The organism is Stutzerimonas stutzeri RCH2 (genome assembly GCF_000327065.1).
Taxonomy (GTDB): domain Bacteria; phylum Pseudomonadota; class Gammaproteobacteria; order Pseudomonadales; family Pseudomonadaceae; genus Stutzerimonas; species Stutzerimonas stutzeri_AE.
Window position 1 is genome coordinate 1,075,621 of the sequence record NC_019936.1, and the last position, 227,831, is coordinate 1,303,451.

Sequence of the window (227,831 nt, forward strand, 5' to 3'; positions counted from 1 at the left end):
CGGAGTGACCGGACAGCGTTGCACTGTCCGGTCAGGTGGCGCAATCAGCCGCGATGGCGGCCACGGAAGAAGTCGATCAGACCTTGCGTGGACGCATCCTCGGCCGGCGCGGCATCGAAGCGGGTCATCTGGTTGTAGACGGCCTTGCCCAGATCCTTGCCGAGTTCCACGCCCCATTGATCGAAGGAGTTGATTCCCCAGATCACGCCCTGGACGAAAACCTTGTGCTCGTACAGCGCGATCAGTGCGCCAAGGCGGCCGGGGCTGATGGTTTCCATCACCACGGTGTTGCTCGGGCGGTTGCCGGGAATCACCTTGTGCGGGGCGAGTCGCTGCACCTCGGCTTCGTCGAGGCCCTTGGCGCGCAGCTCGGCTTCGGCTTCTTCGCGTGTCTTGCCGCGCATCAAGGCCTGGCTCTGCGACAGGCAGTTGGCGTAGAGCCACTCGTGGTGATCGGCGACCGGATTGTGGCTGACCACGGGCACGATGAAGTCGGCCGGGATCAGCGGGGTGCCCTGGTGCAGCAGCTGGTGGTAGGCGTGTTGGCCGTTACAGCCGACACCGCCCCAGATCACTGGGCCGGTAGTGCAGGACACGGGCGTGCCGTCCTGGCGCACGCTCTTGCCGTTCGACTCCATGTCCATCTGCTGCAGGTGTTTGACGAAGTTGCGCAGGTAGTGGTCGTAGGGCAGGAAGGCGTAGCTCTGCGCGCCCCAGAAGTTGTGGTACCAGATGCCCAGCATCGCCAGCAGCACCGGCATGTTGCTTTCGAACGGCTCGCTGAGGAAATGCTGGTCCATACTGTAGGCGCCGGACAGCAGGTCCTTGAAGTTGGACATGCCGATGGCCAGGGCAATCGGCAGGCCGATCGCCGACCACAGCGAATAACGGCCACCAACCCAGTCCCACATCGGAAAGATGTTCTTCTCCCGAATGCCGAATTCCACCGCCGCCTGCTTGTTGCTGGTCACGGCGATGAAATGGCGGTAGAGCTTTTCTTCGGTACCGCCCTTGCCCAGGTACCAGGTGCGCGCGGCCTGGGCGTTCTTCAGCGTCTCGAGGGTGCCGAAGGTCTTGCTGGAGATGATGAACAGCGTGGTTTCGACATTCAGCTTGGCGGTCACTTCGCGGAATTCGCTGCCATCGATGTTCGCCAGGTAATGCGTGCGCACGCCGTGCTGGGTGAATGGCAGTAGCGCTTCGGAGACCAGTTGCGGGCCGAGGAACGAGCCGCCGATGCCGATGTTCACCACGTCGGTGATGGTCTTGTCGCTGAAGCCGCGCCACAGGTTGTTGTGAATGCGGGTAACGATATCGGTCATCTGCGCCAGGGCGGTGTGCACGTCGCGCATGATGTTCTTGCCGTCGACCATCACCGATTCACCCATCGGGCGGCGCAGGGCGGTGTGCAGCACGGGGCGGTTTTCCGAGGCGTTGATCCGCTCGCCTTCGAACATCGCGTGGGCGGCCTGCTCGACGCCGGCCTCGCGGGCCAGATTCACCAGCAGGGTACGGGTCTCGGGGGTGATCAGGTTCTTCGAGTAGTCGAGAAACAGACCGCTGCAGGAAACCGACAGGTCATCGAAGCGCGTCGGGTCGGCCTTGAACGCTTCGCGCATGCTGAAGTTCTGCATGTCCAGGCGGTGTTCTTCCAGGGCCTTCCAGGACGGCAGGCCGGTGACATCGAGCGGATGCTGGTAGTAGCTCATGGTGATGCGGCTTCCTTTGCTTTGACAGGCCGCTGAATCCTTGCGGGGGTGCATCGGGCGCGCTGGCCGCGACAGGATTCAGTGATATGTATGACCGTGCGGGCGCGCCGGCACTCGTCCTGAATGCTGCGGATGCTGGCCGAACCCGGCTTTGGCCGAGCCGGTAAAGGCACATCCTATGCCATCAGAGTCAGCTCTGACAGGGAAAACCCCTGCTGCGTTCCGGGCTATTTCTTCTATTCTGCCCGCGCAGACGCAATGCCCCAAGCATCCTGGCCGTCGCGGTGTCCGCACAACGAAAAAGCCCGAAGTGCGGACACTTCGGGCTTTCGTTCAGCGATGCCGGGTGGCTGAGGTCAGGCGACCTGCACCGGGATGGCGTTGCTGGTGTGGCTCAGTTCGCCGTCGGCACCCATGTAGAGCACGTGAGGCTTGAAGTTGGCCAGCTCGGCCTCGCTGTAGTGCGCGTAAGCGCAGATGATCACACGATGGCCAACGCCCGCCTTGTGGGCGGCGGCACCGTTGACCGAGATGATTTTCGAGCCTTCCTCGCCGCGGATGGCGTAGGTGGTGAAGCGCTCGCCGTTGTCGACGTTATAGATCTGGATCTGTTCGTATTCACGGATACCGGCCAGGTCCAGCCACTCGCCGTCGATGGCGCAGGAGCCTTCGTAATCGAGCACCGAGTGAGTCACCTGGGCGCGGTGCAGTTTGGCCTTGAGCATGATGGCGTGCATGGCAGGGTCCTCCGGGTGCGCAAGCGGCGCAGAGTTTGCCTTAAGCCTCGAACGTGATCAAGGCTGTGGGCAATTGACTGGAATCAGGCCGATGTGCGGATGTCGACGAGCAAATTATCGAGCAGTCGTGTCTTGCCGAGATAGGCGGCGACAAGGATGACTACTTCGCTGGAAGCGTCGCTCACCGGCTGCAGATCGATGGCGTTGCGGATCTCCAGGTAGTCCGGGCGCAGGCCGGCGGATTGTAGCGCGCTCAACCCCACGGCGATCAGTGCCGGATAATCGCGGCGGCCACCACGGATCGCCGTTTCGAGCTCTTTCAGCGTGCGGTACAGCACGGGTGCGGTGGCACGCTCGTCCGCAGTCAGGTATCCGTTTCGCGATGACAATGCCAGGCCGTCATCGGCCCGAACGATCGGCTCGGAAAGGATCTGCACCGGCATGTTCAGGTCGCGAACCATGGTGCGGATCACCGCCAGCTGCTGGAAATCCTTCTGCCCGAACACGGCGAGATCCGGCAGGACCATGTTGAACAATTTGGTGACTACTGTGGAGACGCCATCGAAGTGCCCGGGACGACTGCCGCCACACAAACCTTCCGATACACCGGGAACGCGCACGATAGTCTGCTGGGCCTGCCCGTGCGGGTACATTTCGTCCACGCTCGGCGCGAAGAGCAGGTGGCAGCCTGCTTCGAAGAGCTTGTCCTGATCCGCCGCGAGGGTGCGCGGATAGCTGTCCAGGTCCTCGTTGGGGCCGAACTGCAACGGATTGACGAAGATGCTGGCGACCACGAAGTCGGCACGCTGACCAGCCTTTTTCACCAGAGCGATGTGGCCAGCATGCAGGTTGCCCATGGTCGGCACGAAGCCGATGCGCTTGCCCTCGCTGCGCGCGCGGGCGACCGCGGCGCGCAGGTCGGCAATGGTCTTGACGATGTTCATGCGGAGAAACCGTGCTCGGCTGCGGGAAATTCGGTGGCCTTGACGGCTTTTACATAGCCGGCGATGGCGGAAGGGATGTCACCGTGCTCGCGCATGAAGTTCTTGACGAACTTCGGTACGCGACCACTGAGCGAAAGCCCGAGCATGTCGTGCAACACCAGCACCTGGCCGTCGGTGTCGCTGCCGGCGCCGATACCGATCACCGGAATCTGCACCGCCCGGGTGATGCGTGCAGCCAGTTCGCTGGGTACGCATTCGAGCAGCAGCATGGCCGCACCGGCTGCTTCCAGCGCTTTGGCGTCTTCCAGCATCTGCTGTGCCTGGGCTTCTTCGCGGCCTTGCACCTTGTAGCCGCCGAAGAGGTTGACCGCCTGGGGCGTCAGACCCATGTGCGCACAGACCGGAATGCCGCGCTCGGCCAGCAGGCGGATCGAATCGGCCAGCCACGCGGTGCCTTCAAGCTTGATCATGTGCGCGCCGGCTTGCATCAGCGCCGCGGAGTTGTTCAGGGTCTGCTCGGTAGTGGCGTTCGCCATGAATGGCAGGTCGGCGACGATCATCGCGCCACGGTTGCCGCGCTTGACGCTGGCGGTGTGGTAGGCCATGTCGGCGACGGTGACCGGCAGGGTGCTGTCGTGACCTTGCAGGACCATGCCGAGTGAATCGCCGATCAGGAGCATCTCGACGCCCGCGTCGCAGGCGGTCTTGGCGAAGGTGGCGTCATAGCAGGTGAGCATGACGATCTTCTCGCCCTTCTGCTTGAGCCCTTGCAGCGTGGTCAGGGTTACGTCTGGCATGAATGCCGTCCTCTTCGAGCCTCGGAGGTCAGGATTGCCGGGTGGCGCACCGCTGGGCAGCGGTCGTCAGTGGCAGAGGGCGCTTATAGTCCCGGCGGCGGCAGAGTAAGTCAATCGCGAGTGTTACCCGCACGTTACGTTCGTTACCGCGGCGGTGACACTGTCGCTGGATAGCCGCTCGAGGCCGCTGAACGGGCAGGCCGTGAGTAGATCGGCGAGCCGTCGACCGTCGGCGAAGACCAGTTCCAGCGGAGCGATCTCGGCCAATGGGTAGAGCACGAATGCACGGGCCTGCATGTGATAGTGCGGAACCGTGAGGCGTGGCTCGTCGATCAGCCTGTCGCCAAACAGCAGGATATCCAGATCGAGGGTGCGTGGGCCCCAGCGCTCGGCCTTGCGCTCACGGCCCTGGGCCAGCTCGATACGCTGCAGGGCGTCGAGCAGCTTCAATGGTGCAAGGTCGGTATCCAGCGCAGCGACGGCATTGACATAGCGTGGTTGGTCGGCTGGGCCGAGCGGGTCGCTGGCATAAAGCGACGAGACTGCTGCCAGACTGCTCTCTGAAAGCTCGGCCAGCGCTTGCAGGGCGCCGCGCAGTTGCTGCTGCGGCTCGGCCAGGTTGCTGCCCAGGCCGATATAGACGCGTTCCATCTTACTCGGCCGGGGCGGCGGTATTGTCGCCCGGAGCCCGGCGGCGACGCCCGCCACGGCGGCGCTTCTTCGCTGCGCCGGCATCGTCTTTATTGCTGAGCCCGCGAATCATGTTGCGCCGCTCGCTTTCGCTGGCCTCCTGATAATCGGTCCACCAGTCTCCGAGCCCGCCGGTCTGCTCGCCGGCACTCTCGCGCAGCAGGAGGAAGTCGTAACCGGCACGGAAACGTGGATTTTCCAGCAGCTGGTCGGCACGCCGGCCCTGGCGCCGCGGCAGACGCTCCTGCATGTCCCAGATCTCGCGCATGGGCATGGTGAAGCGTTTGGGGATTGCGGTGCGCTGGCACTGTTCCCAGATGATGTCGTGCGCGGCCTCCTGCATCGCCGGGATCGGCGGCATGCCGCGGTTCTGCAGTTCCAGCACGCGGGCCGGCAGGGCAGGCCAGAGCAGGGCGGCGAAAAGGAACGCAGGCGTTACCGGCTTGCCCTGCTGGATCCGCAGATCGGTATTGGCCAGAGCGTTGCGGATCAGCGTGCCGGCATACTCCGGGTCGCGCTCCAGTGCTGCCGCGCTCGCCGGGAACAGCGGGGCGAAAAGGTCGTATTCGAGCAGCAGCTCGAAGGTGCGCTCGGCCTTGCCGCCGAGGAACAGCTTGAGGACTTCGTCGAACAGGCGGGCCGAGGGAATGCCGTCGAGCAGGTCGGCCAGTTCGACGATGGGCTCGGCGCTGTGCCGTTCGATCTCGAAGTCGAGTTTGGCGGCGAAGCGCACGGCACGCAGCATGCGCACCGGGTCTTCCTGATAGCGCTGCTCGGGGTCGCCGATCAGGCGGATCAGGCGATTGCGGATGTCGTGCACGCCACGGGTGTGATCGAGGATGCGCTCCGTGGTCGGATCGTAGTACAGCGCGTTGATGGTGAAGTCGCGGCGCTGGGCATCATCCTCGAGGGTGCCGTAGATGTTGTCGCGCAGGATGCGTCCGCTCTCATTGCGCGAGGCCAGATGGCTGGCGTCGTCGTCATCCTCTTCTGGATGATTGGCGCGGAAAGTGGCGACCTCGATGATCTCGCGGCCGAAATGCACGTGCACCAGCTTGAACCGTCGGCCGATCACCCGCGCGTTGCGGAACTCCGCGCGCACCTGCTCGGGCGTCGCGCTGGTGGCGACGTCGTAATCCTTGGGGTTCAGCTGCAGCAGCAGATCGCGCACGCAACCGCCCACCACATAAGCCTCGTAACCTGCCTGCTGCAGGCGCTCGACCACGCTCACCGCGTAACGGCTGATCTCGTTGCGGTGCAGGGAGTGCTGCCTGCTGGACAGAATTTCAGGTGTGCGGCGGGGATGCGGGATACGGCGCAGAGGAAGACGAAAAGACTGGAACAGCTTTTTCAGCATGGGGGGCAACTGTGTGGCGGAATGACGGGCCGGTGTCGCGAATGACCGCGAAACCTGCGCGGATTCTAGCACCGAGAGTGCTGGATGTTGAACGATGCGCGGGGAGGTGTCAAAAAGCATCTTGCGCAGCGTGACGGGGTATTGCTTGGTACGGCAGACAGGCCGGATGCAGGGGCGCCTGGTGCGCTGCAAGTGCAACGGGTTCACGGGTGGGTCGACAAAGCCCGGATAGCACAAAGGGGAGCCGAAGCTCCCCTTTGAATACTGTCGCGTGCTTTATTGTTATTAGTGGTTCAGGCGTTGCTGTTCTTGTTGTTCGCCTGTTCTCTTGGGCCGTAGCCTTCGAGAGCGCTCCTATAGTAGGAGCTAATAGCAAACGGATTTCTTTGGTCGCTGACTTTGCCTTGATCTTCGATCCAACCAGTGCGGGCCCTGCTTGCTGCAGTTTTTATTGTTCTCGGCCTGGTCGTGGGGCGAACCCCGTGGCAAGTCCTCTCCAAAAGAATCAGTTAGCTGCGCCTCCGCCTTCTTGTCGTTATTTTGCTGGAGCCGTTACGTCTTGTTCTTGTTATGGGAGCTGCTTGTTATTGTTGTTGTGCCACTTAGAAAGCATTTGCTGTGCCAGTTTATGAAAGTCATTATTTTTCAATGAGTTGAGTATTTTCCTCAGTCGCGCGGGCAAGAAAAAACCGGGAGAACGTTACCGTTGCTCCCGGTTTTTGTTACGAATCATGCTGACGCGGTAACAAACTACCCGGCCGCGCTACTCGACTTGCGCCGCGGAATGCCCAGGCGCTGGCGGCGTTCCCACAGACATTTACGGCTGATGCCCAGCTTGCGAGCCAGCTCGGTCTCGGTCATGTGGTCCTGATGCTCGAGCACGAAGTGCTGGAAATAGTCCTCCAGCGACAGATCCTCGGTCGGCTCATTGCTGTTGGCGATACCGCGGATGCTGCCGAGAGGCTCGTCGAAATCGTCGTCCAGCTCATCGAGCTCGATATCGATGCCCAGCAGCTCGGCATCGATCTCCGGGCTCTCACTGAGGATGGCAGCGCGTTCGATGGCGTTTTCCAGTTCTCGCACGTTACCTGGCCAAGAGTAATGACGGATGGCCTGTTCTGCGTCGCGGGAAAAATGCAGGTCGTCGCTGCCCATGCGCTCACCCTGGCGGGCGAGGAATGCCTTGGCGATCTCCAGCACGTCACTGCCGCGTTCGCGCAGCGGGGGTAGCTTGAGTGCGATGACGTGCAGTCGGTAGTAGAGGTCTTCACGGAACTGCCCGGTCTTGGCCAGGGTTTTCAGGTCGCGGTGAGTCGCGGCGATAAGGCGCACATCGACCTTCTGCGATTGCACCGAGCCAACCCGGCGGATCTCGCCTTCCTGCAGAACCCGGAGCAGGCGTGCCTGTGCCTCCAGGGGCAGCTCGCCGATTTCGTCGAGAAACAGCGTGCCGCCATCGGCTGCTTCGACCAGGCCGGCGCGCCCTGCGCTGGCACCGGTGAACGCGCCTTTTTCATGGCCGAACAATTCGGATTCGATCAGCGTTTCCGGGATGGCGGCGCAGTTCACCGAGATCATCGGCGCCTTGGCGCGGCGCGAGAGGTTGTGCAGCGCACGGGCGACCAGCTCCTTGCCGGTGCCCGATTCGCCCTGGATCAGCACGTTGGAATCGGTCGGAGCGACCTTGCGGATCTTGCCGAACAGGTCCTGCATGGGCGCGCAGTGGCCGATGATGCCGATGTCATCCCGACCCGATCCAGCTGCGGTGGCACTTGCACTGCGCGCGGGCTGCGCCTGTACGGCTGCACTTTGCTGATGGTCGCTGAGAATGCGTGCGACGGTCTGCAGCATCTCGTCGTGATCGAAAGGTTTGGCGATGTAGTCGACCGCGCCCATTTTCATCGAGTCCACTGCCGAGCGCAGGCTGGCATAGCTGGTCATGATCAGCACCGGCGTGCCTTCGGCGAGCTTGATCAGCTCCGTGCCGGGTGCGCCGGGCAGTCTCAGGTCGCTGACGATGAGGTCGAAGCCCGGGATGCTGTAGCGCTCCTGTGCCTCCTGCACCGAGCCGGCTTCGCTGACCTCGTACTGGTTGCGTTCGAGAAGGCGTCGCAGGGCGGAGCGGATGATGGTTTCGTCTTCGACGATCAGAATGTGTGACATCAGTACTCTCTCGACGGTCTGGAGGCAGCGCCGGCACGGGGCCGGTACGGCAGTCGCCTCTTCAACTTACGGCATGGGACGCTTCGACATGCCGCGGCAGGGTGATGCGAAAACGGGTGCCGCGCTGTGTTTCCGGGTCGGCCGGGCTGTCGATATCGATCTGGCCATAATGCTCTTCAATGATCGAATAGACCAGCGCAAGGCCCAGGCCAGTGCCTTCGCCCGGATCCTTGGTGGTGAAGAACGGCTCGAACAGGCGGTCCTGAATGTCCTTGGGAATCCCGCTGCCTTCGTCTTCGACCACCAGGTACACGGTCTGCTCGGCAACTTCGCTGCTGATACGGATCACGCCACCTTGCGGCGATGCGTCGCGGGCATTGGAGAGCAGGTTGATCAGCACTTGGGCGAGGCGTTGCGGGTCGCCCTCGGCGACATGATCGGGGTGGCACAGGTTGATGAACTGCACCTCGGTGCGGTTGCGGTTGAGCGAGAGCAGGCCGATGGCGTCCTGGGTGACCTGAGCGAGGCTCACCGGATACAGCTGGTGCTGGCGCTCGCCGGCATGGGCGAAGCTCATCAGTGACTGCACGATGCGCGACACGCGTTTGGTCTGCTCGATGATTTGCGCACTGATCTCGACGATCTCGCCATCGTCTTCCCGCTCGTCCCGCAGGTTCTGCGCCAGACAGGCGATGCCGGTGATCGGGTTGCCGATTTCATGCGCCACGCCGGCTGCCAGGCGACCGATGCTGGCTAGGCGCTCGGAGTGCACCAGGCGGTCTTCCAGCTGCTGGGTTTCGGTCAGGTCCTCGACCAGCAGCACCAGACCGCTGTTGCCGGGCGCCAGCGGCTCGGCGATGGCTGCCTTGTGCAGGTTGAGGCAGCGGCGATGGCCGTTATGGGCCAGGCGCTGCTTGTGCAGGTGTTCGTCGGCTTGCTCGATGAAGTCGCTGAGCAGGCTACGCCAGGGTTCGGCGATGGTCGACAGGCGCGAGCCCACGACCTGCAGTGCCGGAATCTCGGTGAGTTCCTCGAGTGCGCGGTTCCACATGAGGATTTCCTGATCCTTGGCCAGCGAGCAGACGCCCATCGGCAGCTCCTGCAAGGTCTGCCGGTGATAGCGGCGCAGCGCGTCGAGCTCGGCGGCCAGGCCGGTCAGGCGTGAGTGGTATTCCTCGAGACGGCTCTCGATGAAGTGGATGTCCTCGGTGATGTAGCCCTCGGCGCCGTTCTTGTACGGCAGGAAGTTCTCGACGATGTCCTGAGCCACGCTTGGGCCCATCAGGCCCGACAGGTTGGCTTCGATGCGGTCACGCAGACGGCGCAGCGCATAGGGGCGGTGCTCGTCGAACGGCAGCTGCAGATCGCGCAACGCCTGTTCCACTTCGCGTTGGGCGGTCTTGGCCCCCAGCGGTTTGGCCAGCTGGGTGGCGAATTCCTGCGGCGAGGCCGCCATCAGCTCGCGCCGTTGTGGGCGTCGCACGTTCTCCACGGCGCAGGCCTCGGCAGCGCTTTGCTCCTCCGGACTGGTCTCGCTGAAGATGGAAAACAGCGAGAACGCCAGTACGTTGACCGCCAGCGAGGCGATCGCTGCCAGGTGCCAACTGGTGTCATCCAGCACATAGACGACGTTGAACAGCGGTATATAAAAGCCATCCAGGTTGCCCACCAGCGGCAACAGCATGGTCACCACCCAAACACCGATGCCTCCCAACAGGCCGGCAATGTAGCCGCGGCGATTGGCGGTCGGCCAGTAGAGCACCGACAGCACGCCGGGGAGGAACTGCAGGGTGGCGACGAACGCGACGATGCCGAGGTTGGACAGGTCCTGCTCTGCGCCCAGCAGCAGGTAGAAGCCGTAGCCGGCCATGATGATGGCGAAGATCAGGCTGCGCCGCGTCCACTTCAGCCAGCGGTAGATGTTGCCTTCGCTGGAGGGTTGGTAGAGCGGCAGCACCAGATGGTTGAGCGCCATGCCCGACAGCGCCAGGGTGCTGACGATGATCAGCCCGCTGGATGCCGAGAGGCCACCAACGAAGGCCAGCAGCGCGAGGGTCTCGCTCTGCGCGGCGAGACCCAGGCCGAGGGTGAAGTACTCCGGGTTGGTGCTCACGCCCAATTTCAGACCGGCCCAGAGAATCAGCGGTACGGCCAGGCTCATCAGCAGCAGATACAGGGGCAGTCCCCAGCTGGCGCTGACCAGGCCGCGCGGGTTGAGGTTCTCGGTAAAGGTCATGTGGTACATGTGCGGCATCACGATCGCCGAGGCGAAGAACACCAGCAGCAGTGTGCGCCAGGGGCCTTCCTGCAGCGGCGTATGCAGGGCCTGCAGCGCCGACTGGTTCTGCAGCAGCCAGATCTCCAGCTGGTGTGGTCCGCCGAAGACGACGTACAGCGCGTAGAGGCCGATGGCACCGAAGGTCACCAGCTTGACGATCGATTCGAAGGCGATGGCGAACACCAGGCCTTCGTGCTTCTCCCGCGTGGCGATGTGGCGGGCACCGAAGAGGATGGTGAACAGCATGATCATCAGGCAGTAGCCCAGCGCCACGCGCTCCTGCAGGGGTTCCAGCGTGAGAATGCCGATGGCGTCGGCCACCGCCTGGATCTGCAGGGCCAGCAGCGGCAGCATGCCGATCAGCATGACGATGGTGGTCAGGGCGCCGCTCCAGGTGCTGCGGAAGCGGAAGGCGACCAGATCGGCCAGCGATGACAGCTGATAGGTGCGGGTGATGCGCAGGATCGGATAGAGCAGCACCGGCGCCAGCAGGAATGCGCCACAAACGCCCAGATAGGTGGCGAGAAAGCCGTAGCCGTACTGATAGGCCAGGCCCACGGTGCCGTAAAACGCCCAGGCGCTGGCATAGACGCCCAGCGAGAGGGTGTAGGTCAGCGGGTGGCGGATGATCCAGCGCGGAATCAGGCCGCGTTCGCTGACCCAGGCGACGCCAAACAGCATGAACAGGTAGGCGGCGCTGATCAGGATCAGGTGGCTCAGGCTAAAGCTCGTCTGCATCACGCTGGCTCTGGAGAATGAAGGTCACCACGATCAGGATCAGCCACAGCACGTAGGGCCGATACCAGGCACCGTTGGGGTCGATCCACCAGTCCATGATGGCGGGGGAGAACAGATAGATCCCCACTACCAGGAGCAGCACCAGTCGGTAGATATACATGCCGGGTCTCGTGTCGGAAGTCAGGCGATGGTAGAGCAGCGGCACGTTGCAAGCCACCAGCGGAGGGCAAAACCGACTTTGTGCTCGCGCCTTGTTGCTGCCGGCTACTCAGCGCAGCTGTGCTTCTGCCAATGTCCGGGTGCGCGGGATGCGATCGGCATTCCAGTGCCTTACCGCCCAGGTGAGGATTTCGCCCGGGAGGGCGTCACTCAACTCATCTGCAGGCTGCTGGCCGAGCGCGCGCAGTGCGCGTAGCAGCAGCGGGCTGGCCTCATGGGGTTGCAGTGGTGGTGAGCGGTAGCTCTTGCCGAGCTTGTGGCCGTCTGGCTGGATGATCAGCGGCAGATGCAGATAGCGCAGTTGCGGCAGACCAAGCAGTTCCTGCAAGTAGAGCTGGCGCGGCGTCGAGTCGAGCAGGTCGGCGCCGCGCACGACGTCGGTCACACCCTGCCAGGCGTCGTCCAGCACCACGGCCAGCTGATAGGCGATCAGGCCGTCGCGACGGCGGATGACGAAGTCGCCGACCTCGCGGCCCAGATGCTGGCGGAACTCGCCCTGCACACGATCGACGAAGCCGTATTCTCGGTCAGGCACGCGCAGGCGGATGGCGGCATCGTCGAGGCCGTTCCCGGCCGTGCGGCAAAAGCCGGGATAGGGGCCGGGGTAGGCTTCGAGCTGCTTGCGCGAGCAAGTACAGGCATAAGCCAGCCGTTGCTCCAGCAAGCGGTCAATCGCATCCCGATAGGCATCATGACGCTCACTCTGGCGCAGCATTTCGCCGTCCCACTCGAAGCCGTAGCTGATGAGCGTTCCGATGATGGCTTTCTGCGCGCCGGGCATTTCCCGCGGTGGATCGATGTCTTCCATGCGCAGCAGCCAACGACCGCCGACCGCGCGGGCGTCGAGATAGGAAGCAAGGGCGGCGACCAGTGAGCCGAAATGCAGATAGCCGCTGGGCGTCGGGGCAAAACGGCCGACGTAGCGCTCGGTGTGGGCAGATGTGGCAGAAGGCATGGCGGAGCCGGCGCGATCAGGGATGGCGGGGCGGATGAGGCGCAGCAGAGACGGAAATGAAGCGGGGCGCCGAAGCGCCCCGTTCGGGATCAGGAACCGATCTGCTTTTCCTTGATCTCCGCCAGCGTCTTGCAGTCGATGCAGAGCGTGGCGGTAGGGCGGGCTTCCAGTCGGCGGATGCCGATCTCGACGCCGCAGGAATCGCACCAGCCGTATTCGTTGTCTTCGATCAGCTGCAGCGTTTCGTCGATCTTCTTGATCAGCTTGCGCTCGCGGTCGCGGGCGCGCAGTTCCAGGCTGAACTCTTCTTCCTGGCTGGCGCGGTCGGCCGGATCAGGGAAATTGGCAGCCTCGTCCTGCATGTGGTGCACGGTGCGATCGACCTCTTCCATCAGCTCCTGTTTCCACTTGTTCAGGATGCCAGTGAAGTGGGCGCGCATCTTGTCGCTCATGTATTCCTCGCCCTTGCTTTCCTTATAGGGCTCGAAGGCGCGAATCAGTTGCTTGCTCGACGGTGTTTCTTTGGTAATGGGCATGGATGAACGCCTCTCGCTATGTCCATTGCGCAGGATGATTTGTCCCTTGCCGGCCCGTGCCGGCCCTGCGGCTGCAAGCGGGCGAACTTACCAGATCGGATCGGGGTGCGCTACTCCCGAATCCAACAGTAACTGCAGCAGTATCGGGACCTTGGGTAGAATTCACGTTTCGTTCTCAACAGGAAGGTCAGATGACCTCGTCATACAGTGCGCGCAGCCGCGCAATCGAACCTTTCCACGTCATGGCGCTTTTGGAGCGGGCGAACCAGCTGCAAGTTCAAGGCCACGACGTCATTCATCTGGAAATCGGCGAGCCGGATTTCACTACCGCCGCGCCCATCGTCGCTGCAGGGCAAGCGGCGCTGGCCGCCGGGCACACGCGCTATACCCCGGCGCGCGGCCTGCCTCAGCTGCGCGAAGCAATTGCGGCTTTCTACGCGCAGCGCTATGGATTATCTATCGACCCCGGACGCATCCTGATTACGCCCGGTGGCTCCGGCGCACTGCTGCTGGCGGCCAGCCTGTTGGTGGATCCCGGCAAGCACTGGTTGCTCGCCGACCCCGGCTATCCCTGCAATCGGCATTTTCTGCGGCTGGTGGAAGGCGCCGCGCAACTGGTGCCAGTCGGCCCCGACGTTCGATACCAGCTGACCCCCGAGCTGGTCGAGCGCTACTGGGATCGCGACAGCGTCGGTGCGCTGGTGGCATCGCCGGCCAATCCGACGGGCACGCTGCTGGAGCGTGACGAGCTGGCCAGATTGTCCGCTGCGCTGAAAGAGCGCGGCGGTCATCTGGTGGTCGACGAGATCTATCACGGGCTGACCTACGGCGTGGACGCGGCGAGCGTGCTCGAGGTAGACGATGACGCGTTCGTGTTGAACAGCTTCTCCAAGTATTTCGGCATGACCGGCTGGCGTCTGGGATGGCTGGTGGCGCCGCCGACTGCGGTGCCGGAGCTGGAGAAGCTCGCGCAGAACCTCTACATCAGCGCGCCGAGCATGGCTCAGCACGCGGCGCTGGCCTGCTTCGAGCCTGCGACACTGGAGATTCTCGAAGCGCGCCGCGCCGAGTTCGCTCGCCGGCGTGATTTCCTTTTGCCGGCCTTGCGCGAGCTCGGCTTCGGTATTGCGGTCGAGCCGCAGGGCGCGTTCTATCTGTATGCCGACATCAGCGCGTTCGGCGGCGATGCCTACGCGTTCTGCCAGCACATGCTGGAAACCGAGTTCGTTGCGATCACCCCCGGACTGGACTTCGGCCGCTTTCAGGCCGGGCATCACGTGCGCTTTGCCTATACCCAGGATCTGCCGCGCCTGCAGCAGGCGGTCGAGCGCATTGCCCGTGGCCTGCGCAGCTGGCAAGCCTGATGCGTTTCGCGCAACCCCTGGAGCAGGGGCGCCTGGTCAAGCGCTACAAGCGTTTTCTCGCCGACATCGTCACGGACGAGGGCGAAGCGCTGTGCATCCACTGCCCGAACACCGGCTCGATGCTCAATTGCATGGAGGAGGGCGCGCGGGTGTGGTTCCAGCGCAGCAGCGATCCACGGCGTAAATTGCCGGGCACCTGGGAGCTGGTCGAGACGCCGCAGGGGCGGTTGGCGTGCGTGAATACGGCGCGCGCCAATCCGCTGATCGAGGAGGCGCTGCTGAATGGGCAGATCACCGAGCTGGCAGGCTTCACGATGCTCAAGCGCGAGGTGGCTTATGGTGTGGAGAACAGTCGGGTGGATTTTCGTCTCGATTACGCTGGCATTGCCGCCTTCGTCGAGGTCAAGAGCGTCACGCTTGGCTTCGCCGACACGGCGGTGGCGGCATTTCCGGATGCGGTGACCCTGCGCGGCGCCAAGCACTTGCGTGAACTGGCGGCGTTGGCGCGTGCGGGAGTGCGCGCGGTGCAGCTTTACTGCGTCAATCTCAGCGGTGTCGAGGCGGTTCGGCCGGCACAGGAGATCGATCCGGTATATGCGGCCGCCCTGCGCGACGCAGTCGCGGCTGGGGTGGAAGTGCTCGCTTACGGCGTCGATTTGTCACCCACCGAACTGCGCATCAGTGGCCGATTGCCAGTGTTGCTGTGAGCTGCCATGAACGATGACGCGATAAATTTTTTGTGCACAGCCGGGGAACAAAGTGCCTTTCGTCTGGCCTCAACGAGGCTGGAAACCACAACCATCACGTACGGGTAGGCTCTGCTCCGCCGTTTGTTACGGCGTAATGACGCGATCCTGCCGGTTTCGATGGTTTCTTCGGGCGGCCTCGCGACCTGTGCGCGTGGCGTCGTGGACAGACTTGATTTCGGACGTTCGCCTTGCTGCGGGCGTCATCGATGAGGCGACAAAGAATGCGAATCCTCGTTTGCGGTGCTGGTGGCCAGGTTGGTCGAGAGCTGGTTGAGCGAGCGGCAAGTTTTGGCTTGGAAGTGCTGGCGCCTGCTCGGGCGCAGCTGGACATTGCCAAGCCGGAACAGGTTGCAGCGGCAATGCAGCAACGCCCCGGGCTGATCATCAATGCGGCGGCTTACACCCATGTGGACAACGCTGAATCCCATGGCGAACAGGCCTATTCGGTCAACCGGGATGGTGCGCGTAATCTCGCCGAGGCCGCGGAACGTGCCGGTATTCCGCTGTTTCATATTTCTACCGACTACGTGTTCTCTGGAGAGGCCGACCATCCGTATCTCGAGAGCGATGAAACCGGGCCGACCGGGATCTACGGCGCGAGCAAGCTGGCCGGTGAAGAGGCGATCCGCGCCTGCCTGCCCGCCCATCTGATCCTGCGTACCAGTTGGGTGTATGGCGTGCATGGGCACAATTTCGTCAAGACCATGCTGCGGCTCGCTCGGCAGCGCGACGCGCTCGGCGTGGTGAGCGACCAGATTGGCTGCCCGACCGAGGCAGGGACCATCGCTTCGGTCCTGTTGGAATTGGCTCGGCGCCATGCCACCGGCACCAAGCTCGCTTGGGGGGTGTACCACTACAGCGGCGCACCGGCCTGTTCATGGTACGACTTCGCCGTCGAGATCTTTCGCCAAGGCGAAGCCGCCGGCCTGATTGTACGGCAGCCGAGCGTATCGCCGATCGCAACCGCGCAATATCCAACGCCTGCTCGCCGTCCGGCCTGGTCGGTGCTCGATTGCAGCCGGTTCGAGTCGACGTTTGGCCTTGCGCCCCACTCCTGGCAGGATGATCTGGGCGACGTCATTGCCAGCCTGCGTCAGCAGGAGCAACGTTCCGCCGTTCGCGAAAGAACCTTTCGCGCCTGATGCGACGCCCACGGTGGCCGCCTGGCCATCGTGCGATTTCTCCGGTCACAGGTGTATTCTTGCACCCCCCGCGCCTGGGCGCGGCCTGACGTTCGGCTCTAGGGAGAGGCGCAGCATGGTGGTGGTGTTGGCAATCCTGCCGATCTTCGGTCTGATTTCGCTCGGTTATCTGTTCGGCTGGCGCCAATGGTTGGGCAACGAGGGTGCCGCCGGCTTGGCGAGCGTCACCTTCAAACTGTTCATGCCGGCGGTGTTGTTCAGCGGAATCGCTCGTGCCGAGCTGAGCGACGGCATGTCGCCGATGCTTCTGCTGGCCTACTTCGTGCCGGTTCTGCTGGTATTCCTGCTGGTCAACGCGATTGCCCATCAACGGGCCGGGCGGGCAACGCCGTTGGGCCTGACCGCCGCCTATTCAAATAATGTGCTGGTCGGTATCCCGCTGGTGACGACGTTGCTTGGCGCAGAAAGTCTGGTCTACGTCTTCGCCATCCTGGTGTTCCACAGCCTGGTGCTGTTCTCGTTGCAGAGCTTCTATGCGGCGCTGGGCGACGGCGACAAGGTAAGCGTGCCGGCCCTGCTGAAAAATCTGGCGAACCCGCTGATCATCGGCCTGCTGCTGGGTGCGTTGCTGAATGTCTCCGGCCTGGAATTGCCCGAGCCGCTGTGGCGCGTTGCCGGATGGCTGGCTCAAGCGGCGCTGCCTTGCGCACTGATGGTGCTGGGTATCAGCCTGTCACGTTACCGGTTGCGACCCAGCGGCTCGGTGCTGCTGCTGACGCTGATCAAACTGGCGCTGTTCCCGGCGCTGGTCTGGTGGTTAAGCGGCCTGCTGCCGGGCCTGAATGCGGACGCACGCAATGTGCTGGTGTTGCTGGCGGCCTGCCCGAGTGGAGTGAATGTGCTGGCCTTCGTCAAACATTCGGAGGACACCCGGGCGGTGAGTTCGACGGTTTTTCTGTCCACGGTGATGGCGGTCATCAGCCTGCCGCTCTGGATGCTGCTGGCGTCCAGCTGATTGCACCTTATTCGTTGGCAGCGGGCCGACTCGCCGTTTGCATGTCGGATTTTGTCGAACGCCCCCGGGCCGGGGGTGTCACAAAAACACAGACTTTGGAAACGGGAGAGAACAGCATGCTGAAATTCATCGGCGGGACCGCGGGCATCATTTTCATTATCGGACTGATCGTGGTGATCGGGATATTCAAGCTGCTGTTCTGATCGAACGGGAGCAAAAAAGGGCTGCCGACGCGTGTCGAGCAGCCCTTTTTTCATGCGTGACGTTCAACGCGCGGTTACTTGCTGCGGCTCTGCTCCTGCGCACCGGCCATGATGTCCTCCAGACGCAAGCCGGTCAGGCCGTGGATGGTTCGCCAAAGGTAATAGAAGATCGCCATCATCATCAGCATGCTGGGAATCGCGATCATTGGGTAGCTGAGCAGCGTCATCCGTCCGAGTTCGGCGTTGAACGCCTCGCTGCCGGCCGGACTGTTGACGATCCACTTGGCCAGTACGTAATTCATGAACGACGAAAAGAAGAAGGTGCCGCTGAGCAGGTAGGTCGCGCGCAGCAGGCGCGTCTCGAAGTGCTCGACCTGGCCGTTGTGCTCGAGCTGTTCGTGAATCTTGTCCACGTTGAGCACCTTCGGGTTGTACAGCAAGGTGCGAATCAGCGGATAACGAGTGCGGGTCGAGGCCAGCACGGCGATGCCGATGATGCCCGGCACGGCGGCTTCCTTGACTGCCAGCCACTGGGTATCTAGCTGCAGCAGACCGATGCCGCCGGTCAGCAACACGCTGATCAGGCCGAGCAGGGCGATCCAGTTGAACTTGCGGTATTTGGCCAGCTCCCATAGCCCCCAGCCCAGCGGGAAAGCCAGGGCGACCAGCAGTGCGCCATCGGCACCGAGGCGTTCTTCGCCACTTAGCTTCATCAGGATCAGCGACGGGAGCAGGATACTGACGGCCAGGTCGATCAGCGGGCGCGGTTTGTGTTCGGCGTGGGTGTGGGTGGTATCGGTCATGACATCGGGTTGGTCTGGAGAGGGCTGCATGATCGCCTGTGTGGCGTCGGTTCGCCAGACCATCTTCGTCGGACTGGGCATTACGCGCGTTTATTCGGCTGTTCGTAAGCCTTTAGCGCCGCTGCATGGCGGCCCGTCGCTCGCGCCATTGGCCGTGTTCGAATGCCAGCACGATCAAAATGGCCAGAGCGAACGGCAACAGCAGATAGAACCCGCGGAAAACAATCAGCGCCGCCAGCACATCTACCGTGGGGAGCTCCGGAAGGGCGGCAAGAAACGTCAGTTCTAGTACGCCAAGCCCGCCGGGAGCGTGCGACAGCAGGGCCAATGAAAACGAAGCGAGAAATACCCCGAGTATCGTCAGATAACCCGGGTTGTTCTCCGCTGGAAGCGCGAAATAGATGATCGCCGCTGCGCAGAGCAGCTCCAGCGGCCCGGCCAGCAGTTGCCGACCGACGATCGGCAGCCGCGGATACTCGATGTGCCACTTGCCGAGGCGCCACGGAGCCAGTTGCCGCCAGGCGCCGAAGACGTACAGCGCAATCAACACAAGCAGCCCGGAGCCGGCGGCGAACGACACCCAGCGGGCGCTGTGGACGATGCGGTCCAGCAGTTGTGGTTTGAGGATCAGCACGACACCTGCGGTCAACAGCACTCCCAGCGCGAACGTCAGGGAACAGAAAACGATGAGAATGCCGATTTCCTGGGGCGTAAGACCTTTACTGCGGTAGGCGCGGTAGCGCACCAGGGCGCCGGAAAAAACCGACGCACCGATGTTGTGGGCCAGGGCATAGGTGGTGAACGAGCAGAGCGCGATGAACCACCAGGATATCCGCTTGCCCAGGTGCGCTACGGCGATGCGGTCGTACCAGGCCAGCGCGACGTAGGCTCCCAGGGTCGACAGTGCAGCCAACAGCCAGCCACCGGCACGATCGCGTGCAAGCTATCGGTGAGCTCGGCCAGCGAGATATTGCGCACTTCGTGGTACAGCAGATAGCCGGACAGCAGCACAGCCGAGATCCCGATCAGGGTCCAGGCGACGTCGCTCCTCTTCATCATTGCGTGGCTCCTTGGGGAGTGTGCAGAACGGCCACGCTCGTCGCCAGCGCGTGCCGGTCGGCCTGATCGCCGCCAGGGCTATAACCGCCACCCTGTGTCGACTCGTCCAGATAATCGGCAGCAACCGGCCGGCTTTGTTCAGTTTTCCGGCTCTCGGGGCATCCTCGCGGCAACGCTCGACACTGTGCTGTCGACTGCAGACCTGGCAAAAAGAGGAGCACGCCGATGACCGATATTCCCCGTGACGAACACCTGGAAAACTCGCTGGCGCTGCTTGGCGAAGGTGATGCTCGACCTGTGGGGCACCAACAGGGATTCGCGCCACTGGAGTGAAGCCGACGCATTTCAGCCTGAACGCTTTATTAATTGGCAGGGCAATGCCTTCAGCTTCGTGACCCAGGGTGGCGGAGATCCTGCCGAGGGGCATCGTTGTCCGGGTGAGCGACTGGCCATCGAACTGCTGAAGGTCGCGTTGCGCATGCTGATCTGCGAGACGGAGTGCGCGGTGCCTGCACAGGATCTGCGCATCGACCTGTCGCGCATGCCGGCGAAGCCGGAGAGTGGTCCGGTGATCAGTGATGTGAGGCCGCTGGCTGATGGCTACCGGTAGCGCGGTCAGTCGACGCTTTCGGCCTGTTTGACCCGGACCCAGTGATCGATCAGCTCACGCAGATGCGAAAGCTCGACCGGCTTGGCCATATGGCCGTCCATGCCAGCCTCGCGCGCACGCTCGCGGTGTTCGCTGAGGATGTGTGCCGTCAGCGCCACCACTGGCGTGCGTGAGCGCCCGTTGCGGGCCTCCCACTCACGCAACTGCTGGGTGGCTTGGAAGCCGTCGAGCACTGGCATCTCGCAGTCCATCAGAACCAGGTCGTATGGCTGAGTCTTGATCGCTTCCAGCGCCTCCTCACCATTGCAGGCCGTATCCGGCTGCAGGTTCAGCTTGTTCAGCATGCCGCGGATGACCTTGGTGGAGATGTTGTTGTCTTCGGCAACCAGGATGCGGAAGTCGCTGGGAACCTCGAGCGGGGCCAGGGGTGGCGACGCTAACGCGGGGCGAAGTTGGCTGCTCTGCAGGCGCTGCGCCAGTTCATCGGCGAGCGTGGTCTTCAGTGTGTAGCCAGCGACCGGCTTGGCCAAAATGCGCTTGATGCCGGCGTTGCGCGCGATGATCTTGCTGGGGGCGCTGCCCATGCCGGTAAGCATGATCAGCAGAATGTCATGGTTGAGGCTGGAGTCTTCCTTGATCTTGCTCGCCAGCTGCATGCCGGTCATGCCGGGCATGTCCTGGTCGAGCAGCACCACATCGAAGTACTCGCGCAGATGCGCCTTGGTCCGCAGCAGGGCCAGTGCCTCCTTGCCTGATGCAACGGCACTGACTTCCAGGCCCCAGGCGCTGCATTGCTGAACCAGAACCTTGCGGCAGGTGTCGTTGTCATCGACGATCAGCAGCCGCGTGCCCTGCAGTGGCCCGTCGAGATCGGCATTGTTCTGCGCCAGCCCTTCGCTGGCCAGCGGCAGACTGATCCATAGCGTGTTGCCCTGGGTAGTTCCTGTCTGGATGCCGAAATCACCGTCCATCAGCTGTACCAGCTGGCGGGCGATGATCAGGCCGAGGCGGCCGCCATGCCGCGTAGACGCGAGAAAATCGTGGCTGTCTACCGCGGCATTGAGCAGCGCATCGCGCTCGTACGGCTCAAGCGGCCGGCCGCTGTCCTGGACGGTGATGCGCAAGCGAGGGTTGTCCTGTGGGCCGTCTACCGCTGCGATCAACAGCACTTCGCCTTCGTCGGTCTGCTTGAAGGCGTTTTCCAGCAAGTTCAGCAAGGTCTGGCGCAGGCGCGTCGGGTCACCGGCTACCACCTGCGGCAGCTGTGGCTGGATAAAGCTGATCAGCTCGACCTTCTGCTGTTCGGCCTTGGCGCGGAAGATGCTCAGACAGTCCTCGATCAGCGCATTGAAATCGAACTGCACATCATCGAGCTCGATCTGCCCGGACTCCAGCTTGGAGATGTCGAGGATCTCGTTGATCAGGTTGAGCAGCTCGTTGCCCGAGCTGTGGATGGTCTGCACGTAATCGCGCTGCTTGGCCGAGAGCGAAGTGCCGAGCAGCAGCTCGCTCATGCCCAGCACGCCATTCATCGGCGTGCGCAGTTCATGACTGATCTTCGACAGGAAATCGGCCTTGGTTTTCAATTCGGCACTGGTGACCGCTTCGGCCGTGTACTGGGTGCGGCTGTCGCTTTGCAGCTGACGTTGCCGTTCGAGAAGCGCGAAGCTGAGCAGCAGGCCGCCGAGTGTGGCGAGGCTGAACAGCCCGCCGGTCAGCCAGCCCGGATCGAGCTGATCGAAACCCAGCAACATCGGCATGAAGAACACCATGCCGCTGTTGAACAGCGTCAGCCCGGCCACGACCAGCCGTGCTGGTTGGTAACCCTGGCGCCAGTGATAGAGCGCGACGAATAGCACGCTGAAGGAGGCGACCAGCCCCATCGAATAGATCAGCCAGCTGTACCAGGGCCATTGGCCGAGCAGAATGCTGCCGGCCAGCGCCAGGATCAGATTGAACTCGAGACCCAGCAGCCAGGTGATCCAGGTGCGACCACGGTGGTGGAAGAAGCCCAGCGTATAGCCGAGCAACGCAGTGCTGGCCAGCAATGCAGCCAGATCAGCAATCAGTGGTTGGCTATAGGTCAGCCCCGGCAGCCAGACTGCGAGCACGCCCAGGTTGGCTACGGCGCAGACCAGCAGCGCGCCGTGCAACAGGCTCAGCCAGATATGGGTGTAACTGAGCGTGTAGGCAAAACGCAGCAGGTTGTAGACCATCAGCAAGGCCAGCGCGCCGAACAGGGCGCCGAACAGGTAGGCCGGCTTGGTCTGGCTGACCAGGCCGCTGTCGTCGATGGTCTTGAACCAGGTCATCACTGGATGGCTGGACTGCAGGCGGATATAGGCTTCCCGCGGCTGGCCGTCATTCGGCAGGCTGAACAGGTAGGCGCGGTTGGGCAGAGGCCTGGCGCTGAGCGGCCGCAATTCGCCGGTGGCGGTGTGCTGCTCCAGTTGCCCATCGCGCAGCAGATAGAAATCCAGGTACTGCACGCGAGGTGCAAACAGCCAGAGCCACTTGGGTTTGGTCAGCGATGGCAGGCTGACCTGAAGCCAGACCGCCCGGTTGCTCGCCGGGGCACTGTAGGAAAGTTTATCGAGCCGCTGGAACAGCGCGCGCTGAGACAGCACCTCATCAAGCGTGAGCCCGCCGGACTGATCGATGAGGATTCGCCAGTTCTGCGGCACCGAGTCAGCTTCGACGAGGACGGTGGAGGGCGACGGCTGAGCAATGGCAGCCTGGGCCGACAGCGGGATCAGGTTGATCAGCAGCAGGCCGAAGATGACAGCGATGGCGATCCGGAGCCGACCCACTAGAGAAGTCCGTTCATGAGTGTGACGGCGGATTATAGCCATGCCGCCTTCGGCCTGTAATGCGTGCGGCGGCGATAAAACCTGGCGCCGCGCGCATTCCTGGCGACTGACCGGGATTAACCCTCGCCAAGCTCCCGGGCGATGGCGCGATAACCGATATCCTTGCGATAGAAGCAGCCATTCCAGCGGATTTTTTCCGCCAGACGGTAGGCCTGCTGCTGCGCTTCTGACACGCTGCGGCCGATGGCGGTCGCACACAGTACGCGGCCGCCGGCAGTGACCACCTGGCCCTGGGCGTTCAGCGCGGTGCCGGCATGGAACACCTTGCCATCCAGCACGGCTGCGTCGTCCAGGCCTTCGATCACGTCGCCCTTGGCGTAGTCGCCCGGGTAGCCGCCAGCTGCCAGTACCACGCCCACCGTCGGGCGCGGATCCCAGGTGGCCTCTACCTTGTTCAGTGCCTTGGCCAGTGCGGCCTCGATCAGCAGGACCAGCGAGGATTCCAGGCGCACCATGATCGGCTGGGTTTCCGGATCGCCGAAGCGGCAGTTGAACTCGATGACTTTCGGCGCGCCGGCCTTGTCGATCATCAGGCCGGCATAGAGGAAGCCGGTGTAGACGTTGCCTTCGGCAGCCATGCCGCGCACGGTCGGGTAGATCACCTCGTCCATCACGCGCTTATGCACTTCGGCGGTAACCACTGGAGCGGGGGAGTAGGCACCCATGCCGCCGGTGTTCGGGCCGCTGTCGCCGTCGCCGACGCGCTTGTGGTCCTGGCTGGTAGCCATCGGCAGCACGTTCTCGCCATCGACCATGACGATGAAACTCGCTTCCTCGCCATCGAGGAACTCCTCGATCACCACGCGGGCGCCGGCGTCGCCAAAGGCATTGCCGGAGAGCATGTCACGGACGGCATCCTCGGCTTCTTCCAGGGTCATGGCGACGATCACGCCCTTGCCCGCCGCCAGGCCGTCGGCCTTGATCACGATCGGCGCACCTTTCTCACGCAGGTAGGTCAGGGCCGGTTCGACTTCGGTGAAGTTCTGGTAGTCGGCGGTCGGGATCGCGTGGCGAGCCAGGAAATCCTTGGTGAACGCCTTGGACCCCTCGAGCTGCGCGGCCGCGGCGGTCGGGCCGAAGATGTCCAGGCCGCGGGAGCGGAACAGATCGACCACGCCCTTCACCAGCGGTGCTTCCGGACCAACGATGGTCAGCTGCACGTTGGCGGCGGCAAAGTCTGCCAGTTGCTCGATGGCCAGCACGTCGATGGCGACATTTTCGCATTTGGCTTCAGTGGCGGTGCCGGCATTGCCCGGCGCGACGAAAACCTTGGCAACGCGTGGGTCCTGCGCAACCTTCCAGGCCAGGGCGTGCTCGCGGCCGCCGCTGCCGATGATCAATACGTTCATTTCTCTCTCCCAATGGAGGCGGGCCGGTAGCCCGCTTGGTGGATAAGCGAAGCGTTATCCACCCTACGAATACCGAGGTCGCGATCGGGCTGGTAGATGCAAGGCGCCCGATTCTTCACCCAGCGGAGTTGCCTTCTGGCAATGAGCATGGGGGAAGAGTCGGGCAACGCCGCAGATGCCTGTCCGAGTGCGGCCGATTTTAGTGGCGGAAGTGGCGCATGCCGGTGAACACCATGGCAATGCCGGCTTCGTCGGCCGCAGCGATCACTTCGTTGTCGCGCATCGAGCCACCCGGCTGGATCACCGCAGTGATACCGGCCTTGGCCGCATTGTCGATGCCATCGCGGAACGGGAAGAACGCGTCCGAGGCCATCACCGCACCCGGAACCGGCAGGCCGGCATGCTCGGCCTTGATCGCGGCGATGCGCGCGGAGTTGACGCGGCTCATCTGGCCGGCACCAACGCCGACGGTCTGGCGGTTCTTGGCGTAGACGATGGCGTTGGACTTGACGAACTTGGCCACTTTCCAGGCGAAGATCAGGTCATGGATCTCCTGCTCGGTCGGCGCGCGCTGGGTGACGATCTTCAGGTCTGCTTCGGTGATCATGCCGATGTCGCGGCTCTGGATCAGCAGGCCGCCGTTGACGCGCTTGTAGTCCCAGCCCGGGCTGCGTTCGGCCGGCCACTCGCCGCATTCGAGCAGGCGCACGTTGGCCTTGCTGGCCACCACGTCACGGGCGGCTTGGGAAACCTTGGGCGCGATGATTACCTCGACGAACTGGCGCTCGACGATGGCCTGGGCGGTTTCGCCGTCCAGCTCGCGGTTGAAGGCGATGATGCCGCCGAACGCCGACTCGCTGTCGGTGGCGTAGGCCAGGTCATAGGCCTTGCGGATGCCGCCTTCGTCTTCCGGTACCACGGCCACGCCGCAGGGATTGGCATGCTTGACGATCACGCAGGCCGGTTTGACGAAGCTCTTCACGCACTCCAGCGCGGCGTCGGTGTCGGCCACGTTGTTGAACGATAGTTCCTTGCCCTGCAGTTGCTTGGCAGTGGCGACGCAGGCTTCGTCCGGCTTCTCGACATAGAAAGCGGCCTGCTGGTGTGGGTTCTCGCCGTAGCGCATGTCCTGCGCCTTGATGAACTGCATGTTGTAGGTGCGCGGGAACAGGCTGCGATTTTCGGTGCTGAGCTGCTCGGTGCTCTGGTCGATGCCGCCGAGGTAATTGGCGATCATGCCGTCGTAACCGGCGGTGTGCTCGAACGCCTTGAGCGCTAGGTCGAAGCGCTGGGCATAGGTCAGCCCGCCGTTCTTCAGGTTGTCGACCACTGCCGCGTAGTCCTCGGCATTGACCACGATGGCGACGTCCTTGTGGTTCTTCGCCGCGCTGCGGACCATGGTCGGGCCGCCGATGTCGATGTTCTCGATGGCGTCCGGCAGGGTGCAGCCGGGCTTGGCCACAGTGGCTGCGAACGGATAGAGGTTGACCGCCACCAGGTCGATCGGCGCGATGCCATGCTCGGCCATCACCGCACCGTCCAGGTCGCGGCGGCCGAGGATGCCGCCGTGGATCTTCGGATGCAGGGTCTTCACCCGTCCGTCCATCATCTCCGGGAAGCCGGTGTAGTCGGCGACTTCGACGGCAGCGATGCCGTTGTCACGCAGCAGCTTGAAGGTGCCGCCAGTGGAGAGAATCTCGACCCCGAGGGCTTCGAGTTCGCGGGCGAAATCGACGACGCCGGTCTTGTCGGACACGCTGATCAGCGCGCGGCGCACGGGAAGGCGGGTGGTTTGGTCGGTCATTGACGTTTCCTAGAGGCTACAGGCTTGAGTCCGCGAAGCAGGCAGGTGCGGACAGCCGCGCCCACCGGCTGTCGCGTCAGAGCAGGTCGTACTGTTTGAGTTTCTTGCGCAGGGTGCCGCGGTTCAGGCCCAGCAGCTCGGAAGCCTTGGTCTGGTTGCCCTTGACGTAGTGCATCACGGTTTCCAGCAACGGCGCTTCCACTTCGGAGAGTACGAGGTTGTAAACGTCCGTGACGTCGGCACCTTCGAGACGGGCGAAATAGTTGTGCAGCGCTTTCTCGACGCTGCCTCGCAGCGTCTGCCCCGCTTCGCTCGGCGTGTTCAGGTGCTGCTTGAGGTTCACGTTGTCACTCACGGATGTTGTTCCACTTACCAATGTTTCATTCAACAGCGTCATGCGGCCACCTCTGTTCCATCCACCGAGCCAGGCCCTGAGCGTTGTTCGGCAAAGAATTGCCGAATGCTGAAGCCCTGTGCATCCCTGTCTTCCAGATGATTGAAACGGGCACGGAAGTCCCGCGCGCCCGGTAGTGTTGCGAGATACCAGCCCACATGCTTACGGGCGATACGGACTCCCATCACCTCGCCATAGAACTCGTGCAGCGCCTGCACGTGCTCCAGCAAGGTGTCTTCGATCTCTTCCAGCGTCGGCGCCGCCAGCAGCTCGCCGGTGCGCAGATAATGCTCCACTTCGCGAAAGATCCACGGGCGACCCTGCGCCGCACGTCCGATCAACAGGCCATCCACACCGGTCGCCCGCAGCACCTGGGCGGCCTTTTGCGGCGAGTCGATATCACCATTGGCAAACACCGGGATCGAAACCGCCTGCTTGATGGCAGCGATGGTGTCGTACTCGGCTTCGCCGGTGTACAGGTCGGCACGGGTGCGGCCATGAACGGCAAGGGCTGCAATGCCGGCCTGCTCGGCAATACGCGCAACGGTCAGGCCGTTCTTGTTCTGCCGATCCCAGCCGGTGCGAATCTTCAATGTCACCGGAACGTCTACCGCGCCTACGACGGCGTCGAGGATCTCCCCAACCAGGCGCTCATCACGCATCAGTGCCGAGCCGGCCGCCTTGTTGCAGACCTTTTTCGCCGGGCAACCCATGTTGATGTCGATGATCTGCGCCCCTAGCTCGACGTTGCGCCGTGCGGCATCTGCCAGCATCTGCGGATCGCCACCGGCAATCTGCACCGAGCGCGGTTCGGGTTCGTCCGCATGCGGCATGCGCAGGCGCGATTTGCGGCTGTTCCACAGGCGCATGTCGCTGGTGAGCATTTCCGAGACCACCAGGGCCGCGCCGAAGCGACGGCATAACTGACGGAACGGCTGATCGGTCACGCCGGCCATGGGCGCGAGGATCAACGGATTGGTCAAGGTGTAGGGGCCGATGCGTACCGCTGACATGAAGATTCCCTGCTTGGGGCCTGCTTGTTAGGTCGATCGGGACTGCAAAAAAGGGTGGGCATAATACCCGCTACGCATGACGGGTTAAAGGCTGTTTTGAACAAATTCTGAACAGCGGTCGCCTTATCGCCGGGAGTTTGGATACGACGGCTTCAGGGCGCGGGCGGGGTCCGGGCGGAGCGGGAAGGGGCGAGCCGCTATTCCGGCGAATGGAAGCTCAGGCTGTAATTTACCGCCTTGGCGCCTGGGTCGAGGATATCCAAGGCAATATGGATGGGCACTTGCGGCGGCATCTGCGAACGTCCCGCGAGCTCGCCGGAAAGGTATTCGCTGGGCTTGAAGCTGCGGCTGGCCAGCAGTTTGCCGTTCAGGTCGGCGAAGCGGATTTCCAGCAGCGGGAACGGTTGCGCGAAGGTGGCACGGTTGTAGAGGATCGCATCCACCACCAGCGCGCCGGTGAAGTCCGGATGGCTGCGTACCACCAGATTGCTGCTCTTGATCTGGTCGATATCGACCAGCGCAGGCAGTTCGCAGCCCAGCGTCGGGCAGATACGCTCGAACCAGGCGCGGTACTGGTGCTGTCGCGACAGCTCTTCGTAGTTGTAGACAACGTACTGTGCACCCAGGGCAAGCACTGCAAGGATATTCAGTGCACCCCAGCCCAGCCAGCGTCCCCAGGGTTTCTTGCGTTCCTGCCAATCCAGCTGCAATGGCTCGTCGTCGAGCTCGAATAGCGGCTCGCCACGCAGGTCCGGCTCACGGCGCGGTGCGGTTGAGCTGGCAGCATCGTTCTCGTTCTCGTTCTCTGAGGCGGTTGAACTGGCAAGCGCAGGCTCAATGCGCTCGCTACGGATCTGCTGCGCCTTGGCCGTCGATAGCGGCACGGAGCTTATCGCCAAAGGGCTTGGTGGCTGTGGCGATTCAGCTGTCACCGGAGTGAAGTGGATCGTCTCCTCGCGCGCACTGTCCGTTGCCGGCCCGACGCCGCGTTCGGCGTTCAGCAGGATCTCGGCCCAGCTTTCATCATGCGCGGAAGCGGTGTCCGCTTTACGGGCAACGGACTCGGATGAGGTTTGGCGGTCAGGTTCCAGGCTGAGCAGGTCACGGGCAAGCTCGCGTTCCTGTTGCTCCAGCTTGGCCAGCTCCTCGTCCAGATCGAGGCTGTCGAGGTCCAGGTCGTCATGGATCCACAGAGTTTCATCGGCTTTTGTGGTTGCGGCTGTGTTGGCGGTGGCGACTCCGGTCGTCTGAGGCCTGGCCGGCGCGGCCTCAGGAGCGCTCAGCGGCTGGGTCGGATTCAGCTCATCGCGCAGCAGGTGGTGGGCTGCGTTGAACACTTCCAGGCAGGCGCCGCAACGCACTGCGCCATGGGCTGCGCGCAATTGGCTGCGGCCGACACGAAAGCGGGTGCTGCAGTTGGGGCACTGGGTGATGAAGCTGGTCATGCGTGTTTCCGCGCGAATGTGCCGGCTAGTCTAGCGTAAGCCAGGCGCAGAACGGCAGTGGGCCGCGGCAGCTGGCATATGGGGGTGCGGGCGGGGTCTCAAGCTGCCTCAGCCGCGGCGGACGCCACTGATACGTACCCAGCCGTCCTTGTCCGCGGTTGGATCGAGCTCGAACGCCTCGTCATAAGCCGCGCGGACGTCTTCCGCTTGCTCGGCCAGGATGCCAGACAGCGCCAGGCGGCCGCCAGGCTTGACCAGTGCAGTGATGCGCGGTGCGAGCGAGACGAGCGGCCCGGCAAGAATGTTGGCGACCACTACATCGGCGGGCTCTTCCGGCAGCTGCTCGGGCAGATACAGGGCGAAACGCTCATCTGCTATGCCATTGCGCATGGCGTTATCGCGCGAGGCGTCCAATGCCTGCACGTCGATGTCGGTGCCGACCGCGTGCTCGGCGCCCAGCAGCAGGCCAGCGATAGCGAGGATTCCCGAGCCACAGCCGAAATCCAGCAGCGACTGGCCATGCAGGGATTGAGCATCCAGCCATTCGAGACACAGTGCCGTGGTGGGATGGGTGCCGGTGCCGAAGGCCAGTCCGGGGTCCAGCAGCAGGTTGACGGCATCGGGCTCGGGTGCCGCGTGCCAGCTGGGAACGATCCACAGGCGGCGACCGAAGCGCATCGGCTGGAAGTTGTCCATCCAGCTGCGTTCCCAGTCCTGGTCCTCGATCACCTCGATCTGATGCTCGGGTAGCTCGCCGCCACACAACAGCTGCAGGTGGGCAAGCAAGGCGTCCGGATCGGTATCGGCTTCGAACAGTGCCAGCAGGTGGGTATGCGACCACAGCGGCGTGGTGTTGAGGTCCGGCTCGAAGATCGGCTGATCTTCGGCGTCCATGAAGGTCACGGAAACCGCGCCCACATCCAGCAGCTGGTCTTCCAGGGCTTCGGCCTGATCGGGGGTGATGGCGAGTCGGATCTGCAGCCAGGACATGGAAGCCTCTCGAATGGGATCGCGGTAAAAGCCGGCAAGCTTACTGGAGGGGGCGTGTCGCGGCCAGCGTGGGCTCGATTCGCGCCTGGCAGAAACGACAGAGGCCGCCCGAAGGCAGCCTCTGTAGTGCAGCGCCGAGCGGGGCTCAGTGCTTGTCCATACCCAGTTTCTTCTCCAGGTAATGGATGTTCACGCCGCCCTTGCAGAAGCCGGGGTCGCGCACCAGATCGCGGTGCAGTGGGGCGTTGGTCTTGATCCCGTCGACGATCAGCTCGTCCAGTGCGTTGCGCATGCGGCCCATGGCCTCGTCGCGGTTTGCGCCGAAGGTGATCAGCTTGCCGATCAGCGAGTCGTAGTGCGGCGGAACCGAGTAGCCGTCGTAGAGGTGCGAATCGACGCGCACGCCGTTGCCGCCTGGCGCGTGGAAGTGCTTCACCTTGCCCGGGCTGGGCATGAAGGTGCGCGGATCCTCGGCGTTGATGCGGCATTCCACGGCATGGCCGCGGATGACAACATCTTCTTGCTTGATCGACAGCTTCTGGCCGCCACCGATCAGCAGCATCTCCTTGACGATGTCGATGCCGGTGACCATCTCGGTAACCGGATGCTCGACCTGGACGCGCGTGTTCATCTCGATGAAGTAGAAGTTGCCGTCTTCATAAAGGAACTCGAACGTGCCTGCGCCGCGGTAGCCGATGTCGATGCACGCCTTGACGCAGCGGGCCTGGACCTTGCGGCGGGCCTCTTCGTCGATCAGCGGGGCTGGGGCTTCCTCGATCACCTTCTGGTGACGGCGCTGCAGCGAGCAGTCGCGGTCGCCCAGGTGAATCGCGTTACCCTGGCCGTCAGCCAGCACCTGGATTTCGACGTGGCGTGGGTTGGTGAGGAATTTCTCGAGGTAGACCATCGGGTTGCCGAAGGCTGCGCCTGCTTCGTTGCGGGTCAGCTTGGCCGAGGCGATCAGGTCCTCTTCCTTGTGCACCACTCGCATGCCGCGACCACCACCGCCACCGGCGGCCTTGATGATCACCGGGTAACCCACTTCACGGGCGATCCGCAGCGCTTCCTTCTCGTCTTCCGGCAGTGGGCCGTCAGAACCCGGAACCGTCGGCACGCCGGCCTGCTTCATCGCATCCTTGGCCGATACCTTGTCGCCCATCAGGCGAATGACGTCGGCGGTTGGGCCGATGAAGGTAAAGCCGGACTTCTCCACCTGTTCGGCGAAGTCGGCGTTCTCGGCGAGGAAGCCGTAGCCGGGATGGATGCCGTCGGCTCCGGTGACTTCGGCAGCGGCGATCAGCGCCGGGATGCTCAGGTAGGACTTGGCAGAGGCGGCCGGGCCGATGCAGACGGACTCGTCGGCCAGCGACACGTGCATCAGGTCACGGTCGGCAGTGGAGTGCACCGCCACGGTCTTGATGCCCAGTTCCTTGCAGGCGCGCAGAACTCGAAGGGCGATCTCGCCGCGGTTGGCGATCAGTACTTTTTCCAACATCGCTGGCTCTCCGCGGTTCAAACGATGGTGAACAGCGGCTGGTCGTATTCGACCGGCTGACCATTCTCCACCAGGATGGATTCGATGGTGCCGCTGATCTCGGCCTCGATGTGGTTCATCATCTTCATGGCTTCGACGATGCAGAGGATGTCGCCCTTCTTCACGCTCTGACCGACTTCGACGAACGCCTTGGATTCCGGCGAGGATGCACGGTAGAAGGTGCCAACCATCGGCGAGCGGACCACGTTGCCGTTCAGCTTGGGTGCGGCAGGAGCAGCGTCAGCAGCCGGGGCAGCAGCTACCGGAGCGGGAGCTGGCGCAGCCGGAGCCTGGGCGTAGATGGGCTGCTGCATCGCAACCTGCTTGCTGTGGCGGCTGATGCGTACCGACTCTTCGCCCTCGTGGATTTCCAGTTCGTCGATACCGGACTCTTCCAGCAGTTCGATCAGCTTTTTGACTTTGCGAATATCCATGAAGCATTGACTCCGAGGTAAGTTCAAAGGGCATTGCTGCTCGCTTCTTCAAGACACGACGCCGTGCGTGCGGGTCCCTCAGGAAGCAGCGAGTTGTTCCAGGGCGGCCTCCAAGGCCAGCCGGTAGCCGCTGGCGCCAAGGCCGCAGATCACACCCACCGCGATATCGGAAAAGTAGGAGTGATGGCGGAAAGGTTCACGCTTGTGCACGTTGGACAGGTGCACTTCGATGAATGGGATGCTCACGGCCAGCAACGCGTCACGTAATGCGACGCTGGTATGCGTGAATGCCGCGGGATTGATCAGGATGAAGTCGACCCCTTCACTGCGAGCGGCGTGGATGCGCTCGATCAGCTCGTACTCGGCGTTGGATTGCAGGTGCAGCAGGTGGTGTCCGCGATCGCGGGCATGCTGCTCGAGGTTCTGGTTGATCTGCGCCAGCGTCACCGCGCCGTAGACGCCTGGTTCGCGGGTGCCGAGCAGATTCAGATTCGGCCCGTGCAGGACCAGAAGCGTGGCCATTGATGTTCCTTGTTTTTCTGGATGCGCTGACCGGCCAATGGCGCGGCTGGATCGCGAAGGGGAAAAACTATGCCCCAAGCGAGGGCTGACTGTCCAGTCATGTCTCGATCGAAGGAAATGCCCGCATTATGTCTGAAGATTGCCGCAATCATTCCATCCGGCAATGAGCGTTCGGCTTGCCGAGAATGAGGCGCGAGCAGCCCCGTCTGCTGGCTAGAGTCCTGCGGCGGCCCGATCCAGCCGCTCGGCGAAGCCGGAAGCGTCTATTTCGCCGACTACGCGCACATCGTCCATCTCGTTACCGCTGCGATCGAAGAACAGGATGGCCGGCGGGCCGAACAGCTTGTAACGGTCCAGCAAGCTGCGCTGGGCTGCGTTGCTTTCGGTGATGTCGAAGCGGATTAGACGATAGTCGGCCAGGCGCGGCGCTACCTGCGGATTGGCGAAGACCTCGCGTTCGATCACCTTGCAGCTGATGCACCAGTCGGCATACCAGTCCAGCATCAGTGGTTGGCCGGCAGCGCGGGCCGCGGCCAGTTGTGCGTCGAGCTCTGCAGGTGTGGAGATCGTGTGCCAGCCTTCGCCGGCCATGCTGCTTGGCGTTGATCCGCCAATGGCATGCGGTAGCGGTCGGAGCGGGTCCGAGCCACCTTGCAATGCGCCGACCCAGGCCGCCAACGCATAGACCAGCAATACCAGGCCGGCGAGTTGGGCGAGCTTTTGCCGTGGTGTCTTGCTGGTGAACTCAAGCGTGCCAAGAAAGACCGCGCTGCCGGCGGCCAGCAGGCCCCACAAGGCTAGCGCCAGCGGGCCAGGCAGTACGCGTTCGAGCATCCAGACGGCGACGGCTAACAGAAGCACACCGAATACGTTGCGCACGCTGATCATCCAGGGGCCGCTCTTGGGCAGCAGGGCACCGCCGCCGGTGGCGAACAGCACCAGTGGCGCGCCCATGCCCAGCCCCAGGGCGAACAACTTCAGGCCTCCGCCCAGTGCGTCACCACTGGCGCTGATGTACAGCAGTGCGCCGGCCAGTGGCGCGGAGACGCAGGGCGATACCAGCAGGCTGGATACCGCGCCGAGCAACGCGGCGCCGGTGAACGAGCCGCCCCGTGCATTGCCGGCGAGGCGGTCGAGGCGGCTGGCGAGCGCCTGCGGCAGGCGCAGCTCGAAGAGTCCGAACATCGCCAGAGCAAATGCTACGAAGAACAGCGCAAACGGGACCAGGACCCAGGGCGATTGCAGGCGCGCTTGCAGATTCAGCTCCGCGCCGAACACGCCCATCAGCGCGCCAAGCAGGGCGAAGCCACCGGCCATGGGCAGTACGTAGGCCAGCGAGAGCAGGAAGCTGCGCATGCCGCCCGGCTGATCACGCAGTACGACGCCGGTGAGAATCGGCAGCATCGGCAGCACGCAGGGCGTGAAGGTCAGTCCCAGTCCGGCGAGAAAGAACAGGGCTATCGACTTCCAGGACAGATCACCCTGGCTGGTCTGACCGCCTGCCGTAGTGGTCGTTGATTCGGCCCCGTCACCAATGCGCAGCGATTCGGTTTCCGGCGGGTAGCAGAGCCCCTTGTCGGCGCAGCCCTGATAGGACACCTGCAGAACGAACGGGCGGTTGTCCGGGTTGGTAACCGGTATTTCGATATCGACGATGCCGTAATAGGCTTCGATCTCGCCGAAATAATCGTCAACCTTGGGCACGCCATCGGGCAGTTTCGCCTCGCCGAGCGTGACGGTCGGTTCGCTGGTCTGGAAGGCAAAGCGGTGCCGGTAGAGGTAGTAACCGTCCGCCGCGACGAAGCGCAGCGTGACTCGCTCGGGGGCTGCTTCGACCAGGCTCAGCCGGAAGGCTTCGCGCACCGGCAGGAAATCGCCACTGTTGTTCAGCGCACCGCCGAGGGTCGCGCTGGGCTTGCTGTCGAACAGGCCGGCGTTGGCGGGAAGCACAAAGAGCAGGAACAGCAGACTCAGCAGGCGAAGCATGGCGATCTCACGGTAAAGCTGTGGCGGCATGATAACCAAGCGCGGGTCTCCGCGCCCGCGTTCAACTGTCGCTCTGCCGATCAGTTTGCAACCAGATGCTCCCTGCTTGTTCGGCGACATCCAGCTGGCGTAGCGCCTGTCCAGCACATGGCCCGGCGACGCACTCGCCGGATTCGATGAGAAACAGGGCGCCGTGAGTCGCGCACTGCAGCAGGCTACCGCTTTCGTCGAGAAACTGGTGGGGCTGCCATTCCAGTGGCACGCCGCGGTGCGGGCAGCGATTCTCGTACAGGTACGGTTGGCCATCCCGCCGAGCCGCGATCACCTTCAGGTCGCCGACAGTGAAGCCGCGACTCTGTCCTTCGAGCAGTTCGGATGTCGCGCATAATCGAATCATCATGTCCTCCACCAGAGGCGGCGATTATCGCCCAGCAAGCTGCCATGCGCAGCCTGATAACGTTCTTCGGGCTGGCGGCGCTCGCAGCGCGCTCTTATCCTTCGCCGCTCATACCGCCTGGCGAAGCACTCCGATGGGTAGTCTGGTTCCCGTGCGCTTTCTGTTTGTCGTGCTCGGTCTGTTGCTGCTGACCGCTATCTGGCTGTCGCTTGCACTGGGGCCGCTGAGCCTGACGCTCGGCGATAGCCTGGCTGCTGCGTTGCGGCTGCTCGGTGCGCCGATCGAGCAAGCCGGGCTGGAGCAGGCGGAGCTGGTCCTTGCAAAGATTCGCCTGCCGCGGACGCTGCTGGGCTGTGCCGCTGGCGCGGTGCTGGCCCTTTGTGGGGTGGCGATGCAGGGCCTGTTTCGCAATCCGCTGGCCGACCCGGGACTGGTCGGGGTGTCCAGCGGCGCAGCCCTGGGTGCCGCGGTTGCGATCGTCGGAGCCACGTTCGTCCCGGCGTTGCCGCTGAGCTGGGAGCCCTACTTGTTGTCGGCGTTCGCTTTCATCGGCGGGCTCGGTGTTACGCTGCTGGTCTATCGCCTGGGGCGGCGCGATGGCCAGACCCATGTGGCCACCATGTTGCTTTCCGGTATCGCGCTCACAGCCCTCGCTGGCGCGGTAGTCGGACTATTCACTTATCTGGCCGACGACCGGACGTTGCGTTCGCTGACCTTCTGGAACCTGGGCAGCCTGAATGGCGCCAGCTACGTAAGGTTGTGGCCGCTGTTGCTGATCACGATCGCCGTGGCGTTCTGGCTGCCGCAGCGGGCAAAGGCGTTGAATGCGCTACTGCTAGGTGAATCCGAGGCGCGCCATCTGGGCTTCAATGTCGAGCGCATCAAGCGCGAGCTGGTCGTCTGCACCGCGCTGGGGGTCGGTGCAGCGGTCGCTGCGGCCGGTCTGATCGGCTTTATCGGATTGGTGGTGCCGCATCTCATGCGCCTGCTAGTCGGGCCCGATCATCGGCTGCTGTTGCCGGCATCAGCGCTTGCTGGCGCCAGCCTGCTGCTGCTTGCCGATGTCGCCGCGCGGCTGGTGATTGCGCCCGCCGAGCTGCCGATCGGCATCGTCACCGCATTGCTCGGTGCGCCGTTCTTCCTTTATCTGCTGCTGCGTGAGCGCGTCTGATGCTGGCGGGTAACGATCTTACGGTACGGCGTGGCTCGATCACTGCCTTGCAAGGCGTGTCGCTGCAGCTGCGCGCAGGGCAGGTGTTTGGTGTGCTCGGGCCGAATGGTGCCGGCAAGAGCACGTTGCTCGCGGCGCTATCCGGCGAACTCAGGCCATCTGCGGGGCACGTCTTGCTGCAGGGCCGCGCGCTCGCTGACTGGCCAGACGTAGAGCGGGCACGCTGTCTGGCGGTGTTGCCTCAGAGCTCGACTCTCAATTTCGCCTTCCGCGTCGCGGACGTGGTCGCCATGGGACGTCTGCCTCATCGCACCGGAGGTCGGGCCGATGCTGCCATTGTCGAGGCGGCACTTGCTGCCGCGGACGCGCAGCATCTGGCCGCACGTAGCTACCTCAAACTCTCGGGCGGTGAACGCCAGCGTGTGCATCTCGCCCGAGTGCTGGCGCAATTGTGGCCGGGCGGGCCGGGGCGTGTATTACTGCTCGACGAGCCCACCTCGATGCTCGACCCGGCGCATCAGCACAGCATTCTCCAGACTGTCAGAGGTTTTGCTGCGCAAGGCGGGGCGGCGTTGGTCATTCTGCATGACCTGAACCTGGCGGCGCGCTACTGTGACCGTCTGCTGCTGCTCAAGAACGGCTGCCCGCAGGCCGAGGGCTCGGTCGATGAGGTGTTGCGTGCCGAGCAGCTGCAAGCGGTGTTCGGCCTCGAAGTGCTGGTGCAGCGCCATCCTGAACGCGGCCATCCGCTGATCATTGCCCGTTGAGGAGGTTCGTCGTGCGCATTGCTCTATTGCTGATACTGGGATTGCTTGCGGGTTGCCAGGCGTTGCCGGCACTGCCTGAATGGCAAAGCCCCGAGGGGCGTGAGCATCCCGATCTTGGCGTGATCGTCGATCTGCAGCGCGATGCCGTGATTACTCCCGCCCAGTTGGTGACGAAACTGCAGGCTTACGATGGCCTGCTGATCGGCGAGCGCCACGACAATCCGGATCATCACGCCCTGCAGCTCTGGCTGCTGCAGGCGCTGGCACAGGCGCGTCCGCAAGGCAGCCTGCTATTGGAGATGCTCGAGCCCGAGCAACAGACACAAGTCGATGCGGTGCGCCGGTATTTGGCGGATGGTCGTGCGGAAGACGATCTGCCACAGGCGCTCGGCTGGCAGAAGGGGTGGGACTGGGAGCTGTACGGGCCGCTGGTCCGTTATGCACTCGACCAACCTTATCCGCTGTTGCATGCCAACCTGGGGCGCGAGGAGATCATGTCGATCTACCGCGCTGCACCGGCACTCTCTGGGCGCGCGTCCGCCACCGATGCGATCCGTGATGCGTTACTGGCGCAGATCGAAGTCTCCCACTGCGGGATGCTGCCCGCGACCCAGCTGCCGGCGATGCTGGCGGTGCAGCAGCAGCGTGATCGGCGCATGGCGGAGCGGATGATCGCTGCACCGAAGCCTGCAATGCTGTTCGCTGGCGCGTTTCATGTGCGGCGTGATCTGGGTGTGCCGCTGCATATCGAGGATCTGTCAGGGGAGCCGGTAGGTGTGCTGATGCTTGCTGAAGTGGGCGAGGCGGTGTCCGCCGCACAGGCCGATTATGTCTGGTATACACCGGCGCAACCGGAGCAGGATCACTGCGCACAGTTGCGCCAGTCGGGCAGGTGAAGCGGCTCGCTTTTATGCAGGCAAAAAAAGACCCGGCAGAGCCGGGTCAAAACCGTGATTAGCCTGATGAGGAGATAACCTGAAGGATCGACTGCCTGAGCCTTCAGCTATCGGCTGACCTCGCGATCAGTTGCGATAATAATAACAATTCTCATTTCTGCGTCAACAGGCTTTCGTAAAAAAATTGTGCGCGCTGCGGTCAGCATCAGACGGCAACGTTGACACGAAGGTGGGTGACTTCCTTGTTCAGCAGGTCGATGCGCCGCGCCATGCTCTCGATGAGGCTGTGCGCGATGCGGGGATTGCTTTGCGTCAGGCCGAGAAACTGCTCCTTCGGAATGACCATGACCGTGCAAGGCTCGCTGGCCACCACCGTTGCGCTACGCCGCTCGCGGGTGAACACCGCCATGGCGCCGAAGATCTCGTCCTTCTGTACGTCGCCGACCTTCTGTCCGTCGACGATCGCGTCGGCATGACCTTCGATGATGATGAATACGTTGTCCGCCTCGTCGCCCTGGCGAATCAGTTCTTCTCCCACGGCAAAATGCTTGAATCCGGTGGATGGCCGGATCTCCGGTTGCTTGAGTCGCGCCAGGGCGTCGCCGAGTAGCGCGGTATGGCCGATCAGATACTGGGTGAACAGCTCCTGGCGATGTGCGTCAGCGTGGATATGCTGAAACGCGGCGTTGCGCGAGTAGGGGATTAGGCTGATCGGCTCGTCAGTGCAATAGCGGCACTCGGGCAGGTCTCCTGCCTGGCGCAAGCCGACCAGATCGCCCTCCTGGAGATAGAACAGTGCCTTGCCGTCGATCTGAGCATGCAGCAGTCCCGTTTCGATGATGAATAGTTGCTGTGCCGGCAGCTCGGCGCAGAGATCGTCGGTGTGCTTGAGTTCAAGATTTGGGCCCGACGGCTGCAAGCCTTCCAGCAGCTGTGAGGGGATTGTTTGCAGACGGTTGATCAGGCGATCGGCGTACGCCGGTTGCTCCCCGAGTAAATACATATCGGTAATCCTTGAACGAACGGGCAGGCGATTGGCAGGGTCACGTCGGCGCACAATAGGGCTTGTGACGTGATCGAGTAAATCTCGCCGAGCAGAGGATGTGAGCCAGCTCTAGTTGTCGCGTTCGTCGGACAGACTTCGGTTGAGTTGTTCCTTCAGCGGCGCGGGCAATTGTTGCCACGGCACGTCGCGCAATGCGCCTTCGATGGCATACAGCAACACCTTGGAGGCACCAAAGCCGCGCGACTTTACCGCGCGATAGGAACTTACCGCGCCGAGCCTTCGCAGATCGGCTGCCGTATGGATGCCCGATGCGTGCAACCACTGCACCGAGGTCTTGCCCAGATTGCGGAGCGAAAGCAGTTCGTCGTGCATGGCGGCATCCTTGCGGTACTAGCGGTTGGGGAAGCCTGTCAGGAAGTGTAGCGGCCAGCGCACGGGTCGCCGCCGATCAGGTGGCCCCCAGGCCGAGGACAGCGCGGCTTCGATCATCGCAACCGGGTCCTGCCCGTGCTGCTTCTGCCATTGTTTGACTGCCGACCAGGTGCGCAGGTAGCCAACCAGGTCGGCGAATTTCCAATGTGCTTCCAGGGAAAACGCTGGGCATTCGATGGGTGCGAAAGGCGCTTGGATATCGCGATAACCGGCATCTACGCTGGCCCGGCCTGCAGGCCAGTAGCCCGCCAGGGTTTCGCCATAGAGCTTCTGGATGAGCGCATCCACCGCGGGCGTCACCTCCAGCAGGCTGTAGCACCACGCGCAGCACAAACCGTGCGGCTTCAGCGCGAGCCGCGCCTGGGCGAAAAAATCCGCTGTGGCGAACCAGTGCAATGCCTGGGCGACCACCAGCAGATCGAGCCGTCCGCTTTGCACGGGCAGGTGTTCGGCGTCGGCGACGAAGCGTTGCACGTCCGGCCAGTCATTCGCTGCGTTCAGCTGTTCGGCACTGGCGTCGCACGCCAGGACACGACGGAAGTAGCGTGTCAGCGGAAAGCTGGCTTGCCCGTTGCCTGCTGCGAGGTCCAGGGCGATGTCGGTCGTCGCGCATTGGTCTGCCAGCCAGGCGAACAGCGCCTCGGGGTAGGTCGGGCGGAAACGCGCGTAGTCATCGGAGCGGCTGGAAAATAGCTGAACGCTTTCGCTGGCCGTCCCGGAGGAACGTATTTCGCTTGTAGGCATATCGGATATCCGCGATTGGATACCGGAGTATAGAAGCACCGCCGCGCTCTGCCGGCGGCGGTGCCTGGCGGTCAGAGCCCGGGCAGATGCTGACGTATGCTCGCGACCAGCTCGTCGAGGCTGCCAGCATCCTGTGTATCCACCCGGCGGCTGTGCAGTCGCTCGCTTTCGCTCAGGGCTTCACGGCTGGCTTGCTGTGCGTGAACCACCTCCATCGTAGCATCGGATGGATCAACACCTTCGGCCTGACGCTGGGCCAGCCATTGGGCGATCACCGCATCGGGTGCCTGGCAGTCGAGGATGAGGAAGGGCACGCCGGTAGTTTCGGCCGCCTGCCAGGCGTCCTGGCGTTGTTGCCGTTTCAGGTACGCCGCGTCGATCACTACCGAGAAACCCGCCTGCAGCGCGGTGGTCGCGAGCTGGTGCAGATGCTGATAGGTCGCATCGCTGGCCTGTTGGCTGTAGATGCCTGTATCGAGCTGGCCTTGCTGTGCTTGAGGCTGCTCTCCGTGCAGTCGCTTGCGTTCAACATCCGAACGCAGGCGGATCGCGCCCAGAGCCTCGACCAGGCGCAGTGCAACGTGGCTTTTGCCCACCGCTGAAACGCCATGGGTGATTGCGAGAAAGCGCGAGGGAATGGCGCTGTAGCTCTCGGCCAGGTTTGCATAGCTGCGGTACTGGCGCACGATCACCTTGCGCTGAACGGCGTCCTGCTCCTGATACAGGCGGAACAGGCTGACCTTGGCGCGCACCAGTGCGCGATAGGCCTTGTACAGATTCAGCAGCGCCAGTGCCGCATAGTCGCCGGTGTGCTCCAGCCAGCCGTTGAGGAAGCGGCGCGCCTGACATTTCAGGTCGCGATCCTCCAGGTCCATGGCGAGAAACGCAGCGTCCGAGGCGATATCGATCAGGCGGAACGGCTCATTGAATTCGATGCAGTCGAACAGGACGACATTGCCATCGATCAGCGTGGCGTTACCCAGGTGGAGGTCGCCGTGACACTCGCGGACAAACCCTTGCTGGCAGCGCTGCTCGAGCAGCGGGCGCAGACGCTGGATGCTGGTTTCCGTCCAGTCCTCGAGTGCGTCCAGCTGGCGCAGGTCCGCCGCCTCGCTGAGCAATGGGCGAATCTGCTCGAAGTTCTGCCGCATCGGCGCAACGATTGCGTCTGCGCTGCTCAGCGTATGACCGGCGGGTACCTGCGGGGTGCTCTGGTGGAAGTGCGCAATCTGCTCGGCCAAGGCGTCGATGTGCGCGTCCGTCAATTCGCCGCGTGCCTGCAATTCGGCCAGCAGCTGAGTTTGCGGAAATTCACGCATCTTCAGGGCATATTCGAAGGGCTCCCCTGTGCCGTCGATCTCGGGCGCATCCGGCGAGCCGCTAATGGGCAGGACTTCCAGATAAAGGTCAGGCGCCATGCGCTGGTTGAGTCGTAGCTCCTCTTCGCAGAAATGCTTGCGCGAGGCGAGATTGGTAAAGTTGAGAAAGCCGAAGTCCACTGGTTTCTTGATTTTGTAAGCGTAGGTGCCGGTGAGGATTACCCAGGAAATATGGGTCTCGATGACCCTGACACCCTCGGTGGGGTGCGGGAACACGGCAGAATTCTGCAGGGCGGCGATCAATGCTTGGCTCACGGTCATTCCTTGTTGAAGTTCTTGAGCGGGGGCGTGCGAGTCCACTGCGAAGCAGTCCACACAGTCGAAAAGTCGCTGGCATTATGGCCGCTGTGCGTTGCGCTGCAAACCGCTGAGAGGCCGTCGGTCCCCTGCTGCAAAGTGCGTATAATGCGCCGCCATGACTAAACCTCGCTCCCCCCGTACACGCTCCAAGCGCCGCTCCGCTGGCGCTCGCCCTTGGTTGGGCTGGGCGGTAAAGCTGTCCATCGTCGGCCTGGTGATCCTGGCCGGTTTCGCTATTTATCTCGATGCCGTGGTGCAAGAGAAATTCTCCGGCAAGCGCTGGACGATCCCAGCCAAGGTCTACGCCCGGCCGCTGGAACTGTTCGTCGGGCAGAAGCTGGACAAGAACGATTTCCTTGCGGAGCTGGATGCGCTGGGCTATCGCCGCGAACGTGCGGTCAGCGGTCCGGGCGGCGCGTCGGTGAGTGGCAACGACATCGAATTGCATACCCGTGGCTTCCAGTTCTACGAAGGTGCCGAGCAGTCGCAACGGCTGCGGGTGCGCTTCTCGGGCGATTTTGTCGCCGGCCTCAGTGCAGGTAATGGCGGCACGCTGCCGGTCGCGCGTCTGGAGCCGGTGCTGATCGGCGGGCTGTACCCGGCGCATAACGAGGATCGGATTCTGATCAAGCTGGATCAGGTGCCGCCCTACCTTGTGGAGACGCTGGTCGCGGTAGAGGACCGGGAGTTCTTCAATCACTTCGGTGTATCGCCTAAATCCATCGCACGTGCCGTGTGGGTCAACCTGACCGCAGGCCAGGTTCGCCAGGGTGGCAGTACCCTGACCCAGCAGCTGGTGAAAAACTTCTATCTGACCAATGAGCGCAGCCTCAATCGCAAGGTCACCGAGGCGATGATGGCAGTGCTGCTGGAGCTGCACTACGACAAGCAGGAGATTCTCGAGGCCTATCTGAACGAGGTTTTCCTTGGTCAGGATGGTCGTCGTGCCGTGCATGGCTTTGGCCTGGCGAGCCAGTACTTCTTTGGTCAGCCGCTGGCGGAACTGAAACTGCCGCAAGTGGCACTTCTGGTTGGCATGGTCAAAGGACCGACCTACTACAATCCGCGCCGCAATCCGGAAAGAGCGCTGGAGCGCCGCAATCTGGTTCTCGACTTGCTGGCCGAGCAACAGGTAGTCAGCGCCGACGATGTGGCCAAGGCCAAGCAGGCGCCGTTGGGTGTGACCCAGCGCGGCAGCATGGCGGACAGCTCCTACCCGGCCTTTCTCGACCTGGTCAAGCGCCAGTTGCGCGAGGACTATCGGGACGAGGACCTCACCGAAGAGGGCCTGCGCGTCTTCACCAGTTTCGATCCGATCCTCCAGCTCAAAGCCGAGCAGGCGATGAGCGAAACGCTCAAACGGCTTGGCAAGAGCACCGAAGGTGTCGAGGGCGCGATGATCGTGACCAATCCCGAGACCGGTGAAATTCAAGCCCTGCTGGGTAGCCGCCAGCCGGGATTCGCCGGATTCAATCGGGCGCTGGACGCCTCGCGGCCGATCGGCTCGCTGATCAAACCGGCGATTTATCTTGCCGCCTTGGAGAAGCCTAGCCAGTACACGCTGACGAGCCTGCTCGAAGATGAACCCTTCTCGGTCAAGGGCGCCGACGGGCAGGTCTGGAAGCCGCAGAACTATGGGCGTCAGGCCTATGGAACGGTCTACCTGTATCAGGCGCTGGCCAATTCCTACAATCTTTCTACCGCGCGACTTGGCCTCGATCTGGGGGTGCCGAACGTGCTGAAGACCCTGGAGCGATTGGGCGCCTCGCCGAAGTGGCCGGCTTACCCGTCGATGCTGCTCGGAGCGGGCGGTTTGCGGCCGATCGAAGTGGCCGACATGTACCAGACCCTGGCCAATGGCGGTTTCAACACGCCGCTGCGCGGCATTCGCAGTGTGCTGACGGCCGATGGCGAGCCGCTTAAGCGTTATCCGTTCCAGATTCAGCAGCGCTTCGATCCGGGTGCGATCTACCTGACCCAGTACGCCATGCAGCGGGCGATGAGCGAGGGCACGGGGCGATCCGCCTACAACCGCCTGCCGCGGTCGCTCAATCTGGCGGGCAAGACGGGGACCACCAATGACTCGCGTGACAGCTGGTTCGCCGGTTTCAGCCAGGATCTGTTGGCGGTGGTATGGCTGGGTCGTGATGACAACGGCAAGACGTCGCTGACCGGCGCGACCGGCGCACTGCAGGTCTGGACCGACTTCATGCGTCGGGCCGATCCGCTGCCTCTGCAGATGCCGGTGCCGGACAACGTAACGTACGCCTGGGTGGATGCACGCAGCGGCCTGGGAACAGACGAACGCTGCCCCGATGCCGTGCAGATGCCCTATATTCGCGGCAGCGAACCGGCTCCTGGGCCTGGCTGCGGCATCCAGGCGCCGGCCGAGTCAGTCATGGATTGGGTGCGTGGCTGGCTGCAGTAATTGCCGGCCTGAATGCATCTCGTGTTTTTCTTGTGGAGAGGTCTGAATTGGTGAACAAGCAGTGGATGGCTGTTGTTACGGCGGTGGTGCTGATCCAGGGCTGCGCCACGGTCGATCGTCGCTCGATCCCTGTGGTGGATTCGGGCGCTCCGGTATCCGAAGAGATGGCTGCTCGCCAGGGCTATCGTGCGCCACCCGCCGCGACGGTTGCGGCACCGCGGCAGCAGCAGGAGGATTCGGGTGTGGTAGTGATGGTGCCGCAAGGCAGCTCCGCACCGCTTGAGACCTTCGCAGCACCCGATGTGCCTTTTACCGGCTCGAGTGGCGCCACCGGTGCAAGCCAGCCCGCCTGGCAGCCGGCTCCGTCGATCTCGGCGCCGGCCACCGCTCCGCAGCCGAGCATGCCCAGCGGCATTCCTCGTGCTGGAAGCGGCCTGGCTGCCGATGAGCAGCTCGATGGCCCGGTGCTCGCGCTGCTTACCACGGCACAGCAACAGCAGGGCGGTGGTGACCTGAACGGCGCGGCCTCCAGCCTCGAACGCGCACAGCGCATTGCGCCACGTGAGCCGCAAGTACTCTATCGTCTCGCTCAGGTTCGATTGGCGCAGGGAGACGCCACTCAGGCCGAACAGCTGTCGCGTCGTGCCCTGAGCTATGCAAGTGGACGCCCAGCCTTGCAAGCGAGCCTCTGGGAGCTGATCGCACAATCGCGGGAGCGTCAGGGTGATAGCGCGGGAGCCGCCCAGGCGCGTGAGCGCGCCAAGGTCAGCCTGTGATGGATCAGCGCCTGCCTGCGGTCGCGCAGCAGCTGCTGTTGATCGAGCGTGAACTGCGGGGGCTGGGGCTTTGGGGGCTCGAGTCTCCGGCTCCGGAGGCGCTGGCCAGTGTCGAGCCGTTCTGCGTGGATACGCTGCGGTTCGAACAGTGGTTGCAGTGGATATTCCTGCCGCGGATGAAAGCCATCGTCGAGGCGGATCTGCCTCTGCCGGCAGCCTCCGGAATCTGTGCGATGGCTGAGGTGGCTTACCGCGAAACGAGAGTGGCGGGGCTACTCGACGCGTTGCGCGACTTCGATGCGCTGATCGAGTCGCCCTAGGCAGCGGCGGGGGCTGGCGCCGCTGGTGGACTTCTGCTCAGTTGCAGTTTTCGGCGATCTTGTCGCGAGTCTCGTTGATTCGCGATTGCCGCTCCTCCTCGGTTAGCCGCCGGGTTTCACCGTTGTCCTCGACGCGCACGCGCGGGTTGTTCTGCAGTTGCGCCAGGTTGGTGCGCATGGTTTCGCAGTAACGCTTGCGTTCGGCCTCCTGCGCGGCGACCTGCTGCTTTACCTTGCGGTCGATGCTGCTCTGGTCAGCTTCAGCCTCGTCCTGCACTGGAGGTTGTGGTGCCGCCGCCGGTTTTGCAGGCGCCGTTACAGTATTGACGGTTTCCACCTGCTGGCCCTGAGGCGGTTGTGCACCGAAATGCGTAACCCCTTGAGCGTCCACCCATTTGTAGACCTGGGCGGCCATGACGTTGCCGCAAAGCGCCAGTAGCAAGCCGCCCGCAAGAAACCTGAATCGCATGCTGTTACCTTCGTTGGAATCGGAGACCGGTGATCACTATACCCAAAAGCCGGCGCGCCGCTTCTGCACCCTGTCACAGCTCAACGTTGCTCAAACACAACGGCGAGCTTGACTTGCTGGTGCCGAATCCGAACAATTCGAAGCTTGCTGTCCTGAGTCGCCTCGCCGCAAGCGATACCGGCTCAGTCTAGACAGACATGAGGTGCTACCCGCGCCGACCTGCATCACCCGCAACGCGTTACCTCGCGCTGGGTGGAGAGCCCGCGACACCAGGGTCTCTTCCAATACTGGCTCAGTCAGTGGCTGACGTAGTCGGCGACCACCGTCGCTCATGCCCTGCTGGCAGTAAACCTATTTCTGGCGGCTCCGACTTGGAATCGCTATCTGGCGTTTCAGAGGTGAACAACGTGGAACTCTTATCCGGCGCTGAAATGGTCGTCCGCTCCCTGCGTGACGAAGGCGTTAAGTACATCTACGGGTACCCGGGCGGTGCCGTTCTGCATATTTACGATGCGCTTTTCAAGGAAAAGGCCATCGAACACATCCTGGTTCGTCACGAGCAAGCCGCCACGCACATGGCCGATGGCTATGCGCGCGCGACCGGCAAGGCTGGCGTCGTACTGGTGACATCCGGACCAGGGGCGACCAACGCCATCACCGGTATCGCCACCGCTTTCATGGACTCGATCCCGATGGTAGTCATCTCCGGTCAGGTGCCCAGCACCATGGTCGGCACCGATGCCTTCCAGGAAACCGACATGATCGGTATCTCCCGACCCATCGTGAAGCACAGCTTCATGATCAAGCATCCTTCGGAAATTCCCGAAGTGATGAAGAAGGCGTTCTATCTCGCCGAATCCGGGCGTCCAGGGCCGGTTGTCATCGACATTCCGAAGGACATGACCAACCCGGCCGAGAAGTTCGAGTACGTCTATCCGAAGAAGGCCAAGCTGCGTTCGTACAGCCCGGCCGTGCGTGGGCATTCGGGCCAGATCCGCAAAGCGGCGGAACTGCTGCTGGGAGCCAAGCGGCCGATCATCTACGCCGGTGGCGGCGTGATCCTGGGCAAGGCCTCGGCGCAACTGACCGAGCTGGCGAAGATGCTCAACCTGCCGGTGACCAACACCCTGATGGGCCTGGGTTGCTATCCGGGCGGTGACCGCCAGTTCGTCGGCATGCTCGGCATGCACGGCAGTTACACCGCCAACCTGGCGATGCATCACTCCGATGTGATCCTGGCGGTCGGTGCCCGCTTCGATGACCGCGTGATCAATGGTGCGAGCAAGTTCTGCCCGAACGCCAAGATCATCCATATCGATATCGACCCGGCGTCCATCTCCAAGACCATCAAAGCTGACATCCCGATCGTCGGTCCTGTCGACAGCGTGCTCACCGAGATGGTCGCCATCGTCAAGGAAATCGGCCAGGCGCCGAATGCCGAGACCGTGGCCAGCTGGTGGAAGCAGATCGACGAGTGGCGCGGCAATGGCCGGCTGTTCCCCTACAACGAGGGCGATGGCTCGATCATCAAGCCGCAGGCAGCTATCGAGGTGCTCTGCGAGGTCACCAAGGGTGAGGCCTATGTCGCGTCCGACGTCGGTCAGCATCAGATGTTTGCCTGCCAGTACTACAAGTTCGACAAGCCCAACCGCTGGCTCAACTCGGGCGGCCTCGGCACCATGGGCTTCGGCCTGCCGGCAGCCATGGGCGTGAAGCTGAACTTCCCGGAAGCCGATGTCGCTGTGGTGACGGGTGAAGGCAGCATCCAGATGAACATTCAGGAGCTTTCCACCTGCCTGCAGTACGACCTGCCGGTGAAGATCATCAATCTCAACAACGGTGCGCTGGGCATGGTCCGCCAGTGGCAGGACATGGTGTACAACAGTCGCTACTCGCACTCCTACATGGAGTCGCTGCCGGACTTCGTCAAGCTGGCCGAGGCCTATGGTCACGTCGGTATGCGCATCACCGACCTCAAGGACCTCAAGCCGATGATGGAAGAGGCGTTCGCCATGAAAGATCGCCTGGTCTTCCTGGATATCGCTGTCGATACCGCCGAGCACGTCTATCCGATGCAGATCAAAGACGGTGCAATGCGCGACATGTGGCTGAGCAAGACGGAGCGGACCTGATCATGAGACACATCATCTCCCTGCTGATGGAAAACGAACCGGGTGCGCTGTCTCGTGTGGTCGGTCTGTTTTCGCAACGCAACTACAACATCGAAAGCCTCACCGTTGCCCCGACCGAAGACCCGACCCTGTCGCGTCTGACGCTGACCACGGTAGGGCATGAGGAGGTGATCGAGCAGATCACCAAAAACCTCAACAAGCTGGTTGAAGTCGTCAAGCTGGTGGACCTGTCGGAGAGCGCTCACATCGAGCGTGAACTGATGCTTATCAAGGTCAAGGCCACTGGCGCCCAGCGTGCCGAGGTCAAGCGCACCACCGATATCTTCCGTGGGCAGATCGTCGACGTGACTACCAGCGTCTATACGATTCAGCTCGCCGGAACCAGTGACAAGCTGGACAGTTTTATTCAGGCCGTGGGCACTGCTTCGATCCTGGAAGTTGTGCGCAGCGGTGTCACCGGGATTTCCCGCGGTGACAAAGTACTGAGTATCTAACGGCTGTAGGGCGTGTCGCCTCTCCAGTCAGTACCGTTTTATCGATGGCCCACGAGGCCGGCAACAGGGGTAATTCATGAAGGTTTCTTACGATAAAGACTGCGACCTCTCCATCATTCAGGGCAAGAAGGTCGCCATCATCGGTTACGGTTCCCAAGGGCACGCGCATGCGTGCAACCTGAAGGATTCCGGCGTTGACGTAACTGTTGGTCTGCGTCCGGGCTCGTCCTCGATCGCCAAGGCAGAGGCCCATGGTCTGAAAGTCAGTGATGTGCCGGCCGCTGTAGCTGCCGCCGATCTGGTGATGATCCTCACGCCTGACGAATTCCAGGGCCGCCTGTACAAGGACGAGATCGAGCCGAACCTGAAGCAGGGCGCGACCCTGGCTTTCGCTCATGGCTTCTCGATCCACTACAACCAGGTTGTACCGCGCGGTGATCTAGACGTCATCATGATCGCCCCCAAGGCTCCGGGTCACACCGTGCGCTCCGAGTTCGTCAAAGGCGGCGGTATCCCCGACCTGATCGCGATCTACCAGGACGCTTCCGGCAATGCCCGTAACGTCGCTCTGTCCTACGCTTGCGGCGTCGGCGGCGGCCGTACCGGCATCATCGAAACCACCTTCAAGGACGAAACCGAAACCGATCTGTTCGGCGAGCAGGCTGTTCTGTGTGGCGGTTGCGTTGAGCTGGTCAAGGCTGGTTTCGAAACCCTGGTCGAAGCTGGTTACGCGCCGGAAATGGCCTACTTCGAGTGCCTGCACGAACTGAAGCTGATCGTCGATCTGATGTTCGAAGGCGGCATCGCCAACATGAACTACTCGATCTCCAACAACGCCGAGTATGGCGAGTATGTGACCGGTCCTGAAGTCATTAACGCCGAGTCCCGCGCCGCCATGCGTAATGCCCTGAAGCGCATTCAGGACGGTGAGTACGCCAAGATGTTCATCACCGAAGGCGCTGCCAACTATCCGTCCATGACTGCCTACCGTCGCAACAACGCGGCGCACGGTATCGAAGTAGTCGGCGAGAAGCTGCGCGCCATGATGCCTTGGATCGCAGCCAACAAGATCGTGGACAAGAGCAAGAACTGATCGTTCTCCTGCTCACGAAAACGCGGCTTCGGCCGCGTTTTTTCGTTCTGCCAGCCTGGCTTCTGGTATAAATCGCGGGTTTGGCCAGGCTGAACCGCAGGTCCATCGACCTGGTCGAAATCTATCCGTACCTGTTGTAGAAGGTGAATGCGCATGAGTGGACAACCCGAAGAGCCGAACAAGCCAGTCGAGCCAGAGAGCATTCTGCCGATCGACGAGCATGTCGAGGAAATCCAGGAACCCGATGGCCGCAAGGTACGCCACCGCGGCATTTACCTGCTGCCGAACCTGTTCACCACTGCCAACCTGTTCGCAGGGTTCTTTTCGATCATCACGGCTATCAACGGCAACTTTTATGTGGCCGCTGCGACGGTCTTCGTTGCCATGGTGCTCGATAGCCTGGACGGGCGCGTGGCTCGCCTGACCAATACGCAAAGCGCCTTCGGTGCCGAGTACGACTCGCTCTCGGATATGGTGGCCTTCGGGTTGGCGCCGGCGGTGTTGGCTTATGAGTGGGCATTGTCCGAGTTGGGCAACGTCGGTCTCACGGTTGCCTTCATCTATGTCGCCTGTGCAGCGCTGCGACTGGCCCGTTTCAATACTCAGATCGGCAAGGTGGACAAGCGTTGGTTCATCGGCCTGGCAAGTCCGGCTGCGGCGGGTGTGGTCGCTGGTTGGGTTTGGGCCGTTTGGGCGCTGGATGAGGTCGGCATTCGTGGCGTCGATCTGCCGCTGGTGCTGGTCATGCTGTTTGCGCTGATGGTTGCTGCTGCGGGTCTGCTCATGGTCAGCAACATCAAATACTACAGCTTCAAGGACCTCGATCTGAAAGGCCGCGTTCCGTTCGTTGCCATTCTGGTAGTCGTGCTCGTGTTTGCCGTCGTGTTCAGTGACCCACCGCGTATTCTCCTGCTGATATTCCTTGCGTATGCGGTTTCCGGCCCTGTGCAATACCTGATGCAGCTGCGTCGGCGCAAACGCGTCGAGGGTTGATTTTGACTCCGGCTGCGCGTATTGCTCCATCGGGATCATACGCGGAGCTTCTCCATGCTCATCAAGTTTCCCGCCTCCGGCGAATGCCGCGAGTCTGACGTAACGCCCGAGGCGGCTTATCTGAGCCGCCGTCAGGTGCTCCGTGGCGCCATGCTCTCCGGCGCTATGGTCGGTCTGCCTTCTCTGGCGAATGCTGCTGCGCGCTATTCTGGCGTCACCGCTGAGCCCGCTTCAGCCTGGTTCACTGGCAAACTTGCGAACGCCCGTTGGCAAGCTGTCGTAGCGGAGGGCGAACCCATCACGCCTTATGCGGATGCCACGTCGTACAACAACTTCTACGAGTTCGGCCCCGACAAGGGCGATCCGGCGCGCCATGCTTCAGCGCTAAAGGTCGAGCCTTGGACCGTGCTGATGGATGGTGAGGTTGAGCGGCCCGGGCGTTACTCACTCGAAGATTTGTGTTCGGAGGCTCAGCTGGAAGAGCGCATTTATCGACTGCGCTGCGTGGAAGCCTGGTCGATGGTCATTCCTTGGCTGGGCTTTCCACTGGCAGACCTTGTGAGAAGAGTCCAGCCGCATTCATCCGCCAAGTTCATTCGTTTCGAAACGGCATACCGGCCCGAGGAAATGCGCGGCACTCGCTCCGGCTTTGCGCTGATCGACTGGCCCTATGTCGAAGGCCTGCGAATGGATGAGGCCATGCACCCGCTGACGTTATTGGCCGTCGGTATGTATGGCCGCACGCTGCCTAACCAGAACGGTGCGCCGTTGCGGCTGGTGGTTCCTTGGAAATATGGGTTCAAGAGCATCAAGTCGATTGTGCGCATCAGTTTCGTACGTGAACAGCCGGCGACGACCTGGCAATCGATGGCGCCGGAGGAGTACGGCTTCTATGCGAACGTGAATCCCAAGGTATCCCATCCTCGCTGGTCACAAGCCCGCGAGCGTCGGCTGCCTGGTAGTCTTTTCAACGCAAATGTTCAAGAGACGCTGCTGTTCAACGGCTATGCCGAGCAGGTCGCAGGCTTATACAGCTCGATGGACCTGGGTAAGGATTACTGATGCGCTACCGCTGGTGGCGGTTGGCCGTCTTCGTGTCAGCTTTGAGTGTGCCGCTGTACTGGCTGTATCTGGCCTGGCAGTTCGCTCTCGGGCCGGATCCTGGGAAAGTGCTGGTTGATAACCTGGGGCAGGGTGCGCTGGTGCTGTTGCTGTTGACTCTTTCGATGACGCCTCTGCAGCGGCTGACAGGTTGGGGTGGCTGGCTGGCGGCCCGCCGTCAGCTTGGACTCTGGTGTTTTACCTATGGGCTCCTACATCTAGCCAGCTATCTCTACTTCCTGCTCGGGGGTGAATTATCGCGCCTAGGCGGGGAGCTACTAGAGCGGCCTTATATACTCGTAGGAGCGTTGGGCTTCTCTGGTTTGGCAGCCCTGGCAATGACATCCTCCAAGTGGAGCATGCGTCGTCTTGGGAAACGCTGGAAAGCGTTGCATCGGCTGATCTACCCCATTGTGATCATCGTGCTACTGCACATGCTGTGGGTTGTTAGGTCGGACTCCGCACGCTGGTTTCTTTATGCCGGTATCGCAGCTGTGTTGCTGCTGCTGCGCGTTCCTGTGATGGCTACCGCTCTTGCTTCGGTACGAGGCAGAATGAAGGCCCGAACAAAACTGAAATAAACGGTTGACGTTAGTTTTCAGGCTCCTATAATGCGCACCACTTCCGGCGCAGTTCTTAAGCAAAACTTCTTGTAAATCAAAAGGTTAGCGAAATAAAAGGGTTGCACGGATGGCGGATTCGAGTAGAATGCGCCGGGCTGGCAGGGTGGCGGTTGAGTCCTGTTGGTGGCTTCGGTCAGGTTGATCGGAGGCGGTTGAAAGAGGTGGTTGACAGCGGTTTTGAACGCTGTATGATTCGCCTCCCGCTGACGAGAGATGAGAGTTGATCGAAAGCGCAAGCGGTTGAGAAGAAACGAAAAATTCTTCAAAAACAGCTTGACAGGTAACAAGGCTGCTGTAGAATGCGCGGCCTCGGTTGAGACGAAAGACTTGATCGAAACGCTCTTTAACAACTGAATCAAGCAATTCGTGTGGGTGCTTGTGAATGTAAGACTGATGGTCAGATAGATTATCAGCATCACAAAGCAACACTCGTTTATTCGAGAGTTACTCTTTACTTGTAAAGAGATTTGCGATTGCTGAGCCAAGTTTAGGGTTTTCTCAAAACCCAAGCAGTATTGAACTGAAGAGTTTGATCATGGCTCAGATTGAACGCTGGCGGCAGGCCTAACACATGCAAGTCGAGCGGATGAAGAGAGCTTGCTCTCTGATTCAGCGGCGGACGGGTGAGTAATGCCTAGGAATCTGCCTGGTAGTGGGGGACAACGTTTCGAAAGGAACGCTAATACCGCATACGTCCTACGGGAGAAAGCAGGGGACCTTCGGGCCTTGCGCTATCAGATGAGCCTAGGTCGGATTAGCTAGTTGGTGAGGTAAAGGCTCACCAAGGCGACGATCCGTAACTGGTCTGAGAGGATGATCAGTCACACTGGAACTGAGACACGGTCCAGACTCCTACGGGAGGCAGCAGTGGGGAATATTGGACAATGGGCGAAAGCCTGATCCAGCCATGCCGCGTGTGTGAAGAAGGTCTTCGGATTGTAAAGCACTTTAAGTTGGGAGGAAGGGCAGTAAGTTAATACCTTGCTGTTTTGACGTTACCGACAGAATAAGCACCGGCTAACTTCGTGCCAGCAGCCGCGGTAATACGAAGGGTGCAAGCGTTAATCGGAATTACTGGGCGTAAAGCGCGCGTAGGTGGTTCGTTAAGTTGGATGTGAAAGCCCCGGGCTCAACCTGGGAACTGCATCCAAAACTGGCGAGCTAGAGTATGGCAGAGGGTGGTGGAATTTCCTGTGTAGCGGTGAAATGCGTAGATATAGGAAGGAACACCAGTGGCGAAGGCGACCACCTGGGCTAATACTGACACTGAGGTGCGAAAGCGTGGGGAGCAAACAGGATTAGATACCCTGGTAGTCCACGCCGTAAACGATGTCGACTAGCCGTTGGGATCCTTGAGATCTTAGTGGCGCAGCTAACGCATTAAGTCGACCGCCTGGGGAGTACGGCCGCAAGGTTAAAACTCAAATGAATTGACGGGGGCCCGCACAAGCGGTGGAGCATGTGGTTTAATTCGAAGCAACGCGAAGAACCTTACCAGGCCTTGACATGCAGAGAACTTTCCAGAGATGGATTGGTGCCTTCGGGAACTCTGACACAGGTGCTGCATGGCTGTCGTCAGCTCGTGTCGTGAGATGTTGGGTTAAGTCCCGTAACGAGCGCAACCCTTGTCCTTAGTTACCAGCACGTTAAGGTGGGCACTCTAAGGAGACTGCCGGTGACAAACCGGAGGAAGGTGGGATGACGTCAAGTCATCATGGCCCTTACGGCCTGGGCTACACACGTGCTACAATGGTCGGTACAAAGGGTTGCCAAGCCGCGAGGTGGAGCTAATCCCATAAAACCGATCGTAGTCCGGATCGCAGTCTGCAACTCGACTGCGTGAAGTCGGAATCGCTAGTAATCGTGAATCAGAATGTCACGGTGAATACGTTCCCGGGCCTTGTACACACCGCCCGTCACACCATGGGAGTGGGTTGCTCCAGAAGTAGCTAGTCTAACCTTCGGGGGGACGGTTACCACGGAGTGATTCATGACTGGGGTGAAGTCGTAACAAGGTAGCCGTAGGGGAACCTGCGGCTGGATCACCTCCTTAATCGAAGACTTCAGCTTCTTCATAAGCTCCCACACGAATTGCTTGATTCACTAGCGAAAAGCGATTGGGTTTCGACCCGAGAGAGACGATTGGGTCTGTAGCTCAGTTGGTTAGAGCGCACCCCTGATAAGGGTGAGGTCGGCAGTTCGAATCTGCCCAGACCCACCAATTGTCATGGGATGTGGCCGATCTGTAGATGGGGGCCATAGCTCAGCTGGGAGAGCGCCTGCTTTGCACGCAGGAGGTCAGGAGTTCGATCCTCCTTGGCTCCACCATTAACTCGATAATCGCTGAAAGCTCAGAAATGAGTGCTGCTTGCGCATCTGATGATGGGTGAGGGTATTGATTTCTGGTCTTTGCGCCAGAACTGTTCTTTAAAAATTTGGGTATGTGATAGAAGTAGATTTGAGTGATCACTTTCACTGGTGGTTATTCAAGTCAAGGTAAAATTTGCGTGTTCTCTATGCAAATTTTCGGCGAATGTCGTCTTCACGTTATAGACAGTAACCAGATTGCTTGGGGTTATATGGTCAAGTGAAGAAGCGCATACGGTGGATGCCTTGGCAGTCAGAGGCGATGAAAGACGTGGTAGCCTGCGAAAAGCTTCGGGGAGTCGGCAAACAGACTTTGATCCGGAGATGTCTGAATGGGGGAACCCAGCCATCATAAGATGGTTATCACACACTGAATACATAGGTGTGTGAGGCGAACCAGGGGAACTGAAACATCTAAGTACCCTGAGGAAAAGAAATCAACCGAGATTCCCTTAGTAGTGGCGAGCGAACGGGGATTAGCCCTTAAGCTTCTTTGATTTTAGCGGAACGCTCTGGAAAGTGCGGCCATAGTGGGTGATAGCCCTGTACGCGAAAGGATCTTAGAAGTGAAATCGAGTAGGACGGAGCACGAGAAACTTTGTCTGAATATGGGGGGACCATCCTCCAAGGCTAAATACTACTGACTGACCGATAGTGAACCAGTACCGTGAGGGAAAGGCGAAAAGAACCCCGGAGAGGGGAGTGAAATAGAACCTGAAACCGTATGCGTACAAGCAGTGGGAGCCTACTTTGTTAGGTGACTGCGTACCTTTTGTATAATGGGTCAGCGACTTATTTTCAGTGGCGAGCTTAACCGAATAGGGGAGGCGTAGCGAAAGCGAGTCTTAATAGGGCGTCTAGTCGCTGGGAATAGACCCGAAACCGGGCGATCTATCCATGGGCAGGTTGAAGGTTAGGTAACACTGACTGGAGGACCGAACCGACTACCGTTGAAAAGTTAGCGGATGACCTGTGGATCGGAGTGAAAGGCTAATCAAGCTCGGAGATAGCTGGTTCTCCTCGAAAGCTATTTAGGTAGCGCCTCGTGTATCACTGCTGGGGGTAGAGCACTGTTTCGGCTAGGGGGTCATCCCGACTTACCAAACCGATGCAAACTCCGAATACCAGCAAGTGTCAGCACGGGAGACACACGGCGGGTGCTAACGTCCGTCGTGAAAAGGGAAACAACCCAGACCGTCAGCTAAGGTCCCAAAATCCTGGTTAAGTGGGAAACGATGTGGGAAGGCTTAGACAGCTAGGAGGTTGGCTTAGAAGCAGCCACCCTTTAAAGAAAGCGTAATAGCTCACTAGTCGAGTCGGCCTGCGCGGAAGATGTAACGGGGCTCAAACCAGGTACCGAAGCTACGGGTTCAACGCAAGTTGAGCGGTAGAGGAGCGTTCTGTAAGCCTGTGAAGGTCAGTTGAGAAGCTGGCTGGAGGTATCAGAAGTGCGAATGCTGACATGAGTAACGACAATGCGAGTGAAAAACTCGCACGCCGAAAGACCAAGGGTTCCTGCGCAACGTTAATCGACGCAGGGTGAGTCGGTCCCTAAGGCGAGGCTGAAGAGCGTAGTCGATGGGAAACGGGTTAATATTCCCGTACTTCTAGTTACTGCGATGGGGGGACGGAGAAGGCTAGGCCAGCAAGGCGTTGGTTGTCCTTGTTTAAGGTGGTAGGCAGAGATCTTAGGTAAATCCGGGATCTTAATGCCGAGAGCTGATGACGAGCTTTCTTTTAGAAAGCGAAGTGGTTGATGCCATGCTTCCAGGAAAAGCCTCTAAGCTTCAGGTAACTAGGAACCGTACCCCAAACCGACACAGGTGGTTGGGTAGAGAATACCAAGGCGCTTGAGAGAACTCGGGTGAAGGAACTAGGCAAAATGGCACCGTAACTTCGGGAGAAGGTGCGCCGGTGAGGGTGAAGTATTTACTACGTAAGCCCATGCCGGTCGAAGATACCAGGCCGCTGCGACTGTTTATTAAAAACACAGCACTCTGCAAACACGAAAGTGGACGTATAGGGTGTGACGCCTGCCCGGTGCCGGAAGGTTAATTGATGGGGTTAGCGCAAGCGAAGCTCTTGATCGAAGCCCCGGTAAACGGCGGCCGTAACTATAACGGTCCTAAGGTAGCGAAATTCCTTGTCGGGTAAGTTCCGACCTGCACGAATGGCGTAACGATGGCGGCGCTGTCTCCACCCGAGACTCAGTGAAATTGAAATCGCTGTGAAGATGCAGTGTATCCGCGGCTAGACGGAAAGACCCCGTGAACCTTTACTATAGCTTTGCACTGGACTTTGAATTTGCTTGTGTAGGATAGGTGGGAGGCTTTGAAGCGTGGACGCCAGTTCGCGTGGAGCCATCCTTGAAATACCACCCTGGCAACTTTGAGGTTCTAACTCTGGTCCGTTATCCGGATCGAGGACAGTGTATGGTGGGTAGTTTGACTGGGGCGGTCTCCTCCTAAAGAGTAACGGAGGAGTACGAAGGTGCGCTCAGACCGGTCGGAAATCGGTCGTAGAGTATAAAGGCAAAAGCGCGCTTGACTGCGAGACAGACACGTCGAGCAGGTACGAAAGTAGGTCTTAGTGATCCGGTGGTTCTGTATGGAAGGGCCATCGCTCAACGGATAAAAGGTACTCCGGGGATAACAGGCTGATACCGCCCAAGAGTTCATATCGACGGCGGTGTTTGGCACCTCGATGTCGGCTCATCACATCCTGGGGCTGAAGCCGGTCCCAAGGGTATGGCTGTTCGCCATTTAAAGTGGTACGCGAGCTGGGTTTAGAACGTCGTGAGACAGTTCGGTCCCTATCTGCCGTGGACGTTTGAGATTTGAGAGGGGCTGCTCCTAGTACGAGAGGACCGGAGTGGACGAACCTCTGGTGTTCCGGTTGTCACGCCAGTGGCATTGCCGGGTAGCTACGTTCGGAAGAGATAACCGCTGAAAGCATCTAAGCGGGAAACTTGCCTCAAGATGAGATCTCACTGGAGCCTTGAGCTCCCTGAAGGGCCGTCGAAGACTACGACGTTGATAGGTTGGGTGTGTAAGCGCTGTGAGGCGTTGAGCTAACCAATACTAATTGCCCGTGAGGCTTGACCATATAACACCCAAACAATTTGGCTGTTAGACGGTAAGTCGACAGTAAAGCCGAAAATCTGCACGAACACGCAATACCTTGATCACATACCCAATTGGCTGCAGCGGCTAAACCCCGAAGCAGCAACTGAATTGCTTGACGACCATAGAGCGTTGGAACCACCTGATCCCATCCCGAACTCAGTAGTGAAACGACGCATCGCCGATGGTAGTGTGGGGTTTCCCCATGTGAGAGTAGGTCATCGTCAAGCTCCTTTCCCAAACCCCCGATCCGCGAAAGCGGGTCGGGGGTTTGCTTTTGGGCTCTGGAAAACCGTAGCAGGCACTTAGGCTTGAGATGTGTTGGGTGCTTGAGATCCGGCTGTCGAACCGCTGGGGTTGGAGGCAGGAATAGACAGTGCCTCAGCAGAAGGGCCTTGTGCGGCCTGTATCCAAGTCCACGCTATTGCTTCAGATAGCACCAGTGATCGTGGCGGACGTTGCCGACAGGGGATGGCTGCTTTGCAAGCCGTGCAGCGATCTCTTTTCTCTGGCGATGATATGAGCCGGGCCACAAGCATGGGACGGCAAACTGCAGGAGTCTCTCGAGATTCAGGCTGCGTTGCAGCTCAGGCAGTCTCGTCGACCCGCTCGACTGACAGCTCACAGCGACATCCATCGCTCGTTTAGAATAAATACTTTGCTCGGATATTTGCCATGCCGGAATCGGCTGCTACGCCAGGGCTTGAGGAGGTTCCGCTCGAGCAGCTGGCCGCTTGTCCTGAATGTGACCTGCTGATGCTCAAACCGACGCTCAATCTCGGCGAGGTCGCCGAGTGCCCGCGTTGCGGTTGTGAGCTGTTTCGCTTGCGCCATCGTATCGTCGGGCCTGGAATGGCCTTGGTGCTTGCCGCGTTGCTGTTGTACTTCCCCGCCAATTTTCTTCCCATCATGCAATTGAATCTGCTTGGCAGGGTCACCCAAGATACCGTCTGGAGCGGTGTGCTGAGCCTCTATAACAGCGGCATGCAAGGCATTGCCGTAGTGGTATTTCTTTGCAGCATGGCGGTGCCGTTGCTGAAGCTGCTGTGTCAGCTCGCAGTGCTGTCGTGCATTGCTTTCGATCGAGCAAAGCCATTAGGCGTGGCGCTCTATCGGACGTATCACCATCTACGTGAATGGGGAATGCTGGAGGTCTATCTGCTCGGTATCTTGGTATCGATCATCAAGCTCAGGGATATGGCCGAGCTTAGCCTTGGTATTGGGCTGGCGTGCTTTGCCGGTCTGCTGGTCGTTCAGGTCTGGCTAGAGTTGGTGATGTCACCGCACCAGGTCTGGGAAGCCTTGTCGGAGCGTCGCGATGCGCGCCGCTGATGCCGGGTTGATGGTTTGCCACGAGTGTCACCAGCTCAATCGAGCCGACGCCGGTCAGCGTCATCAGCGCTGCATCCGCTGTGGCGCCCGCGTGCATATGCGCAGGCCCAATAGCATCGTTCGAACCTGGGCACTTTTGATCACTGCAGCACTGCTCTACCTGCCTGCCAATCTTCTGCCGATCATGACGGTGCGCATGCTCGGCAGCGGCACGCCGGATACGATCATGTCCGGCGTCGTCACCCTGGCCAAGCACGGCATGTTTCCGATTGCCGCTGTCGTGTTCATCGCCAGCATTCTGGTACCGACCTTCAAGCTGGTCGGGATCGCAATGCTGCTGTTTTCGGTGCAGCGCCACCATCCGATGTCGCCGCGCCAGCGGATATTGGTTTTTCGCTTTATCGAGTGGATCGGACGCTGGTCCATGCTCGATATCTTCGTCATCGCGATTCTGGTGGCAATCGTCAATTTCGGCAGCCTTGCCAGCGTTGAAGCCGGCTTCGGCGCAATAGCCTTCGCCAGCGTGGTCATCCTGACCATGCTGGCTGCGATCACGTTCGACCCTCGTCTGATCTGGGATAACACGGAATCCGGGAACAAGCATGACTGACCTGCCACAAGCCAATACCCGTCCTGCCTCAAGCTGGTCGGCCATCTGGATTCTGCCGCTGATCGCTCTGATGATCGGAGCGTGGCTCGCCTGGCAGGCCTATAGCGAGCGAGGCATCCACATCGAGGTGGTCTTCGAGAGTGCCGAGGGTATCGAGATCGGCAAGACGTCGGTGCTCTACAAGGGCATGACGATCGGTGTCGTGCGTGATCTGCGCCTAGGCGACGATGAGCGTCGGCAAGTCGTGGTTGCGGACATCGAGATGAACAAGGACGTCGATGGCTACCTGCGCAGCGGTACGCGCTTCTGGCTGGTCAAGCCCAGCGTCACGCTAGCCGGGATCACAGGCCTGGAGACGCTGGTGTCGGGCAACTATATCGGCATCAGTCCTGCCGATGGCGAGCCGACCAAGCGTTTCGTCGCGCTGGCGGAAGAGCCGCCGATGTCCGACAGCCGTATCGGCCTGCACCTGACGCTCAAGGCCGAGCGGCTTGGCTCGCTGAATCGCGGCAGCCCGGTGTTCTATCGGCAGATCCAGGTTGGCCAGGTGAAGAACTACGTGTTGGCCGAGGACGACAGTACCGTCGAGGTGCAGCTGTATATCCAGCCGGAGTACGCGCATCTGGTGCGCAAACACACGCGATTCTGGAACGCCAGCGGTGTCACCGTGGACGCCGGGCTGACGGGGGTGAAGTTTCGTACTGAGTCGCTGGCCAGCATCGTGGCCGGCGGCATCGCCTTTGCCACGCCAGCGCACCGCAAGGACAGCCCAGCCACCGACCCGAGCATTCCGTTCCGTCTTTACGAGGACTTCGATGCCGCCCAGGCCGGTATCAAGACGCTCGTATCGCTGCAGGATTTCGACGGGCTGCAGGCCGGTCGCACGCCGGTGATCTACAAAGGCATGCAGGTCGGTTTGCTGAAGAAGCTGGATATCGATTCGGACCTCAGCGGCGCGCAGGCCGAACTCTCCATCGACCCGCTGTTCGAGGACTATCTGGTGGAGGACACGCAATTCTGGGTGGTCAAGCCATCGGTATCGGTCGCCGGCATTTCCGGGCTCGAGGCCCTCGTGCGCGGCAATTACATTTCGGTTCGCCCTGGCGAGAAGGGCGCCGAACCCCGGCGCAATTTCGTCGCGCGCGCCAAGGCGCCGCCTCTGGATATCCGTTCGCCCGGTCTTCACCTTGTGCTGACCGCCGACAATCTCGGCTCGCTGGATGTCGGCAGCCCGGTCCTCTACCGGCAGGTACGGGTTGGCTCCGTGCAGAGCTACCAGTTCTCGCGCGACCAGCAGCGGGTCGTGGTTGGCGTGCATATCGAACAGCCCTATGCCGACCTGGTGAACAGCTCGAGCCGGTTCTGGAACGCCAGCGGCATTTCCCTGACCGGCGGACTATCCGGCATAGAGGTGCGCAGCGAATCACTGCAGAGCCTGCTGGCGGGGGGCATCGCCTTCGAGACGCCGGATCCGCACGCCTCGGCCACCAGGAAAGTGCCCCGCTTTGAATTGCACAAGGACAGGGATAGCGCGATACGACGCGGTACCTCGATTGAGATTCGCCTGGACCGCGGCGACGGCCTCGGTGCCGGGACGCCGATCCGCTACAAGGGGCTGGAGGTCGGCGAGGTTGACAGTGTCACGCTGAGCGACGACATCGGACACGTAGTGCTGCAGGCCCGGATTACCGCTGCGGAGTCACGGATTGCTCGTGCGGGCACGCAGTTCTGGGTCGTACGGCCCGAGCTGGGGCTCATGCGCACCGCCAATCTGGATACGCTGATCAGTGGTCCCTATCTTGAGGTTGCTCCCGGCAAACCGGGTGCGGCCGCTCAAGCGCGTTTCGTGGGCCAGGAGCGTGAGCCGCAGAAGGCTGGTGAAGGGCTCGCCCTGGTCCTCAGCGCTGCGCGTCTGGGTTCGATCAAGCCGGGTAATGCGGTGACCTACCGCGAGGTGAAGGTCGGTGAGGTGACTGGCTTTGAGCTCGGTCAGACTGCCGACCGTGTGCTGATCCGTGTACTGATCGAACCACGCTATGCCGCGCTGGTGCACACCGGCAGCCGGTTCTGGGAAACCAGTGGCTTCGGTGTCGACTTCAGCCTGTTCAAAGGTGCCAGCCTGCGTACCGATTCGTTGGAGTCGCTGATCGAGGGCGGCGTTGCCTTTGCCACGCCTGATGGCGAGCGCATGGGGCAGCGAGCCTTGCCAGGGCAGACCTTTGCCTTGTTCAAGGAGCCGCAGGAGGAGTGGTTCGACTGGGCGCCGAAGATCGAGCTGGGGCAAGCTGCCAGTGGCAGGTGACGCGCTGGCTTGGTGATCTAGGTATTGGAGGGCCTAGCCCGTCCTACGGCGAGAGCCGGATGCGCATAAAAAAGGGCCCCTTGGGGCCCTTTGTCGTTCAGGGAGATCAGGCCGGCTCTTCGGCCCTTTGGGCTGAAGCAGTGTGCTCACTGGCGCCCGTTTCGCGGCGGCTGATGTATTTCCAGTCCGCCTCATCGATGTAGATGCCGGCCGGCCCGCTGCCGCCTTCCAGGTCGATGGCGACGTGGGCCGAGACTTGCGGCTTGACCGAAGCGAGGATCGGCACGAAGCCCAGCTGCAGGCTGGTTTCGATCAGCGCCTGCTGGTTGCGCTCGTCGATGTCCGCCGCCTCGTCGAGGTAGTAGGGTAGGCGGATGCGTCCGGCCTGCTCGCGGTCCATCAGGTGCAGCAACAGATACATGTTGGTCAGCGCCTTGATGGTCATGGTGGTGCCGTTGGACGCCGCACCGTCGATGTCGGTGTGGATCACCGGCTGGCCGCCAACCTTCGTGATCTCGAACGCCAGCTCGAACAGGTCCTTCAGGCCCAGCTGGTTGTTGTTCGCTGCCACCAGCCGCGCCAGATACTCCTTGGCTTCCTCGTTCTTCGCGTCCTGTTCGGAAGACTGGGACAGATCGAACACCGAGAGCGTCTCGCCTTCCTCGTATTGCCCGGCGCTGTGGATGATCTGATCGATATGCTTGAGCGCATCCTTGTTCGGCGCCAGCACGATGCGGAAGCTCGCCAGGTTGGAAACCTGACGCTTGTTGATCTCGCGGTTGAACAGCGCCAGCTGGTGTTCCAGGCTTTCGTAGTCGCTACGGATATTGCGCAGCGTTCGAGCGATGTCGGTGACCGCGGCACGGCGGGCCTTGGCCAGGGTCAGCGCCTCGTCCTGGCGATGCGCGTAGGCGTTGACCAAGAGTTGCAGGCGGCGCTCGGGGTCTTCCTCGCTATCGAACTTGGCTACGCCCTTCAGGCGCACCTGGGCATACAGCGCCTCGATCTGGCCGTCGACGCGCTGTAGCGCCTGCCAGCTGTCCTGGTAGTCGTTGAGCAGCGGCAGCAGGTTGTCCAGCGAGTCGTCCACCGGGTCCATGAAGGGCGTGCCGAACGGCAGGTTCGCCGGTAACAGCTGGCGGCGGCGCAGGGCATCCTCGAGCGTGCGTTCCTTGGCTTCCAGATCGGCCAGCTGGCGGCCGACCAGCTGCAGCTTGGCGGACAGGTGCTGGACGCGCTCGGCGAAGGCGTCACTGGTGCGCTTGAGTTCTTCCTGGGCGGCCTCGGCCTGCGCCAGCTGTTCCAGCTTCGCCGGCTCCTCGGCGGCCAGGGTCTGGCTGCGGCGGAAGTCTTCCAGCGCTTTCTGCGCATCCAGCACGGCCTGGTACAGCGCCTCGGCCTGGGCCTTGCTCGCCGCGCGGTCGACGGCCACGGCATGCTGGGTCTTGAGCTGCTTGAGCTCGCGCTCCAGGCGATCCTTCTGGTCGCGCAGGGCGGCACGGTCGGCGAGCGCCTGCAGCGCCGGTGGCTCGATATGCGAAAGGTCGATGGACAGGCCCGGCACCGAGAAGGTGTCGCCCTTGAAGCGATCCAGCACGGCCTCGACCGCCTTGACCCAGTCGTCACCCTCGGCAGTGATGCCTTTTTCGCCGAGCGGCAGGCTGAACAACTGGCCGTTGAATAGGCGCATCAGGCGGTCGACATCGGCCTGGGAGAACTCCTCGCGCAGGCGCGAGTAGCTGTTGTTGTCCGCATGGTCGAGCTGCTGCTTCACCGACTTCAGGCGCTTTTCCAGGTCGCGCAGACGTTCGTCGAGGTCCTCGCTGGAGAACTGGCGGGATTGCGCCAGCGCACCGGCCAGCTCGTCGTGGGCGTCCTTGGCGGCGAGCAGCTGCTGCTCCAGCACATGGGCGTCCTCGACCAGGGCGAAACGGTTCTTCAACACCGCCAGCTCGCCGAGCCAGCGCTGGGCTTCGCTGATCTCGCGTTCCAGGCGCATCAACTCGCCGGTCGAGCCGCGCTGTTCGTTCTGCAGGCCGTCCTGCTCGCGACGGTAGTGCTCGGCCTGGATCACCAACTCTTCCTTACGCGCATCGGCGTAGTCGTGCCACGTGCCGAGCAGGTTGTCGAGCAACGGCGACAGGCGATGCAGCTTGCCGCGCAGCAGCTCGCGCTGGGCGACACCGGAAGCCAGCGCCTCGACCAGCGGGCCGGCGGCCACCAGCGCCTGGTAGTCCTGCTCCATGCGGCGCACATCGCGGAAGGCTTCTTCGGTGGCGGCGATGTAGTCGACGCTGCCCGAGCGCAGGCTGTGCTCGAAGGCATCGAGGAACAGCTGCTTGAGCTTGGCAGCCGTGATCTCCCGCATATGCAGCAGGTTGATGAACAGCGCGCGGAAGGTCTTCAGGCTCTGCTCACTGGTCGAACGCAGCGGGATCAGCGTCATATCCAGCGGAATCGAGGTATGCCCGCCGACCAGCAGCCGGCGTAGTTCGTCCGGCTTGGCCTCGAAGGCCTTGATGCCGGCGCGCTCGAGGTTGGCGAACAGCTCGCGCTGGCGCAGGCAGGTGCCGTTCTGCTGGTAGTGGTCAAGATCCAGCGAGCCCTGGTAGACGAAGAACTGGTGGCCGAAGCCGCCGCCGGGGCCGCGTCCGGCCACGCCGATCACGTGCGGGCCGTGGGGCAGCATGACTTCGACGAGGATGTAGCTGGTGTCCGAGGCGAAGTAGAACTTGCGCGACTGTTCGAGACTGTACTTGCCGAAGCTCATGTCCGACATGCGCGCCAGGATCGGGAACTGCAGCGCGTTGATCGACGCAGACTTGCCCAAGTTGTTGGCGCCGTAGACCGACAGCGGATTCTCCAGCGGAAAGATGCCGAGGCTGTAGCCGGCAGTGTTCAGCAGGGCGAAGCGGCGGATGCCGTAGCGTTCCTGGCTCATGCTTCAAGCTCCTTTTCTTCGGCGATGGCGCGGGCCAGGGCGTCCTCTTCGGACTCTTCCAGCGGCTCGTCGATGAGGATGATGTCGTCCTCGCTCTCGTCTTCGGCGATCAGCTCGGGTGCCGGCAGCGGCAGGTCGCTGCTGTGCAGGCTGGCGGCGAGATCGCGGTCCTGCTGCACCGACAGGCAGACGTCGAGGAAGCGGTGCATCGGCGGCAGGAAGCGGTAGACGCCGTTGCTGTCCTCGGCGAAGCCCAGCTGTGTCAGGCGGCGGATAACCTTTTCTTCCAATTCTTCCTGGGTGGTGACTTCGGCCTGCAGGAACAGGTCACGGTACTTGTCCAGCAACGCCGGCAATTCATCGCGGCCAAGGCTGCCACCGTCGAGCACGGCCAGCGGATCGCGACCCTGGTCGGCCAGGTGCTCGACGAGGATAAAGGTGAACAGCGCCAGGCGCTGGGCGGTCTTGTTCACCTGTGCGCCCATCTGCTCGGGGACGAAGTAGTAGAAACCGCGCGGATCGCAGACCAGCTCGAAGCCGAGCGCCTTGAACAGCGCGCGGTACTGGTCCTGCATGTTCGACAGCTGCGCGTAGGGCTCCGGCTCGCTGCGCGACAGGTGATAGCCCTTGAACAGCTCGCGGAAGATCGGCGCCAGCTGGGTCATTTCCTTGAGGTCGATGTTCATAGATGTGGCTCACATGCAATCGTAGGGTGGAAAACGGCGAAGCCTTTTCCACCGGAAAGTTCGGTGTCAGCGGTGGACAAGCTGCGCGTTGTCCACCCTGCGTAGGGATTAGCCATTCGCATCGGCCACCAGCGCAAAGGAGCTGAGGCTGACGCGGTGCTCGCGGGTCAGGTACTCGCGACGTTCCAGGCGATCGCGCTGGAAGCGGCTGTCGCGGGACAGGCGCGAGAACCAGTAGAGCAGCTCGTCGGTGGCGCCTTCTGGTTCCTGCTCCAGCAGCCAGGCCATCAGGTCCGGCAGCGGCAGTGCCTGCTGGCAGCGTTCGATCATCTCTCTAGCGGTGCGCGGTGCGCGCGGCTGCTCGCCCTTGCGTTTGCCGCTGGCCCGCGGGAACTGCGCCGGCTTCGGCTCGAAGCGGGCCAGGGCATAGACGTAGGCTTCGACCTGGCTGGCGGTGCCGAGAAAGGTGCTCTGCGGACGGGTGAACAGCGGCAGCGAAGCCTGCGGCACGGCATCCAGGCCCTTCTTGCGGATCGCTGACAGCGCCAGCGCGGCGCCGCGGGTCACGGCGTTGTGCCGGCGCGCTTCCTCGCGCAGCGGCAGCAGCAGCTCGCGCGCCTTGCGCAGGGTCAACTGGGCGGTGGTCTGCATCTCGAGGATGCGCGCATGGGTGCGCAGCAGGAGATCGTCATCGACCAGTTGCCCGAGGCGCTGCTGCTCGCCGAGCAGCTTCATCAGCACCTGCTCGACGCGGTGCACGCCCTGCTCGAAGGCACCGTCGGCGGCGACCAGCTGAATCATCGGCTCGACGTACTCGTCCCAGGTCGCCAGCACCTCGGCATAGCGCTGGCGCAGTGGAATCTGGCGGTCGCTGGTCTTGGCCCGGTCGGCCACGGCAACCAGCGCCTGCTCGTCGTTATCGAGCTTCTTCAGCACGTCGCGCACGCGCATGTCGAGCAGGCGCAGCTGGCGCGCCAGATCATTGCCGTCGCGAATCTCGAAGGCATCGAGGATATGCCCGGCCAGGCGCTCCAGGTGGCGCAGGTAGGCTTCGATCTCCAGGCACAGGCCGAGACGGTGCTCGCGGCGCAGGTAGGCGAGGAAGTCGTGGATCTGCGCGTTCAGTTCGAAGCGGTTGGGGCTCTTGGCCACCGGCACCAGGATGTCCAGGCGGATCCACTGATCGAGCAGGGCAGTGATATCGGTGGGCGTGCCTTCGGGCAGTTGCGCGGCCAGCTGATGACGAAGTTCGACCAGGCTCAGGGTGCCGGCGTCGAAACGCTCGCACAGTGGCTCGAGCAACGTCCAGTGTTCGGCGAGGGCACGCAGTACGCGCTTGGGTTCGATCATCGGGGCGCCAGTCCAGCCAGTGAAAAAGCGCGAATTGTACTGCATTGAGCTTCGGGTGAAGGCCCGCCCGGCGACTGGAACACGCACTGCGTGACGACAGGCGGGTAATTCACCCGAACGTCATCGCACCTGGGCTAGGCTGTCTGCCATCGGCGTTAGCCGCCGATAGTGGCATTACCGGATGTCCTGAATGATGACGAAGTGTTGAAAAACTATTCCGATATGCGTTGGTAATCGGCACAATTCGCGGCTTTTGCAAACGGGGAGCTGCCGGCTCCCGCCGGGCGAACTACCTGGGGGCACCCTAGACATGATCAAGACGCCGTATTACCTCATCGATAAACAGAAGCTCCTGGGCAATCTGGAGAAGATCGCCTACGTGCGCGAGCAGTCCGGCGCCAAGGCCCTGCTGGCCCTCAAGTGCTTCGCCACCTGGTCGGTGTTCGACCTGATGCAGCAGTACATGGACGGCACCACCTCGTCCTCGCTGTACGAACTCAAGCTCGGCCGGCAGAAGTTCGCCGGCGAAACCCACGCCTACAGCGTGGCCTGGGCCGACGACGAGATCGAAGAGATGGTCGCCAACTGCGACAAGATCATCTTCAACTCCATCGGTCAGCTGGAGCGCTTCGAGGCTGGCACCGAGGGCACCATCCGCGGCCTGCGGGTCAATCCGCAGGTGAGCAGTTCCGACTATCTGCTGGCCGACCCGGCGCGGCCGTTCAGCCGTCTTGGCGAGCACGATCCGGCGAAGATCGAGGCGGTGATCGGCAAGATCAGCGGCTTCATGTTCCACAACAACTGCGAGAACAGCAGCTTCGAGCTGTTCGACCAGATGCTGACCACCATCGAGGAGCGCTTCGGCCACCTGCTGGAGAAGGTTGAGTGGGTCAGCCTCGGTGGCGGTATCCACTTCACCGGCGAAGGCTATCCGCTGGATGCCTTCTGCGCGCGGCTGAAAGCGTTCTCGGGAAAATTCGGCGTACAGGTCTACCTGGAGCCGGGCGAAGCGGCGATCACCATGAGTGCGTCGCTGGAAGTCACGGTGCTCGACACCCTGTACAACGGCAAGAATCTCGCGGTGGTCGACAGCTCGATCGAGGCGCACATGCTCGACCTGCTGATCTACCGCCTCAACGCCAAGATGGCGCCCAACGACGGCGAGCACAGCTACATGGTGTGCGGCAAATCCTGTCTGGCCGGCGACATCTTCGGCGAGTACCAATTCGATCGTCCGCTGGCCATCGGCGATCGGCTGTCGTTCATCGACGCGGCAGGCTACACCATGGTCAAGAAGAACTGGTTCAACGGCCTGAAAATGCCGTCCATCGTGGTAAAGCAGCTCGACGGCAGCGTCGAGGTGGTTCGTGAGTTCGACTTTAACGATTACCTGTCCAGCCTTTCCTGAGGCCGCAGTACAAGGGGGTGAAACAATTGAAGAAAAACGTTCTTATCATTGGTGCAGGAGGTGTCGCCAAGGTGGTGGCCCATAAGTGCGCGCAGCACAACGACGAACTCGGTCGTATTGCTATCGCGTCGCGCAACATCTCCAAATGCCAGGCCATCATCGACAGCGTGCAAGCCAAGGGCGGGCTCAAGCAGCCCGGCGAAATCAAGGCCTATGCGCTGGACGCCATGGACGTGGAAGCGACCAAGGCACTGATTCGTGAAACCGAATCGCAGATCGTCATCAACGTCGGTTCTGCCTTCCTCAATATGTCCGTGCTGCGCGCCTGCATCGACACCGGCGCCGCGTATCTCGATACCGCGATCCACGAAGAGCCGGGCAAGATCTGCGAAACGCCGCCGTGGTATGGCAACTACGAGTGGAAACACCTGGCCGAGTGCCAGGAAAAGGGCGTCACCGCCATCCTCGGCGTCGGTTTCGACCCGGGCGTGGTCAACGCTTACGCTGCCCTGGCGCAGCAGGAATACTTCGACAAGATCGAGTCGATCGACATCCTCGACGTCAACGCCGGTTCCCACGGCAAGTATTTCGCCACCAATTTCGACCCGGAAATCAATTTCCGCGAATTCACCGGTCAGGTTTACAGCTGGCAGAACAGCCAGTGGACGACCAATCGCATGTTCGAGGTCAAACGCACCGACGACCTGCCGGTCGTGGGCGAACAGAGTCTCTACCTGACCGGCCACGACGAGGTGCACTCGCTCTCCAAGCACCTCGATGTACCGAACATCCGCTTCTGGATGAGCTTCGGCGAGCACTACATCAACGTCTTTACGGTGCTGAACAGCCTTGGCCTGCTCTCCGAGCAGCCGGTGCGCACCGCCGAAGGCCTGGAAGTGGTACCGCTCAAGGTGGTCAAGGCCGTATTGCCCGATCCCGCCTCGCTGGCGCCGGGCTATACCGGCAAGACCTGCATTGGCGATCTGGTCAAGGGCACGAAGGACGGGCAGCCTCGCGAGCTGTTCATCTACAACGTCGCCGACCATGAAGAAGCCTATGCCGAGACCGACAGCCAGGGCATCTCCTACACCGCCGGCGTACCGCCGGTTGCCGCCTCGCTGCTGGTAGCGCGTGGCGAGTGGGATGCGCAGCGCATGGTCAACGTCGAAGAGCTACCGGCCCAGCCGTTCCTCAAGCTGCTCGATGTGATGGGTCTGCCAACCCGCATCAAGGATGAGCGCGGCGATCGGGCCTGGGATCAGGCTTGATCGGCTGCGCGTCGGCCCTGCTGCGTTAAAAACAGGCTCGGAATGCTCATGTACAAAAGTACATTCCGCTTCCTCGCCTGTTTTTGCCTTGCATGGCTCTAGCTCGCTCGATCAACACAAAGCCCGCCTAAAGGCGGGCTTTGTGTTTTCTGGCGTAGGGTGGAAAACCGCGAAGCGTTTTCCACCAGCGTTCCCCTCCGTCGGTGCAAAAGCTTCTGCCGTTTCCCACCCTGCGCGACGACTACCCACGCCAAACGCAGCTTCGCCTTCCCGCTTTGTTCATTTCACGCGACAATCCGCGGACTACAGCGCCCTCCGAGAGGCGCTCGGCAGCCGTGAGGATTTCCTATGAGCAGCAATGATCGCGTCATCATCTTCGACACCACCCTGCGCGACGGCGAGCAGAGCCCCGGCGCGTCAATGACCGCTGAGGAAAAGCTGCGCATCGCCCGGGCGCTGGAGCGGCTGAAGGTGGACGTGATCGAGGCCGGCTTCGCCATCGCCAGCCCCGGCGACTTCGCCGCGGTGAAGCTGGTTGCCGACAACATCAAGGACAGCACCGTGTGCAGCCTGGCGCGCGCCGTCGATGCCGACATCGAGCGTGCCGCCGAAGCGCTGGCCGGCGCCAATTCCGGGCGCATCCACACCTTTATCGCCACCAGCCCGATCCACATGCAGTACAAGCTGCGCATGCAGCCGGATCAGGTGGTCGAGCAGGCGGTGCGCGCCGTGAAGAAGGCCCGCAGCCTGTGCGCCGACGTGGAATTCTCCTGCGAGGATGCCGGTCGTTCGGAAATCGACTTCCTCTGCCGCATCATCAAGGCCGCCATCGACGCCGGCGCCCGCACCATCAACATCCCGGACACCGTCGGCTACGCGATCCCGCATCAGTACGCCGACACCATCCGCCAGCTGCTCGAACGCATTCCCAACGCCGACAAGGCGGTGTTCTCCGTGCATTGCCACAACGACTTGGGCCTGGCCGTGGCCAACTCCCTCGCGGCGGTGGTCGCTGGTGCACGCCAGGTGGAGTGCACCATCAATGGCCTCGGCGAGCGTGCCGGCAACGCCGCGCTGGAAGAAATCGTCATGGCGATCAAGACCCGTCAGGACCTGATCAATGTGCATACCCGCATCGAGACCGAACACATCCTCGCCGCCTCGCGTCTGGTGTCGGGTATCACCGGCTTCCCGGTGCAGCCGAACAAGGCCATCGTCGGCGCCAACGCCTTCGCCCACGAGTCGGGCATCCACCAGGACGGCGTGCTCAAGCACCGCGAAACCTACGAGATCATGTCCGCCCAGTCGGTCGGCTGGAACGCCAACAAGATGGTCATGGGCAAGCACTCTGGCCGCGCCGCATTCCGTTCGCGCCTGGACGAGCTGGGCATCGTGCTCGAAGGCGACGAGCTGAATGCGGCGTTCGCCCGCTTCAAGGAGCTGGCCGACAAGAAGCACGAAATCTTCGACGAAGACCTGCAGGCGCTGGTCTCCGACACCCTGGCTGACGAAGCGCCAGAGCACTTCAAGCTGGCCAGCCTGGAAGTGGCGAGCAAGACCGGCACGATCCCCGAAGCCAAGCTGGTGATCAGCGTCGACGGCGCCGAGCGCAGCGCCCAAGCCCAGGGCTCCGGCCCGGTTGACGCCACTTTCAAAGCCATCGAGGCCGTTGCCGAGTCGGGCGCCACGTTGCAGCTGTATTCGGTCAATGCCATCACTCAGGGCACCGATTCCCAGGGCGAAGTGACCGTGCGGCTGGAGAAGGGCGGGCGCATCGTCAATGGCAACGGCGCCGATACCGATATCGTCGTCGCCTCGGCGAAGGCTTACCTCAACGCGCTCAATCTGATGCAGGTCGGCGCCAAGGCTCACCCACAGGTGGAAGGCGTTTGATCAACGAAGCCCGGCGTCGGGCCTACCTCGACGCCATGCAGGTAGCCAGCTGGCTGCCGCGTACCGAGCTGCCCTTTGCTGCACCGTCGCGGCCGGAGTTGCTGTTGCCGGTCGAGCTCGAGACGGAGCCGGATATTGCTGTCGCTCCGCCAGCCGAGGTGCTGGTGGCCGCGCCGGTGGTGGAGCGGGCACCCGCAGCAGCTGCAGTCGAACCGCCGCAGGCGCCGCGCCCACGTATCGCCATGCCGGAACCCAAGCAGCCGGAACCGGTTGCTGCTGCGGCAGAAGAACAAGCAGCCGAGCCGGCCAAGCCCATCGAGCCGCCGCCACGTTTCTCGCTGCAGCTGATGCGCGCGGGCAACGTGCTGCTGGTGGTTGAACTGCCCACCGGCGAATCCTTCCAGAGCCGCGACCCGGCCTACATCCTGCTCAAGGACCTGCTGCGCGCCGCGCGCCTGCCGGACAAGCCGCAGCAGGTCGGCGATGGCGAGCCGATTCGCTGGCCGCTGCTGAACAAGGGCAGCCTCGACCAGGGGGGCGAGGCCGCGCGCGATTACGTGCAAGGCGTGATGGCCGCCGAGCTGGAAAACATGGGCTGCGATTGCATCTGGCTGATCGGTCGTCCGGCGCTGCGTTTCGCCGGTGAAGTGGATGTCGACGCCTGCTATCGCGAGCTGGCTGTCGAAGGGCTCGGTCGCGCACTGGCGATGCCCGGCCTGGAACAGTTGATGGAGCAGCCGGCCGCCAAGGCCGAGCTGTGGAAAGCCCTGCGCCGCAGCATGCCGCGCTGGCACATAGGTTCATGAGTACGCGTGATGAGTGATGCTGTCAGCTTCCGCCCGATGACCGCGGCGGATATCGAAACCGTGTTGAAGATCGAGTACGCCGCCTTCAGCCATCCCTGGACGCGCGGCATCTTCAACGATGCGCTGAGTGCCTACGAGTGTTGGGTGATGTTCGAAGGGGAGCAGCAGGTCGGTCATGGTGTGATCAACCTGATTCTCGACGAGGCGCACCTGCTCAATATCACCGTCAAGCCGCAGAGCCAGGGCCGCGGTCTCGGCCTGCGCCTGCTCGAGCACCTGATGCAGCGTGCCCGGGAACGTGGCGGGCGCGAGTGCTTCCTTGAGGTACGTGCGAGCAACACCACGGCCTATCGGCTTTACGAACGTTATGGCTTCAACGAAATCGGCCGGCGCCGTGCGTACTACCCGGCGGCAGACGGCCGTGAAGATGCGCTGGTGATGGCCTGTACGTTGCTGGATTGATTGCTGCGGGCTTCGGCTTTTGTGCTGAGTTCGCCGGCGCCACGATCACGGTTGCCGACCTCTGACTGTCGCCAGCCTCGGTAGGGTGGATCACGCTTCACCGATCCACGCGAGTTCGCGTCATGGTGGATGTAAAAAGCGACATCCACCCTACGCCCACTGGACTGATCCTGCGGGCCGAGGCCCCGGCTCTTGGGCGGCGCTCGTCGGCGCCCACGTCTCGCTGTTGCCAGCCACGGTAGGGTGGATCACGCTTCACCGATCCACGCGATTTCGCGTCATGGTGGATGTAAAAAATCGACATCCACCCTACGCCCACTGGACTGATTGCTGCGGGCCGAGGCCCCGGCTCTTGGGCCGGCGCTCGTCGGCGCCCACGTCTCGCTGTTGCCGATCGACTGTCGCCAGCCTGGTAGCGTGGATCGCGCTTCACCGATCCACCATGCTCGCGTCATGGTGGATGTAAAAAGCAAACATCCACCTACGCCTACGCAAGGCAGCCGAGGCCGCCTTATAAGTTCCGCGGCCCTGTCGCTCTGCCTACCGAGTGCGGAATGGCCCCGCTCTATTCCCCCGGCCGCTTGTCCCGGCCCGAATCCAGTGGGGCTTCGCCTTCCAGCTCTTCGTCGGACAGCACGCTGTCATCCTCGCGCAATACCGCCTCGCCGCCGCTGAGGCCAGTGTCTTCGTCGCCTTTGGCTGGGCCATCCCAGGGTTTGCCATCGAGTGGGTCGTAGCGGCCGAGTTCGGCTTCGTCGAGGTCCACGTCGGCGCCGATCTCATGCTCGGACACCACGCTCAGGTCCTGGTCCGCAGGGCCGCCATGGCCGCGTTCGCTCGGCGAGCGCGCGCCATCCTCGGGGATCAGCGTTTCCGGCGCCATGTCGTCCATGGTGGTTTCGCCATCCGGTACTTCGCCGGCCGTCATGCCTGCCTCGGCGGCGCGTTCGGCGGTGAACTCGTCCGCCATCTGCTCACCGGGCACTTCGTCACCGATGCGGCCCTTGCGCTCGTCGCGGCGCTGGTCGAAGTCGAGCTGTTCGATGGAGCCCATGCGGTCTTCGGTGTCGTCGATTTCCGTCGGGGTGTAGGGTTTTTGATCGCTCATGATCGTCTCCTGTCAGGACGTCGGTCTTGCAGGTTGTGACCCGACGGCTCGGGGAAGATTCAGGCTCGCCGGCTGGCTGGATCCAACATTCGGGTCCATCCTTCCCCCGCCATAGATGCATGACCGTATTGGTGAAAAAGGGGGACGAACCACCGCGCGTTATCCGGAGTCCTACTCTGCATGAACGATCAAAACGACCAACCCGCGCCAGAGCCTCGGCGCTACGCCTTCTTCTTCGATGTCGACGGAACGCTGGCTGAGATTCAGCCGCGACCGGAACTCGTCTTCATTCCACCGGCCACGCTCGCGGCCCTGGAACGCCTGCATGCTGGCGGCATTCCTGTCGCAGTGATTTCCGGTCGCCCGCTTGCGCAGCTCGATGCGCTGCTGGCGCCCCTGCAACTTCCCGCTGCCGGTGTGCACGGTGCCGAGCGCCGCGATGCTACGGGAGAGCTGCGCAACCTGGCACTCGACAAGCAGGCGTTGGAGCGCATCCAGCGCGAGTTGCAGCAGGCTTGCAGCGAACATCCCGGGCTGCATCTGGAGAACAAGAGCGTCGCCTTCGCCCTGCATTTCCGTCAGGCGCCGGAACTGGAGGAGATTGCCCGCACCCTGGCCGAAGACTTCGCCCAGCGTTACGCCGAGGTACTGACCCTGCAGCCCGGCAAGTGCGTGTTCGAACTCAAGCCCCGCGGCGCGAGCAAGGGCGAGGTGATCCGCGCCTTCATGCAGGAAGCGCCGTTCGCCGGCCGCACTCCCGTGTTCCTTGGCGACGATCTCACCGACGAAGCCGGCTTTGCCGCCGTCAATGCGCTCGGCGGTCGATCCATCAAGGTCGGCGACGGCGCCAGCGAGGCCCACGAACGGGTGGCGTCGGTGGCTGCCGTCGGCAGCTGGATCGAAGCGCTGCTGAACGAACTCGGTGTGCCGGCCGAGCCCAGAACAAAACCCGACTAGAGCGAGATTTACTGCCATGAGCCGTTTAGTAGTGGTTTCCAACCGCGTGGCGCCAATCAAACCGGGCAAGGTAGCCGCCGGAGGGCTGGCCGTCGGTGTCTACGACGCGCTGCGCCAGGCCGGTGGCATCTGGTTCGGCTGGAGCGGCGAGATCAATGCAACGCCAGCCATCAACACCGAGGAAGTGGGCAACATCACCTACGTCACACTGCCGCTGAACAAGCGTGACTACGATCAGTACTACCGTGGCTTTTCCAACAACACGCTCTGGCCGATTTTTCACTATCGCATCGACCTGGCGCGCTACAGCCGCGAAGAGTACGACGGCTACCGACGGGTCAACGGCATGCTGGCCGAGAAGCTCAAGCCGCTGCTCAAGCCCGACGACATCATCTGGATTCACGACTACCACCTGATCCCGTTCGCCGAAGCCTGCCGCCAGCTGGGCATCCGCAACCGCATCGGCTTCTTCCTGCACATCCCGTTTCCCGCACCGGAGATCCTCACCGCGATTCCGCCGCACAACGAGCTGCTGAAGACCCTTTGCTACTACGACCTGATCGGCTTCCAGACCGATACGGACCGCCTGGCCTTCCAGGACTACATCACCCGCGAAGTGCGTGGTGTGATCGAGCCGGACGGCAGCCTGACCGCCTACGGGCAGAACTTCCGCGCCGGGGTGTACCCGATCGGTGTGGTGCCGGACGAAATCCAGAAACTCGCCGAAGGGTACAAGGGTCGCGCCCATCCCATGCGCCGGGCGAGCGACGCGACGCGCCAGACCATCATCTCGGTCGACCGCCTGGACTACTCCAAGGGCCTGGTGGAACGCTTCCGCGCCTACGAAGAGTTTCTCGACCGCTATCCAAAACACCGCAACAACGTCGAATTCCTGCAGATCGCGCCGACCTCGCGCTCCGACGTGCGCACCTATCAGCACATCCGCGAACAACTCGAAAGCCAGGCCGGGCACCTCAACGGGCGCCTCTCCGATCTCGACTGGACGCCGCTGCATTACCTCAACAAGAGCTATGACCGCCGGGTGCTGATGGGCCTGTTCCGCACCGCCGACGTCGGCTTCGTCACGCCGCTGCGCGACGGCATGAACCTGGTCGCCAAGGAATACGTCGCCGCGCAGGACCCGGAAGACCCCGGCGTGCTGGTGCTCTCGCGCTTCGCCGGTGCCGCACGCGAGCTGACCTCGGCGCTCATCGTCAACCCGTACGATTGCGTCGGCATGGCCGAAGCGCTCGACCGTGCCCTGAGCATGCCGCTGGCCGAGCGCAAGGACCGCTACGAGCACCTGATGCGCGCCATTCGTGCCGCCGATCTGGATGCCTGGCGTGACAACTTCATGCGTGACCTGCGCTCGTTCGTCTCCCAGCCCAGCACCACGGTCATCGAAACGGAAGAACTCGTCGAGCCAGATTGAACGCCCGCGCGAGCCGGCCTTGCTTGTCAAAGGCCGGACCGGCTCGTAAGGTGCGGGGCCGAACCATAGGGACAACGTAGATGAGCGAGCTGGAACCGCTGTTCGAGAACAACGCCCGCTGGGCCGAGGCCATCAAGGAAGAAGACCCCGCCTTCTTCGAAAAACTGTCCAAGCAGCAGGCGCCGGAATACCTGTGGATCGGCTGCTCCGATGCCCGCGTGCCCGCCAACGAGATCGTCGGCCTGCTGCCGGGCGATCTCTTTGTTCATCGCAACGTCGCCAATGTCGTGCTGCACACCGATCTCAACTGCCTGTCGGTGATCCAGTACGCGGTCGACGTGCTCAAGGTCAAACACATCCTCGTTACCGGCCACTATGGCTGCGGTGGTGTGCGCGCCTCCATGCGTGATGACCAGCTGGGCCTGATCGACGGCTGGCTGCGCAGCATCCGCGACCTCTACTACGAGCATCGCGTGCACCTGGCCAAGCTGGCCAGCGAAGAGGAGCAGGTCGACCGCCTCTGCGAGCTGAACGTCATCCAGCAGGTCGCCAACGTCAGCCACACGACCATCGTCCAGAACGCCTGGCACCGCGGCCAGCCGCTGGCCGTGCACGGCTGCATCTACGGCATCAAGGATGGCTTGTGGAAGAACCTCAACGTCACCGTCAGCGGGCTCGATCAGCTGCCGTCGCAATACCGCCTGCGTCCGCCGCGTAACGCCTGATGAACAGCCGCCACGCCCCGGCATTCGCCGGTCTGCTCATCGCCGTGCTCTGCTGGAGCGGCAACGCGCTGGTGGCGCGTGCCTTCTATGACCAGATCCCGCCGCTGAGCCTATCGTTCTGGCGCTGGGTGCTGGCTACCTGCCTGTTGCTGCCCTTCGTGGCGAAAGGCATCTGGACCCATCGAGCGGCCTTGCGTGCCGCCGGCTGGCGCCTGCCGGTGATCGCCGCGCTCGGCATCGCCAGCTACAACTCGCTGCTCTACACCGCTGCGCAAAGCACCGAAGCGATCAACCTGACGCTGGTGAACACCTGCCTGCCACTGGCGACCTTTATCGGCGCGGGCTTCCTGCTCGGTGAATGGCCGCTGCGCCGCGCCTGGTTCGGCATGGCCGTGGCGGCGGCGGGGCTGCTCTACCTGATCAGCCGTGGCAGCTGGCAGACGTTCGCCAGCCTGTCGTTCAAGGCCGGCGACCTCATCATGCTGCTGGCCGTGCTGGTGTGGGCGCTGTACACGCTGCTGCTGCGGCGCTGGTCGAGTTTCCTCACTGTCCCCCCGCTGGTGCTGCTCGGCGTGCTGATGCTGCTTGGGGTGCCGCTGATCCTGCCGTTCTACCTGTACGAACTGAGTCGGGTAGGGGGCTTCGCCGCCACACCGGCCAACCTCGGCGCCATCGGCTACACCGCCGTGTTCGCCTCGCTGATCGCCTACCTCGCCTGGAACCACGGCGTAAAAGTCGTCGGCGCCGCCAAGGCTGCCATGGCCAGCTACCTGATGCCGGTCTTCACCGCGCTGCTCGGCTGGCTATTACTCGGCGAAGCCCTGCAGCCCTTCCACTGGATCGGCGGCGCGCTGATCTTCGCCGGCCTGCTGTTGGCCACACGCCCGTCGTTCCGCTAGGCCGCGAAGCATTCCGACCTAGACGGGCTCACCTACGCGGCCCACCAGCGCGGTCCGAGCTAGGCGCCCCCGCCTACGCGGCCCGACCGTTCGTAACTAACCGTTTGAAAAGGATAAAAAATCTGCGGAGCCAGGGTTGACAGCCCAAACCGACCAGAGAATAATGCGCGCCACTTGGCTACATAGCTCAGTTGGTTAGAGCGCAGCATTCATAATGCTGATGTCCCAGGTTCAAGTCCCGGTGTAGCCACCAGACACAGAAAGGCGGTTAGCGAAAGCTAACCGCCTTTTTTGTTTTGTCCGGTGACTACGCGCTGGCTACGGCTCGCTTTGGCAAGGATGCTATGAAGAATATCGCCGTATGGTTGTTCAGAACTGCAATGGTTTTAGGTGCACTTGGGTGGTCTGCCCTTGGTTTGCTGGGTACGGAATGTCTGTTCTTTCTCGGGTCTGAAGACAACCAGATCGAATGTTTTGCCGTCGCTTTCTATGTTTATCAGCTCCTTTTGCTACCGGCGACCGTGTTGTCGCTCGTTGCTTTTGTGTGGCTGACGAGGCGGCAGCACAATGCGGCTTTGCTCTTGATCATCATCCCGTTTCTGTTTGTTAAGTTTCACTTGTTCTGAGTCGGAGCTTTCGCTTCTGTTCGAAGTGCTTGCTCTGTAAGTGCGCAGATAAGCGAAGTGCTGATTCCAGATGATCCGCAAAAGGCGGCTCATAGCGCGTAGCCCTCGTGACTGGCGATCCTTCCTCGCGTTTAGTTGCCGCCCACTAGACATCCCAAGGCCCCTGGCCAAAGCTAGCCGCCTTTTTCGTTCCATCTATTTGCTGTTCCGTTTACCGAGGTAAACCATGCCTGACCGTTTTGATGAAATCCGTGCCGAGCGGGATGTTCGTTCCGTGGAGCCGTCCGTTTACAACCGTGATCCCCACGCCGGATTGTGGAAGCAGATCGCGTTGGGGATTGTGGTGGGTTATCTGGCGTTGGGCGTTTTGAGTGCCGTGGGTTGGGCGGTGTTTGTGCGGTTTGCGTTGGGTAGTCTGCAGATTGCTGTGCCGTGAAGGTTAGGGCGATAGGCTAGTGAGCAGAGTCTTGTGAAGGCCGCGGTATCAGAGGGCTGTGGCGCCTTAGATAGCCGTTGACGCTGCCCATGGCGCGGCGCAGAATCGGCGCCATTTCGCGGGGAGCCATCCTCCGCTAGCGGTTTTTCTTTGGTGTCTTAAGGGCGTGTGATGAATACGTTGCTATCTGCGGTCTCGGTGGTGGTTTGTATGCTGGCAATCAGTGCGGGTGTGATGCTGGATGTTCGCAGTAAGCCGAGCGATGAGGCGAAGCGGGCGTATACCGCGGAGCGTGTGAATGAGATTCTGCGGCGCGGCACCAAGCAGGGCTGAGTCGAGAGGCGAAGCAACGGATAGAAGAAGAGGCGGCCCGAGGGTCGCCTTTTTCATGCCCGGAAAAAAGCCGGGCGCGGGGCCCGGCGAAGTCCAACGAGGAGAGGTGCTGCGGCGTGGGTGCCTACCAGAGCGGCAGGCTGTAGCTGACGATAAAGCGGTTTTCGTCCAGGTCGCTGCCAAAGTTGCTGCGGGTGGTGGCGTTGCGCAGGCGCAGGCCGAGGTTTTTCAGTGGGCCGCTCTGGAACACGTAGGCGATGTCGGTGTTGCGCTCCCAGGTCTTGCCTTCGCTGGCGCCCGCGCCGCGGTCGACGTTGTCGCCGGAGAGATAGCGGGTCATCAGGCTCAGGCCGGGGATGCCCATGGCGGCGAAGTCGTAGTCGTAGCGAACCTGCCAGGAGCGTTCGTCCTCGTTGCCGAAGTCGTTGATCTGTACCAGGTTGACCAGCGAGTTGTCGCTGCCGGCGATGTAGGCGAAGCCGGTGTCGCCGTTGAGCTGCTGGTAGCCGGCGCCGAAGGCGTGGCCGCCGAGCTTGTAGGTGAACATGGCACCGAAGGCATCGGCGTCGACGTTGCTGCCGCCGTCGTCGGTCTGATGCACGTAGCGCAGGTCGCTCTTGAAGCTCTGCTTGTCGCCGAGCGGCAGCACGTGGACCAGGCCGAAGTTGTGCTCCTTGTAGATGCCGTCAAGCCCGCCGTAGTAGTAGCTGGTGCTCAGCTCGGGCGACCAGGCGTAGCGCGCGCCGGCGAAGAGGAATTCGTCGCTGCTGGTCTGGCGGCCGAACTGGATGTTGCGCCGGCCGCCGTTGAAGGCGGTCATTTCCTCGTTATCCGAGGAGTTGCGCTGGTTGACGCGGTCGAGCTTGCCGAGGTCCAGGGTCAGGCCGTCGATCTCCTTGCTCTGCAGCCAGGCACCGCGATAGGTCTGCGGCAGCAGGCGGCTGTCGTTGCGCATCACCACCGGCAGGATCGGTTGCAGGGTGCCTACGTGCAGGGTGGTGGCGGACAGCTTGGCCTTGGCGGTGATGCCAGCGGAGCCGTAGTCGTCCTGGGCGCGGTTGGGCGCTTCGCGGTCGCTCTGCAGGATGCCGGTGCCGACGCGGTCGGGGCTGGAATCGAGCTTCACGCCGAGCAGGCCGATGGCGTCGACGCCGAAGCCGATCGGGCCTTCGGTGTAGCCGGATTCCATTTTCAGCATGAAGCCCTGGGCCCATTCCTCGGCCTTGGATTGGCCATCGCCGGAGCGGAAGTCGCGGTTCATGTAGAAGTTGCGCAGGTCGATGCTGGCCTTGCTGTCTTCGACGAAGGCGGCGCTGGCGGGGCCGGTGGCGATCACTACGGCGCCGCCGCAGAGGATGTGGCAGAGGGATTTGTGGTGCGGTCGCATGGTATTTCCTCTTGTTGTTGTTTTGGGCCGCTCTCGGGCGGCTACAGGGCATAGAGCGAAAGGCGTGCCAGTGGCGGGAGCGCCGGCTTTGATCGGCTGAATGCCTTGCGCCAGAGCGGTTGCGTGGTGCGGTGGCAGGCCTCGGGTGCGGTCAGGGAAGCGTCCGGCTGGCTGGACATGTATGGCGTGCGGCCTGCTTTGGCGGGGCGGTGTCCAGCGCAGCGGACGGTTTGAGGAGGAGGCGCCGGCCGGGGAGCTGGCGCCGGTTCAGCTGCTAGCGGGTGCCCTTACGGCTCTGTACGCAAACGAAGCTCGATGCGGCGTTGACATCGCCCTTGCCGACGTACTTCGGCCAGCCGGGGTATTCGCATAGCGGGCGGGTGCGGCCGGGCACGCCGATGCTATCGGCGACGACCTGCCGGCGCGGCGCGCGGCCCTGTTCGACCCAGTCTTCCAGTGCGCTCAGCGAATCCCAGGCGGCGTTGAACACGGTGCTGGCGGCGTGGCCGTAGCCGGGGATCTCGTAGTAGCGCAGGAAGCGCTGTGTCTTGCCTGGGCCCATGTCGCGGCGCACACGCTCGTAATACTCGGCGGTGGCGCGGGTACTCACCAGTTGGTCGGAGGTACCGTGGGCCATGAGGATCTTGCCGCCGTTGCGGGCGAAGGCGGACAGGTCGGTCCGGTTTACGTCCTGGCGCAGCGACAGCTCGCTGATGCGCGCCTGCCACGGGCCGGGGTTCTGCGGGTCGAGGGTCAGCGAGTTGAAGGTGGGGTTGCGCGTCACGAAGAAGCGCACCCATTCATCCCAGAAGCCCGAATGGTAGGGCGCGCCCTCGGCGAAACCGGTGCCGTGCACGGGCATCGGGTAGCTCGGCTGCAGGGTGTTGAGGCCGAGGCGGTTGACCACCAGCTGCACGCCTTCACCCGGCCGGCCGAGGTCGGTACCCCAGGTGTTGAAGCCGGGGTAGTGGGTTTCACCGCTGGCCAGTGGGAAGTTGAAGCGAATCGGCGTATTGAACACCCGCAGCGCCTGGATCTGCGCATCCGAGAGGCAACGTTGCGAGGTGTCGGCACCGCCCGGGCAGCGCAGCGGTTTGCCATTGAGCTTGGCGCGGGCCGGGTCGAACTGCGCATTGCAGGCCGCCTGGTGGCTGATCACGCCGTCGCGCACGCCGTCCAGGCCATCGCAGGCCTGCATCGCGGCTTCCAGCAGTGCGGCGCGTTTCTCCAGGCTGGGAAAGGCGCCGGGCTGGGCAAGGGCGCGGGTAATGCGGCCGAACTGCAGGTCCAACGCCAGGGCGTTGTAAGCGGGGTAGAGCACGATGGCGCCGTTGAAGTCGGTCGGCCATTGCTGCACCACAGCCAGCGCCTCGCGGCCACCGGTGGAGCCGCCGGCGAAATAGCTGCGCTCGGGCGCGGCGCTGTAGCGTTGTTCGATCAGGTAGACGGCGGCATCGCGGGTTTTCTTCAGCGCGTCGTGGGCGTAGTTGGCCAGGGCTTCGTCGTTCCAGGCGAAGGCGCCGGGGCTCAGCGGATCGGCCACATGCCCGGAATCGCTGCCGAACACCGCGTAGCCACGGCCGAGCGGCGTGGGTTGATCGACCGGGCCGGCGGGTACGTTGCCGGCGACGTTCGGCACCGTGCCGTTGTAACCGCCGCCGCCGAACATCATCGCCTTGCGGTTCCACTGTTCGGGCAGCACCAGGCGCATGCGTATTGCCGGTGCGGCGGGATCGATCGGGCGAATCTCGGCGCTGAGGTCGCAGTAGGCGCCGAACGTCTGCGGTGCGCTGCCGCCGGCTGCCACCGAGCTCGCTGCGGTGACGCGGGCGCCGCTGGTGGGTAGGCCGATGGCCTGGGCCGGGATCTCGTGGCCGAGCAACTCGGTGCAGGTCGCCGCCTGCACGGCTTCGGCGGCAAACAACGCCAGCGCCAAGGGCGTCAGGCACAGCGCGCGGCGGGTAAACGGATTGCTACGGATAGGCATCATTGAGGCTTCCTTCTTGTTGTTGTCGAGCCGATGCGCCGGGTCGGGCGCATAAGCGCTCAAGCCAATGACATGCCAGCGGGCGGAGGGAAGGGTCGGCAGGCGATGGCCGGTCATCGCCGCTGGGGCGAGGGCTCTAGGGTGGGGATGCCGGAAGCAGTGGGGGAGGCAGAGCGCCGTCCAGCGCGGCGAAGCGCAGGTGAAACGATGTCCGGCGCGCTGGACGACTGTCCGTGGAGCCGGACATGACTACGGTGTTAGTTGTAGCGGCCGTTGATTCCGCCGACGCTGTAGCGCCCGGCACCGAGCAGCATGATCGCCAGTGCGCCGAACAGGAACAGGCCCTGCAGTTCGATGGCCCAGCCGCCCATCGGCCCGATGTCGAACAGTTCGGCGCGGTGCGCCAAGGCGAGGGCGACGACCATGTTGCCCAGCATCAGCAGGGCGCCGAGGCGGGTGTACAGGCCGAGGATCACCAGCAGCGGCCCGACCACTTCGCCCAGGTACACGCCATAGGCGAGAAACGTCGGCAGCCCCATGCCGCCGAGCATGCCGGCGATCCCGTCGACGCCATGCAGTAGTTTGTGGATGCCGTGCAGCAGCAACAGCACGCCGACCGAAAGCCTGAGAACCAGTTTGCCTGCATCGTCTGTCATCGGTGCGCGTCCCCTTGCGGCGCCGGGAGTCGGCGGCCCTGACTCCAATGTAGATCAGCCACTGTGACCTTGCCGCGTCGTCAACTACGGCCAAGCCGCGGTTTAGACCGCTCAGCGCTGGCTCAGGCCGTGTTGCTGCAGCTTGCTGTAGAGGCTGGCGCGGGAGATGCCGAGTTCCATGGCGGCGCGCCGACGGTTGCCCTTGCAAGCGGCCAGTGCGCTCTGCAGGGCGCGGCGCTCGGCCTGGGCGATGGTCTGTGCCAGTGGTTGCAGCGGCAGTTCTTCGCTCGGCGTGGCCTCGGTTGGCAGGGCAGCGCTTGGCGCGCTTGTCGCATAAGCCGGGGCATCGGCCGAACGTGCCTGCTCGCCGAGCAGCGGCAGCAGATGCGCCGCCTGTAGTTGCGGGCCATCGGCGGACAGCTGCGCGCGTTCCAGCAGGTTGCCCAGCTCACGCACGTTGCCGCGCCAGGGTTGCGCGCAGAGCAGCGCCAACGCCTCCGGGCTCAGCTCCATGGGTGGCTGCCCGGAGCGGTTGGCGATGTCGTCGAGCAGATGTTCGACCACGGCGGGGATATCGCTGCTGCGCTCGCGCAACGGCGGCACGCGCAGGGCGAGGACATTGAGGCGGTAGTAGAGGTCGTCGCGGAACTGGCCCGCAGCGACCTTGGCTTCCAGATCGATATGGGTGGCGGCGATCACCCGCACGTTGAGCGCCTTGACCTGGTTGGAGCCGAGCGGCTCGACTTCCTGCTCCTGCAGTACGCGCAAGAGCTTGGCCTGCAGCGGCAGCGGCAGGTCGCCGATCTCGTCAAGGAACAGCGTGCCGCCGTTGGCCACCTCGAACTTGCCGATGCGCGCCTTGCGGTCGGCGCCGGTAAAGGCGCCCGGCGCGGTGCCGAACAGTTCGGCCTCGACCAGGCTTTCCGGAATCGCCGCGACGTTGACCGCGACGAAGGGGCCGCGCGCCCGTGGCGACAGGTTGTGAATGCCCTGGGCCAGCAGCTCCTTGCCGGTGCCGGTTTCGCCGCGCAGCAGCACGGTGGCATCGAGCTGCGCGGCGCGCCGGGCCTGGCGCTTGATCTCGCTGGCGGCCGGGCTGTTACCGATGAAGCCGGCGATGGTGTAGCGCGCCCGGCGCGCCTTGGCCAATTCGTTCTGCGTGGCGACCAGCTGCGTCTGCAGGCTGGTGAACTTGGCCATCAGTGGCTTGAGGTGGCGGGCGCGGTCGAACAGCACGAAGCCCAGCGCGCCGACCAGGGTGCCGTCCTCATCGCGCAGCGGGATGCGGGTAACGACGAAGTGCTCGTCGCCAAAGGCCATCAGGTCGATCATGCTCGGCTGGCCGCTTTCCACCACCTCGCGCAGGCGGCTGGCCGGCAGCACTTCCTCGATCTCCTTGCCGAGCACGCTGGACGGATCGCGGATGCCGACCTTCTCGGCGTACTTGTCGTTGATCCAGACGATGCGCGCCTGACGGTTGACCGCGATGGTGCCCTCGCACTGCGCGTTCAGGTGATCGAACAGCAGCGGCATGGCCACGGCGCGGAAACGTTCCGGGGAAACGCCGACGATCAGGCCGTGGTTGTCGAGTGCGTCGCGGGCAATGCTCATGGGCAGTCAGGGTCCGTTCTGGGGCGACCGATTATGGTTGGCCCCGGCTGCCACGGGCAAGGCAGCCGGGGCATGCTCACGGCTGGGAATAGACTTCGTTCGGCAGCCAGGTGGCCAGCGGGGCGAAATAGAACACCAGGGCCAGGCCGATCAGCTGGATGACAATGTACGGCAGCACGCCGAGGTAGACATCGCGGGTGGTGATGCCCGGCGGGCAGACGCCCTTGATGTAGAACAGCGCGAAGCCCACTGGCGGGGTGAGAAACGAAGTCTGCAGGCAGAGCGCGAAGAGAATCGCGAACCACAGCGGATCGACGCCCATTGAGAACAGCACCGGCGCCACCAGCGGCAGGATGATCAGGGTGATCTCCACCCAGTCGAGGAAGAACCCCAGCAGGAAGGTGATCGCCAGCACGGTAAGCAGCACGCCGGTCTGGCCGAACGGCAGGCCGGTCAGCGCCGCGCGGATCACGTCGTCGCCACCCAGGCCGCGCAGCACGGCGGCGAACACCGTGGCGCCGATGAAAATGCCGAAGATGAAGGCGGCGGTGCGGCTGGTCTGGTACAGCGCATCCTTGAGCACCGGCAGGTTCAGCCGGCGGCTAGCTGCGGCCATCAACAGTGCACCGAAGGCGCCGACGGCGGAGGCCTCGGTGGTGGTGGCGATGCCAAAGAAGATCGAGCCGAGCACAGCGAAGATCAGTGCCAGCGGCGGCACCACGGCCCAGAACACGTCGAGCAGGGCACGGGCGTCGAGCTTCGGCCGGTTGACCGGTGCCGGGGCGAAGTCCTTCTTCAGCCAGGCGACGATCACGATGTAGAGGATGTACATCAGCGCCAGCATCATCCCCGGGATCAGCGCGCCCATGAACAGCTTGCCCACCGAGGCTTCCGAGGTGCCGAGGCGGTCGGCCATCAGCACCAGCATGATGCTCGGCGGAATGAGGATGCCCAGCGTGCCCACCGAGCAGGCGGTGCCCACCGCCAGGCTCTTGTTGTAGTTGGCCTGCAGCATCGGCCCGATGGAGAGCATGCCGAGCAACGCCACCGAGGCGCCGACGATGCCGGTGGAGGCGGCGAGCAGGATGCCGACCACCACCACCGTCACCGCATAGCCGCCGCGCAACGGGCCGAGCACGCGTACCAGGCTGTGCATCAGGCGTTCGGCGATGCCGGAGCGGTCGAGCATGATGCCCATGAAGATGAACAGTGGCAGGGCCACCATCAGTTCGTTGGCGACGATGCCGTAGATGCGCGCATCGAGCACGCCGATGGTGCCGTCCCAGGTAAACCAGAGATTGGCGTCGAAGTGTTCCACCAGCACATAGCCGAGCACGGCGAACAGCAGGCCGATGCCGGCCAGCGACCAGGCGACCGGGAAGCCGAGCAGCAGCAGGCCCATGAAGCTGGCGAACATGGCGATGACGAGGATTTCTTCCAGACCCATGATTGCGACTACTCCATCAGGGCTGCGAACGAGTGCGGTCGCGCTCGTCCGAGGGGGCCGTCAGGGCCCGCGGGAAATTGAACAGCAGGGTGCTGCAGCGCAGCGCGCGGGACAGCAGCGCCAGTGCCACCAGCACGAGGCCGATGGGCAGCACGCTCTTGAAGATGAAGCGGTAGGGCAGCCCACTGGGCGCCTGGGAGCGTTCGTTGTAGAGGTAGGCCTTGTAGGCGTAGGGGATCAGCGCATCGATCATCAGCACGATCACCGGCAGGGCCAGCAGCAGGATGGCGATCAGCTCGATCCAGGCCTGACTGCGCAGGCTGAAGCGCTCGCGTAGCACGTCGACGCGCACATGGTCGTCGCGCACCACGGCGTAGGCGAGGGCGAGCATCAGCGCGGCGCCGAACAGGTGCCAGGACAGTTCCTCCAGCGCAATGGAACCGCGCGAGAGGGCGAAGCGGCTGAACACGTTGGCCAGTACCACCAGCAGAACCGCCAGCCAGAGCCAGGCGCTGGCTTCGCCGATGGCCACCAGCAGGCGGTCCAGCGGCCGCGAAATACGGTTGTACGGCAGCGCGTCGGGCGCGGGCGTATCGGGAGAGACGGGCTTGAAGGACACGGCGGACCTCGGAATCTCGGCACAGGGATAGAAGGCGGGCACGCTGCCGTGCCCGCGGGTTACTGGCCTGTTTGGTAAGTCTGATCGGTCGATGTCGGCGCCCATTGCGCCGATACGGCGTTGCCGCTCATTGCCTCAACCCACTCACCGCACAGGCCACAGCGCACAGCCGTCAGTCGTACTTGTAGAAGTCGCGTGGCAGGTAGCCCATGCCGTGCCAGATCGAGTGGTGCTTCATGAACTCGCGCTGGCTGGTCAGTACGCGCTTGAACATCTCGTCCTTGGCGGCCATCTCGTCGAGCACCTTATCGGTGACCTTCTGCAGCTCGCGCAGTACCGGCTCGGGCAGCACCTGGGCCTTCACGCCCTGCTTCTGGTAGTCACGCAGGGCGGTCGGCTGAGCCCACTCGCTTTCGGCAAAACCCTTGAGGGTGGCCGACTCGCAGCCCATCTCGATGAGTGCGCGGCTTTCCGGCTTGAGCTTGTCCCAGACGTCCTTGTTCACCAGCAGGTGCGAGGTGGTCAGCGTCTGGTGCCAGCCGGGCATGATGTAGTTTTTGATGATCTGGTCCAGGCCCAGCATCTTGTCCACCGCCGGCTGCGAGAACTCGGTGGCGTCGATGGTCTTGCGCTCCAGCGCCTGGTAGATCTCGCCGCCCGGCACCATGGTCACCGAGGCGCCTAGCTTTTCCAGCACCTTGCCGCCGATGCCGGCGAAGCGGATACGCAGGCCGTCGAAGTCCTCCAGCTTCTCGATGGGCTTGGCGAACCAGCCGGCGCCTTCCGGGCCGATGATGCTGCACAGCATCGGGTGGATGTTGCGCTGGGCGTAGATTTCCTCGAGCAGTTTCTTGCCGTCACCCTGGTAGTACCAGGCCAGGTGCGCCGGCGGCTCCATGTTGAACGGCGCGCCGGAGTACAGCGGCAGGGCCGGAATGGTGCCCTGGTCGTAGCCGATCCAGGTGTAGCCGGCCGGGTACTTGCCGCTGCTCACCGCATCCATGATCTCGAACGGCGGCACCAGCTCGCCCGGCTCGTAGTAGCGCAGCTGGATGTCGCCGCCCGAGACGGCCTTGAGCGATTCGGAAAGGTGCTTGACTGGTGTGGAGAGGCCGATCAGGTGGGAAGGGAAAGCCAGCGGTACCTGCCAGCGGATCTTTTCCGCGGCGCTGGCGACGCCACTGAGCAGGCTGGCGCCGAGCAGGGTTGTGGCACCGATGGCGCAGGCGATACGGGAGAGTTTGTTCTTGGTCGACATGCAGGTTTCCTTCTTGTTGTTGTTCTGGTGCCCGAGGGCGGACGCGTAACCGCCCGTGGGTCGAGGGCGTTAACAGGCCAGAACAAGAACAGAGGCCGAGCCGATGCTGCCGATTCGGCGCCAGTCTTGTTCTTTGGTTTGTTCTGGCGTCGCAGGGTGGATTGCAGGTTCTGTGCCTATCACTCGCGATCGAGGAAAGGCGCGGTCTGCAGCGGCATTCGGATGCTTGCAGGGCGATAGCGGTGTCCGCTGTGGCAGACACTGCTCAGGTGAACATGCGGCGGTGTCTGGAGTTCTGGAACATGTCCAGTTTCATGGACGGCAGCAATGACTGACTGCTGGACAAACGAAATCCGGCGTTGCGCGGGGCGCGACGCCGGATGAAAGGAGTAGAGCGGAGGGTGTGCGATCAGCTGGCGGCTTGCTTGGCCAAGGTGCTTTCCAGGGCGCTGCGGCAACGCTCTTCGGCGGTGTCCAGCTCCAGCTGCATCTGCTGGATGTCGAGCAGTTGCTGCTCCAGCTGCTGGCGCCGCTCGGCGATCATCTGCAGCATGATGTTCAGCTGCTTCTGGTTGCCGGCCTTGGGGTCGTAGAGTTCGATCAGCGTCTTGCATTCGGCCAGCGAAAAGCCGATGCGCTTGCCGCGCAGGATCAGCTTCAGCGCGACGCGATCCTTGGGTGAATAGATGCGTTCCTGACCGCGGCGGGTCGGCCTGAGCATGCCCTGTTCTTCGTAGAAGCGGATGGCGCGAGTGGTGATATCCAGCTCGTTGGCCAGGTCGGAAATACTGTAGGTCTGTTTCGCCATGATTCTTCCGATCATCCTCTGTCGCGCCCGGCGAACCGGGCGCGTGTCTGCCAGCATGCCCTGCCGCGACGGTGCGCTCAGGGGCGTTCGACTGCCAAGGCTACTCCCTGGCCACCACCGATGCACAGTGTTGCCAGGCCCTTGCGAACATCGCGGCGCTGCATCTCGTGCAGCAGGGTCACCAGGATGCGGCAGCCCGAGGCGCCGATCGGGTGGCCGAGGGCGATGGCGCCGCCGTTCACGTTGACCTTATCGGCATCCCAGCCCAATTCCTTACCCACCGACAGCGCCTGCACGGCGAAGGCTTCGTTGGCTTCGATCAGGTCCAGCTCGGCCAGCGTCCAGCCGGCCTTGTCCAGGCAGCGACGGGTAGCCGTGACCGGGCCGATGCCCATGATCGCCGGGTCGACGCCGGCGTTGGCGTAGCCGGCGATCTTGGCCAGCACGGGCAGGCCCAGGGCCTCGGCCTTGCTGGCGCTCATCAGCACCACCGCGGCGGCGCCGTCGTTGAGGGTCGAGGCGTTGCCGGCGGTGACACAGCCGTCCTTCTTGAAGGCTGCACGCAGGCCGCCGAGGGATTCGGCCGTGGTGCCGGCGCGGGGCTGCTCGTCACGGGCGAAGGCGAGCGGGTCGCCCTTGCGCTGGGGAATCATGACCGGGGTGATCTCGGCATCGAAGCGGCCGCTTTCGATGGCGGCGGCGGCACGCTGCTGCGACTGCGCGGCGAAGGCGTCCTGCTGGGCGCGGTCGATGCCGTACTTTTCGGCCAGGTTCTCCGCGGTGATGCCCATGTGGTAGTCGTTGAAGGCGTCCCACAGGCCGTCGGTGATCATGGTATCGACGATCTGCGCGTGGCCCATGCGCAGGCCGGTGCGCGCGCCGGGCAGGACGTAGGGTGCCAGGCTCATGTTTTCCATGCCGCCGGCGATGATCACGTCGGCATCGCCACAGCGGATCGCCTGCACGGCCAGATGCACGGCCTTGAGGCCCGAACCGCAGACCTTGTTCAGCGTCATGGACGGTACCGCGTGGGGCAGGCCGGCCTTGATCGAGGCCTGGCGCGCGGTGTTCTGTCCGGCGCCGGCGGTGAGCACATGGCCGAGGATGACTTCATCAACCTGGGCCGGTTCGATGCCGGTCTTTTCCAGCAGGGCGCGGATCACGGTGGCGCCGAGTTCGACTGCCGGCACATTGGCCAGCGAGCCCTGGAAACTGCCGATGGCGGTGCGGGTTGCAGCTACGATGACGACGTCTTGCATGACGGACTCCGAATAAAAAGGCGCTACGCCGGGGCGTAACGCGAGGATCAGGCACGCGGCCTGGCTCCGGGAAAGGGTGCCCTCGAACGACAGGGGGCAAGCCGTTGGTCAGCGCGCTGGCAGACCGGTCGATGCCGCAGTATACGGGCGCCTGGGTGACTGGCCAGTGCTGGCGCGCCGCCGGCTCGGGGCGTTCGGGGCAGGCGGGAAGGCGCGGCGGGCAAGGGGTGCTCCGGCGTTCTTCCCGCACCCAGGTTTCAGCGCTGGATCGGGCTGCCGGTGGCCTCCTGCAGTTCGTCGAAGCTGACGCCTTCGGCCAGCTCCACCAGCTTCAGGCCCTGCTCGGTGACGTCCAGCACGCCGAGGTCGGTGATGATCCGGTCGACCACGCCGAGGCCGGTCAGCGGCAGGTCGCAGGCCGGCAGGATCTTGTGCGCGCCGCCCTTGGCGGTGTGCTCCATCAGCACCACGACGCGCTTGACGCCGGCTACCAGGTCCATCGCGCCGCCCATGCCCTTGACCATCTTGCCGGGGATCATCCAGTTGGCCAGATCGCCTTTTTCCGACACCTGCATGGCGCCGAGGATGGCCAGGTTGATGTGGCCGCCGCGGATCATGGCAAAGCTCTGCGCGTTGTCGAAGAAGCTCGAGCCGGGCAGGGCGGTGACGGTCTGCTTGCCGGCGTTGATCAGGTCCGGGTCGATCTCTTCCTCGGTCGGGAAGGGACCGATGCCGAGCAGGCCGTTCTCGCTCTGCAGCCAGACGTCCATGCCTTCGGGGATGTAGTTGGCCACCAGGGTCGGCAGGCCGATACCGAGGTTGACGTAGAAGCCGTCCTGCAGCTCCTGGGCGGCGCGTTGCGCCATCTGTTCACGTGTCCAGGCCATGGTCTCAGCTCCTCACCGTGCGTTTTTCGATGCGTTTTTCCGGGTTCGGGTTGTGCACGATGCGATGCACATAGATGCCCGGCAGGTGAATTTGGTCCGGGTCCAGCTCGCCGGTCTCGACGATCTCCTCCACCTCGACGACGCAGACCTCGCCGGCCATCGCTGCCAGCGGGTTGAAGTTGCGCGCGGTCTTGCGAAACAGCAGGTTGCCGGCCTTGTCGGCCTTCCACGCCTTGACCAGGGCCAGGTCCGCGGTCAGCGATTCCTCCATCACGTACCACTCGCCGTTGAACTGGCGGGTTTCCTTGCCTTCGGCCACCAGGGTGCCGTAACCGGTCTTGGTGTAGAACGCCGGGATGCCCGCGCCGCCGGCACGCAGCTTCTCGGCCAGGGTGCCCTGCGGGGTGAATTCCAGGGCCAGTTCGCCGGCCAGGTACTGGCGCTCGAACTCCTTGTTCTCACCCACGTAGGAGGAAACCATCTTGCTGATCTGCCGCGTTTCCAGCAGCAGGCCGAGACCGAAGCCGTCGACGCCGGCGTTGTTGCTGATGGCAGTCAGGTCCTTCTTGCCGCTGTCGCGCAGGGCGGCGATCAGCTGCTCGGGGATGCCGCACAGGCCGAAGCCGCCGACGGCGATGGTCATGCCGTCCTCGACCAGGCCTTCCAGGGCGTGGGCGGCGCTGGGGTAAATCTTGTTCATGAATTACCTCTACTTGTTGTTCTGTCTGTGCCGGGCGCTACCTGAGCGGCCGCCCGACGAATAGGGTGTAGCAAAATCGGTGCCGCTAACCGGCCTGCCTGGCGCGGGCGACCCGCGAACCGTTGGCACGCCCCAGCAGCTGGCTGATGCGCTGGCCGGCGCCGATCAACGCATCGAGGTCGATGCCGGTGGCTATGTCCAGCCCGTTGAACATGTACAGCACGTCTTCGCTGGCGACATTGCCGCTGGCGCCTTTGGCGTACGGGCAACCCCCGAGGCCGGCGACCGAGCTGTCGAACACGGCGATGCCCTCCAGCAGGCTGGCATAGATATTCGGCAGTGCCTGGCCGTAGGTGTCGTGGAAATGCCCGGCCAACCGCTCGCGCGGCACCTCACGGGCCACGGTATCGAACAGGGAGCGGGTCTTGCCCGGTGTGCCGGTGCCGATGGTGTCGCCCAGGGAAACCTCGTAGCAGCCCATGGCATACAGCTCGCGGGCGACTTCGGCCACCTTGGCTGGCGCCACTTCACCTTCGTAGGGGCAGCCGAGCACGCAGGAAACGTAGCCACGCACACGGATGTCCTGCTCGCGGGCAGCCTCCATCAGCGGGGCGAAGCGGGCCAGGCTCTCGGCGATGGAGCAGTTGATGTTCTTTTGCGAGAAGGCTTCGGAGGCCGCACCGAACACCGCGACCTCTTTCACGCCAGCTTCGATGGCCGCCTCCAGGCCCTTCATGTTCGGCGTCAGCGCCGCGTAGGTGACACCGGCCTTGCGCTGGATTTGCGCGAAGACCTCGGCGGAACCGGCCATCTGCGGCACCCACTTGGGCGAGACGAAGCTGCCGACTTCGATATAGGACAGCCCGGCGGCGCTGAGGTCGTCCACCAGGCGCACCTTGTCCGCCACGCTGATCGGCTGCTGCTCGTTCTGCAGGCCGTCACGCGGGCCGACTTCGACCAGCCGGACCTGTTTGGGCAGGCTCATATGTCCTCCTGGGGTGAGCGCGATTGGCGGGCTCACCGGTCTATGTGTGTCAGCCGAGGCGTCCGGCTACCGGTGGAAAAGCATGCGGCGTTTTCCACCCTACGGCCTTGCGTTCGTGCGTAGGGTGGACAACGGCGAAGCCTTGTCCACATTTGTGCATCCGTCAGGCCTCTTCCATCTCCAGCAGCACCGCGCCTTCGCTGACCATCTCGCCTTCGCTGCAGAACAGGCTCTTGACCACGCCTGCCTGGGCGCTGCGGATGCTGTGTTCCATCTTCATCGCTTCCAGCACGATCAGTGCGGTGCCGGCCTCGACATGCTGGCCGGCCTCCACCAATACACGAACGATGCTGCCGTTCATCGGTGCGGTCAGGCCGCCGTGATGCTGGTGGCTCGCTTCGGCTTCGGCGATGGGGTCGAAGGCGCGCACGGCCAGCCATTCGCCGTTCCACTGCAGATACAGCGCATCGCCCTGGCGGATCGCCTTGGGCGTGCGGACGTTTGGCTGCGGCGCTGCCGGATCGACCTTCAGTCGGCGGCTTTCGCCATTGCACTGCAGGTGCAGGCTGATCTGCGCCGGCATGCCGAAGCGCAGCCCGCTGCGCTTGGACCACGGCGAATGGGCATCGTCGCCGCGTACCTTGGTCGGTTCGGTCTGCACGAAGCACTCCGCAGCCTGCTGCCAGAAGGCATCAGATAGCTCGCCGGCCGGACGCAGCAGTTCGCTTTCGTGACGCGGGATAAAGGCGGTATCCAGCTCGGCCTCGGCGAAGGCGCGGTGGCCGACGACGCGGCGCAGGAACGCGAGGTTGGTGCGCACGCCGCCGACGGCGGTCTCGTCGAGCATGGCCAGCAGACGCAGGCGCGCTTCCTCGCGGTTCTCGCCCCAGGCGATCAGCTTGCCGAGCATCGGGTCGTAGAACGGCGACACGGTATCGCCCTCGGCAACGCCGCTGTCGACGCGACGGCCCGGGCCCTCCGCCGCTTCACGATATAGATCGAGGGTGCCGGTGGCGGGGAGGAAATCGTTGTCCGGATCCTCGGCGTACAGCCGTACCTCGATGGCGTGGCCGATCAGCGGCACTTGCTCCTGGCTGATCGGCAGCGGCTCGCCGCGGGCGACGCGAATCTGCCAGGCGACCAGATCGAGGCCGGTAATGGCCTCGGTGACCGGGTGCTCGACCTGCAGGCGGGTATTCATTTCCATGAAGAAGAATTCGCCACGGGCGTCGAGCAGAAATTCCACCGTGCCGGCACCGACGTAGCCGATGGCCTGGGCGGCCTTTACCGCGGCTTCACCCATGGCGCGGCGCAGTTCGGGCGTAAGACCGGGCGCTGGCGCCTCTTCAACCACTTTCTGATGGCGGCGCTGGATCGAGCAGTCGCGTTCGTTCAGGTACAGGCAGTTGCCGTGCTGGTCGGCGAAGACCTGGATTTCCACATGGCGCGGTTTGAGCACGTATTTCTCGACCAGCATGCGCCAATCGCCGAACGACGACTGCGCCTCGCGCTGGGCGGAAGCAAGAGCCTCGGCCAGGTCCGCCTCGCGCTCGACCACCTTCATGCCCTTGCCGCCACCGCCGGCGGTGGCCTTGAGCAGCACCGGATAGCCGATCTTCTCCGCGGCAGCACGGAAGGTTTCCACGTCCTGCGCCTCACCGTGGTAGCCCGGCACCAGCGGCACGCCGGCTTCCTCCATCAGCGCCTTGGCGGCGGACTTGCTGCCCATGGCGTCGATGGCGGAGGCGGGTGGGCCGAGGAAGATCAGCCCGGCCTGTTCGATGGCGCGGGCGAACTCGGCGTTCTCCGAGAGAAAGCCGTAGCCCGGGTGAATCGCCTGGGCGCCGCTGGCCTTGGCCGCATCGATCAGCTTGTCGATGCGCAGGTAGCTGTCGGCCGGCTTGGCGCCGCCGAGGTCGATGCGAATATCGGCCTCGCGGGCATGGCGCGCCGTTGCGTCGATGGCGCTGTGCACGGCAACGGTGGTCAGGCCCATGGCCTTGGCGGTGCGCATTACGCGGCAGGCGATCTCGCCGCGGTTGGCAACCAGGAGGGTCGTTATCATTTTTGTGATTCCTGCGTGGCCTGGAAGGCGTTTCCCCTCACCCTAGCCCTCTCCCCTGAGGGGCGAGGGGATGACGGAGTGGGGCGAAGCAATGAAGTGGTTCGGCAATGATTGGCGTGACCGGTTGATGTGCGATCAGCGGCATGAGCGCGGACGATATGGTTAGGCAGCCGCTCCCAAACCCCACACAACCCAACCCCATCTCCCTCTTGGGGAGCGGGCCGGGGCGAGGGGGAGTTGCTACGCACATGCACTCCCGCCCAGCCATTGCACAGACCAACTCCCTCTCCCCTTTGGGGAGAGGGCTGGGGTGAGGGGGCGGTGCTGCGGCCCTGCACAATCACCCTGCCACTGCACAAGCCAACATACTCTCCTCCTTGGGAAGAGTGCCGGGGAGCGGGCTGGGGCGAGGGGGCGTTGCTACGCACATGCACTCCCGCCCAGCCATTGCACAGACCAACTCCCTCTCCCCCTTGGGGAGAGGGCTGGGGTGAGGGGGCGGTGCCAAGGACCGACACAGCCGCCCGACCACCACACAACGCAACCCTCTCACCGCGCGTACGCGACAACGTATACGAGCGAGCACCCCACAGAAGCCCAGTCATCACGCGCGCTCCTGCCAGGCGGGCGTGCGTTTTTCCAGGAAGGCGCTCAGGCCCTCCTGACCTTCCGGGCTGGTGCGCAGGCGCGCAATGGCCTGTTCGGTGGTCTGGCGCAGGTCGGCGCTGAAATCGCCATCACCCACTTCCAGCAACAAGGCCTTGCAAGCCTTGAGCGCCTGCGGGCTGTTGAGCAGCAGGTTGTCGACCCACTGCTCGAGCGCGGCGTCCAGTTCACTGGCCGGGTAGGTCTCGGCGAGCAGGCCGAGTTCGCGGGCACGCTTACCGTCGAAGCGTTCGGCGGTCAGCGCGTAGCGGCGGGTGGCGCGCTCGCCGATGGCCTTGACCACATACGGGCTGATCACCGCGGGAGCGAGGCCGATGCGCACTTCCGACAGGCAGAACAGCGCGTCGCTGGCGCCGATGGCCATGTCGCAGCAGGCGATCAGCCCCAGCGCGCCGCCGAAGGCCGCGCCCTGCACCACGGCCAGGGTCGGCTGCGGCAGCTGGTAGAGGCGCTGCATCAGCTCGCCGAGTTTATGGGCATCAGCGAGATTGGCCTGGTAGTCGAGCTTGGCCGACTCGCGCATCCAGCCCAGATCGGCGCCGGCGGAGAAATGCTTGCCGCGCCCGCGCAGGATCAAGAAGTGGATGCTGGCATCGTCCTGCACCTGGGCCAGGGCCGCGTTCAATTCGCCGATCACCCGGGCGTCGAAAGCATTGTTCTTGTCCGCGCGGTTGAGCCAGAGGGTGGCCACGCCGCGCGCGTCTTTGTTCAGTTCGATGGTCTGGAAATCGGTCATCTCGGCATCCTCGATGCGACTGCAGTCGCCGGCGCGTTCGGCTGCCGGCGGCACGGATTACATGCGGAACACGCCGAAGCGGGTCGGCTCGATCGGCGCATTCAGCGCGGCGGACAACGCCAGCCCGAGCACCTCGCGGGTCTGCGCCGGGTCGATCACGCCGTCGTCCCACAGACGCGCGCTGGAGTAATAGGGATGGCCCTGGCGCTCGTACTGCTCGAGGATCGGCTGCTTGATGGCGGCTACCTCGTCGTCGCCGAGACTCTTGCCGGCGCGTTCGCTTTGCTCCTGCTTGACCTGGGCGAGCACCCCGGCGGCCTGTTCGCCGCCCATCACCGCGATCCGTGCGTTGGGCCACATCCACAGGAAGCGCGGGTCGTAGGCGCGCCCGCACATGCCGTAGTTGCCGGCACCGAAGCTGCCACCGATGAGCACGGTGAACTTCGGCACCTGGGCGCAAGCCACCGCGGTGACCAGCTTGGCGCCGTGCTTGGCGATGCCGCCGGCCTCGTATTTCTGCCCGACCATAAAGCCGGTGATGTTCTGCAGGAACAGCAGCGGGATGCCGCGCTGGCAGGCCAGTTCGATGAAGTGCGCGCCTTTCTGCGCCGCCTCGGCGAAGAGGATGCCGTTGTTGGCGAGGATGGCGATCGGGTAGCCGTGCAGGTGGGCGAAACCGCAGACCAGGGTGGTGCCGAACAGCGCCTTGAATTCATCGAACTCGCTGCCGTCCACCAGCCGCGCGATCACTTCGCGCACGTCGTAGGGTTGCTTGGCCTGCGCCGGAATTACGCCGTACAGCTCGTCGGCGGCATACAGCGGTGCGCGCGGCTCGCGGGTCTGCAGCTGCCCAAGCTTGCGCCAGTTGAGGTTGGCCACGCAGCGGCGGGCGATGGAAAGGGCGTGCTCGTCGTTCTCGGCGTAGTGGTCGGCGACGCCCGAGGTCTTGCAGTGCACGTCGGCGCCGCCCAGCTCCTCGGCGGTTACCACTTCGCCGGTGGCGGCTTTGACCAGCGGCGGGCCGGCGAGAAAGATGGTCGCCTGGTTGCGCACCATGATGGTCTCGTCGGCCATCGCCGGCACATAGGCGCCGCCGGCAGTGCAGGAACCCATGACCACGGCGATCTGCGGGATGCCCATGGCGCTCATATTGGCCTGGTTGAAGAAGATGCGGCCGAAGTGCTCGCGGTCCGGGAACACCTCGTCCTGACGCGGCAGGTTGGCGCCGCCGGAGTCCACCAGATAGATGCAGGGCAGACGATTCTCGCGGGCGACGGTCTGCGCGCGCAGGTGCTTTTTCACCGTCAGCGGGTAGTAGGTGCCGCCTTTCACGGTGGCGTCGTTGGCGATGATCATGCACTCGATGCCTTCGACGCGGCCGATACCGGCGACCACGCCGGCGGCGGCGACGTCTTCGCCGTAGACCTCATGGGCGGCCAGCGGGGCGAGTTCGAGAAAGGCCGAGCCGGCATCGAGCAGGGTGTCGATGCGCTCGCGCACCAGTAGCTTGCCGCGCGAGACATGGCGCTGCTGGGCGGTGGCGCCGCCGCCTTCGCTGACGCGGCCGAGCAGGGCGCGCAGGTCGTTCACCTGTTCGAGCATCGCCGCGCTGTTGGCGGCGAACTCCGGTGAACGGATATTGATCTGGGTGTGCAGGATGGCCATGGTTGGCTCCGTTCAATTCCATCATGGATGGCATTGCCATCCACCGACTGCGGTGGAAAACCCTTCGCGGTTTTCCACCCTACGAGGCTGGGGGCGTTCTTTCCGCCCGCAGGCTCACCTGGATTCGTTGAACAGCTCGCGGCCGATCAGCATGCGGCGTATTTCGCTGGTGCCGGCGCCGATCTCGTAGAGCTTGGCGTCGCGCAGCAGGCGGCCGGTGGGGAATTCGTTGATATAGCCGTTGCCGCCGAGGATCTGGATCGCCTGCAGGGCCATCTGTGTGGCGTTTTCGGCGGTATAGAGGATCACCCCGGCGGCGTCCTTGCGGGTGGTCTCGCCGCGGTCGCAGGCCTGGGCGACGGCGTACAGATAGGCGCGGCTGGCGTTGAGCTGGGTGTACATGTCCGCCACCTTGCCCTGGATGAACTGGAACTCGCCGATGCTCTGGCCGAACTGCTTGCGGTCATGGATGTAGGGCACCACCACATCGAGGCAGGACTGCATGATCCCGGTCGGGCCGCCGGCGAGCACCACGCGTTCGTAGTCCAGGCCGCTCATCAGCACCTTGACGCCGCCGTTCTCGGCGCCCAGCACATTCTCTTGCGGCACCTCGACGTCATCGAAGAACAGCTCGCAGGTGTTGGAGCCGCGCATGCCGAGCTTGTCGAACTTGTTGCCGCGGGAGAAACCCTTCCAGTCGCGCTCGACGATGAAGGCGGTGATGCCGTGCGCACCCTTGTCCAGGTCGGTCTTGGCATAGATCACGTAGGTGTTGGCGTCCGGGCCGTTGGTGATCCAGGTCTTGCTGCCGTTGAGCACGTAGCGGTCGCCGCGCTTCTCGGCGCGCAGCTTCATGGAGACCACGTCGGAGCCGGCATTCGGCTCGCTCATGGCCAGCGCGCCGACGTGCTCGCCGCTGATCAGCTTGGGCAGGTAGCGGGCCTTCTGCTCGGGGTTGCCGTTGCGGTTGATCTGGTTGACGCACAGGTTGGAGTGGGCGCCGTAGGAGAGGGCGACCGAGGCCGAGCCGCGGCTGATCTCTTCCATCGCCACCACGTGGGCCAGGTAGCCGAGGCCGGCGCCGCCGTACTCCTCGGAGACGGTCACGCCGAGCAGGCCCATCTCGCCGAATTTTCTCCACATGTCCGCCGGGAACAGGTTTTCCTGATCGATGGCTTCGGCGCGCGGGGCAATCTCGGCGGCGACGAAGGCCTGGACCTGCTCGCGCAGCATGTCGATGGTTTCACCGAGGGCGAAATTGAGGCTGGAGTAGTTCATGGGGCCACCTGCTTGTCTTGTAATTGTTCTGTTTTCAGAGGATTCGTTCGTCCGGCGGAGTGCAGGCCGGCGCTCTGGTAGCGGTTCGAGGTCATCGGTATGGATGATCGTTTGCTGCTTTACGTTAACGTAAAGGTCCGCTGCGGGTCTGTCAACACACCGCCGCCTCGGCATGTCTGCAAGCATAGGCCCGCCAAGGTGCGGCCGTTGGTTGCTGGCGCGCGGTGGTGTTTCGTCGGTGGAGGGGCACTTGGCTGGAGGCTGGCGGGACTAAACAGGCAGTGGCCGCAGCGCCGGCCTGCCACCGACGAGGAAATCCATGCCCCGCATCGGCTTCGCCTGCATGTATCGCCACCCGCAACAGAGCCTCTCGCTGAAGGAGCTGGAGCGCATCGAACGCACCTTCAATCCGCGCAGCACCACGCTGCGCTGGATGGCCTCGGTCGGTCGCGCCGCGGCGGAGGCGAGGCTGGAGGAGATCGTCGAGCACAATCTGAGCGCTCAGCGGGTGTTGCTCGAATACGTCGCCACGTTGCCGCCGATGCTGCGCATGTTGCGCCTGTCCAGCGACTTGCTGCCGTTCTACAGCCATGCCGAGATCGCGCCGTTCTACCGTCGCGCCGAGATACGGAACCGCCTCGAGGCTGGCTTCGCCGCGATCGGCGAACTGGCACGGGCCAACGATATCCGGCTGTCGATGCATCCCGGCCAGTACTGCGTGCTGGGATCGGACAAGCCGCAGGTGGTGGAAAACAGCCTGGCGGAATTCGAATACCACGCCGACATGATCCGCATGATGGGTTACGGCCGGCGCTTCCAGGACTTCAAATGCAACCTGCATATCGCCGGGCGGCTCGGCGCCGAGGGGGTGCGTGCCGTGTGGCCGCGCCTGTCGAGCGAGGCGCGCCACTGCATCACCTTCGAGAACGATGAAAAGACCTATGGCCTGGACGACTGCCTGAGCCTCGCGGACCTCGCGCCGGTGGTGCTGGATATCCATCACTGCTGGATTCACGAGGGCCGCTACATCGAGCCGGACGACCCGCGCATCGAGCGCGTTCTGGAAAGCTGGCGCGGCGTACGGCCGACCATGCACTACTCGCAGCCGCAGGAGAGCCTGATGGAGCTGGGCTTCGCGCCGGAGCAGAAGCTGGAAATCCCCGAGTTGCTGGAAAAGGTCAACAAGCGCGACCTCTATGCGCACAGCAAACGCATGTGGAACCGCTGGACAAATCGCTATGCGTTTCAGTTTCTGGATCGCTTCGACATCATGCTCGAAGCCAAGGACAAGAACCTCGCCGCGCTGGATTTCCATCACGAGTACCAGCGCGAACGCGCCTGACGGGGCGAGCGCAGCATCATTGCGAAGGCTCTGGCGCACGCGTTCAGCGCCGCGGTTGCCTACTTCAAGCATGCCTTGGCAGGCTGATCTGACCCGCAACTACCGCCGCGATTCGTCGCTGAATAATGGCCATTTGATTGCTCGCACCCCTCGACTTTCGCCTACCCCGCGACATATTGTCAGCTAGTTACCTTTACGTTAACGTAATCGTGACCTAGGGTGACTGTCAGCAGCGCCAGCGCCCTTGCGAGCACGCCTCATAACAAACATAAGACTGAGGAAAATCGTCATGAGTCTTCCGAGCTATACCTGCGGACCGCAGAGCAAACCCCTGTTGCCCATGACCATCGGCGCGGCCTTCGACCGTACCGTGGAGCGCTTTCCCCAGCGTGAGGCCCTGGTGGTGCGCCATCAGCAGCTGCGTTACACCTGGGCGGAACTGGCGGAGGCGGTGGACCGTTGTGCGCGTGGCCTGCTGGCCCTCGGACTGCAAGCTGGCGAACGAGTGGGCATCTGGTCACCGAACAATGCCCAGTGGTGCATCACCCAGTTCGCCACCGCGAAGATCGGCGTGGTGCTGGTCAACATCAACCCCGCCTACCGCCTCAGTGAACTCGAATACGCCTTGAAGCAGTCCGGCTGCCGCTGGCTGATCTGCGCCGATGCCTTCAAGACGTCCGATTACCACGCCATGCTCCACGAGCTGCTGCCAGAGCTGGAAAGCGCCGCCGTCGGTGCCCTGCAGAGCCATATGCTGCCCGAGCTGCGCGGGGTGATCAGCCTGTGCGACAAGCCGGTGGACGGCATGCTGCAGTGGCAGGCGCTGATGGAGATGGCCGAGCAGGTCGGCCCCGAGCAGCTGCGCCAGTGTGGCGAGCGCCTGCAGTTCGACGACCCCATCAACATCCAGTACACCTCCGGCACCACGGGCTTTCCGAAAGGCGCCACCCTCAGTCACTACAACATCCTCAACAACGGCTACATGGTCGGCGAGAGTCTCAGGCTGACCGAGCACGACCGCCTGGTGATCCCGGTGCCGCTGTACCACTGCTTCGGCATGGTCATGGGCAACCTCGGTTGCGTTACCCATGGCACCACCATGATCTATCCGAGCGCCGCCTTCGAGCCGCTGGCGGCGCTGCAGGCCGCGGCCGAGGAAAAGGCCACCGGCATGTATGGCGTGCCGACCATGTTCATTGCCATGCTCGACCACCCGGAGCGCCAGTCGCTGGACCTGAGCAGCCTGCGCACCGGCATCATGGCCGGCTCGACCTGCCCGATCGAGGTGATGAAACGCGTCATCGACGACATGCACCTGGCGGAAATGCAGATTGCCTACGGCATGACCGAAACCAGCCCGGTCTCCACCCAGACCAGCGCCGACGACGACCTGGAACGCCGCGTGACCAGCGTCGGCCGCACCCAGCCGCATCTGGAAAGCAAGATCGTCGACGAGCACGGCGCGGTGGTGCCGCGTGGGCAGATCGGCGAACTCTGCACCCGCGGCTACAGCGTGATGCTCGGCTACTGGAACAACCCGGACGCCACCCGCGATGCCATCGACGGCGCGCGCTGGATGCATACCGGCGACCTCGCGGTGATGGACGACGAGGGTTACATCAAGATCGTCGGCCGCAACAAGGACATGATCATCCGCGGCGGCGAGAACGTGTACCCGCGCGAGATCGAGGAATTCCTCTTCACCCATCCGGCGGTGGCCGACGTGCAGGTGATCGGCGTGCCGGACAGCAAGTTCGGCGAGGAGATCGTCGCCTGGGTCAAGCTGCACCCGGGCCATGAGGTCGAGGGCGAGGCGCTGCGCGAGTTCTGCAAGGGCCGCATCGCCCACTTCAAAACGCCGCGGCACATCAAATTCGTCGACGATTTCCCGATGACCATCAGCGGCAAGGTGCAGAAGTTCCGCATGCGCGAAATCAGCGTGGTCGAGCTGGGCATCAGCGAACAGCACTGACCGGCACCGGCCGGGTTCGCCCGGCCGGCAATTCGCTCATCCGAAAAGGAGCTTTCCATGGCGCTGCCTATTGCTCAGTCGATCAGCCGTTTTCCGCTGCCCAACAGCCTAGACGCACTGCCTGCTGACCTGCGCGAACGGATTCTCGCCGTGCAGGAAAAGGCCGGATTCATCCCCAACGTGTTTCTCATGCTGGCCCATCGGCCGGCGGAGTTCCGTGCCTTCTTCGCCTATCACGATGCGCTGATGGAGCGCGAAGCCGACAGCCTGACCCAGGCCGAGAAGGAGATGATCGTGGTCGCGGTCAGCGCCGACCACGGCTGCCTGTATTGCGTGGTCGCCCATGGCGCGATCCTGCGCATCCTCGCCAAGGATGCGCAGCTGGCCGATCAGATCGCCGTCAACTACCGCACCGCACCGATCTCCGAACGCCAGCGCACCATGCTCGATTTCGCCCTGCACCTGGCCGCCGAGCGCGGCGTGCTCGACGACGCCTGGCAGGCGCGGCTGGAAGCCCAGGGTTTCAGCCTCGATGACATCTGGGATATCGGCGCCATCGCCGGGCTGTTCGGCCTCTCCAACCGCCTGGTGTCCGTGGCGCGCACGCCACCCAACGACGAGTTCTATCTGCTGGGCCGTGTGCCCAGGAGCCCCGCGCGCTGAGCGCGACACCGCATTACCGCATGACGTGGTAATCCGAGCCCGGGCAGTTCGCAGTCGGGCTCAACAGCTGCATCAACGATCACAACAACAAGAGAGAAAGCTATGCAACTGAAACCAGCAAGCCGAACCCTTCTGGCCGCCAGCATCGCCGCCGTCGCCCTCGGCGCATCGGGCGTGGCCTCGGCCGCTTTCATCGAAGACAGCAAGGCCGCTGTCGAACTGCGCAACTTCTATATGAACCGCGACTTCCGGCAATCTGGCGCCGCTCAGTCCAAGGCCGAGGAGTGGGCCCAGGGCTTCATCCTGAAAATGGAATCCGGCTACACCGAAGGCCCGGTCGGCTTCGGTCTGGACGCCGTCGGGCTGCTGGGCGTGAAGCTCGATTCCAGTCCGGACCGTACCGGCACCGGCATCCTGCAGCGCGATCGCAACGCGCCTAACCGCGCCCAGGATGATTACGGCTCGGCCGGCCTGACGGCAAAGGCCAAGCTGTCCGCCACCACCCTGCACGTCGGTACCCTGCAGCCGGTGGTGCCCGTGCTGATGCGCAACGACAGCCGCCTGCTGCCACAGACCTACCGTGGCGCCTGGCTGCAGAGCAAGGAGGTCAGCGGTCTGACGCTGGACCTGGGTATGCTGGACCGCGTCAACCAGCGCGACTCCTCGGACAACGAGGAAATGACAGTCTTCAACGCTGGTCGGCGCAATATCACCTTCGGTAGCGGGGGCAGTACCAGCGATGAATTCCTCTTCGCCGGAGGTCGCTACGACTGGTCGCCGCAACTGGCCACCAGTTACTACTACGGTGGGCTGGACGGCATCTACGACCAGCACAACTTCAATCTGGTCCATGTGCTGCCACTGGGCGACAAGCAGAGCTTCAAGACCGACCTGCGCTTCGTCCGTTCGACTGACGATGGCGGCAGCAATGTCGACAACGATGCGTTCGGCGCACTGTTCACCTACAAGCTCGGCGGCCACGGCTTCACCGGCGGCTATCAGCACATGCGCGGCGACACCGGTTTCGCCTATGTCGCCGGGGGTGACAACGCGCTGATCAACCTGCTGCAGATCAACGACTTCGGCAACGAGGACGAGCGTTCCTGGCAGGTCCGCTACGACTACGACTTCGCCGCCATGGGCGTTCCCGGGCTGACGCTGATGACCCGTTACGTTTCGGGTGACAACGTCGACCGCGGTGCCGGCGCCAGTGAAGGCAAGACCTGGGAGCGCAACACTGATATTGCCTACGTCATCCAGAGTGGCCCGCTGAAGAATCTCGGCCTGAAGCTGCGCAACGCCACTACGCGAAGCAACTTCCAGAACGACCTGGACGAGAATCGCGTCATCGTCAGCTACAGCTTGCCGCTCTGGTAAGCGCAACGCCGCAGCACCTCTCCTCGTTGGAATTTTCCGGGCCGCACAGGCCCGGCTTTTTTGCGTTGTCCGAGGAGCTACTTCGGCATTCGGGCGCCATAAAAACGGGGACGAACCCCAGAGCCTGGGGCACTGGGCAACTGGTGTAGAGCGGGCTATATGATGGCCATTTGACTGCAAGTTGCACGCTTTACCGCTCAATCGCCCGTTTGAAAAAGCCACTTGCCGTATACGGAAACTGATTGTTATCGTTTACGTAAAGGTCATGCAGCGACCTGCGCCATAACCAACAACAACAATCAAGGTTAGAGGGCACCCAATGGAACCAGAGTTCGTGCTGGAAACGCGCGGCCTGACCAAGGAATTCCGCGGCTTCACCGCAGTGGATTCCGTCGATCTGAAGGTCCGTCAGGGTCACATCCATGCGCTTATCGGCCCCAACGGCGCCGGCAAGACCACCGTATTCAATCTGCTCACCAAATTCCTCACGCCTACCCGCGGCGAGATCCTCTATCGCGGCAAGAACATCACCTCGATGAAGGCCAACGAGATCGCCCGGCTCGGCCTGGTGCGCTCGTTCCAGATTTCCGCAGTGTTCGGCCACATGAGCGTGCTGGAGAACGTGCGTGTAGCGCTGCAGCAGAAGATGGGCAACTCCTTCCATTTCTGGAGATCCGAACGCAGCCTGCGCGAGCTGGACGACCAGGTGATGCAGCTGCTCGCTGAAGTCGACCTGCAATCCTTCGCCCAGACCCTGGCAGTCGAGCTGCCCTACGGCCGCAAGCGCGCGCTGGAGCTGGCCACCACCCTGGCGCTCGACCCCTTCGTGCTGCTGCTCGACGAACCGACCCAGGGCATGGGCAGCGAAGACGTCGACATGGTCGTCGAGCTGGTGCGCAAGGCCGCGGCCAACCGTACGGTGCTGATGGTCGAGCACAACCTCAGCGTGGTCAGCCGCCTGTGCGATCGCATCACTGTGCTGGCGCGCGGATCAGTACTCGCCGAGGGCGATTACGAAAGCGTTTCGGCCAACCCGCAGGTGCGCGAGGCCTACCTCGGCAGCGAAGCCGCGGCACTTGAGGAGGCGCACGCATGAATCCACCCATGGACCGCGATCAGCTGCGCGTCAGCGATCTGCATGCCTTCTACGGCGAGTCGCACATTCTGCACGGTGTCGATCTGGTGGTTGGCCGCGGCGAGCTGGTGACCCTGCTCGGACGCAACGGCGCCGGGCGCTCCACCACGCTGCGCGCGATCATGAACATGGTCGGTCGCCGCACCGGCTCCATCGTGGTCAACGGCAACGAGACCATCGGCATGCCGGCCCACCAGATTCCGCGGCTGGGCGTTGGCTACTGCCCGGAAGAGCGCGGCATCTTCGCTAGCCTGAGCGTCGAGGAAAACCTCCTGCTGCCGCCCACGGTGCGCAGCGGCGGCATGAGCCTGGACGAACTCTACGAGATGTTTCCCAACCTCTACGAACGTCGCTTCAGCCAGGGCACGCGGCTCTCCGGCGGCGAGCAGCAGATGCTGGCCATGGCGCGCATCCTGCGCACCGGCGCCAACCTGCTGCTGCTCGACGAGATCACCGAAGGCCTGGCGCCGGTCATCGTGCAGAAGCTTGGCGAGGTACTGATCAAGCTCAAGCAGCGCGGCCTGACCATCGTCCTGGTGGAGCAGAACTTCCGCTTCGCCGCGCCGTTGGCCGACCGCCATTACGTCATGGAGCACGGCCGCATCATCGAAGAGATCGAGGCGGCCGACCTGGATTCGAAGAAGGATTTCCTCAATTCCTGTCTCGGGGTGTGAGCCCCGCACGACTCAGCAAAGCAGTAACCGGCCGCAGTGGATGCCGGCCCCCGACCACAACAAAAACAATCGAGAGTGGTGAATACATGAGCTTTTTCCGCAAGAGTGCGAGCGCCATCCTGGCTTCTTCCCTGATCGCCTCGGCCGCCCAGGCCGAGATCAGCAACGACGAGATCCGTATCGGCTACCTGGCCGATATGTCCGGCACCTATCGCGACCTGTCCGGCCCGGGCGGCCTGGAGGCGCTGAAGATGGCGGTGGAGGATTTCGGCGGCAAGGTCGATGGCAAAAAGATCGTCGTCTTCCATGCCGACGACCTGAACAAGCCTGACGTCGGCGCCAACACTGTGCGCCAGTGGATCGACGAGCGTAACGTCGACATGGTGACCGGCATGGTCGCCAGCTCCGTGGTACTGGCGGCGAGCAAGGTGGTGGAGCAGGGCGGCAAGCTGGCGCTGATCTCCGGTGCCGCGGCTTCCAGCATCACCAATGAGTTCTGCTCGCCGAACCACATCCACTGGACCTACGACACCTACGCGCTGGCCAATGGCACGGCCAAGGCAGTGCTCGCCGATGGAGGCAAGAGCTGGTACATCCTCACCGCCGACTATGCCTTCGGCCACGCCATGGAAGCCGACATCACCAAGGTGGTGGAAGGTGATGGCGGGAGTGTCGTCGGCAAGGTTCGCCATCCGTTCCCGAGCAATGATTTCTCCTCGTACATGTTGCAAGCGCAAGGCTCCGGTGCCGAGGTGATCGCCCTGGCCAACGCCGGCGCCGATACGGTCAACTCGCTGAAGACTGCCAGCGAATTCGGCGTTACCCAGTCCGGGCAGAAGCTCGCCGGGATGGTGGTGTTCCTCAACGACATCCATGCCATGGGCCTGGATGTGACCCAGGGCCTGATGCTGACTACCGGCTGGTACTGGGACATGAACGATGACACCCGTGCCTGGGCCAAGCGCTACTACGAGCGCACCAAGCGCATGCCGGGCATGGTGCACGCCGGCATCTATTCGGCCACCACCCATTATCTGAACGCGGTGAAAGCCGCCGGCACCGACGAGACGGTCGCGGTACGTGCGCAGATGGCCAAGACCCCGATCAACGACATGTTCGCCAAGGACGGTCGCATCCGTGAGGACGGCCGCATGGTCCACGACATGTATCTGGTGCAGGTCAAGACGCCGGCCGAATCGACTGGCGAGTGGGACTTGTACAAGGTGGTCAGCACCATTCCAGGCGAGCAGGCCTACCGGCCGATCGCCGAAACCCAATGCACCAAGCTGGTCGCCAAGGACTGACCGACTAGGCCGCGCTATCACCCGGTCGGTAACGGCCGGGTGCCACGGACTTCCTTTGGGTGGTGAACCATGACTCTCGTATTCGGCGTACCCCTGAGCGTGCTGCTCGGGCAGCTGCTGCTCGGCCTGATCAACGGCGCGTTCTACGCGCTGCTGAGCCTGGGCCTGGCGATCATCTTCGGCCTGCTGCGCATCATCAACTTCGCCCATGGCGCCCAGTACATGCTCGGCGCTTTCGTGGCCTTCCTCGGGCTGAACTACCTGGGTGTGAGCTACTGGTTCGCACTGGTGCTGGCGCCGTTGGTAGTGGGCTGTCTGGGCATGGCCATCGAGCGCGGGCTGCTGCGGCGCATCGCCGGTGAAGACCACCTTTACGGATTGCTGCTGACCTTCGGCCTGGCGCTGATCGTCGAGGGCAGCTTCGTCAAGCTGTTCGGCGTGTCCGGCTCGTCCTATCCGATGCCGGAGCTGCTGCGCGGCGGCTTCAATCTTGGCTTCATGTTCCTGCCGACCTACCGCGCCTGGGTAATCGTCGCCGCGCTGGTGGTGTGCCTGGCGACCTGGTACGTCATCGAACGCACCCGGCTGGGTTCCTACCTGCGCGCCGGCACCGAGAACCCGAAACTGATGCAGGGCTTCGGCATCAACGTACCGCTGCTGGTGACCCTGACCTATGGCTATGGCGTGGCGCTGGCGGCGTTCGCCGGCGTGCTGGCGGCGCCGATCTACGCGGTGACACCGGGCATGGGCTCGAATCTGCTGATCGTGGTGTTCGCCGTGGTGGTGATTGGCGGCATGGGGTCGATCCTCGGCGCCATCGTTACCGGTATCGCCATGGGCCTGATCGAGGGCCTGACCAAGGTGTTCTATCCGGAAGCGGCCAACACCGTGGTGTTCCTGGTCATGGTGGCGGTGCTGCTGATTCGTCCTGCGGGACTCTTTGGTAAGGAGGCATGAGCATGACGAATCCAGCAAACGTGCAGGCCGCAGCGCTGCGGCATGCCAGCGTGGTACGCGAGCGCAGGCATGCAGCCGCGCGGCGGCAGAAGGTCTTCTATGCGGTGCTGCTGGTGATCGCTCTGTTGGCGCCGCTGGCGGTGTATCCGGTGTTCCTGATGAAGCTGCTGTGCTTCGCGCTGTTCGCCTGCGCCTTCAACCTGCTGCTGGGCTACGCGGGGCTGCTGTCCTTCGGCCATGCCGCGTTCTTCGCCACCGGCGGCTACATCACCGGCTACATGCTGAGCAGCTATAGCGGGCTCAGCACCGAGCTGGGCATCCTTGCCGGCACCCTGGCCTCGACGGTGCTAGGGGGGCTGTTCGGCATGCTGGCGATTCGCAGGCAGGGCATCTACTTCGCCATGATCACCCTGGCGCTGGCGCAGTTGGTGTTCTTCGTCTTCGTCCAGGCGCCGTTCACCGGCGGCGAAAACGGTCTGCAGGGCGTCCCGCGTGGACATCTGTTCGGCCTTGTCGACATGAAGAACAACATGGCCATGTACTACTTCGTGCTGGCGGTGTTCGTCCTTGGCTTCGCCATCATCCAGCGCACCATCCATTCGCCGTACGGCCAGGTGCTCAAGGCCATCCGCGAGAACGAGCCGCGTGCGGTGTCGCTCGGCTACAACGTCGATCGGCACAAGCTGCTGGCGTTCGTCATCTCCGCGGCGCTTGCCGGCCTGGCTGGCGCGACCAAGACCGTGGTGTTTCAGCTGGCCTCGCTGACCGACGCGCACTGGCACATGTCCGGCGAGGTCATCCTGATGACCCTGCTTGGCGGCGTCGGCACCATCCTCGGGCCGCTGGTCGGCGCCACCGTGGTGGTGACGCTGCAGAGTTCGCTGTCCAACGGACCACTTGGGGAGTGGGTGCACGTCATTCTCGGGGTGATCTTCGTGCTCTGCGTGCTGCTGTTCCGCTCCGGCATCGTCGGCTGGCTGGAACGGCTGGTTAAGCGCAACTTCAAGTAGCGGCTCGATGCGGCACCGCCCGGATTGCGCCGGGCGGTGCCTTGCCTTTCGAACCCGGCGGTTAGATGCGTGCCTAACCTGCAGACCCCTCGAGAGGACACCGTCATGCCTGGCATCGAATCGCAGCAACCCTCGCAGCCCGTCTGGCCGTGGCGAGCCGACGAATCGCCGCTCAACGATCTGGACGATGCCGAGAGCGACACCGAACTGGACGGCCCGGATGAGCTGCCGGAAGAGGTGCTCGAGCAGCTGGAAAAAGTCGCTCCACCACCAGAGCCGATCCCCGATCCGGGACCGCTGTAGCTCCAGAACTTTGCCTGCCGGAAACGAAAAGGCCCCGACGAGTCGGGGCCTTCAGCCGAGTGCCTGACGGACTAGACGTTAATCACACGTTTAAACGTTGATCGGTCGGCAAAGGCCCGGGAGCACTAGGTTTCGCAGGGAAATCATGTCACGGCCTTTGCGGGAATCGTTGGAAGTACCCCCAGTTGTACCCCAAGGGGCCATCGGGATCATAGATCAGCCCGGATGACGATGCCAGCCTAGCACGCTCTGTCTTCGCGGCCTGCGGCCTTGACCAAGAGGCGCTGCCTCTTGGAACTCCGTTCTCGCCGAAGGGCAAGGGTGCAGGGGGTAGAGCATCCCTGCACCCTGCCGAAAGTCTGCTGCGCTGCATGGGCGTCAATGGTGCGCTGCGCCGGGTGCTCACCCGTTCGGTGCTCGCCTGCGGCTGCGCTCCGCTGCGGCTTGCGCGCCCGCCATTGACCCCCACTACGCGCGAATCGGCCCCAATGCCGAGCCGCTTCTCCAGATGCCGCTGGATCAGCCTTGCACGCAAGCTGCCTGTGCAGGAGTGGCATGGCTACCATGCCGCCTCTGCACAGGTAGCCGACAAGGCCGAAGGCCGCGTCAGTGCCATAGGCAGGGGATATGTACGCGTCTGCCGCAGCGCCCTTATCCATTGCACTGCTCGGATGCCACGAGATGGGCCGTCACTGCGCGCCGCAGTGACGGCCCCGCCGACGCCGCCAACAATACGGGCGAAAGCCAGATCCTATTGCGTGCGGCATACATGATGATGGCCGTCCTACACTGACCGGGCAGTTGCCAAGACCGATGGGCTTCGTACATCGGCAACCCCAACAGCGTAGGTTCCTGCAAGCGCTGGCCCGTCAGGGCGGAACCACCCCAGGTATGCCCAGGCTCCGACCGCATACCGGCCCTACCCAGGGCGGAGCCTTCTTCGTCTGTTTGAACTCATCCCTACCGCGCCGCCTGGCGCACCGTCCTTTGCGGCAATTACCTGTGCGCAACGCACCGGGCTCCCGCTGCATTTCTCATCCCACTCACTTCATAGGAGGACTCGTCCACGTTCGCATCACTTTCGTCTTGTAGTACCTCCGTCCGGGCTTCCAGCAGGGAGCAAGACGGACGCCTCATTCGAGGCTCTGGTGTCTCCTGAACACCATGCCCTTGCCCTCACGGGATCTCGCCTTGGCGAGTTGGCACCAACACTAACCACTGAATTTCAGGACAACGCAGTACGGCACTTTACTGGGAGGCCGCAAATGGACGACTTGACCTATACCCTGCGGCAGCTCTGCCAGCGCAACCGTGACGGTAGCTACAACACACAGGCCGACCGGATGCGTTCTCTCGCGCTGGCTGCGCGGCAACTACGCGAGGCCGGTTTCCGACAGATGAAGGCTTCGTCGCTCAAGGGCAAGCACGTCCAGGCGTTGCTAGATCGCTGGCAAGGCGAAGGTTTGTCGTCGGGCACCATCAAGAATCGGCTCTCTCACCTGCGCTGGTGGGCCGAGAAAATCGGCAAGTCTGGCATCTTGCCGGCGGACAACATGCAGCTTGGCGTGGCCGAGCGCCGCTACGTGACCAACATCAGCAAGGCCCAGGAGCTGGGCACAGGTTTTGAACAGGTCAGCGACGCGCACGTACGCATGAGCCTTCAGCTACAGGCCGCCTTCGGATTGCGTCGGGAGGAAGCGATCAAGTTCCAGCCCAGTTATGCGGATCGGGGTGACCACATCGCCCTCAAGGGATCGTGGACGAAGGGCGGCCGGGAGCGAACTGTGCCCATCACCACGACAGGGCAACGCGACGTACTCCAGGCTGCGCACCGTCTGGCGGGGACAGGGTCATTGATCCCGGCAAACAAGACCTACATCCAGCAACGGCACATCTACGATGGTCAGTGCAAGGCGGCGGGCCTGAGCAATATGCATGGGCTGCGGCATCGGTATGCACAAATGCGATATGAAACACTGACGGGGTGGAAGTCACCGGCAGCAGGCGGGCCTGGCACGGCTCAACTCGACCTATCGCAACGCCTGGCTGACCAACAAGCACGACAGCAGATCAGTCGTGAACTTGGGCATGAGAGGATGAAAGTGACAGCGATCTATCTGGGAAGCTGATTCAAGCCCAAGCCTCCAAAGATCCGCAACCGACTTGTCATCTGCCTAAGATCCATCAAAGAACACCGATCTGATGACAAGCATCGAGAAAAGGCTTTTTGAGAAAATTGCAGTCAGTGAATGGGCGTTTTTTCGTATTGAACGTCAAGGTCTGCAGAAAATCTTGCGGATCTCGACCCAGCTCCTTCCACTCATCCAATACCTGCGTTAGCCAGGCCTTGCCATCGCTTTCTGTGCAGAGCTTGGCTTTGTAGCGTTCTTCAATGCCGTAAACGTCCTTCCACGTTTCGATTTCTTCGGCAACAGCGGCTGGGCCAAAGTGTAGGGTGATATCAGCCGGGGCCAGCTTGGCGATGTCTGAATGCTGCAAAGTGATCTGTAGCTCGATGGACTGCGCTGCTGGTTTGTAAGGGTAGAAAACAGCACGACGTTGAACTGCTCTGGCGGGGTCTTTGGGTGTGTAGGCGGGATCCTTGCTGGTCTTGTAGCTGCTGTTGCAGTGGTGACAAGCCGGGACAAGGTTGCGGAAGTTGATGGAGTTGAACGGGTACAACGCCTTGGGCAAGTAATGGTCGTAGGCTTCGCGCTTGTTGTGGTACTCGCCCAGGAGATCGTTGACACCACAAAACGGGCATTTCCCAGCCTTATTGGCCTGCACGAACATTTGATAGTGGTCGTCAATGTCACCGATCTTGCCGCGCAATGCGACGAGGTTCAGAAGCGATTGCGAATACAGGCCCTTGAAAAACGTGCCGAGCTGGACGGCAAGGTCTTTGTGATTGACAGCGATGTCGCCGTAACGGGCGAGTTGTGTTGCCGGATCATTGGCACACACTTTCTCCAGGTCGTTATTGCCTTGATACCACTGCTGAAACTGTCTGATCTGCGCGTCGGATAGAACCGAGAAGAAGCCGTAGATGCGTTCCACATGGCCAGAGAAAAACTCCGCGCCATTGCTGTCGTCATAGTGAAATGCAGTCATCACTTCATGCAGTTCAGGGTTCGCAAGAAATAAATCCAGGCCGTAATCGCCGCTTGCCGGCGCTTTGCACCAGACCTCATGAAAGATGAAGTCGATGAACGCCTGCATCTTCTCCATCTGGTGTGGCACGTAGGTGTACGGAAACAACATCAGCCCTATGCCTCCCCATTTTTTGGCTGATCGCCGTCAAGAATGGCCTTGATCAGCAGCACTTTCTCTACCGAGTCGCCGAGCTGGTGGTGAATCTCCGTGATCAACGACTCTTTGTCTTCGGTACCCTGTTCAAAGCGTGCGCGCAACGCCTCCAACAAGGCCTGAGCGTGACCGCCGATGGTTTCGCGCTTGCCGAAGGTGTTCATGGTGATCTTGTTGATCGAGGCACCCAGCGTGTTGTAGTTCGGCTTGCTGATGCTGACCTTGCCGCTGGCTTTATCCTTGGCGAACACCAACACCTTCTCCGGCTTGCTGTCGGAGATCAGGAAGGGCGTGTGGGTGGTGACCAGCATTTCTTGTCCCGCATCCTCCACATCGGGCAAGCATTGACGCAGGCGGGTAATGAAGCTGGCGCGCCAGTGCGGGTTGAAGTGGGTTTCTGGCTCATCAAGGAGGAACAGGCTGTTGGTCTTGCGAAACAGCAGGCATAGCCCAAGGCTGTGCAGCATCTGGTACTCGCCGTCCGACAGCTCCTTGAGCAGCATCGGCTTTTCTAAGCCCTGCTTTGTGAAGTAAAAATTCTTGAAGCGCATAATGCGCTGGTCGGAGGCCAGCGTCGGTACCGTCTCACTGACGTAGTGGCTGGTGGAGCGGTACAGGTCGGTCTTGATGGTGTCGCTGACGCTATACAAGTTGAGCGTCAGCAGAACCTGCAAGGCCTGGAACAAAGCGAGTGCAGGGCCTGCCGGATCATCGAAATTGGCACGGAAGGCTTGCTTGGTCGCTTCATTGATCCGGTAATCCAGGATCAGCGTGTCGGAAGCCTCATCGTAGAAATGCAACGTGGCACAGCGCTTGAGCTTTTCGACAATGGCCGTGCGTTCAGTACGCTCATCGCCATTAGCCTCTAGTCCTTGAAGCAGATTGACTCGGTAATCTCCGGTCTCTGGATCAAGATAAACCACATTGGTATCTGTAAAACGACCATCCTGCGTTTCGGTGGGCAAGGCGTACTCACCCGAAGTAAAGGCAGCAATTTGCTGGCTTGTGGTCGGGATGCTGCGGCGCAGGACAATGCGGAACTCGCGCAGCGCCTCTATGCCCACATCCTCGCGGAAGGGCTGGAGAGTGGCTTCATCCTGGAGCAGAAGATTGCACAACAGAATAGCTTGGCTGAAGCCACTGTCCAGATAGGCTAGCCGCGTTTCGGGACGGCCGGGATAAGGGAGCTGTCGGGCCAGAGCATTCCAGTACTCATCGAACTGGATGAAACGCATCTTGAAGAACGGCAGGCTGAGAATCTCATTCTCGCCGGAGGAGTAGCCCAGCACGTATTGCGGCAATAACAAGTCACGCTCTTCGTCGCTCAATCGGCTGAAAGCAAAGCCCTCGACAGGGAACGCTTCGTTGTTCTCCCAGCGCAGCCACGGCGACTTGTCCCTCTCCTTGATTACGACCACGTGGGCGAACTCCGGACTACCGGAAGACCGGTATTCCTTCGGCAACTTGATCAGGTATTCCAGTTCATAGGCGTTGGGATAGCCTTCGTGCTCTTGTATGCCATCCGGATTGTCATCAGGGTCGTACTGAAAGATGTCGGGCAAGAAATTGCGGCGTACCCGCTGCACCTCCAGCTGAAAGAAGATCGCTGCCAACGCTTCGAGCAAGTTGGACTTACCGCTGCCGTTGGGGCCAGCACACACGAAAGGCGCAAAACCTTCGGGCTGGGCCAGTTCTTCCTGCAAGCTCCATTCGTTGCGGAAGTGATGCTCGAAACCACAGGGCAGGCTACGAAAGCCTGCCGGGTCAGTGATCTTGAGGCGGAGCAGTTTCATGACTGAACAGCCTTGAGTTCGATGCGGTTGCCGACTTTATTGCCCCCCTGCGTCAGGGCGCCAGCCGCCAGCGCCTCGAACACCAACTTTTTGATGTCTTCATAGTCGTTTACGTCAAGCCCAACATTATTGCTCGGGTAGAACTCGGCTAAACGGTTCTTCTGCTCATCAGTGATACCTTCGTCTTCCACCACAGTCTGCAGCCATTCTGTGAGTCGATCACTCACCGCCACCATAAAATCTTGCACCGAAAATGGTGCATCTCCCAGTTGTTGGCAATAGGCTTCCAGCCATTCTGCGATCAATGCTTTACGCGCCTCGGAATCTTCCAACGCAGCCGGCAGGTTTCCGGTATCGGGCAAATGAATCGTAGTCACGGTTTGCACAACAGGTTCGGGCACGGTGGCTTGATCTCCAATAGCAACGGGAGCGATAGACTGAGCGGGGAGAAGCACGCGCGACAGATCCAATTCTCCCTTGAAAGCCTGCTGACTTAGTGCGCCGTAGAGGGCTTCCAGATCAGTGAGGCTTTGTTGGTAGAGAGATTTAATGCCTTCGACTTTTTCGACAATGGTGGCGAATTGATTTTGTAACGGCCACGGTGGAATTGGTAGGAGGACTGTCTTAAGGTTCGCCTTCGAAATGTTCGGCATAGAACCAGCAGCCCCCGCGGCCAACGACTGGATTCTCTTCCGCTGCGAATCACAAATGAGGAGCTTCCATATGAAAATTGGATTTATCTCCGCGTTCTTCTTAAAAACAAAGCGGAAGATCAGGTCAGGCATTAGGAGCTTTGGCCGAGCTTTAAATACATAGGCACATGCCGCCACCAGGTCATAGGTATTTTTCCTGCTGAACAGCAAATCTCCTGCTTTGACCTCGTCGCGCACTGATGGAAGAACATTCTGTGGCAATGCTTTGTTTTCGTTCTCATCAAATCTGCAGCGCGTTACAGCGCCTAGCTTAAGCACCCCCCATTCGTCTGCAACGGCCTCTCTAGCCTCACACTTGGGGCTTTTCCCACTTTCAATGTCGTCGAGCAGTTCTGAAAACTGCTTCTTGCCCCACCCCTTCTCATTTCGCACCGGATCGCCAAACATCTCCAGAAACACGCTCTTGAGCAGATCATCGAGTTGTTGCAGGTGTTGTTTGCGCTGGTCAATCAGCCCTTCCACTTTGCCGAGCAGATGGGCAATGCGGATTTGGTCATCAAGGCTATGGGGAACTGGAATCTCAAAACTCTCGATATCACCCAGACCAATGGCTGGGTAAGCAAGATCTTTGATCAGCGATGAAGGTGGAAAGTGCTTCAAAGCCAAACGGAGATAGTCTGTTTGAGTGTCGCTCTTGGGAATCAGCGTCGCCAGATGGCTAACGACATGAGCAGGGTTTTGAAGGACGTAGACGCGATCTTTGGTGGCGGACATGCCACTCTTTGCAAAAAGAACGGTTCCTCTCGGATAGGTCTTCAGCTTCCGTCGCCTGGCTGTTTCTTCGCTGACGAGTTCAAGGCCGGACTCGGGTTCACCTGACAGCAGTCTATCCAGGCTACCTGCTCGGACAAATGGTGTTCCGTAGTCGGAAAATTCGTCACTCTTTGGCGCTGCTTGCCCTGCTGACACAATCGCCAGTTGTCTCAATGGAGTTGGTTTCATTGGGATCATTCCACCATCCCCTTCAGCTCCAATAGTTCACGGACGATTCCGCTCTGCACCTTGTCCAGTTCAGCCTCATTTACATCACCAACTTCTGCCTGAATCAACCGATCCAGAATCACACCCGGCGCGTCGTACGGCACGTCCTCGAACACATCCTGTTTGTAGCGCGACAGCGATAGGTCATAGTTGTTTTTCTCGTCGGCGATCTCGGTGCGTGGCACCATAAAGCACTTGACAGTACGGTCGGTGTCGGTCGCCGCATCACGGGCGTGGTATTTGGCAATGATGTCTTGCAGGTCACCAGAGCCTGCCTGTTTGGTGCGCTTGTCATCCAGCGTGTAGCCGTCGGCGGCCATCTCGTAGAACCAGACATGCTCCGTGGCAGGTTTGGCAACCTTGTCCTTAATTCCCCAGACCTTGGTGAACAGCAGAATGGCGGTGCTGACCCCAGCATAGGGTTTGAACACCCCGCTGGGCAGGGTGATGACGGCCTTGAGGTCGCAGCGCTCCACCAGCAGTTGACGCAGCGTCCTGAATGCCCCGCCAGAGCCGAACAACACGCCCTGCGGCACGATCACGCAGGCGGTGCCACCCTTCTTGAGCAGGCGATAGATGTTCTCGACAAACAGCAATTCAGTCTTGGTGGTAGAGAGCTGCAGGTTCTCATTGATGTCACCCTTGTCGATGCTGCCGGTAAAGGGCGGGTTGGCGAGCACGATGTCGTATTCGGCTTCCTCGTCGTAGCTCTTGCTCAGGGTGTCCTGATAGTCGATGTGCGGCTCGTCAATGCCGTGCATCATCAGGTTCATCAGACCCAAGCGCACCATGGTGGCGTCTATGTCGTAGCCGTACAGGCTTTCCTGCAGGATGGCCTGAGCCTTTTCGGTCAGTGCGGCAGCGACCGAGGTGCGGACAAAGCCGTCTTCATCGGGCGCAAGGTTCTTGGCCCCTGCCTTGATGGCCAACTGGGTGACGATGTACTGGTAGGCTCCCAGCAGGAAGCCGCCGGTGCCGCAAGCCGGGTCAGCGATCTTGTGGCCTAGCTGTGGCTGCACCAGTTCGGCCATCAGCTTGATGATGTGGCGCGGGGTACGGAACTGACCATTCTTGCCAGCGGTGGCGATCTCGGCCAGCAGCATTTCATAGACATCTCCCTGGATGTCCTGAAAGGCCTGGCCGTTTTCCCGTGAGTCCTTCTCCATCACCTCGAAGATTTCGTCGATGGTCTTCACCGCCTCCACCAGCAGGGCGGGCTTGGGGATGATGAAGACCGCGTTCTTCATGTGGTGGGTGAAGTTGGACTCGGCGCCGTTCAGGTCCTTGAGAAAAGGGAACACCTTGCCCTGCACGTGCTGCAGCATGTCTTCAGCCTGCATGCGCTTGAATTCGCTCCAGCGTAGGCTGCGCTTTTCGATGGGGCGCTGTTCCGATGCTGGCCAGTTGCGTTCCTCGGGCGGAATCCACGTGCCCGTGAATTTGGAGATGTAGTTCTCGCCGGTCCACTCGGCATCGGCCTGGCGTTTCTGGTCCAGCTCATCCAGCCGTTTCATGAACAGCAGGTAGGTGATCTGCTCGATGGCGGTGAGCGGGTTGCTGATGCCACCACTCCAGAATTTGTTCCAGAGCTGGTCGATCTTGCTTTTGAGTTCGGGATTGTTTTGAAGCATGGTGTGCTCTGCTATTTAGGCAGCCAACCGTTCGGTCAGCTGCAGGATTTCGTTGATTTCAAGTGGACTGAACACGCCACGGATGCCTTGCGGATGGATGACCGTGAAGGGGGCGTTGATCAGGTCTTTCTTCTCCACTTTTTCGCGCTCGATGATGAAGCCCTTCAGCAGATTGAGGAATTCCATCTGCCGGCTGCTGAGCGTGGTGTGGGAGCGAATGAACTGGTCGAACGCAGCGCTGACTTCGTCCGGGAAGCTCTGCAGGACTTCGATTCCGAGGATGTGGCGGATGAACTGGATGAAGCGCGCCTTGCGGTTTTTGTAGACCTGGCGCAGCAGGTCTTCGGTGATGTGCGGGTGTTCTTCGTGCAGCAGTTCGGCCAGTGCGTTGGCCTCTTCGCTGCTCACTGGCTCGCCGTTCTTGATCTTCTGCAGCACCGGGTTGTGCGCGGTGAGTTCGGCGATCAGGTTTTCCACCATTTCGCGGTAGCGGGTGATGCTGACCGCTTCGTGCTGGGGGCCGAACTCAACCCGTTCCTTGTTGTGCAGTATGTCGGTGAGATCCAGATGCACCGGACCCGGGCTGGCCATCTGCTCGCGGAATTTCATCAGCGGGCCGAGCTTGGCCACCAACTCATCGAAGGCATCTTCGTTGGCCGTGGCCCAGTAATGGCTGGCTTGTGCGGCGCGGATCAAGGCTTCTTCTTGCTTGACGAAGCTGACCGAGAGCGGCAATTCGCCGATCTGCTCGACGATGCCCTCTTTGATCGTGTCGGCCTGTTCTTTGTCGTCATTGAGTACGGCCAACGAGTATTCGAGCACGTCGCGCTCGAAACGCATGGCCTTGAAGTCGGCTTCCGACACGGTACGAAACAACGGCTTGATTTCGGCACGCAGAAATTCCAGCTTCTGGGGAGTGAGGTTGATCCAGAAGTTCTCTTCGTCCAACCGGGCCAGTGCGACGGCAGCATCCTTGATCACCACGGAGTCTTTGGGCAGCGCGGCGATCTGCTGGCGCAGTTTGGCCACCTCGCGCTCAGTAATATCGATTTGGTTGATGGCAATGGCCTTGTCGATCTTGTCGAGGCGCAGGCCCACCAAGCGCACGGGTAGCGGTAGCTGGGGTTTGAGTTCCTTGCCCTTGGGTTGCAGCTTGAAGTATTCGAAGTTGTCCCAGCAATCGAGAATCAGGAAAACGTCTTTCTCGGTACACCAAGGCTTGGGCTTGCTGGCTTCCAGCAGGCGGGTGCCGCGACCGATCATCTGCCAGAACTTGGTGTAGGAATACACCGGTTTGGCAAAGACCAGATTGACGATTTCTCGCACGTCGATGCCGGTATCGAGCATATCCACGCTGATGGCAATGCGTGGCATGTCGTTGTTGGTGAACTGATCGAGCAGGCCGCCCTTGCCGTAGACTCGGGGGTCATCCGAGACCAGCACCTTGGCCAGTTCACCATGGTATTGCGGATAAAGCTTGTCGAAGATTTCCTCGATGCGGCGGGCATGGGCCTTGGAGGAGCAGAAGAAGATCGTCTTGCCGGGCAGCACGCCGTTGCCGTCCTTGATGCACTCCTCCATGAACTCCCTGACGATCAGGGTGTTGGTGCCCTTGTTGATGACCTGCTTTTCAAGCTGGGTGCCTTCGAAGTTGATCTCTTCTATGTCCTTGCCCTGCAGGATGAGCTTTTTCTGGTCTTCCAGTGAAATGGTGCGCTTGCTGATGCCTTCCATCTGGAACCGGGTCTGGATTTTCATGACCTGGAAGTTGCAGAGATAGGGCGGCACGCGATTGACGGCCTCTTCGAAGGTATAGGCGAAGGTAGGCAAACCGTCTTCGCAGTGGAAGAGTTGGAAGGTGTTGTGGTCGATGATGTCGGTCGGCGTCGCCGTCAGACCGAGGGTGATGGTTTTGAAGTAATCGAGGATTTCGCCGTAGGTGTTGTAGATGGAGCGGTGGCTCTCATCGACGACGATGAAATCGAAGAAGTGCGGCGACAGGTGCTGGACATCGTCCCGGACAATGTTGAGCATCGTCGGGTAAGTGGCCACATAGATTCGGCGGTCTTTGGCGATGAGCTTTTCGCCCACATTGGGCCAGCGCGGTTCGTTGGGCAGGTGCTCCTTGAACGTGGCCAAGGCTTGCTCGCGCAGGGCGATGCGGTCAACGAGGAATAACACCCTCTCGGCATGGCCTGCGCGCATCAACGCATCGACCATGGCAATGCAGGTACGGGTTTTTCCCGTGCCGGTGGCCATCACCAGCAGGAAGTCGCGTTTTTTCTGCTCGATGCCTTCGAGCACCGAGCGAATGGCGCGGATCTGGTAATCGCGCCCGGCGATTGAGGTGTTGATGAACTCCTGCGTCAACGGTTTGCGATTGCGACGAATGTAGGCAAAACGCTCCAGATCATCGCGTGTGGGGAAGCCGATGACCTTGCGGGGCGGCGCATTTCCCAGATCCCAGAAATAAGTCTCAAAGCCGTTGGTGTAGAAGCAGAATGGCAATTCGCTGCCGAGTTGCTTCTGGATGTTGTAGCAGTATTGCTTGGCTTGCTCACGACCAAGCGCGGCATCTCGAAGGGTCTTTTTGGCCTCGATCACGGCCAGTGGCTTCCCATCTTTGCCGAGCAGGACGTAATCGCTGAACTGATGGCCTTGGTAAGGCGTGCCTGGTTCGGCCACACCCTCTGGCAGCGCAGTGAGGATGTCGAATTCTTCGACGACCTGAGTCGGGTCTTTGACGTTCCAGCCTGATAGGGCGAGCTGCTGGTCGATCAAGTCGGCTCGTGTCTGTGCCTCGGATTTAGACATGTCTAGCATCCTCCCTGGGCGGACCTGTTGCCGCAGGTGTAATTGTCGCGGTTGCCGTGGCTAAAGACGTTCTTTTGAGTACTCATTTCTCACCCAATTGATTGGTGCGGCGCCACTTTGCTCCACGCCCTTTGCCGGTCGATTCGATCAACCCCTCTGATTTCATCGCCCGCAACACCAGCCGCACCATGTCCCGACTCACGCCCGGGCAAGCTTCTTCAATCTCGGAGATGGAAAACGGCAGGGTGCGCCCCAGGGCTTCCGCGCGCACCCGGTCGCCTTTGCTGCCGCGGCCACGCTCGATGGTGCCGACACGCTCCTCGAACTCGCGATAGGCCCGCAGCAAGGCCCCCCAGAAGTAGTCAAGCCAGGGTTTGACGTCGTGCTGCCCTTGATGCCAGCCTTGCGAACTGGCTTCCAGCGTCTCGTAATAGCCTTCCTTGGTTTCCTCGAAGATGCGCTCCAGGCTGATGTAGCGGCCCACGGCATAGTCGAAGTGGTAGAGCAGCAATAGGGTTAGCAAACGCGACATGCGACCGTTGCCGTCGGGGAAGGGGTGGATGCATAGGAAGTCGAGCATCGCCAGGGGTACCAGCACCAGCGGATCGGCCAGATGTTGGTCCAGTGCGGTGGCGTAGTGCCGGGTCATATCGGCCATGGCCATCGGCGTCAGATGCGCGGCGACCGGCTGGAAGCGCAGCCGTGACGTGCCGTCCGGATGGCGTTCGATGATGTCGTTGTTGGTGGCTTTCCAGCGTCCGCCGGCCTGTGGCATGTAGCGATACAGCATGGTGTGCAATTGCAGCACCACGCCTTCGTTGAAGGGCATGTGCGCGGCCGATTCGTGGATCAACGCTAGGGCGTCGCGGTAGCCGGCGATCTCCTGTTCGGAGCGACTCTTCGGTGCTGCATTGCGGATGACCAGGGACTTCAGTCGCGAGGGCGCGACGACAACACCTTCCAATCGGTTGGATGATTCGGTGGATTCGACCACCGCGATCTGGCGCAGGCCCTTGAGGGCTTCCGGAGACTGGGCGGCGTAGAGTTGTTGCTTGCCCTGATACTCGCCCAATGCGCGCAGTGTGGCGGCCTGGGTACCATCGAAGCGAAGCGCGGTGAGGTACTCGGGAGTAAGCGAGTGCATGGAAATGTAAGCTCAGGCTGCCTAAATGGGGCAATCATAGTCGTTAAATGGGGTATTGTCTTTTAAAATGCCTCATTAAAGTCGTTTGATTACCCTGTTTTCACTGCCGTGGGCCTCGGAGAGGGAGGTCGCCCTGTCTGGCAGGGTGCGACCACGTGAATCACGGCCTATAAAGGGGCATTAGCGGCCTAAATTACCCTTTTTAATCATTGGATTGCCCTGTTTATAGCCTCCAGTCCTCTGCAAAGGCGAACAGAATTATTCGGTGTCGCTGTGCTCTGCCGCACTCAGGTAGCCCGCCCAAGCCTGTAGCAGCGACCTTCTCTGATCCAGCAGCAGCGCCTTGTTGTAGGTCGCCCGAACCTTGTTGCTTTCCACATGAGCAAGTTGCCGCTCAATCGCATCAGGCCGGAATCCGTTTTCGTTGGCCCAGGTCGAGAAGGTCGTTCGCCAGCAATGCGGCGTCGTTCCCCGGCCCAGGTTCATATCGCGCATGGCGTACGTAAGCCGGTTGGGCGTGGTGAAGCCTTTGCCGCTCCGGTGCGGGAACAAGTAGCGTCCGCCCCCGGTGATGCGCTGCAAGTCTTTCAGTACAGCAATAGCCTGCGCAGACAGTGGGCTGACATGCTCTCGCCGCGCCTTCATCTTGGCTGCAGGCCGACGCCACACGGCATCCTCAAAATCGAACTCTTCCCATTCGGCATCGGCAGCTTCCCCGGGACGGCAAGCGGTCAGCGCAATCAACCGCAGGCACAGCGCGGTTTCCGGATAGCCCCTGTAGCCGCGCAATGCCTGATAAAACTTCTGGATCTGCTCGCGCGTCATCGCCGCCTTGCTTTCGCTGGCAGGCACGCGTAGCAGTCCGCGCAGGCTCGGGATCGGGTTGGCCTCAACCAGGCCACGCACGACCGCAAACTCGAAGATGGCCGAAAGATCGCCTTTGACGTGAATGGCCGCCCATGCGCCATGAGCTTTGCACTCTTCCAGCAGTGGGCGGATCTGCTTGACACCAATGTCGCTCATCGGCATTCCGTCGAACTTGGGAGACAGATACTTCCTGATGCGGGACTCTTTCGTGCGATAGGAGCTGTGCGCGAAGACAGGCTTGATCTCGGCCAGGTAGGCTTGCGCAACCTTGGCAAACGAGCTTTCCTGGGCGCGCTTGCGTTCTGCCAGCGCCTCAAGATTGCGCTGCTTTACCTGCTGCCGCTCATGGGCGGGGTGGATACCTTGCTTGACCAGGGCGCGCGCTTTCTCACGGGCAGTACGCGCCTCTGCAAGGCTTACTTGCGGAAAGCTGCCGATGGCAAAGAGGTTTTCCTTGCCTTGCAGGCGGTACTTCCACCGCCAGAGCTTGCCGCCGGCGGGCTTGACCAGCAGGAACAAGCCCCCGCCGTCTGAAAGTTTCCAGTCTCGATCAGCAGGTTTGACTGACTTGACCTTGGCGTCAGTGAGTAGATTCTCGGGCATCGTTGGACTCCACTGCGGGGAAAAGTACCCCCACGGTTGAACACGAGTACCCCCAACGCTACCCCCGATTTTTTCAGGCCTCGACGAGCAATAGGAACGCTCAGTAGACCGTATTGTTTGGCAAGCCCTTGATTTCAAAAGGCCTGCTCAGTCCACTGAGCGCTACTGAACGCTCCCGAGATCAGAAAAAATCGTCAGACGTTGAAGCGGAAGTGCATCACGTCGCCGTCCTTGACGATGTATTCCTTGCCTTCCAGGCGCCATTTGCCGGCTTCCTTGGCGCCGGCTTCGCCCTTGTACTGGATGAAGTCGTCATAGGCGATGACTTCGGCGCGGATGAAGCCTTTCTCGAAATCGGTGTGGATCACCGCGGCCGCCTGCGGGGCGGTGGCGCCGATGCGCACGGTCCAGGCGCGGACTTCCTTCACCCCGGCGGTGAAGTAGGTCTGCAGATTGAGCAGCTCGTAACCGGCGCGGATCACACGGTTCAGGCCCGGCTCGTCCATGCCCATGGTCTCGAGGAACATCTGCATCTCTTCCAGATCGTCCAGTTCGGCGATCTCGGCTTCAATCTTGTTGCAGACCGGCACGACGATGGCGCCTTCTTCCTCGGCAATGGCGTTGACCACGTCCAGGTGCGGGTTGTTCTCGAAGCCATCTTCGGCGACGTTGGCGATGTACATTACCGGCTTGGTGGTCAGCAGGTGGAAGGTCTTGGTCAGACGCTTTTCCTCGTCACTGAAGTTCTTCAGCAGGCTGCGTGCCGGCTTGCCTTCGGTGAGGTGCGGGATCAGCTTTTCCAGCAGACCTTTCTGCGCAACCGCTTCCTTGTCGCCGCCCTTGGCGGTACGGGCGACGCGCTGCAGCTGCTTCTCGCAGCTGTCGAGGTCGGCCATGATCAGTTCGAGGTCGATGATCTCGATGTCGCGCTTGGGGTCGACGCTGTTGGCGACGTGGATGACATTTTCGTCTTCGAAGCAGCGCACCACGTGGGCGAGGGCGTCAGTCTCGCGGATGTTGGCGAGAAACTTGTTGCCCAGGCCTTCACCCTTCGAGGCGCCTGCCACCAGGCCGGCGATGTCGACGAACTCCATGGTGGTTGGGATCACCCGCTCCGGCTTGACGATCGCCGCCAGCGCGTCGAGACGCGGATCGGGCATCGGCACGATGCCGCTGTTCGGCTCGATGGTGCAGAACGGGAAGTTCTCCGCCGCGATGCCGGATTTGGTCAGGGCGTTGAACAGGGTGGACTTGCCGACGTTGGGCAGACCGACGATGCCGCAGTTGAATCCCATGGTGATCTTGCCTCGGAGTTAGGTTTCAGGCCTTCTGGCTGTGCAGGCGCTGCATGGCGCGAGTCCAGTCGCCGGTCAGGATTTCCGGCACAACATCCAACGCGAAGTCGATGCTGGCGTCGAGCTTTTCGCGCTCGGCTTGCGGCGCACGCCCCAGCACATAACCGCTGACCAGGCTAGCGTGACCCGGATGGCCGATACCCAGGCGCAGGCGATGAAAGCTGTTTTGATTGCCGAGCTTGGCGATGATGTCGCGCAGCCCGTTGTGCCCGCCATGACCGCCGCCCTGCTTGAGCTTGGCGACGCCGGGGGGCATGTCGAGTTCATCATGGGCGACCAGGATGGACTCGGGGGGAATTCGGAAAAAGCCGGCCAATGCCGCCACTGCCTGACCGCTGCGGTTCATGTAGGTAGTGGGGATGAGCAGGCGGATATCTTCGCCCTGATGGCTGAACTTGCCGACCAGGCCGAAATACTTGCGATCATTGCTGAGCGCGACGCCTTCACGGGCAGCCAGGCGCTCAACGAAAAGAGCCCCCGCGTTATGCCGGGTCTGGTCGTATTCAGGGCCTGGATTTCCCAGGCCGACGATCAGTTTTACGGCAGTCACGACGGGGGCCTCTTCTTTGGCTATGCGAGTGGATTACTCGGCAGCGCCTTCTTCTTTCGGAGCGTCTTCCTTGCTCACGCGCGGAGCGTGAACGTTGGCAACCGGCAGGTCGCTGCCGTGGGCCAGGGCGACCAGCTCAACGCCTTTCGGCAGTTTGATGTCGGTCATGTGCAGAACCTGGCCGACTTCGACGTTGATCATGTCGACTTCGATGAATTCCGGCAGGTCTTGCGGCAGGCAGGAAACTTCGACTTCGTTCAGGTTGTGCAGGATCTCGCCGCCTTGCTTCTTCACGCCAACCGAAGATTCCTGGTTGATGAAGTGCAGGGGAACGGTAGCGGTCAGCTTGTGGCCGGCAACGACGCGAACGAAGTCAGCGTGCAGCACGAAGCTCTTGGCCGGGTGACGCTGCAGCGCCTTGATCAGAACGGATTCGTTCTGGCCATCGACGTTCAGGTTCAGAACGTGGCTGAAGGAAGCCTCGTTCTCCAGCAGCTTGGCGAAGTCCTTGGCCAGGATGCTGATGGACTGCGGGGCCTTGTCGCCACCGTAGATGACGGCCGGAACCAGGGCGGCGTTACGACGCAGGCGGCGGCTCGCACCTTTCCCCAGGTCGGAACGCACTTGGGCATTCAGAGTGAAATCGTTCATGGTGATTCTCCAGTAGCAACATTACCTGTCGCGCTTGCGACCAGCGCTCGGGCTGTTGGGCAAAAAGCCCCGCGCGAGGCGGGGCACATTACGTTCAGTGCGATTTGCTTAGCTTTCGCTTAGCGGAACATCGCGCTGATCGATTCGGCATTGCTGATGCGGCGAACTGCTTCAGCCACCACTGGCGCGATGTCCAGTTGGCGAATTCGGGTGCACGACTGTGCGGCTGCCGACAGCGGAATGGTGTTGGTCACCACCAGCTCGTCGAGCACCGAACCTTCGATATTCTCGATGGCGCGGCCGGACAGGATCGGGTGTGTGCAGTAGGCGTAGACCTTGGCAGCGCCATGATCCTTCAGTGCCTTGGCTGCATGGCACAGGGTGCCGGCGGTATCGACCATGTCATCGACGAGGATGCAGGTACGGCCTTCGATATCACCGATGATGTGCATCACTTCGGACTGGTTGGCCTTCGGCCGACGCTTGTCGATGATTGCCAGATCCACACCGAGGGACTTGGCCACGGCACGGGCACGGACCACGCCACCGATGTCCGGGGAAACGATCATCAGGTTCTCGAAGCGCTGAGCCTGGATGTCGTCGACCAGTACTGGCGAGCCGTAGATGTTGTCTACCGGCATATCGAAGAAGCCCTGGATCTGGTCTGCGTGCAGGTCGACGGTCAGAACACGGTTGACGCCCACGACGTCGAGCATGTCGGCCACGACCTTGGCGCTGATCGGCACACGAGCAGAGCGTGGGCGACGATCCTGGCGGGCATAACCGAAGTAGGGGATCACGGCGGTGATTCGCGACGCCGAGGAGCGGCGGAAGGCATCGGCCAGTACCACCAGTTCCATCAGGTTGTCGTTGGTCGGAGCACAGGTCGGTTGGATCAGAAAGACGTCCTTACCACGAACGTTCTCGTTGATCTCGACACTGATTTCGCCGTCGGAGAACTTTCCGACGTAGGCATCACCGAGGGGGATATGCAGCTGACGTACGACACGCCGGGCCAGGTCGGGGTTGGCGTTCCCCGTGAAGACCATCATCTTGGACACGCGCAGTACCTGCCTGAGGGTGGGTCCGATGAATAAAAAGCTGTTCAAAAGGCAAGCTCTTGAACAGCTTCAAGTGTATGGCAGGGGCGGCTGGATTCGAACCAACGCATGCCAGGATCAAAAACCTGGTGCCTTACCGCTTGGCGACGCCCCTGTAGGGTCAACTTCTACGTATCCAGTGCGCTTTCGATCATACGAACCTTGGGAGGTTATGGCAGGGGCGGCTGGATTCGAACCAACGCATGCCAGGATCAAAACCTGGTGCCTTACCGCTTGGCGACGCCCCTGTATCGTACAACCTGTGTGCTACGCACTTACTTCCTGCGCCAGTTTTTCAAGGCATCGGTGCAACATCGAAACGTTACGACCGCGGGCCACGAAACTTGGCAAAGTGTCTGGAAGTTGGCGGCGGACTTTATCAGCCTCGCCTTCGTTTGGGAAGCTCCCAAACACACAAGCTCCAGTGCCAGTCATGCTTGCGGGAACGAATTTGTTCAACAAGCTCAAAGCGTTACGAACTTCTGGATAACGCTTCTCGACGACCGGCTGACAGTCATTATGACCGCCCCCTGCAAGAAGGCTGCGAACTGTAATGGCCGGGGTATTACGTGTCAACTCTGGGTCGGCAAATATTTCCGCTGTACTAACAGAGACTTGCGGCGCGATTACGAGGAACCATGGCTCGGGTAAATCGACCGGTTGCAGGCGCTCGCCAACCCCCTCCGCAAACGCCGCGCGGCCGCGGACGAACACCGGTACATCGGCGCCCAGGCTGAGCCCCAGTTCGGCGAGTCGCTCTTCGCCGAGGTGCAGATTCCACAGGTAGTCGAGACCGAGCAGGGTGGTCGCTGCGTCGGAGCTGCCGCCGCCGATACCGCCACCCATGGGCAGGCGTTTGAGCAGGGTGATGTCTGCGCCGAGCGAGCAGTTGCTGGTGCGCTGCAGCAGGCGCGCCGCACGGACGATCAGGTTGCTGTCGTGATCGACGCCGGGGAGCTCGGTATGCAGACGGATTTCGCCGTCTTCACGCAGGCGGAAGCTGAGTTCGTCACCATGGTCGAGAAACTGGAACAGCGTCTGCAACTCGTGATAGCCATCGGCGCGGCGGCCGGTGATGTGCAGCATCAGATTGAGCTTGGCCGGTGCCGGCAGGGTGAGTGTCTGCATTCAGCGCCCCAGCCGTCTCGGCTGCCAGTCCTTGACCACCAGGGTGATCTGCAGGTCGCGGCCTTGCAGGCGGATGCGTTCGGGCAGGACGAAGCCGTTGTGTTCGGCATAGGCCAGGTATTCGACCTGCCAGCCGTCCTGCTCTAGGCGGGCCAGGCGGCTCTCGCTATCCAGGCTCAGACGGCTGCGGCTGTCCGGTGCCGGCAGTCCGCGCACCCACCAGAGCAGGTGGGACACCGGCAGCTGCCAGCCGAGCTGCGCTTCGACCAGCGCTTCCGGGGACTCCGCTTCGAAGCGACCCTGGCCGGCCACTTCCAGCGATACGGCATCCGGCCTGCCGGTGAGCCGCGTGGCGCCGCGGCCTAGAGGGCCGGACAGGCGAATGTCGAAATAGTCCTGGCGTTGCAGCCAGAACAGCGTGCCGCTGCCGGATTCCTGGGGGGCGCGAATGCCGATCTTGCCGCTGATCTGCCAACCGTCGAGCGTCTCGAGTTGGCTGCGGTGTTCTTTCCAGGCGGCGGCGTTGCCGGGGCCTTCGACCGATTCCTGCGGGCCCATGCCGGCGCAGCCGGCGAGTAGCAGGGCCAGGCAGGGGGCGACGAGTTTTTTCAGCAAGGACATGAGTCAGGGCTTCTCCGATCCGGTCAGCCGCTTGAGCGTTTCGCGCAAGATCTCGCTGTCGGGTTGTAGTTTGAGTGCCTTGGCCCAGACCGCGCGGGCCTCGCTGCGTTCACCCATGGTCCACAGCACTTCACCCAGGTGTGCCGCTACCTCGTGGTCGGGGAAGCGCTGCAGAGCCTTGCGCAGTAGAGCCTCTGCCTCGGTCAGGTTGCCCAGGCGGAAGTTGACCCAGCCGAGGCTGTCGAGGATTGCCGGGTCGTCGGGGTTGAGCTGGTAGGCCTGCTCGATCAGCTGCAAGGCCTCGTCATGGCGATTGGTACGATCGGCCAGGGTGTAGCCGAGTGCGTTGAGGGCCATGGCATTGTCCGGCTCACGCTCGATGATGAAGCGCAGGTCTCGTTCCAGCTGGGCCAGATCGCCGCGCTTTTCCGCGAGCATGGCACGGGTATAGAGCAGGTTGAGGTCGTCGGGGAAGTCTTCGAGTGCCTGCTCGGCCAGTTTCCACGCCTGCTCGAGGCGATTGTGTTCCGAGAGTGCTTCGATCTCGATCAAATACAGCTGAATGGCATAGTCGGGCTGCCGCTGGCGCGCGTCGGCGAGGACTGCAGAGGCTTCCTGGTCGCGCTTGGCGGAGTAGAGCAGCTGGCTCTGCAGCAGCTTCGCCGGCAGGTATTCATTGCCGGGGCCGACCTGGGCCAGCGCATCCAGGGCCTTGGCGTTTCGCCCCATGGCCTGGTAGGCGCGGCCTAGATTGAAATACGCCGCGTCGACATGGCTGCCGCGCTCGATCAATTCTTCCAGGTAGGCGGTGGCCTCACGCCAGGCTTCGGCCTCCATGCAGACCAGCGCCATGGAAAAGCGCAGGTCGTCATCGGCCGGATACTGCTGTACCAGTGTGGCGAATTCGCCCATGGCGTCTTCCAAGCGCTCCTGCTCGACCAGCAGGCGTGCATAGGTCAGGCGCAGGCGTTTGTCTTCAGGATGCTGGCGCAGGCTTTTCTCGAGCAGCGGCAATGCCTCATCGCTGCGCTGCAAGCTGTGCAATAAGCGGGCTTCGAGAAGGATCGAGGGAATCTGACGCTGCTTGGCCGGCTGCTTCTGCAGCAGGCTCAGTGCCTCATCGCTGCGGTCGTCCTGCTGTAGCAGAACGGCTTTGCCGAATGTCAGCTGAGGGTTGTCCGGGTGCTTGAGCAGCAGTTTGTCAAAGCTTTGCAGAAGGCCGGCGCGGGTGTCGGGATCGGTTTCCGATGCCGAAAGCGCGAGGAAATCGAAGTGCGTATCGCCCTGTCCCTGCAGAACCTTTTCCATGAATTCCATGGATTCCTCGTAGCGACCGGCGCGGGCCAGCTGCACGGCAGCGGCGCGCTGGGCATCGAGGCTTTGTGGGGCGTTGCGAGCCCAGATCATCGCCGTGTCCAGCGCAGCCTGTTCCGCGCCGAGGTATTCGGCAATGCGGAAACCGCGCTCGGCGACGCCGGCGTCCTGGGTCGCATGCGCCTGCTGGACGTAGTTGCCCAGGGCGATATCGAAGCGATTGCGCTGGCCGGCCAGCTCTGCGACCAGCAGCGCATAGAGGGACTGGCGGCTGAACGAGCCATACTCTGCCGCGTCGCTGGCGGAGCTCTCCGGCGCAGCGTCCTCGACCGGCGGGCTGCTTTCGGGTGCTTGCTGCGTGAAGGTCTGGCAGCCGCCAATGAACAGCAGGGCGGCAAGTGCGGCGAGTCTTTTCATAGGGGAAATGTACGGCTGTATGCGGTCGCGGCATGATGACACAAGCCGCAGGTCAAGCCCATGGCCCCTATGGGGCGCGCGGGCCGGTTCGGTAGGCGATGGCCCTACCAATCGCATCCGACAATCGAGGGCAATGGTTGTTCTCCATCAGACGAAGTAGGAGAATCGCGGGCTCTGTTATCAATCAGCGATTCTGCATGGCTTTCCTCGCGCTTGGCATCAATCACAAGACCGCTTCGGTGGACGTCCGCGAGCGCGTAGCCTTCACGCCCGACCAGATGGTCGAGGCCTTGCGCCAACTGTGTCGCGTTACGCCGACCCGTGAGGCGGCGATCCTTTCGACTTGTAATCGCAGCGAACTTTATCTGCAACAGGATCAGGTCGAAGCGGATGCAGTCTTGGCCTGGCTGGCCAATTATCATCGCCTCAGCCTCGAAGAACTCAAGGCGTGCGCCTATGTGCATGTCGACGATCAGGCCGTACGCCACATGATGCGGGTCGCCTCGGGGCTCGATTCGCTGGTATTGGGTGAGCCGCAGATTCTTGGCCAGATGAAATCGGCCTACGCGGTGGCGCGGGAAGCCGGAAGCGTCGGTCCGCTGCTTGGCCGCCTGTTCCAGGCGACATTCAGCACCGCAAAGACCGTGCGTACCGACACCGCCATCGGAGAGAACCCGGTTTCCGTCGCGTTCGCCGCGGTCAGCCTGGCCCGACAGATCTTCAGTAATCTGCAGCGCAGTCAGGCGCTGCTGATCGGCGCAGGGGAAACCATCACGCTGGTGGCGCGACATCTGCACGAGCAGGGCGTGAAGAAGATCGTCGTTGCCAATCGCACCCTCGAACGCGCCAGCGCACTGGCGGCGGAGTTGGGTGCGCAGGCAATCCTGCTCGCCGACATCCCCGACGAGCTGCACAACAGCGACATCGTCATCAGTTCCACCGCCAGCCAGTTGCCGATCCTCGGCAAGGGCGCGGTCGAGCAGGCACTGAAGCGGCGCAAGCACAAGCCGATGTTCATGGTCGATATCGCCGTGCCGCGGGATATCGAGTCGCAGGTCGGTGAGCTGGACGACGTTTACCTGTATACCGTCGATGACCTGCACGAGGTGGTCGCGGAGAATCTCAAGAGTCGCCAGGGCGCCGCCCAGGCCGCCGAGGAGCTGGTCGCCGCCGGCACCGAAGACTTCATGCAGCGTCTGCGTGAGCTGGCGGCGGTCGACGTGCTCAAGGCCTATCGGCAGCATGCCGAGCGGATTCGCGACGACGAACTGAGCAAGGCCCAGCGCCTGCTGGCCAATGGCGCCAGTGCCGAGGATGTTCTCGCCCAGCTGGCCCGCGGGCTGACCAACAAGCTGCTGCATGCACCGAGCGTGCAGCTGAAGAAACTCTCCGCCGAGGGCCGCGTCGAGGCGCTGAGCATGGCCCAGGAACTCTTCGCCCTGCACGAGGGCACGGAAAAACCATGAAAGCTTCACTGCTCAACAAGCTGGACATCCTGCAAGACCGATTCGAAGAACTCACCGCACTGCTCGGCGATGGCGAAGTCATCAGCGATCAAACTCGCTTTCGCGCCTATTCCCGCGAATACGCGGAGGTCGAGCCGGTAATCGTTGCCTATCGCCAGCTGTGCAAGGTTCAGCAGGACCTCGAGGGCGCCCAGGCGCTGCTCAAGGACAGCGATCCGGACCTGCGCGAGATGGCCGAAGAAGAGGTCGCTGAGGCCAAGACCCAGCTCGAAACGCTGGAAGCCAATCTGCAGCGCATGTTGCTGCCCAAAGACCCCAACGACGGGCGCAACGTGTTCCTGGAAATCCGCGCCGGCACTGGCGGCGACGAGGCGGCGATCTTCGCCGGTGATCTGTTTCGCATGTATTCGCGCTATGCCGAGAAGCAGGGCTGGCGCGTCGAGATCCTCTCCGAAAGCGAGGGCGAGCACGGCGGTTACAAGGAAGTGATCTCCCGCGTCGAGGGCGACAACGTCTACGCCAAGCTCAAGTTCGAGTCGGGCGCGCACCGCGTGCAGCGCGTGCCGGAAACCGAGTCGCAGGGCCGCATCCACACCTCGGCCTGCACCGTTGCGGTGTTGCCTGAGCCGGACGAGCAAGCCGCGGTAGAAATCAATCCGGCCGAGTTGCGCATCGACACCTACCGTTCCTCCGGTGCTGGTGGTCAGCACGTCAACAAGACCGATTCGGCGATCCGCATCACCCACCTGCCGACCGGCATCGTCGTCGAGTGTCAGGAAGAGCGTTCTCAGCACAAGAACCGCGCCAAGGCCATGGCCTGGCTCGCCGCCAAGCTGCAGGATCGGCAGGACGCTGCGGCGCACAAGGAAATTTCCGAAACGCGCAAGCTGCTGGTCGGTTCCGGTGATCGCTCCGAGCGTATTCGTACCTACAACTTCCCCCAGGGCCGCGTCACCGACCATCGGGTCAACCTGACGCTGTATTCGCTCAATGAGGTGATCGCCGGCTCCGTGGAGCAGGTCATCGAACCCTTGCTGCAGGAATATCAGGCCGATCAGCTGGCCGCGCTGGGCGACTGATCCCTATCTGGCTTTACGCTGCGCCGCATTCACGAGCACCCCATGCCAACCATCGAGTCCCTGCTGCAAAGTGCCGATCTGCCGGATTCACCGAGCGCCAGGCTGGATGCCGAGTGGTTGCTCGCCGCGGCGCTGGGCAAGTCGAGCAGCTACCTGCGCACCTGGCCTGAGCGCGAGGTGCCGGTAGAGTGTGTCGAGCGCTTTGCTGCTGATCTCGCGCGGCGGCGGCAGGGGGAGCCGGTCGCCTATATCCTCGGGCGTCAGGGCTTCTGGAGCCTGGAGCTCGAAGTGGCGGCGGATACGCTGATTCCGCGGCCGGACACCGAGTTGCTTGTCGAAACTGCGCTGCAGCTGCTCCCCGCAACCTCTGCTCGGGTGCTCGATCTGGGCACCGGCACTGGCGCAATCGCGCTGGCACTGGCAGTCGAGCGGCCGAGTTGGCAGGTTTGCGGTGTGGATCGTATCGAGGCGGCTGTAGCGTTGGCCGAGCGCAATCGGCTGCGTCTTGGTCTGGGCAATGCCGCTTTTACCGTCAGTGACTGGTTCGCCGCGCTGGGCGCTGAGCGTTTCGAGATGATCGTCAGCAATCCTCCTTACATCCCGACCAGCGACCCGCATCTGCAGCAAGGTGATGTGCGGTTCGAGCCGCAGAGTGCGCTGGTGGCTGGCGCGGACGGACTGGACGACATTCGCTTGATCATCAGCCAGGCTTCGACACACCTGCAGCCCGGTGGTTGGCTGCTGCTGGAGCATGGCTACGATCAGGCCGAAGCGGTTCGCGCGCTGCTGGTTCTCCATGGTTTCGAAGATGTGCAAAGCCGGCTCGATCTGGGTGGGCATGAGCGCATCAGTCTTGGCCGCCTGCAATGAATCTGTTTTGTGAGGTGCTGGATGCTGAGTGACGAAGAACTGCTGCGCTACAGCCGGCAGATCCTGCTCAAGCAGGTCGATATCGATGGGCAGTTGCGCCTCAAGCAGAGCCGGGTGCTCATCATCGGCCTTGGTGGGCTCGGCTCGCCGGTAGCGCTGTATCTGGCCGCCGCCGGGGTTGGCGAACTGCATCTGGCTGACTTCGATACGCTTGACCTGACCAACCTGCAGCGGCAGATCGCCCACGACACCCCGTCGCTGGGCCTGCACAAGGTCGATTCGGCCATGGCCCGGCTGCGAGCGCTCAACCCGCATGTGCGTCTGATTCCTCACCGCAGCGGACTGGATGCCGACTCGCTGGATGCGGCGATCGCCCGAGTCGATCTGGTACTCGATTGCACGGACAACTTCGGCATTCGCGAGGCGGTCAATGCTGCCTGCGTGAAGGCCAGGAAGCCGCTGGTAAGCGGCGCGGCGATCCGCCTGGAGGGACAGCTGTCGGTATTCGATCCGCGCATCGAAACCAGCCCGTGCTATCACTGCCTGTACGGACACGGCAGCGAAGCCGAACTTACCTGTAGCGAGGCCGGCGTGATCGGCCCATTGGTGGGAATGGTTGGCAGTCTGCAGGCGCTGGAGGCGCTCAAATTGCTTGCCGGTTTCGGCGAGCCGCTGGTTGGCCGGCTGCTCTTGATCGATGCGCTAAGCAGCCGATTCCGCGAACTGCGCGTCAAGCGGGACCCACATTGCGCGGTGTGTGGTCGTGGCTGACTGTAACGCACCCGTCGGCGTATTCGATTCTGGCGTGGGTGGGCTCTCCGTGCTGCGTGAGATCCGCCAGCGCCTTCCGCATGAATCGCTGCTCTACCTAGCTGATAGTGCGCATGTGCCATATGGCGAAAAGAGTCCCGAGTACATCCGGGAACGCTGCCGCGTCATCACGGCCTTTCTTGTCGAGCAGGGCGCGAAGGCGCTGGTGGTGGCGTGCAATACCGCAACCGCCGCGGGGGTTGCCGAGCTGCGCCAGTGTTATCCGCTGATGCCGATCATCGCCATGGAACCGGCTGTCAAACCAGCCGCCCAGGCCACGCGCAGCGGTGTGGTCGGCGTGCTTGCCACAACCGGGACGCTGAAGAGCGCGCGGTTCGCCGCATTGCTCGACCGCTTCGCCGCCGATGTGCGTGTCATCACCCAACCCTGTCCCGGCCTGGTCGAGCGCATCGAGGCAGGCGATCTGGACAGCGCCGAAACCCGCGCCATGCTGCTCGGCTGGGTCGAGCCGCTACTGGCGCAGGGATGCGACACGCTGATCCTGGGCTGCACGCATTACCCATTCGTTCGCCCGTTATTGACGCAATTGCTGCCAGCTGACGTCCGTCTTATTGATACCGGAGCTGCTGTCGCGCGGCACTTGAAAGAGATGCTGGCGGAGCGCCATCTGCTAGCCGGCGGAGCAGCCACGCAGCGTTTCTATAGCAGCGGCGATCCGCAGCGAATGGCCCGGGTGCTGCCTATACTTTGGGGGGAAAACGCCGGGGTCGAGTTCTTTCCCGGCTAGGAACTCCCAGCGCAGCGGGGTTTCTCAACTGATGCTGGCAATAAACAACCAAACAAACGCAGTGTTTTTTATAAGGATGTTCCCATGAAAAAACTGTTTTCCCTGGCTGCAGTGGCGGCGCTTTCGGTGGGGCAGATGGCGGCTGCCCACGCGGTGGATTTCACCGTTGCAGTTGGTCAGACCGACGAGTCGACCATGACCTATCGGCTGGGTGCGCAATTCGACTTCAACAAGAGCTGGTTCCAGACGAGCGTGGGTCGGCTGACTGGTTACTGGGATGCCGGTTACACCTACTGGGAAGGCGACGAGTCGTCGAGCAATCACAGCATTTCGCTGGCTCCGGTATTCGTCTATGAGTTCGCGGGTGAGTCGGTCAAGCCGTATGTCGAGGCAGGCATCGGCGTCGCGGCGTTCGAGAATACCGAAGTTGAAGGTAACCACCTGGGGTCGTCATTCCAGTTCGAGGACCGGATTGGTGCTGGCCTGCGTTTCGCCGGCGGCCATGAAGTCGGAGTGCGTGCGATCCACTACTCCAATGCCGGCATCAAGAAGCCGAACGATGGGGTCGAAAGCTACGCCCTGCATTATCGGATGGCGTTCTAAGCGAGACCGCTTCAGTGCTGCAGGGCTCTTCGCGAGTCCTGTGGTTCCCTCCAGATGTCAGCCGTAAGCCGTGGCGCTGCCCTTGCGCTCTTCGTGGCAATCTTCCGAGCCGAGTTCGAACTCTCTGCAGATCAAGGGGCGATTGTCATAGATCGTGCAGCGCATGCTGTCCCGATCCAGTGCGGCGCACCAGCCATCCTCCAGGCGCAGCATGACTTCGCCGCCCCAGCTGTCGGTATCGATAAAGCGTTGAGGGACGCCGGTATCGCTGAGCAGCAACACTTCGAGTCGACAGCAGCACGCCGCGCAGGTAGCGCAGCTTACCGAGGTGTCTTCAAGTTGCTGGTGGGGGATAGTCGAGTCGTTCATTGCGCCAGTCTAGTCGATACGTCCAGCCGGGCGCGCGCCAGATGGCGAGTGGCGGCACCAGCGCTGGCCGGTGCCGCATCTATTCACGGTTCTTCGTTCAGCTGCTTGTTGCGCCAGCCTTCACCGCCCGGGAGCAGCAGGTTGAGCAGCAGGGCGATGATGGCGCACAGCGAAATGCCGGAGAGGGTGAACTCACCGTAGCCGATGGCCATGCCGCCGATGCCGAACACCAGCGTCACCGAGACGATGATCAGATTGCGTGCCTCGGAGAGATCGACCTGATGGCGAATCAGCGTGCTCAGGCCGACCACGGCGATGGAGCCGAACAGCAGGCAGAGGATGCCGCCCATCACCGGTACCGGGATGCTGAGAAGGCCAGCGCCGAATTTGCCGATGAACGCCAGAGCGATGGCGAACACCGCAGCCCAGGTCATGATCTTCGGGTTGTAGTTCTTGGTCAGCATCACCGCGCCGGTCACCTCGGCGTAGGTCGTGTTAGGCGGGCCGCCGAACAGTCCTGCCGCGGAAGTGGCTACCCCGTCGCCCAGCAGTGTGCGGTGCAGGCCGGGTTTCTTGACGTAGTTGTTACCGGTCACGCTGCCGATGGCCACCACGCCGCCGATATGCTCGATGGCTGGTGCCAGGGCGACCGGGACCATGAACAGGATGGCGCCGATGTTGAATTCGGGGGCGACGAAATTAGGCATGGCCAGCCAGGGCGCTGCGGCGATTCCGCTGGTATCGACTACGCCGAAGGCGAAGGACAGCCCGTAGCCGACTGCCACGCCAGCGAGGATCGGCACCAGGCGGAACAGCCCCTTGCCCAGCACGGCTACCAGCAAGGTAGTGACCAGAGCCGGCATCGAAATGAGCATCGCCGTCTGGTATGGAATCAGCTGTGCGCTGCCGTCACCAGCCTTGCCCATGGCCATGTTCACGGCCACAGGCGACAGCGCCAGGCCGATGGAAATGATCACTGGCGCGATCACCACCGGCGGCAGCAGGCGATCGATGAAGCCCGGCCCCTTCAGCCGAACAGCGAAGCCGAGCAGCATGTAGACAAGACCCGCGGCGACCACGCCGCCCATGACTGCCGGCAGGCCAAACTCGCCCTTCGCGGCGATGATCGGCGCGATGAAGGCAAAGCTTGATGCCAGGAAGACCGGCACCTGGCGCCGTGTAATCACCTGAAACAGCAGTGTTCCAAGGCCGGCGGTGAATAGGGCCACATTGGGGTCCATGCCGGTAATCAGCGGCATCAGCACCAACGCGCCGAAGGCGACGAATAGCATCTGTGCGCCGGCCAGTACCTGCCGGCCAAGCGGCTCGTCGGTATGCGACATGCTCAGATGTCCTTCTGCTTGGTGCCGAAGATCTTGTCGCCGGCATCGCCCAGGCCAGGGACGATGTAGCCGTGCTCGTCGAGGCGCTCATCGACGGACGCGGTGAATATCAGCACGTCAGGATGCGCTTTTTCCACGGCGGCGATGCCTTCCGGCGCTGCGACCAGTACCAGCGCACGAATCTCCTTGCAGCCGGCCTTTTTCAACATATCGATCGTGGCGACCATCGAGCCGCCGGTAGCCAGCATCGGGTCGATGATGATTGCCAGGCGCTGTTCGATTTCCGGAACCAGCTTCTCCAGGTAGGTCTGCGCCTGCAGCGTTTCCTCGTTACGGGCGATGCCGACCGCGCTGACCTTGGCGCCTGGAATCAGGCTGAGCACGCCGTCGAGCATGCCGATGCCAGCACGCAGGATGGGCACGACGGTGATCTTCTTGCCGGAGATTTTCTCGACCTGCACCGGGCCGCACCAGCCGTCGATGCTGTAGTGTTCCAGCGGCAGATCAGAAGTTGCCTCATAAGTGAGGATCGAGCCCACTTCCTGAGCCAGTTCGCGGAAGTTCTTGGTACTGATATCGGCGCGGCGCATGAGGCCGAGCTTGTGGCGGATCAGCGGGTGGCGGATCTCTCGAATGGGCATTGTGGGCTCCGGCGGGCAAATAAACCGGGTTAGATTAAAGCATCGCCGAGTCAGCGGCTATTCGCGCGTCATCCAGCCGCCAGGCTTGCTGCGCACGGCGCGGGTGGGTATCTTCCACGCCCTTTCGCGGACGGCTGAAAATCGGCTGTTCGGTCAGGTTTTTCGCTGTTCAGGTACGGCGATTCAACCGCTTGAGCTGCCGGAGCCATCTGGCGCTCTAACACTCATCATTCTGAGGGGAATCGCATCATGTCCGTCGATCTCGCGCATATCCGCCAAGTCATGGCCGAGGCAGACTGCCTGTACACCGAAGAGCAAGTAGAAGCCGCGATCACCAGCGTCGCGGAAACCATCAACGCAAAGCTGGCGGATCGCAATCCGGTGGTTTTCTGCGTCATGAACGGCGGCCTGATTTTTTCCGGCAAGCTGGTGCCGAAGCTGAACTTCCCATTGGAACTGTCGTACCTGCATGCGACCCGTTACCGCAACGAAACCAGCGGTGGCGAGCTGTTCTGGAAAGCCAAGCCGGAGATTTCATTCATCGATCGCGACGTGCTGATCATCGACGACATCCTGGACGAGGGACACACGTTGGGCGCGATCATCGATTTCTGCCGCCACGCCGGGGCGTCCGCAGTGCATACCGCAGTGCTTATCGACAAGGATCACCAGCGCAAGGCGCGCCCCGATCTGAAGGCTGATTACGTTGGCCTGAGCTGCATCGATCGCTACATTTTCGGCTACGGCATGGATTACAAGGGCTACTGGCGTAACGCACCGGGCATCTACGCGGTGAAAGGGCTGTAAACGGGAGTGCCTAGCATGGCTCGCTCGTCGGGCCATGCACCCCCTTCAAAATGCGCCCGCTTCGCTGTGACGCAACGTCGCAGTTTGTGGGGCTGGTCCGGCTCCCAAGGGGCTTTGATCGACTGATCCTTGCTCCAGGTTGCGGTTGTAACCGCCCGCGCCCGTCTCGCCTGTTTCCTTTCGTCTCATCGTTCCTTTGCGGTAACGCTCTCTGCGCGCCACCTCTTAGGCGCGAGGCGAATCCGTGGATGCGATTGGCGTCGTTGTTGCGCAACGCCGGACGCCGCATTCGGCTGATTTCGCAAGCCTTATCGCTCGCGTGAATTGCACTTTAGGATAACTGGCCGACAAATCTTCAAGTCCGGGGTGCCGAAGGCTCTGCGACGGGCTTTGCGGCCTTGGCAATCACGGCTAAGCTCTGGAAGTCCTTAATGCGCATGGCCTAGGCGAATCACGCTGAAAGCCACTGCTGGAAAGGCTATTAACACTAAAGGATTACAAGCTAAATCAAACCTTAGTGCGCTTAACCCTCCCTCGACGTCTGGGTAGGGTTGACGCACTTCGAACCAACCAGGAGCGCCTCATGACAAAAACAACAAGGCAAGGAATCTTCCAGCCGAAGTCTCTAGCTCTCGCCGTCGCGCTGAGCATCGCTGCCCCGGCATACGCTGTGAACTTCAATATCGGCGAGATCGAAGGGCAATTCGACTCGTCCATGTCCATCGGTGCCAGCTGGTCGACTACCGATCGGGATATGGATCTGGTGGGGATCAATAACGGTGGGACTGGCTTTACTCAGACGGGGGATGACGGGCGTCTGAACTTCAAGAAAGGTGAGACCTTTTCGAAAATCTTTAAAGGCGTGCATGATCTCGAGCTCCGCTATCGCGATAGCGGTGCCTTTATTCGTGGCAAGTATTGGTACGACTTCGAGCTGAAGGACGAGAGCCGCCTGTTCAAGGACATCAGCGACAGCAATCGTAAGGAGGCCGCTCAGTCCTCTGGCGCACAAATCCTGGATGCTTTCGTTTATCACAACTATGCGCTTGGCGATCTGCCTGGCACCGTTCGCGTCGGTCGGCAGGTTGTTAGCTGGGGTGAGAGTACGTTCATTGGCAACAGCATCAATTCTATCAATCCGCTAGATGCTGCTGCATTCCGCAGGCCGGGCGCCGAAATCAAGGAAGGTCTGATCCCGGTCAATATGTTTTATGTCTCGCAGAGTCTGACCGACCGCCTGAGCATGGAGGCGTTCTACCAGATCGAGTGGGACCAGACCATTGCCGATAATTGCGGCACTTTCTTCGCTGTAGATGTGGTTCAGGATGGTTGTGATACCAATTACCACGTGGGCAATCCGGCGATCGCTCCACTTCAACCCGTCGCCGCTGCGTTCGGGCAGGGGTTCGAAGTTACTCCTGAAGGGGTGATCTTGCCGCGAGCTGGCGACCGTGATGCACGTGATTCGGGCCAGTACGGGCTTGCGTTGCGCTGGCTTGGCGATGCCACCGAGTACGGTGCGTATTTTATGAATTACCACAGTCGGACGCCAAACGTCAGTACGCAGACCGCTGGATTGGCAACTGCCGCTCAACTGGGGAATATCATCGGTACCGCCGAATCGATTGCGCCGGGCTCCGGTGCTGGGCTGGCATCGAGCGTCATGCTTGGCAATGGTAGCTACTACCTTGAGTACCCAGAAGATATCCAGCTCTATGGGCTTAGCTTCTCTACGACTCTACCTACAGGTACCGCGTGGTCGGGCGAAATTAGCTATCGTCCCAATGCGCCTGTACAGCTCAACACTCAAGATGTCACAAGAGCGCTGCTAAACCCCATTGCTCCCGGCACTTCGCCCATCGAGAGCTCCTTTGGAGCAGAGAACCGCGGCTACAACCGTAAAGAGATCACCCAGATTCAGACCACCTTTACGCACTTCTTTGACCAGGTGCTGGGTGCCGGCCGTGTCACCGTCGTCGGTGAAATCGGATACGCCCACGTCGGCGGTCTGGAAAGTACCAGTGAACTTCGCTACGGGCGCGACGCTATATACGGGTCGGTGGACGATCCTACCGCTTTGGCCCGATACGGCCGCCACGGCTTCGTAACCGCCAACTCTTGGGGCTACCGCCTGCGTACTATTGCGGACTACAACAACGTCTTCGCTGGTATCAACCTCAAGCCGAACCTGTCGTTCTCCCACGACGTCGATGGCTATGGCCCGAATGGCTTGTTCAACGAAGGCTCCAAGGCCGTCAGCATTGGTCTGGACGCCGAGTACCAGAACACCTACACCGCCAGCCTGTCCTACACCGACTTCTTCGGCGGCGATTACAACACACTGGTTGATCGCGACTTCCTCGCGTTCAGCGTCGGCGTGAACTTCTAAGGAGATCAGCCTTGCGTCCGACCGGCGAGGAAGCGTCGGTCGGGCGATAGCGGTAGGCATGGCCTCCGGCCGTATAACAAGATCAAGAGGAACTGGAATCGTATGAAAACAACAAGAAAGCTATTCAGTGTCTTGGCCTTCTCTCTGCTTGCGAGCAGCGTGATGGCTGCCGTTTCCCCTGAGGAAGCGGCCAAGCTTGGTACCTCGCTGACACCGCTGGGTGCGGAAAAGGCTGGTAACGCCGACGGCAGCATCCCCGAGTGGACTGGCGGTCTCAAGACCGACGCGGCTCCGCTGAAGAATGGGCATCTGACCAATCCCTTCAAGGACGAGCAGCCCAAGTTCGTCATCACTGCGCAGAACGCCGAGCAATACAAGGACAAGCTGACTGCCGGGCAGCTGGCGATGTTCAAGCGCTATCCGGAAACCTACAAGATTCGCGTATTCCCCACTCACCGGTCGGTTGCCGTGCCGGATGAGATCTACCAGGCTGCCAAGAAGAGCGCCGTGAATACCGAACTCGTCGAAGGCGGGAACGGTATCGCCAACTTCACCGACAGCCGCTACTACGCATTCCCGATCCCGAAAAACGGGCTGGAAGTGGTGTGGAACCACATCACCCGTTATCGCGGCGGAAACGTGCGACGCAATATCGTCCAGGCTACTCCGCAAACCAACGGTAGCTACACCATGGTCCATTTCGAGGATGAGGTGGCGTTCCCGCTGGGCATGACCGATCTGGACCCTGAGCGCGCCAAGAACGCGCTGCTGTTCTTCAAGCAGCGTGTGACCGCCCCGTCCCGCCTGGCGGGTAACGTGCTGCTGGTGCACGACTCGCTGGATCAGGTGAAGGATCCACGTCAGGCCTGGATCTACAACGCTGGTCAGCGTCGTGTTCGCCGCGCACCGCAGGTCGCCTATGACGGTCCGGGTACCGCTTCGGACGGCATGCGCACCACCGATAACTTCGACATGTTCAGCGGCGCGCCGGATCGCTATGACTGGAAGCTGGTTGGCAAGAAGGAGCTGTTCATCCCCTATAACAGCTATGAAATCGCATCCAGCGATCTGAAGTACAAGGACGTCATCAAGGCCGGCCACGTCAATCAGGATCTGGCACGTTACGAGCTTCACCGCGTCTGGGAGATCGAAGCCACGCTCAAGAGCGGTGAGCGCAACATCTACGCCAAGCGTCGCTTCTTCGTCGATGAGGACAGCTGGACCATTGTCCAGTCGGAGCTGTATGACGGTCGTGGCCAGCTCTGGCGTGTCGGTGAGGCTCACTCGCTGCAGTACTACCAGCACAAGGTGCCGGCTTATGCCTTCGAGGCGCTCTACGACATCATTTCCGGCCGCTATATTGCGATCGGTATGAGCAATGAAGAGAAACCTCATGAGTACGGCTACCGCGCATCCGCCCGTGACTTCACGCCGGCGGCGTTGCGCAACGCCGGGGTGCGCTGATTTAGCAACATTTAGCGGGTGAATAAGGCGGCCATATTGGCCGCCTTTTTTTTTACTGCGAACCGGTGGATGATAATTTCTTTTCCTAGCCTGAAGGCAGGCCAGCATTGCGTTACTGGAGTGCCTTGCCAACCATACGCCCGACGCCTACGGCAACGAAGGCATTGGGACTTGGGGGCCACTATCCAAGCGCAATCCCTGGCATGCATCGCGCTGTGTTTCAATGGACTGATTAGAACAAGAGAACCGTTGCCATGTCCGTACGCTTCATTCCTGATGCGCTCAGCACAGAGGCCAACGCCGCGGAGCACCATGCATTGATTCCACGGCTGCCTCCGCTGCATGTCGGGAGGCCAAGACTGGTTCAGGCTTTGCTCGACACGGATTGCCGACTGCGCCTGATCTGCGCGCCGGCAGGGTTCGGTAAATCTGTGCTGATGAGCGAATGCGCCCGATTGGTGCCGCCCGGTACATGCTTGGTGTGGCTGGATCTAGGCGGCCGCATGTGCACGGTTCATGCGCTTTACGAGCAGTTGTGCACCGCGCTGGGTGAACCGGCTTGCAAAGAGACGGGTACCGAGAGCGACATGCTCACGTTGTTGCGAGGTGTCGGTCAGCCGTTGTGGATCATGCTCGATGATTATCCGCGCGATGATTGCCCCGAACTGGACGCCTGTCTCGACATGCTATTGGACATGGGGCCGGCACCAGTCAGCTGGTGGGTTTCCAGTCGTCGCCAGCCGGCGTGGAAGTTGCCACGGCTGTTGCTGCAAGGGCATCTGTTTGAACTGGAGGCCGAGGCGCTGGCATTCACCGCCGAAGAACTCGACCAGATACTCAGGGTGCATCGGCTTACATTATCGCCCGAGAGTTTTCAGCAGTTGCAGCGCGGCATGGAAGGGTGGCCTGCTGGCGTCTGCCTGATGTTGCTGAACGCTGATGAGCAGGCCTTGCGCGAACGGCTCGTTGCCGGAACCCCCCTGCTTCGTGATTATGTTCAGCGTGAAGTGATGGCTGGGCTGACTGACGAGGTGCGCCGTGCTTTGCTGGCATTGGCGCGAATGCCTCGTTTCTCTGCAGCGCTTTGCGATCATGTACTTGACGGCATCGGTCGCGAGATTGTCGATGTTCTCAAGACCCGTCAGTTGTTTATCCGGCAGATCGATAATTGTGGCGAGTGGTTTCGGTTGTGGAAGCCGCTCGCGCAGATGTTGCAGCGCTCCGGTGAAAACACCGTGCCGACTCAGGTACACCTGCGCGCCTGCCAGTGGTTCGCCAGTCGCGGCGAAATGCGCGAAGCGGTGGAGCACGCGCTGTGGGCGGGGCAGCCGGAAGTGGCAGCGAACTATCTGCAGCGTTACGGGCAGGAACAGCTGCTGATCGGGGACAACGTGTCCCGTTTCTTGAAATGGCGAAGCGAGCTGCCTCAGGACCTGTTTGCCAGTACTACGCGTCTGATCGTCTTGCAGGGCTGGGCGCTGATCATTTCGGCGCGTCTCGATGAAGTGGATGACTGTCTGGCTGAGCTGGCGAAGTTCTTCCCGCAGCCTGATGCGCGCCGGCAGGCGCAGCTGCTGGCGCAATGGCAGGCGCTTCGCGGCTTCCTTGCCCGGTTGCGGGGCGAGCCCGAGGCGCGGCAGAACTGCCTGCAGGCGCTTGAGGTGCTATCCGACCATGCGTGGGCACAACGTGTGTTGTGCTATCAGGTTCTGACGCAACAGGCGATGGCTGAGGGTGAGCTGGAGCTTGCTCAGCAGTACAACAGCGAAGGAATGAAGCTCGCGCGGCTAAAGGGCAGCGTGCTTTATGAAGTGATGCTCAGCGTCGATCGCATTCAGTTGCTGGAGTTGACTGGTGAGTTCGAGCGCGCGGTGGGGGTGCTGAATGAGGCGCTGCAGGCACTGCGCGAGTCCGTTCGGCATAGCCCACTTATTGGGCGGCTGCAGCTGCTGCAAGGGCATCTGCTGGCTTATCAAGGTCTGGATGAGCCGGCGCAGGAGGCCTATCAGCTCGGTAAGGCCGAGACTGAAACCTGCGGCGACTCCTATTGTTTCTTTGGCTACGTCGGGCTTGCCGAGCTTGCCGCACGTAACCATGAGTTCGCCTGTGCCTACCATTGGTTGCGTGATGCTGAGCGCCTGTCGCAATGGCGGCATGTGCCGGAGGCGCGCTTCCGCGGCATCCTGCCGCTGATAAATGGTGTGGCCTGGTTGCACCAGGGGGAGCTGCGCAAAGCGCGCAGCGCACTGTGTCAGGTACTGGAACTGTATGAGGGGCAGGGCTACCTGTCGCCGTCCGGCTTTTATGAGCTGCTACCAAGGGTCCGACGTTATCTCGCCGTGATCGATGTGCTTGATGGACAGCCAGCAAGAGCTATCGCCGCGCTCCGCGAACAGGTCGAACAGAATCTGCAGGCCCAGCGCCTGGGGCTGGCATGTGAGTGCCGTTTCAGCCTGGCGGAGGCGTTACACGCCGATGGCCAGGCGGTCGAGGCGGAGTTGGAAGTGCGTCTGGCGCTCGGCGAGGCTGCACGGCAGCATCTGGTAAAACCCTTGTATGAGCTGCACCACCGTCAGCCGCAATGGCTGGCAGCCATGCTTCCCGCGCTGAGGGGCGAGTCGCTACGGCAGCGGCTGCTGAGATACGAGCGCGAGCCTGAGGTGGTGTTGCCTGCGCCGGATGAAACGGTGCTGAGCAATCGCGAACTGACGGTCTTGCGCCTGATCGCTCAGGGCTGTTCGAACCAGGAGATTGCCGAGCAACTGTTCATATCTCTGCATACCGTGAAAACGCACGCGCGCAGGATCAACACTAAGCTCGGGGTGGCCCGTCGCACTCAGGCAGTGGCGAAGGCGAAGGCGCTTGCGTGGTTGTGAGCGACGCTTAACTGGCGGGAGCCATTTCTCGCTGCACCTGGCGTAAAACGGGCCAGGCACAGCGATGCGCTACTGGTCTTGCGACCGGCAGGCGAAAGTCGAGTTCTTGTTGTTGTTTTTTGATGGGCTTGGGGGTGAATGGCGGCAACCTGCAGGCAGTCAGGTCGATGGCATTACACAGGGGACGGGTGGAAACCTCCGCGCGCCATTCTCGGCATCTGGTCGCCGCGTTCGATGGCAAGGCTGACCTGCAGGCTGGTGATCAGGCGCTGCAGCTGTTGTTGGTCGCGCCACTGGTCGGCACTGATATAGCGTTTTACCGCAACGCCTTCTGCGCCGGTGAGGGTCAACAGAATGCTGCCATCCGGCTTCTCGATGCTGAAGTTGACGTTATAGCGGGGACGAAACACATCGCTGATCTTCTGAAATGGACTCGTCATTGCCTGATACCTGTTTGAGGGGTTGCCAGCAATGGACCCGACGAGACAGTGACAAGTTTCCCAAGCGCAACGTTCCAGGCTGCCCAGAAACGTCGCAGGTGATCTGCTATCTGCGCATCATGCCCGCGCAGTCAGTTCAGCGAGCGCTTCAGGACTGCTCTTGAAAGCCTTGGCGAACACCTCGCGGTGCCTGGCCATATAGATCCCGATATCTTCGGCCTGTTTTTCGCTGAGTGATGGGGAAGCTTGCTGCAGAGCGGCGGCCAGGGCTTCCGCCAGCTCCAGCATCTTGTCATGACGATCGGCTTCGGCTTTATCCATGAACAAGCGCTCCAGGTCCCGACTACTGCGGTACACCACTTCGACGGCCATTTACCACCTCGGTCATTGGCAGATTAATACTGTTTATTTGTACAGCATAAGCGGGCGGAGCGAAGATTGATAGTGGGCGATTTTATAAAGCCGAAGGATCAGTTCGTGAAATGTCCCTGCAAGCGTTCGGCGTGGAACTCCAGCGTGGCTGCACGATAGCCGCTACGCAGCAGCGGTAACGGCAGGCAGGATTCCCAGCTGGCTCCGGGCTGCAAGTCGCCGGGTCCCTGATATGTTGGAGCATCATAGGCGCGTCGGGCCAAATTAGTGCGTGAGCCGGGCGAGTAGGCCGCCACTTCCCACTGCAGGCTTTGCAGTTTCTTGCCGGTGTGGTTGTGCAGCCGCACATGCAGCGGCTGTGCCGCCGGGCAGCGTTGGGGATCGTGAATTAGTTGAAGCTCGATGCGGGCGAGTAGTTGCTCTTCCCTGTGTTCTTGCCAGAGCACCCAGCCTGCCACCAGCGCAAGGCCAAGTACGGCTCCCAGCGAAATGGGCACTGCTCTGAGCGGGTAGCGAATCAGCAATACCAGCCAAGTCAGAATGAGCAGGGCCCCAATCAGCATGGTCGGGTACCGCTGGACAGGTGGCTAAACAGCATGGCAGTCCTCCTTTGCGACGCAATCCATGCTACCCCGTGCGGGTGGCCTCTGCGCAACGATGCGGCAAGCATTTGTAGCAGGATGTCAGCCTTCCGTTTTGCCTCGACTGGCCAGGCGTTCCAGTGCGGCCCGCAACTTGGGATCCCGGATGCCATCGGCTGCGGTCTGGATGCTGTTGGCTGCACTGCTCGAAAGCGGTTGCGTGCGAGCCGGGGTATGTCTTGCGGGCGGTGGAGGTTGCACCTTGAACTGAATGCGGGTCAGCCCGGCAAACGCTTCGAGCACCTCGAGTTGGCGCTGCAGTCGCCTTTGCTGGTAGCGCAGCCGCGTGGCCCAATGGCCATCGGTGACAATCAGCAGCAGGCACCCTTCGCGCCAGGACGCCACGCGGCAATGCTCACGCGCCGCAGGCTGCAGCTGGCTTTCCAGCAGCTGTTGCAGGCGGTCGAGGCGAAGGGCTTCTCCGAACAGGGCTCGGAGCGGCTTCGCTTCACGCAGCAGAGTGGCCGGAGCTCGGGCCGGCGACGGGCGGAAGGCCATGATGGTCCGTAGAGCAGAGGCTGAAGGGGCCATGGTAGCAGAAGCCCATAGTTGACCCCGTCCTCGTTGGCGTTGCGCTGAGCTTTTTCAGGCTGAGAAAGCGCGTCTGCCAAAGCCGTTATGGTTGATCAAAGCAACCGGGTGGTCGCGTCCAGGCGCAGCTGCTGCGTCGCTGCGCTGCGCAGTCAGGCACCTTTCCTCAGTGTCGTTTCCGAGTAGAATGGCCCCTTTGCACGCAGCCGTGACCCCGCGGGCGTGCCTCCATCCCCAGCATGGAAGTCTTTGTCGATATGTTTGCGCCTTTATTGAAGAAACTCTTTGGAAGCAAGAATGAGCGTGAGGTCAAACGCATGCTCAAGGCGGTTCAGTCCGTCAATGCACTCGAAGAGCAGATGCTGTCGCTCTCCGACGAGCAACTGCGCAGCAAGACCGAAGAGTTCAAGGCCCGTCTCGAGAAAGGCGAAACCCTCGATCAGATCCTCCCCGAAGCATTCTCGGTCTGTCGTGAAGCCGGCAAGCGCGTGATGGGCATGCGTCACTTCGATGTGCAGCTCATTGGTGGCATGACCCTGCACGAAGGCCGTATCGCTGAGATGCGCACCGGTGAAGGCAAGACGCTGGTAGCTACCCTGGCGGTGTACCTCAACGCTCTGGCTGGCAAGGGTGTGCACGTGGTCACGGTCAACGACTACCTGGCCCGCCGCGACGCCAACTGGATGCGCCCGCTGTATGAATTCCTCGGCTTGTCGGTCGGTATCGTCACCCCGTTCCAGCCGCCGGAAGAGAAGCGCGCTGCCTACGCTGCCGACATCACCTACGGCACCAACAACGAGTTCGGCTTTGATTACCTGCGCGACAACATGGCGTTCAGCCTGCAGGAAAAGAACCAGCGTGAACTCAACTTCGCGGTCATCGACGAAGTCGACTCCATCCTGATCGACGAAGCGCGCACGCCGCTGATCATCTCCGGTCAGGCTGAGGACAGTTCCAAGCTGTACCAGCAGATCAATCAGCTCATTCCACGGCTTACCCAGCACATCGAGGAAGAAGAGGGCGTCGTTACTCAGGAAGGACATTTCTCCATCGACGAGAAGACCCGTCAGGTCGAGCTGAACGAGGCGGGCCATCAGTACATCGAAGAGTTGCTGACCCAGGCCGGTTTGCTGGCCGAGGGCGAGAGTCTCTATTCCGCGCACAACCTCGGTCTGCTGACTCATGTGTACGCTGGCCTGCGTGCGCACAAGCTGTTCCACCGCAACGTCGAATACATCGTGCAGAACAATCAGGTGCTGCTGATCGACGAACATACCGGTCGTACCATGCCGGGCCGTCGTCTTTCCGAAGGCCTGCACCAGGCCATCGAAGCAAAGGAAGGCCTGCAGATTCAGCCGGAGAGCCAGACCCTGGCCTCTACCACGTTCCAGAACTACTTCCGCCTGTACAAGAAACTCTCCGGCATGACGGGTACTGCGGACACCGAAGCGTTCGAGTTCCAGCAGATCTACAACCTGCCGGTGGTGGTCATTCCGACCAACCGCCCGCTGGCGCGCAAGGACTTCAACGACCTGGTCTATCTGACCCAGGAAGAGAAGTTTGCTGCGATCATTGCCGACATCAAGGAGTGCCGCGAGCAAGGGCGTCCGGTGCTGGTAGGTACGGCCACGATCGAGTCGTCCGAGTACGTGTCGCGCCTGCTGGAAAAGGAAGGTTTCGAGCACAAGGTGCTCAACGCCAAGCACCACGACAAGGAAGCCGAAATCATTGCCCAGGCGGGCCGTCCCGGTGCCGTGACCATCGCCACCAACATGGCCGGTCGTGGTACTGACATCCTGTTGGGCGGCAACTGGGAAGTGGAAGTCGCAGCCCTGGAAAACCCGACCGAAGAGCAGGTTGCGCAGATCAAGGCGGATTGGCAAAAGCGTCACCAGCAGGTGCTCGAAGCGGGCGGCCTGCACGTGATCGCCTCCGAGCGTCATGAATCCCGTCGTATCGACAACCAGTTGCGCGGTCGTGCCGGTCGTCAGGGCGATCCGGGTTCGAGCCGTTTCTATCTGTCGCTGGAAGACAGCCTGATGCGCATCTTCGCCTCCGACCGGGTGAAGAACTTCATGAAGGCGCTGGGCATGGAATCCGGCGAGGCCATCGAACACCGCATGGTTACCAATGCCATCGAAAAGGCACAGCGCAAGGTCGAAGGCCGCAACTTCGACATGCGCAAGCAGCTTCTCGAGTACGACGACGTGGCCAACGAGCAGCGCAAGGTGATCTATCACATGCGCAACAGCCTGCTGGCCGCCGATGAAATCGGCCAGACCATCGCCGAATTCCGCCAGGAAGCGCTGGATGCCGCGATCAGCGCGCACATCCCGCCGCAGTCGCTGCCGGAGCAGTGGGATATCCCGGGGCTGGAAGCGGTGCTCTACAGCGATTTCGGTACGCGTCTGCCGGTCCAGCAGTGGCTCGACGAGGACGAGAAGCTCTACGAAGAAACCCTGCGCGAGCGGATTCTCGAAGCGCTGCTGGCGGCCTACAACGAGAAGGAAGACCTGGCTGGCGTCGAGGCGCTGCGTTCCTTCGAGAAGCAGATCGTGCTGCGTGTGCTGGATGATCTGTGGAAAGACCACCTGTCGACCATGGATCACCTGCGTCACGGCATTCACCTGCGCGGCTACGCGCAGAAGAACCCGAAGCAGGAGTACAAGCGCGAGTCCTTTACGCTGTTCCAGGACCTCCTCGAATCGATCAAGCGTGACAGCATTCGCGTGCTGTCCCACGTTCAGGTGCGTCGCGAAGATCCGGCCGAAGAGGAAGCCCGTCTGCGCCGCGAAGCCGAAGAGCTGGCCAAACGCATGCAATTCCAGCACGCCGAGGTCTCCGCGCTGGATCAGCCGGAGGAGGAGCCCGAGGTCGAAGGTCAGGCCGACGTCGCCGCGACTCCGGTGCGCACCGAGCCAAAGATCGGCCGCAACGAGCCTTGCCCATGCGGATCGGGCAAGAAGTACAAGCATTGCCACGGGCAGGTTCAGTAAGTCCGACCTCGCCTGATGATTCCGCGCCGCGACCGGCTTCTGCCGCTCGCGGCGTTTTTGTCGCAATCTCTTTTCTCGGCCTGTTGGCCTTTTATTGTCTGAAGGAGCGCATCCATGGCTGTCGGTCTTGGTCCTTTACCCACGCTGCACCCGGTACCCGGTTTCGAACTCGGCATTGCTTCGGCGGGCATCAAGCGACCGGGCCGCAAGGATGTGGTGATCATGCGTTGTGCCGAGGGCTCGCGCGTCGCAGGGGTTACCACCACCAATGCCTTCTGCGCCGCCCCGGTCATCGTGACCCGCGAGCGCATGCACGGGCCGGTGCGTTACCTGCTGACCAACACCGGTAATGCCAATGCCGGAACCGGGCCGCAAGGTCTGGCTGATGCGCGGCATACCTGCGCGGCCCTTGCTGCCATTACCGGCGTCGACGAGACCGCCGTGCTGCCTTTCTCGACTGGGGTGATCGGCGAGCCGCTACCGGTACAGAAGATCGAAGCGGCGCTGCAGGCTGCACTCGATGATCTGTCGCCGGACCACTGGGCCGAGGCCGCGACCGGCATCATGACCACCGATACGCTGCCCAAGGGTGCCAGTCGGCAGTTCCAGCACGATGGCGTGACGGTGACTGTCACCGGCATCAGCAAGGGTGCGGGCATGATCCGCCCGAACATGGCGACCATGCTCGGTTACATCGCCACCGACGCCAAGGTTGCCGGCAGCGTGCTGCAGGATCTGGTACGCGATGCGGCGAACAAGTCGTTCAACCGCATCACCATCGACGGTGATACCTCCACCAACGATTGCTGCATGCTGATCGCCACCGGCCAGGCGGCGCTGCCGGAGATCACCGAAGCCACTGGAGAACTGTTCGCCAAGCTCAAGCAGGCGGTCCTGGAAGTGTTCATGGAGGTGGCGCAGGCCATCGTCCGCGACGGCGAAGGTGCGACCAAGTTCGTCACGGTGCAGGTCAACGGTGGTGGCACTCATCAGGAGTGCCTGGACGTCGCTTATGCCGTCGCGCATTCGCCGCTGATCAAGACTGCGCTGTTCGCCTCGGACCCGAACTGGGGCCGCATCCTCGCTGCCGTCGGCTACGCCGGCGTGTCGAACCTGGATGTGAGCAAGATCGACGTGTTCCTCGGCGAAGTCTGCATCGCCAGCCAGGGCGGGCGCTCGTCCAGCTATACAGAAGAGCAGGGCGCGGCGGTAATGGCTCGTGAGGAAATCACCATCCGTATCGAGCTCGGCCGTGGAGACTGCAGCGAGACCATCTGGACCACCGACCTGTCCCACGAGTACGTGAAGATCAACGCCGAGTACCGGACCTGATCGAATCCCGCCCTTAGCTATTCCCGTTGTGCATGGCCCCATGTGCAACGGGAATTGCCATTTGCGCCTGCCGCGCTTTAACGTCCGCTGACTCTTCCGATGGCAACTCGAGGTGCATCGCTCATGGCTCTGCAACTGGTAGTCGGCGACAAGAATTACTCATCCTGGTCGCTGCGCGCCGCCCTGGCAGTGGAACTGTCGGGCGCTGGGTGCGTACAGGTTCCGGTCTCGCTCTATCGGCCGGACAGCCGCGGCCAGCTGCTCGCTTACTCGCCGACTGGCAAGGTGCCGGTGCTGCTGACCGAGGACGGCCCGGTGTGGGATTCGCTGGCGATCGCCGAATACCTCGCCGAACAGTTCCCTGCGGCACAGCTATGGCCGCGCGAGCGGTATGCGCGCGCATTGGCGCGAAGTATCTGCGCGGAGATGCACAGCGGCTTTCAGGCGCTGCGCAGTCATCTGCCGATGGATATGGCGCGCGATCAGGCCCTGCCCGAACTTCCCGATGCAGTGCGGGCCGACATCGAGCGAATCTGCGCCATCTGGAGCGATTGCCGCGAGCGCTTTGGCCGGAGTGGTGATTATCTGTTCGGCCAGCCAGGCATTGCCGACGCCTTCTATGCGCCGGTGGCTTCGCGCCTGCGAAGTTATCGAGTGGCCTTGCCGGCTGTCGCAGCGAGTTACGTCGAGACGATCCATCGGTGGCCGGCTTTCCAGCGCTGGCATCAGAGTGCCCTGCAGGAAGTGCAAAAGTGAAACGAATCCATGTCGCTGCGGCCGTCATTCGCGGTGCTGACAGACGTGTACTGATCGCCAAGCGCCCGCTCGACAAGCACCAGGGCGGATTGTGGGAGTTTCCGGGCGGCAAGGTCGAGGCGGGCGAACATGTCGAGGTTGCGTTGGCGCGCGAGTTGCTCGAGGAGCTGGGAATCGTCGTTACCGCGGCGCAGCCGTTGATCCAGGTGCGCCACGATTATCCAGACAAGCAGGTGCTGCTCGATGTCTGGGAGGTGCACGCGTTTACCGGTGAACCCCACGGTGCGGAGGGTCAACCGCTGATGTGGGTGACCGCGGATCAGCTGACGGACTACAGCTTCCCGGCTGCGAATCAGCCGATCGTCGCTGCTGCGCGCTTGCCGCAGCGCTACCTGATTACCCCCGATGGGATTTCGAAACAGCAGCTGCGCGACGGACTGCGCAAGGCTTTGGATGACGGTGTTCGTCTGATCCAGTTGCGTGCGCCTTCGCTGTCCCATGATGAATATCTGGCACTGGCCCGCGAGGCGCAGACCTTGTGTGCGGGCAATGCTCAGCTGATGCTCAAAGGCCCATTGGAGTGGGCTGCAGATTTTCCCCAGGCGGGCTGGCATCTCACGGCCGAGCAATTGCGTCAGGCGGGTCAAGGGCGACTGGTGCCGGCCGGGCGGTGGCTGGCGGCGTCCTGCCATGATGCCGGCGAGCTGGAGTTGGCCGCGGCATTGGGGGTAGATTTCGTCACGTTGTCACCGGTGCAGGCTACAGCGAGTCATCCCGAAGCATCACCACTGGGATGGGAGCGTGTCACCGATTTGCTGTTAGGCTTCGATCGGCCGGCTTACCTGCTGGGCGGGCTGCAGGCCTCGGACATTTCCCGAGCGCGTGAGGCAGGCGCACAGGGCGTCGCGGCAATCCGAGCGTTCTGGCCGGATTGAACCGCAGGCATGAATTACAGGTCACTGCCGGTGCGGTGAGTAGCTGGCACCAGATATTTCATTGATAGCTAAAAGCAATCGGCTTCATTCCCTTAATCAATTATCGGTATGCTATCGGCTGGGCTATCTTAGGCCCCGTCAAGTTTTCTGAACCCCCTAAAGGAGTTAGCAGATGTCGCTGATCAACACTCAAGTTCAACCCTTCAAAGTCAATGCCTTCCACAACGGCAAGTTCATTGAAGTCACCGAAGAATCCCTGAAGGGCAAGTGGTCCGTGCTGATCTTCATGCCGGCTGCCTTCACCTTCAACTGCCCGACTGAAATCGAAGACGCTGCCAACAGCTACGCCGAATTCCAGAAGGCCGGTACCGAAGTTTACATCGTCACCACCGACACCCATTTCTCGCACAAGGTCTGGCACGAGACTTCCCCGGCCGTTGGCAAGGCGCAGTTCCCGCTGATTGGTGACCCGACTCACCAGCTGACCCGCGCTTTCGGTGTGCACATCGAAGAAGAAGGTCTGGCCCTGCGTGGCACCTTCCTGATCAACCCGGAAGGCGTGATCAAGACCGTCGAAATCCACTCCAACGAGATCGCTCGTGACGTGTCCGAGACCCTGCGTAAGCTGAAGGCTGCTCAGTACACTGCCGCTCACCCGGGTGAAGTCTGCCCGGCCAAGTGGAAAGAGGGTGAGAAGACCCTGGCTCCTTCGCTGGACCTGGTCGGCAAGATCTAAGGCTTCGCCTATCTGCCCTGCGTGCTGGAGAGGCTGTAACCGGCCTCTCCAACCCAACGCCTGGACGCGAACCGTCCGGGCGTTTTATTTCCTGAATTCCGTACGGGGTACCGCTGCTCATGTTGGACACCAATCTCAAGACCCAGTTGAAAGCCTACCTGGAGAAGGTCACCCAGCCCTTCGAGATCGTCGCGTCCCTCGATGACGGCGAGAAGTCCCGGGAAATGCTGAGCCTGTTGCAGGACATCGCCGGCCTCAGCGACAAGATCACCCTCAAGACCGACGGCGACGATGCGCGCAAGCCGTCGTTCTCGCTCAACCGCATCGGCGGCAACATCAGCCTGCGCTTCGCCGGCATCCCCATGGGCCACGAGTTCACCTCGCTGGTGCTGGCGCTGCTGCAGGTCGGCGGCCACCCGTCGAAGACCGCGCCGGAAGTGATCGAGCAGATCAAGACGCTGGAGGGCGACTACCGCTTCGAAACCTACTTCTCGCTGTCCTGCCAGAACTGCCCGGACGTGGTCCAGGCGCTGAACCTGATGGCCGTGCTCAACCCGAACATCCAGCACGTCGCCATAGACGGCGCACTGTTCCAGGATGAAGTCGAAGCGCGGCAGATCATGTCGGTGCCGAGCATCTACCTCAACGGCGAGCTGTTCACCCAGGGCCGCATGAGCGAGGAAGAGATCCTCGCCAAGCTCGATACCGGCTCCAGCGCCCGTGACGCCGAGAAGCTCAAGGCCAAGGACGCCTACGACGTGCTGGTCGTCGGTGGTGGCCCGGCAGGCGCCGCGGCGGCGATCTACGCCGCGCGCAAGGGCATCCGCACCGGCGTTGCGGCCGAGCGCTTCGGCGGTCAGGTGCTCGACACCATGGCGATCGAGAACTTCATCTCGGTGAAGGAAACCGAAGGCCCGAAACTGGCCCGCGCGCTGGAAGAGCACGTGCGCGAGTACGACGTCGACATCATCAACCTGCAGCGCGCCAGCCAGCTGATTCCGGCTGGCGACGACGGCCTGCACCGCGTGCAGTTCGAGAACGGCGGCGAGCTCAAGGCCAAGACCCTGATTCTCGCCACCGGCGCGCGCTGGCGCGAAATGAACGTGCCGGGCGAGCAGGAGTACCGCGGCCGTGGCGTCGCCTACTGCCCGCACTGCGACGGCCCGCTGTTCAAGGGCAAGCGCGTGGCGGTGATTGGCGGCGGCAACTCCGGCGTGGAAGCGGCCATCGACCTGGCCGGCATCGTCGCCCATGTGACGCTGCTGGAATTCGGCGAGGAGCTGCGCGCCGATGCCGTGCTGCAGCGTAAATTGTTCAGCCTGCCCAACGTCCGCGTGCTGAAGATGGCGCAGACCACCGAGGTCAAGGGCGACGGCCAGAAGGTCACCGGCCTGGTCTACAAGGATCGCAGCAGCGAAGAAGTACACAACGTCGAGCTGGAGGGCATCTTCGTGCAGATCGGCCTGCTGCCCAACAGCGAATGGCTCAAGGGCACCCTGGAGCTGTCGCGCTTCGGCGAGATCATCGTCGACGCCAAGGGCCAGACCAGCATTCCCGGCGTGTTCGCCGCCGGTGACGTGACCACGGTGCCGTACAAGCAGATCGTGATCGCCGTCGGTGAAGGCGCCAAGGCCTCGCTGAGCGCTTTCGATCACCTGATCCGCAGCTCCGCGCCGGCCTGATCGAGGCGCAAAAAGAAAGGGGAGCAGCCGCGAGGCTGCTCCCCTTTTTGCTTTTATGCGGTGGACTATCGCAACGGCTGGAAGGGGGCGTTCACCGGATCGGCGAGGATCATTGCGCATTGCTCGCGGTCTACCGATTACGCGCTACCGCTCAGGTGAACGCGAACGCCCACCACGACCTCCGGTCACAGGGCGTACATGTCGAGTAGTCCATGGAGCCATCCACAAAGATGATGAATGCGCAAACGCCGCAGAGTTCACGCAGGGTCGTGTTGACCTATCCCAATCGTCCACGCGAGCCGCAGCACGAAAAGATGGTCCACGCCGCATTGGCCGAACGCCTGGCAGCACTGTTGGGGCTCAGTTTCGGCGGCGAATACGACCCGGCGCGGCGCTATGACGCCCATCCCTACCTCGTCCCGTCGGGCACCGTAGTTGGGCTGCGTGAAGCGCAGGAGTTGGGCCTGAATGAGGAAGGTGATCTGTTTGGGGGCGTCGTGCCGCAGGCCTTCGTTGAAACCAAAGCGATCACCCACCCACTGGTGCGTCCGGATGCGGTTGCGCCGGTTGGCTGGTCACGGGATTTCAGCACTCAGGTGAAGGGCAGCGTTCTGGCCGGCTACAGCGCGTTCAGTCTGGAGGATGCACGCGACGCGGGGCGGCGCCTGTTGCATGAGGGCCCGGTGCGGATCAAACCGGTGCGTGCCACCGGAGGGCGCGGGCAGCAGCGCGTCGATGACAGTGATTCCCTGGACCAGGCTTTGTTCGCCCTCGACGAGCGGGAGCTGGCCCGGTATGGCGTAGTTCTGGAGGCCCATCTGGATCGTGTCACGACATTCAGCGTCGGTCAGGTACGGATCGGCGGCCGCTTGGCGAGCTATTACGGCACCCAGCGTCTGACCCAGGATAACGCGGGCAACGAGGTGTATGGCGGTTCCGATCTGGTGGTGGTCAATGGTGATTTTGAAGCACTGCTGGCGCTAGACCTGCCGGAAACCACGCGCCTGGCGGTCAGCCAGGCGCAGGTGTACGACGAGGCGGCATCGGCCTGCTACAGGCAGTTCTTCGCCTCCCGCCGCAACTACGACATCGCTCAGGGCATCGATGGGCGCGGTCAGCCACGTTCCGGCGTGCTCGAGCAGTCCTGGCGCATTGGCGGTGCCAGCAGTGCCGAGATCGCTGCGCTGGAAGCGTTCGCACGAGGGGCATCGGTGCGCGCCGTGAAGGCGTCTTCGCTCGAGCTTTACGGTGCGCAGCAGCAGGTCCCAGATGGCGCCCAGGTACTGTTTCGGGATGAAGATGCCGACGTCGGCTTTATCACCAAGTGCGTAATGGTGGAGGACTATGGCAACGCATAGCGAGATGGTGAACATTCTGGTGGGCGAGGAGCATATCGCAGGGACCTTTCTGTCCCCACCGGAAAAAATGCCAGGGGTGCTCTTCGTACACGGCTGGGGCGGCAGCCAGCAGCGAGATCTGAGCCGTGCCCGCGGTATTGCCGGGCTGGGTTGCGTCTGCCTGTCGTTCGACCTGCGCGGTCATGCGCAAACCCGTGCGCAGCAGGAAACGGTGACCCGCGAACAAAATCTTGATGATCTGCTGGCCGCCTATGATCTGCTCGCTCAGCATCCGCATATCGACCCATCGGCAATCGCCGTGGTGGGCACCAGCTACGGTGGCTATCTCGCGGCAATCCTCACCGAGCTGCGCCCGGTAAAGTGGCTGGCCCTGCGCGTGCCGGCGCTGTATCTCGATGATGAATGGCAAGTGCCCAAGCGCCAGCTCGACCGCGATGTGCTCAATCAGCTGCGCAACAGGCGTGTGCGTCCGGAGGAAAACCGTGCCTTGGCTGCCTGTGCGGCGTTTCGCGGCGACGTACTGATCGTCGAGTCCGAGCACGATACCTTCGTTCCCCACGAAACGATCATGAGTTATCGCGCCGCCTTCCACAGTACCCATTCGCTGACCCATCGCATCATCGACGGGGCCGACCATGCGTTGAGCAACGAGCGCTGCCAGGAGGGCTACACCTCGATTCTGGTGAACTGGGCGACCGAGATGATCGTTGGCGCGCGCCTCGACGAAAAATCGGCCATGGGCTTCAAGAACGTGGAAGAAGGCGAAGCGACGGGGTGAGTATGACGGCGGCCAGCTGGCCGGCCGCAGTCATTCGGGCGGCGTGGCCGGGGGCGTCGGGCCGACGAAACGGCTCCAGCGGCGGTCGAGCACCTGCTGCTTGAGCACTTCGATCACGTCGACCAGCAGCTCTTCGAGCGCCAGATCGGTGTGCTCGTCCTGATACACCCAGGCATCGAAGAATTCGTCTGCCAAGCTGCCGGCCAGTGCCTGGAACTGCGGGCCTCGCATACCCTCCACGGCGCCTTGCAGCAGCCTTGCGGCGATGTCGCTGAGGGCATCGTCGAGCGTGCTGGCCAGGCGATTGCCCAGGGGCAGCCGGCGCAGACTGTGCAGTTCCGGGTTGTCCTGCAGCGCCTGATGGATCAGCTGGCTGACGTAGCCTTCGATGGCGCCGCGATTGTCGCGGTAGCCGGTTTCCAGCATGGCCTGCAGGCGCCGCGAAATATCGTTCAGCACACGTTGCTTGCGCGGGCGGACCACCTCCTGCAACAGCCGGCGCGAGAGGTCGTCACTGGCGCCGATTTCCTGCTGCAGGCGACCGAACAGACGCACCATCACCCGGTCCGAAAGCTCCTCGATCAGCATGTAATAGTAGCGGCTGAACGCGCCGTAGACGGCCCAACCACGCATGTCGATCAGGCCCAGACGCTGCAGTCGGATCAGCAATGCCCCGACGCGCAGCACGCGCAACCAGCGTAATCCGGCCAGAGGGATGCAGCCGATTACGTCGTACCAGTGAGCGAAGGGGTAGTAGTACCAGCGCGCATAGCGGCGTTCGAAAAGCGCGACGGTCCAGCCGAGCAACACGTCGAGCACGAAGATCGCCACGAAGCCGAGATCGATGTACTGGAAGTTGGCGTGGATGGTCTGCTGGTAGCTCTCATGCAGCCGCGGCGCGAGGCTCGCCAGTGTCGTATTGATCGGTTGCAGCGCGAATAGGCTGTCGAACAGGATCAGCGCAAGGTTCACGCATACCAGCAGGACGATGAACGCTTCCCAGATGGCATGCAGCCCATCACGCCGCCGCGCCTGTTGCGCGACGCTCTGCTCAGCCATTCGCCTGTGGCTTCGCGGCGGCCGGCTGCCAGAGGATTTCTCCACAACCCTGGCGGCGGGCGATCAGACGTGCAGCGACAAACAGCGCATCGGAAAGGCGGTTCAGATAGGCGAGCAACACCGGGCGCACGGCTTCGCTGGCGTTCAGCAGCTGGCAGCGGCGTTCGGCCGTACGGGTCATGCTGCGGCAGAGGTGCGCGAGGGCGATCAGCCGGGAACCGCCGGGCAGAATGAATTCCTTCAGCGGGCCGAGTTCCGCGTTCCAGCGATCGATGGCCTGCTCCAGGCGTTCGATCTCGCTTTCCTGCAGGGCCTGGTAGTCGGGCATCGCCAGTTCGCCGCCAAGATCGAACAGGCGGTGCTGGCAGGGGGCGAGGACACTGATCAGCTCGTCGAGGGCTGGCCATTGCACCTGTGCCTCCGCCAGTTCGGCCAGTAGCAGCCCCAATTGGCTGTTCAGCGTGTCGACCTCGCCCATGGCTTCCACGCGTGGATGGTCCTTGGGCACGCGGCGGCCGTCGCCGAGCCCGGTTTCGCCAGCGTCCCCGGTGCGGGTGTAGATTTTCGACAGTCGATTGCCCATGCGTTATTAATCCCTTGGTTCAGGTCGCGGCTGGCTCGGCAGGCGAGTTCAGCGGCAGGCGCAGGGTAAAGGTGGTGCCGTGGCCGGGTTGGCACTGCACCTCCATCTGGCCCTGATGATTGTTGGTGATGATGAAATACGAAACGGAAAGACCCAGTCCGGTTCCCTGACCGACTTCCTTGGTGGTGAAGAACGGCTCGAAGATGCGCTTGCGCACATTCTCCGGAATACCGCCGCCGTTGTCCTCCACCTGGATTTCCGCCCAGGGCGGGTTCAGGCGGGTGCGCAGGATGATCTGTCCGGGCTCGCCGACCTGGTGCGCATGGATGGCCTGGGCCGCGTTCTTCAGCAGATTGAGCAGCACCTGTTCCAGCTCGTTGCCGATGCAGGGCACCCGGTCCACCCGCGGGTCGAAATCCCGGACGATGTCGATGGCCTTGAAGTCGAAGCCTTCCATCAGCGCGAAGTCGTTGCCAGCTATTTCCAGTGCCTGATCGATCAGCACCGGCAGGTGGCAGTCGGCCAATTGGCGGTTGCTCATGCGGCTGAAGCTGAGCATGTGGCTGACGATTTTCGCCGCGCGCGAGCCCGCCTGCTGGATGCCATCGAGCAGCTGCGGTACCTCGCGGCGCTGCAGGTACTGGTTGACCGCCTCCAGGCGCACGCCGGTTTCCTCTGCGGCCTCCCGATTGCGTTCCAATTCTGGCGACAACCGCCGGCGAATGTTCTGCGCGTTGTGCAGGATGGCACCGAGGGGATTGTTGATTTCGTGGGCCATGCCGGCCGCCAGGCTGCCGACCGAGAGCATCTTCTCCGACTGCACCATCATTTCTTCCATATTGATGCGCTGGGTAATGTCGTCGATGCGGATCACCACGCCACGGCCGCCAGCGCCGGTCAGTGGATAGCAGGTGAGCGCGTAGTGGTGCGGCTCGTCGTTGCGCAACCAGGTCACCCGTTCGATCTTCGCCACCACGTGCTGCTCCGAAGTACGGCGAATCTGCGCAAGAAAGGGCTTGAGCGGCTCGAATGCGACGAATACCGGCTGATTGAGCGCGTCATCCAGCGGCGTTCCGGAGAGCGCGCTGGCTTCCTGGTTCCACTGTGTGACGTAGAGCTGCTCGTCGAGGGCGATCAGCGCCGAGGGCATCGAGTCGATGATGCTGTTGAGGTACTTCTGGAAACCGGTGAGCTTCTGCTCGATTTTGCTGCGCACCTGGACTTCCAGCTCCAGTTTGCGGTTGGAATGACGTGTCTCCTCGGCCAGGCCCTGGGCATGGTCGAACGCCTCCTGGGCGTCGTCGCGGGCGCGCTTGAGCTGCTGCTCGCGGGCTTCCATGCGCGACAGCATGGTGTTGAAGGCATCGGCCAGCCTGCCGATCTCGTCCTGATTGCCGGGCTTGGCGCGCAGCGAGTAATCCTCCTCGCGGGTAACCTGGCGCGACAGCGCTTCCAGATCGCGGATCGGACGGGTGATGAGCTGGCGAATCTGCCTGGCGACCAACAACCAGAGCAACAGGCTGGCCACGAGGATCGCCAGGCTCGCCGTCAGGGTGCCGGTGTAGAAGGCCCCTGGCAGCTCGCTGCTGGCCACCATCAGCAGGTGACCGGCGCTGCCGTCCGGTTGCGGCAGCCTGACCAGCAGATTGGCGCGGATCTCGCCAGCGCGCCATTGGGCGACCGCACCGAGCTGTTCCGGCAAGCGCAGCCGTTCACCTTGCTGCAGTTGTGCGAGGCTGTTGCCGTGCCCGTCGTAGATCACCGCGGCGCGCAACGGCGCATAGCCTTCCAGGCGTTTGAGCAATGCGTTGGCTGCTTCCGGTGAGGACAGCGCACGGGTACTCAGCTCTTCGGTGGCGAACAGTTCGCCGAGGGTGTGCATGGCTTGCGGAGCCACGCTCTGTCGCGAAATCCAGTAAGCCGCACTGATGAAGGTGAGATTGGAGATCAGCAGAACGGCGGCGAGCAGGACGAGGAGGGCGAGCAGCAGTTTGCGGCCGACTGGGAGGTTTTCGAGGCGCTGACGCAGGATCATTGGCGGGCACGGCGTAGCAGAGGGTTTCTGCAGGGTAGCCGTGGCTCAGTCGGTGGGCAATCCGCGCTGGCTCAGGTGTTCGCGCAAACGCTGATGCAGCGCGTGCAGCCGCGGTACCGCCAGGCCGAGGGAGTCCGCGCTGCGGCAGGCATGACCGAGCAGGTAGGCGATTTCCGTGCGTCGGCCGAGTCGCACGTCCTGATACATGGACGAGTAGTTGGCAGCCGTCGCTTCGATCACCCGCAGGACCTCCCGCTGCAGATCCTCGGCGGCGGGTGCCTGTCCGCAGGCGCTGAGCAGTTCGATCAGTTCTTCGCAGATTTCGCTCAGCTGTTCGCGATATTGCAGCAGCTCACCATTGCGACAATCGTAAAGCACGGTCAGCGGATTGATGGCGCAGTTCAATGCCAGCTTGCGCCACAGTCGCGCGAGGATGTCGCTGCTCCAGTTGTACGGAATTCCAGCACGGTCCAGCTCTTCCAGCCAGACGGGGGCGTTGCCGCCATTCGGATCGCCCAGCCAGTTCTGCCCGTGACCGGCGAATACCACATGCATCGGACCGTCGCGATACGCCCCTTCGGTACTCGAAACGAAGATGCAGCGCGCCTGCGGCCAACGTGCTGCAATCGCCTGCTGGCTGCCGAGGCCGTTCTGCAGCAGAAGCATTTCGCAGTCCGGGGCGAGGCGAGGCGCCAGCTTGGCGATCGCCGCTTCGGCATCGTAGGCCTTGCAGGCGACCAGCAGGCGCTGGATCGGTGTGGTCGCATCGGGCAGCTCCGCCGGGATCGCATGCAGGCTGGAGTGGCCTGCTTCGCTTAGCGTGAGCCCGCCGGCGCGCTGGTAATCAGCGAGGCGTTGTGCCGAGCGCAGGATGATTCGCACCGGCATGCCTGCCCTGTGCAGGCGGGTCGCCCACAGGCTGCCGAGGGCGCCAGCACCAAGGACATGCCAGCTCATCGGGTCATGCCGGTTGCTTCAGGCGCAGCGGGACGATGCGGCCGGTGCTGTAGGCGCTGGGTAGCAGGGCCGCCGCCCGTTCGATGACGGTTTCCGGCGCGATCGGCAGCGCCTCGCTGTCGAGGCTGACCAGGCTGATGCCGGCTTTGATCGACACGAACCCTTCGCTGGTCTTCAGTGCCCTGAGGTTCAGACCTTCATGCAGCCTCTTGAAGCTGCTCGGCGAGCAACCTTTGGCGTCGTTGACCAGCGCCAGCAGGCCGAACTGGCTTTCGCTGATGCGGCAGACGATGTCGAGTGGCCGAACCAGCTGCTGCAGGCGGATGGCGATGGCACAGAGAATTTCGGCGTATACGGCTTCGCCATAGCGCTCTCGCAGTGCATCGGCTTCTGCCAGGCCGATCTGCAGGTAATACAGTGCCGAACCGCGGTTCTCCATCTGCCGCAGACTGGCCGCCATGCGCTGTTGCAGGTACCGCCCATTGCCCAGGCCGGTCAGCGGGTCCTGCAGGCTGTGCTGTTCGAGCGTGGCGACGTTCTCGGTCAGCTGGTGGTTTTCCTGCTTGAGCCGCTGCAGCGAACCACAGAGACGGTCGGCGGCGAAGATGCGCGGCAGCAGTTGCTCGTTCATCGCCGATTTGCTGATGAAATCGTCGACGCCGTGGTCGAACGCCTGGCCTAGCGCATTCTCGCTGTCGCGACCGGTGAGCAGGATGACGTAGCTGTAATGACCGCTCAGGGCATCGCGCTGGCGAATCTGGCCGGTCAGTTCGAGGCCGTCCATTTCCGGCATCAGCCAATCTGCCAGCAGCACATGTGCCGGGCGTTGCGCATGCTGCATCAGCGCATCGGCGGCACTGCTGGCGAAGCGAATATCCTGGTAGCCGGCCTTGCTCAGCGCGCGGCCGATCATGACGCTGGAAAACTTGGCGTCATCCACTACGAGGATGCTCAGAAGAGGGTTGGGCATGGCAAGCTCAATCAATTGAAGGGGGACGTCCTGTCACTCTTGCCGTAGGGCGGGCGCTGACACGTCGAATCGTTATAATGACCGCGCATTCTCAACCGTCAAGACACGCGCGCTCGGCACATGCGGCCCGTCGCGCTACATAGTGGAGGAATCCCATGCCCTCGTTCGACGTGGTGTCCGAACTGGACAAACACGAAGTCACCAACGCGATCGACAACGCCATGAAGGAACTGGATCGTCGTTACGATCTGCGCGGCAAAGGCAGCTTCGAGCAGAAGGACCTGACCGTGCAGCTGACGGCGGATGCCGAGTTTCAATTGGAGCAGATGCTCGAAATCCTCAAGTTGAGCCTGGTCAAGCGCAAGATCGATATCCAGTGCCTGGAAATCAAGGATGCCTATGCGTCCGGCAAGAGCACCAAGCAGGAAGTGGTGCTGCGCGAGGGGATCGACAAGGAGCTGGCGAAGAAGATTGTCGCCTACATCAAGGACGCCAAGCTCAAGGTACAGGCCGCCATCCAGGGCGAGCAGGTACGCGTGACCGGCAAGAAACGCGATGATCTGCAGGAAGCCATCGCCCTGCTGCGTGGCCACGAATTCGGCATGCCGCTGCAGTTCAACAACTTCCGCGACTGATTTTCTCTCCGCGTCCAGGCGCGTGCTTTACACCCCCGCTTTTCGTCGGTGCCCGTTCTCCGGGCACTGATGCCTTGAAGGAGTATCTCCATGGACCTCTCCGTCGACTACCTGGTCGATCTTTCCGAATCCTGGCTGCCCGTCGTGCTGCAATACGGCGCGCAGGTAACGCTGGCGCTGCTGACGTTTCTGTTCGGCTGGTGGCTGATCAACACCCTGACCGCCAAGGTCAGCAGCCTGCTGCAGCGCCGGCAGGTGGACCCGACCCTGCATGGCTTCATCGGCAGCCTGGCCAGCGTGGTGCTCAAGGTGCTGCTGCTGGTCAGTGTGGCATCGATGATCGGCGTAGAAACCACATCCTTCATCGCGGTGATCGGCGCTGCCGGTCTGGCCATCGGCCTGGCGTTGCAGGGTAGCTTGGCGAACTTCGCTGGTGGTGTGCTGATCCTGCTGTTCCGTCCGTTTCGCGTTGGCGAGTGGATCGAGGCGCAAGGTATCGCGGGCACCGTCAACTCCATCCAGATCTTTCATACGGTGCTCAAGACCGGCGACAACAAGACCGTGGTGGTGCCCAACGGGGCGCTGTCCAACGGGCACATCACCAACTTCTCCCGCGAGCCGCGGCGCCGTGCCGACATCAACATTGGCATCGACTACAGCAGCGACATCAAGTTGGCGCGCCAGGTATTGCTGGAGATTGCCGAGGACCCACGGGTACTGCGCGAACCCGAACCGGTGGTGTTCGTTACCGGGCTTGGCGACAGCTCGGTGAATCTGTCCCTGCGTGTGTGGGTGGCGACCGCTGATTTCTGGCCGGTGACCTTCAGCTTCACCGAGCAGGCCAAGGAGCGACTGACTGCCGTAGGCGTCGGAATTCCGTTCCCGCAGCGGGTAGTGCATCTGGTGCAGCGCTGATTCGACTGCAGACAGAACGAAGCCGGCATCTGCCGGCTTCGTCATTTTCAGCTGCGCTCCGAGACGCCTTCGCGTACCCCGTCATCCGGTTGCCCTCGGCTCCGGGTCCACTGCCAGGCAATCAGCACCAGCGTCGGGATGCCCAGCAGGGCGGTGACCAGAAAGAAGTTGCTGTAGCCAAGGCTTTCGACCATCACGCCGGAGTAGCCGCCAAGCAGGCGCGGCAACAGCAGCATCAGCGAGCTGAGCAAGGCATATTGCGTGGCGGAGAACTTCAGATTGGTCAGGCTCGACAGGTAGGCAACGAACGCGGTGGACGCCAGGCCGCCACTGAAGTTGTCGCAGGAAATGGTGACGATGAGCATCTGCAGGTTCGCACCCATCTCCACCAGCAGCATGAACATCAGATTGGTCGCCGCCGAGGCGACACCGCCGATGAAGAGGATCGGCAGGATGCTGAAGCGCACGATGAGCAAACCGCCGAATGCGGCGCCAAGCAGTGTCATGACCAGACCGAACAGCTTGCTGACGCTGGCGATCTCGTCCTTGGAAAATCCTTGGTCGATGTAGAACACGTTGGCCATTACGCCCATCACCGTGTCCGACATGCGATAGGTGGCGATCAGCCCGAGCAGCAACAAGGCCTGCCAGCGGTAGCGGACGATGAAGTCGGTGATCGGCGTCAGCACCGGGCCCATCAGGATGCGCCCGGGTGCCGACAGGCAGCCCCAGCAGATCAGCAGGTACATGGTGCCGCGGGGCCAGTAGCCGCCCCAGTAGGACTGGAACATGCCCGTGGTGGAAACCATCAGGATGATCAGCACGATCACCGATACCGCCTGATGGGCGAAGTCGAAGCGCGTCGGCCGTTGGCGTTCCTTGGCTTGGCTGAAGATGTGCCGTACCGGGACGAACAGCGCCCGTCCTACGGGCGAAATCGTCCCGAGAATGAACAGCGCGTAGAGTGTTGCCCGTGGCCAGGCCTGAGCGATCAGCGCATTGATCATTGCCGGTACCGAGATCAGCAGCACCAAAAGCAGGCCGACCGCTGCCAGTTGATGGTTGAAGCTGAAGCGTGACGGCTCGTTGGGGAGCGGGATGCCTGCATCCGGCTCACGGATCACCAGGCTGGTGATCAGGCCGGGAACGATCAGCAGCGCAAAGACCAGATAGGTGGTGGTCCAGGCCGCCTGGTTGTAGTCGAGGCTGCTCGATCCCAGCCATTCGGCGAGGAACAGCGCGCCAGCGCTGGCCAGCAGCATGGCGATCCGGTAGCCGGTCATGTAGCTCGCGGCCAGGGTCGCCTGCAACTTGTCCTCGGCTATTTCCAGGCGATAGGCATCGATGGCGATGTCCTGGGTGGCCGAGGAGAAGGCCACCACCACCGCCAGCGCGATGAGCATGGTCAGGTTGTGCTGCGGATTGCACAGCGCCATGCCGATCAGGCCGATGGCGATCAGCGCCTGCGACAGCACCAGCCATGAGCGCCGGCGGCCAAGGCTGCCGATCCAGGGCAGGCGCCACTGGTCGAGCATCGGCGACCAGACCCACTTGAAGGCATAGGCCAGACTGATCCAGCTGGCGAAACCGATGGTCTCCCGGGAAACGCCCGCTTCGCGCAGCCAGACCGACAGCGTGGAGAACACCAGTACGGCGGGAAGGCCCGCGGCGAAACCCAGCAACAGCAGGGCCAGCGTAGCGGGGCTGGCGTAGGCGGCTAGCGCATCGCGCCAGGTTTCACGGGACATACATCGAGGTTCTGTACAGTTCGGACGAAGGGGGCACTCTAACCGCTGTGCTCCGTCGAATGCCAGCCGTGCCGACGCAAGTCCACCCGGTCGTTGACGATGGTGAGCCCTTCGGCGCGCAGGCGCATGCGCTGCTCGTGTCCGGCGGCTGTGCCAGCTGGCAGGCTGAGGCGGCCGCCCGCGGCGATCACTCGGTGCCAGGGCAGGCTGGTGTCATCGGGTAGCTGTGACATCAGCCGGCCAACCCAGCGAGCAGCGCGGCCCAGCCCGGCCATGGCAGCCAGTTCGCCGTAGCTGACGACCTTGCCGGGCGGAATCTGCGACATAACCAGGTAAACGGCCGCGCGCCGCGTTTCAGCGTCGGCAGAGGGCGGTAGCAGCGGTGCGTGGTCAATCATGCAGGAGGCTTCCGGATGATGTGAGAGCCGGCGGCAGCGAACTCACGCTCCATTCGGCGGTCTGTGCTTGCTGTAGCTCAATGCATAGGGATAATGCCAGCCTTTCAACCGTCTTCGACAGATTTGCAGCCCTCATATGCTCACCAGAACCCTGCTTTGCGCGACCCTTTGCGCCGTTGCCCTGCCATCGTTCGCCGACACCGTTTGGCTGAAGAACGGTGATCGCCTGACCGGCAAGATCAGCGTGCTCGACGGCGGCAAACTGCTTATCGAAACCGAATACGGCGGCTCTATTCCACTGAAGTGGAACCAGATCGCCACGCTGGAAAGCGACCGCAAGCTGCTCGTCAAACAGGACGACGTCTCCGGCGAAATCGCGCATTCGCTGCAGGCCTCCGATCCAGGCAAGGTCACCCTGGTCAACGGTGCCGCGCCGCGCACGGTGGAGCTGGCGAGCATCACCCAGATCATCCATCCCAAGCCGCTGATTCAGGATTTGACCTGGAAAGGCAACATCGACGTGGCGATGGATTACAAGCGTGCGGAAACCGATACGGATGATTACGACGTCTCCTTCGATACCAAGGCGCGTCATGGCCTGTGGCGGCACAACGGCACCGGCAACTACAACCGCGAATACCGCGACGGTGTGACCGTTACCGACAACTGGGACGCCGAGTACGCGCTGGACCGTTTCCTCGATCAGCACTGGTTCTGGCAGGGGCGCCTGAGCTACAAGCGCGACCAGATCGAAGACGTGCGCCGTCAGCGCACCATCGGTACCGGTCCGGGTTACCAGTTCTGGGACAACGAGTTGGGCGCATTCTCGCTGGCCGGGCTGATCAACCGCAGCGACTACGAGTTCGCCGATGGCGACAAGGAAAACTTCTACCTGGCCGCGGTCAAGTGGGATTACAACCGCTACCTGGTCGGCAAGACCTTCGAGCTGTTCAGTACTGGCGAGCTTGGCAAGCCGCTGGAAAACGTTGCCGACTACGCGCTCGATGCCGAGGTTGGTTTGCGCTACAAGGTGACCGACTGGGCCTCGCTGAACATGAAGGCGCAGAAAGACATCATCAGCGGCGCCGACAACGACCTTGACGAGACACGCTACAGCATCGGGTTCGGGGTGGGCTGGTAAGCGAAACCCGCCGATTTGCACATATATAAAGAAGGCAGCCCGATGGCTGCCTTCTTTTTGGGGGCGACGACGCGATCAGAGGCGCAGGCCGCCATCGAGTTCGAGAATGCGCCCGGTGTAGTAGTCATTCTCGAAGATGTACGCCACCGAATGGGCGATCTCGGCCGGCTTGCCCATACGCTTGAGCGGAATGCCTGAAGTCATTTTCTCCAGCGCTTCGGGTTTCATGCTGGCAACCATCTCCGTCTCTATGAATCCCGGGGCCACGCCAGCGACGCGGATGCCGTAACGCGCCAGTTCCTTTGCCCAGACCACCGTGGCAGACGCCACCCCAGCTTTGGCAGCGGAGTAGTTGGTCTGCCCCATATTGCCGGCGCGGGAGATCGACGAGATGTTGATGATCGCGCCTTCGCTCTTCAGCTCGACCATCTTTGCGGCGACTTCGCGGGTGCAGAGGAACACGCCGGTCAGGTTGACGTCGATCACCGCCTGCCACTGCGCCAGGCTCATCTTGCTGATTTCGCCATCCTTGACCTTCAGTAGCAGGCCGTCGCGCAGGATGCCGGCGTTGTTAACCAGCCCGTGCAGGCCGCCGAAGTCCTCTGCGACGCGCGCGACCATATCGGTCACCTGTTCCTCATTGGCGACATTGCACAGGTAGGCCCGGGCATCCCCGCCGGCCGCCTTGCAGGCAGCGACAGCTTCGTCCAGGCGCTCCTGGTTCAGATCGACCAGCGCCAGCCGGGCACCCTTGCCCGCCAGATATTCGCCCATGGCGCGGCCGAGGCCCTGACCGCCGCCGGTGACGATGATGACCTTGTCTTGAAGCTGCATGCTGCTCATCTCCTGTTGTCGTTCTAATACGGGGCAAACGACGCCCGCCGGGGAAACCGTTATGCTGAGCGCTCCGTCGACCCGGACCCGTCTTTCGAGGAGCCCCAGTGAGCGCCGAAGCCCGCAAGCATGCCCGACAACTCCTGCTCAAGGAATACCGCGGCGTGCTCTCTACCCATTCCCAGGCGATGCCCGGTTTTCCGTTCGGTTCGGTGGTTCCGTACTGCCTGGACGCTAACGGCTGGCCGTTGATCCTGATCAGCCGCATCGCCCAGCACACCCGCAATCTCAAAGCTGATGGTCGCTGCTCGCTGCTGGTCGGCGAACGCGCCGCCGAGGATGTACAGGCGGCCGGGCGACTCACGCTGCTGGCACAAGCCCGTCAGCTCGATGAGCCGGCGGCGATCGAGTCGGCTGCGCAGCGCTATTACCGCTATTTCCCCGAATCACGCGATTACCATCGCGTGCATGATTTCGATTTCTGGGTGCTGGAGCCGGTGCGCTGGCGCTATATCGGTGGCTTCGGCGCGATTCATTGGCTGGACGACGTCGCCCTAGCCAATCCCTTCGCGGTCGAAAGCGGCGAGGTGGAGCAGGGCATGGTCGAGCACATGAACGAAGATCATGCTGCCGCCATCGCCCGTTACGTCGAGCAGGCGGGGTTGCCGCAGAGCCCCGCCGCGCAGATGGCTGGAGTCGACAGCGAGGGCTTTCATCTGCGCATCGGTCAGGCGCTGCATTGGTTGGCATTCGCGCAGCCATGCGAAACGCCGATGGCGGTGCGCCAGGCGTTGGTTGCCATGGCGCGTGGTTGATTCAGCTTCACTTCAGCGGCGTTACGCATAATCCGGTTACAGGCAATTTCTCACCCGGGTTGAATTAGACCCGTCATGCCGCCATCTACAGAGGACAGGAAGCTGATCTTCCGCCAAGGACCATCGATGCGAATCTTCTTTGTGCTGTTTCTGTTGTTTCCGCTGGCCGAGCTGTACGTGCTGATCAAGGTCGGCAGTTCCATCGGTGCGCTGGCGACCATCCTGCTGCTGGTGCTCAGCGGTATCGCCGGCGTACTACTGCTGCGCCTGGCCGGCTTCGCCACCGCCTGGCGCGCGCGTGAGCGTCTGGCGCGCGGCGAACTGCCCGAGCGCGAAATGCTGCAGGGGCTGATGATGGCTATCGGCGGCGGCTTGCTGTTCCTGCCCGGCTTCATCAGTGACGTGCTGGCGCTGATCGTGCTGTTCCCGCCGACCCGCAACTTCCTGTTTCGTCAGATCAATCGGCGGATCGAAGCGCAGATGCGCCGCCAACGCGCCTTTGCCGACGATCTGCAGGCGCGCTCCAACCCGCAGCGACCTAACGTGATCGAGGGTGAGTGGGAGCGCGATGACCGCGACCGCTAAGCCGATCACCCGGCATCCCGGCACGCCAGCAGGCGTGCCGGTTTCGTTTGTGGCCATGAAAATTTCATCTGCGCCCCTTGAAATGCTCTTGAACGCCCGCATGTAGCGGACACCGCAAGGTCGCTGTCGTATTCGACAGTCCGTCTTCTGCGGCTCGCATTGCGGGCCGCAACCGGCAACGCCGGATTTGCCCAACCCGCCGATGAAGGGTCATCGGCATGGAACCACTCTACTAGGAGAGATCGACAATGAAGCTTCGTCCTCTGCATGACCGCGTCGTGATTCGTCGCAGCGAAGAAGAAACCAAGACCGCAGGCGGCATCGTCCTGCCGGGCTCCGCTGCCGAGAAGCCGAACCGTGGCGAAGTCGTTGCTGTGGGTACCGGCCGCGTGCTGGACAACGGCGAAGTACGCGCCCCGGCCGTGAAGGTCGGTGACAAGGTGGTGTTCGGCCCTTACTCCGGCAGCAACACCGTCAAGGTCGACGGCGAAGATCTGCTGGTGATGAGCGAGAACGAAATTCTCGCCGTCGTCGAAGCCTGATCACCCGCGAATCTCCGTAAATAATTCACGAATTGAGGATCAATCAACATGGCTGCTAAAGAAGTCAAATTCGGCGACTCCGCACGCAAGAAGATGCTGGTCGGTGTAAACGTTCTGGCTGACGCCGTTAAAGCGACCCTCGGCCCGAAAGGCCGCAACGTCGTGCTGGAGAAGAGCTTCGGTGCTCCGACCATCACCAAGGACGGCGTTTCCGTCGCCAAGGAAATCGAGCTGAAGGATCGCTTCGAGAACATGGGCGCTCAGCTGGTCAAGGACGTTGCGTCCAAGGCCAACGACGAAGCCGGTGACGGCACCACCACCGCTACCGTTCTGGCCCAGGCCATCGTCAACGAAGGCCTGAAGGCTGTTGCGGCCGGCATGAACCCGATGGACCTCAAGCGCGGCATCGACAAGGCCACCATCGCCATCGTCGCCGAGCTGAAGAACCTGGCCAAGCCGTGCACCGACTCCAAGGCGATCGCCCAGGTTGGCACCATTTCCGCCAACTCCGACTCCTCCATCGGCGACATCATCGCCGAAGCCATGGAGCGCGTAGGCAAGGAAGGCGTGATCACCGTCGAGGAAGGTTCGGGTCTGGAGAACGAGCTGTCCGTCGTCGAAGGCATGCAGTTCGATCGTGGCTACCTGTCGCCGTACTTCATCAACAAGCCGGACACCATGGTCGCCGAGCTGGACAGCCCGCTGCTGCTGCTGGTCGACAAGAAGATCTCCAACATCCGCGAACTGCTGCCGGTGCTGGAAGCCGTTGCCAAGGCCGGTCGTCCGCTGCTGATCGTTGCCGAAGACGTCGAAGGCGAAGCCCTGGCCACCCTGGTGGTCAACAACATGCGCGGCATCGTCAAGGTTGCTGCAGTCAAGGCCCCGGGCTTTGGCGATCGCCGCAAGGCCATGCTGCAGGACATCGCCATCCTGACTGGCGGTACCGTGATTTCCGAAGAAGTCGGCCTGAGCCTGGAGACCGCTACCCTGGAGCACCTGGGTAACGCCAAGCGCGTCGTGCTGAACAAGGAAAACACCACCATCATCGACGGCGCTGGTCAGCAGGCTGATATCGAAGCCCGCGTTGCCCAGATCCGCAAGCAGGTCGAAGACACCACTTCCGACTACGACAAAGAGAAGCTGCAAGAGCGTCTGGCCAAGCTGGCCGGCGGTGTTGCCGTGATCAAGGTCGGTGCCGGTACCGAAGTCGAGATGAAAGAGAAGAAGGCCCGCGTAGAAGACGCCCTGCACGCTACCCGTGCTGCCGTCGAAGAAGGCGTGGTTCCTGGCGGTGGCGTTGCCCTGGTGCGCGCTCTGCAGGCCATCTCCGAGCTGAAGGGCGAGAACGAAGACCAGAACGTCGGTATCGCGCTGCTGCGTCGTGCCGTCGAAGCGCCGCTGCGTCAGATCGTCTCCAACGCTGGTGGTGAGCCGAGCGTGGTGGTCGACAAGGTCAAGCAGGGCGAAGGCAACTTCGGCTTCAACGCCGCCTCCGACACCTACGGCGACATGATCGAGATGGGTATCCTCGATCCGGCCAAGGTAACCCGTTCTGCTCTGCAGGCCGCGGCTTCCATCGGCAGCCTGATGATCACCACCGAAGCGATGATCGCTGAAGTGGCTGACGACAAGGCCGCTGGCGGCATGCCGGACATGGGTGGCATGGGCGGTATGGGTGGTATGGGCGGCATGATGTAAGCCGCCCGGCTCCTGAGCTGTAAAAGAAAAACCCCGCCTGGTGCGGGGTTTTTTTTGCCTTGCGACAGGCGCGTCGTAACAGGGGGAATGCAGCCGTTCGTCCAAAAGCCTGCCGGAATTAACCAGCTAGGCTACGGTCAGTTAACTATCCGACTAATCAAGGGCTTACGCCATGAAGCTGGAAATTGCTCGAGGATTGTTTCTGGTCGGCGCGCTTGGAGTCACCACCCTGTGCGTGGCGGCCTGGAATGAGCCGGGTGCCGCCCTGGTACAAAGCAGTGTAGAGCGCAGCTATTGCCCACTACCGCCTAACGGCAAGTCCCGGTTCGACGCTGCACGCCCCGACCAGGATCTGCTGTTGCTGCTGTACGGCCTGTCCCAGGGGATGCGCTGAAACGACAACGCCCGGCCTTTAGCTGACGGCGATCCCGGCGTGCTCGCTTGGGCTGCGGTCCGGTTGGGCTACCAGGTCATAGACTGCCGGTAGCACGAACAGGGTGAACAACGTTCCCACCGACATGCCGGTGGCGATCACCAGGCCGATATCGAAGCGGCTCACCGCACCGGCACCACTGGCGATGATCAGCGGCACCATGCCGAACACGGTGGCTGCGGTAGTCATCAGCACCGGCCGCAGGCGGATCGCCGCCGCTTCTTCCACCGCTTCGCGCCGGCTCAGCCCCTGTTCGCGGCGAAGCTGATTGGCGAACTCGACGATCATGATGCCGTGCTTGCTGATCAACCCGATCAGCGTCACCAGGCCCACCTGCGTATAGATGTTCATGCTCGACAGGCCGAGGAACAGCGGCACCAGCGCGCCGCAGACCGACAGCGGTACGGTGACCAGGATCACCAGTGGATCGCGGAAGCTTTCGAACTGCGCGGCCAGGACCAGGAAGATCACCGCCAATGCCAGCGCGAAAGTCATGTATAGCGCGTTGCCTTCCTGAATGTACTGCCGCGACGCGCCGGCGTAATCGAAACCGAAACCATCGGGCGCTTCTTCGCGGGCGATGGTCTGCAGTGTATCGATCGCTTCGCCCATGCTGACGATTGGAAAGCCCTGAATCATTGCCGCATTGAGTTGCTGGAACTGCTTGAGCTGAGTCGGTCGTGCGCGGTCGCGCACCTTGATCAGCGTCGACAGCGGCAGCATCTGGCCTTGCCCGTTGCGCACGTAGTAGTTGCTCAGCCAATCGGGGTTGTCACGATAAGCGCGCTCGACCTGGGCGATGACCTTGTAGCTGCGGCCTTCGATGGTGAAGCGGTTGATCTCGCCCTCGCCGAGCAGGGTGCTCAGGGTCAGGCCGAGTTCTTCCATGGACACGCCCATCTGCGCGGCCTTCTCACGGTCGATCTCGACCACGATTTCCGGCTTATCGAAGGCCAGGTCCACATCGAGGAAGGCGAACTTGCCGGACTCTTCGGCACGCTTGCGGATGCGCTCGGTCACCTGCAGCAGCGTCTCGTAGTCGTTGGCGGTGTTGATGACGAACTGGAAGGGCAGGCCCTCGCCAGTACCGGGCAGCGAAGGCAGGTTGAAGCCGAAGATCTGCAGGCCCGGCAGGCGATCGAGCTTGGCCTGAACCTCCGGCAGGATTTCCATCTGCGAGCGCTCGCGCTCGTCCCAGGGCTTGAGCAGGAAGCCGCCGATACCGCTCTGCACGCCGTCGAAACCATTGATCTGGAACCAGGAGTAGTACTCCGGAAAACTCTTGAAGATCTCCAGGAACTGGTCGGTGTAGGCGTTCAGGTAGTCCAGGTTGGCGGTCTTCGGCGCGCTGGCCATCATGAAGACGATGCCCTGGTCTTCTTCCGGCGCCAGCTCGCTCTCGGTGAACATCAGCAGGGCGGGAATCAGCGCGAGAACCAGCACGGCGAACACCAGCACCACCGGGCGGGTATTCAGCGTGCCGTGCAATGCACGCTGGTAGCGCTGCTTTAGCCGTTCGAACAGCTCGTCCAGGCGATGGGCGAAGCCGCTGGGATTCTCCTCATGACGCAAGAGTTTCGAACACATCATCGGCGACAGGGTCAGCGCCACGACGCCGGAGATCAGCACCGCGCCGGCCAGGGTCAGCGCGAACTCCTGGAACAGCGCGCCGGTCAGCCCCTGCAGGAAACCGATGGGCGCATAGACCGCCGCCAGGGTGATGGTCATCGTCACCACCGGCATGGCGATTTCCCGTGCGCCGTCGATCGCCGCCTGAAATGGTGACTTGCCCTGTTCGATATGCCGGTGGATGTTCTCCACCACGACGATGGCGTCGTCCACCACCAGACCGATCGCCAGCACCATGGCCAGCAGTGTCAGCAGGTTGATCGAATAACCCATGGCCTGCATGAAGAACATCACGCCGATCATCGACAGCGGGATGGTCACCACCGGGATCAGAACGGTACGCAGCGAGCCGAGGAAGAGGAACACCACGACGATGACGATCACCGCGGCCTCGGCCAGAGTCTTCACCACCTCGTCGATGGAGGCCTGGATGAACTCGGTGGCGTCGTAGGCGATGCTCGCCTTGAGGCCCGGCGGCAGCTGCGCCTCGATCTGCGGCATGATCGCGCGCACTTCCTTGATCACATCCAGCGGGTTGGCGCTGGGCGTGCCCTTGATGCCGATGTAGACAGAGGGAATGCCGTCGAACGAGCTGATCGAGTTGTAGCTCTCGGCGCCCATTTCCACTCGCGCAACGTCACCCAGCAGTACGCGGCTGTCGCCCTGGGTCTTGAGCGGGATGGCGGCGAACGCTTCCGGCGTCTTCAGCTCGGTGTCGGCGTTGATGCTGGTGACCACATACTGGCCCTTCACTTCGCCGGCCGCGGAGAGGAAGTTGTACTTGCGCACCGCCTCGTTCACATCACCGGCGGAGACGCCATAGGCGGCCAGTTTCACCGGGTCCAGCCAGAGGCGCATGGCGAACACCTGGTTGCCGAGGATTTCCGCTTCGGCCATGCCCGGTAGCGTCGCCAGCTTGGGCTGGATCACCCGCGACAGGTAGTCGGTGATCTGCGGGTTGGACAGCTGGTCGCTGTAGAAGCTGATGTACATCAGCGCCGTGGAGTCGGCCGCCTGCTTGTTCAGTACCGGGTCCTCGGCGGCTTGCGGCAGCTGGTTCTTCACCGAATTGGCCTGGCTGAGCAGCTCGGTGTAGAGCCGATCGGTGTCGGCACCGATGCGCGCATAAACCGAGATCACCGAGGCGTTCTGCTGGCTGACCGAGGTCATGTAGTCCACGCCTTCGGCGCTGGCCAGACTCTGCTGCAGCGGTTGGGTGATGTAGCCCTGGATGGTTTCGGCATTGGCGCCCGGGTAGGCGGTGGTCACCGTGATCAGGGCGCTTTCCATCTGCGGATACTGGCGAATGGTCAGGCTGTTGAACGCCTGCATGCCGAGCAGCACGATCAGCAGGCTGATGACGCTCGCCAGTACCGGGCGGCGGATGAAGGGATCGGTGAAGGCCATGGGCAAGTACCTGGAACTGTTCGATGTGGCGCTGCCGCCTGAGCGGCAGGCCCCTTATTCGGACGCCGGCTCGGTGCCGTCGAGCTTGAGCGTGCGGTTTTCGGCGATGGCGACATGAGCGCCGCTGTCCAGCTTGAGCTGGCCGGCGGTGATCACCTGCTCGCCGCCTTCGAGACCTTCGAGGATGACCGTCACGCCATCGCGCCGCTCACCGGTGGTGACGAAGCGGCGCTCGACCACCAGATAGGGCTCGTCGGTGGTGACGCCCTCCGGCGGCGTACCTTCGGTCACCAGCAGTACCGAGTTGCCGTACAGCGTGTAGGTGATGGCGGTTTCCGGCACGACCACCTGCGCCGTTTCGGTCGGCAGCAGGACCTGCAGGTCGGCAAACATGCCGGGCAACAGGCGTCCGTCCGGGTTGGCCAGCTCGGCGCGCACCTGCACGTTGCGGGTAGTGGTTTCCACTTTCGGGTTCAGCGCCGTGATCACGCCTTCGAAACGCTGGTCGGGATACGCCGCCACGCGCAGCTGCACCTTCTGTCCGAGGGCCAGCAGCGGCACATGTTGTTCGGCCAGGAAGAAGTCGACATAAAGCGTGGAGAGATCCTGCAGTGTGGCGATCGGCGTGCCGGCGGCGATGTAGTCACCTACGTCCACCTGACGAATGCCGATGGTGCCGGCAAAGGGCGCCAGAATGCGCTTCTTGGCCAGGCTGGCACGCAACTGGGCCACGCTGGCCTCGGCCTTCTGCGATTCGGCGTTGAGCCGGTCGTATTCGCTGCGGGAAATGGCCTGACGGTCCAGCAGGCTGCGCGCCCGCTGGAATTCCACACGAGACAGATTGAGGTCCGCTTCGGCGCTGGCCAGGCTGGCGCGTTCCATCTCGCTGTCCAGCAGCACGATAGGCTGCCCCTTGCTGACCTTTTCACCAGACTGGAACTGCACATCGGTAATCGTCCCGGCGATCTCGACGCTGAGGTCGATGCCCTGGGAGGCCCTGAGCGTACCGATTGCCGGCAGACGGCTCTGCCAGTCCATGCGTCGGGCGAGCTCGGTCTCGACGTCGATCGCCGGCTTGGGTGCCTGGAACTGCTGGATCTGTTGGTAGATGGAATTGAACTTGAGCGCGGCGAGGATCGCAACGACGACGACCACCGCGCCCAGCATGAACAGCATGCGGCGCAACATTTTCCGATTTCCTTGGAGATGTGAGCCGGCTGTCTACTGCCGTGATCGAGGCAGCCGTTCGAACGGTCCGATCATCGTCACGATGGACGATCGCTGGCACTGGCGCAGCTGGAACGGGGAGGGAGGAACTTAGCCCCGAATCGGAGGCAAGTAAAGGGGGAGAGAGGGCGGAAGACCAGTGAAATGCGGGGCGGGCGACAGACTGTCAGCCCGCCCCGTTTATCGTCAGCCGGCGAGGCGTTGGGTGACTTCGGTCAGTTGCGCCGACAGCCCGTGGAGGTTCTGGCTGGCCGTTTCGGTGCGCTCGACGTTCTGCTGGTTGATGGTGGCGATCGAGGTGATCTCGGTGATGTTGCGCGAGATGTCTTCGGCGACAGCAGTCTGCTCCTCGGCAGCGGTGGCGATCTGGCGGTTCATGTCACGGATGGCTTCTACCGCTTCGGTGATGCGCTGCAGCATCAGACCGGCCTCGGTTACCTGGCCGACGCCCTGTTCGCTGCGGGCCTGGCCGCTCTCGATGGCGCGCACCGCATTGCTCGCGCCGGTCTGCACGGTATCGATGATCTGGTGAATCTCGGCGGTGGACTCGGCCGTGCGCTGCGCCAGGGTGCGCACTTCATCGGCGACCACGGCAAAGCCGCGTCCGGCATCGCCCGCACGGGCCGCCTCGATGGCGGCATTGAGCGCCAGCAGATTGGTCTGGTCGGCGATCCCGCGGATCACTTCCAGCACCTTGCCGATGCGGCCGCTGTCGCCTTCCAGGCGGCGAATGACCTCAGCGGTGCTGGCGATCTCGCCGCTCACGTCGGTGATGGTGGCGATCGTTGCGCGCATCACCGCTTCGCCCTGTTGTGCCGAATGGTCAGCGGCATCAGCGGCCTGCGCCGCTTCGGCAGCGTGTCGCGATACCTCCTGGGCGGTGGCGGACATCTCATGCATCGCCGTGGCGACCTGGTCGGTACGCGAGAACTGCTCGCGAGTGCCGTCTGCCATCAGCCTGGCGATGGCGCTCAGCTCGCCGCTGGCGCTGTCGAGATTGGACGTGCTCTGCTGCAGGCGGGTGAAAGTGTCGGCAAGAAAATCGCGCAGCACGTTGGCGGCGACGGCCAGGCGGCCCAGTTCGTCGGCGCGGCTGGCATCCACACGGTCGGCAAACTTGCCCTGGCTGAGGCGCGCGATGTGCTCGATCAGGCTGCGGATCGGCTCGATGATCCGGCGATTGACCAGCCACAGGCTGAACAGTGCGACCACCACGCTGGCGAGGATCATGATGAGCGGGCCGAGGGATGCGGTGCTCTGTGCATCGGCACGGATGGTTTCCGAACGCTGCACGGCAGCGTCGCCCAGCTGTTTGACCAGCTCGCTCAACTGAGCGCTGGTCGCCCGGTCGATACCGGCTACCGCGGCGTCCCCGGCGAGCGGGTCGCTGTCGGCGGCAATGTAGGCATCCAGGCCCTTGCGATAGGCAACGCCGAGAGTGCGGTGCTCGCTACGCAGGCTCTCGATCTGCTTGGCCAGTTCCGGTTCGTCGGCGGTCAGTACCAGTAGATCGCCCAGAATCTTCTGCACCTTGGCTTCCTGGCCCTCGAACTGGCTCCAGTAGCGGTTGCGAGAGTCCGGCTGTTTGCCGCGCAGCAGCACGTTCTTCCATTCCTGGACCTGCACCTTGAACTCGAGGTTGGCCTCGTCGACCAGTTGCAGCTCTTCCAGCGGGCCGTCGAGCAGCGCCTGGAAATTGTCGATATTGCTACTGAGCAGACGGATGCAGGCGAGCGCAATCAGCACTGTGAGCAGCAGACTGCCGCCGATCAGCGCGAGAATCTGCGCGCGCAGGGACTTCTGAAACATGGGCAAGGCCTCGTATGAAAAACTCGATGAGGCATCCCTGCCGTAGCCTGCATGCATCGGCGGTGTGGTGCGTTTCTTGAGCTAGACGATGCGTAAATGGTTGTCCCAGAGCCCGGCCGGCAACTCCAGCGGCGTGCTGGCGATGCCTTTGCCACGGCAATCGAACAGGCGGCAACGACCTTGGCCAGAGCTGACCACGAAGCCCTCGGCGACTGCCGCGACGCCAGCGCAGTCGGGCAGGTGGGCTTCCTGGCGTAGCTCGGTACTGTCCAGATCCCAGATGAAGACCTTGTTACCTCGTGGTGCGGTTACCGCCAGCAGGCGCAATTCGTCGTGAATGGCGAGGCTCGCGGTGTACTGGTTCATGATCTGCCGCTGCCTTTCGCCCAGCGGGAAGTGCTGGAAGGCCTGCCCGGGCCGCTTGATCGCCAGCAGCGGTACGCGGTCCATGGCATCGCCCTCGTACTGCTGGCCACTGACGATGGTGCCGTCGGCGGCGATCGCAAGATGACGCACGCTGTTCATCCGCTCCGGCAGCTGTTCCTTGCTGATCAGGCGGCCGTCGCGGCGCAGCAGCACCAGGCTCGGCTCCATGGCATCGAGATTCATCATCGCGCGGCTGTCCGCTTCGGTGCGGATGCCGCCATTGGCGATCACCAGGGTTTCGTTGTCCGGCATCCACAGGAGCTGATGTGGGCCGATGCCGTGGGTCGCGTGCTCGCCGACGCGCACCAGCTGTCGATCTTCCAGACGGTAGACACCGAGCACGCCACGGCCGGCATCGGCGGTGTCGTTCTCGGTGGTGTAGAACCATTCACCATCCTGGTGAAACACGCCATGACCGTAGAAATGGCGATGTGGCGGCGACGCCAGCACCTGCAACAGCCGACCGTCACGCGAATCGATCAGATAGCTTTCGCGGCTCGGGCGACGCCCGACGAATACTGCGAGCGGCAGATAAGGATGGGGGTAGACATCGTGGCAGCGCTCGGCGACCGGCGTGGCGAATACCTGACTGCCGTCGAGACGATAACCGACGGCGTAATGCTTGCCGTCCTTGTCGTTGCGTGCCGACAGCAGCACCGGCTGGTCCCCCTGACGGGTCAGTGTCCAGCCGGCAATGCCGCCGGCTGCAAACATGGCGCCGGTCAGGCCAAGCAGGGTTCGGCGCCTCATGCTCAGTCTCCGTCGTGCGCGTTGAAACCGATCTGCACGCCAAGGGCGCGGGCCAGTTCCAGCTGATGCAGGCGATGCAGGCCGTCGATGCGCTTGTACAGCGCGTCGAGCTCGCCCCGCCCCGCCTCGTTACCCATCAGCTCGGCGAAGGGCTGATTCATGCCTGCCAGCTGCTGCAACAGCTCGGCATAAGCGGCGTCGATGCGCTTGGCCAGATCGACCTGCTCGGCACTGAGCAGCTTGCGCAGGCCGTCTTCGTTGGCGCCCAGCCACAGGCTTTCGGCACCCGTGATCGCTGAGGTGACGTTGGCCAGCGTCGTGTCGCTGCGCCAGCCTTCAGCCTGATAGGGCTGCGGATGGCCCTTGGTCTGACGGCCGAGCGGGGCGCCGAGCTTCTTCTTCAGGCCATCGAGTGCGGCGACCTGAACGCGCAGCAGCTCGGCGATCGCTTCACTCGGCTCGGCGTAACGCTCATTGGGAAAATGGCGCAGTTGGTCGGCCACACCGTCCTTGTCCTGCCATTGCTGCAGCACGCTGGCGGCAAGCTGCTGCTGGTGCTCGCCGATCGCCGTAAGCAGCGGGCAATAGCGCTGCTTGGTAGCAGCATCGTCGAGGGAGATGCTCTTATCGAAAAGAATGTACTCGTAGGCGCTAAGACCCTGGACCACGACGCTGGCACCATCCAGATCGGCCTGGGTGAGGTCGGGTTTGCTGTTGAGCAATGCGCTGACCTGGCGCGCGACGAGATTCTTCTTGTCCGGCCAGAACTGCACCTGCCAGGCCAGGTTGCCTTCGCCCATTGGGCCGATCAGCAGCGGCTGCAGGCCGGCCCAGGCGGTCTGCGCATGCACGAAGGCTTCGCGCGCTTCCTCGGTGGTCTGGTTGTCGGCGCAATAGGCGATTGCGCTCGCGGCGAGGCGGCGGTCGGCTTCGGCCCACTGGCTATAGCTCGGCAGCAGTACGCCATCGGTCAGTGCCTTGCTGGTTTCGGCGCGCGGGTCAGCCGGGGTGCAGGCGCTCAGCAGCAGGGCGGTCAGCAGGCCGCCGCTGGCAATGCGCAGGGAATAGGAGCGGATCATGGTGTCCTCATAGGCTTTAGCGCGGAAAGCTGGATTGAATGGTATTCAGAGCGATTCGAGGAAGCTCAGCAGCGCGTTGCGTTCTTCCTGGTTGAAACCCAGTACGACCTGGCGGGCTTTCTCTGCTTCGCCGCCGTGCCAGAGTATCGCTTCGAGCAGATTGTGGGCGCGGCCGTCGTGCAGGAATTGGCTATGCCCGCTGACCGTCTGGGTCAGGCCGATACCCCATAGAGGCGCGGTGCGCCACTCACGGCCGCTGGCCTCGAACTCGGGGCGGTGATCGGCCAGGCCTTCGCCCATGTCATGCAGCAGCATGTCGGTGTAGGGGCGGATGAGCTGGTTGGCCAGCTCCGGTTCCGCTGCGTCGGCGGCGGTGGTGAACTGCGGTACATGGCAGCTCTGACAGCCGGCACGGTGGAACAGCGTCTTGCCGGCGAGCACCTGCGGATCGCCGACGTTGCGCCGCGCCGGCACGCCGAGATTGCGGGTGTAGAACAATACCTGGGCAAGGATATTGTCACTGACTTCCGGCTCGCCGCCGTCAGGCATGGCGCGGCACTCAGTCTGTCGCTCGGTGCAGCTGCTGCCACTGAGCAGGCTGCTGGACAGCCCCATGTCGTTGAAGAAGGCGTCGGCGTTCTGCTGATTCAGGCTCGGCTGGCCGGCCTTCCAGCCGAAGCGACCCATCACGGTTTGCCGGGTGGTTTGGTCGAAGACCCGGTTCGGGCGCCCGGAAATGCCGTCGCCGTCGCGGTCATCGGGGTCGGCATTGGCCAGCAGCGCCTCCTCGGGGATCGCTTCGAGCAGGCCGAGGCCGATCATCGGCGGCGCAATGCGCAGCGACATCTGGGTATCCGGCTGCATATCGCCGTAGCCCAGTTCGCTCAGCTCGATGATCGGTTTGCGTAATTCGATCTCGGTACCGTCGGCAAACTGCACGCGCTCGCTCGAATAGCGCAGACGTACCTTGCCCTCTGGCGCGACGCCGGGAACCGCCATGTCCTGCAGCTGGCCGCCATAGCTCGGCTCGGGGGCGATGCCGCGCTCGCGGACGACCTCGGCGTGCTCTGGCCCCGCCGGAATCGACAGCCGCACCAGCATCGAGACGGCGCTTGCCGCATCCGGCGCCGGCGGATGTCCGCGGCCGTCCTTTATATGACAGTTCTGGCAGGCGTTGGTGTTGAACAACGGGCCGAGGCCGTCGCGCGCCGTGGTGGACGCGGGGGCGATGACCCAGGGGTTGCGGAAGAAGCTGTTGCCGACGCTGAAGTCGAGCCGACGTGTCGGCGCGAGGTTGGCCGAAGGCATGGAGAAGGCGTTCTGGTCGAACCTCATGACCGTGGTGGTGCCGCCCGAGAGGGCTTCGCCGGGTTCGGCCTGTTCGAAGCGCGGCGTTTCATCGGTGCCGCAGGCGGCCAGAGCCAGGGCCAGCAACGGAAAGAGGCGGCGAAACAGCGGGCGCATGGAGAATACCTGCGGAGCGTGAATTAAGCCGCGCGATCTTAGCAGGCTAAGCGAGATGGAATAAGAGGGATTTGCATTTGCGTGGAGGCCGCAGCATTGCGCATTAGCGTTTGGTGTGGATCCAAGGGGGACACGGGCGCAGGGGCTGCGCCCGTGTCAGAGCCGATCAGAACTCGTGATCGGCTGTGTCGGGGTTGAGATCGCTGATGCCGAGAGCGGCGGCGGCCTGTTCGATGGAGGCGGTCTGCTTCACCAGTGCGGCGATGGCGTTGCGCACCTTTTCCTGGCCTGCGGTGTTGTCCGTCGCGATCAGTTGGTCGAAGGCTTCGCCGTTGTTGGCGCTTTCAACCAGTACCTGCAGCTTGGCTTCGGTGGTTTCCAGGTCAGTCTTCAGCGTGCTGTCCACTTCAGGACTGACACCTTGCACCAGCGAGGCGAGGCTTGGGCCGGTCAGGGTGCTGCCGTCGGCGCGCTTGTACTCGCCCAGATAAACGTTGCGAATGCCGCGGGCGTTGAAGAAGTGCGAGTTGTGCGTGTTGTCGCTGAAGCAGTCGTGCTCGTCCTCGGTGGAGTTGGCTTCCAGTGCGACTTTCATGCGCTCGCCGGCCAGTTCGCCAAGGGATAGGCTGCCCATGCCGAAGAGCATCTTGCGCAGGCCGTTTTCGCCCGATTCGGCTTCCAGGCTGGCACGGTAGTTCTCGGCGCCCGGCTGCCACTGTTCGACCATTTCCTGCAGATCGCTTACCAGCAGGTCGGTGGCGACTTTCAGGTAGGTGCGGCGACGCTCGCAGTTGTCGCCGGTGCAGCCTTCGCCCACGACGTAGTCGGTATGCGGACGCTCGCCGGCGCCCGGACCGGTGCCGTTGAGGTCCTGGCCCCAGAGCAGGAACTCGATGGCGTGGTAGCCGGTGGCGACGTTGGCCTCGGAGCCGGCCAGTTCGTTGAGGCTGGTCAGCAGCTCGGCGGTGATCTCGCTGGTGGCGATCTTGTCTTCGCCTATCTGCAATTCGGTATTGGCGATGATGTTGGCGTTGGCGCCCGGGTTGCCGAGGGCGTGCTGGTAATCACCTTCGACGTAGTCGATCAGGCCTTCGTCGAGCGGCCAGGCGTTGAGCTGTCCTTCCCACTCATCGACCACCGGGTTGCCGAAGCGGAACACTTCGCTCTGCATGTAGGGAACGCGAGCGGCCAGCCAGGCTTGGCGAGCGGCCTGCAGCGTTTCTTCGCTGGGGTTGGCGAGCAGCGCATCGATGGCCTGCTGGAGTTGCACCGCGGTGCTGTGGGCATCGCTGAACACAGCCAGGGCAAGATCGGCGTAGTGGCTGACCACGGCCTTGGCGGCCTTTTCGTCCGGCTTCTGCGCCTGTTCTGCCGGCACGCTCTCGGTTGTGCTTTGCGGTGCAGCGGTCTGGTTGGTCGGTGTCTTGTCTTCACCGCAACCGGCGAGCGAGATGGCCACAGCGAGAAGGCTGGCGGTTGCCCAGATGGGGGTGCGTAGCATGTGCGGGTTCCTTTGCGTGCGAATGAACGAAGCCGAGTGCTGCTCGGAAGCGCTCAATAATGCGAAAGATTTTCATTTTGTGCAAAGCCAATGCGTGCACGGCCTCTCTCTTCCGTGTCAGCGCAACCGGTAGAATGCTGGCGTTTTGAAGCCAAGGTATGGAGATGTCATGAGCCTGAGCGCGGTGGTTGTGCTGGTGGTGCTGTTTCTCGTCGCCGCCTATGCGGTGATCCTCTACAACGGCCTTGTGCGGCTCAAGCATGGCGTCGGCAAGGCGTGGGCGAACATTGACGTGCTGCTGCGCCAGCGCCATGAAGAGCTGCCCAAGCTGGTGGAAACCTGTCGGCAGTACATGCAACACGAACGCAACACGCTGGAGCAGGTGATCAGCGCGCGCAACGCGGTGTCCAGTGCTCGGGAGCAGGGCGATGTCGGTGCGCTGGGACAGGCCGAGACCGGCCTGCGTGCTGGGTTGGGGCGGCTGTTCGCGCTGGCTGAGAACTACCCTGAGCTGAAGGCCAATGACAGTTTCCGCCATCTGCAACAACGCATCAGTGGGCTCGAAAGCGGCATCGCTGACCGCCGCGAGCTGTACAACGAGGCGGTAAACCTGAACAACGTGCGCATCGAGCAGTTCCCCGATGTGCTACTGGCCCGGGCGTTCGGCTTCAAGGAGGCCGCGCTGTTGCAGTTCAGCGAGGCGGAGAAGGCCGACGTCGATCTGAAGGCGCTGTTCGGCTGAAATGGATCTCGGCCAGTTTTTCAGCCTCGCGCTGGCTGCTGCGCTGTGCATCGGTGGTGCCTGGATCTGCATCGGGCGCTGGTCGCGCGCACGGCATCTGCTCGATACCCCGACGTCACGCATCCGCTCTGCGGCGCAGGGCTATGTCGAGCTGGTCGGCATTCTGCGTGAGCTGGGCGTGCCACAACCCACCGCGCCGCTTACCGATGAGCATTGCCTCTGGTGGCGCTACTGCATCGAAGAGTATCGCTCCAATGGCAAGCGCAGCAGCTGGAATGTGCTGGAGCGAGGCACCAGCGAGGCCTGGTTACGCCTGGCCGATGCCACCGGCGAGTGCCTGATCGACCCGCGTGGCGCCGATGTGCATCCTGCTTTTCGCAAGGTCTGGACCGGCAGCCTGCGCCACCCCCGTGGCGTCGCGCCAAGTGGCTGGCTGGGCCTGCTCAGTAGCGGCAAACGCTATCGCTACACCGAGGAACGGCTACACGACGGTGAACCGCTGTATGCGATCGGCGACTTTCGCACCACCGGCGGCGGTCGCCACGGCCTCGACCTGTCATCAGCCAAGCGTGAAGTGATCCGACAGTGGAAGGGTGACTACGCCGGTTTGCTGCAGCGTTTCGATAGCAACGCCGACGGGCAGCTCGACGAGCAGGAGTGGAATCGCGTCCACTTGGCCGCGCGGCTCGAGGCAGAGGACCGTCACCGCCAGAGCAGCGCTGCTCCGGAACAGCATCAATTGGCTCGCCCCAATGAAGCGCTGCCCTTCGTGCTGTCCAGTCATGGTGAGGAAGTCATTACCCGGCGTTTCTACTGGCAGGCAGCGGGAGGCGCGGCGATGTGCCTGGTGGGCGCCGTATGGCTGGCAATGCAGCTGGGTATAACCGCCTGGTAACCGCTAGCCGCCGCTCAGCGATTGCGCTTTTCGGCGATCCAGATGGTGTGGCGTGTGCCGCGGTTGCCATGAGCGAACACCTGCACTTCCTCGGCCTTGAAACCAGCCTTGGCAAGCTTGTCGGAGAAGGCCCGGTCGGCGCTGGCCGACCACACGGCGAGCACGCCGGACGGGCGCAGTGCGCGGGCGCAGGCGTTCAGACCATCCAGTGAATAGAGCCAGCTGTTGCTCTTCTGCGTCAGGCCTTCAGGACCGTTGTCCACGTCCAGCATGATTGCATCGAAGCCCTGAGGCTGCTGTTGCAGCAGTTCGGCGACGTCCTGATTGAGCACCTGGCTGCGGCGGTCGCGCACAGGATGTCCGGACTTCGCGCCGAGCGCGCCGTGGTTCCACTCGATCACCCCCGGCACCAGTTCCGCTACCAGTACCTCGGCATCAGGTCCCAAATGGCGCAGGGCGGAAGCCAGGGTAAAGCCCATGCCCAATCCACCGATCAGGACGCGTACCTGCGGCCGGCCGGCGATCCGCTTGCAGGGAATCTCCGCCAACGCGTCTTCCGAGCCGTGGGTACGCGTGTTCATCAGCTGGTTGCCGTTACCGCCCTGGATCTTGATGACGAAGTCATCGCCATATTCGAACAGGCACAGGGTGCCACCGGTGGGGATCGCAGCGGTGTCCAGAAGTACGAAACGTTTCATCGAGGGCTCGTCGCAGGCCGCGGATGGCGAAAAGGGGCGGGAAGTGTGGCCGAAGTCCCTGCGGCTGGCCAGCGTTTGGGCTCGTGAGCCAAATGATTAAGATGGCGAGGACTTGCTGACCTGATCTAGCGGAATTCGGAGTTGACGGCCCGGTCGAACGGCGCCGACTGGCGCAGCAGCAGGTCGAGATCGCGAGCCGGCAGCGGCTTGCTGTAGTAGTACCCCTGGCCCTCCTGGCACCCTTCGGCGATCAGGTAGGCTTCCTGCGCCGGCGTTTCAACGCCCTCGGCGATCACCGTCATGCCCAGGCTCTTGCCCAGCTGGATGACCGCTCGGACGATGGTCGCGCCTTCGTCCTGACCGATGTCCTGAACGAAGCTCTTGTCGATCTTGATCTTGTCCAGCGGCAGGCTCTTGAGATAGCTGAGCGAGGAATAACCGGTACCGAAGTCATCGATCGCAATCAGCGCGCCGGAACGCCGCAGGCTGTGCAGGTTGTTCGCCGCGGCGTCGATGTCCTCCATCAGCCCGGTTTCGGTGACCTCCAGCTCAAGGGTTTCTGCGGGCAGCTGATGCTTGTGCAGCAGCTCGCCGATCATCGCTGGCAGCTGCGGATGACGCAGTTGCACCGTGGAAAGGTTCACCGCCACGCGAAGGCCGGTATGACCCTGAGCGTGCCATTGACGCAGCTGGCTGCACGCCTGATCGAGCACCCACTGGCCGATCTCGATGATGCTGCCGTTCTGCTCGGCCAGCGGAATGAACAGATCTGGCGGTACCAGTTTGCCCTGCGGATGCTTCCAGCGAATCAGCGCCTCGACGCCGGTGATGCGGTTGTGCCGGTAGTCCACCTGCGGTTGGTAGACCAGATGAAACTCGTTGCGCTTGAGCGCTTCGCTGAGATCCTTCTCCAGCTCCCTGCGGGCGCGCATCTCGCTGTCGATACTGGCGACATAAAACTGGTAGCGGTTGCGCGAGCGGCTCTTGGCCAGGGTCATGGTCTGCTCGGCCTTCTGCAGCAGCTTCTCGGTGTTATCACCATCTTCCGGATAAAGCGTGATGCCGATGGTCGCACGCAGTCGAATCGGGTGGCCGTCCAGCTCGATCGGGTTCTCCAGATCGTCGAGCACCGCCTGGGCCAGCTCGGCGGCCTCGTAGGGTTGCTCGATGCCACTCAGTACCAGCACGAACTGGTCGCCGCCCAGTCGCGCCAGCGCGCCCAGGCGCGTCTCCGAGGCGCGTAAACGATCGGCCAGGGCCTGCAGCATGTAGTCGCCGGCCTGGTAGCTGTACTGCTCGTTGACGCCCTTGAAGTCATCAAGGCCCAGGCAGAGCACAGCGATACGTCGCTGCAGGCGGCGCGCTTCGTCGAGGATATGGTCGAGCTGGCTCTGCAGTTGCTGGCGGTTGGGCAGACCGGTCAGCGAGTCGTACTGGGTCAGGCGATGCAGGCTACTTTCGGCCTCCTGACGCAGGTGCATATTGTGTTCGATGGAGGCGAGCAGGCCGTTGGCTGTTTCCACCCAGAGGCCCAGCTCGTTGCGCTCGTGTCCCCTGATCATCGGCAGCTTGTGCTCGCCGGGCCGGTCGGGATTGATCTGCGCGAGGTGCTCGATGAGCTTGGTCAACGGACGGGTCAGCAGCCACTGGTAGATCAGAAAGAGCACAAAGCCGAGGGTCAGTGCGCGCAGGAGGCCAAGGATAAAGATGACGACGGAGTCGTTGACGAACTCCTGGCCATACTGGGCGGTGTCCAGCGTGATGCGCAGTTCGCCGTAGTACTCGTTGTAGGGCGGCTTGCCGATCAGCGGGATCGAGAATTGCTGGTCGCGACCAAGAATCGGATCGGTCAGCCAGCGGGTCGGCAGGCTGATGGGAGGTCTGATCTTCAGCGCCAGCATGCCTTCATCCGGATGACCGATCGATGCCATGCGAATCGATTCATGCTGAAACAGGCCTTCCATCACCTGGGCGCCCATCTCCCGGTCGAGACTGTAGATCGCCTGCGTGGAGGGGTCGCGCGTCATACGCAGGATGCGCTGGGCATCGGCCTCGATCAGCTGGCGCGTCTTGTACGCGCCGAAGATGATCTGCGCGCAGCTGAGTACCAGTCCTACCGCCAGCGCCGATAGCAGGACGACACGCAGGAGTTTACGCGACAGGCTATTGCGTATTTCCAGCTTCAAATGAAGGTCCTTTTCCGTGCCGACGCCCGGTCGCAGAAATGTTGATAGTCATTCGGCAATCGTCAAAGAGGCCGTTAACCCCGGGATTCGCAGCTTAAGCACGTGCGGCACCTCGCTGGATGCAAGGGCAATCCCGTATTACTAAGCAAAGATAGCGTATTGAATCATTTCACGGAGACATCCGTTGAGCACGAATACCAATCTATAGCGGCAGACCCGGGCCAAGCCTTAAATGAAAATGCCCGCGTGGGGGCGGGCATTTCATTACTGCGGTCTGGCTGCTTAGCCTGCGAAGTTCTTCGCGACGAAGTCCCAGTTGACCAGGTTCCAGAACGCTTCGACGAATTTCGGACGAGCGTTGCGGTAGTCGATGTAGTAGGCGTGCTCCCAGACGTCGCAGGTCAGCAGCGGCTTGTCGCCAGCGGTCATCGGGTTGCCGGCACCGATGGTGCTCGCCAGGCCGAGGCTGCCGTCGGACTTCTTGACCAGCCAGGCCCAGCCGGAGCCGAAGGTGCCGATAGCGGTCTTGGTGAACTCTTCCTTGAACTTGTCGAAGGAACCGAAAGAAGCGTTGATGGCCTCAGCCAGGGCGCCAGTCGGCTGGCCACCGGCGTTCGGCGCCAGGCAGTTCCAGAAGAAGGTGTGATTCCAGACCTGAGCGGCGTTGTTGAAGATGCCACCCGAAGAGGTCTTGATGATGCTTTCCAGATCCTTGCCTTCGAACTCGGTGCCCGGGATCAGGTTGTTCAGGTTGGTCACGTAAGCAGCATGGTGCTTGTCGTGGTGGAACTCGAGCGTCTCGGCGGACATGTGCGGCTCGAGAGCATTCTTTTCGTACGGCAGCGGCGGCAATTCGAAAGCCATGATGTATCTCCTACTCAGGTGTCGAGGATTGATGCGGCCAGCTGGAAGGAGCGTACGAGGCGTGCCGGACATTGCCGGTGAACAGGTGCGAATGCGCGTCCCGCCCTGACCTCTGTCGTTCCCTTCGCTCGCTACATGCTTGCGCAATCTCTGGCCGTTCACGGTCGGCCGAACAGACAGACTGAAGCCTTCCGCTCCATGTCTGCGAGCCAGCGATCATAGCACCCGACCTGCGGCAAAACCACGCGGCAACTGTATGGAATATAGGTTCCAGAGGGGTTGGCGGTGTGATGCCATCGGTTGCGAAAGACTGGCTGCGCCTTGCGTGGACCGCGTCACCTGCTCGGGCGTTCCTTGCGAGCTGCCAATCGGTGCGCGGTGGGATGCCGCGGGCAACGGCCTCAGCCAGCGAATGCCAGTTGCGTGGCGATCGCGAACATCATGGCCGCAACGCCAAGGTCGATCAGGCGCCAGGTCAGCGGACGCGCCAACCAGGGTGCAAGCCAGGCGCCACCGAGCGCCAGGGTCATGAACCACAGCGTCGACGCGCTGGCTGCGCCGAGCGTGTAGGCACCTGGCTCGGGTTGCTGCGCGCCGAGAGATCCGATCAGGACCACCGTATCGAGATAGACGTGGGGGTTGAGCAGGGTCACGGCCAGTGCGGCCAGCAATACCGCGCGCAGCGGACGCGGTTGTGCGTCGGCGCTGCGCAGACTCTGCGGCTTCGCCGCCCGGCGCAATGCCAGGGTGCCGTACCAGACCAGGAAAGCGACACCGCCCCAGCGAGTGATTTCCAGCAGCAGCGGATTGCTCGCCAGTACCGCCGCCAGACCAAACACGCCGACGCTGACCAGCAGTACGTCACAGACGATACACAGCGCGGCCACGGGCAGATGGTGTTCCCGACGCAGGCTCTGCGCGAGGACGAAGGCGTTCTGCGCGCCGATGGCCATGATCAACCCGGCCGCCACCAGTAGACCGTTGATATAGCTTTGCCAGATCGCATTCATGTCCGCACGCCTCGTTCGAATTCTGCTGGCGAGTCTGGTGACTGACGGTCTATAAGAGAAACAAATTATCGTCAGGTAGCATTAGGAAAGCTGATGTTCGATTACAAGCTGCTCGCTGCTTTGGCGGCGGTCGTGGAACAGGCGGGGTTCGAGCGTGCCGCACAGGCGCTTGGGCTTTCGCAATCGGCAGTATCACAGCGGATCAAGCTGCTCGAGGCACGTGTCGGGCAACCCGTGCTGCTGCGTGATGCCCCGCCGAGGCCGACCGAGCTGGGCCAACGCTTGCTCAATCATGTTCAGCAGGTGCGCCTGCTCGAGCGCGACCTGCAGGGCCAGGTCCCGGCGCTGGACGAGAACCGCTTGCCCGAACGGCTGCGGATCGCCCTCAATGCGGACAGTCTGGCTACCTGGTGGGCAGCTGCGGTCGCACCCTTCTGCGCCGAGCATCGGGTGTTGCTTGACCATGTGGTGGAGGATCAGGCCGTCGGTCTCAAAAGGATGCGGGCGGGCGAGGTGGCTGCGTGCGTATGCGCTGCGGAGCGCCCGCTGGCGGGTGCGCGTAGCCAGTTTCTCGGGGCGATGCGCTACCGTGCGCTGGCCAGCCCGGCGTTCATCAGTCGTCATTTCAAGCAGCTGCCAGCGGCGACGGATCTGGCGCGGGTACCGGCTGTGGTCTTTGGTCCGGACGATCAGTTGCAGCATCGCTACATGGCGTCAATCGGCGGCGGTGAGGCTTTCATCCACCATCTGTGCCCGTCTTCCGAGGGATTTGTGCGTCTGTTGCACAGCGGACTGGGCTGGGGGCTGGTGCCGGAGTTGCAGGTGCGCGGCGAACTTGCGCGTGGGGAATTGGTCGATGTGCTGTCCGGGCCGCCGATCGACGTGCCGTTGTACTGGCACCACTGGCGTAATGGCGGGCAGTTGCTCGATGAACTGACCCGGCATCTGGTGCATTGCGCCAGCGGCTGGTTGCTGGTCGATTGACAGCTTCAGGCGAGAACTCGCTGGCCCCGATAGATGCGCACGGTAGCACTGCCTGAGTTCCGCGACGGAGGCGGCGCAGGCGCCGGCAACTGATCGCTGAAGGCGGCGAGCTGGCGGCCGAGTTCGCGCGTCAGTTCGTCATTCGAGCGCACGCAGCCGGCCAGCATGGCCGATACCGCGTCCGGTTGATTGAGATGGATGTCGAGTTGCTGCTCATCGCGAAGTCTGCGTCGCAGGCTGCGCATGCAGTCGATAACCGCTTTGTTCAGCTCCATGCTGTGTTCCTCGTGATTGCCCTAAGGCCCGACATCCGTGTCGGAAGTGTCTATCCGCTGGCATGAGAGATAGAGCAAGCGGCGTACCAAGTCGTGCCCGACACCCGTCGAAAACCGGCGCAGCGCCGCGCAGGGCACAGCTGACGAGGTTTGTACCTTACCCATCGTGATTGGCCCGCGATGCGCAGGCGTCTCGCAGGAAGGCGAACTCGATGTTTTGTGCACCGTGATGCGTTTCACAGCCAGCGCCATGCTCTAACGCGGTGCATCTGGCTAGCAAGGCAGCCGTCGCTGATGGCTGCGTCCCGAATCGTTATACTGCGCGCTGTTTTTCGCTCCGCGCCATTGAAGGTACCCCATGCGCAACGATGCTCACGACGAACTGGACAATATCCCCAGCCTGACCGCAGGCCGTGATCGCGTGGAGCCCTATCCGGCGCCGGATCTCGAGCCGATTCGGCGTACGGCTGCCGAGCCTGTCGACGATGGTCGCTCACGGCAGAAGCGCCGCGCCGGTGGCGGTGGTGGTGGTGGTGGTGGTGGTGGTGGTGGTGGTCGAGCGAGCTCGGCGCCGCTTTGGGTCATGGTGCTGGCCTTGCTGATCAGCCTTGGCGCGCTTGGCTGGTGGAGCTACCAGAAGATCGCGATGCTGGAAATGCAGTTGGTCGCCACGCAGGAGAGTTTCGCCCGTATCAGCGAAGACGCCGCGGGGCGCCTGCAGGATATTTCCGGCAAGGTTGTCGCGACCGAGTCCAACGTGACCACCGAAAGCGAGGCCGTGAAGCTGCGCATCAAGCAGCTGGAGCAGCAGACCGTGGAGCTCGGCCGCAAGCAGCAGGCCTTCGCCACCGAGCAGCAGAGTCTGGCCGGTCGCCAGGGCAATCAGGATCAGCGTCTGGAAGAGCAGGGCAAACGTCTCGAGCGCCTGGGCAATGATCTTCAGACTCAGCAAGGCACCACGGCGTCTCTGGCGGAATCCGTCAAGACGCTGGGTAGCGAGCAGGCGTCGCTGAAGTCGACGCTGGATGAGCAGGCCAAGCTGGCGGGACGGATCGATAGCCTGAGCAAGGATGTGGCAACACTGAAGCAGGGCGGCAATCAGAATCAGGCGATCAGCCGTCTGGAGCAGGACATCCTGGTGCTGCGCAGCCAGCTGGACAACCGTCCGGCACCGAGCGCCGCCAACACCGCCGAGTTCGACTCCTTCCGGGCTCAGGTTACCCGTACCATCAATGCCATGCAGAGCCAGATCGCCAATCTGCAGGGGCAGATTGACGGTCGCTGACCCGCAGTTCGCCGCCGCGCCTGTCGCGGCGGCGGCTTATCCCTCCTCCGGCGAGTCCTGTTACAAATCCCAGGCCAGTGACAACCCCAGCCCCTGGTCGCGGTTGTCGTTGCCCCGGTAGTTATAGTTGGCGCGCAAGGACAGGCCTGGGTTCAAGCGGTGCGCCAGGCCAAGGCTGAAACGAGTCTGGTCGCCGGTCGGCATCGCTCCCGGCAGCTCGAAGCTGTTGCCTGGCACGCTGTTCAGCGACATGCGCAGATCTTTTCGATCCTCATCCTCTCGCTCCACCTCCCGCGCCACCTCGCCGAACAGCCGCGTGCGGTCCGTCAGCGCGTACTCGCCGAACAGCCCTAGCGACAGACGCAGCGATTTCAGCTCCTGGTCGTGGTAGCTCAGCGCGGTTGATCGCGCACCTTTCTCGCTGTAGCCGTCGACGTCGACCTTCTGGTAGCTCGCGCCGATAAAGGGACCGAACTGTAGCTGGTCGCCTGGCTGCATGAGATTGAAGCCAGCCTTGGCGGCCGCGCCCCATAGCGTGCCTTCGGTATCGCCTTTTTCCGCGCGTTCGGTGATGCCGAGGGCGAAGGTGCGCTTGAGGTCGTGGTAATCGAGGTAACCGGCGCTGAGGCTGAAGTCGGCGAACAGGCGTTGATGTTCGTAACGGGCGAAGGCCGTGGCCAGGTAGCTGCGCATGTCGTAATCGGAGTCGTTTCTTCCCAGTTCCAGAGAGTTTTCCGCCAGTCCCAGGCTAATGCCGGCCAGCCAGGCTTCGCTCAGACGCTGGGTAACACCCACGGACAGGCTCAGCCCATGACCGTCGCCGCCACCGTAACCATCGTACTCAGGTCGGTTGTAACCGCCTTGGACGAAGGTGCGCCAGGCACCGACCGCCTGCCAGTCGCCACGTTGGGCCGACAGTTCGTTATCCAGTTGCTGCAGGTGGGCGCGCAGCGCAGAGCGACCCATTTCCGGTAGCAGTGAGATTTCCCACGGGGCGGCGATGATCGAGTAGAGGTAGTCGGCGCTGATCTGATGAACTGCGGTGGTTGGATGGACGCCATCATTGAACATCAGGCGACTCGGGTCCGGCGCGGCGCCGCCGAGGCCGTAGGTCGGGTCCGGCAGGCAAGGGGTCGAAGATGAAGAGTCGAAGCAAACAGCGGTTTGCGCCACGTTCGGGTCGAAGCCGAATGCGGCCAGGTCAGCGCGTACCTCGGCGAGCAACAAACGGTTATTCACCAGCACGTAGTTGCCGCCTTGGGCCTGCAGGCGGCTAGCCAGCTCGGTATTGAACGCTGTACTCAGGCCATTCCAATAGTCGGTCACGTTATTAGCTGCGCCAAGCGGCGTGCTGCCGACATCGGGCAGATCGGAGACGATAATGTAGCGGGCCCCGGCGGCCTGCAGGGCTCGGACGCCCTCCGCCAGGTCGCGCGCTGCCGCGACCATGTCACGCCCCTGAAAGATGTCGTTGCCGCCGCCGTTCAGGTAGTAGAGGGCGTTGGCATCGGCGCGCGGGTTCTCAACCAGATAACCCAGCCTGGTGCGGGTCATGCCACTGATCGAGACGGTTGAATTTCCGTTGATCGAGTCGAGGATCTGGTCAGTTCGATAGCCGCCGACCGCATAGTTGGTGCCGTCTGGGTTGCCCGTCACAAGCGCCGGCAGCAGCGGTGTGGAAGGCAGCGATTGGAGGCCCAGCAGGCCAGCCAAACGCTGGGTGCCGACCTCGCCGCTGTATTCGCCAGCACCATAAGTCGGCCCGGTTCGGTTGGTGAAGCGCAAGCCACCGGTGGGCAGACCGCCGAGCGTTGGGCTTTGCAGGTCAGGGAAGTTGCCGGCATCACTCAACGAGTCGCCGAAGACGACAAACTGGCTGAACGGGCTGCTGTTTGCGGTAGCCGTTCCGGCCGCACAGGTGAGCAAAATGACTGCCGCAAGCGGTTTGAGAGCGCTCTGCACGGAGTATCTCCTTATTGTTTTTCTTGTGGATACGTCGCTCACGCAGACGCGGGCGACCTGGCTCACGCTAATGGCTGGAGCAGGTGCGTATAAGCGCTCGAAAGGGCGAATCGTTCTCGTCTGACGGCTAGTTCTTTTGGCGTACTGGCTATTTGCCTTCAGGTTTATTGCTTTGGCTCAAAGGATTTCACTGTCGAGCTGCGTACCATCCAGCGGCTTCGCTTGCGAGCCGGCTGGCTGGCGAATACCGCAGCGGCTGTTTAAAAGGGAATTGGAGGACCCGAGGTCGGCAGCTATCGACCCGGGCTGAGCAAAGAAAACCATCCCGACCTGGGAGCAAAACAATAAATGCCAGCGTTTCTCGATCTGTTACGTGACCGTCTGTCCTCGCTGCTGCCCAGCGAGTTGAAACCCAATGAGCTTCGTCATCTGCTCAGCCCGCGGCGCCATCCGCTGCTGCTGTGCCAGCGGCGCGCAACCTTGATCGTCAATCGCGTACGCCTGTTCGCCTTCCTTTTCGCCGTGCTGACGCCGTTGTGGAGTCTGATCGATCTGATGGTGTTTGAGCCCAAGCTGTGGGCGGCGCTGGCCGGGTTCCGGATGATGGCCTGCCTGGCGTTCACCTGCCTGCTGCTGTTCTATCGCCCGAGCGGCAACCTGTTGGATGCCTACCGTGCAATAGCGATCCTGTTCGCCATTCCAACTATCTTTTATATCGCCTCGCATACCCTGCTTGGCAGCTACCAGCTGGCGCAGTTCTCCGCGGTGGTCGGTGCCGGCTACGCATTTCTGCCGTTCGTGCTGATGGCGGGACTGACGATATTCCCGCTGACTCTGGTGGAGAATCTGGTGCTTTCCAGCCTGCTGCTGCTCGCCCAGGCGCTGGCTGGCTATCTCAGCTGGGCCACGCTCAACTGGCCATCGTTTGCCGGGGCGTTCTGGCTGCTGATCCTGATCGCCGGCGTCGCCAGCCTGGCCAGCATGAGCCAGCTGGCGTTCATGTTCGCCCTGGTACGCCAAGCTATCCGTGATCCGCTTACCGGGGTGTTCTCTCGCGGCAGCGGTGAGGAAATCCTCCGTTTGCAATGGGACAGCGCCCAGCGCAAGAACGGCGCGCTGGCCTTGGCCTTCATCGATCTCGACCACTTCAAGACCATCAACGACAACCATGGCCACGAAGCCGGGGATCAGGTGCTGCGCGAAGCGGCCAGACGGCTGGTCGCGGCCTTGCGTGCTTCCGACAGCCTGCTGCGCTGGGGCGGTGAGGAGTTTCTGTTGATCATGCCGGACACCGACATGCTGCAGGCGCGCCAGGCACTCGAGCGCATCGTTGGTCAGGGGCTGGGGCAGCGTCCGGACGGCGCGGCGCTGACGGCAAGTATCGGTCTGGCCGAACGGCGCTGCGATCAGGTCGCCGACTACCGCGATCTGCTGGAGCTGGCGGACAAGCGCATGTACCGCGCCAAGACAAGCGGGCGCAATCGCCTCTGCGTGATGGAGCCGGAAGCCCTGGAGCAGGGCACATTCGTACTCGGCGCCTAGCTGCGGCGGCAGGAAGATACCGGTTCGCGGCGGGCCGCTCAGCTGGCGTCAACCTTGAAGACATGGCGCAGATAACTAAGGAACGCGGCGTCGCGGCACATGGTCTTGCCCGGTGAATCCGACAGTTTCGCCACTGGCTGACCGTTGCAGCTGGTCATCTTGATGACCATGTTGGTTGGCTCGACCCCAGGGATATCGCAGGTAAGCCCGGTACCAATACCGAAGCTGGCGTGGGTACGCCCGGCCAGCGCGCGATGTATTTCCAGCGCCTTGGCGAAGTTCAGCCCATCGGAAAAAATCAGCTGGCGGGTTCGTGGGTCGATGCCCAGGCGCTGATAGTGCGCGATCGCTTTCTCGGCCCAGACCAGCGGATCACCCGAATCATGTCGCAGGCCGTCGAACAGCTTGGCGAAGTAGAGATCGAAGTCGCGCAGAAAGGCATCCATGGTGATGCAATCGGTCAGCGCGATCCCCAGCGCCCCGCGGTATTCGCGTACCCAGCAATCGAGTGCCGCGACCTGGCTGTCGATCAGCCGCGGGCCAAGTTGCTGGTGCGCCATGATCCATTCGTGGGCCATGGTGCCCATTGGCTTCACCTGCTGCACGCGCGCCAGGTGCACATTGCTGGTGCCGACGAAACGGCCCGGAAAATCCTGTTGCAGCCGTTCGACCACCATCGCCTGAACCGCGTAGGAGAAGCGCCGACGCGTGCCGAAGTCCGCCAGGGTGAAGTTCGCCAGTTCCTCGGCGCTAGCCTGGCTGCGTAGCCAGTTCAGCTTTTCGTTCAGCCGCTCGCTTGCCTGTTCCAGGGTTACCTGCGGGTAGCGCGCCCGGTTGCGTACCTCGCTGACGATGGCCAGTAGCGGCACTTCGAACAGAATCACATGCAGCCAGGGGCCACGCAGGTGCATCACCAGTTCGCCGTCCTCGATGTCGACGCGCAGGTAACGCAGGTCGAAGCGAAACAGGCCGAGGAAGCGGATGAAATCCGGTTGCATGTAAGGGATGCGTTCGAGATAGGCCAGCTCTTCGGGTGTGATTTGCAGCTCGGCAAGCGCTTCGATCTGCTGGCGGATCGCATCGAGGAAGGGCGTCAGATTCTCACCGGAGCGGCTGCGAAATGCCCATTCCACTTCTGCATTGGGGTAGTGATGCAGCACTGCCTGCATCATGGTCAGCTTGTAGAAATCAGTATCCAGCAGGCTCTGGATGATTCGTTCGGAGAATGCAGTGCTGCTCATCGATCACTCCAGATTCAAAGTCCGGTCTGATGATACGACAAACGGCATCAAGCGCCGGCTGCTTTTGCCGGACGTTTTTGATAGTTCAGCGGAATTTGGTGCTGGAAAACTGCGCATGCCTGTTTTGTTAGTTGCTGGTGAGTGCAAGGGTGATGATGTGATTTATATATTATTTTGATATCTGCATTTGCTTCGGGTGCAATTGCTCGGCTGCTAATTACTCCGCTGATCAGGAAGATAAAAATAACCAGGTATTAAAAAAGAAGGGCAGGTGCCAATCAGGCGCCTGCCCTTCTTTTACCGTCAGCGCTTAGCTGCTGCGGCCACCGCCGTGGCTGTTCTGGCCACCCTTGCGGCCGGCCTCGGAGGCCTTCTCGCGGTCGTTGGCGAAGTTTCCGCCACTGTTGTGACCGCCTTTGCGGCCAGCTTCGGATGCTTTCTCTTTATCGTTGGCGAAGTTGCCTGGGTTGTTATTTGCCATGTCTTTTTCTCCTCAAGTGGATAGAGACTTTCACAAAAGGGCTGAAGGAAAGAGATCAATCAGCCTTCACTGTGTCAGAGGGAGTCCGGCGGCAGGAGTTTCGAATAATTAAAATGCGTAGACGAATGGTTTTCCCCATGTCGAGTAGGACTATGGCGGAGTGAAATTACAAGCGAAGCGGGGGGATTAATATAGTAAGCAGACTTCTCCATATTTGGAGAACGCAGGCGTCCGTTTCAGGCCGCGAGTTTGCCGTTGCGCTCGGCCAGAAGCCGCATGACGTAGCCGATCTTCAATGCCGTAGGGCCGAGGATGACCAGCGCATGGGCCGCAACGATGCCGCCCAGCGCCAGGTGTTGGTCGAACAGGTAAGCACCGCTGATTCCTGCCAGTAGAAGCAGTACGCCAGCGATCATCAGGGCGTTGGCAGAACTCATCAGGCGCTGCGGGGCGAACGGGTGATAAAGCATGGCTGAATCTCCTTCGCGAGGAGGCTCGCAGCGAGCGAGCCTCGGGATGGATCAATCGAGGGCGGAAGCGGGGCCGAAGAACTCGTAGCGAGTCTGCTGCTCCGGCACGCCGAGGGCTTTCAGCTGACGGCGAACGGCGGCCATGAATGGCTTCGGCCCGAGGAAGTAGGCGTCGACATCACGGTCGGCAGGCAGCCATTCGGCAAGCTGACGTTCGCTGAGTCGGCCGACGGCATCCGGTGCAGAAGCCGTATTGGAATGTTCCTCGTAGCAGTAGAAGCGCTTGAGCTGCGCGTGGCGCTCGGCCAGCGCATCCACGCTGCGGCGAAACGCATGCACGCCAGCGTTGCGGGCACAGTGGATGAAGTGCACCGGCCGGGCGCTGGCCAGCGCCTGTTCCAGCATCGCCAGGGTTGGCGTAATGCCGACGCCGCCACTGATCAGCACCAGCGGCTTGTCGCCGGGTTGCAGGGTGAACTCGCCGGCCGGCGCGAACAGCTCCAGCGTTGCGCCTTTGGGCATGTCATGCAGCGCGTTGGATACCACGCCGCCAGGCTCGCGCTTGACGCTGATGCGGTACTCGCGGCCGTTGCTCGCGGCGGACAGGGAATAGTTGCGCCGCACTTCCTTGCCGTCGATCTCCAGGCGCAGGCCGATGTACTGGCCCGGGACAAAGTCCATCAACGGCCCGCCGTCCTCCGGCTGCAGGTGGAAAGAGATGATCTCGTCGCTCTCGACCACCTTGCGGGCGATGCGAAAACGTCGCGCGCCGCGCCAGCCACCGACGGCCTCGGCCTTGGACTGATAGAGCTGCTCCTCCTGGCCGATGAGGATGTCAGCCAGCTGCTGATAGGCGGCGCCCCAGGCATCGATCACCGCGTCGGTAGCGATTTCCTCGCCCAGTACTTCGCGGATGGCGCGCAGCAGGCAGGAGCCCACCAGCGGGTAATGTTCGGGCAACACCTGCAGGGCGACGTGCTTGTTGATGATCTGTGCGACCAGCGGACCGAGCGCTTCGAGGCGGTCGATATGCCTGGCGTACATCAGCACACCGTTGGCCAGGGCGCGTGGCTGCTCGCCGCTGGCCTGGTGGGCCTGGTTGAACAGTGGTTGCACCTCGGGGTGTTCGGAGAGCAGCAGCTTGTAGAAATGGTTGGTAAGGGCTTCGCCGCCGCTTTCCAGCAGCGGTACGGTGGCCTTGATCAGGGCGATCTGTTCAGCGCAAAGCATCTATGACTCCTCTGGTGGGAAAGGCGTCCGGTGATCGTGGTGCGATCACGAAACGTTCTACACAGGTGCTTTCAACAATCGTTCCAGGTTGAAATTGACTTAAATCAAGGTTTGCAGCGGATGAGGAGTAAAAAAGACCCGAACTTTTAAGGTCGCATGAACCATCAAAGGTTGTTTTTACCATTGCGCAGTAGCGAACCTCGGACGATGACGGCTTTCAAAACAAAGCATCCAGAACAAACCGCCAAACCGGAGAACGCCATGGAGACTTATCACATCACCCACGAAGAAGACCGTTGGGTGCTACGCGAAGAAGGCGACCAACGCGCGCTGCTCGAAGCGGGCAGCAGGCAGGACATCCTCGACGAGACACGCGACTACATGAAGCTGCGCACGGCGCTGGTCAAGGTACATGGCGAGGATGGCGAGGTTGCGGAAGAGCATCGCTACCCGCAGGAGCAAGACCCGCTGGCAACCGGAGGTTGAACTAGCGGTTGTGGCTGCGGTGCGGCAGTCGAATCAGCAGGCCCAGCCAGGTAGCCAGCAGAAAGGGCAGGGTTAGGGTCGGCAGGCCAAGGCTATGCAGAGCCAGCCACAACGCGATAGCGGCGAGCATGCCCAGTACCGGCAGGCTCCAGCCATCACGCCATTGGGCCAGCGCCAAGGCGGCCAGGGCCGGGTTGAAACCGGCCTGGCCATCGGACCAGGCGGCTCCGATCCAGCCGCCCACGACCATGCCCAGAGCCGAGCCAGCCAGCAGCCAGAGCGCATCGCGCCAGTTCGCCACGGCGACGGCCAGTACCAGGCTGGCCGCCGCAAGCCGATCATCGACGAATATCACCTGAGCGACGCCCAACAGCCAGGCACCGAGCAGCGCGCTGGTGTCTGGCGGTAGGTCGGTGGTTGCGGGTACGGGCGCGGGGGTTGCGGCCAGCAACGTGACGAACCCGATCAGGACGAAGGGAAGGGTGAATCCCGGGAGTCCACCGTGCTGACGCAGGCGGCCGAGCAGCCATGCCTGGAGCGGACAGCTGGCCAGCGAGGCGGTGGCGATCATGGCCAGGCTCACCGTCGACAGGCCGAAGAGATGGACCAGCAGTGCGCCGAGCAGCACGGCGTTATAGCCGTACAGGCCGTCTTCACGGTCGTCCGCAGAGTAGCCTAGCCAGATCGCGCCGCTGTGGGCCATGACGACGGCGAAAAGCGAACCGGCCAGCAACGCCGGATCGGCCACGGCCAGCGCGAGCATGATCAGGGCGCCACAGCCGGCATGCCGCTGCAGAAAAACCTGGGCAAAGGCATGCAGCAGGGGATGAAGTGCAACGGGAACACGCATCGGTGAAGTCCGGGCGAACGCAAGGGCGCTGGCCCGCATGGGGCCAGCGGCAGAAGGGCTATCGGTAGCTTGGCCGGGCAGGCGCCCGGCCGTGTCAGCTCAGCACTTCGATGCGCAGCGTGTTGGTGGTGCCGGGCTGGCCGAGAGGCACGCCAGCGGTGATCAGCACCGTGTCGCCGCTTTGCGCCATGCCCTGCGCACGCGCCAGTTCCAGGGCGTGACTGCTGACCTGTTCCATGTCGCGCATCGGCGCATCCACCACCGAATACACGCCCCAGGCCACGCTGAGTTTGCGTGCGGTGGCGACGCTTGGCGTCAGGCTGAGGATTGGCGTGGCCGGGCGTTCACGTGAGGCGCGCAGACTGGAGCGGCCGGATTCGGTGTAGTTGACCAGCACGGCAATCGGCAGGATGCCGCTGATGCGGCGGATCGCGCAGCTGATGGCATCCGGCAGGGTGGCCTCGGCGTTAGGCCGGTGCACGTCGAGCTGGGCCTGGAAGTCCGGGCCGCTTTCCACCTGACGAATGATCTTGCTCATCATGCTCACCGCTTCCAGCGGGTAGTCGCCGGAAGCGGTTTCCGCCGACAGCATCACCGCGTCCGCGCCCTCGGCAACTGCATTGGCCACGTCGGTGACCTCGGCGCGGGTGGGGGCCGGAGCGAAACGCATGGATTCGAGCATCTGCGTGGCCACCACCACCGGGCGGCCGAGCTGGCGGCAGATGCGCACGATGTCCTTCTGGATACGCGGCACGTTCTCGGCCGGCACCTCCACGCCCAGATCGCCGCGCGCCACCATGATCGCGTCGGACAGACGGGCGATTTCGCGCAGGTGCTGCACCGCCGATGGCTTCTCGATCTTGGCCATGAGAAAGGCGCGGTCACCGATCAGCTTGCGTGCCTCATGGATGTCCTGCGGGCGCTGGACGAACGACAGTGCGACCCAGTCGAAGCCCAGCTGCAGACCGAACGTCAGGTCGCGACGGTCCTTCTCGGTCAGCGGGCTCAGCTCCAGCACCGCCTCCGGCACGTTCACACCCTTGCGGTCGGACAGCTCGCCGCCGGCGACCACGCGGGTATCGATGGCCTCGGCATGGCGCTCGGTGACCGTCAGGCGCAAGCGGCCATCGTCGATCAGCAGCTGCATGCCGGGTTCCAGCGCGGCGATGATTTCCGGATGCGGCAGGTTGACCCGCTGGCTGTTGCCCGGGGTCGGGTCCAGATCCAGGCGAAAGGCCTGATCGCGTTCCAGGCGTACCTTGCCCTCGGCGAAGCGGCCGACCCTGAGCTTGGGCCCTTGCAGGTCCATGAGAATGCCGATCGGCTGGTTCAGCTCACGTTCGACCTCGCGAATCCAGGCGAAACGCTCGGCATGGTCGGCGTGCTCGCCATGGCTGAAGTTCAGGCGGAACAGGTTGACCCCGGCGGCGACCAGCGCCCGAACATCATCGATGCTGCGGGTAGTGGGGCCGAGGGTGGCAAGTATCTTGACCTTCTTGTCGGGTTTCATGGCGGGCTCGCTGGCAGGTGAGCGCCCTCGGTCTAGGCCGAGGGCGGCAGAATCAGGATGGCGCGGAAATCGTTGACGTTGGTGCGTGTCGGGCCGGTGACGATCAGGTCGTCCAGCGCGGCGAAATAGCCATAACCGTCGTTATTGGCCAGCGCATCGGCGGCGCGCAGGCCCAGGGTTTCGGCGCGGGCATAGCTGTCCGGCATCATCAGCGCGCCGGCGTTGTCTTCCGAGCCGTCGATGCCGTCGGTGTCGCCGGCCAGCGCATAGACGTTCGGCAGGCCTTGCAGGTTTTCGGTGAGGGCGAGCAGGAATTCGGCGTTGCGCCCGCCGCGGCCGTTGCCGCGCACGGTCACCGTGGTCTCGCCGCCCGAGAGGATCACGCAGGGGGCGGCGATCGGCTGGCCGTGCAGCACCACCTGACGGGCGATGCCGGCGTGCACCTTGGCCACCTCGCGCGCTTCACCTTCCAGATCACCGAGGATCAGCGGGGTGATGCCAGCGGCACGGGCCACCTCGGCCGCGGCATCGAGGGACTGCTGCGGCGTGGCGATCAGCCGGAAGTGGCTGCGCGAGAGCATCGGATCGCCCGGTTTCAGCGTTTCCGAGCGTGGGTCTTCGAGCCAGGCGCGCACGTTGGCCGGCACCTCGATGTGATAACGCTCGAGAATTTCCAATGCCTGCTCCGATGTGGTCGGATCAGCCACGGTGGGACCGGAGGCAATCACCGTTGCCTCGTCACCGGGCACATCGGAAATCGCATAGGTGTAAACGCTCGCTGGCCAGCAGGCCTTGGCCAGACGTCCACCCTTGATCGCCGAAAGGTGCTTGCGCACGCAGTTCATCTCGCCAATGTGCGCGCCGGAGCGCAGCAACGCCTTGTTGATCGCCTGCTTGTCGGCCAGCGAGATGCCTTCGGCCGGCAGTGCCAGCAGCGAGGAGCCGCCGCCAGATAGCAGGAAGATCACCCGGTCGCTCTCCTCGAGGTTGCTGACCAGCTCCAGCACGCGGCGGGCAACGCGCTCGCCGGCATCGTCCGGGACCGGGTGGGCGGCTTCCACCACTTCGATACGCTTGCAGTCGGCGTGATGTTCGTAGCGGGTCACCACCAGCCCGGAGAGTTCGCCTTCCCAGACCTTCTCGATGGCTTCGGCCATGGCCGCAGCCGCCTTGCCGGCGCCAATGACGATGGCCCGGCCGCTGCGGTCTTCGGGCAGATGGTCGGCGAGCACGTGGCGCGGGTGGGCGGCCTCGATGGCGCTGTCGAACAACTGGCGCAACAGGGCTTGTGGGTCGAGGGTCATCTGAAGCTCCTTGTATGAGGTCTGCAACCGATTCCAGACCTCAGGGCTCGCCAATGCAAGCGCTAAGGTCTGCAATTGAAATCGACCCGCCCGGCAGTCGGGCCGTGACTCCTTGTGCCGGGCGAATCGAAAAGGTGCCGTCTGGTGACGGCGGTCGGGCTGAGGGACGCAGGTCATGCTGGTCGTGGGGAGACGCGATGATTCCGACCTGGCGAACCGCTAACCCGACCCTTTGAGCGCGCTGCGTGAGGCTTCACGACTACCCACCACCTGGTCTGTCTGTCCCTGAAGGTGGGGTCGCTGGCCCATTGCAGCGTGCTCGAAGGCTTTACTCCTTGCGGATCGAGAAGTTGGCCATGTGCTCCAGGCCCTTGATCAGTGCCGAGTGGTCCCAGCCGCTGCCGCCGATGGCTGCGCAGGTGCTGAACACCTGCTGGGCGTTGGCGGTATTGGGCAGGTTCAGGCCCAGCTCGCGGGCGCCAGCCAACGCCAGGTTGAGGTCCTTCTGGTGCAGGCTGATGCGGAAGCCCGGATCGAAGGTGCCCTTGATCATGCGTTCACCGTGCACCTCGAGGATCTTCGAGCCGGCGAAGCCGCCCATCAGCGCCTCGCGCACCTTGGCCGGGTCGGCACCGTTGCGTGCGGCGAACAGCAGGGCTTCGGCCACCGCCTGGATGTTCAGCGCGACGATGATCTGGTTAGCCACCTTGGCGGTCTGGCCGTCGCCGTTGCCGCCGACCAGGGTGATGTTCTTGCCCATCGCCTGGAACAGCGGCAGGGCGCGGGCGAAGCTTTCTTCGCTGCCGCCGACCATGATCGACAGCGTTGCGGCCTTGGCGCCGACTTCACCGCCCGATACCGGTGCGTCGAGGTACTGGGCGCCGGTGGCGTTGATTTTCTCGGCAAAGGTCTTGGTGGCGCTGGGTGAGATCGAGCTCATGTCGATCACCAGCTTGTTCGGGCCAACACCTTCGGCGATGCCGTTTTCGCGGAACAGCACGTCCTCGACATGCGGAGTGTCCGGGACCATGACGATGATGAACTCGGCTTCCTGGGCGACTTCCTTCGGGTTGGCCAGGGCGACTGCACCGGCCTCGATCAAAGCTGCCGGAGCGGCGTCGTGATGCGTGGACAGAAAGATGTCGTGGCCTGCCTTCTGCAGGTTCTGAGCCATGGGTAAGCCCATGATGCCGGTGCCGATAAATCCGATCTTAGCCATGAGTAATCTCCTTCAATTCGATTCAGTTCGGGTCAGATGGCGTTGTGGCTCTTCAGCCAGCCAAGGCCTGCTTCGGTGGTGGTGGCCGGCTTGTACTCGCAGCCGACCCAGCCTTGGTAGCCGATACGGTCCAGGTGCTCGAACAGGAAGTGGTAGTTGATCTCGCCGGTGCCCGGTTCGTTACGGCCTGGGTTGTCGGCCAGCTGGATATGGTTGATCGCGTCCAGGTTGGCTTCGATGGTCCGCGCCAGGTCTCCCTCCATGATCTGCATGTGGTAGACGTCGTACTGCAGGAACAGGTTGGGGTGACCGACCTTGCCGCGGATCTCCTGCGCCTGGGAGGTGTTGTTGAGGAAAAAGCGCGGGATGTCGCGGGTGTTGATCATCTCCATCACCAGGCGGATGCCAGCCTCTTCGAGCTTCTGCGCGGCATAGCGCAGGTTCTCGATAAAGGTCATTTCCAGCTCGCCGAGATCGGCGCCACGCGGGGCGATGCCGGCCAGGCAGTTGACCTGGGTATTGCCGAGCACCTTGGCATAGGCGATGGCCTGGTCGACGCCGGCGCGGAACTCCTCGACCCGCTCCGGCAGGATGGCGATACCGCGCTCACCGCTTGCCCAGTCGCCGGCCGGCAGGTTGAACAGCACCTGGGTCAGCTTGTTGGCGTCCAGCCGGGCCTTGATCTCCTCGGCCGGGTAGTCGTAGGGGAACAGGTATTCGACTCCGGTAAAGCCGGCTGCGGCAGCGGCGGCGAAGCGATCGGTGAAGTCCTGCTCGGTGAACAGCATCGACAGGTTGGCGGCAAAGCGGGGCATGGTTCTCTCTCCTGATCTGTAGGGATCAAATTCGGTTCTGCATTACGGTGGTGTGGTGACCACCCTGGGTGTTGCGTTGCGGTGGATATGCTTCGCGATACCCACCCTACGGTTGCACTGCACTGCACTGCACTGGCGTGGCGTAGGGTGGAAAACCGCGAAGCGTTTTCCACGCGTGTGGGTGATGCCTAATCCAGCAACCCAACCGCCGTCGGCGCATCCTCGCGGCGCTCGGCCAATGGCTCGAACTCGTTGATGGCGTCGATCTCGGTGCCCATGGCGATGTTGGTCACTCGCTCGAGGATCACCTCGATCACCACCGGCACGCGGTACTCGGCCATCCAGGCCTGGGCCTGTTCGATGGCCGGGCGCAGGTCTTCCTGGCGAAACACGCGGATCGCCTTGCAGCCCAGGCCCTCGACCACCGCGACGTGGTCGACGCCGTAGCCTTCCATGCCGCTCTGGTCGGCATTGATGTTCTCGAAGCCGAGCTGCACGCAGTAATCCATCTCGAAACCGCGCTGCGACTGGCGGATCAGGCCGAGGTAGGCGTTGTTCACCAGGATGTGGATGTACGGCAGCTTGAACTGCGCACCCACCGCCAGCTCCTCGATCATGAACTGGAAGTCGTAGTCGCCAGACAGAGCCACCACCTTGCGTGTTGGGTCCGCCGCGACCACACCCAGCGCTGCCGGAATCGTCCAGCCGAGCGGGCCGGCCTGGCCGCAGTTGATCCAGTGGCGCGGCTTGTAGACATGCAGGAACTGCGCGGCGGCGATCTGCGACAGGCCGATGGTGCTGACGTAGCAGGCGTCCTTGCCGAACGCGTTGTTCATGCACTGGTACACGCGCTGCGGCTTCATCGGCACGCTGTCGAAGTGCGTCTTGCGCAGCATCGTGCGCTTGCGCTCCTGGCAGTCGGCGGCCCATGGCGTACGGTCCGGCAACTGGCCCGCCGCTTTGCGCTCCTTGGCGACTTCGACGAACAGCGCCAGCGCAGCGCCGGCATCGGAGGTGATGCCGAAGTCCGGCGAGAACACCCGGCCGATCTGGGTTGGTTCGATATCCACGTGCACGAAGGTGCGGTCCTTGGTGTAGACCTCGACCGAGCCGGTGTGGCGGTTGGCCCAGCGGTTGCCGATGCCGAGCACGAAGTCCGAAGCCAGCATGTTGGCGTTGCCGTAGCGGTGGCTGGTCTGCAGGCCGCACATGCCGGCCATCAGCGGATGGTCATCCGGAATCGAGCCCCAGCCCATCAGCGTCGGGATCACCGGCACGCCCACGGTCTCGGCGAATTCCACCAGCAGCGCTTCGGCACCGGCGTTATAGATGCCACCACCGGCGACGATCAGCGGACGCTCGGCGGCGCAGAGCATGTCGATGGCTTTCTCGATCTGTTTGCGGGTGGCTGCCGGCTTGTAAACGGCAAGCGGCTCGTAGGTCTCGATGTCGAACTCGATCTCGGCCATCTGCACATCGAACGGCAGGTCGATCAGTACCGGCCCCGGACGGCCCGAACGCATCACGTGGAAGGCCTGCTGGAATACGCGCGGCACCAACGCCGGCTCACGCACGGTCACGGCCCACTTGGTCACCGGCTTGGCGATGGACTCGATATCCACGGCCTGGAAATCTTCTTTATAGAGGCGAGCACGCGGCGCCTGGCCGGTGATGCAGAGAATCGGAATGGAGTCGGCCCAGGCGGAGTAGAGGCCGGTGATCATGTCGGTACCGGCCGGGCCCGAGGTGCCGATGCACACGCCGATGTTGCCGGCCTTGGTGCGGGTGTAACCCTCGGCCATGTGCGAGGCGCCTTCGACGTGGCGGGCCAGAATGTGGCGGATGCTGCCGTCGGCACGCAGGGCGGAATACAGCGGGTTGATCGCGGCACCGGGGATGCCGAAGGCGGTGTCGATGCCTTCCTTGCGCAATACCGCGACGGCGGCGTCGATTGCTCTCATGCGGGCCATTGTTCTTCCTCCTGATTCTTGGAATCACGATCTGCTGCGCGTCGGCCCTGCTGCGTTAAAACCAGGCTCGGAATGCTCATTTGCACCAGCAAACTCCGCTTCCTCGCCTGCTTTTGCCTTGCAGGTCTCTAGCTCGCTAGATCGTGGCTGTCTTTTTATTCGATAGTTTTTCTACGTGGATCAAGCATGCCGCCCTGGATTCGCAGGCGGAATTGGCCGAGACTTCAGTTCTGTCGATATCAGGAGTATCGAATGGATCGTTACACGACCCTGCGCAGCTTCGTGCTGGTGGCCGATTGCGGCAGCTTCGCCGCGGCTGCGCACAAGGAAAACGTCACTCCAGTGGTGATGGGGCGGCGGCTGGATGCGCTGGAGCGGCACCTGGGTGTGAAGCTGATGCACCGCTCGACGCGCGGGCTGTCATTGACCGATCTGGGCGAGCAGTATCTGGAGCGCGCCCGTGGGCTGCTGAAGGATTTCGACGAGGTGGATGCCAGCATCAGCCACGACCGCACTTCGGTGCGTGGCCATCTGGTGGTATCGGCGCCGGCAGCATTCGGGCGGCGACATATCGGCCCGCACGCGCCGGCATTCCAGGCGCGTTATCCCGACCTGCAACTGTCGTTCAACTTCACCGACAGCGTGGTCGATCTGGTGCGCCACGGCTATGACATGGGCATTCGCATCGGCGAGGTGACCGACCCCAACTACGTGGCGGTGCGGCTGTTTCCGAACAGGCGGGTGGTCTGCGGTTCGCCGGAATATTTCGCCCGCCACGGCACGCCGACGGCATTGGAGGAGCTGACCGAGCACAACTGCCTGGCCTTCAACCTGCAGGGCGGCCAGCAGCGTGGCTGGACCTTCCTGCGTGACGGCAGGCAGGTGGCGATCCGCGTGGCCGGCAATCTGGACTGCAATGACGGTGAGCTGCTGTTCGACTGGGTCAAGCAGGGGCTGGGCATCGGCTGGCGCTCGACCTGGGAGATCCAGGCCGAGCTCAAGCGCGGCGAGCTGGTCACGGTACTCGACGAGTACGCGCTGCCGGCCTACGACATCCAGGCGGTGTACCCGCAGCAGCGCTACCTGCCGGCCAAGGTGCGTTTCTTCATCGACTACCTGAAGGACATCTACAACGCACCGGGCTATTGGGAAGTGCGCTGAGCGGCTCAGTTGCCGCGGTAGGTGGAGAAGCCGTAAGGGCTCAGCAGCAGCGGGATGTGATAGTGCTCGACGCTGCCATCGGCTTCGAAGATCACTGGAACTTCGGGGAAAAAGGTGCTGGCCTTGTGCGCGGCGAACCAGTCGCCGGTCTTGAAGGTGACGCGGTAGGTACCTTTTTCCAGCGCCTTGCCTTCGGGGTACAGCGCGGTGATGCGGCCCTGGGCGTTGGTCTCGCCACTGTTGAGTGATTTCCAGCTGTCGCCCTGGCGCTGTTCCAGGGTGACACGGACGTCCGGCGAAGGCAGGCCGTCTTGCAGATTCAGCACATGCACGCTGAGGGGGTTGCCAGCGGCCAGGGACAGACCGGACAGGCCGCTGAGCATCAAACCGGCGGCGATGGAACGTAATGCTTTCATGGGGTTTTCCTTTTCTTCAGTGGGAGGAGGGCAGCAGTTTTTCGATGGCGGCCATGGCGCAGGCCTCGTCGTTCTTGGCACCGCCGGCGCCGGCCACGCCGATGGCGCCGATCACCTCGTTGCCGACCTTCAGCGGCACGCCACCGCCGAGCAGCAACAGCTCATCCAGCGTGTTGAGGTTGGCGGCGTCCGGCGTAGCGGCGGCGCGCTCGGCGAACAGACGGGTCGGGGTCTTGCTCGACAGCGCGGTGTAGGCCTTGCGCTGCGCGGCGAGGGTGTTGTGCGGGCCGACGTTGTCGTCCCGGCGCAGGGCAACCAGGTTGCCGCCGCGATCGACCACCGCGACCACCGCCGTGCGGTTTTCCGCGTGGCACTGGTCCAGCGTGGCCTGGATCAGGCCATCGGCCAGGGCCAGCGAGACGTTCTGCTGGGTTAGCGGTGCCGGTGTGGCGGCGTTGGCGCTCAGGGCCGGGGTAAGTAATGCCAGGGTCAGCAATGACAGTGTGGCTGCGAGACGCATATCGGTTTCCTTGGGTGACTTGGCTGCGGAGCGCATGGTGCCGATGCCTGCCCGTCAGAACCGTTGCCTGCGCATTACGCTTTTGTAATGGCCGCTTGGTCATCCACTCCCATAACCTATGCGCCATCAGCGAGGTGATCCGATGCGAATTCTGGTGGTGGAGGACGAAGCCAAGACGGCTGACTACCTCAAGCGCGGGCTGGAGGAATCTGGCTATCGCGTCGAGGTGGCGCGCAACGGCGTCGATGGCAAATACCTGATTGAGGAGGAGACCTTCGACCTGGTGATCCTCGACGTCATGCTGCCGGGGCTCGACGGCTGGGAGCTGGTACAGGTGGTGCGCAGGCGCTCGGCGCATACGCCGGTGCTGTTCCTCACCGCGCGCGATGCGGTGGAAGACCGTGTGCGTGGGCTGGAGCTGGGCGCCGACGACTATCTGGTCAAGCCGTTCTCCTACGCCGAGCTGCTGGCGCGGGTACGCACCCTGCTGCGGCGCGGACCGCCGCGGGAAGTCGAGCGCTTTCAGGTTGCTGATCTTGAGCTGGACCTGTTGCGCCGTCGCGTCAGTCGCCAGGGCGAACGCATCAGCCTGACCAACAAGGAGTTTGCCTTGCTGCACCTGTTGCTGCTGCGCCAAGGCGAGGTGCTCTCGCGTGCGCAGATCGCCTCGCAGGTCTGGCAGATGAACTTCGACAGCGACACCAATGTGGTCGACGTGGCGATCCGCCGCCTGCGCGCCAAGGTCGACGACCCCTATCCGCTCAAGCTTATCCACACCGTGCGCGGTATGGGCTATGTGCTGGAAGCCGCCACGTGAGCCTGTTGCCGCGTTCACTCAGCCTGCGCCTGGCGCTGGCCTTCGCCCTGGTGGCGAGCGTGCTGCTGGGCAGCATCGGCCTGTATCTGTACCGCTCGCTGGAGCGTGAAATCAGTTGGCGTGACGATCAGGCACTACTCGGTCGACTGGGGCGTATGCAGGCGCTGCTGGACGACAGCGCCAGCATCGAGGCGCTACGGCAACGTCCGCAGCTGTACGAGAACATGCTGGGTAATCGCGACAGCCTGCTCTGGCTACTCGATGCTCAGGGACGCGCGCTGATCGAGATCAACCCGGCGCGGCTGTCCATTCCGACATTGCCGGCCAGCGCTGCAGCGGAGCTGACCGATACAGATGGAGCGCGGCTGGCCTGGCGGCGCCTGCCGGGCGAGGCGGGGCTGACCCTGGTCGCCGGGCGCATGCTCGCTGAGCGTGAGCAGATGCTCGCCGCCTACCGTGTAAAACTGTGGTGGGCGTTGAGCCTCGGCGCGCTGCTGGCGTCAGTGCTTGGCTGGCTGATCAGTCGGCGCGCCTTGCGTCCGGTGCGCCACCTGACCCGTCAGGCGCTGGCGATCGACGTGCAGCACCTGCACCTGCGCCTGGACGAATCGGCGATGCCCAGCGAACTCGAGCCGCTGCGTGGGGCGCTGAACCAGATGCTCAATCGCTTGGAACAGGGCTTCGCGCGCCTGTCGCGCTTCAGCGAAGACCTTGCCCACGAGATGCGCACACCACTGGGCAATCTCATGGGGCAGACCCAGCAGCTGTTGCACAAGGACCGCGATGCCTCGGCCTATCACGCGCTGCTGGTGTCGAATCAGGAGGAGTACGAGCGCCTGGCGCGAATGATCGACAGCATGCTGTTTCTCGCCCGTGCCGAGCAGCCGGCAACGGCCATCACGCGGCAGGCTTTTTCGCTGCCGGAATTGGTCGAGCAGCTGTGCGAGTACTTCGAGGGTGTCGCCGAAGAGCGTGGCATCCAGCTGCTCGACGAGACCGAGGGCGAGCTGTTTGGCGATGCCGACCTGATTCGCCGAGCACTGGCAAACCTGCTGGCCAATGCGCTGCGCTATGGCGCGGGCGACAGCCCTGTGCGCATCGTCAGCGGCTCAGAGGATGGCTGGCGCTGGGTCAGCGTGATCAATCAGGGGTCGCCGATCGCGGCGGAACAGCTGCCGCGGCTGTTCGACCGCTTCTACCGCTGCGATCCGTCACGCGCGGAACCGGGTGATTCCGGCGGCCTGGGATTGGCCATCGTGCGCTCGATCATGCAGCTGCACGGCGGCGAGGTTGATGTGCGTAGCGATTCCCGGCAGACCGAATTCACCCTGCGTTTCGCTGCAACATCAGCCTGATTCCGATTACCGGCACCTCGGACGGATGCCACACCGCGCTGTCACAGCTAATGTCATAACAACGCCTTCGAGAGACACGCCTGTGGATCGACTGAAAATCGCCACCTTCAACATCAACGGTATCCGTGCACGCCTGCCCAACCTGCTCGAATGGCTGGAGCGCGAACAGCCCGAGGTGGTCTGCCTGCAGGAACTCAAGGCGCAGGATGCCGACTTCCCCATCGACGATATCCGTGCGGCCGGCTACGGCGCGATCTGGCACGGGCAGAAGTCCTGGAACGGCGTGGCAATCCTCGCCCGCGACGGAGAGCCGCTGGAGATCCGCCGTGGCCTGCCCGGCGACCCGGATGACAGCCACAGCCGCTACCTGGAAGCGGCGGTGCAGGGCGTGATCGTCGCCTGTCTCTACCTGCCCAACGGCAATCCGCAGCCGGGGCCGAAATTCGATTACAAGCTGGCCTGGTTCGAGCGCTTCATCGAGCACGCGGCGGGCCTGCTCGCCAGCGGCCATCCGGTGGTGCTGGCCGGCGACTACAACGTGGTGCCGACCGACGAGGACATCTACAGCCCGCGCTCCTGGAAGAAGGATGCGCTGCTGCAGCCGGAAAGCCGCGAATGTTACGCGCGCCTGCTGACACAGGGCTGGACCGACGCGCTGCGCAGCCGCTACCCAGACGAGCGCATCTACACCTTCTGGGACTATTTTCGCCAGCACTGGCAGAAGAACTCCGGCCTGCGCATCGATCATCTTCTGCTCAGTCCGGACCTCGCGCCGCGCCTGCAGGATGCCGGTGTCGACCGCTGGGTACGCGGACAGGAGCATGCCAGTGACCATGCGCCGACGTGGGTCAGTCTGGCGATGGGCAAGGGATAGCCGGACCTCGTGGCGGTTGGGGCGGGTAAAGCCGCCGGTCGGTTGGCACAACGCCCCACTGGCCATTCGCTACGGTTTCGCATGTTCTATGTAACAGCGGCCCGGGTAAAAGGAGTCCGCCCGCCTGCTTGCCAAAGGAGAATTGGATGCTCGCACATTTGCAATCAGCCACGGCTATTACCCGCGATGACCCTGTCGCGATATTGGCGAGACTTGAAGCCGGCAGCATGCCGATCGGTTCGATGCTCTGCGAGGCGTTGCATGCGGTGCGCAGCCATCTGGGTATGGAAGTGGCGTTCATCGCCGAGTTCAGCGAAGGCGCCCGCATATTCCGCCACGTCGACGGGAGAACCGAGCGTCTAACGCTCTGCGTAGGGGATTCCAATCCGCTGGAAGACAGTTACTGCCAGCGCGTGGTCGATGGGCGTCTTCCGGAATTGATCCACGACGCCGCACAGCTGGCCGAAGCGCTGCTGCTGCCGGTGACCACCGAGCTACCGGTCGGTGCGCACCTGAGCGTGCCCATTCGCTTCAGCGATGGCGCTCTGTACGGCACGTTCTGCTGTTTCAGCACCCGGTCCGACGGCAGCTTGAATGACCGCGATCTCAATACCCTGCGTCTGTTCGCGGCGTTCGCCGGGCGGCTGCTGGAGACTCAGGCAAAGAGCCAGCAGGCGCGGCAGACTCAGCAAAATCGGGTCGCGGCAGTGCTCGCCAAGCGTGCCTACGGCGTGGTTTACCAACCCATCGTGCACCTGGTGGAGAACCGCATCGTCGGTCATGAGGCGCTTGCGCGGTTCACCGACGAGCCTGTGCGCAGCCCGGACAAGTGGTTCGCCGATGCCGGCCAGGTCGGCTTGCAGCAGGAACTGGAGATCGCCCTGATCGAGGCGGCCTTGCAGGGTTTCGATCTGCTGCCGGCGGATAGCTACCTGTCCTTGAACGTTTCACCCGAGACCATTCTGGCCGGAGCGGTCGCCGAGGTGCTGAGCGAGCAGCCGCTGGACCGCCTGATGCTGGAAGTCACCGAGCATGCGCTGGTCGAGGATTACGAAAGGCTGGCCGACGCGTTGCGGCCACTGCGCAGCAGAGGCCTGCGGCTGGCTGTCGACGACGCCGGGGCCGGTTATGCGAGTTTTCGCCATATCCTCAAACTCAAGCCGGACGTGATCAAGCTCGACAGCAGCCTGATCCGCAATGTCGACAGCGACATGGGCTGTCGTGCCCTGGCTGCCGCATTGATCCGTTTCGCCGAGGAAACCGGCTGCAAGGTCGTCGCAGAGGGTGTCGAGACGCATGAAGAACTCGCCATGCTGCGGCGTCTGGAAGTCAACAAGGCGCAGGGCTACCTGCTGGGCAGGCCGATGCCGCTGCGCAGGCGTGCCGCGACTGGCTGAGTCGTCCTGGCACACCGCCTTCCGGCGGTTTCGCTGAACCTTTGTGGTGCACCGGCAGTCGACTTTTAACGCGAGCCGCAGCGATGCGGCTCCTCCCGAGTCGACTTGGCAGGAGGTACAAGATGGATACGAAAGAGACGATTTCAGTACTCAACGACCTGATAGAGACCAGCAAGGACGGCGAAAAAGGCTTCCTCGAATGCGCCGAAGACCTGCGCGATCCTCAGCTCAAAAGCACCATGAACCAGCGCTCGCGCGATTGCGCCACCGCCGCGGCCGAGCTGCAGCAGCTGGTGCGCTCGATGGGCGGCGATCCAGAAACCAGCACCAGCCTCTCGGCCGACATGCACCGTCGCTGGGTCGATCTCAAGGCGATGATCACTGGCAAGGACGATGAGGCGATTCTCAATGAGTGCGAACGTGGCGAGGACGTGGCGGTGAAGAGCTACCGCAAGGCGCTGGAAAAGGATTTGCCGGCCGAGGTGCGGATCGTTGTCGAACGCCAGTATCAGGGCGTGCAGCGCAATCACGACCAGGTCAAGGCACTGCGCGACGCCGCACGCGCGCGCGGCTGATAATTCGCGCGTCAGCCAATACGGCATGAAAACGCCAGCTTCTGCTGGCGTTTTTTTGTTTCTGCCAATCAGACCGAGTGGAGTGGGTCGGCGATCTCGCAGCCCTTGAGCACAAGGCGGATGATGGTGTCGGCGGCCGCATCGTAGTCGGCATCGTCGAGGCGGGTCTTGCCGGTGACGGTGCTGATTTGCCAGTCGAAGTCAGCGTAGGTTTGCGTCGCCGCCCAGATGCTGAACAGCAGGTGATTTGCGTCGATATCAGCCATCAGGCCGTCGTCAATCCAGCGCTGGATGCAGGCGATGTTGTGCGCCGCCTGCGCATTGAGCTGCGCGGTGCGCTCAGGTGACAGGTGCGGAGCGCCGTGCATGATCTCGCTGGCGAACACCTTGGAAGCGCAGGCGTGGTCGCGGGAAATCCTGATCTTGGTGCGGATGTAGGCGCGCAGCACCTCGGCCGGATGCCCCGGCTGGTTGAACGGCGCCGAGGCTTCGAGCAGCGGTTCGACGATGCTCTCCAGCACCTCGCGATAGAGGTTTTCCTTGGACTTGAAGTAGTAGTAGACGTTGGGCTTCGGCAGCCCAGCGCGGGCGGCAATGTCGCTGGTTTTGCTCGCGGCGAAGCCTTTTTCGGCGAACTCTTCGCTGGCGGCTTTGAGAATCAGCTCTTTGTTGCGCTCACGGATACTGGACATGGGGGCCTTTCGCTGGCTGCCGGCGATACGGACAAGCGTCCGCATGCTAGCACCCTGTTCGCGAGCCCCTCAACCGAACGGCGAGGGAAGGCGAAGGGGCGCGTTGCCCCTTCGCAGCAGCGCTTAGAAATGCGCCTTGACGATGGCGCTGAAGGTGTTCTGGTCGGTCTTGCCAACGAAGTTCTGGCTGACGTAACCGCCGTCCTCGATGCCGTACTTGTTGGTCCAGTAGTCGTACTCGATGCCGACGTACAGCTGCTTCTCGCCCCAGTTCATCGCCTTGCCCAGGTCGTACTTGATCTGCGGGTTGAAGTGGAAGTTGGCGTGGTATTCCTCGCCGCGAGAGTTGCGGTCGTTGTCGACTACCCAGTCGATGAAGCCGTCGATGAGGATGTCGGAATTGCCCACTGGCAGGGTGTAGCCCCATACCGGGGTGATCTGCCAGACGCCGTCCCCCACGCGGTCACCGTCGGTGTTGCGGTGGTAGAAGTTCACGGAGAAGTAGTCGAAGCCGGGAACGTTGAGGTCGAAGCCCGGGCCGATCATGTAGGTTTCCACATCGCCTTCACCGAACTCGTAGGTCATGGCGACCAGCACGTCGGTGATCGGGCCGATGCTCAGGTCACGCTGGAAGATCTTGCCGAACGACAGGCGTGGCGAGAATTCGCCGTAAAAGGAGCTGTCGTCTCGGCCGTTGTCGTTACCCTTGCCGTTGTAGTGGATCGAGTCGACGAAGAAGAAGGTGTCGCCATACTTCCAGCCGTTGGCGTGCTCGAAGGTGACGGTCTGCTGGATCGGCGAATCGATCTTGTAGTCCTTGCCGTACAGGTAGGTCAGGCTGTTGCTCTGCCAGTGCAGCAGACCTTCGGCCATTACCGGAGCGGTCAGCAGGCTGCCGGCAAGCGCGACGGCGAGTGGGGCGGTCTTGATGTGCATATGGTTTGTCCCTAGCGGTGCGTTTAGTTGATGGCTACTGGTCATATTGTCTGCGAACCACGACCGTGCGAGAAGCGCGTCAAATCAAGGGATTGCCGCTTTCAGATGATTTATCAGGACATGGTGTCGCAGTCGACGTCGTGGCTGTCATGAGGCATGAACGGGACACCCCGACTGGGCGGCCCCGTTCTGTGCGGCCGTCAGAAGTGCGCCTTGACGATGAGGTTCGCCACGTTGTTATCGGTGTTGAAGTTGCGGCTGTCCTCAATCGCGTACTTGTTGGCCCAATAGTCGTATTCGATGCCGACATAGAGCCGGCCTGGCTGGCTATCCATGGCTTTGCCGAGGTCGTACTTCACCTGTGGGTTGAAGTGGAAGTTCTTTGCCAGGTAGTTGCCGCGTGCCTTGGAGCCGGCGTCGTTGACCACCCAGTCGATATAGCCGTCGAACAGGATGTCGGATTTGCCCACCGGGATGGTCATGGCCCAGGTCGGAGTGATCTGCCACTGACCGCTTGGCTTGCCGGTAGCGCCGTCGGGTTTGCGGTAATAGGTATTGACGGCGAAACGGTCGAAGCCGGGTACCCTGAGGTCGACGGCCGGCCCGAGCAGGTAGTTCTGGTTGGGTGTCCCGTTCGCCAGGCTTTCACCGCGCTCGTAGGTGGCGGAGATCAGCACATCGTTGACCGGGCCTAACGAAAGCTCGGTGCCGGTGAGTTTCCCGAGCGACAGCCGCGGGCTGAATTCGCCGTAGTAAGTGCGGCCGTCCTTGCCGGAGTGGCCATTGAACCACTTGTGGTCGACGAACAGGAACATGTCGCCCCAGCTCCAGCCGCTGGCGTGTTCGAAGGTGATGGTCTGCTGGATCGAGGCTTCGCGGCCGTCCTCGCCCGAGTCCACAGCGAAGTTCTTGCCGTACAGGTAGGTCAGGCTGTTGTTCTGCCAGAGCATCAGGTCGGCAGCCAGGGCAGGGGTGGTCAGCAGAGCGCCGGTGAGCGCCAGGCAGCAGGGGGCAGTCTTCAGTCGCATGGGGATTCCCTTGTGTTTTTGTTATAGGCAGGGCCGCACGACCGGCACTGCTCCGGTCGCACGGCTTGTAGCGAAGGGGGGGATCAGCCTTTGAAGTCGGCGCCTGCGGGTTGCGGCAAGGCGTCGCGACGGTGGCCGTCGTGCCCCCGGTAATCGGGGATGTTCACCGACAGGGTGTTGGTGCCCACGGCGTCCTCGATCAGCTCATCCGGGTCGAACACGTCGCGCTCGGATGCTTCGCGCGGCAGGAACAGGTTGAGGAGGATGGCGCTGAAGGCACCGATGGTGATCGGCGAACCGAAGATGTTCTTCAGTACGTCGGGCATCGCGCTCAGCACTTCCGGCACGCTGGCAACGCCCAGGCCCATGCCGAGGGAGATCGAGACGATCAGCATGTTGCGCCGGTGCAGGCCCGCTTCGGCGAGGATCTTGATGCCGGCGATGGCCACCGTGCCGAACATGATAAGCGTGGCACCGCCGAGCACCGGCTTGGGCATCGCCTGCAGCACGCCGCCGACCGCCGGGAACAAGCCCAGCAGTACCAGCAACCCGGCGATATAGAAGCCCACATGGCGGCTGGCGACGCCGGTCAGCTGAATCACACCGTTGTTCTGGCTGAAGGTGGTCATCGGCAGGCTGTTGAACACGGCGGCGGTGGCCGAAGCGCAGCCGTCGGCGAGAATGCCGGACTTGATGCGGCGCATGTACAGCGGCCCGCGCACCGGCTGGCGCGAGATCATCGAATTGGCGGTGAGGTCGCCTGCGGTTTCCAGCGGAGTGATCAGGAAAATGACGGCGATCGGGATGAATGCCATCCAGTCGAAGGCGAAGCCGAAGCGGAACGGCTGCGGCACGCTGACCAAGGGCAGGTCGCCCAGGCCGGACAGATCGACCTTGCCCATCGCCAGTGCCACGGCGTAGCCGATGGACAGTGCGACGATCACCGCGGACAGTCGCAGCACCGGCCAGGGGAAGCGGTTGAGCACCACGATGATGCCGATCACCAGACCCGCCAGGGCGAGGTTGGACAGTGCACCCAGGTCAGGCGCGCCGTAACCGCCAGCGATGTCGGTCATCGCCACCTTGATCAGCGACAGCCCCATCAGGCAGATGATCGTTCCGGTGACGACAGGGGTGATCACCCGGCGCAGCTTGTTGATGCACTGGCTGAAGGCGATTTCGACGAAGGCCGCGCAGAAACTCACGCCGAACAGCGTGGCGAGAATCTCTTCAGGCGTGCCGCCGCGTGCCTTGACGATGAAGCCGGCACTGAGGATTGCGCTGAGAAAACCGAAGCTGGTGCCCTGCAGACAGAGCAATCCGGAGCCGATCGGGCCGATGCGCTTGGCCTGGACGAAGGTACCGAGGCCGGAGACGAACAGCGCCATGCTGACCAGATAGGGCACATAGGCACCCAGGCCCAGGGCGCTGCCGACGATAAGGGTAGGGGTGATGACGCCGACGAAACTCGCCAGTACGTGCTGCAGCGCCGCGAAGAGTGCCGGAAGGGGAGCCGGGCGATCGTCCAGCCCGTAGATCAGATCCTGCTGAGGTGCAGCAGCGGTGCCGCTGCTCGAATCGGTTGCGGTCATGGTCAAGCCTGCCATTTGTTGTTGTACGGTCATGGGCTTTCGAGGGTCACGGCTCCTCTATCCGCTGCACCGGCTGTAGGGTCGGTGATCGGATGGCCCGACTATAGCAATGTGTGGACAGGCGTTGGAACAATAAATTTTTGGATTGTGTACAAGATGACCGATGGTCGCACCCTCATCTTGATTCCAGCTCCCGTGCGACGTTTTCGGCCAGGCCGGCACCGGCCTCGCTCATGGTCAGATAGGTACGGTCGGCGCCGGCTTCCTGAATGCGCTGGGCGATGTCCTCGTACATGGCGTGGGAGACGACCAGCCCGCGGAAGCCGCTTTCGCGCAGCTTGCGAGTGGAGATGATCTTGGCCTCCGGGTCGTTCATCGCCAGGATCACGGCCTCGACCTGGTTCATCTCCAGGCTCTGCCAGAACATCTGGTCCTCGGCGTCGGCGAAGAGAATCTTGCGCCCTTCCTGGGTGCTTTTTTCTACCATCACCGGGTCTGAATCCAGGCTAATCAGGCGAAAGCCCTTCTGCGCCAGATAATCGTAGGCGGCCCGCCCCGTGCGCCCCATGCCCATGATCAGGATGCGCGCGTCGCCCAGCGACACCGGTTGCTCGTCGGGGTGGCGAATGTTGCGCTCGCAGCGAATCAACCGCGGCGCCAGGCGTTCGTACAGCGGGTGGGCGATGCGGTTGAGCTGTGCGGAAATGATGAATGACAGGGCGACCGTGATCGCCAGGGGCATCAACCATTGCGGCAGTACCACGCTGGCGACGATCAGGCCGAACTCGCTGTAGTTGGTCAGGCTGGCCGCGCTGAGAAAGGCGCTGCGTGCGCGCAGGCGGAAGGCGATGAACAGGCCGAAGAACAGCACGCCCTTGAGCGGTAGCAGCAACGCCATGGCGAAGGCGAACCACAGGGCGTCGGCATCCGGTAGCCCGCCGATGCCGATCTTCAGGAAGAAGCCGACCAGGAACACTTCCTTGATCGCCCACAGCGAGTTGGATAGCTCGCTGGCGCGCTTGTGCTTGGCGAGCATGGCACCGAAGGCCAGGGCGCCCAGTTCGGAACTCAGGCCCACGTATTCGAAACCGAGGCCGCCCGCGACCAGTGCCAGCATCAGGCCGAGCAGTACCATCAGTTCTTCGTGACCGCTGTGGTCGAGCAGGCGGAACAGCACGGGGCGCAGCAGCGGCAGCAGAAACACCAGCAGCGCCCAGGCGGAAGGCAACTTGCCGGCGGCGAGGCTCATCACCACCAGGGCGATGAGGTCCTGGATGATCAGCACGCCGATGGCGACGCGGCCGTGGAAGGCGCGCAGCTCGCGCTTGCTTTCCAGCACCTTGGCCGCCAGCACGGTGCTGGAGAATGACAGGGCAATGGCCAGCAGCATTGCTTCGCGCCAGTCGCTGTCGAGGATCAGCATGATCGCCGGCAGCACCAGTACGCTGGATATGAAGAAGTGCAGCAGGCTGCCGCCAATGACTTCGCGGCGCACCAGATTGCCAAGCTTGAGCTTGAGCCCCACGGTGAACAGCAGCAGGAGCACGCCCAGATGCGCCAGATGGTCGAGGATGATGCTGTCGTCCTGGGTGACGCCGACATAGTCACCGGCCGCGGCCAGCGCAAAACCGGCGCCCAGATAGCCGATCAGTGGCGGAAGGCCAATGAAGCGGGCAAGCAGCCCGAGGGCGAAGGCGAAGGCAATCCAGCTGGCTTCAATCACGGGCGGCGTCCGGCGCAGAGGAGGGGCGCGGCATTTTAACGGGATGTACCGGCTTGTCGAGCTGACCTCGTGGCGGCAGAGCGAAGGATGTAGGTGGGGCGGCCCGGCACGGGCCGCCAGTGGACGCTCAGGCGTGAGCCGAACCGGTCAGGGCCTCGCGCTCAGGGCCGCCGAGCACATTGAAGAGCAGGTTCAGCGCCACCGCGCTCAGTGTTGCCAGGGCGATGCCGCTGTGGGTGATCGGCTCCAGCCAGTGCGGCAGCTGGGCGAAGAACTCCGGGCGAATCACCGGAATCATGCCCAAACCGATGCTCACGGCGACCAGCAGCTGATTGCGTCGATCACTGATATCGGCTTCCTGGAGAATCTTGATGCCGGTCGCCGCGACCATGCCGAACATGGCGATACCGGCGCCGCCGAGCACTGCGGCGGGTATCGAGGCGACCAGGAATGCCGCTTTCGGCAGCAGGCTCAGGGCGATCAGGATCAGCCCGGCGATCGCGGTGACGTAGCGGCTGCGCACGCCGGTCATCTGCACCAGGCCGATGTTCTGCGCGAACGATGAATGGGTGAAGGTATTCATGAAACCGGCCAGGAAGGTCGCGCCGGCATCGCACAGCAGGCCGCGGCGCAACCGTTGCGGGTCGACCGTCTCGCCGGTGATCCGCCCGAGCGCCAGGAACATGCCCGCCGACTCGACGAAGATGATCACCACCACCAGGCACATCGACAGGATTGGCGCCAGCGAGAAAGTCGGCGCGCCGAAGTGGTTCGGCGTGACCACCTGCACGGCAGGTGCGGCGGCCATGCCGGAGAGGTCGACCATGCCCAACGCGCCGGCCAGGGCGTAACCGAGGCCCATGCCGATCAGCACCGATACGTTGACCCAGAAGCCGCGCAGGAAGCGATTCACCAGCAGAATGGTGCCGAGCACCGCAGCCGCGATACCGAGGTAATGCACGCTACCGAACTGGCTGGTACTGCTGCCGCCGCCGGCCCAGTTCACCGCCACCGGGAACAGCGAAAGGCCGATGGCGGTAATCACGGTGCCGGTCACCAGCGGTGGAAAGAAGCGCACGATGCGGCAGACGAACGGCGCGATCAGCAGGCCGAAGGCGCCGGCGGCAATGGTTGCGCCGAAGATACCGGTCATGCCGACGCCTGGCATGCCGGCCATGACCACCATGCTGCTCACCGCGGCGAAACTGGCGCCCATCATCACCGGCATGCGGATGCCCAGCGGGCCGATGCCCAGCGACTGCACCAGCGTGGCGATGCCGGCGACCAGCAGGTCGGCATTGATCAGAAAGGCAATTTCGTCGCGGGACAGTCCGGCGGCCTGGCCGACGATCAGCGGGACGGCGACGGCGCCGCCGTACATCAGCAGCACATGCTGCAGGCTCACCAGCAATTGCTGCAGCCAGGGCAGCCGATTCGCCCCGGCGGGGCGGGCGTTCAGATCGTTCATGCAAGATACCTCGGGCGCGTTTGTTATTGATTGTCGCGACAGCCCCCTGCACGGAGGGGCCGGTATGGCCTGCACCGGGGGCGTGCCCGACGGTGAAACGGCGTTGCATAAAAAAGCCGCACGCTATGCGTGCGGCTTGCAGCAGGCTCAGTTGACCCTGGCGCCCTTGGCGATCCAGTCACCGAGCAGGTCGCGCTCTTCCTGAGTCATCTGAGTGATGTTGCCCAGCGGCATGATCTGGCTGGCCACGGTCTGAGCGTGGATCTTCGCCGCCTGCTGGCGGATCTGTTCGGCGCTGTCGAACATGACACCGGCCGGCGCGGCACTGAACATCGGGCTGCTCGGGTTGGCCGAATGGCAGACGGTGCAGCGCTCATGAATCACCGCGTTGACCTTGGCGAAGTCGGCGGCGCCGGCAGTGGCCTGGTTCGCCATGCTCGCCTGCTCCGGCGAGGTCGCGGTGAGGTTTGGTGCCGGTTGGCGGTTCGGTGCAGTGACGTAGGCCAGACAGATCATGCCCAGCGCCGCGGCCGGCAGCGCCCAGGCGAAGCGGTTGCCACTGTGGCGGGTGTTGAAGTAGTGGCGTGCCAGCACCGACAGCGCGCCGAGGGCGGCGAGGATCAGCCAGTTGTACTGGCTGCCGTAGGTGCTCGGGAAGTGGTTGCTGATCATGATGAACAGCACCGGCAGAGTGAAGTAGTTGTTGTGTCGCGAACGCAGCAGACCCTTGGCCGGCAGCACCGGATCGGGCGTGCGGTTCTGCTCGATGGCGGCGACCAGTGCGCGCTGCGCCGGCATGATGATGCGGAACACGTTGCCGACCATGATGGTGCCGATCAGGGCGCCGGTGTGGATATAGGCGGCGCGACCGCTGAAGATCTGCGAATAGCCCCAGCATGCGGCGATCACCAGCACGAACAGCACCAGGCCGAGCAGGGCGGGGGTCTTGCCCAGCGGCGAATCGCAGAGCAGGTCATAGACGAACCAGCCGACGATCAGCGAGCCGAAACCGATGGCAATGGCCGCAGCGGGGGACAGCTCACTGCCCGGTGCGATCAGGTACAGGCTCGGGTTGAGGTAGTACACCACCATCAGCAGGGCCACACCGGACAGCCAGGTGGTGTAGGCCTCCCACTTGAACCAGTGCAGGTTCTCCGGCATCTGCGGCGGGGCCAGCTTGTACTTTTCCAGGTGGTAGATACCGCCCCCGTGGATGGCCCAGAGGTCGCCCGAAAGCCCCTCGCGTGGGTTACTGCGGTTGAGGTTGTTTTCCAGCCAGACGAAGTAGAAGGAGGCACCGATCCAGGCGATGCCGACGATCATGTGAATCCAGCGAATACTCAGGTTCAGCCATTCGGTCAGATGTGCGTCCACGTTGATTACCTCTTTGCACGGTCGCCGTAGCGGCCGTCATTTCTTCTTATTGGAGTCGGCTTGAGCGCGTCGTGAGTGCGGCTGCACTCAAGTCGATTTCCGTTGGGGGTCGAGGAGGAGTTGCTGATCCTCCGTGAAGAAGTACTCGTCGCAGTTGTTGCCAGAACCGCTGCGATCGACCACCAGGAATTCATCCCGCTTTTCGATCGTCAGCACCGGGTGGTGCCAGACGCCGCGGTGGTAATTGACGCCCTGCCTGCCGTTGCTGCGAAAGGCGCGGACGTGACCCGGTACAGGTGCATCGCCAAGTGGCGCGACCACGACCAGAAAAGGGTTGCCGAGCAGCGGTATGAACGCCTGGCTGCCCTGCGGGTGTCGTTCGAGCATGCGGATGGCCAGCGGCATCTCCAGTGCGTCGGCGGCGAAGATGCTGATGATCGCCTGGTCTTCCGGCTGCGCGGTCTCGACCGTCGCCAGCTTGTGATAGCGGCGGGTGGAACCGTTATTGATCATGAAATAGTCGCTGCCTTCGGTTTCGATCACATCACCGAATGGGGCGAAGGCTTCCTTGGTCAACGGTTCGATCTTGAGTGTGCGCATGCGGTGCTCGTTGTCTTGATTGCTGAATCGAAGGCGGCTGCAAACCGCCGTTGAGGCTGCCAGATCCGTAGCCTGGGCTTCAGCCCACCACGGCTACCCCGGCTGGTCGCTTAGCGGGCCACCTTGCCAAACAGGCGCAGCCGACTGACGCCGCCGTCCGGGAAGATGTTCAGGCGCACATGGGTGATCGGCCCGAGCCTGGCGATCTGCTCGGCGAACTCGTGTTCGGCGTGCATCGAGAGCTTCTGGCTCGGCAGTAGCTCGCGCCAGAACAGGCTCTGCGTTTCGATCTGGCTGTCGGTGCCGCCTTTGACGTAAGCCGCCTGGATACTGCAGCTGTCCGGGTAGTTGCCCTTGAAATGCAGGGTGTCGACGACGATGCGCTCGATCTCGCCCGGGTGGCCGAGGGCGACGATCACCCAGTCGTTGCCCGGCGTGCGGCGGCGGGCGGTTTCCCAGCCGTCGCCCATGTTTTCGCCACGGTTCGGGTTGAGGATGTTGCTCATGCGGCCGAAGTGCTCGTCGGAGCAGGCCAGTGCGCGGCCGCCATTGAGTGCGGCGGCGAGGTCGATCTGCTGGTTGTCGCCGACGCTGCTCCAATCGCGGTACGGAATGCCGTGCACGCGCAGGCGGGCGACGCCGCCGTCCGGGTAGATGTTGAAGCGCAGATGGCTGACCGGCTGGTCGAAGGCGATCTCGTGGTAGTGGTGGCTGTTGCCCTTGAGCTCGACCGCCGGAAGGATTTCGCTCCAGACGGTGTCGTCGCTCGGCTCGCCGTCGGTGATGTAGCAGGTTTCCAGCGAGGCCGATGGCGGGTAGTTGCCGGTGAAGAAGCTGGTGTCGATATCCACGCCCTTGATCTGGCCCGGCACGCCCAGGCGAATCACCGCATGGTCGTAGCCTTCGAAACGCTTGCGGCGCGACTCCCAGCCGTCCATCCACTTGCCGTTGTCATCGAACACGCCTTCCTTCCACACCGCTGGTGTCGGCTGGAACAGGCGGTTGACGTCGGCGAACCAGTCGTCGGTGACGGAGATGGCGCGCGTGCCCAGGCGGGCATCAGCCAGGTTGACGTATTTTTCGAAGGGTGCGGCGTAAGCTTTCATGACTCGTCTGCCTTGGCTGAGAGAAGCGGTTTTATATCGAGACTGGCTTTGTTGCGGTCGTTACATTGCCTGCAGGCGGAACAGGGCGATCTTGTTGATCTCCGCCAGCGCCCGGGCGAACTCCCGCTCGGGGTCGTTGTGGATGCGCTCTTCGAACGCGGCAAGGATCTGGTGCCGGTTGCTGCCCTTGACCGCCATGATGAAGGGAAAGCCGAACTTGGCCTTGTAGGCATCGTTGAGTTCGGTGAAACGGGCGAACTCCTCGGCGGTGCATTCATGAATGCCGGCACCGGCCTGCTCCGAGGTGCTGGCGGCGGTCAGTTCACCGCGCACGGCAGCCTTGCCGGCCAGATCCGGGTGAGCGTTGACCAGTGCCAGCTGGGTGTCGTGATCGGCAGCGAGCATGGCCTGCGAGAGGCGGGTGTGCATCACCTCGACGTAGTCCAGCGTCTCGTCGGCGCCTGCGCCGTAGACCGTCTCGGCGACCCAGGGCGAGTGTTCGTAGACATCGGCGAAGGCGGCGACGAAAGCGTCGCGGTCCAGCGTCGAAGGTTTGATCGTCTTGAAAGGTGTCATGCATTGCGCTCCGCAGTGAGAGGGTGGGTGGCATGCCAGTGGCGCGCGATGTCTACGCGGCGAGCGCACCAGACCTTGTCGAAGCCCTTCACGTATTCGAGGAAACGGGCAAGCGAAGCCAGGCGCGCCGGGCGACCGAGCAGCCGGCAGTGCATACCGATGGACAGCATCTTCGGCGCGCCTTCGCAGCCTTCGGCGTAGAGCACGT

Annotated in this window: 198 protein-coding genes, 5 tRNA genes, 3 rRNA genes and 1 pseudogene (1 of these 207 running past the window's edge); 89 read left to right on the top strand and 118 right to left on the bottom strand. The window is 62.5% G+C overall.

Annotated elements, in window-relative coordinates:
* Positions 1 to 44: 44 nt before the first annotated feature.
* The 11 genes from pgi to dksA all read right to left on the bottom strand — a co-directional run bounded on the left by pgi (position 45) and on the right by dksA (position 13,123).
* The gene (gene pgi, locus PSEST_RS04830; protein ID WP_015275897.1) at positions 45 to 1,709 is read right to left on the bottom strand and encodes a glucose-6-phosphate isomerase; all 1,665 of its coding nucleotides are present in this window, start codon (positions 1,707 to 1,709) and stop codon (positions 45 to 47) included.
* A gap of 356 nt (positions 1,710 to 2,065) precedes the next feature.
* The gene (panD, locus tag PSEST_RS04835) at positions 2,066 to 2,446 is read right to left on the bottom strand and encodes an aspartate 1-decarboxylase (protein ID WP_015275898.1); all 381 of its coding nucleotides are present in this window, start codon (positions 2,444 to 2,446) and stop codon (positions 2,066 to 2,068) included.
* Between the two features lie 83 nt (positions 2,447 to 2,529).
* Entirely contained in the window at positions 2,530 to 3,390 is an 861-nt protein-coding gene (gene panC, locus PSEST_RS04840) for a pantoate--beta-alanine ligase (protein ID WP_015275899.1), read from the bottom strand.
* Positions 3,387 to 4,187: a 3-methyl-2-oxobutanoate hydroxymethyltransferase gene (gene panB, locus PSEST_RS04845; RefSeq protein ID WP_015275900.1), complete on the bottom strand. Its 801-nt coding sequence runs from the start codon at positions 4,185 to 4,187 to the stop codon at positions 3,387 to 3,389. Before panB ends, panC begins: the two co-directional genes overlap by 4 nt.
* Positions 4,188 to 4,310: 123 nt before the next feature.
* Entirely contained in the window at positions 4,311 to 4,838 is a 528-nt protein-coding gene (gene folK / locus PSEST_RS04850; protein ID WP_015275901.1) for a 2-amino-4-hydroxy-6-hydroxymethyldihydropteridine diphosphokinase, read from the bottom strand.
* Between the two features lies 1 nt (position 4,839).
* The gene (locus PSEST_RS04855; RefSeq protein WP_015275902.1) at positions 4,840 to 6,234 is read right to left on the bottom strand and encodes a polynucleotide adenylyltransferase PcnB; all 1,395 of its coding nucleotides are present in this window, start codon (positions 6,232 to 6,234) and stop codon (positions 4,840 to 4,842) included.
* Between the two features lie 750 nt (positions 6,235 to 6,984).
* Complete coding sequence (locus PSEST_RS04860; protein WP_015275903.1) at positions 6,985 to 8,397, bottom strand: sigma-54-dependent transcriptional regulator; 1,413 nt, start codon at positions 8,395 to 8,397, stop codon at positions 6,985 to 6,987.
* Positions 8,398 to 8,458: 61 nt separating this feature from the next.
* Positions 8,459 to 11,413, bottom strand: coding sequence for a sensor histidine kinase (locus PSEST_RS04865; RefSeq protein ID WP_015275904.1), 2,955 nt, complete (start codon positions 11,411 to 11,413; stop codon positions 8,459 to 8,461).
* Positions 11,397 to 11,573: a hypothetical protein gene (locus PSEST_RS21975; protein WP_003284901.1), complete on the bottom strand. Its 177-nt coding sequence runs from the start codon at positions 11,571 to 11,573 to the stop codon at positions 11,397 to 11,399. The genes PSEST_RS04865 and PSEST_RS21975 overlap by 17 nt, the downstream gene beginning before the upstream one ends.
* A gap of 108 nt (positions 11,574 to 11,681) precedes the next feature.
* The gene (gene gluQRS / locus PSEST_RS04875; RefSeq protein ID WP_015275905.1) at positions 11,682 to 12,587 is read right to left on the bottom strand and encodes a tRNA glutamyl-Q(34) synthetase GluQRS; all 906 of its coding nucleotides are present in this window, start codon (positions 12,585 to 12,587) and stop codon (positions 11,682 to 11,684) included.
* A gap of 89 nt (positions 12,588 to 12,676) precedes the next feature.
* Positions 12,677 to 13,123, bottom strand: a complete 447-nt coding sequence (gene dksA / locus PSEST_RS04880) for an RNA polymerase-binding protein DksA (RefSeq protein WP_003284903.1) — start codon at positions 13,121 to 13,123, stop codon at positions 12,677 to 12,679.
* A gap of 191 nt (positions 13,124 to 13,314) precedes the next feature.
* On the opposite strand from dksA, the gene PSEST_RS04885 reads away from it, so the two are divergent.
* The 5 genes from PSEST_RS04885 to PSEST_RS22075 all read left to right on the top strand — a co-directional run bounded on the left by PSEST_RS04885 (position 13,315) and on the right by PSEST_RS22075 (position 17,596).
* A complete protein-coding gene (locus PSEST_RS04885) occupies positions 13,315 to 14,487 on the top strand; it encodes a pyridoxal phosphate-dependent aminotransferase (RefSeq protein WP_015275906.1) in 1,173 nt (390 codons plus the stop codon).
* Complete coding sequence (gene sfsA, locus PSEST_RS04890; RefSeq protein ID WP_015275907.1) at positions 14,487 to 15,194, top strand: DNA/RNA nuclease SfsA; 708 nt, start codon at positions 14,487 to 14,489, stop codon at positions 15,192 to 15,194. Before PSEST_RS04885 ends, sfsA begins: the two co-directional genes overlap by 1 nt.
* 263 nt (positions 15,195 to 15,457) lie before the next feature.
* Positions 15,458 to 16,378, top strand: a complete 921-nt coding sequence (gene rfbD, locus PSEST_RS04895; RefSeq protein ID WP_015275908.1) for a dTDP-4-dehydrorhamnose reductase — start codon at positions 15,458 to 15,460, stop codon at positions 16,376 to 16,378.
* A 115-nt stretch (positions 16,379 to 16,493) separates the two neighbouring features.
* Positions 16,494 to 17,393, top strand: a complete 900-nt coding sequence (locus tag PSEST_RS04900) for an AEC family transporter (RefSeq protein WP_015275909.1) — start codon at positions 16,494 to 16,496, stop codon at positions 17,391 to 17,393.
* 41 nt (positions 17,394 to 17,434) lie between these two features.
* Entirely contained in the window at positions 17,435 to 17,596 is a 162-nt protein-coding gene (locus PSEST_RS22075) for a hypothetical protein (RefSeq protein WP_015275910.1), read from the top strand.
* 74 nt (positions 17,597 to 17,670) lie between these two features.
* Here PSEST_RS22075 and PSEST_RS04905 read toward each other — a convergent pair whose 3' ends face one another.
* Together PSEST_RS04905 and PSEST_RS04910 are read right to left on the bottom strand one after the other, a co-directional pair.
* Positions 17,671 to 18,399 carry a VC0807 family protein gene (locus PSEST_RS04905; RefSeq protein ID WP_330216888.1) on the bottom strand — a complete coding sequence of 243 codons (729 nt, stop codon included), beginning with the start codon at positions 18,397 to 18,399 and terminating at the stop codon, positions 17,671 to 17,673.
* Positions 18,400 to 18,511: 112 nt separating this feature from the next.
* Positions 18,512 to 19,458: pseudogene (locus PSEST_RS04910) on the bottom strand (lysylphosphatidylglycerol synthase transmembrane domain-containing protein).
* Positions 19,459 to 19,744: 286 nt separating this feature from the next.
* Between PSEST_RS04910 and PSEST_RS04915 the strand changes: the two are divergent.
* Complete coding sequence (locus PSEST_RS04915; RefSeq protein ID WP_232422569.1) at positions 19,745 to 20,068, top strand: cytochrome P450; 324 nt, start codon at positions 19,745 to 19,747, stop codon at positions 20,066 to 20,068.
* 5 nt (positions 20,069 to 20,073) lie between these two features.
* Here the strand turns inward: PSEST_RS04915 and PSEST_RS04920 are convergent, their stop codons facing one another.
* From PSEST_RS04920 to PSEST_RS04975, 12 genes are all read right to left on the bottom strand, one after another.
* Entirely contained in the window at positions 20,074 to 22,878 is a 2,805-nt protein-coding gene (locus tag PSEST_RS04920; RefSeq protein ID WP_041756485.1) for a hybrid sensor histidine kinase/response regulator, read from the bottom strand.
* A 116-nt stretch (positions 22,879 to 22,994) separates the two neighbouring features.
* The gene (gene purD / locus PSEST_RS04925; RefSeq protein WP_015275914.1) at positions 22,995 to 24,287 is read right to left on the bottom strand and encodes a phosphoribosylamine--glycine ligase; all 1,293 of its coding nucleotides are present in this window, start codon (positions 24,285 to 24,287) and stop codon (positions 22,995 to 22,997) included.
* A gap of 199 nt (positions 24,288 to 24,486) precedes the next feature.
* Complete coding sequence (gene purH, locus PSEST_RS04930; protein WP_015275915.1) at positions 24,487 to 26,091, bottom strand: bifunctional phosphoribosylaminoimidazolecarboxamide formyltransferase/IMP cyclohydrolase; 1,605 nt, start codon at positions 26,089 to 26,091, stop codon at positions 24,487 to 24,489.
* Positions 26,092 to 26,167: 76 nt separating this feature from the next.
* On the bottom strand, positions 26,168 to 26,488 hold the full coding sequence (gene fis, locus PSEST_RS04935; protein ID WP_003279911.1) for a DNA-binding transcriptional regulator Fis: 321 nt from the start codon (positions 26,486 to 26,488) through the stop codon (positions 26,168 to 26,170).
* The gene (dusB, locus tag PSEST_RS04940; RefSeq protein ID WP_015275916.1) at positions 26,485 to 27,498 is read right to left on the bottom strand and encodes a tRNA dihydrouridine synthase DusB; all 1,014 of its coding nucleotides are present in this window, start codon (positions 27,496 to 27,498) and stop codon (positions 26,485 to 26,487) included. Before dusB ends, fis begins: the two co-directional genes overlap by 4 nt.
* A 197-nt stretch (positions 27,499 to 27,695) precedes the next feature.
* On the bottom strand, positions 27,696 to 28,943 hold the full coding sequence (locus PSEST_RS04945; RefSeq protein WP_015275917.1) for a DUF3426 domain-containing protein: 1,248 nt from the start codon (positions 28,941 to 28,943) through the stop codon (positions 27,696 to 27,698).
* 108 nt (positions 28,944 to 29,051) lie between these two features.
* On the bottom strand, positions 29,052 to 29,933 hold the full coding sequence (prmA, locus tag PSEST_RS04950) for a 50S ribosomal protein L11 methyltransferase (protein ID WP_015275918.1): 882 nt from the start codon (positions 29,931 to 29,933) through the stop codon (positions 29,052 to 29,054).
* A gap of 145 nt (positions 29,934 to 30,078) precedes the next feature.
* Positions 30,079 to 31,428, bottom strand: coding sequence for an acetyl-CoA carboxylase biotin carboxylase subunit (gene accC, locus PSEST_RS04955; RefSeq protein ID WP_015275919.1), 1,350 nt, complete (start codon positions 31,426 to 31,428; stop codon positions 30,079 to 30,081).
* A gap of 17 nt (positions 31,429 to 31,445) precedes the next feature.
* Entirely contained in the window at positions 31,446 to 31,901 is a 456-nt protein-coding gene (accB, locus tag PSEST_RS04960) for an acetyl-CoA carboxylase biotin carboxyl carrier protein (RefSeq protein WP_015275920.1), read from the bottom strand.
* Positions 31,902 to 31,979: 78 nt separating this feature from the next.
* Positions 31,980 to 32,423, bottom strand: a complete 444-nt coding sequence (aroQ, locus tag PSEST_RS04965) for a type II 3-dehydroquinate dehydratase (RefSeq protein WP_015275921.1) — start codon at positions 32,421 to 32,423, stop codon at positions 31,980 to 31,982.
* A gap of 213 nt (positions 32,424 to 32,636) precedes the next feature.
* Positions 32,637 to 34,439, bottom strand: a complete 1,803-nt coding sequence (locus PSEST_RS04970) for a protein-disulfide reductase DsbD (RefSeq protein ID WP_080602165.1) — start codon at positions 34,437 to 34,439, stop codon at positions 32,637 to 32,639.
* Positions 34,440 to 34,470: 31 nt separating this feature from the next.
* Positions 34,471 to 34,806: a Rieske (2Fe-2S) protein gene (locus PSEST_RS04975; RefSeq protein ID WP_015275923.1), complete on the bottom strand. Its 336-nt coding sequence runs from the start codon at positions 34,804 to 34,806 to the stop codon at positions 34,471 to 34,473.
* 133 nt (positions 34,807 to 34,939) lie between these two features.
* Between PSEST_RS04975 and PSEST_RS04980 the strand changes: the two genes are divergently transcribed.
* Genes PSEST_RS04980 through PSEST_RS04990 form a run of 3 tightly spaced genes read left to right on the top strand, consistent with a single transcriptional unit; the run spans position 34,940 to position 37,640 of the window.
* Positions 34,940 to 35,977, top strand: a complete 1,038-nt coding sequence (locus PSEST_RS04980; RefSeq protein WP_015275924.1) for a FecCD family ABC transporter permease — start codon at positions 34,940 to 34,942, stop codon at positions 35,975 to 35,977.
* Positions 35,977 to 36,744: a heme ABC transporter ATP-binding protein gene (locus PSEST_RS04985; RefSeq protein ID WP_015275925.1), complete on the top strand. Its 768-nt coding sequence runs from the start codon at positions 35,977 to 35,979 to the stop codon at positions 36,742 to 36,744. The genes PSEST_RS04980 and PSEST_RS04985 overlap by 1 nt, the downstream gene beginning before the upstream one ends.
* Before the next feature lie 11 nt (positions 36,745 to 36,755).
* The gene (locus PSEST_RS04990) at positions 36,756 to 37,640 is read left to right on the top strand and encodes a ChaN family lipoprotein (protein WP_015275926.1); all 885 of its coding nucleotides are present in this window, start codon (positions 36,756 to 36,758) and stop codon (positions 37,638 to 37,640) included.
* Between the two features lie 205 nt (positions 37,641 to 37,845).
* Here the strand turns inward: PSEST_RS04990 and PSEST_RS04995 are convergent, their stop codons facing one another.
* From PSEST_RS04995 to PSEST_RS05010, 4 genes are all read right to left on the bottom strand, one after another.
* Positions 37,846 to 38,643, bottom strand: a complete 798-nt coding sequence (locus PSEST_RS04995; protein WP_015275927.1) for a Crp/Fnr family transcriptional regulator — start codon at positions 38,641 to 38,643, stop codon at positions 37,846 to 37,848.
* A 111-nt stretch (positions 38,644 to 38,754) separates the two neighbouring features.
* Positions 38,755 to 39,018: a TfoX/Sxy family protein gene (locus PSEST_RS05000; RefSeq protein ID WP_015275928.1), complete on the bottom strand. Its 264-nt coding sequence runs from the start codon at positions 39,016 to 39,018 to the stop codon at positions 38,755 to 38,757.
* Between the two features lie 18 nt (positions 39,019 to 39,036).
* The gene (locus tag PSEST_RS05005) at positions 39,037 to 39,822 is read right to left on the bottom strand and encodes a class I SAM-dependent methyltransferase (RefSeq protein WP_015275929.1); all 786 of its coding nucleotides are present in this window, start codon (positions 39,820 to 39,822) and stop codon (positions 39,037 to 39,039) included.
* 71 nt (positions 39,823 to 39,893) lie between these two features.
* Positions 39,894 to 41,456: an AAA family ATPase gene (locus PSEST_RS05010; RefSeq protein WP_015275930.1), complete on the bottom strand. Its 1,563-nt coding sequence runs from the start codon at positions 41,454 to 41,456 to the stop codon at positions 39,894 to 39,896.
* 160 nt (positions 41,457 to 41,616) lie between these two features.
* On the opposite strand from PSEST_RS05010, the gene mrcB reads away from it, so the two are divergent.
* The 3 genes from mrcB to PSEST_RS05025 all read left to right on the top strand — a co-directional run bounded on the left by mrcB (position 41,617) and on the right by PSEST_RS05025 (position 45,025).
* Positions 41,617 to 43,929 carry a penicillin-binding protein 1B gene (gene mrcB / locus PSEST_RS05015; RefSeq protein WP_015275931.1) on the top strand — a complete coding sequence of 771 codons (2,313 nt, stop codon included), beginning with the start codon at positions 41,617 to 41,619 and terminating at the stop codon, positions 43,927 to 43,929.
* Between the two features lie 65 nt (positions 43,930 to 43,994).
* Positions 43,995 to 44,705 carry a tetratricopeptide repeat protein gene (locus PSEST_RS05020; RefSeq protein WP_041756917.1) on the top strand — a complete coding sequence of 237 codons (711 nt, stop codon included), beginning with the start codon at positions 43,995 to 43,997 and terminating at the stop codon, positions 44,703 to 44,705.
* Positions 44,705 to 45,025, top strand: a complete 321-nt coding sequence (locus PSEST_RS05025) for a YqcC family protein (protein ID WP_015275933.1) — start codon at positions 44,705 to 44,707, stop codon at positions 45,023 to 45,025. Before PSEST_RS05020 ends, PSEST_RS05025 begins: the two co-directional genes overlap by 1 nt.
* Positions 45,026 to 45,062: 37 nt before the next feature.
* On the opposite strand, the gene PSEST_RS05030 is transcribed toward PSEST_RS05025, so the two are convergent.
* Entirely contained in the window at positions 45,063 to 45,494 is a 432-nt protein-coding gene (locus PSEST_RS05030) for a DUF4124 domain-containing protein (RefSeq protein ID WP_015275934.1), read from the bottom strand.
* A gap of 407 nt (positions 45,495 to 45,901) precedes the next feature.
* Between PSEST_RS05030 and PSEST_RS05035 the strand changes: the two genes are divergently transcribed.
* The 6 genes from PSEST_RS05035 to msrQ all read left to right on the top strand — a co-directional run bounded on the left by PSEST_RS05035 (position 45,902) and on the right by msrQ (position 51,888).
* Positions 45,902 to 47,626 (top strand): acetolactate synthase 3 large subunit, encoded by a 1,725-nt coding sequence (locus tag PSEST_RS05035; protein ID WP_015275935.1) that lies wholly within the window; start codon positions 45,902 to 45,904, stop codon positions 47,624 to 47,626.
* A 2-nt stretch (positions 47,627 to 47,628) separates the two neighbouring features.
* Positions 47,629 to 48,120 carry an acetolactate synthase small subunit gene (gene ilvN / locus PSEST_RS05040; RefSeq protein WP_003279875.1) on the top strand — a complete coding sequence of 164 codons (492 nt, stop codon included), beginning with the start codon at positions 47,629 to 47,631 and terminating at the stop codon, positions 48,118 to 48,120.
* A 76-nt stretch (positions 48,121 to 48,196) separates the two neighbouring features.
* Complete coding sequence (gene ilvC, locus PSEST_RS05045; protein ID WP_015275936.1) at positions 48,197 to 49,213, top strand: ketol-acid reductoisomerase; 1,017 nt, start codon at positions 48,197 to 48,199, stop codon at positions 49,211 to 49,213.
* A gap of 153 nt (positions 49,214 to 49,366) precedes the next feature.
* Positions 49,367 to 50,206: a CDP-diacylglycerol--serine O-phosphatidyltransferase gene (pssA, locus tag PSEST_RS05050; protein ID WP_015275937.1), complete on the top strand. Its 840-nt coding sequence runs from the start codon at positions 49,367 to 49,369 to the stop codon at positions 50,204 to 50,206.
* A gap of 54 nt (positions 50,207 to 50,260) precedes the next feature.
* A complete protein-coding gene (gene msrP, locus PSEST_RS05055) occupies positions 50,261 to 51,268 on the top strand; it encodes a protein-methionine-sulfoxide reductase catalytic subunit MsrP (RefSeq protein WP_015275938.1) in 1,008 nt (335 codons plus the stop codon).
* Complete coding sequence (msrQ, locus tag PSEST_RS05060) at positions 51,268 to 51,888, top strand: protein-methionine-sulfoxide reductase heme-binding subunit MsrQ (protein ID WP_015275939.1); 621 nt, start codon at positions 51,268 to 51,270, stop codon at positions 51,886 to 51,888. Before msrP ends, msrQ begins: the two co-directional genes overlap by 1 nt.
* 17 nt (positions 51,889 to 51,905) lie before the next feature.
* Here msrQ and PSEST_RS05065 read toward each other — a convergent pair whose 3' ends face one another.
* A complete protein-coding gene (locus tag PSEST_RS05065; RefSeq protein WP_015275940.1) occupies positions 51,906 to 52,346 on the bottom strand; it encodes a hypothetical protein in 441 nt (146 codons plus the stop codon).
* A 101-nt stretch (positions 52,347 to 52,447) separates the two neighbouring features.
* Between PSEST_RS05065 and PSEST_RS05070 the strand changes: the two genes are divergently transcribed.
* From PSEST_RS05070 to PSEST_RS05105, 8 genes are all read left to right on the top strand, one after another.
* Positions 52,448 to 53,983, top strand: a 16S ribosomal RNA gene (locus tag PSEST_RS05070).
* A gap of 91 nt (positions 53,984 to 54,074) precedes the next feature.
* Positions 54,075 to 54,151 (top strand) — tRNA-Ile (locus PSEST_RS05075).
* A 31-nt stretch (positions 54,152 to 54,182) separates the two neighbouring features.
* Positions 54,183 to 54,258 (top strand) — tRNA-Ala (locus PSEST_RS05080).
* 253 nt (positions 54,259 to 54,511) lie between these two features.
* Positions 54,512 to 57,402 (top strand): 23S ribosomal RNA (locus PSEST_RS05085).
* A 131-nt stretch (positions 57,403 to 57,533) separates the two neighbouring features.
* Positions 57,534 to 57,649: ribosomal RNA gene (rrf, locus tag PSEST_RS05090) — 5S ribosomal RNA — on the top strand.
* The 16S, 23S and 5S rRNA genes sit together here with 2 tRNA genes alongside, the layout of an rRNA operon.
* Positions 57,650 to 58,094: 445 nt before the next feature.
* Positions 58,095 to 58,751, top strand: coding sequence for a paraquat-inducible protein A (locus PSEST_RS05095; RefSeq protein ID WP_015275941.1), 657 nt, complete (start codon positions 58,095 to 58,097; stop codon positions 58,749 to 58,751).
* On the top strand, positions 58,738 to 59,361 hold the full coding sequence (locus PSEST_RS05100; RefSeq protein WP_015275942.1) for a paraquat-inducible protein A: 624 nt from the start codon (positions 58,738 to 58,740) through the stop codon (positions 59,359 to 59,361). The genes PSEST_RS05095 and PSEST_RS05100 overlap by 14 nt, the downstream gene beginning before the upstream one ends.
* Positions 59,354 to 61,663, top strand: coding sequence for a PqiB family protein (locus PSEST_RS05105; RefSeq protein ID WP_015275943.1), 2,310 nt, complete (start codon positions 59,354 to 59,356; stop codon positions 61,661 to 61,663). Before PSEST_RS05100 ends, PSEST_RS05105 begins: the two co-directional genes overlap by 8 nt.
* A 106-nt stretch (positions 61,664 to 61,769) precedes the next feature.
* Here the strand turns inward: PSEST_RS05105 and mksF are convergent, their stop codons facing one another.
* The 3 genes from mksF to mksB all read right to left on the bottom strand — a co-directional run bounded on the left by mksF (position 61,770) and on the right by mksB (position 66,685).
* A complete protein-coding gene (gene mksF / locus PSEST_RS05110) occupies positions 61,770 to 64,604 on the bottom strand; it encodes an Mks condensin complex protein MksF (protein WP_015275944.1) in 2,835 nt (944 codons plus the stop codon).
* A complete protein-coding gene (mksE, locus tag PSEST_RS05115) occupies positions 64,601 to 65,290 on the bottom strand; it encodes an Mks condensin complex protein MksE (RefSeq protein WP_014819293.1) in 690 nt (229 codons plus the stop codon). Before mksE ends, mksF begins: the two co-directional genes overlap by 4 nt.
* Positions 65,291 to 65,398: 108 nt before the next feature.
* On the bottom strand, positions 65,399 to 66,685 hold the full coding sequence (gene mksB / locus PSEST_RS05120) for an Mks condensin complex protein MksB (RefSeq protein ID WP_041756488.1): 1,287 nt from the start codon (positions 66,683 to 66,685) through the stop codon (positions 65,399 to 65,401).
* A gap of 265 nt (positions 66,686 to 66,950) precedes the next feature.
* Here mksB and PSEST_RS05125 point away from each other — a divergent pair, with 265 nt between their 5' ends.
* The 5 genes from PSEST_RS05125 to rimI all read left to right on the top strand — a co-directional run bounded on the left by PSEST_RS05125 (position 66,951) and on the right by rimI (position 72,477).
* A complete protein-coding gene (locus PSEST_RS05125) occupies positions 66,951 to 68,048 on the top strand; it encodes a carboxynorspermidine decarboxylase (protein WP_015275946.1) in 1,098 nt (365 codons plus the stop codon).
* A 26-nt stretch (positions 68,049 to 68,074) separates the two neighbouring features.
* Positions 68,075 to 69,316, top strand: a complete 1,242-nt coding sequence (locus PSEST_RS05130; RefSeq protein WP_041756490.1) for a saccharopine dehydrogenase family protein — start codon at positions 68,075 to 68,077, stop codon at positions 69,314 to 69,316.
* 348 nt (positions 69,317 to 69,664) lie between these two features.
* Positions 69,665 to 71,209, top strand: a complete 1,545-nt coding sequence (locus PSEST_RS05135; RefSeq protein WP_015275948.1) for a 2-isopropylmalate synthase — start codon at positions 69,665 to 69,667, stop codon at positions 71,207 to 71,209.
* Entirely contained in the window at positions 71,206 to 72,015 is an 810-nt protein-coding gene (locus PSEST_RS05140) for a hypothetical protein (protein ID WP_015275949.1), read from the top strand. Before PSEST_RS05135 ends, PSEST_RS05140 begins: the two co-directional genes overlap by 4 nt.
* Positions 72,016 to 72,024: 9 nt before the next feature.
* Complete coding sequence (gene rimI / locus PSEST_RS05145) at positions 72,025 to 72,477, top strand: ribosomal protein S18-alanine N-acetyltransferase (RefSeq protein WP_015275950.1); 453 nt, start codon at positions 72,025 to 72,027, stop codon at positions 72,475 to 72,477.
* Positions 72,478 to 73,042: 565 nt separating this feature from the next.
* On the opposite strand, the gene PSEST_RS05150 is transcribed toward rimI, so the two are convergent.
* Complete coding sequence (locus tag PSEST_RS05150; protein ID WP_015275951.1) at positions 73,043 to 73,585, bottom strand: hypothetical protein; 543 nt, start codon at positions 73,583 to 73,585, stop codon at positions 73,043 to 73,045.
* A gap of 180 nt (positions 73,586 to 73,765) precedes the next feature.
* On the opposite strand from PSEST_RS05150, the gene otsB reads away from it, so the two are divergent.
* The 8 genes from otsB to PSEST_RS22265 all read left to right on the top strand — a co-directional run bounded on the left by otsB (position 73,766) and on the right by PSEST_RS22265 (position 78,993).
* On the top strand, positions 73,766 to 74,542 hold the full coding sequence (gene otsB / locus PSEST_RS05155) for a trehalose-phosphatase (protein WP_015275952.1): 777 nt from the start codon (positions 73,766 to 73,768) through the stop codon (positions 74,540 to 74,542).
* Positions 74,543 to 74,558: 16 nt separating this feature from the next.
* Entirely contained in the window at positions 74,559 to 75,974 is a 1,416-nt protein-coding gene (otsA, locus tag PSEST_RS05160) for an alpha,alpha-trehalose-phosphate synthase (UDP-forming) (RefSeq protein ID WP_015275953.1), read from the top strand.
* An 80-nt stretch (positions 75,975 to 76,054) separates the two neighbouring features.
* A complete protein-coding gene (gene can, locus PSEST_RS05165; RefSeq protein WP_015275954.1) occupies positions 76,055 to 76,699 on the top strand; it encodes a carbonate dehydratase in 645 nt (214 codons plus the stop codon).
* On the top strand, positions 76,699 to 77,598 hold the full coding sequence (locus PSEST_RS05170) for a DMT family transporter (RefSeq protein ID WP_015275955.1): 900 nt from the start codon (positions 76,699 to 76,701) through the stop codon (positions 77,596 to 77,598). The genes can and PSEST_RS05170 overlap by 1 nt, the downstream gene beginning before the upstream one ends.
* 176 nt (positions 77,599 to 77,774) lie before the next feature.
* A tRNA-Met gene (locus PSEST_RS05175) sits at positions 77,775 to 77,851 on the top strand.
* A 91-nt stretch (positions 77,852 to 77,942) separates the two neighbouring features.
* Positions 77,943 to 78,224, top strand: coding sequence for a hypothetical protein (locus PSEST_RS05180; protein WP_015275956.1), 282 nt, complete (start codon positions 77,943 to 77,945; stop codon positions 78,222 to 78,224).
* Positions 78,225 to 78,450: 226 nt separating this feature from the next.
* Positions 78,451 to 78,660 (top strand): hypothetical protein, encoded by a 210-nt coding sequence (locus PSEST_RS05185; protein ID WP_015275957.1) that lies wholly within the window; start codon positions 78,451 to 78,453, stop codon positions 78,658 to 78,660.
* Between the two features lie 171 nt (positions 78,661 to 78,831).
* Entirely contained in the window at positions 78,832 to 78,993 is a 162-nt protein-coding gene (locus tag PSEST_RS22265; protein WP_015275958.1) for a hypothetical protein, read from the top strand.
* 124 nt (positions 78,994 to 79,117) lie between these two features.
* Here PSEST_RS22265 and PSEST_RS05190 read toward each other — a convergent pair whose 3' ends face one another.
* From PSEST_RS05190 to PSEST_RS05265, 16 genes are all read right to left on the bottom strand, one after another.
* Positions 79,118 to 80,380: an OprD family porin gene (locus PSEST_RS05190; RefSeq protein ID WP_015275959.1), complete on the bottom strand. Its 1,263-nt coding sequence runs from the start codon at positions 80,378 to 80,380 to the stop codon at positions 79,118 to 79,120.
* Between the two features lie 274 nt (positions 80,381 to 80,654).
* Positions 80,655 to 82,370 (bottom strand): tannase/feruloyl esterase family alpha/beta hydrolase, encoded by a 1,716-nt coding sequence (locus tag PSEST_RS05195; RefSeq protein ID WP_041756919.1) that lies wholly within the window; start codon positions 82,368 to 82,370, stop codon positions 80,655 to 80,657.
* A gap of 254 nt (positions 82,371 to 82,624) precedes the next feature.
* Complete coding sequence (locus tag PSEST_RS05200) at positions 82,625 to 83,023, bottom strand: DoxX family protein (protein ID WP_015275961.1); 399 nt, start codon at positions 83,021 to 83,023, stop codon at positions 82,625 to 82,627.
* Between the two features lie 111 nt (positions 83,024 to 83,134).
* On the bottom strand, positions 83,135 to 84,634 hold the full coding sequence (locus PSEST_RS05205) for a sigma-54 interaction domain-containing protein (protein WP_015275962.1): 1,500 nt from the start codon (positions 84,632 to 84,634) through the stop codon (positions 83,135 to 83,137).
* Positions 84,635 to 84,710: 76 nt separating this feature from the next.
* The gene (locus PSEST_RS05210; RefSeq protein WP_015275963.1) at positions 84,711 to 86,081 is read right to left on the bottom strand and encodes a TRAP transporter large permease; all 1,371 of its coding nucleotides are present in this window, start codon (positions 86,079 to 86,081) and stop codon (positions 84,711 to 84,713) included.
* 16 nt (positions 86,082 to 86,097) lie between these two features.
* Positions 86,098 to 86,700, bottom strand: a complete 603-nt coding sequence (locus tag PSEST_RS05215; RefSeq protein WP_015275964.1) for a TRAP transporter small permease subunit — start codon at positions 86,698 to 86,700, stop codon at positions 86,098 to 86,100.
* A 172-nt stretch (positions 86,701 to 86,872) separates the two neighbouring features.
* Complete coding sequence (locus PSEST_RS05220) at positions 86,873 to 87,958, bottom strand: TRAP transporter substrate-binding protein (RefSeq protein WP_015275965.1); 1,086 nt, start codon at positions 87,956 to 87,958, stop codon at positions 86,873 to 86,875.
* Positions 87,959 to 88,367: 409 nt separating this feature from the next.
* A complete protein-coding gene (locus PSEST_RS05225) occupies positions 88,368 to 88,766 on the bottom strand; it encodes a MerR family transcriptional regulator (RefSeq protein WP_015275966.1) in 399 nt (132 codons plus the stop codon).
* Positions 88,767 to 88,843: 77 nt separating this feature from the next.
* Positions 88,844 to 90,025, bottom strand: coding sequence for an acetyl-CoA C-acetyltransferase (locus tag PSEST_RS05230; RefSeq protein WP_015275967.1), 1,182 nt, complete (start codon positions 90,023 to 90,025; stop codon positions 88,844 to 88,846).
* 257 nt (positions 90,026 to 90,282) lie between these two features.
* Complete coding sequence (locus PSEST_RS05235) at positions 90,283 to 90,912, bottom strand: CoA transferase subunit B (protein ID WP_003280093.1); 630 nt, start codon at positions 90,910 to 90,912, stop codon at positions 90,283 to 90,285.
* A 4-nt stretch (positions 90,913 to 90,916) separates the two neighbouring features.
* Positions 90,917 to 91,612 carry a CoA transferase subunit A gene (locus tag PSEST_RS05240; RefSeq protein WP_003294550.1) on the bottom strand — a complete coding sequence of 232 codons (696 nt, stop codon included), beginning with the start codon at positions 91,610 to 91,612 and terminating at the stop codon, positions 90,917 to 90,919.
* 85 nt (positions 91,613 to 91,697) lie between these two features.
* The gene (locus PSEST_RS05245) at positions 91,698 to 92,597 is read right to left on the bottom strand and encodes a hydroxymethylglutaryl-CoA lyase (protein WP_015275968.1); all 900 of its coding nucleotides are present in this window, start codon (positions 92,595 to 92,597) and stop codon (positions 91,698 to 91,700) included.
* 163 nt (positions 92,598 to 92,760) lie between these two features.
* Positions 92,761 to 94,662, bottom strand: coding sequence for an acetyl/propionyl/methylcrotonyl-CoA carboxylase subunit alpha (locus tag PSEST_RS05250; protein WP_015275969.1), 1,902 nt, complete (start codon positions 94,660 to 94,662; stop codon positions 92,761 to 92,763).
* A 604-nt stretch (positions 94,663 to 95,266) separates the two neighbouring features.
* A complete protein-coding gene (locus tag PSEST_RS05255; protein ID WP_015275971.1) occupies positions 95,267 to 96,064 on the bottom strand; it encodes a gamma-carboxygeranoyl-CoA hydratase in 798 nt (265 codons plus the stop codon).
* A gap of 57 nt (positions 96,065 to 96,121) precedes the next feature.
* Positions 96,122 to 97,729, bottom strand: a complete 1,608-nt coding sequence (locus PSEST_RS05260) for a carboxyl transferase domain-containing protein (protein WP_015275972.1) — start codon at positions 97,727 to 97,729, stop codon at positions 96,122 to 96,124.
* A 114-nt stretch (positions 97,730 to 97,843) separates the two neighbouring features.
* A complete protein-coding gene (locus PSEST_RS05265) occupies positions 97,844 to 99,007 on the bottom strand; it encodes an isovaleryl-CoA dehydrogenase (protein WP_015275973.1) in 1,164 nt (387 codons plus the stop codon).
* A 319-nt stretch (positions 99,008 to 99,326) separates the two neighbouring features.
* Between PSEST_RS05265 and PSEST_RS05270 the strand changes: the two genes are divergently transcribed.
* The 11 genes from PSEST_RS05270 (at position 99,327) to PSEST_RS05325 (ending at position 111,873) form a co-directional block, all read left to right on the top strand.
* A complete protein-coding gene (locus PSEST_RS05270) occupies positions 99,327 to 100,349 on the top strand; it encodes a UV damage repair endonuclease (RefSeq protein ID WP_015275974.1) in 1,023 nt (340 codons plus the stop codon).
* Between the two features lie 289 nt (positions 100,350 to 100,638).
* The gene (locus tag PSEST_RS05275) at positions 100,639 to 102,321 is read left to right on the top strand and encodes an AMP-binding protein (protein WP_015275975.1); all 1,683 of its coding nucleotides are present in this window, start codon (positions 100,639 to 100,641) and stop codon (positions 102,319 to 102,321) included.
* Positions 102,322 to 102,378: 57 nt separating this feature from the next.
* Positions 102,379 to 102,984 (top strand): peroxidase-related enzyme, encoded by a 606-nt coding sequence (locus PSEST_RS05280; protein ID WP_015275976.1) that lies wholly within the window; start codon positions 102,379 to 102,381, stop codon positions 102,982 to 102,984.
* A 102-nt stretch (positions 102,985 to 103,086) separates the two neighbouring features.
* Positions 103,087 to 104,361, top strand: coding sequence for an OprD family porin (locus PSEST_RS05285; protein ID WP_015275977.1), 1,275 nt, complete (start codon positions 103,087 to 103,089; stop codon positions 104,359 to 104,361).
* Between the two features lie 319 nt (positions 104,362 to 104,680).
* On the top strand, positions 104,681 to 105,457 hold the full coding sequence (locus PSEST_RS05290) for an ABC transporter ATP-binding protein (RefSeq protein ID WP_015275978.1): 777 nt from the start codon (positions 104,681 to 104,683) through the stop codon (positions 105,455 to 105,457).
* On the top strand, positions 105,454 to 106,170 hold the full coding sequence (locus PSEST_RS05295; RefSeq protein WP_015275979.1) for an ABC transporter ATP-binding protein: 717 nt from the start codon (positions 105,454 to 105,456) through the stop codon (positions 106,168 to 106,170). Before PSEST_RS05290 ends, PSEST_RS05295 begins: the two co-directional genes overlap by 4 nt.
* Before the next feature lie 86 nt (positions 106,171 to 106,256).
* Positions 106,257 to 107,474 (top strand): ABC transporter substrate-binding protein, encoded by a 1,218-nt coding sequence (locus PSEST_RS05300; protein WP_015275980.1) that lies wholly within the window; start codon positions 106,257 to 106,259, stop codon positions 107,472 to 107,474.
* A gap of 69 nt (positions 107,475 to 107,543) precedes the next feature.
* Positions 107,544 to 108,431, top strand: coding sequence for a branched-chain amino acid ABC transporter permease (locus tag PSEST_RS05305; protein ID WP_015275981.1), 888 nt, complete (start codon positions 107,544 to 107,546; stop codon positions 108,429 to 108,431).
* A gap of 2 nt (positions 108,432 to 108,433) precedes the next feature.
* Positions 108,434 to 109,441 carry a branched-chain amino acid ABC transporter permease gene (locus tag PSEST_RS05310; protein WP_015275982.1) on the top strand — a complete coding sequence of 336 codons (1,008 nt, stop codon included), beginning with the start codon at positions 108,434 to 108,436 and terminating at the stop codon, positions 109,439 to 109,441.
* Positions 109,442 to 109,546: 105 nt separating this feature from the next.
* Entirely contained in the window at positions 109,547 to 109,744 is a 198-nt protein-coding gene (locus tag PSEST_RS05315) for a hypothetical protein (RefSeq protein ID WP_015275983.1), read from the top strand.
* A gap of 1,265 nt (positions 109,745 to 111,009) precedes the next feature.
* Complete coding sequence (locus tag PSEST_RS05325; protein ID WP_015275984.1) at positions 111,010 to 111,873, top strand: integrase domain-containing protein; 864 nt, start codon at positions 111,010 to 111,012, stop codon at positions 111,871 to 111,873.
* Positions 111,874 to 111,928: 55 nt separating this feature from the next.
* Here PSEST_RS05325 and PSEST_RS05330 read toward each other — a convergent pair whose 3' ends face one another.
* From PSEST_RS05330 to PSEST_RS05405, 16 genes are all read right to left on the bottom strand, one after another.
* A complete protein-coding gene (locus PSEST_RS05330; RefSeq protein WP_015275985.1) occupies positions 111,929 to 113,005 on the bottom strand; it encodes an HNH endonuclease in 1,077 nt (358 codons plus the stop codon).
* A 5-nt stretch (positions 113,006 to 113,010) separates the two neighbouring features.
* The gene (locus PSEST_RS05335; RefSeq protein ID WP_015275986.1) at positions 113,011 to 114,843 is read right to left on the bottom strand and encodes a restriction system-associated AAA family ATPase; all 1,833 of its coding nucleotides are present in this window, start codon (positions 114,841 to 114,843) and stop codon (positions 113,011 to 113,013) included.
* A complete protein-coding gene (locus PSEST_RS05340; RefSeq protein ID WP_015275987.1) occupies positions 114,840 to 116,498 on the bottom strand; it encodes a restriction endonuclease subunit S in 1,659 nt (552 codons plus the stop codon). Before PSEST_RS05340 ends, PSEST_RS05335 begins: the two co-directional genes overlap by 4 nt.
* A 5-nt stretch (positions 116,499 to 116,503) precedes the next feature.
* Positions 116,504 to 118,168, bottom strand: a complete 1,665-nt coding sequence (locus PSEST_RS05345; protein ID WP_015275988.1) for a type I restriction-modification system subunit M — start codon at positions 118,166 to 118,168, stop codon at positions 116,504 to 116,506.
* Between the two features lie 15 nt (positions 118,169 to 118,183).
* On the bottom strand, positions 118,184 to 120,982 hold the full coding sequence (locus PSEST_RS05350; RefSeq protein ID WP_015275989.1) for a DEAD/DEAH box helicase family protein: 2,799 nt from the start codon (positions 120,980 to 120,982) through the stop codon (positions 118,184 to 118,186).
* 82 nt (positions 120,983 to 121,064) lie between these two features.
* Positions 121,065 to 122,126 carry a Fic family protein gene (locus PSEST_RS05355; RefSeq protein WP_015275990.1) on the bottom strand — a complete coding sequence of 354 codons (1,062 nt, stop codon included), beginning with the start codon at positions 122,124 to 122,126 and terminating at the stop codon, positions 121,065 to 121,067.
* Positions 122,127 to 122,384: 258 nt separating this feature from the next.
* The gene (locus tag PSEST_RS05360; RefSeq protein ID WP_015275991.1) at positions 122,385 to 123,596 is read right to left on the bottom strand and encodes a tyrosine-type recombinase/integrase; all 1,212 of its coding nucleotides are present in this window, start codon (positions 123,594 to 123,596) and stop codon (positions 122,385 to 122,387) included.
* Between the two features lie 194 nt (positions 123,597 to 123,790).
* Positions 123,791 to 124,891 carry a redox-regulated ATPase YchF gene (gene ychF, locus PSEST_RS05365; RefSeq protein ID WP_015275992.1) on the bottom strand — a complete coding sequence of 367 codons (1,101 nt, stop codon included), beginning with the start codon at positions 124,889 to 124,891 and terminating at the stop codon, positions 123,791 to 123,793.
* Between the two features lie 25 nt (positions 124,892 to 124,916).
* Positions 124,917 to 125,501: an aminoacyl-tRNA hydrolase gene (gene pth / locus PSEST_RS05370; RefSeq protein WP_015275993.1), complete on the bottom strand. Its 585-nt coding sequence runs from the start codon at positions 125,499 to 125,501 to the stop codon at positions 124,917 to 124,919.
* A 33-nt stretch (positions 125,502 to 125,534) separates the two neighbouring features.
* Positions 125,535 to 126,152 carry a 50S ribosomal protein L25/general stress protein Ctc gene (locus PSEST_RS05375; RefSeq protein WP_015275994.1) on the bottom strand — a complete coding sequence of 206 codons (618 nt, stop codon included), beginning with the start codon at positions 126,150 to 126,152 and terminating at the stop codon, positions 125,535 to 125,537.
* Positions 126,153 to 126,271: 119 nt separating this feature from the next.
* On the bottom strand, positions 126,272 to 127,213 hold the full coding sequence (locus PSEST_RS05380) for a ribose-phosphate pyrophosphokinase (protein WP_003294564.1): 942 nt from the start codon (positions 127,211 to 127,213) through the stop codon (positions 126,272 to 126,274).
* Positions 127,214 to 127,291: 78 nt separating this feature from the next.
* Positions 127,292 to 127,367: transfer RNA gene (locus tag PSEST_RS05385), tRNA-Lys, on the bottom strand.
* Positions 127,368 to 127,425: 58 nt separating this feature from the next.
* A tRNA-Gln gene (locus PSEST_RS05390) sits at positions 127,426 to 127,500 on the bottom strand.
* A 19-nt stretch (positions 127,501 to 127,519) separates the two neighbouring features.
* Positions 127,520 to 128,380 (bottom strand): 4-(cytidine 5'-diphospho)-2-C-methyl-D-erythritol kinase, encoded by an 861-nt coding sequence (gene ispE / locus PSEST_RS05395; RefSeq protein WP_015275995.1) that lies wholly within the window; start codon positions 128,378 to 128,380, stop codon positions 127,520 to 127,522.
* Positions 128,381 to 129,001, bottom strand: a complete 621-nt coding sequence (gene lolB, locus PSEST_RS05400; protein ID WP_015275996.1) for a lipoprotein insertase outer membrane protein LolB — start codon at positions 128,999 to 129,001, stop codon at positions 128,381 to 128,383.
* Positions 129,002 to 129,004: 3 nt separating this feature from the next.
* The gene (locus PSEST_RS05405) at positions 129,005 to 130,732 is read right to left on the bottom strand and encodes a tetratricopeptide repeat protein (protein ID WP_015275997.1); all 1,728 of its coding nucleotides are present in this window, start codon (positions 130,730 to 130,732) and stop codon (positions 129,005 to 129,007) included.
* 197 nt (positions 130,733 to 130,929) lie between these two features.
* Between PSEST_RS05405 and hemA the strand changes: the two genes are divergently transcribed.
* The 6 genes from hemA to PSEST_RS05435 all read left to right on the top strand — a co-directional run bounded on the left by hemA (position 130,930) and on the right by PSEST_RS05435 (position 136,308).
* Complete coding sequence (gene hemA / locus PSEST_RS05410; protein WP_015275998.1) at positions 130,930 to 132,198, top strand: glutamyl-tRNA reductase; 1,269 nt, start codon at positions 130,930 to 130,932, stop codon at positions 132,196 to 132,198.
* Complete coding sequence (gene prfA, locus PSEST_RS05415) at positions 132,195 to 133,277, top strand: peptide chain release factor 1 (protein ID WP_015275999.1); 1,083 nt, start codon at positions 132,195 to 132,197, stop codon at positions 133,275 to 133,277. Before hemA ends, prfA begins: the two co-directional genes overlap by 4 nt.
* Positions 133,278 to 133,319: 42 nt before the next feature.
* The gene (prmC, locus tag PSEST_RS05420; protein ID WP_015276000.1) at positions 133,320 to 134,147 is read left to right on the top strand and encodes a peptide chain release factor N(5)-glutamine methyltransferase; all 828 of its coding nucleotides are present in this window, start codon (positions 133,320 to 133,322) and stop codon (positions 134,145 to 134,147) included.
* Between the two features lie 21 nt (positions 134,148 to 134,168).
* Positions 134,169 to 134,918: a molybdopterin-synthase adenylyltransferase MoeB gene (locus PSEST_RS05425; RefSeq protein WP_015276001.1), complete on the top strand. Its 750-nt coding sequence runs from the start codon at positions 134,169 to 134,171 to the stop codon at positions 134,916 to 134,918.
* On the top strand, positions 134,911 to 135,705 hold the full coding sequence (murI, locus tag PSEST_RS05430) for a glutamate racemase (protein WP_015276002.1): 795 nt from the start codon (positions 134,911 to 134,913) through the stop codon (positions 135,703 to 135,705). Before PSEST_RS05425 ends, murI begins: the two co-directional genes overlap by 8 nt.
* Positions 135,706 to 135,789: 84 nt before the next feature.
* Positions 135,790 to 136,308, top strand: a complete 519-nt coding sequence (locus PSEST_RS05435) for an acyloxyacyl hydrolase (RefSeq protein ID WP_015276003.1) — start codon at positions 135,790 to 135,792, stop codon at positions 136,306 to 136,308.
* A 57-nt stretch (positions 136,309 to 136,365) separates the two neighbouring features.
* On the opposite strand, the gene PSEST_RS05440 is transcribed toward PSEST_RS05435, so the two are convergent.
* The 3 genes from PSEST_RS05440 to upp form a co-directional block, all read right to left on the bottom strand.
* The gene (locus PSEST_RS05440; RefSeq protein WP_015276004.1) at positions 136,366 to 136,677 is read right to left on the bottom strand and encodes a YkgJ family cysteine cluster protein; all 312 of its coding nucleotides are present in this window, start codon (positions 136,675 to 136,677) and stop codon (positions 136,366 to 136,368) included.
* A gap of 83 nt (positions 136,678 to 136,760) precedes the next feature.
* On the bottom strand, positions 136,761 to 138,020 hold the full coding sequence (locus PSEST_RS05445; RefSeq protein WP_015276005.1) for a uracil-xanthine permease family protein: 1,260 nt from the start codon (positions 138,018 to 138,020) through the stop codon (positions 136,761 to 136,763).
* Positions 138,021 to 138,022: 2 nt separating this feature from the next.
* Positions 138,023 to 138,661 (bottom strand): uracil phosphoribosyltransferase, encoded by a 639-nt coding sequence (gene upp / locus PSEST_RS05450; RefSeq protein WP_015276006.1) that lies wholly within the window; start codon positions 138,659 to 138,661, stop codon positions 138,023 to 138,025.
* A 249-nt stretch (positions 138,662 to 138,910) separates the two neighbouring features.
* Between upp and PSEST_RS05455 the strand changes: the two genes are divergently transcribed.
* From PSEST_RS05455 to PSEST_RS05470, 4 genes are all read left to right on the top strand, one after another.
* Positions 138,911 to 139,468 (top strand): hypoxanthine-guanine phosphoribosyltransferase, encoded by a 558-nt coding sequence (locus tag PSEST_RS05455; RefSeq protein WP_015276007.1) that lies wholly within the window; start codon positions 138,911 to 138,913, stop codon positions 139,466 to 139,468.
* A 583-nt stretch (positions 139,469 to 140,051) separates the two neighbouring features.
* The gene (locus PSEST_RS05460; protein ID WP_015276008.1) at positions 140,052 to 141,857 is read left to right on the top strand and encodes a DUF1302 domain-containing protein; all 1,806 of its coding nucleotides are present in this window, start codon (positions 140,052 to 140,054) and stop codon (positions 141,855 to 141,857) included.
* A 102-nt stretch (positions 141,858 to 141,959) separates the two neighbouring features.
* A complete protein-coding gene (locus PSEST_RS05465; protein WP_015276009.1) occupies positions 141,960 to 143,321 on the top strand; it encodes a DUF1329 domain-containing protein in 1,362 nt (453 codons plus the stop codon).
* A 254-nt stretch (positions 143,322 to 143,575) separates the two neighbouring features.
* Positions 143,576 to 146,197: a LuxR C-terminal-related transcriptional regulator gene (locus tag PSEST_RS05470; protein WP_015276010.1), complete on the top strand. Its 2,622-nt coding sequence runs from the start codon at positions 143,576 to 143,578 to the stop codon at positions 146,195 to 146,197.
* Positions 146,198 to 146,370: 173 nt separating this feature from the next.
* On the opposite strand, the gene PSEST_RS05475 is transcribed toward PSEST_RS05470, so the two are convergent.
* From PSEST_RS05475 to PSEST_RS05490, 4 genes are all read right to left on the bottom strand, one after another.
* A complete protein-coding gene (locus PSEST_RS05475; RefSeq protein WP_015276011.1) occupies positions 146,371 to 146,637 on the bottom strand; it encodes a DUF3509 domain-containing protein in 267 nt (88 codons plus the stop codon).
* Between the two features lie 117 nt (positions 146,638 to 146,754).
* Complete coding sequence (locus tag PSEST_RS05480) at positions 146,755 to 147,009, bottom strand: YebG family protein (RefSeq protein ID WP_015276012.1); 255 nt, start codon at positions 147,007 to 147,009, stop codon at positions 146,755 to 146,757.
* A gap of 98 nt (positions 147,010 to 147,107) precedes the next feature.
* Positions 147,108 to 147,572 carry a hypothetical protein gene (locus PSEST_RS05485; protein WP_015276013.1) on the bottom strand — a complete coding sequence of 155 codons (465 nt, stop codon included), beginning with the start codon at positions 147,570 to 147,572 and terminating at the stop codon, positions 147,108 to 147,110.
* A gap of 120 nt (positions 147,573 to 147,692) precedes the next feature.
* A complete protein-coding gene (locus PSEST_RS05490; protein WP_015276014.1) occupies positions 147,693 to 148,148 on the bottom strand; it encodes a DciA family protein in 456 nt (151 codons plus the stop codon).
* A gap of 290 nt (positions 148,149 to 148,438) precedes the next feature.
* On the opposite strand from PSEST_RS05490, the gene secA reads away from it, so the two are divergent.
* From secA to PSEST_RS05530, 8 genes are all read left to right on the top strand, one after another.
* Positions 148,439 to 151,177, top strand: coding sequence for a preprotein translocase subunit SecA (gene secA / locus PSEST_RS05495; RefSeq protein ID WP_041756495.1), 2,739 nt, complete (start codon positions 148,439 to 148,441; stop codon positions 151,175 to 151,177).
* Between the two features lie 114 nt (positions 151,178 to 151,291).
* A complete protein-coding gene (gene argJ / locus PSEST_RS05500) occupies positions 151,292 to 152,509 on the top strand; it encodes a bifunctional glutamate N-acetyltransferase/amino-acid acetyltransferase ArgJ (RefSeq protein WP_015276016.1) in 1,218 nt (405 codons plus the stop codon).
* Between the two features lie 123 nt (positions 152,510 to 152,632).
* Positions 152,633 to 153,265, top strand: coding sequence for a glutathione S-transferase family protein (locus PSEST_RS05505; RefSeq protein ID WP_015276017.1), 633 nt, complete (start codon positions 152,633 to 152,635; stop codon positions 153,263 to 153,265).
* On the top strand, positions 153,262 to 154,200 hold the full coding sequence (locus tag PSEST_RS05510) for a Nudix family hydrolase (protein ID WP_015276018.1): 939 nt from the start codon (positions 153,262 to 153,264) through the stop codon (positions 154,198 to 154,200). Before PSEST_RS05505 ends, PSEST_RS05510 begins: the two co-directional genes overlap by 4 nt.
* 172 nt (positions 154,201 to 154,372) lie before the next feature.
* Positions 154,373 to 154,936 (top strand): alkyl hydroperoxide reductase subunit C, encoded by a 564-nt coding sequence (ahpC, locus tag PSEST_RS05515; RefSeq protein ID WP_003284760.1) that lies wholly within the window; start codon positions 154,373 to 154,375, stop codon positions 154,934 to 154,936.
* 119 nt (positions 154,937 to 155,055) lie between these two features.
* Positions 155,056 to 156,618, top strand: a complete 1,563-nt coding sequence (gene ahpF / locus PSEST_RS05520; protein ID WP_015276019.1) for an alkyl hydroperoxide reductase subunit F — start codon at positions 155,056 to 155,058, stop codon at positions 156,616 to 156,618.
* 230 nt (positions 156,619 to 156,848) lie between these two features.
* A complete protein-coding gene (locus PSEST_RS05525) occupies positions 156,849 to 157,976 on the top strand; it encodes a DUF3182 family protein (protein WP_041756497.1) in 1,128 nt (375 codons plus the stop codon).
* On the top strand, positions 157,963 to 158,754 hold the full coding sequence (locus PSEST_RS05530) for an alpha/beta hydrolase family protein (RefSeq protein ID WP_015276021.1): 792 nt from the start codon (positions 157,963 to 157,965) through the stop codon (positions 158,752 to 158,754). Before PSEST_RS05525 ends, PSEST_RS05530 begins: the two co-directional genes overlap by 14 nt.
* 30 nt (positions 158,755 to 158,784) lie before the next feature.
* Here PSEST_RS05530 and PSEST_RS05535 read toward each other — a convergent pair whose 3' ends face one another.
* From PSEST_RS05535 to PSEST_RS05555, 5 genes are read right to left on the bottom strand one after another with little or no spacing between them, the layout of a single operon-like run.
* Entirely contained in the window at positions 158,785 to 159,813 is a 1,029-nt protein-coding gene (locus tag PSEST_RS05535) for an ion transporter (RefSeq protein ID WP_015276022.1), read from the bottom strand.
* The gene (locus tag PSEST_RS05540) at positions 159,806 to 160,396 is read right to left on the bottom strand and encodes a cob(I)yrinic acid a,c-diamide adenosyltransferase (protein WP_015276023.1); all 591 of its coding nucleotides are present in this window, start codon (positions 160,394 to 160,396) and stop codon (positions 159,806 to 159,808) included. The genes PSEST_RS05535 and PSEST_RS05540 overlap by 8 nt, the downstream gene beginning before the upstream one ends.
* Positions 160,397 to 160,415: 19 nt before the next feature.
* Positions 160,416 to 162,431, bottom strand: a complete 2,016-nt coding sequence (locus PSEST_RS05545; RefSeq protein WP_015276024.1) for a sensor histidine kinase — start codon at positions 162,429 to 162,431, stop codon at positions 160,416 to 160,418.
* Between the two features lie 45 nt (positions 162,432 to 162,476).
* Positions 162,477 to 163,388 (bottom strand): putative 2-dehydropantoate 2-reductase, encoded by a 912-nt coding sequence (locus PSEST_RS05550; RefSeq protein WP_015276025.1) that lies wholly within the window; start codon positions 163,386 to 163,388, stop codon positions 162,477 to 162,479.
* Between the two features lie 4 nt (positions 163,389 to 163,392).
* Positions 163,393 to 164,358 (bottom strand): response regulator, encoded by a 966-nt coding sequence (locus PSEST_RS05555; RefSeq protein ID WP_015276026.1) that lies wholly within the window; start codon positions 164,356 to 164,358, stop codon positions 163,393 to 163,395.
* Positions 164,359 to 164,513: 155 nt separating this feature from the next.
* Here PSEST_RS05555 and PSEST_RS05560 point away from each other — a divergent pair, with 155 nt between their 5' ends.
* Both PSEST_RS05560 and PSEST_RS05565 read left to right on the top strand, forming a co-directional pair.
* Positions 164,514 to 164,993 (top strand): YajQ family cyclic di-GMP-binding protein, encoded by a 480-nt coding sequence (locus tag PSEST_RS05560; protein ID WP_015276027.1) that lies wholly within the window; start codon positions 164,514 to 164,516, stop codon positions 164,991 to 164,993.
* Between the two features lie 90 nt (positions 164,994 to 165,083).
* Positions 165,084 to 165,908: a mechanosensitive ion channel family protein gene (locus tag PSEST_RS05565; RefSeq protein WP_015276028.1), complete on the top strand. Its 825-nt coding sequence runs from the start codon at positions 165,084 to 165,086 to the stop codon at positions 165,906 to 165,908.
* A gap of 47 nt (positions 165,909 to 165,955) precedes the next feature.
* Here the strand turns inward: PSEST_RS05565 and PSEST_RS05570 are convergent, their stop codons facing one another.
* Together PSEST_RS05570 and PSEST_RS05575 are read right to left on the bottom strand one after the other, a co-directional pair.
* Positions 165,956 to 167,656, bottom strand: a complete 1,701-nt coding sequence (locus PSEST_RS05570; protein WP_015276029.1) for an AmpG family muropeptide MFS transporter — start codon at positions 167,654 to 167,656, stop codon at positions 165,956 to 165,958.
* 38 nt (positions 167,657 to 167,694) lie between these two features.
* Complete coding sequence (locus PSEST_RS05575; RefSeq protein ID WP_015276030.1) at positions 167,695 to 168,054, bottom strand: MGMT family protein; 360 nt, start codon at positions 168,052 to 168,054, stop codon at positions 167,695 to 167,697.
* A gap of 136 nt (positions 168,055 to 168,190) precedes the next feature.
* On the opposite strand from PSEST_RS05575, the gene PSEST_RS05580 reads away from it, so the two are divergent.
* A complete protein-coding gene (locus PSEST_RS05580) occupies positions 168,191 to 169,195 on the top strand; it encodes a DUF481 domain-containing protein (protein ID WP_015276031.1) in 1,005 nt (334 codons plus the stop codon).
* A 75-nt stretch (positions 169,196 to 169,270) separates the two neighbouring features.
* On the opposite strand, the gene PSEST_RS05585 is transcribed toward PSEST_RS05580, so the two are convergent.
* Positions 169,271 to 170,029 (bottom strand): SDR family oxidoreductase, encoded by a 759-nt coding sequence (locus PSEST_RS05585; protein ID WP_015276032.1) that lies wholly within the window; start codon positions 170,027 to 170,029, stop codon positions 169,271 to 169,273.
* 107 nt (positions 170,030 to 170,136) lie between these two features.
* Between PSEST_RS05585 and PSEST_RS05590 the strand changes: the two genes are divergently transcribed.
* The 5 genes from PSEST_RS05590 to PSEST_RS05610 all read left to right on the top strand — a co-directional run bounded on the left by PSEST_RS05590 (position 170,137) and on the right by PSEST_RS05610 (position 174,063).
* A complete protein-coding gene (locus PSEST_RS05590; RefSeq protein ID WP_015276033.1) occupies positions 170,137 to 170,844 on the top strand; it encodes a HugZ family protein in 708 nt (235 codons plus the stop codon).
* Positions 170,845 to 170,970: 126 nt separating this feature from the next.
* Complete coding sequence (locus tag PSEST_RS05595) at positions 170,971 to 171,429, top strand: FxsA family protein (protein WP_015276034.1); 459 nt, start codon at positions 170,971 to 170,973, stop codon at positions 171,427 to 171,429.
* A 248-nt stretch (positions 171,430 to 171,677) separates the two neighbouring features.
* Positions 171,678 to 171,971: a co-chaperone GroES gene (locus PSEST_RS05600; protein WP_015276035.1), complete on the top strand. Its 294-nt coding sequence runs from the start codon at positions 171,678 to 171,680 to the stop codon at positions 171,969 to 171,971.
* A 48-nt stretch (positions 171,972 to 172,019) separates the two neighbouring features.
* A complete protein-coding gene (groL, locus tag PSEST_RS05605) occupies positions 172,020 to 173,669 on the top strand; it encodes a chaperonin GroEL (RefSeq protein ID WP_015276036.1) in 1,650 nt (549 codons plus the stop codon).
* A gap of 172 nt (positions 173,670 to 173,841) precedes the next feature.
* Complete coding sequence (locus PSEST_RS05610) at positions 173,842 to 174,063, top strand: hypothetical protein (protein ID WP_015276037.1); 222 nt, start codon at positions 173,842 to 173,844, stop codon at positions 174,061 to 174,063.
* Between the two features lie 18 nt (positions 174,064 to 174,081).
* On the opposite strand, the gene PSEST_RS05615 is transcribed toward PSEST_RS05610, so the two are convergent.
* From PSEST_RS05615 to PSEST_RS05645, 7 genes are all read right to left on the bottom strand, one after another.
* Positions 174,082 to 177,138, bottom strand: a complete 3,057-nt coding sequence (locus PSEST_RS05615) for a multidrug efflux RND transporter permease subunit (protein WP_015276038.1) — start codon at positions 177,136 to 177,138, stop codon at positions 174,082 to 174,084.
* Between the two features lie 54 nt (positions 177,139 to 177,192).
* Positions 177,193 to 178,326, bottom strand: coding sequence for an efflux RND transporter periplasmic adaptor subunit (locus tag PSEST_RS05620; protein WP_015276039.1), 1,134 nt, complete (start codon positions 178,324 to 178,326; stop codon positions 177,193 to 177,195).
* Between the two features lie 225 nt (positions 178,327 to 178,551).
* Positions 178,552 to 180,174 carry a methyl-accepting chemotaxis protein gene (locus tag PSEST_RS05625; RefSeq protein ID WP_015276040.1) on the bottom strand — a complete coding sequence of 541 codons (1,623 nt, stop codon included), beginning with the start codon at positions 180,172 to 180,174 and terminating at the stop codon, positions 178,552 to 178,554.
* An 81-nt stretch (positions 180,175 to 180,255) separates the two neighbouring features.
* Positions 180,256 to 181,350 (bottom strand): DUF1513 domain-containing protein, encoded by a 1,095-nt coding sequence (locus tag PSEST_RS05630; protein WP_015276041.1) that lies wholly within the window; start codon positions 181,348 to 181,350, stop codon positions 180,256 to 180,258.
* A 2-nt stretch (positions 181,351 to 181,352) separates the two neighbouring features.
* Positions 181,353 to 182,429 carry an imelysin family protein gene (locus PSEST_RS05635; RefSeq protein WP_015276042.1) on the bottom strand — a complete coding sequence of 359 codons (1,077 nt, stop codon included), beginning with the start codon at positions 182,427 to 182,429 and terminating at the stop codon, positions 181,353 to 181,355.
* A 45-nt stretch (positions 182,430 to 182,474) separates the two neighbouring features.
* Entirely contained in the window at positions 182,475 to 183,893 is a 1,419-nt protein-coding gene (locus PSEST_RS05640) for a di-heme oxidoredictase family protein (protein ID WP_015276043.1), read from the bottom strand.
* A 166-nt stretch (positions 183,894 to 184,059) separates the two neighbouring features.
* Positions 184,060 to 185,394, bottom strand: a complete 1,335-nt coding sequence (locus PSEST_RS05645) for an imelysin family protein (RefSeq protein ID WP_015276044.1) — start codon at positions 185,392 to 185,394, stop codon at positions 184,060 to 184,062.
* A gap of 169 nt (positions 185,395 to 185,563) precedes the next feature.
* On the opposite strand from PSEST_RS05645, the gene PSEST_RS05650 reads away from it, so the two are divergent.
* Entirely contained in the window at positions 185,564 to 186,136 is a 573-nt protein-coding gene (locus tag PSEST_RS05650; RefSeq protein ID WP_015276045.1) for a LemA family protein, read from the top strand.
* A 1-nt stretch (position 186,137) separates the two neighbouring features.
* Positions 186,138 to 187,031 carry a GIDE domain-containing protein gene (locus tag PSEST_RS05655; RefSeq protein WP_015276046.1) on the top strand — a complete coding sequence of 298 codons (894 nt, stop codon included), beginning with the start codon at positions 186,138 to 186,140 and terminating at the stop codon, positions 187,029 to 187,031.
* Between the two features lie 14 nt (positions 187,032 to 187,045).
* Here the strand turns inward: PSEST_RS05655 and PSEST_RS05660 are convergent, their stop codons facing one another.
* From PSEST_RS05660 to PSEST_RS05675, 4 genes are all read right to left on the bottom strand, one after another.
* Complete coding sequence (locus PSEST_RS05660; RefSeq protein ID WP_015276047.1) at positions 187,046 to 187,729, bottom strand: spermidine synthase; 684 nt, start codon at positions 187,727 to 187,729, stop codon at positions 187,046 to 187,048.
* 125 nt (positions 187,730 to 187,854) lie between these two features.
* Positions 187,855 to 189,915 carry a putative bifunctional diguanylate cyclase/phosphodiesterase gene (locus PSEST_RS05665; protein ID WP_015276048.1) on the bottom strand — a complete coding sequence of 687 codons (2,061 nt, stop codon included), beginning with the start codon at positions 189,913 to 189,915 and terminating at the stop codon, positions 187,855 to 187,857.
* Between the two features lie 282 nt (positions 189,916 to 190,197).
* Positions 190,198 to 190,779 (bottom strand): superoxide dismutase, encoded by a 582-nt coding sequence (locus PSEST_RS05670; protein ID WP_015276049.1) that lies wholly within the window; start codon positions 190,777 to 190,779, stop codon positions 190,198 to 190,200.
* Between the two features lie 401 nt (positions 190,780 to 191,180).
* Positions 191,181 to 191,789 (bottom strand): LysE/ArgO family amino acid transporter, encoded by a 609-nt coding sequence (locus PSEST_RS05675; RefSeq protein ID WP_015276050.1) that lies wholly within the window; start codon positions 191,787 to 191,789, stop codon positions 191,181 to 191,183.
* Positions 191,790 to 191,882: 93 nt separating this feature from the next.
* On the opposite strand from PSEST_RS05675, the gene PSEST_RS05680 reads away from it, so the two are divergent.
* Positions 191,883 to 192,773, top strand: coding sequence for a LysR family transcriptional regulator ArgP (locus PSEST_RS05680; RefSeq protein WP_015276051.1), 891 nt, complete (start codon positions 191,883 to 191,885; stop codon positions 192,771 to 192,773).
* Between the two features lie 5 nt (positions 192,774 to 192,778).
* On the opposite strand, the gene PSEST_RS05685 is transcribed toward PSEST_RS05680, so the two are convergent.
* The gene (locus PSEST_RS05685) at positions 192,779 to 193,048 is read right to left on the bottom strand and encodes a hypothetical protein (protein WP_015276052.1); all 270 of its coding nucleotides are present in this window, start codon (positions 193,046 to 193,048) and stop codon (positions 192,779 to 192,781) included.
* A gap of 358 nt (positions 193,049 to 193,406) precedes the next feature.
* Here PSEST_RS05685 and PSEST_RS05690 point away from each other — a divergent pair, with 358 nt between their 5' ends.
* Entirely contained in the window at positions 193,407 to 194,333 is a 927-nt protein-coding gene (locus tag PSEST_RS05690) for a hypothetical protein (protein ID WP_015276053.1), read from the top strand.
* Positions 194,334 to 194,393: 60 nt separating this feature from the next.
* Here the strand turns inward: PSEST_RS05690 and PSEST_RS05695 are convergent, their stop codons facing one another.
* Positions 194,394 to 196,295, bottom strand: a complete 1,902-nt coding sequence (locus tag PSEST_RS05695; RefSeq protein ID WP_015276054.1) for an autotransporter domain-containing SGNH/GDSL hydrolase family protein — start codon at positions 196,293 to 196,295, stop codon at positions 194,394 to 194,396.
* A 348-nt stretch (positions 196,296 to 196,643) separates the two neighbouring features.
* Between PSEST_RS05695 and PSEST_RS05700 the strand changes: the two genes are divergently transcribed.
* Positions 196,644 to 197,837 (top strand): sensor domain-containing diguanylate cyclase, encoded by a 1,194-nt coding sequence (locus PSEST_RS05700; RefSeq protein ID WP_015276055.1) that lies wholly within the window; start codon positions 196,644 to 196,646, stop codon positions 197,835 to 197,837.
* A 38-nt stretch (positions 197,838 to 197,875) separates the two neighbouring features.
* Here the strand turns inward: PSEST_RS05700 and pncB are convergent, their stop codons facing one another.
* Entirely contained in the window at positions 197,876 to 199,078 is a 1,203-nt protein-coding gene (gene pncB, locus PSEST_RS05705) for a nicotinate phosphoribosyltransferase (RefSeq protein WP_015276056.1), read from the bottom strand.
* On the opposite strand from pncB, the gene PSEST_RS22080 reads away from it, so the two are divergent.
* Positions 199,068 to 199,256 carry a hypothetical protein gene (locus tag PSEST_RS22080; protein WP_157372378.1) on the top strand — a complete coding sequence of 63 codons (189 nt, stop codon included), beginning with the start codon at positions 199,068 to 199,070 and terminating at the stop codon, positions 199,254 to 199,256. The two genes, pncB and PSEST_RS22080, sit on opposite strands and share 11 nt — an antisense overlap.
* 132 nt (positions 199,257 to 199,388) lie before the next feature.
* Here the strand turns inward: PSEST_RS22080 and PSEST_RS05710 are convergent, their stop codons facing one another.
* The 3 genes from PSEST_RS05710 to hmpA all read right to left on the bottom strand — a co-directional run bounded on the left by PSEST_RS05710 (position 199,389) and on the right by hmpA (position 201,259).
* Positions 199,389 to 199,559: a general stress protein gene (locus PSEST_RS05710; RefSeq protein WP_003294664.1), complete on the bottom strand. Its 171-nt coding sequence runs from the start codon at positions 199,557 to 199,559 to the stop codon at positions 199,389 to 199,391.
* Positions 199,560 to 199,795: 236 nt separating this feature from the next.
* Positions 199,796 to 200,029 carry a hypothetical protein gene (locus PSEST_RS05715; protein ID WP_015276057.1) on the bottom strand — a complete coding sequence of 78 codons (234 nt, stop codon included), beginning with the start codon at positions 200,027 to 200,029 and terminating at the stop codon, positions 199,796 to 199,798.
* Between the two features lie 51 nt (positions 200,030 to 200,080).
* Entirely contained in the window at positions 200,081 to 201,259 is a 1,179-nt protein-coding gene (hmpA, locus tag PSEST_RS05720) for an NO-inducible flavohemoprotein (RefSeq protein ID WP_015276058.1), read from the bottom strand.
* A 261-nt stretch (positions 201,260 to 201,520) separates the two neighbouring features.
* Between hmpA and PSEST_RS05725 the strand changes: the two genes are divergently transcribed.
* Positions 201,521 to 201,745, top strand: coding sequence for a DUF2188 domain-containing protein (locus PSEST_RS05725; protein WP_015276059.1), 225 nt, complete (start codon positions 201,521 to 201,523; stop codon positions 201,743 to 201,745).
* Between the two features lies 1 nt (position 201,746).
* Here PSEST_RS05725 and PSEST_RS05730 read toward each other — a convergent pair whose 3' ends face one another.
* From PSEST_RS05730 to gcl, 6 genes are all read right to left on the bottom strand, one after another.
* A complete protein-coding gene (locus PSEST_RS05730) occupies positions 201,747 to 202,595 on the bottom strand; it encodes an urea transporter (RefSeq protein WP_015276060.1) in 849 nt (282 codons plus the stop codon).
* 94 nt (positions 202,596 to 202,689) lie between these two features.
* The gene (pyk, locus tag PSEST_RS05735) at positions 202,690 to 204,105 is read right to left on the bottom strand and encodes a pyruvate kinase (protein WP_015276061.1); all 1,416 of its coding nucleotides are present in this window, start codon (positions 204,103 to 204,105) and stop codon (positions 202,690 to 202,692) included.
* A gap of 32 nt (positions 204,106 to 204,137) precedes the next feature.
* A complete protein-coding gene (locus PSEST_RS05740; protein WP_015276062.1) occupies positions 204,138 to 205,409 on the bottom strand; it encodes a glycerate kinase type-2 family protein in 1,272 nt (423 codons plus the stop codon).
* A gap of 328 nt (positions 205,410 to 205,737) precedes the next feature.
* Complete coding sequence (locus PSEST_RS05745) at positions 205,738 to 206,628, bottom strand: 2-hydroxy-3-oxopropionate reductase (RefSeq protein ID WP_015276063.1); 891 nt, start codon at positions 206,626 to 206,628, stop codon at positions 205,738 to 205,740.
* A gap of 32 nt (positions 206,629 to 206,660) precedes the next feature.
* Positions 206,661 to 207,443 carry a hydroxypyruvate isomerase gene (hyi, locus tag PSEST_RS05750; RefSeq protein WP_015276064.1) on the bottom strand — a complete coding sequence of 261 codons (783 nt, stop codon included), beginning with the start codon at positions 207,441 to 207,443 and terminating at the stop codon, positions 206,661 to 206,663.
* 188 nt (positions 207,444 to 207,631) lie between these two features.
* Positions 207,632 to 209,413, bottom strand: coding sequence for a glyoxylate carboligase (gene gcl / locus PSEST_RS05755; RefSeq protein ID WP_015276065.1), 1,782 nt, complete (start codon positions 209,411 to 209,413; stop codon positions 207,632 to 207,634).
* A gap of 252 nt (positions 209,414 to 209,665) precedes the next feature.
* Here gcl and PSEST_RS05760 point away from each other — a divergent pair, with 252 nt between their 5' ends.
* The gene (locus tag PSEST_RS05760; RefSeq protein WP_003285095.1) at positions 209,666 to 210,574 is read left to right on the top strand and encodes a LysR family transcriptional regulator; all 909 of its coding nucleotides are present in this window, start codon (positions 209,666 to 209,668) and stop codon (positions 210,572 to 210,574) included.
* Positions 210,575 to 210,579: 5 nt separating this feature from the next.
* Here PSEST_RS05760 and uraH read toward each other — a convergent pair whose 3' ends face one another.
* Both uraH and PSEST_RS05770 read right to left on the bottom strand, forming a co-directional pair.
* A complete protein-coding gene (gene uraH / locus PSEST_RS05765; RefSeq protein ID WP_015276066.1) occupies positions 210,580 to 210,990 on the bottom strand; it encodes a hydroxyisourate hydrolase in 411 nt (136 codons plus the stop codon).
* Positions 210,991 to 211,006: 16 nt separating this feature from the next.
* Positions 211,007 to 211,510 (bottom strand): GlcG/HbpS family heme-binding protein, encoded by a 504-nt coding sequence (locus tag PSEST_RS05770; protein WP_041756500.1) that lies wholly within the window; start codon positions 211,508 to 211,510, stop codon positions 211,007 to 211,009.
* Positions 211,511 to 211,652: 142 nt separating this feature from the next.
* Here PSEST_RS05770 and PSEST_RS05775 point away from each other — a divergent pair, with 142 nt between their 5' ends.
* The 5 genes from PSEST_RS05775 to PSEST_RS05795 all read left to right on the top strand — a co-directional run bounded on the left by PSEST_RS05775 (position 211,653) and on the right by PSEST_RS05795 (position 216,528).
* Complete coding sequence (locus PSEST_RS05775) at positions 211,653 to 212,327, top strand: heavy metal response regulator transcription factor (protein WP_015276068.1); 675 nt, start codon at positions 211,653 to 211,655, stop codon at positions 212,325 to 212,327.
* On the top strand, positions 212,324 to 213,682 hold the full coding sequence (locus PSEST_RS05780; RefSeq protein WP_015276069.1) for a heavy metal sensor histidine kinase: 1,359 nt from the start codon (positions 212,324 to 212,326) through the stop codon (positions 213,680 to 213,682). Before PSEST_RS05775 ends, PSEST_RS05780 begins: the two co-directional genes overlap by 4 nt.
* 82 nt (positions 213,683 to 213,764) lie before the next feature.
* The gene (xth, locus tag PSEST_RS05785) at positions 213,765 to 214,556 is read left to right on the top strand and encodes an exodeoxyribonuclease III (RefSeq protein ID WP_015276070.1); all 792 of its coding nucleotides are present in this window, start codon (positions 213,765 to 213,767) and stop codon (positions 214,554 to 214,556) included.
* Positions 214,557 to 214,702: 146 nt separating this feature from the next.
* Positions 214,703 to 215,953, top strand: a complete 1,251-nt coding sequence (locus PSEST_RS05790; protein ID WP_015276071.1) for an EAL domain-containing protein — start codon at positions 214,703 to 214,705, stop codon at positions 215,951 to 215,953.
* Positions 215,954 to 216,075: 122 nt separating this feature from the next.
* The gene (locus PSEST_RS05795) at positions 216,076 to 216,528 is read left to right on the top strand and encodes a PA2169 family four-helix-bundle protein (protein WP_015276072.1); all 453 of its coding nucleotides are present in this window, start codon (positions 216,076 to 216,078) and stop codon (positions 216,526 to 216,528) included.
* 68 nt (positions 216,529 to 216,596) lie between these two features.
* Here the strand turns inward: PSEST_RS05795 and PSEST_RS05800 are convergent, their stop codons facing one another.
* The 11 genes from PSEST_RS05800 to puuE all read right to left on the bottom strand — a co-directional run.
* Positions 216,597 to 217,220: a TetR/AcrR family transcriptional regulator gene (locus PSEST_RS05800; protein ID WP_041756503.1), complete on the bottom strand. Its 624-nt coding sequence runs from the start codon at positions 217,218 to 217,220 to the stop codon at positions 216,597 to 216,599.
* Positions 217,221 to 217,343: 123 nt separating this feature from the next.
* On the bottom strand, positions 217,344 to 218,156 hold the full coding sequence (locus PSEST_RS05805) for an outer membrane protein OmpK (protein ID WP_015276074.1): 813 nt from the start codon (positions 218,154 to 218,156) through the stop codon (positions 217,344 to 217,346).
* A gap of 200 nt (positions 218,157 to 218,356) precedes the next feature.
* Positions 218,357 to 219,184, bottom strand: coding sequence for an outer membrane protein OmpK (locus PSEST_RS05810; RefSeq protein WP_015276075.1), 828 nt, complete (start codon positions 219,182 to 219,184; stop codon positions 218,357 to 218,359).
* A gap of 83 nt (positions 219,185 to 219,267) precedes the next feature.
* The gene (locus PSEST_RS05815; protein ID WP_015276076.1) at positions 219,268 to 220,776 is read right to left on the bottom strand and encodes a nucleobase:cation symporter-2 family protein; all 1,509 of its coding nucleotides are present in this window, start codon (positions 220,774 to 220,776) and stop codon (positions 219,268 to 219,270) included.
* A gap of 175 nt (positions 220,777 to 220,951) precedes the next feature.
* Positions 220,952 to 222,499: a cation:proton antiporter family protein gene (locus PSEST_RS05820; RefSeq protein WP_015276077.1), complete on the bottom strand. Its 1,548-nt coding sequence runs from the start codon at positions 222,497 to 222,499 to the stop codon at positions 220,952 to 220,954.
* A 127-nt stretch (positions 222,500 to 222,626) separates the two neighbouring features.
* Positions 222,627 to 223,967, bottom strand: a complete 1,341-nt coding sequence (locus PSEST_RS05825) for a nucleobase:cation symporter-2 family protein (RefSeq protein ID WP_015276078.1) — start codon at positions 223,965 to 223,967, stop codon at positions 222,627 to 222,629.
* A gap of 147 nt (positions 223,968 to 224,114) precedes the next feature.
* Positions 224,115 to 225,341, bottom strand: coding sequence for a urate hydroxylase PuuD (locus PSEST_RS05830; RefSeq protein ID WP_015276079.1), 1,227 nt, complete (start codon positions 225,339 to 225,341; stop codon positions 224,115 to 224,117).
* Between the two features lie 87 nt (positions 225,342 to 225,428).
* Positions 225,429 to 225,941 (bottom strand): ureidoglycolate lyase, encoded by a 513-nt coding sequence (locus PSEST_RS05835; RefSeq protein ID WP_015276080.1) that lies wholly within the window; start codon positions 225,939 to 225,941, stop codon positions 225,429 to 225,431.
* 110 nt (positions 225,942 to 226,051) lie between these two features.
* Positions 226,052 to 227,047 (bottom strand): allantoicase, encoded by a 996-nt coding sequence (gene alc / locus PSEST_RS05840; RefSeq protein WP_015276081.1) that lies wholly within the window; start codon positions 227,045 to 227,047, stop codon positions 226,052 to 226,054.
* A gap of 60 nt (positions 227,048 to 227,107) precedes the next feature.
* On the bottom strand, positions 227,108 to 227,623 hold the full coding sequence (gene uraD, locus PSEST_RS05845) for a 2-oxo-4-hydroxy-4-carboxy-5-ureidoimidazoline decarboxylase (RefSeq protein WP_015276082.1): 516 nt from the start codon (positions 227,621 to 227,623) through the stop codon (positions 227,108 to 227,110).
* On the bottom strand, positions 227,620 to 227,831 hold the end of the coding sequence (gene puuE, locus PSEST_RS05850) for an allantoinase PuuE (RefSeq protein ID WP_015276083.1). The gene runs 721 nt beyond the window's last position; the window shows 212 of its 933 coding nt (coding positions 722–933); its start codon lies off the right edge, out of view; its stop codon occupies positions 227,620 to 227,622. Before puuE ends, uraD begins: the two co-directional genes overlap by 4 nt.

Excerpts from the sequence above, each read along its gene's own strand:
- pgi (WP_015275897.1), bottom strand. The coding sequence starts at position 1,709 with ATGAGCTACTACCAGCATCCGCTCGATGTCACCGGCCTGCCGTCCTGG.
- panD (WP_015275898.1), bottom strand. The coding sequence starts at position 2,446 with ATGCACGCCATCATGCTCAAGGCCAAACTGCACCGCGCCCAGGTGACT.
- panC (WP_015275899.1), bottom strand. The coding sequence starts at position 3,390 with ATGAACATCGTCAAGACCATTGCCGACCTGCGCGCCGCGGTCGCCCGC.
- panB (WP_015275900.1), bottom strand. The coding sequence starts at position 4,187 with ATGCCAGACGTAACCCTGACCACGCTGCAAGGGCTCAAGCAGAAGGGC.
- folK (WP_015275901.1), bottom strand. The coding sequence starts at position 4,838 with ATGGAACGCGTCTATATCGGCCTGGGCAGCAACCTGGCCGAGCCGCAG.
- PSEST_RS04855 (WP_015275902.1), bottom strand. The coding sequence starts at position 6,234 with ATGCTGAAAAAGCTGTTCCAGTCTTTTCGTCTTCCTCTGCGCCGTATC.
- PSEST_RS04860 (WP_015275903.1), bottom strand. The coding sequence starts at position 8,397 with ATGTCACACATTCTGATCGTCGAAGACGAAACCATCATCCGCTCCGCC.
- PSEST_RS04865 (WP_015275904.1), bottom strand. The coding sequence starts at position 11,413 with ATGCAGACGAGCTTTAGCCTGAGCCACCTGATCCTGATCAGCGCCGCC.
- PSEST_RS21975 (WP_003284901.1), bottom strand. The coding sequence starts at position 11,573 with ATGTATATCTACCGACTGGTGCTGCTCCTGGTAGTGGGGATCTATCTG.
- gluQRS (WP_015275905.1), bottom strand. The coding sequence starts at position 12,587 with ATGCCTTCTGCCACATCTGCCCACACCGAGCGCTACGTCGGCCGTTTT.
- dksA (WP_003284903.1), bottom strand. The coding sequence starts at position 13,123 with ATGCCCATTACCAAAGAAACACCGTCGAGCAAGCAACTGATTCGCGCC.
- PSEST_RS04885 (WP_015275906.1), top strand. The coding sequence starts at position 13,315 with ATGACCTCGTCATACAGTGCGCGCAGCCGCGCAATCGAACCTTTCCAC.
- sfsA (WP_015275907.1), top strand. The coding sequence starts at position 14,487 with ATGCGTTTCGCGCAACCCCTGGAGCAGGGGCGCCTGGTCAAGCGCTAC.
- rfbD (WP_015275908.1), top strand. The coding sequence starts at position 15,458 with ATGCGAATCCTCGTTTGCGGTGCTGGTGGCCAGGTTGGTCGAGAGCTG.
- PSEST_RS04900 (WP_015275909.1), top strand. The coding sequence starts at position 16,494 with ATGGTGGTGGTGTTGGCAATCCTGCCGATCTTCGGTCTGATTTCGCTC.
- PSEST_RS22075 (WP_015275910.1), top strand. The coding sequence starts at position 17,435 with ATGTCGGATTTTGTCGAACGCCCCCGGGCCGGGGGTGTCACAAAAACA.
- PSEST_RS04905 (WP_330216888.1), bottom strand. The coding sequence starts at position 18,399 with ATGACCGATACCACCCACACCCACGCCGAACACAAACCGCGCCCGCTG.
- PSEST_RS04915 (WP_232422569.1), top strand. The coding sequence starts at position 19,745 with ATGCTCGACCTGTGGGGCACCAACAGGGATTCGCGCCACTGGAGTGAA.
- purD (WP_015275914.1), bottom strand. The coding sequence starts at position 24,287 with ATGAACGTATTGATCATCGGCAGCGGCGGCCGCGAGCACGCCCTGGCC.
- purH (WP_015275915.1), bottom strand. The coding sequence starts at position 26,091 with ATGACCGACCAAACCACCCGCCTTCCCGTGCGCCGCGCGCTGATCAGC.
- fis (WP_003279911.1), bottom strand. The coding sequence starts at position 26,488 with ATGACGCTGTTGAATGAAACATTGGTAAGTGGAACAACATCCGTGAGT.
- dusB (WP_015275916.1), bottom strand. The coding sequence starts at position 27,498 with ATGTCAGCGGTACGCATCGGCCCCTACACCTTGACCAATCCGTTGATC.
- PSEST_RS04945 (WP_015275917.1), bottom strand. The coding sequence starts at position 28,943 with ATGACCAGCTTCATCACCCAGTGCCCCAACTGCAGCACCCGCTTTCGT.
- prmA (WP_015275918.1), bottom strand. The coding sequence starts at position 29,933 with ATGTCCTGGCTGCAGATCCGACTCGCCATCACCCCCGATCAGGCCGAA.
- accC (WP_015275919.1), bottom strand. The coding sequence starts at position 31,428 with ATGTTGGAAAAAGTACTGATCGCCAACCGCGGCGAGATCGCCCTTCGA.
- accB (WP_015275920.1), bottom strand. The coding sequence starts at position 31,901 with ATGGATATTCGCAAAGTCAAAAAGCTGATCGAACTGCTGGAAGAGTCC.
- aroQ (WP_015275921.1), bottom strand. The coding sequence starts at position 32,423 with ATGGCCACGCTTCTGGTCCTGCACGGGCCGAATCTGAATCTGCTCGGC.
- PSEST_RS04970 (WP_080602165.1), bottom strand. The coding sequence starts at position 34,439 with ATGCCGCCACAGCTTTACCGTGAGATCGCCATGCTTCGCCTGCTGAGT.
- PSEST_RS04975 (WP_015275923.1), bottom strand. The coding sequence starts at position 34,806 with ATGATTCGATTATGCGCGACATCCGAACTGCTCGAAGGACAGAGTCGC.
- PSEST_RS04980 (WP_015275924.1), top strand. The coding sequence starts at position 34,940 with ATGGGTAGTCTGGTTCCCGTGCGCTTTCTGTTTGTCGTGCTCGGTCTG.
- PSEST_RS04985 (WP_015275925.1), top strand. The coding sequence starts at position 35,977 with ATGCTGGCGGGTAACGATCTTACGGTACGGCGTGGCTCGATCACTGCC.
- PSEST_RS04995 (WP_015275927.1), bottom strand. The coding sequence starts at position 38,643 with ATGTATTTACTCGGGGAGCAACCGGCGTACGCCGATCGCCTGATCAAC.
- PSEST_RS05000 (WP_015275928.1), bottom strand. The coding sequence starts at position 39,018 with ATGCACGACGAACTGCTTTCGCTCCGCAATCTGGGCAAGACCTCGGTG.
- PSEST_RS05005 (WP_015275929.1), bottom strand. The coding sequence starts at position 39,822 with ATGCCTACAAGCGAAATACGTTCCTCCGGGACGGCCAGCGAAAGCGTT.
- mrcB (WP_015275931.1), top strand. The coding sequence starts at position 41,617 with ATGACTAAACCTCGCTCCCCCCGTACACGCTCCAAGCGCCGCTCCGCT.
- PSEST_RS05020 (WP_041756917.1), top strand. The coding sequence starts at position 43,995 with ATGGCTGTTGTTACGGCGGTGGTGCTGATCCAGGGCTGCGCCACGGTC.
- PSEST_RS05025 (WP_015275933.1), top strand. The coding sequence starts at position 44,705 with ATGGATCAGCGCCTGCCTGCGGTCGCGCAGCAGCTGCTGTTGATCGAG.
- PSEST_RS05030 (WP_015275934.1), bottom strand. The coding sequence starts at position 45,494 with ATGCGATTCAGGTTTCTTGCGGGCGGCTTGCTACTGGCGCTTTGCGGC.
- ilvN (WP_003279875.1), top strand. The coding sequence starts at position 47,629 with ATGAGACACATCATCTCCCTGCTGATGGAAAACGAACCGGGTGCGCTG.
- ilvC (WP_015275936.1), top strand. The coding sequence starts at position 48,197 with ATGAAGGTTTCTTACGATAAAGACTGCGACCTCTCCATCATTCAGGGC.
- pssA (WP_015275937.1), top strand. The coding sequence starts at position 49,367 with ATGAGTGGACAACCCGAAGAGCCGAACAAGCCAGTCGAGCCAGAGAGC.
- msrP (WP_015275938.1), top strand. The coding sequence starts at position 50,261 with ATGCTCATCAAGTTTCCCGCCTCCGGCGAATGCCGCGAGTCTGACGTA.
- msrQ (WP_015275939.1), top strand. The coding sequence starts at position 51,268 with ATGCGCTACCGCTGGTGGCGGTTGGCCGTCTTCGTGTCAGCTTTGAGT.
- PSEST_RS05065 (WP_015275940.1), bottom strand. The coding sequence starts at position 52,346 with ATGCTGATAATCTATCTGACCATCAGTCTTACATTCACAAGCACCCAC.
- PSEST_RS05095 (WP_015275941.1), top strand. The coding sequence starts at position 58,095 with ATGCCGGAATCGGCTGCTACGCCAGGGCTTGAGGAGGTTCCGCTCGAG.
- PSEST_RS05100 (WP_015275942.1), top strand. The coding sequence starts at position 58,738 with ATGCGCGCCGCTGATGCCGGGTTGATGGTTTGCCACGAGTGTCACCAG.
- PSEST_RS05105 (WP_015275943.1), top strand. The coding sequence starts at position 59,354 with ATGACTGACCTGCCACAAGCCAATACCCGTCCTGCCTCAAGCTGGTCG.
- mksF (WP_015275944.1), bottom strand. The coding sequence starts at position 64,604 with ATGAGCCAGGAACGCTACGGCATCCGCCGCTTCGCCCTGCTGAACACT.
- mksE (WP_014819293.1), bottom strand. The coding sequence starts at position 65,290 with ATGAACATCGACCTCAAGGAAATGACCCAGCTGGCGCCGATCTTCCGC.
- mksB (WP_041756488.1), bottom strand. The coding sequence starts at position 66,685 with ATGCAGTACAATTCGCGCTTTTTCACTGGCTGGACTGGCGCCCCGATG.
- PSEST_RS05125 (WP_015275946.1), top strand. The coding sequence starts at position 66,951 with ATGATCAAGACGCCGTATTACCTCATCGATAAACAGAAGCTCCTGGGC.
- PSEST_RS05135 (WP_015275948.1), top strand. The coding sequence starts at position 69,665 with ATGAGCAGCAATGATCGCGTCATCATCTTCGACACCACCCTGCGCGAC.
- rimI (WP_015275950.1), top strand. The coding sequence starts at position 72,025 with ATGAGTGATGCTGTCAGCTTCCGCCCGATGACCGCGGCGGATATCGAA.
- PSEST_RS05150 (WP_015275951.1), bottom strand. The coding sequence starts at position 73,585 with ATGAGCGATCAAAAACCCTACACCCCGACGGAAATCGACGACACCGAA.
- otsB (WP_015275952.1), top strand. The coding sequence starts at position 73,766 with ATGAACGATCAAAACGACCAACCCGCGCCAGAGCCTCGGCGCTACGCC.
- otsA (WP_015275953.1), top strand. The coding sequence starts at position 74,559 with ATGAGCCGTTTAGTAGTGGTTTCCAACCGCGTGGCGCCAATCAAACCG.
- can (WP_015275954.1), top strand. The coding sequence starts at position 76,055 with ATGAGCGAGCTGGAACCGCTGTTCGAGAACAACGCCCGCTGGGCCGAG.
- PSEST_RS05170 (WP_015275955.1), top strand. The coding sequence starts at position 76,699 with ATGAACAGCCGCCACGCCCCGGCATTCGCCGGTCTGCTCATCGCCGTG.
- PSEST_RS05180 (WP_015275956.1), top strand. The coding sequence starts at position 77,943 with ATGAAGAATATCGCCGTATGGTTGTTCAGAACTGCAATGGTTTTAGGT.
- PSEST_RS05185 (WP_015275957.1), top strand. The coding sequence starts at position 78,451 with ATGCCTGACCGTTTTGATGAAATCCGTGCCGAGCGGGATGTTCGTTCC.
- PSEST_RS22265 (WP_015275958.1), top strand. The coding sequence starts at position 78,832 with ATGAATACGTTGCTATCTGCGGTCTCGGTGGTGGTTTGTATGCTGGCA.
- PSEST_RS05190 (WP_015275959.1), bottom strand. The coding sequence starts at position 80,380 with ATGCGACCGCACCACAAATCCCTCTGCCACATCCTCTGCGGCGGCGCC.
- PSEST_RS05195 (WP_041756919.1), bottom strand. The coding sequence starts at position 82,370 with ATGATGCCTATCCGTAGCAATCCGTTTACCCGCCGCGCGCTGTGCCTG.
- PSEST_RS05200 (WP_015275961.1), bottom strand. The coding sequence starts at position 83,023 with ATGACAGACGATGCAGGCAAACTGGTTCTCAGGCTTTCGGTCGGCGTG.
- PSEST_RS05205 (WP_015275962.1), bottom strand. The coding sequence starts at position 84,634 with ATGAGCATTGCCCGCGACGCACTCGACAACCACGGCCTGATCGTCGGC.
- PSEST_RS05210 (WP_015275963.1), bottom strand. The coding sequence starts at position 86,081 with ATGGGTCTGGAAGAAATCCTCGTCATCGCCATGTTCGCCAGCTTCATG.
- PSEST_RS05220 (WP_015275965.1), bottom strand. The coding sequence starts at position 87,958 with ATGTCGACCAAGAACAAACTCTCCCGTATCGCCTGCGCCATCGGTGCC.
- PSEST_RS05225 (WP_015275966.1), bottom strand. The coding sequence starts at position 88,766 with ATGGCGAAACAGACCTACAGTATTTCCGACCTGGCCAACGAGCTGGAT.
- PSEST_RS05230 (WP_015275967.1), bottom strand. The coding sequence starts at position 90,025 with ATGCAAGACGTCGTCATCGTAGCTGCAACCCGCACCGCCATCGGCAGT.
- PSEST_RS05235 (WP_003280093.1), bottom strand. The coding sequence starts at position 90,912 with ATGGCCTGGACACGTGAACAGATGGCGCAACGCGCCGCCCAGGAGCTG.
- PSEST_RS05240 (WP_003294550.1), bottom strand. The coding sequence starts at position 91,612 with ATGAACAAGATTTACCCCAGCGCCGCCCACGCCCTGGAAGGCCTGGTC.
- PSEST_RS05245 (WP_015275968.1), bottom strand. The coding sequence starts at position 92,597 with ATGAGCCTGCCCAAACAGGTCCGGCTGGTCGAAGTCGGCCCGCGTGAC.
- PSEST_RS05250 (WP_015275969.1), bottom strand. The coding sequence starts at position 94,662 with ATGATAACGACCCTCCTGGTTGCCAACCGCGGCGAGATCGCCTGCCGC.
- PSEST_RS05255 (WP_015275971.1), bottom strand. The coding sequence starts at position 96,064 with ATGACCGATTTCCAGACCATCGAACTGAACAAAGACGCGCGCGGCGTG.
- PSEST_RS05260 (WP_015275972.1), bottom strand. The coding sequence starts at position 97,729 with ATGGCCATCCTGCACACCCAGATCAATATCCGTTCACCGGAGTTCGCC.
- PSEST_RS05265 (WP_015275973.1), bottom strand. The coding sequence starts at position 99,007 with ATGAACTACTCCAGCCTCAATTTCGCCCTCGGTGAAACCATCGACATG.
- PSEST_RS05270 (WP_015275974.1), top strand. The coding sequence starts at position 99,327 with ATGCCCCGCATCGGCTTCGCCTGCATGTATCGCCACCCGCAACAGAGC.
- PSEST_RS05275 (WP_015275975.1), top strand. The coding sequence starts at position 100,639 with ATGAGTCTTCCGAGCTATACCTGCGGACCGCAGAGCAAACCCCTGTTG.
- PSEST_RS05280 (WP_015275976.1), top strand. The coding sequence starts at position 102,379 with ATGGCGCTGCCTATTGCTCAGTCGATCAGCCGTTTTCCGCTGCCCAAC.
- PSEST_RS05285 (WP_015275977.1), top strand. The coding sequence starts at position 103,087 with ATGCAACTGAAACCAGCAAGCCGAACCCTTCTGGCCGCCAGCATCGCC.
- PSEST_RS05290 (WP_015275978.1), top strand. The coding sequence starts at position 104,681 with ATGGAACCAGAGTTCGTGCTGGAAACGCGCGGCCTGACCAAGGAATTC.
- PSEST_RS05295 (WP_015275979.1), top strand. The coding sequence starts at position 105,454 with ATGAATCCACCCATGGACCGCGATCAGCTGCGCGTCAGCGATCTGCAT.
- PSEST_RS05300 (WP_015275980.1), top strand. The coding sequence starts at position 106,257 with ATGAGCTTTTTCCGCAAGAGTGCGAGCGCCATCCTGGCTTCTTCCCTG.
- PSEST_RS05305 (WP_015275981.1), top strand. The coding sequence starts at position 107,544 with ATGACTCTCGTATTCGGCGTACCCCTGAGCGTGCTGCTCGGGCAGCTG.
- PSEST_RS05310 (WP_015275982.1), top strand. The coding sequence starts at position 108,434 with ATGACGAATCCAGCAAACGTGCAGGCCGCAGCGCTGCGGCATGCCAGC.
- PSEST_RS05315 (WP_015275983.1), top strand. The coding sequence starts at position 109,547 with ATGCCTGGCATCGAATCGCAGCAACCCTCGCAGCCCGTCTGGCCGTGG.
- PSEST_RS05325 (WP_015275984.1), top strand. The coding sequence starts at position 111,010 with ATGGACGACTTGACCTATACCCTGCGGCAGCTCTGCCAGCGCAACCGT.
- PSEST_RS05330 (WP_015275985.1), bottom strand. The coding sequence starts at position 113,005 with ATGTTGTTTCCGTACACCTACGTGCCACACCAGATGGAGAAGATGCAG.
- PSEST_RS05335 (WP_015275986.1), bottom strand. The coding sequence starts at position 114,843 with ATGAAACTGCTCCGCCTCAAGATCACTGACCCGGCAGGCTTTCGTAGC.
- PSEST_RS05340 (WP_015275987.1), bottom strand. The coding sequence starts at position 116,498 with ATGAAACCAACTCCATTGAGACAACTGGCGATTGTGTCAGCAGGGCAA.
- PSEST_RS05345 (WP_015275988.1), bottom strand. The coding sequence starts at position 118,168 with ATGCTTCAAAACAATCCCGAACTCAAAAGCAAGATCGACCAGCTCTGG.
- PSEST_RS05350 (WP_015275989.1), bottom strand. The coding sequence starts at position 120,982 with ATGTCTAAATCCGAGGCACAGACACGAGCCGACTTGATCGACCAGCAG.
- PSEST_RS05355 (WP_015275990.1), bottom strand. The coding sequence starts at position 122,126 with ATGCACTCGCTTACTCCCGAGTACCTCACCGCGCTTCGCTTCGATGGT.
- PSEST_RS05360 (WP_015275991.1), bottom strand. The coding sequence starts at position 123,596 with ATGCCCGAGAATCTACTCACTGACGCCAAGGTCAAGTCAGTCAAACCT.
- ychF (WP_015275992.1), bottom strand. The coding sequence starts at position 124,891 with ATGGGATTCAACTGCGGCATCGTCGGTCTGCCCAACGTCGGCAAGTCC.
- PSEST_RS05375 (WP_015275994.1), bottom strand. The coding sequence starts at position 126,152 with ATGAACGATTTCACTCTGAATGCCCAAGTGCGTTCCGACCTGGGGAAA.
- ispE (WP_015275995.1), bottom strand. The coding sequence starts at position 128,380 with ATGCAGACACTCACCCTGCCGGCACCGGCCAAGCTCAATCTGATGCTG.
- lolB (WP_015275996.1), bottom strand. The coding sequence starts at position 129,001 with ATGTCCTTGCTGAAAAAACTCGTCGCCCCCTGCCTGGCCCTGCTACTC.
- PSEST_RS05405 (WP_015275997.1), bottom strand. The coding sequence starts at position 130,732 with ATGAAAAGACTCGCCGCACTTGCCGCCCTGCTGTTCATTGGCGGCTGC.
- hemA (WP_015275998.1), top strand. The coding sequence starts at position 130,930 with ATGGCTTTCCTCGCGCTTGGCATCAATCACAAGACCGCTTCGGTGGAC.
- prfA (WP_015275999.1), top strand. The coding sequence starts at position 132,195 with ATGAAAGCTTCACTGCTCAACAAGCTGGACATCCTGCAAGACCGATTC.
- prmC (WP_015276000.1), top strand. The coding sequence starts at position 133,320 with ATGCCAACCATCGAGTCCCTGCTGCAAAGTGCCGATCTGCCGGATTCA.
- PSEST_RS05425 (WP_015276001.1), top strand. The coding sequence starts at position 134,169 with ATGCTGAGTGACGAAGAACTGCTGCGCTACAGCCGGCAGATCCTGCTC.
- PSEST_RS05435 (WP_015276003.1), top strand. The coding sequence starts at position 135,790 with ATGAAAAAACTGTTTTCCCTGGCTGCAGTGGCGGCGCTTTCGGTGGGG.
- PSEST_RS05440 (WP_015276004.1), bottom strand. The coding sequence starts at position 136,677 with ATGAACGACTCGACTATCCCCCACCAGCAACTTGAAGACACCTCGGTA.
- PSEST_RS05445 (WP_015276005.1), bottom strand. The coding sequence starts at position 138,020 with ATGTCGCATACCGACGAGCCGCTTGGCCGGCAGGTACTGGCCGGCGCA.
- upp (WP_015276006.1), bottom strand. The coding sequence starts at position 138,661 with ATGCCCATTCGAGAGATCCGCCACCCGCTGATCCGCCACAAGCTCGGC.
- PSEST_RS05455 (WP_015276007.1), top strand. The coding sequence starts at position 138,911 with ATGTCCGTCGATCTCGCGCATATCCGCCAAGTCATGGCCGAGGCAGAC.
- PSEST_RS05460 (WP_015276008.1), top strand. The coding sequence starts at position 140,052 with ATGACAAAAACAACAAGGCAAGGAATCTTCCAGCCGAAGTCTCTAGCT.
- PSEST_RS05465 (WP_015276009.1), top strand. The coding sequence starts at position 141,960 with ATGAAAACAACAAGAAAGCTATTCAGTGTCTTGGCCTTCTCTCTGCTT.
- PSEST_RS05470 (WP_015276010.1), top strand. The coding sequence starts at position 143,576 with ATGTCCGTACGCTTCATTCCTGATGCGCTCAGCACAGAGGCCAACGCC.
- PSEST_RS05475 (WP_015276011.1), bottom strand. The coding sequence starts at position 146,637 with ATGACGAGTCCATTTCAGAAGATCAGCGATGTGTTTCGTCCCCGCTAT.
- PSEST_RS05480 (WP_015276012.1), bottom strand. The coding sequence starts at position 147,009 with ATGGCCGTCGAAGTGGTGTACCGCAGTAGTCGGGACCTGGAGCGCTTG.
- PSEST_RS05485 (WP_015276013.1), bottom strand. The coding sequence starts at position 147,572 with ATGCTGATTGGGGCCCTGCTCATTCTGACTTGGCTGGTATTGCTGATT.
- PSEST_RS05490 (WP_015276014.1), bottom strand. The coding sequence starts at position 148,148 with ATGGCCTTCCGCCCGTCGCCGGCCCGAGCTCCGGCCACTCTGCTGCGT.
- secA (WP_041756495.1), top strand. The coding sequence starts at position 148,439 with ATGTTTGCGCCTTTATTGAAGAAACTCTTTGGAAGCAAGAATGAGCGT.
- argJ (WP_015276016.1), top strand. The coding sequence starts at position 151,292 with ATGGCTGTCGGTCTTGGTCCTTTACCCACGCTGCACCCGGTACCCGGT.
- PSEST_RS05505 (WP_015276017.1), top strand. The coding sequence starts at position 152,633 with ATGGCTCTGCAACTGGTAGTCGGCGACAAGAATTACTCATCCTGGTCG.
- ahpC (WP_003284760.1), top strand. The coding sequence starts at position 154,373 with ATGTCGCTGATCAACACTCAAGTTCAACCCTTCAAAGTCAATGCCTTC.
- ahpF (WP_015276019.1), top strand. The coding sequence starts at position 155,056 with ATGTTGGACACCAATCTCAAGACCCAGTTGAAAGCCTACCTGGAGAAG.
- PSEST_RS05525 (WP_041756497.1), top strand. The coding sequence starts at position 156,849 with ATGATGAATGCGCAAACGCCGCAGAGTTCACGCAGGGTCGTGTTGACC.
- PSEST_RS05530 (WP_015276021.1), top strand. The coding sequence starts at position 157,963 with ATGGCAACGCATAGCGAGATGGTGAACATTCTGGTGGGCGAGGAGCAT.
- PSEST_RS05535 (WP_015276022.1), bottom strand. The coding sequence starts at position 159,813 with ATGGCTGAGCAGAGCGTCGCGCAACAGGCGCGGCGGCGTGATGGGCTG.
- PSEST_RS05540 (WP_015276023.1), bottom strand. The coding sequence starts at position 160,396 with ATGGGCAATCGACTGTCGAAAATCTACACCCGCACCGGGGACGCTGGC.
- PSEST_RS05545 (WP_015276024.1), bottom strand. The coding sequence starts at position 162,431 with ATGATCCTGCGTCAGCGCCTCGAAAACCTCCCAGTCGGCCGCAAACTG.
- PSEST_RS05550 (WP_015276025.1), bottom strand. The coding sequence starts at position 163,388 with ATGAGCTGGCATGTCCTTGGTGCTGGCGCCCTCGGCAGCCTGTGGGCG.
- PSEST_RS05555 (WP_015276026.1), bottom strand. The coding sequence starts at position 164,358 with ATGCCCAACCCTCTTCTGAGCATCCTCGTAGTGGATGACGCCAAGTTT.
- PSEST_RS05560 (WP_015276027.1), top strand. The coding sequence starts at position 164,514 with ATGCCCTCGTTCGACGTGGTGTCCGAACTGGACAAACACGAAGTCACC.
- PSEST_RS05565 (WP_015276028.1), top strand. The coding sequence starts at position 165,084 with ATGGACCTCTCCGTCGACTACCTGGTCGATCTTTCCGAATCCTGGCTG.
- PSEST_RS05570 (WP_015276029.1), bottom strand. The coding sequence starts at position 167,656 with ATGTCCCGTGAAACCTGGCGCGATGCGCTAGCCGCCTACGCCAGCCCC.
- PSEST_RS05575 (WP_015276030.1), bottom strand. The coding sequence starts at position 168,054 with ATGATTGACCACGCACCGCTGCTACCGCCCTCTGCCGACGCTGAAACG.
- PSEST_RS05580 (WP_015276031.1), top strand. The coding sequence starts at position 168,191 with ATGCTCACCAGAACCCTGCTTTGCGCGACCCTTTGCGCCGTTGCCCTG.
- PSEST_RS05585 (WP_015276032.1), bottom strand. The coding sequence starts at position 170,029 with ATGCAGCTTCAAGACAAGGTCATCATCGTCACCGGCGGCGGTCAGGGC.
- PSEST_RS05595 (WP_015276034.1), top strand. The coding sequence starts at position 170,971 with ATGCGAATCTTCTTTGTGCTGTTTCTGTTGTTTCCGCTGGCCGAGCTG.
- PSEST_RS05600 (WP_015276035.1), top strand. The coding sequence starts at position 171,678 with ATGAAGCTTCGTCCTCTGCATGACCGCGTCGTGATTCGTCGCAGCGAA.
- groL (WP_015276036.1), top strand. The coding sequence starts at position 172,020 with ATGGCTGCTAAAGAAGTCAAATTCGGCGACTCCGCACGCAAGAAGATG.
- PSEST_RS05610 (WP_015276037.1), top strand. The coding sequence starts at position 173,842 with ATGAAGCTGGAAATTGCTCGAGGATTGTTTCTGGTCGGCGCGCTTGGA.
- PSEST_RS05615 (WP_015276038.1), bottom strand. The coding sequence starts at position 177,138 with ATGGCCTTCACCGATCCCTTCATCCGCCGCCCGGTACTGGCGAGCGTC.
- PSEST_RS05620 (WP_015276039.1), bottom strand. The coding sequence starts at position 178,326 with ATGTTGCGCCGCATGCTGTTCATGCTGGGCGCGGTGGTCGTCGTCGTT.
- PSEST_RS05625 (WP_015276040.1), bottom strand. The coding sequence starts at position 180,174 with ATGTTTCAGAAGTCCCTGCGCGCGCAGATTCTCGCGCTGATCGGCGGC.
- PSEST_RS05630 (WP_015276041.1), bottom strand. The coding sequence starts at position 181,350 with ATGAGGCGCCGAACCCTGCTTGGCCTGACCGGCGCCATGTTTGCAGCC.
- PSEST_RS05635 (WP_015276042.1), bottom strand. The coding sequence starts at position 182,429 with ATGATCCGCTCCTATTCCCTGCGCATTGCCAGCGGCGGCCTGCTGACC.
- PSEST_RS05640 (WP_015276043.1), bottom strand. The coding sequence starts at position 183,893 with ATGCGCCCGCTGTTTCGCCGCCTCTTTCCGTTGCTGGCCCTGGCTCTG.
- PSEST_RS05645 (WP_015276044.1), bottom strand. The coding sequence starts at position 185,394 with ATGCTACGCACCCCCATCTGGGCAACCGCCAGCCTTCTCGCTGTGGCC.
- PSEST_RS05650 (WP_015276045.1), top strand. The coding sequence starts at position 185,564 with ATGAGCCTGAGCGCGGTGGTTGTGCTGGTGGTGCTGTTTCTCGTCGCC.
- PSEST_RS05655 (WP_015276046.1), top strand. The coding sequence starts at position 186,138 with ATGGATCTCGGCCAGTTTTTCAGCCTCGCGCTGGCTGCTGCGCTGTGC.
- PSEST_RS05660 (WP_015276047.1), bottom strand. The coding sequence starts at position 187,729 with ATGAAACGTTTCGTACTTCTGGACACCGCTGCGATCCCCACCGGTGGC.
- PSEST_RS05670 (WP_015276049.1), bottom strand. The coding sequence starts at position 190,779 with ATGGCTTTCGAATTGCCGCCGCTGCCGTACGAAAAGAATGCTCTCGAG.
- PSEST_RS05675 (WP_015276050.1), bottom strand. The coding sequence starts at position 191,789 with ATGAATGCGATCTGGCAAAGCTATATCAACGGTCTACTGGTGGCGGCC.
- PSEST_RS05680 (WP_015276051.1), top strand. The coding sequence starts at position 191,883 with ATGTTCGATTACAAGCTGCTCGCTGCTTTGGCGGCGGTCGTGGAACAG.
- PSEST_RS05685 (WP_015276052.1), bottom strand. The coding sequence starts at position 193,048 with ATGGAGCTGAACAAAGCGGTTATCGACTGCATGCGCAGCCTGCGACGC.
- PSEST_RS05690 (WP_015276053.1), top strand. The coding sequence starts at position 193,407 with ATGCGCAACGATGCTCACGACGAACTGGACAATATCCCCAGCCTGACC.
- PSEST_RS05700 (WP_015276055.1), top strand. The coding sequence starts at position 196,644 with ATGCCAGCGTTTCTCGATCTGTTACGTGACCGTCTGTCCTCGCTGCTG.
- pncB (WP_015276056.1), bottom strand. The coding sequence starts at position 199,078 with ATGAGCAGCACTGCATTCTCCGAACGAATCATCCAGAGCCTGCTGGAT.
- PSEST_RS05710 (WP_003294664.1), bottom strand. The coding sequence starts at position 199,559 with ATGGCAAATAACAACCCAGGCAACTTCGCCAACGATAAAGAGAAAGCA.
- PSEST_RS05715 (WP_015276057.1), bottom strand. The coding sequence starts at position 200,029 with ATGCTTTATCACCCGTTCGCCCCGCAGCGCCTGATGAGTTCTGCCAAC.
- hmpA (WP_015276058.1), bottom strand. The coding sequence starts at position 201,259 with ATGCTTTGCGCTGAACAGATCGCCCTGATCAAGGCCACCGTACCGCTG.
- PSEST_RS05725 (WP_015276059.1), top strand. The coding sequence starts at position 201,521 with ATGGAGACTTATCACATCACCCACGAAGAAGACCGTTGGGTGCTACGC.
- PSEST_RS05730 (WP_015276060.1), bottom strand. The coding sequence starts at position 202,595 with ATGCGTGTTCCCGTTGCACTTCATCCCCTGCTGCATGCCTTTGCCCAG.
- pyk (WP_015276061.1), bottom strand. The coding sequence starts at position 204,105 with ATGAAACCCGACAAGAAGGTCAAGATACTTGCCACCCTCGGCCCCACT.
- PSEST_RS05740 (WP_015276062.1), bottom strand. The coding sequence starts at position 205,409 with ATGACCCTCGACCCACAAGCCCTGTTGCGCCAGTTGTTCGACAGCGCC.
- PSEST_RS05745 (WP_015276063.1), bottom strand. The coding sequence starts at position 206,628 with ATGGCTAAGATCGGATTTATCGGCACCGGCATCATGGGCTTACCCATG.
- hyi (WP_015276064.1), bottom strand. The coding sequence starts at position 207,443 with ATGCCCCGCTTTGCCGCCAACCTGTCGATGCTGTTCACCGAGCAGGAC.
- gcl (WP_015276065.1), bottom strand. The coding sequence starts at position 209,413 with ATGGCCCGCATGAGAGCAATCGACGCCGCCGTCGCGGTATTGCGCAAG.
- PSEST_RS05760 (WP_003285095.1), top strand. The coding sequence starts at position 209,666 with ATGGATCGTTACACGACCCTGCGCAGCTTCGTGCTGGTGGCCGATTGC.
- uraH (WP_015276066.1), bottom strand. The coding sequence starts at position 210,990 with ATGAAAGCATTACGTTCCATCGCCGCCGGTTTGATGCTCAGCGGCCTG.
- PSEST_RS05770 (WP_041756500.1), bottom strand. The coding sequence starts at position 211,510 with ATGCGTCTCGCAGCCACACTGTCATTGCTGACCCTGGCATTACTTACC.
- PSEST_RS05775 (WP_015276068.1), top strand. The coding sequence starts at position 211,653 with ATGCGAATTCTGGTGGTGGAGGACGAAGCCAAGACGGCTGACTACCTC.
- PSEST_RS05790 (WP_015276071.1), top strand. The coding sequence starts at position 214,703 with ATGCTCGCACATTTGCAATCAGCCACGGCTATTACCCGCGATGACCCT.
- PSEST_RS05795 (WP_015276072.1), top strand. The coding sequence starts at position 216,076 with ATGGATACGAAAGAGACGATTTCAGTACTCAACGACCTGATAGAGACC.
- PSEST_RS05800 (WP_041756503.1), bottom strand. The coding sequence starts at position 217,220 with ATGTCCAGTATCCGTGAGCGCAACAAAGAGCTGATTCTCAAAGCCGCC.
- PSEST_RS05805 (WP_015276074.1), bottom strand. The coding sequence starts at position 218,156 with ATGCACATCAAGACCGCCCCACTCGCCGTCGCGCTTGCCGGCAGCCTG.
- PSEST_RS05810 (WP_015276075.1), bottom strand. The coding sequence starts at position 219,184 with ATGCGACTGAAGACTGCCCCCTGCTGCCTGGCGCTCACCGGCGCTCTG.
- PSEST_RS05815 (WP_015276076.1), bottom strand. The coding sequence starts at position 220,776 with ATGACCGCAACCGATTCGAGCAGCGGCACCGCTGCTGCACCTCAGCAG.
- PSEST_RS05825 (WP_015276078.1), bottom strand. The coding sequence starts at position 223,967 with ATGAACGATCTGAACGCCCGCCCCGCCGGGGCGAATCGGCTGCCCTGG.
- PSEST_RS05835 (WP_015276080.1), bottom strand. The coding sequence starts at position 225,941 with ATGCGCACACTCAAGATCGAACCGTTGACCAAGGAAGCCTTCGCCCCA.
- alc (WP_015276081.1), bottom strand. The coding sequence starts at position 227,047 with ATGAAAGCTTACGCCGCACCCTTCGAAAAATACGTCAACCTGGCTGAT.
- uraD (WP_015276082.1), bottom strand. The coding sequence starts at position 227,623 with ATGACACCTTTCAAGACGATCAAACCTTCGACGCTGGACCGCGACGCT.